Below are 229271 nucleotides of genomic sequence, written 5' to 3'. Positions count from 1 at the left end.
CCCGGCCATGGCGGTCGCGTGCTTCGAAATAAAGGCCCGTCTGGTTCCGCACGTTCTGCCAGCCAGCCGCCAGCGGGAAGCTGTTCACCCGGTAGCTGATGCCCAGGCTGTCCGGCGCGCCCAGCACCGGGTTCCCGTTCTGGTCGCGGTAGAGCGTGTCCACCAGCCGCGCCGTGACCCACTTTCCGCGCGGGTCCGATGCGGCATCCAGGAACAGCGAGCTGGCCGCGCCGAACGCGTGGTGCATCTCATGCCGGCCCAGCCCGCGGATGTTGGAGATGAGCGCGGCGGAGTTTCCGGAGTGCGTCGCGTTCACATCCAGATTCCAGCTCAGCGTCACATCGGACGCCGCGCCGGGCCGGTGGATGCCCTTCACGATGATGAGCCACAGCCCCGGTGCGGACACCTGCCCGCCCGTCTCCGCGTGGCGGTGGTATTGGGACCACGTGGACCCTGCGGACGCGTAGCCCACCGTTTCATTGTCATTGATGGAAACGCGCACCACCGCGTCCGAGTCGAACAACGCGCCCACGTCATCCAGGAACGCCTGCATCTCCGCACGCGCCGCCGCGGACCATGGCTCCGTGAACCACTTGCTCCCCGGCTCGAACTCCGCGTTGAACCGCACCGCGGCGGACGCATGGGATGGCATGGCGGCGGAAAGCAGGGCGGCGGTCAGGATGTGGCGCATGGGATTGGATATTGGAGATTGGAGCGCGGACTTCAGTCCGCTTGGTTTTGCAAGGTCCGGATTCTCCGGGGCGGACCGTCGTCCGCGCTGCTGTCAGATCACGGCGCATACCTCACCCTCAGCCTCAGGAAGCGGCGGCCCGCCTTGTCATCGGACTCCGGATCGCGGAACAGCACGCGCGCCGTCGCCGCCAGGTTCACCGTGGACACCGGTGAGGTGGCCGCCACCGTCCAGTCCACCAGGTCATCGCTCGACATCAGCTCGTAGGTCAGGCCGGTGGCGTCCAGCGGGCGGGTGAACTCCAGCCCCGGCCTGCGGGTGGGGCCGTCCATGGACCACTCCAGCACCATCCCCGGCGCGTCGCCGTGTTTCGGCAGCGTGCACAGCGCGTATTCCATGAAGTTCGGCCTGCCATCCCCGTCCGCATCCCGGTCCCACGCGGACACCGCCGGGTCGCCCAGTTCCTCCTCCGTGAAAGCCATCGCCGCCCACGCCGCGTAGCCGCCCGGGGCGGGGGAGAGGGGTATGCCCGCCAGCGCGAAGTTGTCGAAGCGGTTGTTCCCACCCGCGCCGCCCGTGCCTGCGGAGAACTCCACCTTCAGCGCGAACAACGCGTTGTCCCGCGCACCGTCGATCTGCCTCAGGTCGAACTCCACCACCACCGGAGTGCCGTCCGGCACCGTCACCTGCCGCAGCGGCAGAAAGGTCGTGCCGTCCACCGTGTAGCTCCACGCCTGCGTCCCCGCGCCGGAGCCGGACCGTCGCGTCTCCACCGTCGCGGACACGTCCTTGTAGCCCGTCGTCGGCAGGCGGAACACCACGGCCGAGCCGATGGGGTTGTTCACCCGCAGGTGCCGTCCCGCCGCATCCGGCGTGCCGTCCCTGTCCGGGTCCTTCGCGTTTGCGCCCTGGAAATCCTGTCCCGTGTCCGTCAGGAATGCCGTCGTCGCGCCCGGCGTCGTGGAGATGGAACCACCCGTGCCGTGCGTTGGCGCCAGCGCATCCGCCAGCACCTGCGGGTTGAAGTTCCAGTAGTGCACCAGCGTGGACACCGGGCTGCCCGCCACCAGTTGCGCCGGTGCGGACCAGTGGGACCAGCGGCCCGTCGTATCGCGGTGCCTCACCCTCACGCGGTACGTTTTCCCTACCGTCACCGCGGACACCGGCGCCTCCAGAGCCATGCCCGTGCCCGCCGCCGTCCAGGACGGGGTGACCTCGTATTTCCTGCCCTCCGCCGCCGTGTAGCCCGCCACCCCCGGCGCGGAAATGCGGGCGATCCTCCACTGCGTCTCCGCGTGTGCGTTCGTCCCCGCATACGCGGATGAGGTGAAACGCAGAGCATCCACCGGGTGCCCCGGCTCCCCCGTGTAGGTGATCACCGGGCGCGACGGGATCGCCGCGTCCAGCGACTCCTTCAGCAGATACTGGTAGCCGTATCCCTGCTGCCTGCCGTTGTTCGCCGCCCAGTTCCCCCCGGGCCACGTGTCCGTCGCGTAGTCCAGGAAGTACTTCGCCATGTCGTCGAATCCGGCCGTGCCGCTGAACGCCGGGTCGCGCAGCCAGCGCGTCCACGTCCCCCCGTCATGGATGGAGTCCAGCGGCGAGCGGAAGAAATTTCCCCGGTGGTTCTCGGAGCCGCTCGTCCCGCCCAGCCCCGTCGCCGTCACGACCGTCCCCTTCGTCCGCGGGTGCAGGTTCCACATCGCCGCGTCCGCGTTCGCCCAGTTGTCCGTCGTCCCCGGTGGTGCCAGGATCTGCCGGTACTCATCCACCAGTTGGCCCATCTGCCCGCCCGCCGGATCCGCGTCGGACGCCAGCAGGTCCAGGATCTCCCGCGCCCGGTTCCGGAACTCCAGCGCCAGCTCCGGGTGATAGACCACCGCCCGGTGCTGGTCGATCGTGCCCGGCTTGTGCGTCTTCGCGATGAACATCATGTCCATGTCCCACGGGATGGGCACCCACCGGTTGTCCGTGGAGCGGTGGTAGAACAGGTGGTTCTCACCCGGCCGCAGGTCGATGTTGCCCAGCAGGCGGTTCAGCGAGTGGAACGTGTAGTAGCTCTCCATGTCCATGTTCGCCCGCCACCACGCCGCCGTCGGGATCGTCTTGCTGGACGTGTCGCGGAACGCCTTCCAGTCATTCGCATCCAGCGGGAAGCCGGGCAGCACCGTCTCCGGGTCGCCCTCGTTCAGCTCGATCTTGTAGATGTTCCCGTCCGGCAGCCCGCGTTCATCCAGGAATCCGCCGCCCACCTTCTCCACCGCCAGGTAGAGGCCCCAGAAATCGCCCGCGTATTGCCCGTCGATGGTGCCGCCCGTGGACACCGGGTCGCCCACCATCGTCCCCGCGGCGGGCGTTTCCACCGCGTTCCTCACCACGCGGAAATGGTAGTAGTGCGTGTGCGGTGCCAGTCCCCCCGCCAGCGTGTGCGCCTTCAGCGACATCGCCTCCTCCATGCCCGCGCTCCCGCGGTTCACCGGCACCCACGGGCTCGCGTTCGCGTTCGCGGAAAAGCCGCCCCATGTCTCCGCATACGGCACGCCGAAATGGTTCTTCGCCGCCAGGTCGCGCCCCGGGTTGAAGTAGAACCGCCACTTGTTCTTTCCGGACTGGTAGGTGGAGAACTGCCCCCGGTTCCGGTACTCGATGTTTTCATAAACCACCCCGTCCACCACCATCGTCCCGCGCATCCTCACCTCGCGGAAGGACGTGTTGTACTGGGAGTTTAGTACATCCGTGCCCGTCGTGATGAGCGTATAGACCGGGACGGAGGACAGCGTGGCCGGGGAGAACGTCTGCAGCGGTGTTGGGTTCGCGGGGATGACCGTGGACGGACGCAGCGCCCCCTTCCACTCCGGCAGACCGTCATACACATACCACGCGAAGTTCGGCTGCGCGTCATCCGCGAAGGGCGCGCGCGAACGGTTCCCCGGCGTGTCCTCGAAGACGATGCGGTAGCGCACCAGCCTGCGGTTCGCCTGCACCGTGCCCGGCACCACCACGCTGTGGACCCCGCCGCCCTGGTGCGTCATCGTCACCGGCACCCAGCCCGTCGCATACGCCGCGTCGGAGATGCGGATGTAGGAACCCGGCTCCACCACCTGGTACTCCAGCGTCACCGGCCCCACGCCATCCGGGTCCTGCACCGTCGCCGTCACCGTCACCGGCTGGCCGGACACGGGCTGCAGCGGCTGGTGGGACACCTGGGAGATCGCCGGAGGCGTCTGTTCCAGCGGTTTGTAAATGCTGTTGCGTGCCCCCGGCGTCGGCGCTGCCGGCACATATGCACCCATCCCCGCCGGTGCGCCGGACGCCCGCCACGCGCTCCCCTCGGAGTTGTCCAGCCCCGGGTGGATCAGCTCCGCGGACGCACCCTCGCCGTCGATCATGCTCGGCCATGGAAAGCCGAACTTGTAGCCCACGCTGTCCCTCAGCGCGCCGCCCGCATCGCGCAGCTCGATCATCTCCCCCGTGGAGTTCAGCTTCCCGCTCCACGGCCCCACCGCGCCCACGGAGAAGCGTGCCGTGATCGCCGCCGGATTCATCGCCACCACCAGATACCCTCCTGCGGAAATGTTCGTCCCCGCCGGGATCGTGAACGTCACCGCGTTCGCCAGCCGCCATCCGGACACATCCACCGCCGCCGCACCCGTGTTGTGCAGCTCCACGAACTCCTCCAGATCATGATCGTCCTCCGGCTTCGGGTGGAATTCGTTGATGACGATCTCGCCCCGCGCCGCCTGCGCCGCCAGCAGCAGCCCCAGCATCGCGCCCGTCACGTTTCCCGCAGGAGATATGGAAACCGGAATCCATCCGGAAATGAAGTGTCCTCTGGCCATGGTTCCGGCATTACCGGGACATGGATGACGCTTTTTAAAGCAAATACGGGAAAGGATCGAAAACAGCGGAAATCATACTATTCCGACCGTGGCAGCAGGTCGTGGCGGCAGGTCATGTCATAAAAAGATCAAAAACACGGACCAGAGGAGCATCGAATGGAATTGGAAGGAAACAAACCTCGGGAAAGCATGAGGTGATTGATCCAACCCAAAGCCAATCCCCACACGCTCCCCATGAAATCATATCTCCTCGCTTCATTGGTCGCCGCCCTGTCCGCGATTCCAGCCAGCGGTTCCATCCTCATGCTCGACTTCGGGCCGACTGTCGTCGCGGGCGCCGACCGGTTGAACAGCCCCTATCACACCGTGGCGGGCGCGGGTTTCACCGACACCTCATGGAACACGATCGAGAAAGTGGACGTCAGTTCCCTGAGCTGGTCGAATGGCGGCAGCGCCACCGGAGTCACGGTCAACCTCGGCGTCGCTCCCGCCACCGGCACACCCACCGTGGTGAACTACGCCACCGCGCCGAACTCATCCAGCGCGCTGGGCACCCTGTGGCCATCAGGCGGGGGCATCTACGCGGCCACCTCCGTCGGCCGTGACGGCATCTTCGGCGTGTCGGGCCAGAGCCTCGGCATCCAGGTCACCGGTCTGGCGGCGGGCATCTATGAAATTTTCATCGTCGGCAGGAACACCAACACCAGCACCACCATCGCCAACTCCTACGTCGGAGCCGGAGTGGAGGGGCAGAACTTCGACTTCTCCGGCCTGACGCCTGTCACCATCAACTACTCCAACCTCACCAACACCACGGCTTGGATCGAGGGCGTGAACTACTCGAAGCACACCATCACCCTCGCCGCCGGGCAGGCCCTCAACATCGCCACCCAGGGCACGGATACGGACAGCCAGTTCCGCGGCTTCATGAACTCCATCCAGATCGTCCAGCAGGTGCCGGAGCCATCCGCCGCCATGCTGTCCGGCGCGCTGCTCCTGCCACTGCTCCGCCGCAGGCGCATCTAACGTGGCGGCGATCACCGGTCGCCGTCTTCTTCTCCCATAGAAGCCACCACCGGTCGCCGTCTTCCCACACCCACCCACTGGTCCGCACGACCCATCTGCGGATCCACAGGCGAACTACGCCCCCGCATCCCGCATCCCGCATCTTCTCATGAAACTCCCCGCCACCGCCGCATTCCGGTCTTTCCTCATCCTCTCCGCCATCCTCATGGCGGGGCACGCGGCCGCCGCCACGCTCGCCGTCAACTGGGGCGGCGACTACGGCACCGGCAACGCCTTCGAGCCGAACGGCTTCACCGGCGGCCAGCCCGGCCAGCTCAGTCCCTCCTCCAACTACTCCGGCACCAGCTCCGTCTTCTACGGTGACGCCCGCTCCTTCATCGGCGGCATCTACCAGGGAACCAGTACCACCCTCGGCATGGTCGTGAACAACGGCAGCCTCGACCGCATCGAGCTGAAAGGCTCCGACGCCTTCACCCCGGACCCGCAGAACAACACCGGCTTCCTCCTCCTGTGGAAGCAGCAGGACTTCCTCAACGGCATGCACACCGGCGAGGTCGGCTTTGACGCCACCTCGTCCGTCCGGCTCAACATCACCACCTACGCCGGGCAGACCGCCGACAGCGGCCGCCTGGTCCTGCGTGCGGGCGGGCAGTACTACATTTCCTCCCGCATCTACACCGCCACCGGGGACCAGACCACGGCCAACATCACGGCCCTGAGCTTCTTTTCCTACAACCCCGCCGCAGACATGAATGTCAACGGCGACGGAACCCCGGCCGCCATCGCCTCCGGAGGCGTCATCCCCGGCGTCACCGAGGTCGGCTTCTACTTCGAGTCCGCGGGCAACAGCAACGCCGTCCGCATCCAGGACTTCGAGGTCAGCCTCGTCACCGTGCCGGAGCCATCCGCCGCCGCCGCGCTGGCCGGTCTGCTGCCATCACTCCTCCTCATCCGCCGCCGCCAGGGCTTTCGTTGGCAGGGACCGCATTCCATGCGGTCAGGCGGGGTAGAGCCACTGCCATCCTCCGGTCCCATCCTGCCGCAAGACGCCTTCATATCATCTGCATGGAACGTCGTGATCCATGCGGCATCGCGGGATTTCATCCTCCGTCCCCAACCGGACCGCATGGAATGCGGTCCCTGCCTTCCGGCCCGCCGCCGCAACGCCTGATTCCATTTTCCAAAACCACCACCCATATTACCCGAAGTTCATGATCCCCGGAAAAATTCTGCCCGCCCTGCTGCTCTCCGTCGCATGGCCCCACCACGCCCACGCCCAGGAGGAAATCAGCGGCCCCGAAAAACTCGCCAACGGCACCTTTGACGAAGCGGGGCAGGGGGATGAGGTCCCATTTTCCGGCTGGGCCGGACGCGCCAGCCAAGGCGGCGAATACACCTTCTCACTCGCCGAAGGAAAGACTGGCAAGGCCGCGAAAATCTCCGGCACAAAGGCGGGCCGCGCCCACCTCTGCTACAACGGCGGCTTTCCCGCGAAGGCAGGCGAGGTCCTGCGCATCCGCTTCTGGGCGAAGACCGACAACCTGAAGGGCGGCATCTTCGCCAACCTCGAGGGCGAGCCGGACAACAACGGCTGGCACAAGATCAACATCGGCTCCTCCACCGACTGGCAGCAGTACGAAACCCGCGTCACCGTGCCAAAGGGTGCCAATGGACAGGAGGAGCCGAAGATCGGCCTCTGGTTCTACCACTTCGGCACCGGCGACTTCTACCTGGATGAGGTCAGCGCCACCATCGTCACGCCGGATGACGGAAAGCGCGCCCAGCGGGAGGTTGCGGAGATCCGCGCCTGGGGTGACGCCTACGGCACCGACGGCGGGGTGAAGGCCGCCATCGACCAGCTCATCGCCGGGGCGGGGGAGGTGACCACGCTTGCCAAGGTGCGGGAGATCCGCGGAAAGGCATACGACATCATCAGCCGCCACCAGGGCGCGGAGGGCGGCTTCGCCGTCGGCATCACCACCGGCCTCGCGCAGGTCTTCCTGGATGAGGACTACCACGGCGGCTTCGGGAAATCCCTGAACATCGCCCTCGCCCGCAACGAGAGCGAGGGAGCGCAGCTCGCCGTCATTTCCACCGGCACGGAACTGAAAGGCGCAGCCGTCACGCTGGATGGCGACCTCGTTTCCGCCACCGGGAAAATCCCCGCGTCGAAGGTGAAGATCGACCTCGTCGGCTTCGTGGACACCACCGAGGGCAAGCGGCCCTACCAGTCCACCAAGCTCGGCTGGTGGCCGGACCCGCTGCTGCCGAACGGAGCGTTCGATGTGAAGGCGGGGGAGGTCCAGCCGCTGCTCGTCACCGTCACCACGGACGCCACCACCGCACCCGGCCTGTATGCCGGCGGCCTCACCATCGCCAGTGGCGGGAAGAAAATTTCCCTGCCCATGAAGGTGCGCGTCCATCCGTTCACCCTGCCGGTGAAAAGCACGCTCACCACCCTCGTCCTCGGCAGCGGCGAGGAAAACGTCAGCAAGTTCTACGGCGCGGACCCCGGCGGGAAATTCGCCGACCGCATGGTGCTGGAGGCTTCCAAGCTGCGCATGCCACCCGGCGGCCTGCTCAACGGCTGGGGGTGGAAGACCCCCGGCGTGCCGAAGAAATCCGGCGGCGGCTATGACTTCGCGAAGCTCGACCGCTGGATCGACATCATGAAGCCCTACGTCACCCGCTTCCCCATCGTCACCGTCCCGCGCTTCCGGAAGTTCGGCGGCGGCGAGTATGATGACGCCTTCAAGCGCGACCTCGATGATTTCCTCAGAGCCTACGCCCGCCACCTGAAGGAAAAGGGCATCTATGACGCCGCCGTCTTCTACAACCTGGACGAGGCGTCCAACCACGAGAGCCTGCGCGAGTGGGATGTCTGCAAGGAGATGTACGACCTGTCCAAGAAAGCCCTCCCCGACATGCCCGTCATGCAGTGCCTCAACGAATTCAAGGGCGTGCAGGCCCTCTCCGGCCACGCCGACATCTGGGATCTCTATAACGGCCAGTATGAACAGGCCGGCGGACCGGAGCAGCTCGCCAGCGGCCATGAGATCACCCTTTCCGTCTGCATGTGGCCCAGCGAGCGGCCCAACATCTTCGTCGAGTATCCGCTGGTGGACGCGCGCATCCTGCCGTGGATCTGCTACCGCGAAGGCGCGAAGGGCTTCGAGTACTGGGACCTCTGCCAGACCTGGCCCGCCAACGCCGGGAACCTGGACTGGTGGAAAGCAGGCGGCACCCGCACCACGTGGAAGCTGGTGAAAAACCACGGCGACGGACTCCTCCTTTACCCCGGCCCGGACGGCACACCGCTCAGCAGCCTGCGCATGGAGGCCCTCCGCGACGGACTGGAGGACCACGATTACCTCGCCCTCCTCGAAAAGCGCGGCGGCCCGAAGGCCGAGGCCCTGCTGAAGGAAGCGAAGGAAGTCCTCGTCACCGGCGTCACCACCTATGACACGGACCCCGCGAAGCTCCTCAACCTCCGCGAGCGCATCTCCGCCGTCCTCTCCGCCCGCTGATCTTTCCGCCGTACTTTCCACCCACGCAATGAGCCGTCAGACAGCCATCGCCATCGCCGCCCATCCGGACGACATCGAGTTCAAGATGTGCGGCACCCTCCTCCTGCTCCGCCGGGCAGGATGGAACATCCATTGCTTCAACCTCGCCACCGGAAATGGCGGCAGCACCCTGTATGATTCCGCGCGCACCACGGAGATCCGCGCGGAGGAGGCCCGGGACGCCGCCCGCCTCATCAGCGCCACATGGCACCCGCCCATCACGGATGACATGGAGATCATCTACGGCAGCGCCTTGCTGCGGAAAGTCGCCGCCGTCATCCGGGAGGTGCGGCCCGCCATCGTCCTCACCCATCCGTTGCAGGACTACATGGAGGACCACATGGAGACCGCGCGGCTCGCCGTGTCCGCCGCCTTCACCCACACCATCGCCAACTACGTCACCGATCCACCGCTGCCGTCGTATCCGGATGACATCGCCGTCTATCACTGCATGCCCCACGGCGCGTGCGATCCCATCCGGCGGCCCGTCATCCCCAGCGCCTGGGTGGACACCACCAGCGTCCACCGCCAGTCCATGAAGGCGCTCGCCTGCCACCGCAGCCAGCGCGAGTGGCTGGACGCCACCCAAGGCATGGACGACTACCTCCAGTCCATGGAAGACCACGCCCGCCACATGGGCCGCCTTTCCGGGGCATTCGACCTCGCCGAAGGCTGGTGGCGCCACCAGCACGACGGCTTCTCCCGCCACGACACCGACCCCCTCGCCAACGCCCTCGGACCCGCCTACCTCCCCAACCCCCACTTCCGTGGCTGCGGCGTCCCGCCGCAATGGAGCGCAGCGACATAGCGGGCCAACCATCCATTTCCGCCCGCAAACCGTGGTTGCGGCGTCACGCCGCAACTCTTCTCCATAGCACCCGCACGGAGCGCGGACTTCAGTCCGTCCCACAGCACCCGGAACCCCAAACCCCAGCCACCTCCATGCGGACTGAAGTCCGCGCTCCATCCCACCCTCCCCAAGCGACGGCGGGACGCCACAGCCACGATCCCAAACCTCATCCCCCAATCCGCGGAATCCTTTAATCCCATAATCCGCGCTTAAAAAAACCGCCACCCACCTCCGACCCCCATCACCAACCCCACCCACCCATCTTCCCTTCAACATTCAATGTTGGGCGTTCGATGTTCGATGTTCATCTCCCACTTCTCTTCACTTCGATGTTCAATGTTGGACGTTCGATGTTCAATGTTCCCCCAATCTCCATGATCCCACGCACCACCAAGCCAGTCCACGAACAGCTCGAATGCTCAGACGGCACCGAATGGGTCTCCTGCAAGCGCATCCGCGGGGATGACTTCGGCTGCATCTGGCACTTCCACCCGGAGCTGGAGATCACCCTTGTCCTTTCCGGCGGGAGCTGCCGCCGTGTCGGTGACAAGATCGAGAACCTCCACGAAGGCGACCTCACCTTCCTCGGCTCCAACCTCCCGCACGACTACCGCAACGACCGCATCCCCGGCACCAGGTTCCGCCCTGTCGATGCCCTCAACATCCAGTTCCACCCCGACTTCATGGGCACCCGCTGGTCCTCCCAGGGCGACACCGCCCCCCTCCAGCGCCTCCTCCACCAGGCCGCCGACGGCTTCCGCATCCTCGGCCCCACGCGCGACCGCATCCAGGCCGCCATGCTGAAAATGACCGGCGTTTCCTCCCTCCGCCGCATGATCCTCCTGCTCGAAATCCTGGAAGATCTCTCCACCTCGCCCGATCTCGAAACCATCTCCTCCTACGGCTTCACCCCGGAGGTCGTCCACTCCGACGGCGAGACCATGTCCGCCATCTGCAACTTCATCCAGGACCACATCGGCAGCCCCATCTACCTCTCCGACATCGCCCGTCACCTGCGCATGAGCGAGATCACCTTCAGCCGCTACTTCCGCTCCCGCACCGGCAAAACCTTCCCCACCTACCTCAACGAAATCCGCATCTCCCGCGTCTGCCGCCTCCTTGCGGAGACCGACAAGCCCGTCGGCGAGATCGCCTGGGACTGCGGTTTCGACTCCATCGCCAACTTCCAGCGCCAGTTCAAGCGCATCCAGGGCTGCACGCCCAAGGCCTACCGCCACCGCATCGCCGGACTCCATGCACCCGCCGCCGGACCCGTCGGCACCGTCCTCCTCAACCCATGATCAGATACAACGTCGGACTCGTCGGATACGGCTGGGTCGCCTCCGCCCACATCCCCGCCATCAATGCCAGCACCCAGGCCCGTGTCACCGGCCTCTACTCATCGCGCCCGCACGATGAAAAGGAACTGGCAGCCCGCCACGGCCACCCCATCCGCACCTACGCCACCTACGCGGACATGCTCGCGGATCCTGACATCCACGTCATCTCCATCTGCAGCTTCGCCGGTCTCCACGCGGAGCAAGCCATCGCCGCCGCCCATGCCGGAAAGCATGTCATCCTGGAAAAACCCATCGCCCTCAACTGGATCGACTGCCTGCGCATCGGCGCCGCATTTGAAGAGAACAACACCAAAGCCTGCGTCTGCTTCAACGGCCGCTTCTCCGGGCAGTTCACCACCATCAAGGCCGTCATCGACCAATGCCTCCTCGGTGACCTCCACTACGCCGAGGTCGACTACTACCACGGCATCGGCCCGTGGTACGGCCAGTTCGAGTGGAATGCGAAGGCCAATGGCGGAGGCAGCGCCCTCCTCACCGCCGGCTGCCATGCCGTCGATGCCATGCTCCTCTGCATGGGCGGCGACGTCGCCTCCGTCACCAGCATGTCCACCCGCTCCCGCAGCCCCATCTTCGCCCCCTACGAATACGACACCAGCAGCGTCACCCTCGTGAAATTCCGCGACGGTCGTGTCGCCAAATGCTCCGCCATCGTCGATTGCCTCCAGCCCTATTATTTCCACACCCACCTCTGCGGCAGCGAGGGCAGCCTGCTCGACAACCAGTTCCATTCCATGAAGCTCCACACCGACAAGTCCCGGTGGAGCAACCTCGCCATGACCATGATCGGTTCCGGCGACGTCCACGACCACCCCTTCCAGCGCCAGTTCCAGGCCTTCTTCGACGCCCTCGACCGCGGCCAGCACATGCCCCTCACCGATTTCGCCACCGCCCTCCACACCCACCGCATCGTCTTCGCCGCCGACGAATCCGCCCGTACCGGTATGCCCGTCGCCACCGAAAGGTAGCGTCGTGGCTGCGCCACGACGGTTGGGTAGATTCACCATCACCCCGCGACTCCGCATCCTTCTCACGCTCCATCAAAGAAACAAGCGGAAGGATGAGATGACGTCTACCCCGCCGTCATGGCGCAGCCATGCCGCTACCGACCCATCTCCTTATTCCGCGTCGTCTCCTTGTTATGGATCGTCCAGAACCTCGCCCACCAGCCCTTCCTTTCGCGTGGGTCCACATCCGGATACCCTGCCGCGACCGAACCGAGGAAAGGCCACTCTTCCCACGCTTCCACCAAACCCGCCCGCTCCGGATTCCTGAAAACATAAAGCAGCACATCCTCGAACGCCTGCGGATTTCTCTCACTCTCCACCAGCACGTGGTCGAATGCCTGTCTCTGGAGTTTCATATCCCGCTCCCGCAGCAATCGGTTCCATCCCCTGCGGAAAAACTCCACCGCCGCCACCTGGTCCGAGTCCGCCGACGTCCCCATCAGGAGGAAATGCCCGTGATCCGGCATCAGGCAATAACCCGCACAGACCAGCGCGTATCGGTGGCACGTATGGATCAGCAGTTCCCGCACGCGGAAATGCATCGCCTCATCCAGCCATCCACGCTTCCGTCCATCGATGGTCATTGTCCAGTGAACCCACGCGTGCCCTCGATACCACGCCGCAGGCAGCCGCTTCAGTTCATCCGGGGGTTCGTCACGCAGGGGCATGGAAAATGGAAGGTCGCTTCATGGCGTTGCCATGGTGGCGATGAGGATTCACCACCCGCTTGGTTTTCCACAACCGCATTCTTCACGAATCTGTATCCGTAGCGTCCACCTAGCGCCGTCGCAGGGTAGCGTCGTGGTCGCAGGGTAGCGTCGTGGTCGCAGGGTAGCGTCGTGGCTGCGCCACGACGGCGGGGGAGATCCACCATCATCCCTCGATTCCAATCCTGGCTGAGATCCCATCGAGTGAAAAATCATGCTCCAACGCCAGGTGACGCCCACCCAGCCGTCATGGCGCAGCCATGCCGCTACCCAACACCATCATCTCACGCCTCTCTCACCCTCAAGAGCCTCCTGCATCCACTCCCGGCATGCTTCCACCAGCAACCCATCCACCTCCGCGAAGCGGTTCTCATCCACATCATCGTAGGCATAGTAGAGGCTCATGATATACTCAATGCCGTGGGAATCCCCCACATATTTCTTGATCCGTTGATCCAGGTGGAAATGACGATCAACCTCGCTCACCACACGGGCCGCACCAACCTTCGGTCCAACGGTTCCCGCCGCGACATCACCGATATATCGCCGCAGCAGATACCAGATGATGCCCTCCTCATTCTCCGGAGTGATGATCCCGAGATCCCCCATCGCCGCCAGGTAGGGGACACTCAGTTCCGAAAGCTGCTTCTCCGCGAAAAATGCCACCTCCGCCAGCCCGGGAGAGTAGATGCCCGCATCCAGCGCCGCATCCGCCGCACGGAACAGATCATCGGCATTCGCCAGTCTCGCCCGGAGCCGAACCGCCTGCAGCTCCAATTCCTGCAAAGCGGTCACCGCCGCCGGAGAGGGGAGACTGGAATCATCCGTGCTCATGCTTGACCACGATTGGACGGGGAACTGCCCGTATCGTCGATGTTCTTTTCGTGGCGTAGCGTCGTGGCTGCGCCACGACGGCGGGGGAGATCCACCATCATCCCTCGATTCCAATCCCGTCTGAGATCCCATCGAAAGGGAAATCACGCTTCAACGCAGGTGACATCCACCCAGCCGTCATGGCGCAGCCATGCCGCTACCCGGGCGATCCACTCCGGAGACAGGTTACGGCTCCACAGGGAGGCGTTCCTTGTCATTCACGAACACCCGTCCCGGCATCCGCAGATCCACGGCATCGCCTTTGGAGAAAGAACCGAAGTTCCGGTCATTCACCCGCAGCACGCCGCCCTCGTAGAGTATCTGGAGTTTCTCTCCATCCACGCGGATCCGGGTGCTTGAAAAGCTCCAGCGGCCGACGCTTGGCAGCATCCACGTGATGCCGGCAGCCTCTTTCTTTGTCCCTGGAAAGTTCCTCTGGGAGACATGACGGTTGAGGACGTCCTGGGTTTCCATATCATACTTGCGACGCGCCGAAATAATGGCGTCGAACATACCATCGAGTTCTCCCATCACTCCCTCTGACGTTTTGCGGAACGCATCCAGCGTCTCTTTCTCGGTGGCATCGGTGGTCGATCCGGCCTTGTCCCGCAGACCCTTGTCCACGGTTTCGGACACCTGCTTGGCTCGCGGTGCCTCCGTGATCGCCTTGGGGTTCTGATGGAAATATTCGACCAATCTTGGCAGCACGTTTCCCGCCGCCTTGCGATCCTCCGCGGACGCATCCGGATTGTTGAGAAGCTGGTCCAGCGGGATGATCGACACCCACATCTCGTCCACAGCATCATCCTTCAACTGGTCGATCTTCCCTGAATCGATCAGAGTCACATGAAATCTGTTGTGTCCGCCCCTGATCAAGGCGGCCTGCTGTTGGCCGACTGTCACCCCCTTCTCAAATGCCCCGGCGTCGCCCTGCCGTTTTCCCAGCCAGAAGCCGCCCGCGCCCACCAGGATGACACCCGAAAGGATCGCGGAGTATTTCAGAGCGGGATTCATGGGATCTTCGTGAAGTGAGCGTCCACGATCACCGGCAAATCCACCCATGTCACGGAGCATCTCCCGTTTCATCACCTCCCCCTTACCCTCCCCACCGCCCCGACCAGCCCCCGTCTCCACGCCTCCGCGAAGGTCCGGAACGCATCCGCGCTGTGGGAGAACACATCGTGCTTCGGCATTTCCCGCAGCTTGTGCGCTCCGCCGGAGAGCCATAAAAAGTGTCGGTGGTCTTCCCTCGGACCACCTACTCCTCCATCCCGATCCCGGCCGACGTGGCGAAGTGATCCACGAACGCAGGCACATGCCGGGAGAGCCTCTTGAGAACCGCGCTGACGCTTTCCTTCCTCGCCTCCGCGATCTCATTGAGACGGCGTGCGACCAACATCGGTGCGATGGCAAAGAGTGTCAGAAGAAACTCGGAGGGATGCACGGCTTTGATTCTGGCCGTCTCCAGCGATTCGCTGGGAAAGTCCTTCAGGTTGAAGGTGACGATGACCTCCGCGCCGGTCCGCAGTGCCGCCTGGACGACATGGGCGTCTTTCGGATCAACTCCGTCGGGGCATACGGCGAGATGCAAGGACGCTGCGGACGAGTCCGGAAAGTGCTTTGTCACCATGGCCCGCCATCGATCGGAAATACCGCTCTCCCAGCCGAGCTTGCCATGAGCACGTTGCGTTTCGTCGAGAATGATTTCCGACCAGTAGGGGAGATAAAGTCTCGGCGTTTCCGCGAGACGTAACAGCAGGTCACAGACGCTGATGTTGGCCAGCACACAGGCGTCCAGCACCACGGCGAAGTCAGCCTTCATCCTGCGGCTCCTGATCGTAGTATCCTGCCTCGGAGGTCATCCTTGTGATGTCGTCCAGAGCGTGCCGCCGTTCCTGGTCCCGCTTCGCGCCATAGGCGGCGACATCGCCGAACTGAACCCTCCGATGCGTCCCGACGGTGTGATAGGGGATCTCCCCGTTCTCCAAGAGACTGACGAGATGCGGACGGGAAACCCCGAGATGATCCGCCGCCGCCTGGGTGGTCAGCACCTCATTTTCGGGTATCAGGAGCATGGCGCGGCCTTCGCGCATTCCGTTCACGATCTGGCGTAGAACCTTATAGATCGCATCCGGAAGCTGCAGTTGCTCGCCGGAGCTTCCGACCAGAGCGGGGACTCCTTTCTGGTTCATGGCCGCCGCCAGCATGTCCAGACGTCCGCGGTCTTTTCCGCTGAGTTGTTGGGCACTGAGCCGCCTTTCCTGGAGGTTCGAGATCATCTTCGTATACAAATACTACACCGTTCCGCTACCGCGTATAGTCGAAATAAACGAAAATAGCCGAAAATAAAGGTAATTGCCATCACCTCCCCCTTACCCTCCCCACCGCCCGCGGAACCCTCTCCATCCCACCACCCACCGCCCCCACCAGGCCCCGCCTCCACGCCTCTGCGAAGGTCCTGAACGCATCCGCCGAGTGCGAAAATACATCATGCTTCGGCATTTCCCGCAGCTTGTGAGCGCCGCCGGGGGAGGTGTCGCGCTGGTAGCCTTCCAGGCAGGCGACGCCGCTGGGGTAGTCCTCCTGCGTGTCCGCCGCGGCGTTGTGCGGTGATCCATCCGCATTCCGCGGCGTGTCGCAGTGCGTGCGGTGGAACCAGCAATGCGGCAGCAGGTCGCGCACGTAGCCGATGCCCAGCCAAACATCCGGCGTGCGCGGGATGACCACGATGTTGTCCAACCCCGCCGCGCGCAGCTCGCTGACGTAAGTTTTCCCCGTCCCGCGGTCGCGCGTCTCCGCATCGTGCGGCAGGTGGTGCGCGGAGATGGGCCTGCGCCACTTCGCCTCCCACTTCCGGATCTGGTCCGGCAGCGCGGAGCCGGGCAGGCCCTCCGCCTCGAACCAATCCAGCACCAGGAACCACCGCCCCACCGGCTGGATCAGCCACAGCGCGGAGTAGTCCGACAGGCCGATGTCCCAGAACGTGAAAAGCGGGTGCTGCGCCTCCATGCCGAAGTCACACACCCGTCCCGCCACACGCAGGTCCGCCATCTGCCTGCCATAGATCGCGCCCTCATGGATCGCCTGGAACGCTTCGCCCGCTGTCGATGGAAATTCCTTTTTCATGCCGTGTCCTTGTTCCAGGTGTTTGTGGTCGTACCAAAGCATCTGCCCCGCCGTGCAGGTGATGCCGTGCTCCGCGTGGAGCTGTTGGAAATACGCCTCCGTCTCCGGCCGCAGCGCGTGCCGCCCGGAGGGCAGCGTGTAGCGCGGGTCCTGCCACCACGGGAAAAAGTGGAAGCGGCTCTGGATGCTCGTCAGGTTCCCGTCGTCGTGGCGCATCGCGTTGTTCAGCAGGCGGAAATGCTCGCCCATCTTCCCTCCCTCGTGCGTGCTCTCGATGTTGCGCACGTTCCCCGGCGTCAGCGCGTTGAACGCCCCGTTGATGATCTCCCGCGCCTTGATCGGCGCCCAGATGGCCGTCTTCCCAAGCTCGGAAATATGCACCCGCTGTGGCGTCGTCCCGCGCAGCGAGGTCGAGCACCGCGCCACCGATCCATTCCCGAACGCCAGCTTCCGCGCCGATGGTGAAAGCAGCGGCACCGCCTTCTTCACCAGCCTGCCCAGCCGCCACGTCTCCGGGTGGATGTCGCCGTTGTCCAGGTGCTCCCACGCCGTGCGCAGCATGTGCAGCTTCGCCTCCGCATCCTCGATCGTGTAGTCGATGATCCCCGCCGTCAGCCCGCCCGGCGTGAAGATCAGGTCATCCGCATACAGCACCTCGATGAACGTGGAGAAGCCCAGCTTCCGTGCCTTCAGCACATGGTTGCAGTACCACATCCGGTTGTAGAAAGCGCGTTGCGCCACATTCGGCCGGAAAGGAATCAGCACCCCGTCCGCATCGCGGATCGTGTAAAGATGGTTCAGTCTCCAGGCACGCGAAGCCAGTGGGGTCGAGGAAAGGTTCATGGATGGAGAGGGGAACATCGAACATCGAACGTCCAACATCGAATGTTGAAGGGAAGAATAGCGGGGAGGGAGATCTCCCGTCGCGGCAGCGTCATGGAGTGCGGCAGCTCTCTGCCGCTTTGGGGTGGGAGATCAACAGGGGGGAGGCATCAGGATTCAGAGAAACGCGGCGGTCCGTGATGCGGAGGGGGCTGTTTCTGTTAGGTGGAGATGGTCCCGCTACTGATAGCGGCAGAAGACGGCCCCACTCCATGACGCTGCCGCGACTGGGGCGATCCCCACCCGCCCCTTCTTCACTTCGATGTTCGATGTTGGGCGTTCGATGTTCAATGTTCCTAAAGCTGATCTTCCGGCAGCGGCCCGTGTTGCGGCAGCGTCTCCAGCGCGCGGGCCATCTGTTTCAGCAGGCTCGTCTCCGGGTCCTGGCCGGAGAGTTTCAGGTCGATCTCGATCGCCTTCAGCGGGTCCAGCTTTTCCAGCCGGGTGGAGGCGGATGTCCTCGCCACCGTCTTGATCAGGTCCGCGTCGCGCCCGCCCTCCGGGTCCAGCGCCGTCAGCGGCGTGCGGACAATCCGGGCGAGGAAACGGCGGATTTCCAGCAGCGTCAGCGTGCTTTCATCCGCCGCCCGCGCCTGCACCGCGTCGATGTAGGCGGCCACCTCCGGCTGCTTGCGGAGCTTCGCCGCGTTGCTGCGTGAGCTTAGTGATGTGCCTTTGTAGCCCGCCGCCAGATACGCCGTCACCAGGCAGTCGCCCGCCAGCACCCGGTCCGCGAACATGCGGTGGCGCGGTCTTTGCGGCGGCATCGGGGGATCATCGGCGGCGGACATGGGCGGCAGGGAAGGGGGTTGGGTCAGCGGAAATGGCCGGTGGTGGAGCTGGTGACGCGCTTGAGGATCCGTTGGAACTTCTCCCGGCCCTCCTCCGTGATCTTCACCACCAGCTTCGTCCCGGGCAGCGCCTCATACTCGAAGTACGGCGTCCGCCGTATATGATTGCGCACCGCCCAGTAGGACTGCCCCACGTGCAGGGAAAGCTGCATCAACCGCATCTTCCCGCCCGCGCGGAGCAGGGTCATCATCGACGCGAACGCGCCCAGCGACACATTCTCCACCGTCAGGGCCGCGGCCAGCGCCACCGGGTCAGGATTCGGGGCGGAGGGATCGGCGTCGTGGCGGGCAGGCATGGCAGGTCGGGGAATGGCTGATAGGGGGGCAGGCGGGGTGAATGCGCCTGATCTACGGTGACTGCCGTAGAGTGTGGGAGGAACGTCCCGCATCCTACCCCATCCGTCCCGCGCGCGCGATGCGGGGATGTTCCCGAGTTGTTCCGTAAGGAGGGAGGACACTCCTGTCCTCCGGCTGCAACAGGAGCCCAAAGCAAAGAGTATCCTATGAACAAACAGGTCTTTTCTTGTTCGCCAATGCCGTCGGAGGACAAGAATGGGAGCGTAGCGGACATGGCGGCTCTGCCGCAATGTCCTCCCTCCTTATCCATGGAATCTTGTTGCATCCTCCACCTCCCGGCATGATGAAACACCATGCCCTACACCTTTGAGGAGGATGACGAGGTCATGCAGGCCTACCTGGCCGAGTATGACCTTGCGGATCCCGCCGTCCCCACCGGCCACCGGACGAAGATCCTCAACCTCACCTCCTCCATCCGCCAGGCGAAGCGGCTCGACTTCGACGGCAGGGCGAAGGCGCTCGCCGCCATCGGGAACCTTGAGCGCCGCCTCGCGGAGATCCGCGTCTTTTTCCCCTCGGAGCACGCCGGGTATAACCGCCTCATCGACACCCTCGTCACCGCCCTCGCCACCCTCCAGCAACGCGCGGAGGAAAAGTTCCCGGCCGACGCCTGATCCCTGCTGCACCCCCGTTTTTCCTCCCGACCGCCCGTGTTTCGGGGTGGAGATCTCCGTTCGGAAAATCCCCGCCTGCATCCGCGGAGCCTCACGCCAGTATGATCACGAGGGCGGTGCCCACGAAAAGCGAAACGGCGAGGAACAGCAGGAAAATGACATCTCTGAAAATGGCCAAGGAACCAACCATGGCCCCGATCCCTAACACATGAGAAGAAAATCGGCCTCCGGACCGATATGACGCCGCATTATCACGTATTTTCCGAAAAGCGGGTCGGTGAAGTAGCGAAGGTCGTGAGACCTTCGGCAGTAGGGAAGTCCATGGGGAACCGATGCATGTCCATCATCACCCGTGCACCCCGCCGAATCTCTCACGAGATTCGCTACACCCCGGACTTACTGCCCGCGAGATCATCCACCGCCAGTGTCCACTTCACTCCCTCTCCCTCAGATCCAGCACCGTGCAGCGGTCCAGCAGCCTGCCGATGATCGGCGACGCATTCATCGCGGAGATCACCGGGAGGAATGTCTCCGGGTGGTCATTCGCCGTCCATGCCATCGGCAGGTGGTGGTTCAGCCGGTGGTCCAGGATCTGGAAAAGCTGGCTCTCGAACGCCGCCGTCCACTCGTTCTTTCCCAGGTCATCCAGAAACAACCATGGGGCCGTCAGGCACTCCCGCAGGTGCTCCCGCGCCAGCGCGGAAATCTCCCGCTCCCGGGACATGCGGTCGTGCGCCGCGTCCTTCAGCCGCACAGCGGACGTCCAGCACACCCGCGTGCCGCCGCTGATCACCCGGCGTGCCAGCAGCGCCAGCACCCGCGTCTTGCACCGCGCCGCCGGACCGATGATGCCCAGCGTCCGCTGCCCCGCCGACGGATGCCAGCGGTCCACCGCCCGCCACAGCGGACGGTTGAACTCCGGGTGATCCTCCTCCGTCTCCCGCAGGTCCGGAGGCAGCGTCGCGCACAGCATCTGGTAGGCCTGCTGCATCCGTTCCTCCTCCTTTTCCTCCCGCCGGTGTTTCTCCGCCCGCGCCTGGCAGGCCGGGCACTCCTTGTTCAGATGCGCCGCCAGATCCCGCCCGAAGCACAGGATCGGCTCATAGGGGAACAGCGCGCCACAGTGATGGCATGATGTGGTCGTAGTCGTAGTGGTGGTCATGGTGATTGGTTGGTCATCGGTCAATGGTCATCGGTCATCGGTCATCGGTCATCGGTCATCGGTCATCGGTCATCGGTCATCGGTCATCGGTCATCGGTCATCGGTACATCCTTGCCTGATGGCTGGTGACCATTGACCGCTGACCTCTTCAAATCCTGATCGTCTTCCCCGTCCTGCCGCCCAAGGACAGCTTCTCCGGTGGCGTGCCGTGGTTGGCGGCGCGGTGGCCGCTGCCGGTGGACAGGCGCAGCCATGTCCGGGGATCATCCTCCCAGCGGCGGTGGGCGAAAAACTTCTCCGCGGATGGCACATACGCATTCAGGTGCCCGCTCGGCAGTTGCCGGATGACCGCCGCGATCGCACGCGTCCCATCCGCGATCGCACGCGCATCCACCCCGTCCGCGATGTGACGGGCGATGTGGCGCACCGCCTCCCGCACCGACTGCCGCCGCGGATACAGCTCCGCGATTGCCTCCGGCTCCAGGCACTCCGCCGTCCCTCCGGGATCAGCTACGGCATTCATCGTGGAAATCCCCCCCTCATCCGGACGAGCGGCGGCTGTGGTCGTGGCGGAGGGAGCCTCCTGCGCGTCCTCCCGGCACTTCCTGATGGCCAGGTGCAGATCCTTCACCGCCGCGATGGAGTCCTCCAGCGCGTGGTGCGGCCGCGGTGCCGTCTTTCCATACGGAAATGCCATCCGCCACACCGTCCGTGCGCACGCCGTCTGCCAGTAGTTCCACGGCGGCTCGCAGCCCAGCACATGGCACGCCGCATCCAGCAGCGGGAAATCATACGTGCTGCCCCAGGACCACCACGTATGCGGGCGGCCCGTTTCCTCCACCCAGCGGGAAAAGCATGCCAGCGCCTCCTCCAGTGTCACCGGCTCCGCAGGCGGTTCGGGCGGCCACGTTCCGCGCTCCGTGTGCCAGTGCAGCGTGCGCAGCTCCGTGTGCAGCTTCGCGTGCGGGAGGATGTGGCGGTGGAACGGCTCCCCCAGCAGCGCGCCCGTGCGCGGGCAGAACGCCACCGCCCCCAGTTGCACGATCGCGCTGCCGGGCCGCACCCCCAGCGCCTCGATGTCCAGCAGGATGTGGTGCGGTGACTTTCTGGCAGCGGCCTGTTTCGCCAGCTGCGCGGGGGGAGGGGTGGTGGTCTGGGTCATGATTGGAAAAGTGACGGGTGGTGAGGTAGAAGAGGGAAGAAGTGCCAAGTGATCCGTGATCAGTGATCAGTGGAAGAGGGAAGAAGTGCAGGGTGATCAGTCGAAGAGAAGAGAGCGTGGAGAACGGAGCGTTTCATCATACCGGCACTGATCACTGATCACAGATCACCCGGCACTCCCCCGTCAGGGGGCGTTTCTTCCCCTGATGACCGTGCGATTCCGGCTGGGGGACATTCAGACGGAAGGCGGAACCGGGGAGGGTGGCGGATGAGTGTTATGGCGTCCGCCACCTCCTGCCTCCCGGATCTCCCTCCAGCCGGAATGGCACGGCCATCAGGGGAGGAAAGTCATCTCATGGGGCATCCGCCGTGGCGGCCCGCCGCGTGCGTCCGTGGGTCTCCACCCGGCGTTGCAGCGCGTGGTAGGCCTCCCACATCGCGCGGGCGAAGCCCTTGTCCCCGCGCACCAACTCCCGCCCGCGCAGGCAGCCGTGGCGGATCGTCCCCACATCCTGCCTCTGGAACGCACGGGCGATCTCCCGCCGCGTCATCCCCTGGTCCGCCAGCAGCATCCACGCCGCGAAGCGTCCCTTCACCAGGTGTTCCTCCCGGCAGTGGCCCAGCAGGTCACCCGTGGGGATCCGGAAAACACGCTCCACCACCTGCAGCGCCGCCACCACCAGCGGTGGCAGCTTTTCCCGCATCGGCGGGCCTTGCTTCATGGCGGGGACAGCGGTGGCTCCGCGGCGTTGCAGCTCCTGCAACAGGTCAGGTGTCGGAATGAGGGATAGCGTCGTCATGGGAAAAACAATGAGAGGTAAGGAATCGCGCGGAACGGAGCCGCTGGGAGCGCTGGTCTTCAGACCGGCGTCTTCAACATTCGGCCAAGCCACCACTGATCTTGGATCTTGGATCTTGGATCTTGGATCTTGGATCTTGGATCTTGGATCTTGGATCTTGGATCTTGGATCTTGGATCTTGGATCTTGGATCTTGGATCTTGGATCTTGCCCCATCTACGCCACGCATCGTAGTTCACCGGCGTCCGTGTTATTTTTGGAAAACCCCTCCGGATCCACCGGCCATCCGCATTTCATTCCTCCTGGTGAGCCAGGGGAGTGCGGATGGCCGGGGAAGGCCCGGGGGGAGGGGAGATGGGGTTTGGGAGAAAATCGGGCCCCGTATCCAGGGACCGGGCGGAATGGGGGGAAATCAGGCGGCAAGGGAAGCGCCGCGGGAGAAGGGGGGAAGAGCGGCTCCTGTTACACCGCTCCGCCGCGCCCTCACAGCCGGGGCAGAGCATCGTGCGGCGGCAGGTCCCGGCGGTCCCACTCATCCCACCGTGCGGCGATCCGCAGGCAGCGCACGCACTCGCAGAACTCCAGCGTCGCGACGAAGGCGCACAGGGCAACCCCGCACCCCGAGGCGATCGCCCAGGCCGGGCGTTCCCCCAGCGCGTTCACAAAGCAGGCGGTGGTCGCCAGCACCCCGGCCAGCGCGGCGGCGGCTCCGGTGAAGGCGTGGTGGCGGGACAGTCTCAGGTATCTGCGGCTCATGGCGGTCGGTGGGTGGATGGGTGTTCGTTTGTTGTGAGTTCAAATGAACAGTATTTTTTCTTGCCCTGCCAGCCCTCATTTGAGACACCTCTTCCTACTGTTCGGACTACCGCAACAAATACCTCCGCAGGCCTTATTCCACCCACCTCACCCGCCCTTTCCCGCCATGAAACAGAATTGCAAAACCTCCGTCGCCCTCTGTGAGGACGAAGTCGCCATCCTCGACGCCACCGCCCGCCGGCTGAACATCTCCCGCACGGAGGTCATCCGCCATCTCATCCTCTACAGCGGCATGGTCGGCGGCGACTTTCCGCTCACCTCCCGCATCCTCGCCCTGCCGTTGAAGGACCGCGCCCGCGTCATCGGCGAGATCCGCACCCGCGCCGAGTCCGGCAACCCCGCCAAGCCCCAGTCCTTCCGCCAGTGGATCAAGGAAACCGTCGGCAAGGCCGATGACGCCGCCGTCGAAAAAACCGGCGAGACCCTCCTCAAGGAACTCCTCGAAATGGCCAAGTGATGGCCCCCCTCCGGGGGAGTGACAGGACACCATTCGGCGGAGTGCCGGGGATGGGGATAAGTGCCGAGTGATCCGTGATCAGTGATTAGTGGAAGAGGCAAGCCAGCATCTTAGTCCCATCGTTCCGGCACTTCTTCTCCGCGCCCCTCTCAGCGACCTCCGCGCCTCCGCGTTTCGTTTCATCTCCGGAAATCTCCCGTTCCATCGTCCCGGCACTGTTCCATCGTCCCGGCACTGATCACTGCTCACTGATCACTCGGCACTCCCCCGCAGGGGGCCTCTCTTCTTCCTCGACGTCTCCCCATCCTGCGCGACCTTTGCCGCATGAGTTCGCCAGAGTCCGCGCCCGCCCATCCCGCCAACCCACCCGGCCCCGGCGGCTGGCACCTGGAGCACACCTACGCAGCGCTGCCGGAGGATCTCCACCAGTCCATCCTGCCCACCCCCGTGGAGGCCCCGCAGCTTGTCGTCCTCAACCGCCCGCATGCCATCGCGCTCGGCCTCGATCCCGATGCCCTCACGGAAAACGCCGCCGATTTCCTTTCCGGAAACGTCCCGCCACCCGGTGCCGCCCCGCTCGCCCAGGCCTACGCAGGCCACCAATACGGGAACTTCACCAACCTCGGCGATGGCCGCGCCATCCTCCTCGGGGAGCAGATCACGCCCGGCGGCGCGCGCGTTGACATCCAGCTCAAAGGCCCCGGCCGCACCCGCTACTCCCGCGGCGGGGATGGTCGCGCCGCCCTCGGCCCCATGCTGCGGGAATACCTCATCAGCGAGGCCATGCACGCTCTCGGCATCCCCAGCACCCGCAGCCTTGCCGTCGTTGCTACGGGAGAAGCCGTACACCGCCAGGACGGACCGCTCCCCGGCGCCGTCCTCACCCGCACCGCCTCCAGCCACATCCGCGTCGGCACCTTCCAGTATGCCGCCGCATCCGGTGGCGGCCTCCCTCTGGAGGCCCTCGTCCGCCACACCCTCGCCCGCCATTTCCCGGAAAAAGTAGGCGCGGAAAACCCCGCGCTCGCCCTGCTCGACGGCGTCGTGGAGCGCCAGGCGGATCTCATCGCCCGCTGGATGATGGTCGGCTTCGTCCACGGCGTCATGAACACCGACAACATGGCCCTCTCCGGCGAAACCATCGACTACGGCCCCTGCGCCTTCATGGACACCTATGATCCCGCCACCGTCTTCAGCTCCATCGACCGCCGCGGCCGCTACGCTTACGCCAACCAGCCCTCCATCGCCCAGTGGAACCTCGCCCGCTTCGCCGAGGCTCTCCTGCCCCTCATCCACGAGGAGGAAACCACCGCCATCAGCATGGCCATGGGCTCCATCCACGGGTTCGAGCCGCGCTACCAGGACCAATGGCTCGCCGGCATGCGCGGAAAGCTCGGCCTCTTTCACGCGGAGGAAGACGACCTCCCCCTCATCCACGCCCTCCTCCAGTGGATGGCGGATGAGAAGCAGGACTTCACCAACACCTTCGCCGCCCTCTCCACGGGCGACACCCATCTTTCCACCGACGAAGCCTTCACCACCTGGCACACCGCCTGGCAGGCCCGCCTCACCCGCCAACCGCAGACCCTGGCGGAATCCATCGCCCTCCGCGCTTCGCGCAACCCCGCCGTCATTCCGCGCAACCACCTCGTCGAGCACGCCCTCACCGCCGCCACCGACGGCGACCTCCAGCCCTTCCACGCCCTCCTGGAAGTCATCTCAAACCCCTTCGCCCACGGGCAGGTCCCCGAGCTCTACCGCACCCCGCCCCCCGCCGATGGCGAAAGATACGTCACCTACTGCGGCACGTGAGGTCGGTGAACACTTCTGTCCCGAGTAAGGAGGGAGGACACTCCTGTCCTCCGGCGGCATTGGCAAATCAGGAAAGACCTACCGCAAAGCCGCAAAGGGCGCGAAGATACGCAAAGGGCACCAAGATAAGCTTTCTTTCTTCCCTGAAAACTGAAAACCGAAAACTTCTCACTCTTACCCCATGCCCCGTTTCAGTGCCTTCACCATCCCGCCCGGCACCTACCGCGTCATCCGCGATTTCGTTGACTTCGACGGCACCAACCACCCGCCCGGGGAGACATGGCACTATCTTTCGCGCAGCTTCCTGCCCTACGATGCCGGCCTGACCCTCTTCATCCAGCGCGACGGCGCGGACCGTTCCATCCGCCTCCAGGACTACCCCGATGCCCAGGGCCCCATCATCGACAACTTCCACGAATACATCGAGCGGGTGGGGGAGTGATTCCGCGTAGCGGGATGGCTGCGCCATCACGGTTGTGCGGATGGGTGACGTCTTCCGATCCCACCGCGCCATGGATGGCATCCTTTTCCATGCGGAGCCGTGGGGAGGCTGTGGGGAAGCCCATGGAAAGCCAACGCCCGCCATCCAACAGACGCCCACCCCGCCGAAACTCTCACGGGCTTCGCTACGCTCCCTTCATCCGCGCCACATCATCCCCCATCACGAAGGCACCACCGACTCCGGCCAGCGCAGCTCCACCCCGCGCGACGTCAGCCTGTCCTGATATTCCGCTAGCCTCTTCCTGTCATTCCGCACCTGCCGGGGCGGCACCTTCGCCGCCAGTGCCTCCGCCACCAGCGCGCCCGCCGCTTCACCGATGTTCCACTCCACCGGGTGCAGGCGGTAGCACCCGTTCGTCAGGTGCGTGGAGCCGATGTTCTTGTTCGCGGCGATGAGGTTCTCCACCCGCCGCGGGATCAGCGCACCCAGGGGGATCTGGAACGGCAGCGCCGCGAAGTCCACGTAGTTCCTCCCGCTCGTGCTCGGGTGCAGGTCGATCCGGTAGCTGCCGATGCCCACCGTGTCCGGGAAATCCGCCGCCTTCACCTCCTTCTCCGCCAGTCCCGTCGCGGCCATCCGCGCCTCCGTGCCCACGTGGTTCTCCGTCACCGTGAACTCCGCCAGGATGCGCCGCGCCTCCCGCACGTACACCGCCTTTGCCAGGCCGTCCGTCGTCCCCGTGATGTCGCCGCGCAGCCGCAGCCCCGGCCAGCCCGTCCCGCCGTCCGGGCGCGGTGCCTCCGTCTGCATCCAGTGGAACAGCGCCAGGCTCAGCTCACGGCTGCCCGCCAGATGCCGCGCGTCGTCCTCCTTGCTGCCCCCGATGATCGGTCCCGGCAGGTAGTCATTCTGCGGCCAGTTCACCAGCGTGATCGGTCCACGGTAAGTGCCCGGTTTGAACATCGCCGGGTTCGCCAGACGCCGATAGTTGAAAAGGTTGAACACGCCCTTCTGCCCCGGCCCCATCGGGTCGAAGCCCATCTCCCGCCGCTCCAGCGTCGCCGGGTGGCTCATCGTCCAGCTCAGCAGCTTCCCCGGCCACGGCGGCGTCAGCGCGGGCACATAGTCGCGCCAGAAATCATAGTTCGCCGGCTTGTCCGTCACATGGTCCTCACCCGGGATGTGGTCCATAGCGAAGCACCACGTCACCGCCTGCTGGTCGTTCGGGTCCGCCTTTTCCGGTGCCCGCGGCTCGCCCGTGTCCGCCCGTGCTTCCGCTCCGATGACATGTTCCGTCCCCGTCAGCGGCAGCAGGTCGCCCAGCTCCGACGCGTCGATGAAATACGGCGCGGAAAGCACCACCTCCCGGTTCCGTTGCACGTCTCTCACCGTCACCGCCTTCACCCTGTCACCGTCCATCGCAGCAGACACCGGTTCATGCTCCAGCAGCACGCGCAGGTGGCGTCCGCCCAGCCAGGGTGCCAGCATCTGCTCCAGCACCGCCAGCGCCACGCGCGGCTCATGGCAGATCCGCGAAACCCCGCCGCCGCCCGGATTCAGCTTCGGGTCAGCCTTCGCCGCGTCCGTCAGCGGATAGTGGTCGCGGTAGTACTGCCGCACCCCGTTGCGGAAGTCCCGGTAGCTGCGCGTGCAGCCGAACTCCTCGATCCACCGGTGCTCGTCCGGCGGCACGCACTGCGATGTCAACTGCCCGCCGATCCAGTCCGTCGGCTCCGTCATGATCACCCGCAGCCCCGCCTCGCACGCAGCCAGCGCCGCCGCACAACCGCCCATCCCTCCGCCGATGATGACCACATCCGCATGCCATTCGGAAGCCGTCTCCTTCTGTTGCGCCGCCAGCCACGGTGCCCAGGAAAAAAGCGGCAGGGATGCGGCGGCGGTGGACTTCAGGAAATGTCGGCGTTTCAGGTGCATGGCGGGAAATCGTGATGGGTGGGTTTCGTCAGCGCGATGGAGCGCAATGGTCCGCCTAATCCATTCCACCCCCGCGGCGCAACCGAACTCCGCCAGCGGACCCGATTAGTTGCCTCATTTTACGGAATAACACGCTTCGTGGGCGGGCACCTCGTGTGGGCCTCTCTCCGGACGCGGCAGCGTCATGGAGTGCGGCAGTCTTCTGCCGCCATCAGTCGCAGGCGGGACTTCCCCCGAAATGGAACCCCCAACCGCACTCCCGTAGCCCGCATCATTTTCCCGCAGTCATATCCTTCCCCAAAGCGGCGGAGGGCCGCCGCACTTCATGACGCTGCCGTGCCCACGCCTGCCCGGATGGAAAGGGGCTGGAAAATGGCAGGGTAGGTGGACTTACCATGAGGATATGGGAAGTAAAACGAGAGGGACGCGGAGGCTTCATGCCGGTTATTTTGTCCGCCTCATCCCCAACCCACTCCCTTTTTCCGCGCATCTCTCCGCGGCCTCCGCGACCTCCCCGCTTCGTTTCATCCGCATGCATGGGGGGCCGTCGGCCCCGCCACCTTCCTCATTGCCCCGCCGTCATCCCTCCGTCCATGATGTGACATCCTCCATGCTCCGGTCCTTCCTCCGTATCCTCTTTTCCGCCTTCATCGCGTGGTCGTTCTGTGCGGCGGCGGTCATCATCCCGGTGGTCGCGCTGGATTGGGAAATGTTCCCCATGCCACCGGCGGACTTCATCGAATACCTCCTGGACCTGATGGAGGAAATCTGCGGTGTCCTCGCCGTGCTGGTGGCCATCCTCGCCGTGCTCATCGTCCCGTTGTTGCGCTTTCCTCGGGAAAAGCCGCTGCTGCACCGGCCCGGCTGGGCGTCGCTCGTTGGAGCGGCCGTGTTTCCCATCGCCTCCGTCATCTGGGTCTTCGGGCTGGATGCGCTCGGCACCCTGGAGATCGGGGAAGCCCGTGGGGTGGACTGGTTCATCCTCGGCCTCGCCAGCGCGCTTGGCGGCGCCGTCTTCGCCTTCATCCATGCCTACCTTACCGTGCTCGCGGCCAGGAAAAAGGAGGGGCATGCCCCGCCCGTGGTGGACGCGTAGGAGCGTCCCGCCTCACTCCGTCACCACGCGGAGAAATGCCCTCTCCCTGGCCGATGCCGGGTCCTCCAGCCGGAAAGTACGATATTCATAGTCCTCATCCGGATGCGGCGGGTGCGGCATGGCGGTGTCCTCCCGCACCTCCAGCAGGCCGGACGGGTCCGTCATGTTCTCCAGGTCCGCCGTCGCCAGGATGCGGTAGGTCACCCCGTCCGCGGCTCCCGCCAGCGGCCTGCCCGGCGTGAACACCGTTCCACGCCGCACCGGCACCGTCAGCGACAGGTGCGTGGCCTCTCCGTCTCCCGTGGAAACCACGGCCAGCGCGGGGGAAAAGAACGGCCGGACCGCCGCGTCCGCCGGATCTCCGCCAAAGGCGAACTCCTGCAGGTTCGTGAAACCATCATCATCCGCATCCTCCCCGCGTCCCGTCCTGCCATCCATCCGCGCCCGGTGCGCATCCAGCCACACGTCATAGCGCGTCGGCACGCCGCCCGCATCCACCACATACAGTTGCGGTCCCTCCGCCTCCGTCGTTGCCGCGAAGAACACCTTTCCGCCCGCGGCGGTGAAGTGGGTGGGGGAGGACCCGCCGGAGTCCCCGGTCAGGTCCGCCAGCATGCGCGTACCCTCCACCGTGCCATCGCTCAGCCATGGCTCCTCGCCATGGATGCCGTCGTTCCCGGAAAAGTAGAGCTTCCCCGCGTGGGCCTTGATGTCCCCGGAAACGCTCACTCCACCCAACCGGTAGGTCCCTTCCACGGTGCCGTCGCTGCGCCACAGCCCTGCATCCACGGCGGGGGATGTCACGCTGAAGTGGGCCACTCCACCGAGGACTCCTGTGGAACCATAATTGTTGAACGCACGGAGCCGCACCAGCGGGCCATCCGCAGGGATGCGCCACAGGCCCGCGTGGTTCGCATGATTGACGCCCCCTTGCCCGATCCCCAGCGCCAGCACTTCCTGCCCCGCCGGGATCAGATGGACACCTGCGGGGAACCGGTGGAGCAGCACCTTGCCTGCGGCAGTCCCGTCCGTCCTCCACAGTTCATCACCCACCTTATAGTAGGTCAGCCCTCCATGCTTCAGGATGGAGCGTGAGGGCACTTCTACCTCGGTGAGCCTCCCCGTCCCCTCAGGTGTGCCATCCGTCCACCAGATGCCCGCCATGCTGGAAGTGCCGACGAAGCGCACGACCAGATTTCCATACCACTCCGTGGACACCTTCACTTCCGGGTACGCCCGGCCGTCACCCGCGTTCATCTCCATCCGTGTGCCCGCATCCGTCCCATCCGTGCGCCACACCCTCTGGTTACCTGTGGAATCGGACGCGGCGAACCACACCTCACCTTTGAAAACCGTAAGCCACTGGGGCTTGGAGGATGCCTGTCCGGGGAGGAGGTCTTTCACCATCCTCGTTCCCTCCGCCGTGCCGTCGCTCCGCCACAGCTCGGTCCCGTGGACGCCGTCATCCGCCGTGAAGTGGCACACCCCGTCCAACATCACCGCCCCGCCGAGCGCGATGCTCCTGAAACCCTCCTTCCCCGGCGGCCCGGCTTCCACCAGGGCCGTGCCCGCCACCGTGCCGTCACTCTTCCAGAGCCGTCGTCCGGTGGTGGCATCATGCGCGGAAAGCAGGAGCCGGCCATCCGTCATCGCCGTCATGGCGCTGATGGGTTTTCCTCCCAGCACCCGCCCCACCGGAGCCGCCACCGTGCCTGCCGGCGTGCCATCACTCCGCCACACCGTGGAGTTCCCCGCGATGACCAGCGCGGACGCCGTGGCACCCATGCGGATCTGTGGATTTGCGGAAGACGGCCCGAGGTCAGCCACCGCCACCGTCCCCGCCACCGTGCCGTCCGTGGTCCACAGCTCCCGATTCCCCTCCGCGGTGGTTTGAAGGAAGTAAAGCTTGTCCGCGAATACCGTGGAAGATCCGGATTGGTTCCGCATCAGCCGCAGGGTCCCTGCCTCCGTCCCATCACTCACCCATAGATCCCGGCCACCGGAGTAAGGCTCTGGCGCGGCGTCGAAGTAGATCTTTCCTCCTGCGGCGGTGATCGGGAGCGGAACCGCGGTAGAGGGCATCGGCACGGTCTTCACCAGCGTGGTGCCTTCCTCCGTGCCATCACTCCGCCACAGTTGCAGCCCCTGCGCGGCGGAGGTCAGGAAATGGACGTCACCATCCAGAAGCACGGGCCGGAAGGTGTCGGAAATCACGTAACCGGTTTCCTTCAGCGGGGTGACCCCGCCGGCATCCAGCCGGTGCAGCATCGGCGGCCCGCTATCGGACGCGGAGACGGTGAAAAGGACCGCGTCATCCGTCATGGCCCACACCAGTGAGACAGGAGCACTCCCGTATGGAGCCGGGGTGAAGGCGGTTACGGTTCCTGCCGCGGTGCCGTCGCTCTTCCGCAGGTTGTGGCCACTGAACCAGATGGTGCTGCCTGCCACCTGCACGGATCTTATCGTCGGTTCCGCGGCAAATGATACGGTCCCTTCCTGCGTGCCATCCGTCTTCCATAGACGCATGCGCCATTCCCAGTTGGGTTCCGCGATGGAATCGGTGATGAACAGCGCGCCGCCTCCCGGTGCCGGACGGAGAAGCTGGATATTTCCTGACGCGTTCCCGCCCGGCCACCGGATGTCAACCGGCACCGTCCCTGCTGCCGTTCCATCCGTCTTCCAGATCCCCAACCTCTGGTGACTGCCGAAGTAGAGCTGGTTCCCGTCAGCCACACCGCGTGCGTCCGGCAGAATGGAGCCGGTCCCGACGATCGTTTCCCTCACCAGCCGCGTGCCCTCCGCCGTGCCGTCCGTTTTCCACAGCTCCTCGCCTTGGGTCACGGTCCGGCGGCTGTAGTAGAGCATTTCCCCCATCACCACCCCACCATCGCGGGAATTCGAGGACCCCGCCGCATGGGACAAGGAGGTCAGGCGTTCGGGGATCTCCTGCCCGGCAGCCATCGAGAGGCCGCATGCAGTCAGGAGCGAGGCAAGCGGAAAGTAAGTTTTCATGCACAAAGGAACTTCAATGTATATACATTGAGTATCCTATGTGTAAATTTAGCACGGAAATTCACCGATGATCTGGAATAACGCGCAATCTTGCGTAATGGGTGAATGCGTTTGCGTAACGGGTGAATTCGACCGCGGCACGACTTTACCGCCGTTCAATCGGTCAAGAGCAGGGGGATCACTCCGCCCCGTCTTCTTCCGGCTGGCTCAGCACTTCCTCGGGTGTCAGCACGGTGGCGCGTGTGCCGTCGGCGCTGGTCTTCACCAGGGTGATCTCCAGCCGCTCCATCAGCAGGGTCTCCGCCAGCAGGCGGCGCGCGCGGTCCTCATCCTCCAGCCGCACGCCGACGGTCGCACCGGCGCTGCCCACGGAATACCAGCGGATGCCATGGCTGCGGAAAAGACAGCGGATCACCAGCTCCTCACGCTCCCATGACTCCGGCGTGTTCGGGTAGCTGGCGATGATCGTGTAGCGCGGCACCTCATCCTCCACCATGTCATCCCCCTCCTGGCCCATCGCCATCCCGGAACACACCACGCCACCCGCGCAGGCGATGAGACACGCCATGGCGGTGGGGATGCTGCGGAACAGGCCCCTGGATTTCATGAGACTGGAAGGAATAACGGATTCGCCGCCGGGTGCAATGATGGAAATGGGGAGGGATATATCGAAGCGCGGAGGCGCGGAGGTCGCGGAGGTCGCGGAGAGGGACGCGGGAGTGGAGATGGCAACCCTTGGAAGACCTTTCCGTGATCCGTTCATACCAGCAAACCAGAGGTCACCTTTTCCTGACCGGGAACAGGAATGACCGCTGATTGCGTTGATTTGCCGGCATTCCACAGAATGCCCCATCCTTGCTCCGCGTCCCTCTCCGCGACCTCCGCGCCTCCGCGCCTCCGCTTTTCGTTTCATCCCTCCGGAAAAACTGGCCATCTGTTCAATCCTCCGCCTCTGCCGTGGTGGCGGATGATGGCCGGCATGTCTCCCTATCTGCGGGCCCATGAGGCCTATCATCGTGACGGCGGGCCGTGGATCCCGTGGGTGGATGCTCTGGACTTCCACCTCCAGCACGGCGTGGTCATCTCCACACCGGAGTGTTTCATCATGGCGCGGCGCGTGGTCGCCGCCTGGCCGGACCACCACCACCTCACCCTGCGCGCGGTGGCGGATGGGGATGCGGCGGACGCCTGGCACGTCTGGTCCGCGGCCGGATCGCTGGATGCGCTGCTGGAGATCGCCTGGCGGCATCCTTCGCGGCAGATCACCTTCCAGCGGCGGGATGAACGCCTGCACCGCGTGGCGGCGGAGAGGTTGCGTGGCGGAAGTCGTGGGACTTCCGGTTGGGGGGAAGTCGTACCGGAACCCCGGCCTCATTTCTAACAGACGCGCACCCCGCCGAAGCTCTCACGGGCTTCGCTACGTCTCTACCTCCCCACCAGCGCCCGCAGGAAGCCGCGGATGATACGGTAAATCACGTAGATGATCCCCACCACGACTCCGACGGAGGCCAGCAACGCCAGCAGGATGATGCCCAGGAAAACCCACAGCGGCCACCAGCGCATGTCCAGCGTCCGCACGCGGCCCTGCCAGTTCCGCCAGTCGTTCCAGTCGCCGCCGCGCGGGCGTTCCCCGGCGGGATCATCCCCGTGCGCGGCGGACACGGGAACCGGCGCGATGCCGTCGATCTCGACGACTTCGACTTCGATGGTTTCCGGCTCTTTTTCCATGGTGGCGGCGCGCGCTTGCGGTGTCCTCCACCGGCGGCGGCCTGACTACTACGGGAGGCATCCCACCTCCGCAAGTTCCGGCAGGGTGGAATCTCCCGCGCCTTTTCCACGGTGCGGGAGCCACGCCTTCCCCTCCTTACCTGTGCCTACGCCGCCTTCCTGCGGTGCGGGCGGGCCGGGGTGACGGGAGCGGGGGAGGGACAAAGGGAGTGAACGGCGGGCTGTTGTCTCACGATCCAGCCTGCGCGGCGGACCAACAGTGGAATGACCGGGCTTTTGAATTCGATGCCGTTCATGGTGGTTGGGGTAAAAGCAATCAGCGGGCCACATCATCCGCCGTGTGGTGGATTCCATCCGGCCCGGCCGAGCGGATCCCGGTGGATCGCGCGGATTCCTGGTGGAAGAAATACGGAGTGCCCCAGCGGTCAACGAGTTCGCCGGAGCCGTTGAGGAACGGACCGCTGTCGGCGAGGAACGCCACCTTTCTGGGATTTTTCCCCAGCAGGGCGGCGGTGATCTCGCTGTTCTCCCCCACGGGGTTCCCCTGGTGATGGCGGGCGTATTCCGTGAGCAGCAGCTCGATGGTGGAAAGATCATCCTCCGCGGTGGCTTCCGGAGATCCCAGGGAGGCGGCGGCATCCGCTGCGATGGGGAGGAGCGTGACCTCCGCCGGTGATGCCATGGGGACAGGCGGACGATGCCTTTCCGGTTCCTTCACCGTCACCGTGGCGGATTCCTCCCGCGGCAGGAAGAAGCCGGGGAACACGGACAGCAGGACCAGCGCCGTGGCCAGCGCGAGGATGAACCACAGCACCGGATGCGGCCATGCCCTGCGGCGGTCGCCATGGGAAAGGGAAGCCATGGTTCAGAGGAAAGACAAGTTCGCGGAGGAGGAGATGGGATCGTCGAAGCGCCGCAGGTTGGGGAAGATGGCTTCCAGGTCGTTCGATGAAGCACCGAACCACCTTGCGAGGACGGACGAGTATTGGTCCACGGAGGTGGTCGGAATCCAGCGGCCGCGGTTCGCGTTCCCCGCATCGATGGAGCCGGAGGCGTTGCCCACCTTGAGCGATGGGAAATGGCCGAAGACGTCGCCGCCCTTCACCGCCCCGCCCAGCACGATGGCATGGCTGCCCCACGCATGGTCGGAGCCGGCCTTTTCCGGATCGGTGTTGTTGGGGGTGAAGGTGCGGTTGAAGTCGGACGCGGAGAACGTCACCACGTTGTCCCACACACCCAGCGCCTGCAGGGTGGAGGAAAAGGCCGCCAGCGAGTTGTTCAGCTCCGCGATGAGATCTCCATGGGAGGCGAGCAGCGTCTGGTGGGTGTCGAACCCGCCGATCTGGCAGAAGAAAAGCTGGCGGTTGTTTCCCAGCACCCCACGCCCCGCGATGAGCTTGGCGATCATCTTGAGCTGGTTCCCCAGCCGGGTCGTCGCATTCGCGAACTGCGCGTCGAAGTCCACGCCGGAGGTGGCCGCCGCCGTGATCGCCGCGCCGACGCTGCTCTCCGCCGCCCGCGCACGGACCACCACCCGCTTGTATTCCTCCTCATGGAGATTCCCATGGGTGAGGCGCATGATGTCCTCGAAGGCCTTCAGCCGCAGGCCCGCCGGGGTGGTCCTGTAGGTGCCGTTCGCGTTGAGCGCGTCCGCGTAGTTGTCGCCGAAGCCGGAGAAAGGGACCGTTCCTTCGTCATTGATCGAGTATTGCGTCACCTGTCCGGCGGTCCCCACCTGGAAGGAATTCACACCCGCCAGGGAGATCGACATGGAGACTTTCGAAGTCCCGGCATTGTAGGAGGAATGCAGCAGGTCCGCCGCCCGTCCGCCCCAGCCGGAGGTGAATGCCTGGTCCGGCACGGAGGACTGCCACTGCGTCTGCTGGTCGGAGTGGGAGAAAAGCTGCGGCGGCAGGGGGATGTTCCCGCTGTCATACTCCGCGCGCGAGGAGACCGGATGGGCCAGCGTGCCGACGTTGGAAATGACGGCCAGCTTCTTTTGGTTGAAGAGGGCGGCCAGATCACCCGCCGCCGGATGCAGGCCCAGCGGGGCCGTGGTGCCCGCATGGTGGCGCTGGAAGGCCTTTGTCGTGGCCGGGAGATTGAGCGCGTGCAGGCCGGCGGATGGCAGCGCGAGGACACCGCGTCCATTCACGTAGTCGGCGCGGAGGGATCCGGCGGAAGCCGTGCCGCGCGGCACCAGCAGGTTGTTCGAGTCATGCCCGCCGTTGAGGAACAGGCAGACCAGCGCCTTGTAGTCCTGGGTCTGCGGGGTCTGCGCCGCGGCGGCGGTCAGCAGGCGCATCTGCGCCAGCGCATTGACCAGGCCGGTGACTCCCAGCGAAGCGCAGGCGGACTGGCGGATGAAATCACGGCGCCGGAGGAGGTCCTCTTTCTGGTGTTTCTTCATGGAAGGGAAGCGGATCATTTCTGGGTGTTGCCCTGCGGTCCCGCGGCCACCAGCCAGACGGCGGTGCGGATGCGGTTGATGGCGGTGTTCGCCTGCACCGCCGGGTCGGTGTTCGCGTTGCTGCCGGCGTTGGTGGCGGCCACCGCGTCGAGGATGATGCTCCGCGTTGTTCCCGGCAGGTTGCCGGAGCGGGCCTTCAGCTCGCCCGCCGTCAGCAGCAGGTCGATCCGGTCCAGCACCGCCTCCGAGGCGCTGCGGATGGCCGCCGCGTTGTTGAACGTCGCCGTGTCCGCCGGGGTGAACCATCCGTCGCCGTTCGTATCCAGCGTGGAGAAATACAGCGCCTGGAGCGGGGCCAGGCTGATGTTGATGCGCTGGGGATTCCCCGTGAGCGTGGGCAGGCCCATGTTCGGAGTGAACCCCGCGTTGGTGTAGATGCCGTTGTGGAGGAAATTCGTCGCGGAGACGGCGGTGGACTCGGTGATGATCTGGAGTTCCGGTGACACCAGTCCGTTGTTCGAGATCAGCCCGGAAGGCGCGTGGTCCGGCAGGAACCAGTTGAAGACGCTGGGGGCGGAATGCGGGGACTGGCCCAGGGCGGGTGTGCGGTTCAGCCGGTAGCGCGTGGTGCCTGCCGGGAACTTCGTCAGCTCCTCCGCCGGATAACCATGGGAAGCCAGCCCGGAAAGCGGCATCGACGACGCCGCGCCGAAGGCCCGCATCACGGCGGTCGCCCGCAGCAGCGGCTCGCGGACTTTCCCCGCGCTGGCCAGCGTGGCGGCGGACTGGGGCGAGCGTGCCTCCGGGGCCAGCAGGATCGCCTTGATGACCGTGGGGAAGTCGCCGTTGCTCGCACGGAACGCCTGCGAAACCCGGTAAAGGTAGCCCGGCGATGGATTCGCCGTGACCAGCCGTTGGATGAGCCTGCGGGAGATGAAAGGCGCGGTGTTCGGGTGATCCCGCAGCAGGTCGAGGATGGCGTTGAGATCCTGGTTCGCGTTGTTGCCCGCGGGGAGGCTGCGGCCCAGCACCGTCTTCGCGCCCGTGTCATGCCTCGCGGCGAAGGCCTTCATCGGGTTCGTCCACTGCGCCTCGCGGTGCTTCGTCCCGTTGCCGAGGTTGAAATTCGTGTTGTCCACCGGCGCATACGGGGCGGATCCGGCGCTGCGCACGGAGAATGACCAGCCGGTGAACACGCGGGCCATTTCCGAGATGTCCGCCTGCGTGTAGGTGGGGATGGGGGAGGCATCCGCATCCAGCTTCAGCGAGCCGTCCGGGTGCAACTGCACCAGACCGATGGAGAACAACTGCATGATCTCCCGGGCGTAGTTCTCATCCGGTGAGACGAGGGGATTCCCCGCCGTGTCATAGGTCGCCTTTTCGTTGCGCAGGTGGGACAGGTAGGTGCCCATCACCGGACTGAGGGAAACGGAGCGCAGCAGCGCGCGGTAGCGGCCGGTGGCGGCGTCCGCGAGGATGTCATGGTAGTTCGCCGCGCCTTCGGAGTAGCGGTTCACCACCCCGTCCTCGTCGGAGATGACGAAGATCTCGCCCAGCGCGAAGGCGAAGCGTTGTTTGAGCTGGGCGTCCGCCTTCACCGCGAGCAGCCACCAGCCACGGCGGCGGTTCTGGCTGTTCAGGTTGTAGTCCGGTCCGCGCGCCGCGCGTTCCTCCGCGTTGGCGGCGACATGGTACGCCAGCAGCGAGGGATTCGCGGTGGCGAGCTGCGTGTCGATCCATGCGGTGTAGGCGGCGATGCGGTCGCCTCCCGCCGCCTGGACCCGTGCCTTCAGCGATCCGATTTCCTCCCAGGTCGGTCCGAAGGTCGCCTGGGTCAGGAACCGCGAGATGTCCCGCTCCAGTTCCTCCCCGGCCAGCGTCTCCACCGCGGTCGCGGCTGGCGGCGGGGTGAACTCGATGGAGCCGGTGACGGGGTGGAACGCGCCGTCGATCTCCCCGGTGACATGGCCCTGGGTATAGACGCCGAGTTTCACCTGGCCGCCCAGCAGCGCGTCGAGCACCGCCTGGTCCGTGGGGTAGGATTGCGTCGCACGGATGAGCCAGTTCTGGCCGCCGTAGTTGGCGGGCGGGATGGACTGGAGGATCGCGGAGGACGTGTTGATGATCTGCGTCGAGTTGACCGCGGAGTTGAGGTTCGAGAAGGAGACGGAAGCCGTCGCGGAGTCGTTGTCCCCGGAGAGCTTGAGGATCGCCAGGCCGCTGCCGGAGGAGGTGATGCCGGTGAGCGGGCGCAGATGGGCCAGCAGAAGGCGCTGGTTCGCCTGGGTGTTCCTCGCGTCGCGGATGGAGAAATCCGCGGTGGCGGAGGAAATCCCGGCGGAGATCCGGAGGTGGCGCGGAACCTCCGGCAGGGCGTTGGGGGTGGGTACGATGGATACCGTAGTGGAGGCCTGCCCGGCGGGGATGACCACCCGCTCCGGCAGGGGCCGGTAGTGCGCCGCGGTGGCGGACGACCGGGCGGGGGACGCGGCGCCGGAACTTTTCAGAAAGACGGTGAAGGGATACGGCGCGGCCGTCCGGGACAGCGTGAGGGTGGCGGGCTGGGCTTCTTTCTCGAAGGCATCCGGCTGCGTCGCCTCCAGCGTCAGGTTGTTCTTCCAGGCATTGATGATCGCGGAGGCGATCGCCAGATCCCCTCCGCCCGCGGAGGGGAAGGACGTTCCGGATGCGGGATCGAATCCGGAAAGCTGCCGCTCCGACCAGTCGTCCACGCCATCCCCGTCGCTGTCATGGTCCGTGACCGCCACCTTGAAAAACGCGGTGGGCGTGGATACCGGGAGCGGCAGGGTGTGGGAATCCCCGGTGGGCAGGACGGCAGCTCCGGACGGCTCCCACGGGCCTGCCGGCGAGGAGGCGGAGAGAAGCTGGTATCGCTTCCCCGGACGGGTGGTGAAGGTGATCGAGTGAGCGCCGTCCGTGGTCTGGATCGACGAGGTGAAGACCGAGGCTGCGTCCCGCGGATCGGTCCCGGCAATGGCTTCCTGCGCGTTGGTCTGACCGTCGTTGTCGGTATCGGCGGAGGGAAGGAGGGCCGCCGCGTGGAAGCGTGCCTCCCACACATCCGGGTAGCCGTTGCCGTCTGTATCCAGTGCGGCGGCTCCGGAAAGCGCGGCGGATGCGCCCCAGGTGATGGCCGGGAGGAAACGTGGGAATGGGATGGGTTTCATGGCGTGGTGGAGTCCGTCCATCACCTGCGGCGGCGCAGGATTCCCAGCAGGGCGAATGTTCCCAGGAGAGCGGATGCCGGTTCAGGCACCTGGGACAGGGTGAGCACCCCGGTATTCGCGTCGAAGTTGACGTCGTAGCCGCGGCTGGTGAACGCGCCGTTCCAGTTGCCGCTGCCGTCGCTGGTGAGGCTGACGGAGGTCGAGCCGGTGGCATCCGTCTGGATGTTCACGGTGCTGAAGTCCCCGCTGGTCCCCGTGAGGCCCTGGAAGAGCACGTAGGTTCCTTCGGAGGTATAGTCGCTGTTCAGGCGGATGCGGAGTTCCCCGCCCAGCACCACGCCGCCGTTGGCTTTGACCGCGTCCGCACCGGCGGCCTTCACATCCAGCACCACCAGGCCGGTTGACTGGAGCGTGAGGAGATTGGTGAAGGTGAGCGCCGCCGGGGCTGAGGCTGGATTTCCCTCGCCGCCGGGGGAGATGCGGCCACCGTTCTGGACGGTTGCGCCAGCGAAGGTGCCCGCGCCCGTCAGGCTTCCGCCACCGTTCACGGCCAGGGAACTGTAGGTGGTGAATGAAGCCGTGGCATGCGTCTGGAGGGTGCCTCCGTTGCTGACGGTGACGGCCCCGGAATACGTGTGGCTGACGGTGTCCGGCAGCAGGATGACTCCGCCGCGGATGCCGAGCGTGCCGCCGCCCTGCAGGCCGCCGTTGCCGTTATCCACGTTCCCGATGCGCAGGCGGGAGTCCCCGTTGTTGGAGATGAGGATGTCGCCGGAAAGGTTCAGCCGGACGTGGATGTTGGTGTTGTTCGTGCGGCCCGCCAGGATCTCGATGCCGGCGTTGGTCACCCCTTCGCCGCCGCTTTCCAAGGTCAGCACCGCTCCGCCGGACTGGCTGACATTGCTCGCCGTGTAACCCGGGCCGACGACCAGTTTGCCGATGGTTCCGGTGGAGTTCACCGTCACCCCGCGGCTGCCGGTGTTATAGATGAAGGTATCGTCCCTGGTGGCGGTGAAGCTGCCGGTATTATCCGGCGCGGGGAACTCACCGTAGTTTCCTTTCTGCAGCCAGTTCGCGCCGGTGCCTCCGGTCGAGTTCGCTTCCAGCCAGTTGTAGGTGGCGGCACGGACATCACCGGAAAGGACGGCGGAAACGGCGATCAGGGAAAGGGCGGAATGATGGATGGGGAATGGGGAACGGATCATGAAATATGAAATCTGGGGAGGCCGCACGCGCTTCAGGCGCTGTCACGGTCCGTGGCGGAAAAGAAGGAAGTCCGCCCGTGCGGTTCTTTTCGTCAGCCGGGAGATCCAGATGATCTGGTCTGCTCCTGGAAAGGCCCCTCGGGTGATCCCATGGGAGCGGAAAGAGGATGGTTCATCCCCGCGCGGCAGGCCGGAAAATGTCTCCGGGAAACCGCCGCGCGGACGGATGATGACGTGCGGAAACCATGCCGTCAATCAAATCTATATAAAATTGGGTAATATACGTAAGATTCCGGATTTCGTGAGAAATCCGGCGGGGTGGACCCACCACCCGCAAGCCGGCTCCGGTCCCCATGGGCTTCCCTCCCGGCCGGAAGTCCGCTTGCCCGGGAACTGCGGCCCTGACGGCAAAACGTGCCGCCCCGCCGCCCGCACAACTTCCTTCTTGCGCCGCCTGTGGCGGGTTCTATGTTTGGGGCAATCCCGTGGGATTTCCGTCCGGCGGGGGATCATTAAACATCGGGGCGATTGCCCCATTCCAACGAAACCCAACATAACAAACCGTATGAAAGCGCATCGTTTATCGGCGCGGGGCTTCACGCTTGTGGAGCTGCTCGTCGTCATCACCATCATCGCCGCACTGGTGGGCCTCACCGCCCCCATGGTGATGAAACAGGTCAAGAAAGGCCCCTTCGTGGAGGCCCTCGGTAACTCGAAGCAGATCGGCCTCGCGCTGATGGAGTTCGAGAAGGACTATAACAGCTATCCTGACAAGGATACCCTCGCGGATGTGAAACTGAACACCGAATCCCCGCTCGCGCAGGCCGGTGGCAACACTTCCAACGATTACTTCCGCCAGCTTCTCGCCGTCGGCCACGGCAACGAGAAGATGTTCTACGCGAAAGCGGCCGGCACCAAGAAGCCGGACGACATCACCAGCCCGCCTTCCAAGGCGCTTGAGGCCGGTGAAGTCGGCTTCGGCTACGTGATGGACGGCAACATCGCCTTCAGCTCCTCCAACGACACCAACATCCCGGTGGCGGTCACCCCGCTGCTGCGCGGCTCCACGGAGCTGTTCGATGGTGGTCCGTTCGGTGACAAGGCGGTCATCCTCCGCATCGACGGCTCCGCCAGCGAGCTGATCATCAGCAAGTCCAAGCGTGCGATGCTTCCCGGCGGCAAGAGCCTCCTCCAGAAGGGCGAAGGCACCGTCTGGGGCAGCGAGATCAACCCGAAGGTCGCGGCTCCGAAACTGCGTGGTGGCACCAGCACCACCGCTCCTGAAGGCGGCGGCGGCGCCAACCTGGACGTCGAACAATAATCGTCTGATCCCGCCGTCCATGTGACGGTACAGAATTCCATGACCGGAAGATCCCCAGCGGGTCTTCCGGTTTTCTGTTTCATGAGGTTATGGCACCATCTGTGTCTTGCCGGTGGGCGCTGACCGGCTAGCGTTGGCGCGTGAGCGATACATTACCGATCTCCCCGCCGCGGGCGTGGGCGGAAATCGATTTGGCGGCGATGAGGCGGAATCTGGCCGTGGCACGGCAGGCCAGCGGCTGCGCGCTGATGGCGGTGGTGAAGGCGGGAGCCTACGGGCATGGGCTGGAGGATGTGGCGAGGGCGCTTTCCAAGGAGGATATTGAGTTCTTCGGCGTGGCGAATGTCGGGGAGGCCCGGCGCATCCGGGACGCCGGAGTGGGGACGCGCATCTATCTTCTCGGGGCCACATGGACCGAGGAGCGCCCGGAGATCGTCGCCCGGGACTGGACGCCCTGCATTTCCTCCATGCCGGAGGCGCTGGAGTTCGACGCGCTGGCCGCCGCTGCGGGAAAGGTGCTGAAAGTGCACCTGGCGGTGGACACCGGCATGGGACGCGGCGGCTTCGTCGCGGACCACCTGCCGGAAGTGATGAAGGATCTGGCCGCGCTGCCCCACCTGGAGATCGAGGGCTTGGGTTCCCATCTCCCGTCCGCGGATGAGGATGAGGAGTTCACCAGACGGCAGTTCGACCGATACCGCACGATCATTTCCGGGCTGGGCGGGCCGGAGGTGTTCAAGTGGCGGCACCTTTCCAACAGCGCCGGCCTGCTGGGCTATGATGGCACCGGCTGCAATCTCGCCAGACCGGGCCTCATGCTCTACGGCGTCTCACCGCTGCCCGCCCACCAGGAGAAGCTGTCCACCGTCATGGCCCTGAGATCCCGCGTGACCTTGGTCCGGACCCTGCCCGCAGGTCACGGCGTGTCCTACGGACGCCAGTTCGTCACCACCCGGCCCACCAAGGTGGCCACCGTGGGCATCGGCTACGGGGATGGTTATCCCCGCCACATTTCAGGAAAGGGCGGCGAGGTCTGGATCCGCGGCCGCAGGTTCCCCATCCTCGGCCGAGTGACCATGGACCAGACGATGGTCGATGTGACGGACGCCGGTGAGGACGTCCGCGAGGGGGATGTGGTGGAGATGTTCGGCCCGAATCTGCCCGTATGGGAGGTTGCGGAAAAAGCCGGCGTCATCGTGTGGGAGGTCTTCACCGGCATCACGCCACGGGTAAAGCGCTGCTATGTGGAGTAAGGAGGGAGGACACTCTTGTCCTCCGGCGGCATTGGCAGGCCAGTGAAAATTCACCGCCAAGACGCCAAGTTCGCCAAGGAAGAAAGGAGAAGATATTGGATATAGGTTATTGGATATTCGGGAAAAGGAGGCCGACCGCGAATCCAGCGAATCTTGAAGATTCCCATTTTTCTCCTCCTTGGCGTCTTGGCGGTTGACCTTCATATGCTTAACCAATGCCGCCGGTGGACAAGAATGGAAGCGAAGCGGACATAGCGGCTCCGCCGCAATGTCCACCCTCCATAAAAAAACGCCCGGGCGGACCCGGGCGTTTTGATCAAAAAGTTGCTGTGCGGATCAGGGATCAATCCCAGCTGTCACCGCCGCCTTTGTAGCCGCCACCGCCACGGCGATCTCCGCCGTAACCGCCGCCGCCGCCACCTTTGTAGCCGCCGCCACCGCCACGGCGATCTCCGCCGTAACCGCCGCCGCCGCCACCTTTGTAGCCGCCGCCGCCACCACCACGGCGTTCACCGCCGTAGCCGCCGCCGCCGCCACCGTAGCCGCCACCGCCGCTGCGGAAGCCGCCTGGCTTGGACTCTTTTGGTTCCGAGGCGTTCACGCGGAGCGCGCGGCCTTGGAAATCGTATCCATTAAGCGCCTCGATGGAAGCGTTCAACTGGCTTTGGTCGCCGAGTGTCACGAAGGCGAATCCCTTGGATCTGCCGGTTTCGCGGTCGGTGATGATTTTGACCCGTTCAACTGGGCCGTAGGCGGCAAAGAGACCAGTGACGTCTTCTTCGGTAGCGGTGTAGGGCAGGTTGCCCACGTAGATGTCCATTTTCTTCAATTCTAATCACGCCATATTCATCACACTTGCCGGGACCATGACGTGAGGGGACCCGAACGAAGCGCGTCGTCACGCATCCGGGATGCGCCGACTGGATGAAGTAATCCGACTTTTCCGTTTGTGGCAAGTACTGAATGATAGGGTATCCGGAGGAATTTTTTTGGAAATCCACCCCGCGTTCCCTTCATTCCGCTCCGGCGGGCACCCAGAGATACCGCCGCTTGCGGAAACTTCCGCGCAGGAAATGCGGGTCATCCTGCGGGACATCCACCTCATTGAGGAAAGATGCGCCCAGGTTTTCGATGGTGCTGACGCTCGCGTGGTTGTCCGGATCCGCGGTGATGATGAGATCCATGCCGAAGGTGGCGGCCCATGGGCCGAGCGCGCGGCACGCCTTTTCCGCGTAGCGGTGGCCGCGGTGCTTTGGCAGGATCTCATAGCCGATATGGCCGGCGACGCCGGTGACATGGGGTGTCCTGCCGATGCGGAGGTTGATGTGTCCGGCCTCCCGGCCGCGGGCGTCGCGGATCACGAAGTGGTAGCCGGGGACGAATCCCTCCGGTGCGTTCTCCGGAGTCATGTGGGAGAAAATGATCTCCACCTCCGCATGGGTGAGCCGCTGGGGTGGCTCCGGGAGATCCCGCATGGATGGGATCCACAGTTCCTCCGGCGGGGTCATTGGTGCCCGTCCTTCGTCCACAGGATGGCATTGGTGAAGCCCAGGCCGAACCGCTGCCCGACCGTATCCTGGGTGTAGTCATCCGTCGCGATGTCTCCCTTCGCGAGCTTCCGCAGATGGGCGGACGCCTGCCTGAACTGTTCGATGCTTTTCTTCGGCACGGTATGCGGTGGCGCCGCCCCTTCCAGCACGGCGACGGCGGCGTCCACCGCGTCCGCGCTGGAGATGAATGCCGCCGTCACCGCGGAGGAAAGCTCCGGCTTGCCGCTCTCCGTGCTGGCGGTGAGCGCGCCGCGGAACGCCCCGGACTGCGCGAAGTAATCCGTCGCCGCCTTTGCCAGCGCGTTGATGGCGGGCTGGTAGGTCGCATCCACCCCTGCCTCCTGGAAGGCGATGGGGATGGCGGGGGTCTTCAGCTCCGTGCCATCGCGGATCCTCGTCGGATCGGTGATGCCGTTGATGACGGAAAGGAATCCCGAGAAGCGTTCATGCCCGTAGGCTTCCTGTGCGACGATGCCGAGGTTCGACCCCGGCTTCAGCTCCACGTCAGGGGTGGGCGGCGGCGGGACGTCCGTGATGGCCACGACGGGGAGTGGTGGCGGAGGTGGCGGTGGCGCTGCGGCGGCGGATTTCCGGGATGCCCTGTCGCAGCCCGCCAGAAGCAGGAACGCGCCGATGGTGAGGACCGTGGACGTGCGCATGATGGACGGAAGATAAGCGGCGGCCGGAGAAATACAAGAAAGCCCCGGAGCCTTTCCTCGACAAGCTCCCGCCGATGGGTTGCGATGGCATCCTCATGAACGATGGAAATCTCTATCAGGCTCCTTCCGCGGTGCCATCCCCTCCCATTCCCCAGCCCATCCAGGCCCACAAGCCGGCGCTCCTCCAGGTTTTCGGCATCCTCCATCTGCTGGCCGGAGGATACGGCATCATCACCGGCCTGTGGTCCGCCTACATGGCATTCGTTGGGAATCCTTTTCTCAATATGGTGCCTCCCGGCCCGGCAAGGGACGCGCAGGAAAGCATGACCCGGGCGCTGCAGCCGATGACGGTCATCAACCTCGCGATCACCACGGTGCTGGTGGTGCTGGTCACCGTCGCGGGGATCAAGCTCCTCCGCGCGAAGAAGAACGCCGTGAAAGCTTCCAACGGTTATGCCATCACCTCCCTGGCCGGGAAGATCGCGGGCGGCGTGATGGTGTTCATCTACATGGTCCCGGCCCAGCGGCAGTTGATCAACCAACAGTTCCAGGACATGGGGGATGTGCCCGCAGGCATGAAAACCGGCATGGATGCCGCGATGATCGCCGGCCCGATTTTCGGGATTCTCTTCACCTGCCTCTATCCGGTCCTGACGCTCATCCTGCTGAACCGCCGCTCCGTGAAGGGCTGGCTGGAACAGTTCGGGAAGTGAGGGTCGAAAGGGGGCCGTCCTTGGTATCCGGCTGCCAAGGTGGCATCCGTCCACCCAGCCGGAATGGCGCAGCCATTCCGCTACGGAGAACATCCACTCACCGTCCGTCGGCAAGCCGTTCCGCGAGCATCTCCGGCAGGCCGGCGGCGAGGATCTTCTCCTGCGTCTTCTTGATGTCGTAATCGACCCTGCGGAAGACGACCAGGTTGTGGTCGATGTCGTAGATGGCGTAGCAGGCGCGCCAGTCCCCGTCGCGCGGCTGGCCGACGGAGCCGACGTTGATGAAATACTTCGAGTTCGGCTCGATGGCGATGGATTCTGCGGGGACTTCGTGGACCTTGTCCGACTTCACATAGACGCGCGGGACGTGGGTGTGTCCGTGGAAGCAGAGCTGGGTGAACTGGTAGGAGAAGTTCGACATGGCGTCGAACCGGTTGGTCACGTAGTTCCAGTTCGCCGGTTGGTCGAGGGTGGCGTGGACGATGGTGAAGTCCGCGACCTGGCGGACCATGCGCAGGCGGCGCAGCCACTGGCGTTGTTCCTCGGTGAGCTGGGCGCGGGTCCATTCCAGCGCGGCGGCGGCCACCGGGTTCATGCTTTCCAGCGAATGTTCCCCGGAGGCGTCCTCGTCGTGGTTGCCCTTGATGACCGGGCAGTTCATCTCCTTGACGATCTCCAGGCAGGCCGCGGGGTCCGCATTGTAGCCGACGATGTCACCCATGCAGACGTAGTCGGTGGTGCCCTGGGCGCGTGCGTCCTCGAGAACGGCTTCGAGAGCCTCCAGGTTGGCGTGAATGTCACCGAATATCGCGATCCGCATTGGGGTGGAGATAGGACTGATAGGGAATTGGACGCAAATTTTGGCGGAAGCGGGGACGGTGTCGAGGCGAAACCTCACAGGGCGCGTCCGCGGGCAGGCGGGAGGGTCGGGTTGCCGGGGTTCCCCATCACTTGATGATACTTTTTTCCGGAGGGATGGCGAGATGTTCTTCGAGGGTCTTCAGGACCAGCGCCAGTCCGTCCACCGGGAAGTTCTGCCGGCGGTCCTCCCACAGAAAGGACAGCGACCGGTAGGCGTGCTGGTCATCGTTGAAAAGGGTCTTGGTCAGGGCGTACCCGTCCTGGTCCGGATTGGCGTGCATGCGGAGGACGAACAGCAGGGACAGGACGGTGGGGGTGCGGTGGGAGCGTGACTCCGCCAGCTTTTCCCCCAGCGCCAGCGCCTCCGCCTGCCGGCCGGGGACGCGGGCCAGGTTGTAGAACAGGTTCCGCTTCGTGTAGGCGGGGCCGCCGTGTTCGCTGGCGGCACGGTAGGCTTCCGCGGCCGCCTGATAGAGTTCCGGCAGGGACATGCCGCCGGAGCCGGTGAAGGCGGGCATCTTGTTCGCGTCGGACAGCAGCAGGCCCAGCTCCGCGTTCAGGCTCCAGGAGTCCGGGTTGTTGCGGATGCCCCGTTGGAGGAAGGCGCGGCCTTTCAGGATCGTCCCGCGCCACAGTTCCTGGCGGCGGAGGGGCGGCAGCGACTTGTCGTTCTGGTGGAAGTGTCCGGCGTTGTAGGCCAGGTGCCACGCGCCGTTGATCCAGTAGTAGGTGGTGGACGGGGCCAGCGCGACGGTGGTTTCGAAGCTTTCCTCCGCGTCCGCCCACCGGTCCTCGGTGAAGGCGGTGTAGGCGCGCAGGTTGTAGAAGGTGGCGACGAGCGTGCGCAGCCCGCCGAGCGCGACGGCGAAGCCCGTCTGGCCGATCTTTTCCCGGGCGTCGATGTGGAGCGGCTCCGGCAGCAGTTTTTCCGCCCGCAGTTCCCTCGTCATCGCCAGCTCCAGCGGCGCGCGGACGGCCCCGGCCACCAGCAGGGCCACCACGACGATGAGTATTTTGCGGAGGGGTGGCATGGCCGGGTCAGTGTGCAGGGCAGCCACCCATGGCATGAAGAAACCGCGAATGAACACGGATGGACGCGAATTTTTCTGATCCCGCGGGCAAGCGACCCAAGCCCGTCATCCATTCGCGTGCATTCGTGTTGATTCGCGGTTTCATGATTCGATGGCGTCAGAATTCCTTGTCGGAGAAGATGAACCAGGAGCACACGGTGTAGAGCACCATGTAGAAAAGCCCCAGCCCCGCCAGCTTCAGCAGCACCAGTCCGGGCATGACCGCGCCCTCGATGACCGCGTCGATGACGTTGAAAAGCTGGAAATTCGGGATCACCAGGGACAGCAGGCCGGTGGCAACCTTTGCCGCGGCGCTGCCGGACGTCAGATAGACGTTCATCGCGTCCGCCTGGAAGTGGCCGATGAAGTAGATCAGGATGCCGACGATGGTGGTGAACAGCGTGCTGGTGGAGAAGGTGGAGATGAACAGGGCGATGGAGGCGACGATGGCGGAGCGGATGAAGATGGCCAGCACCGCCCCCTGCAACGACCAGCTCGGGCCGTGTTTCAGGACATCCGTCCTCACCGCGTCCAGGTATTCCTGCGGGTGCCCGCGCTGCTGCGCGTAGGTGATCTCCGCGTCCAGCACCATGCCGGTGCGGATGTGGAGGATGCCGGTCATCAGCAGGTCCATCGCCAGCAGGGAGATGAAGATCAGCGAAAGCACGCCCAGCAGCTTCCCCGCGAGGTAGTCGAAGCGCGGCACCGGCTTCGCCAGGATGGTGTAGAGCGTGCGGTCCTCGATGTCCTTCGGCAGCAGCAGCGCCGTGGAGACGATGGCCATGACCACGGAGAACAGCGTCATGGTGCCCAGCGACCAGCTTTTCACCAGCGGCAGCACGTTGGTGTCCACGGCCTCCGGCCCGCTGTGCTGCGGCAGGTTGAAGAAATTGCTGGCCAGCGCGATGACGGCGAAGACCGCCAGGAAATAGAACACCTTCATCCGCACCAACTGCGTGAAGGTGTGCGTGGCGATGATCCGGATGCGGGCGGCGCGGGAGGCGCGCTGCGGCTTCGCGGCCGGCGGGGCGGCCTGGATGGCGGGGGAGGGCGTCATTTTTCGTCGCGGGAGGTTTCCTGGAGGAACAGGCGTTCGAGGGTGGTGCGGGGCTTGCCGGTGCGGACCATGGTGGCCGTGCCGGAGCGCTCCACCAGCGCGTGGATTTCCCGGATGAGATCGGGCGGCGCGTCCCGGAGGATGATCTCCGTCTGCTCCTCGATGGCGATGAGATCCTCCAGCCGCCCCGCGCGGACGATCTTTCCGCGGAAGATCATCCCCACATGGTCGCACACTTCCTGCACTTGTTCCAGCAGGTGGGAACACAGGAAAACCGTGATGCCCTGCTCCCGCAGCTTGAAGATCAGGTCGCGGATCTGCCGGGAACCCAGAGGGTCCACCCCGGCGGTCGGCTCATCCAGGATCAGCAGGCGCGGCCGCTGGACCATGGCCTGCGCCAGGCCGATGCGCTGGAGCATGCCCTTCGAGTAGCCGCCGATCCTGCGGTCCCGCGCCCCTTCCAGATCCACCAGCTCCAGCAGGTGGCCGATGCGGTCCTCCAGTTCCTTCCCCTTCAGCCCGCAGAGCTTGCCGTAGAAGCGGAGCGTTTCCGCACCGCTGAGGTGCTTGTAGAAATAGGGGTTCTCCGGCAGGAAGCCCACATCATGCCGGGAGTCCGTCTTGAGAGAGTCCTTGCCGAAGATCGAGCAACTGCCGGAAGTCGGCGCCACCAACCCCAGCAGCGCCTTCATGGTGGTGGATTTCCCGGATCCGTTCGGGCCGATGAGGCCGTACACCTCTCCGGGCATGATGCGGATGGAGACGCCATCCACGGCCCGCAGCATCTGGCGGCGGAAGGAGGTTTTGAAATCCTTCACCAGATCACGGATTTCGACGGCGGGCGTGGGGTCGGACATCGGGTGGGGGAAAGATTAGGGACGGTCGGTGATCGGGCAACGAGGATTTTGCACGGAGTTGCTTGTTTCCTCCCGTGGGACCATGCAGGGTGGCGTGACATTTCCTCAAATCATGAAACGATTCATCCTTCCGTTGTTGTCGCTGCTCGCCGCTGGTTCCCTGAGCAGTTGTTTCCAGAGTGAGACCATCATCCGCCTGAACAAGGACGGCAGCGGCACGCTCACCGAGGAAACGGGATTCGGCGCGAAAGCCATCGAGATGCTCGCCCAGCTCGCCGCGTTCGGTGGGGACGCCGCGAAGGACCCGCTGGCGGAAATGGTGTCCGAGGACAAGGCGAAGGCCCGCGCGGCCACCCTGGGCGAAGGCGTCACCTTCGAGAAAGTCGAGCCGACCGCGAAGGACGGCGGCAAGGGCGCGAAGGTCACCTACCGCTTCGCGGACATCAACAAGCTGAAGATTTCCCCGGATGAGGCGGCCAAAAGCTCCATCCCGCAGATGCCCGGCCAACCCGCCCCGGCGACCCCGAAGTCCGAGCCGGTCACCTTTGGTTACGAAGGCGGCAAGCTTTCCATCAAGGTGCCACAGCCGAAGAATGACGAAGTCCCCGCCGGTGAGGCACCGCCCGTCCAGGAGATCGGCGCGGAGGAGGAGAAGCAGATGAAGGAACTCTTCGCCGGCATGAGGGTCAGCGTGAAGGTGGTCATCGAGCAGGGCATTTCCGCGACCAACGCCTCCTATGTGGATGACAACACCATCACCCTGGTGGACATGGATTTCGGAAAGATGATGGAGAAGCCGGGTACGATCCAGAAGATGGCTTCCATGGGCCGCGGGAATCCCGAGAAGGCCATGGAAGAGATGAAGAAACTCGACGGCGTGAAGGTGGAGACCAAGCCCGACGTCGAGGTGACGCTGAAGTAAGGAGTAAGGAGGGAGGACATTGCGGCAGAGCCGCCATGTCCGCTTCGCTCCCATTCCTGTCCTCCGGCTGCAACCGGAACCCATGGCAAAGGAGTTCCACGAGCTATTCCCACGCCACCGTCCGCATGTAGGAAAGGATGACCTTTTCCCCGTCCTCCAGGTTCGAGGTGCCGGTGACGCGGTAGCTGGCGGCGGGCTTGCCGGGGCGGCTGGTGGGGAAGGTGACGGTGGAGAGTTGCAGCGGATCCGCACCGCTGCCCGGGCTGTCGGTATAGACATGCGTCGGACGTCCGGCGATGTCCACGGTCCTCCACGACTGCTTCATGGGGACGGAGATGGCCTCGCCCTTTTTCTCATCATAGCTCATGTCCCAATAGCCGGGCGGGGTGGGGGCGTCGCTGTCACGGGTGCCGGGTGCGGCGTAGATGGAAAGACCCTCGAACTCTTCCCCGGGCTTCGAGTAGTTGAGATGGTAGCCGCCGTTGGGGAGGATGGTGATCCGCGGACTGCCCCAGCGTTTCTCCAGCGCAGGGGATTTCAGGACCGGCAGGGTGACACCGGCCAGGGAGGGGGACTTTTTCTCCGCCAGGTGATACGGACTGCGGTCCAGGCCGGGATCTTTCTCTTCCTTTGGCGGAGTGGCGCACTGGGTCAGAAAGAGCAACGGAAGGAGGGCGGCGGACTTTTTCATGAAGGATGAAGCTAGACGGACGGTGGTCCGGATGGGAAGCATGTTCCCCAGATGAAGACATTGATCCGGCATGCGCGTCTGGTCTCCCCGGGATGGGAAAGGGAAGGCTCGCTGCTGGTGGAGGGTGGGAGGATCGTCTCGGTGCATGCAGCGGGAGAAACGGTGAAGGCGGATGAAATCTTTGACGCAGGTGGAAGGATCATCATGCCGGGTTTCATCGACATCCACTCCCATGGGGCGGACGGGGCGGATGTCTGTGACGGCACGGTGGAAGCGGTGCGCCACATCGCCCGGACAAAGCTCCGTGAAGGAGTCACCACCTGGCTGCCCACCACGCTGACCCAGCCCGCGGACCGGCTGAAGGACACCCTGGCGGCCTGCGCGGTGGTGATGGGGGAAGGCGGACTCTGCCGGATGCCGGGCATCCACCTGGAAGGTCCGTTCATCAACGCGGCGAAGGCCGGTGCGCAGAACCCGGAATATGTGCGTCCGCCGGATGAGGCGGAGCTGCGGGCGCTGCATGGCATCGCCCCGCTGCGCATCCTTTCACTGGCACCGGAGATGCCGGGCGCGCTGGATCTCATCCGGGCGGCGCGTTCTCTCGGCATCACCTGCTCCGCCGCCCACACCGCCGCGACCTGTGCGCAGGTCATGGAGGCGAAGGCGTGCGGCCTTTCCCATCTCACCCATTTCGGAAACGCGATGACGCCGCTGCACCACCGGGAGATCGGCGTGGTCGGCGCGGGCCTGCTGGATGACTCGCTCATGCTGGAGTTGATCTGCGATGGCGTGCACCTCTCCGCGGACATGCTTTCGCTGGTGTTCCGCCGTGTTTCCGGTGACAGGCTCATGCTCATCACGGACTCCGTGGCGGCATCCTGGATGCCGGAAGGGCGGATGCAACTGGGAGGACTGGACGCGGAGATCCGGGATGGTGTGGTGCGTCTGGAAGACGGCACCCTCGCCGGTTCCACGCTGAAGTTCAACGAAGGCGTGGCCCGCGTGCGGGATCTCACCGGCCTGCCGCTGCCGGAGATCGCCTGCATGACTTCATGGAACCAGGCGCGGTCGCTGGGGTTGGAAGGACTGGGGAAGCTGGAACAAGGCCACCACGCGGACCTGGTGATGCTGGAGGAGGATCTCAGCGTCCATGGCGTGTGGGTGGAGGGAGTAAGGAGGGAGGACACTCCTGTCCTCCGGCTGCAATGGTGAATTATCTAAGGATTCAACGCAAAGGCGCAAAGGCGCAAAGTGGAGAGAGGGAACTCCTCACTTGAACTCCGCCTCATTCTCATGGATTAGGAAAGCGGTGAGCTGCGCCACCTGCAGCGGCGGCAGCGTCTGGCCCCACGCCTGCATTTTCGCTCCGTTGTGGCCGGGGCTGTCGGCGGGGGTGCCTTCGTTGATGATGCGGAAGATGTCCATCGGCTTCGCGCCGTATTTCCACTCGCCGTCTTTCAGCGAGAGGCCGGGGAGGTTCACCTTCTGGCCGCCGCCGATGTCGATGCTGGCGGTGAGGTTCTCACCGTGGCAGGCGATGCAGCTCGCCTGATAGATCTGCCTGCCCGCCTCCACCGCGGCGCTGTCCGTGGCCCACTGGCCCACCAGCGCCTCATCGTTCAGTTTCGACAGCATGTCCTCCAGCGCCTTCGCCTTGGTTTGCGCGATGTGCTGGAGCTGCGCGTCCACGTTCTCCGCGTCCGTCTTCGTCAGGCCCAGGTTGTAGTAGAGGAACCATCCGCCGAACAGGGCGATGACGGAGGCATGGAAGATGAACAGCCACCAGTTCGGCAGGGTCTGGTCATACTCCTGGATGCCATCGAACTCATGCGGGCGGAGGGCGATCTCGCCCTTCTTGCTGGCGTACTCCGCGTGGGTGATCTCGGGTTGCTTTTTCGGGTCCATGGCGGGTCAGCGGCGTGGGGTGGGGTCTTCCAGCGGGAGGTCCGCCAGTTCCTGGCAGCGGGCCTTCGGCAGGCACAGCGCGCGGATGGTGGCGGTGAGGAACACCGCGGCGGTGGCGATGAAGGAAATGATGGGGACGATGGCGGCCCAGTCTTCGTAGATGACGCGTTTGAACATGGCGGCGGGAGGTCAACGGGTGGAGCTGCTGCGGTGGGCGTCCGGATCCAGGGTCGGGTTCTTCACCGGCGGCTTTTCCACCGGGGCATACACGCCGATCTTCTGGACGTAGGCGATGAGCGCGACGATCTGCGTTTCGGAAAGATGGCGGCGCAGTTCCTCCGGCCCCAGGTCCGGCTTGTCCGGCAGGAAGGCTCCGGCGGTCACCAGCGAGGAGGCGATTTCCATGGCCTGGTCCCGGGCGTTCTGCTCGATCCCGTCCTTTGTCATTGCAGGCCATGGCACTCCCAGCCGTGCCTGTGCGGCGATCTTTGCGGGCAGTTCCTTCAGCGCCGTCTTGTTTTCGAACAACCACGGATAGGCGGGCATGTTCGAGCCGGAGGACATCTGGCGCGGGTCGAGGAAGTGGTTGAAGTGCCAAAGGTTGTCCCGCTTTCCGCTGCGCATGAGCTTCGCGTCCTTCACCAGCGCGCCGCCCTCGCGGGCGAGGTCCGGGCCGGTGCGCTTCGACCCCCACTGGTAGGGGTGGTCGTAGATGGATTCGCCCAGGCGGCTGTATCCCTGGTCCTCTCCGGGGCCGTAGCGCAGCACGTCCGGCACCAGCGTGCGGATCATCTGGGAGTGGCAGTTGTAGCAGCCCTCCGCGACATAGATGTCACGGCCCGCCAGCTCCAGCGGAGTGTAGGGAACCTGCACGCGGTCCTCCACGTTCACCGCGCGGTTCACCAGCAGGGAGGGGATGATCTGCACCAGTCCGCCGACCGCCGCCGCGGCGAAGATCAGCACCGTGAAGGGCAGGTAGTTCTCCAGCAGCCGGTTGAAATAGTCGCTCCATGTGCCTTTTCCCGCCCGGAACGCGGAGACGGACTTGGCGATCAGCAGGATGGTCACCACCAGCGCCGCCTTGTCCGCGTGCGGGGGCAGCAGGAACCACAGGATCATGAACGCCAGCGCCAGCACCGCGTGCACCACCGGATCCGACGAGAGCGCCTCCGACAGCGTCATCCGGTCCTTCGATGCCTTTTCCAGCACCGTCACCTCCACCGTCTCATCCTCCGCCCGGCCTTTCCTCGCCGTCATGAAGATGTTCACCGCGCACATCAGGAAACCGGTGAGGAACAGGAACCCGCCGAAGCTACGGATTCCGTAGTAGATGTTGATGGAGTTCAGCGTCTCCACAAACTCGTATTTCAGCGTCGCGCCGTCCGGGTTCGTCTGTGCCAGCATGAGGCCCTGCATGATGCCCGCCACCCACATGGAGGCCACGTAGAGAAGGATGCCCACCAGGCCCACCCAGAAGTGCATGTTCGCCAGGGAGGTGGACCACAGCTTCGTCCGCCACAGGCGCGGGGCCAGCCAGTAGAACATGCCCGCCGCCATGAAGCCGTTCCAGCCCAGCGCTCCGGAATGCACGTGCCCCACCGTCCAGTCCGTGTAGTGGGAGAGCGCGTTCACCGCGCGGATGGAGAGCAGCGGCCCCTCGAAGGTGGCCATGCCGTAGAACGTCACCGCCGCGGCGAAGAACTTGATCACCGGGTCCGTCCGCAGCTTGTCCCACGCCCCGCGCAGCGTCAGCAGGCCGTTGAGCATGCCCGCCCAGGACGGCGCCCACAGCATCACGGAGAACAGCATCCCCAGCATCTGCAGCCAGCGCGGCAGCGCCGTGTTCAACAGATGGTGCGGTCCCGCCCAGATGTAGATGAACACCAGCGCCCAGAAGTGGATGATGGAAAGCCGGTAGGAATACACCGGACGGTCCGCCGCCTTCGGGATGAAATAGTACATGATCCCCAGGATCGGGGTCGTCAGGAAGAAGGCGACGGCGTTGTGCCCGTACCACCACTGCACCAGCCCGTCCTGCACACCGCCGAAGATCGGGTAGCTGTGCAGCAGCGACGTCGGCAGCGACAGGTGGTTGACGATGTAGAGCATCGCGATCGTCACGATGGTGGCGATGTAGAACCACAGGGAGACATACAGGCTCCGCTCGTTCCTCCGCGCCAGCGTCAGGAAAAAGTTCAGGCCGAACACCACCCAGATGACCACCACGGCGATGTTCAGAGGCCAGATCAGCTCCGCGTACTCCTTCCCGCGCGTCAGGCCTGCGGGCAGGGTGACCGCCGCGCCGACGATGATGAGCTGCCAGCCCCAGAAGTGGATCTTCGAAAGCAGGTCGGATGCCGTCCTCACGCGGCACAACCGTTGGGTCGAGTAATAGACGCCCGCGAACACCATGTTCCCCACGAACGCGAAGATCACCGCGTTCGTGTGCAGCGGGCGGATCCGGCCGAAGGTGATGTAGGAAAGACCCTCCGACTTCACCAGGCCGAAGGTGATCGTTTCCAGGAACTTTCCGTTCATCTGCCACCACGAAAGCTGCGTGGCGGCCAGAACGCCGACGATCATGCCGATGATGCCCCAGAAGATCGAGGCGTTCATGAAGTGGCGGACCGACTTGTCGTCGTAGGTGATGGTGGCGGTGTTGGACATGGCGGGGAGGTTCAGGGGCGCTTCGCTGCGGGACGTTTTCCGGTTTCCAGCGGCAGGAGGGAGTCGCGCTCGAAGCTGGAGCGCCGCGAACGGCGGGCCTCCGCGGCGAAGCAGACGACGAAGATCCCGGCCAGGCAGGAACTGACGAGGATGGTCACGGCGAGCACGTTCACGATGTGGATGGAATCAGATTCCGCCCCCGCCTGCTTCGCGCCGCTTTGCGGAAGCTGCGCGTTTCTTGCCTTGGCGGGGGCGGGGGATGCGGGGTTCAGAATTTCCACACCAGATCGACCGTGAAGCGATCCTCCAGGATGCCGTCGTGCTCGTTGGTCAGCGGAATCTCATAGGCGAAGCCGAGGTCAACGGAATCAATGATCCGCGACCGGAAGCCGATGGCGGCGGTGACCAGATCACGATTTTCCGAGGCATTCGATGCTCCGAAATTCAGCAGGTCGGACCCTTCGAAGGTGGCCACCACCGGCACCAGGCCCGCCGCCTGTTTGCCGAAGTTCGGGTTGCCATCGCCCGGCCGCAGCACGTGGTGCCAGTTCAGCTCCACCAGCGGGATGAACAGCGGGTGCACCTCATAACTGGCGTGCACGCTGACGAACGACGTGTGCGCGAGTTGGTCGCTCAGTTCCAGGTGGACGCCCGCCGCTCCGGCAAGCTGGAAGCGGTCCCACAGCTTCAGCCCGGAGACGATCAGATTCACCGCTCCGTCACCCTCTCCCTGGAACACCCCGTGGTTCCCGGTCGGGATTTCGAAGGTCGCCGTGCCGCTCACCACCGTGGCGTTCGCCGGATCGTAGAGGAACGCATACTTCAATCCCGCCGCGATGTTGGCGAAGCCGCTCTCCTCACCCCACAGCGCGTCGCCGGGGTTGATGTCCACGTAGCCGTCCTTCGTCGCCACGATGGAAAGCCGCTCGTTGAGCGCGATCTCGAACTGCAGCGCATAGACCTGGAAGTCGCCGCCCATCGGCACGTCCCCGATCGTCGTGTTCACATGGGACGGCAGGTTCTGGTGGATGAAGATCGGGTGGATGTTCGTCCCGGGCAGCGCCAGATCGAAAAGGGTGGGGTTCGAGATGGGGCGGCGGGCCTTGGTGAAAGCATCCGCCGCCGGCGCGGCGGGTGAGATGGCTGGAGGCGGCTCCACCGTCCCGGCCATGCCGGTGGCGAGAGCGGAAACGGAGGCGGCGAGCATCAGCGGTACGATTGTTTTCATGATCACGGGTCCTTTCCTGGACACCGCCATCATTTCCGGATGTCCCTGATCGCGCTAACCGCTCCTTGCCACAAGCTGCGCGGATGCTCTGATTCCGCCCGCTGTCACCATCGTGGCGTAGATCACCGGTCGCCGTCTTCATGAAACCAATCCGCCGCCCGCGGGAAATTGACATCCCTCGCCCGGCAACCACGCTTTGGGGCAATGTCATTCAGCCGCCGCCGATTTCTCACCCTGGGGCTGCCTGCGCTGGGAGCCGCTCCACTCATGGCGGCACCCGGCAGCCCGGCGCCGCAGCTCCGCTTCGGTGTCATCGCGGATCCCCAGTATGTTGATGCCCCGCCCGCCGGCACCCGCCACTACCGTGCATCGCTCGGAAAGCTGGACGCCTGCATCGCGGAGCTTAACCGGCATGATCTCGCGTTCGTCATCACCCTGGGCGATCTCATCGACCGGGACTTCGCCAGCTTCGATCCCGTGCTGGAGCGCTATGCGAGGCTGAAAGCCCCGCATCGCATCGTCCTGGGCAACCATGACTTTGCCGTGGCGGATGCTGACAAGCCGCGCGTGCTCGGGAAAGTCGGCCTCTCTTCCGCGCACTACAGCTTCTCCCATGGACCATGGCGCATCGTCGTCATCGACGGCACCGAGGTTTCCACCTACCGCCACCCCGCCGCGGATCCGCGCACTGCGGAGGCAAAACAGCGGCTCGCCGCACTGGCTGCGAAAAAGGCCAACAATGCCAGGGAATGGAATGGCGCTCTGGGTGACGCCCAGCTCCGTTGGCTGGACGGGGAGCTGACCGCTGCTGGGAACGCGGGCCAGCGGGTCATCATCTGCGGTCATTTCCCATTGCTGCCCGCTGACGACTCCCACCGCCTCTGGAACTCCGGCGAGATCGTCGCCCTGCTCGGCCGCCATCCGCATGTGGCGGCGTATTTCAGCGGCCATAACCACAAGGGCAATTATACCCACGAGGCGCGCTGCCACCACGTCAACTTCAAGGGCATGGTCGAAACCGCCACCGACAATCCTTTTGCCATCGTGGACTGCCACCCCGGCCGCCTCGACGTCACCGGCTTCGGCCCCGAGCCGACCCGGAAAAAGCTCGTCTGACCCCCGGGCGGCGGAGAGGGGGAAGGAAAAGTGGGCCCGGTGGGGTTCGAACCCACGACCAAAGGATTATGAGTCCCCTGCTCTCACCGCTGAGCTACAGGCCCTTCAATGGGTTGCGATGATTTTTGACAGGAATGTCTCCCTGTGGTATCTCCCCTCGAAGCAACAAACTGCAACAGAATGAAGCAGACTGCGAAATTCAGCAGGTCGAAAGTGGAGAACTTGTTCAGGCATCGCGCGGGCAATTACTACGCGGTGGTGAAGGTCGATGGCAAGATCCGACGACAGTCTCTTCAAACCGATGACTACAACCTCGCCAAGGAGCGTCTAGCGGCGGTCCTTGAGGATCTTCGCGGCGCTACAGCAGCCAAGACGGCAGGGACACTTCGCGCCGCGATCGTCGACGAGGCCCACCGTGACGACGCGACGCTGAAACAAACCACAAAGCACTACTACCAACAGATCGCCAAGAGCCTCCTGCTCGTCAGCGATACAATCCCTTCGCGACCGGCCGACAAGGCCCTCCCCCGGGTTACCCTTGCTGATCTGCGCCCATGGCTGGACAAATACGCTGCCCTGGCAAGCAGAACACGCTATAATGGGGCACTGGCGCTTCTTCGTCGCACCTATCAACGTTCGATTGAAGCCCGGCAAATCACGAGGAATCTGCCAGACGATTTGAGTCGTCTAAATCCGATAGTCGCCCACCGGGACATTCCTTCGGCTGAGGAGTTCGCAATCATTGTTGAGGAGATCGCTTCCCAGCGGAAGCGATCAAGTAAGGCGACCGCGGCTGTTGTGAGACTGTTAGCGGCCACCGGGCTGAGGATAAGCGAGGCCCAAGCACTTAGGTGGAAGGACATCAGCGAGGATGCATTGACCGTGCGCACGGCGAAGAATGATGCCCTCCGTCGTGTGCCTCTCACTGGAGCAGCAAGAACGGTTCTTCTTGAACTTCGGAAACTTTTTGCGCCTGAACCCGATTCCCACGTAATGCCTATCCGATCACCTCGCATCGCCCTTGAAAATGCATGTGAACGCCTGAAATTACCCCATCTCAGAGTGCACGACCTTCGGCACATTTTCGCCACTCGTTGCATCGAAGCCGGGGTGGACCTGCCAACCATAGCGTCTTGGTTGGGGCACAGAGATGGTGGAATTTTGGCCGCGAAGACGTATGGCCATGTCATCTCGCGCCATTCAGATACCCAAATCAAAAAAGTGCAAATTTGAACACCCCCCATGAAAGCATCCCTCTCGCCTGAAGAAAGAAACCGCGAATATCCTCTAATTCCCGAGGCTGAAATTGAAGCCGCTTTGGCATCGAGCGCTCTTCCCAAATTCTATCGAAACCCGACGAGGGACACAGTGGTTATTCACGAAATCGTTACCGTGATCAAGGCGGCTCGAGAGCTTGGAAAGCCGTTCTCCCAAGAGTGGGACGTGTTGCGGCAAACTCTCGATAATGCGGCAGTCGCTGGACAATTCGAAGCGTTCGATGATTTCTCCAAAGCCTGGAAAGAGGCTCTCCCGGATATTCATTACCTGATGTTGAATGGGAAGAACATTGCACCTGCTCTGGGCGGAAATTATCAGGCTGTAGACGCCTTCCCTGAAGATCAGTTTGAGCAAATGATCCGGGACGGCGTAGTTTATGAGATAGCGTGTAATACCGGTAAGGGTGTTTTCCTGGATCGGGCAACCAACAAACGCATGAAACGACAGCCTAAAACCTGGCTGGTGGTGGACTGCATCAAGCATCTCCAGTGGCATCTTGGACGGGTTCCGACAAGAAAGGAAATTCTTGAGAATTTCAGCATAAATTCCTCTGAAGATGAGGGAATCACAGAAGCTGACCTTTCTCGCCAACTCACCCGTCTCGGTTGGAATGATAGAATTCCACCGGAAAGTTGGCGCAAATCGCTGGGCGAGTGACGGAACGCTCTTGGCATCGGTCGCGATTCCCGATGCCAAGGGGATACACGCGGCAATGTGCGACGAATTCGCACATGTCCGAACACACTACCAAAGACAACCGGGCCGCCTACACCTTCGCGGAATTTGCCAAACTCTTCGGCAAAGACCGCAGTTGGACGTATCGCTTGGCCGAGAAGAACAAAATCGCGGTCATCAAGGGCTACGGCTACGCATTGGTCCCCGCATCAGAAGCCAAGCGTCTTTCCAGCGGGCTTAGTGGCAAGGAACCCAATTCCGGCTTGACGACTCTTAAGTTGATCCATGCTGGCAAAAACGTCGGCTAAAAAACGGGCCGCCTCCGTGCAGGAGAACGACCCGGCGGTTTTCTGAGGACCTGCAGGGAGTCTACCAAACAACGGGGCGGCACACAACTTCATTCCTGCCGTCATGTACCATCCTTTTGCGAAACTTCCTCCGTTCCTGAGATACCTTATCAGCGCCTGCCCTCTCGCAGGAAATGGTGTCAACCCTTGGCTCTACAAGGTTGCCCGGCATCTCCACCACCATCTGTCCGAAGCCGACATCATTCGTCTCTTGCAGATCGCCGTGGAAGACTGCGGACGCGTTGTTCCCTTCTCCGAGATTCAGCGTGCCGTCCGCAACTCAAAGGCGGTCGCATGGACTCCTTCCGGAACGAGCGCCAGTTCAAATTTCCCTCAGCAACCACGCTGGCCGGATGTGAACGAAAGTCTGATTCAGGCGGCAGCAAACCAGTCGACGGTGAAATCCATCGAGAACCTCACAGAGGAAAGTCCGGTCGCATGCGCCGCTCCGCCAAGCACTGAAGACATCATCGATGCGCTCTTTCCCGGCAACCCGCTGCTCTGCGCCGGTACGACTTCCAAGGACTTCTGGACCGAGCCCCGTGAGGTGCTTCGCAGCCGTCTCCACCGCCACTCCCTGATTGTTCCCAGCGCCATGCGTTGGAAGCTGGGCAAGGTGAAGAGCACCGGACGCCTCTCGGCCCACACGTTGGACAACACCGGCCCCCGCCAGCACCTTGTCACCGAGTTCGACGGAGGCACTCTGGATTCCCAGGCGGTGCTGATCGGTCACCTGAAACAGTTTGCGCCTTTGACCATCGTGGTCCACTCCGGCGGCAAATCACTGCACGCCTGGTGGTACTGCGCTGATGTTCCCGAGCACGAACTCAAGCGTTTCATGGACTACGCGGTGGCGCTTGGCGCCGATCCGGCGACCTGGGCCCGCAGCCAATTCGTCCGCATGCCCGGCGGCCTTCGCGACGGTCGGACGCCTCAGCGGGTTCTCTACTTCGATCCTGATGCCGGTCGGATGACACCCCGCGACGGCTGGTTTCTCGACTCCCTGCCGGACATCAACAGGAAGGAGGTCTCATGAGCCGTTGGATCCGTATGATGTGTTCCGCAGAAGCGGAGGAACTCCAGAAACGGTATCCCGCCGCCTTCCTTCTCCTTTGCCAGATCGCCCGCCGGGCGAGGTGGAAGGGTTGCCCGATCACGAAGTTGAGGGCGGGCGAAGCCTTCATCGGGGACTGGAAGAACGCCGGGCTCCGGTCGCAGATGCAATACCGTCACGCCAAGAAAACGCTGGAGGAAGCAGGATTGGTGACGTTCCGGGGAACGAACAAAGGAACGATCGCAACCATCACAAACACAATGATTTTCAGCATTTCTCCTGAAGCTGACAACGGACCAGACAACATTCCGGGAACAATCCAGCAACGGACGAACAACGGGCCAACAACGACTAACCATACTGATATAAGGAAAAACGGAAATACGGACACCACTTCGTTTGCTCCGAACGGAACATGTTCCGGTTCGAAGCCGCCGAAGCAGTCCGACATCCATTGGTCTCCCGAAGAGGGTTTCGTCGGGATTACTCCCAGCGACCATTCGCGATGGGCGGTCGCCTACCCCGCCATCGACCTTCCCCGCCAGATCGCAGCCGCAGGCGAGTGGCTCCGCGGCAACCCGGCGAAGCGGAAGAAAAACGTCCGCCGGTTCCTGACATACTGGTTCACCCGCGCCCAGGAACGCGGTGGCGACATCCCTGGAAATCAACCTCAACAAACCAAACACTCCAGTGCCTTCTCCATCTGACATCAAAGGTCCGCCCACCGCCGACATCGCCGAACAAGCGATCATCGCAACGATCTTCCACGATCCGGAATATCTCCGTCGCCTCCGTGCCCGTGGAGTAACTTCAGAATCGTTCTACACCCACCGCTCCCTTTTCAAGGCCGTTGCCTCGTTCATCGAGGACAACGGCAGCATCGAAGCGGTGGCCTTCACCCAGCATCTCCAGACCATCGGTGAGTTTGACGCCCTAGGCGGAACCCTGATGATGGAGACCCTGCTTTCCCCCGCGCATCAGCCAAAGGCGGGATGGAGCCTCTGGCTGGACCAGCTCCAGGAAGCGTATTCACTCCGGATAGCCTATATTCAAGCCCACAAGGGCACGGACGGCTATGAGGACAGCGAGGAAGCCCAAAGCGCCCTCAAAGACGCACTGGATGCCATCAGCGTGGCGAAAAGCGGACCTCGCCGGAGTGCGGACGCCAAGGAGGCCACGGCGGCCTTCGTTCGCCAGTTCATCGAGGACCGGGAGGCCGGAGCCATTCCGGGCACTCCGACAGGTCTTGCGGCGCTTGATGCGGTGTCGGGCGGCATGCGTGCGGGGGAACTGTGGGTGGTGGGCGGCCAGACGAGCCGCGGCAAATCGGTTCTCATGACGCAGATCGCTTCCGAAGTGATCTCCAGCAAAGGCAGGGTCGCGGTGTTCTCGCTCGAAATGAGTGTCCGTGATGTCACCGGTCGCTTGGCTACCGTGTTTGGCGACCTCGACTTTAACCACATCACCAAACCGGGGGAAGTGATCACGAAAGGAGAGCTCATACGGATTCAATCCACGCTGGCGAATCTTCAGGAGCTTGATTTCCGCATCGACGACAGTTCCAGCCAGACCATCGACCACATCGCTACCGAATGCGGCATCATCCGCGATACGGAAGGTCCGCTTGGTCTGATCGTCGTCGATTACATCCAACTGGTCGAAGGAGACAGGAAGCGTGGTGAAAGCCGGGAGCAGGAAGTCGCGCGGATTTCTCGTGGCCTCAAGCAGCTTGCAAAGGAACACCGCTGCCCTGTGATCACGGCGACCCAGCTCAACGAGGAGGGCAAGACCCGCGAAAGCCGTGCCATCGCGCAGGATGCCGACGCTCTGCTCTTCATCGCCGATGACGGTGTGAAGATCGGAAAACTTCGCAACGGTCCACGCGGCGGCGTGCTTCCGCTGTTCCTCGACGGCAGACGGCAGCGCTTCACACCCGTCCAGCAGCCCCAGTGACGGGTAATCCTTTCAACATCGAAAATCCATGAATTCGCCATCCATGCCAACTTTCAAACCAGACGCCCGTATCCTGACCGGCATCGATCATTGGTGCGCCACCGTCGGCGTCGATCCCGACAACGGCCTCACGATCGTGGCCTCCGTCCTTGGTGGCCTCGCCGGTCCTGCCGGATACATCGACCATCCCTGCGGCATGGAGGAGTTGCCTTCGTTGCATCTGGTCGTTCCCGCAACCCAGGGCATGTTGCCCCACGCCGTCAACCTGCTGTTCAGTCCGGCCCGCCGGATCAATCGCCAGATCCTCGAAACCATGGCAGGGATCAATCCCGCCGCGCTGCGTTACATCTCGCACGCCTCGTTCGCCGGGGATCCGGAGAAAGCGCGGCCTCAGGACAATATCGAATCCGTCATGCTCCGGGACCTTCGTCGTGGACCGGCTTTCGATCGGGATACCAACCACGTCGCCAACGGGGAGGGCGACCTCAATCCAGACCCAATCCAGCGTCGCGTCGAGGCTATCACCCGTCCCGCCTTGATGCTGGAATCCCCGGCGCTCGCGGATATTTCGAAGCTGCTCCCCGGCTGCCACCTTTCGCACGCTCTCGGCGCGGACATTCCGCTGCATGCCTTGATCTCGTCACCCAAGCGGAAGAAGGAGGTCGATCAGTTTCTCCGGCTAATGAACGGCACCGAGATTCTGATGCCATCGCCAAAATATCCGGTCGGCGTCGAACACAACCGGCCCGCGCGCCTCCAGGCCATTTTCAGAGCCGACACGACCACGCTCCGTCAGTTGGTACCCGACATCATTCCGCTGCTGGAGCGGTCGCTCCTGCTGGTGAACACGTCAACCACCACACGCTCTGACCCGGTTGCATCCTATTTCAGCGAACTTTTCGGCCGCACCACGACCCGGATCGCGCTTCTCCGCCGCAATGGTATGCCGCTGGTGGCCAAGTTCGCCACCTCGGAGGCTGCGTCGCGCTTCCAACTGGAGTTCTCGCGCTTCATCGCGACCTGTGACTCCTCTCCGGCGCCTGTCGGTTCATCCATCAGAAATCTCCCTCAGTCGATGGTGTGGGCATTGATGATGCTCGGTCAGCACATGAAGCAGTACCAGCCGCCGGGAGATGACGAGGTGATCACCGCCGTCTTCGACGCTTCCCACAACCTTCTCCGTCGCCACTGCCAGCAGGTGGAGGAACTGGTCCACGCCGCGGAGCTGGATGAGTTGATCCGCCGCGCGCGGAAGATCGTCCGCAAGATCCAGGAGAAGCAGCTCATCTCCTTCAGCGGTCTCGTCCGCACCTTCGATCAGCAACGCACCAGCCTCTATCGCCCGGTGGTTGATGTCCTGGTGGAGGCCGAGGTCCTCGACCGCCAGCCCGACGGCAGACTGCGTCTCGGAAACCGCTCCTTCGACGAAGCGCTGCCCTCCCTCTCGTTTTCATTCCTCAACGACCGATGAATCCAACACTGCACACCAGAAGCCTGATAGCGGCCTGCCGGAACGTCGGGGAGTGCACCGGCGTTCCCGCTGAGTTCATCTTCGCTCACGCCCTGTTGTTCGGCACCGTGATGCTCGGAGCGAAAGCCTGCTATCGCAGGGAGAACGGTCAGCCCCCACAGATCATCCGCTCTCCCGCCACCATCCTGACCGACGACGACCGCTGCCCCGCGTGGTTCGAAACCGCCGTCGAACGGGCGGTGGAACGCCAGCAGACGGTAACCGACCGGGCGAACCGTTTCCTCATCGCCCAGCCAACGCCCAAGCAGATCAATACCGCCAGACGGTTGAAGCAGATGTATGGCCCCGTCGAAGATCTCATCCCGGATCCTCTGCAGCGTCTGATGCGGACGTCCGTGCCGAAGATGACCGTTCCGATGTTCGATTTCCTTCACGATGTGGCCGAAAAAGGTTCCATCCGCAGCCAGCCTGAAGCCAACGCATTCGGTTCCGATCTGATTGCGCTGGCCATCGGCCACCGCAGCCATGCGGACCTTCTTGGAAAACGCTGCCGTCCCAACTCCCTGTTCGCCGAGGCCGGTAATCCGAATGCCACCACCCGTGTTTCGATCCATGGCTGGGCGGAGTTCGATCCAGTGAAGAAGCTGTTCCGGAAGACCGGGTTTGAGACGCTGCCGCCGTTTGGATGGCTGCTGACCTTGCCGGCCATGACCCCGTTGCCGTTCGTCGCCGATCATCTGTCCGACCACTATCGCTCCTTCTTCAATCACCTCTTCACCCTGCGGATGGATGCGCCGCAGACATTTTTTCCAGAGCCTGAGATCGTGGAGCTTCTCGACCATGCCGTTGCCGAACAAGGCAGCAAGATCCAGATCGCCGGAATGGGTGAAACTCTCCTCAATCCCCACCCGATGCTGCCGTGGCAGCTCGCCACCGTTCTCTGGAGCATTGAGCGGACGGAGCACAAACCGAATCCAGAAAACCACCGCCCGCTGGCTGAACTGGCCTGCAAGGTCGCCCGGTTCATCCATGCGGGTCATATCCACACCCTTCGCAGAATCTTCCCTACACCGGAGAACGGAACGACCAATCCTGTGGATGCCGCCATCGTCGATAAACTTGCAGTAAAGCCACTGCACACTCGCGAGCTGGTTCGGCAGTTTCATCGCCTCTCGACCGAAAATCTTCGGATCCGGCTCGGCCTCCTTGCCGAAGACGGGATAGTCATTCGCACCGAAGACGACGACGGAAATGAAACATGGTTCACTCCGCCTTTCGATGTCGGGAAGAGCCGCGGTTTCCTCAGTTCCTTGTCAGCAGAAGAGAATGGCTCCGGAAGTTCCTGAGCTCGCCCGTTTTTTAGCACTGCATCACTGAAAGCCGCCACACTCGACGGTTTTCATCTCCGACCCTTCCAAACTTCGCCTGAACAGGCTCTCGAATCCCGGTCATTTCTCCCAGGACTTGCGGTTCCATTTTTCGTCCGGCGAGCATGGCTCGATGAGCTGTCCGGCTTCCCGTTTTATCCACCAGGGTCGTCCTGACTGTGAGATGCCTCTTGCGCTTTTCACCACTTTGGTGCGAAGTGGTGAGAAATGAAGGACCATCGTCAGTCTGCCGAGCGGGAAACAGTCGTGAGACTGTCTATCAGCGTCCCCAAAGAGAATAAAAAGGCGCTCGAGCAAATTGCCGAAGATAAGCGAGTTAGCCTTGCTTGGGTCATCCGGGACGCAATCTCTCAATACCTCGATCGTTCGGGACCGAAGGAGTAGTCGTATACACCCCTGGCAACTCACTTTCCACTCAATCATGACGCCCTACCACGCCAAATTCTACGCGCACGAGCTGAGTCGCGTCGGTGGCGCGGGTGTTAATCGAATCGGAAAAGCCCTCTTCGACGACTTTGTCGACATGAATCCCGATCAGGTCGAGTCAGCTATATTCGCGCTCCGGTCGCCGCTTTCGAACGGGGTGCTTCTGGCAGACGAAGGTCGGCTTGGAAAGAGGATCGAGGTAGGCTTAGTTCTGCGTCGGAAGTGCCTCCGACTTCTGGTGATCACATGACCCCACACCAAGCCAAATACCTTGCTTACGAACTCTCCCGCCGTGGCCCGGCGGGCAGCATGGAAAAGATTGGCGGTGCTTTGGCGGACGCAAAGGTCGATCTCAATCCGCACCAAGTCGAAGCCGCACTCTTTGCATTCAAGTCCCCTCTGTCCAACGGTGCGATACTGGCGGACGAAGTCGGCTTGGGGAAGACGATCGAAGCAGGAATCCTCCTATCACAGTTTTGGGCGGAGGGTCGCCGCAAGATTCTTCTGATCATGCCTGCTTCATTGCGGAAGCAGTGGAGTCTGGAACTTGCTGAGAAGTTCTACCTCCCCACACACATTCTCGAAGCGAGAACGTTCACACAGGCGACAAAGGATGGACTATCAAACCCATTCAATCAACCCGAAGCGGGCATCTTGATATGCTCCTACCAATTCGCGGCTAACAAGGAAGAGTATCTCGTCGGCGTTCCATGGGATTTGGTGGTCTTAGACGAAGCGCACCGGGTGAGAAACGTTTATAAGCCAACCAATAAAATTGCCAACAAGCTCCGCACTGCGCTCAAAGGCCCGAGAAAAATCCTCTTAACGGCCACGCCACTCCAAAACTCACTGTTGGAGCTTTACGGTCTCGTCTCATTTATCGACCCCTTCGCCTTCGGCGACAGAAAGTCATTCCAGGCCCAATACGCGCGACTGGATAGCACCGACACCTTTGCCGACCTCAAGGCACGCCTGAAGCCTCTCTGCCACCGGACGTTGCGACGCCAGGTAGTTGAGTTCATCCGCTACACAGAACGGATCCCACTCACAGAACCATTCGACCCCGGGCCTGACGAAGCAAGGCTCTATGACGTGGTCTCTGAGTATCTTCGGAGAGAACAGCTATTTGCATTACCGAGCGCACAGCGGACTTTGATGACCCTGATCCTGCGCAAGCTGCTGGCGTCTTCCACCTTCGCGATTGCCGGCGCTCTTGAGACACTTGTCAAAAAGCTGAGGGCTGTCATTCGCGCCGACAACTCGCAACGGGATCATGCCCAGTTTGAGTTCGAAGAAGACTTGGATGGAGGCTACGAGGAACTGGAGGACGAATGGGAGTCCGATGAACCTCCCGCGGCTCTCACCAACGAGGATAGGGCTTTGATCGAAACCGAGATCCGGGACTTGGAAGAGTTCCGGGATCTCGCTGTGAACATCACGGAGAACGCAAAGGGCGACTCGTTGATCACGGCTTTGGAAAAAGGGTTCGAAGCAATGCGTCGAAACAACGCCCCAGAAAAAGCCATTATTTTCACTGAATCGAGGCGCACTCAGGATTACCTGCTCCGCAGGTTGGCACAAACCGAGTACGCGGACCTTATCGTGCTGTTTAACGGATCGAATAACGATGAAAAGTCGCGGTCGATCTACGAAGTCTGGAAAGAGCGATGGAAGGATAGCGACCGCGTCACCGGCTCACGCTCCGCAGACATAAGGCAGGCACTCGTGGACTACTTCCGCGAAGAGGCGAAGATCATGATCGCCACGGAAGCCGCTGCGGAGGGCATCAACCTGCAGTTCTGTTCGCTCGTGGTGAATTACGACCTGCCATGGAATCCACAACGCATCGAACAACGGATCGGACGCTGTCACCGCTACGGCCAGCTGCATGACGTTGTGGTGATCAATTTCCTTAACGTAAAGAACGCCGCCGACCAACGGGTCTTCGAACTTCTGTCCGAGAAGTTCAACCTGTTCTCCGGGGTGTTCGGATCATCCGACGAAGTGCTCGGATCCATTGAATCTGGTGTCGATTTTGAGAAGAGGATCGTCGCCATCTACCAGAAGTGCCGCACCCCGGATGAAATAGAGAGCGGTTTCAAGCAACTTCAGGATGAGCTGGAAGACCAGATCAATACCAAGATCGCCGAGACCAAGCGAAAACTCCTGGAGAACTTCGACGCTGAGGTTGCCGAAAAGCTCCGCCATCACACGACAAAAAGCCGCGAACACCTCTCCCGCGTTGAGCAGCTTTTATGGAAGGTGAGCCGCTTCATCCTCGAAGACAGGGCAACCTTCTACGATCAAGAACATGCCTTCGTGCTAAAGAGCGCCCCTTATTCCGGGATGGATCCTCACTCGGTTCCGAATGGGCGGTATGAGATGGCCAGAGACCCCGTGCATGCGCACCGGTATCGTTTGCATCATCCGCTCGCCAAGGAGGTTATCAGGGACGCGATCTCGCGAAATACTCCCCCGGTAACGCTTCGCCTCCATTGCTCCACATCCCCAGGTCAGTCCGTGGAACTGGCCCCGCTAGTCGGGACTTGCGGTTCACTGGCAGCCAGATGCTTGAGCGTAAAGTCGGCGGATGACTCAGAAGACCATCTGCTCCTGGTCGGCCTCATCGAGGGAGGCTCCGCGCTGGCCACGGCCCAATGCCATCGCCTGCTGGACTGCCCGGGCGAGCTTCTGGACGAAATTGCTCCCACACCGGGGGAACTTGAACGTATTGGAAGCGCACTTTCGGCAGAGGAAAACCGGGTGATTTTGGAAATCAACGAGCGCCATGCCCGTGCCTTTGACCAAGAGATGGAGAAACTCGATCACTGGGCAGGCGACCGCAAATCCGCCTTGGAATACGAACTCCGGGACCTCGATGCGAAGATAGGCGAGGCGAAGAAGCAGGCTAGAACTGTCGGCAACCTCGATGACAAGGTGCATTGGCAGCGTCAGGTTCTCTCGCTAGAGCGTCTTAGAGCGGACAAGCGGAGGGACATATTCGAGGCTCAGGATGAGGTGGATCGGCAAAGGGAAAAGCTGCTGGTGGATGCCGACCGACGCCTTAAGAAGGACAGCACAACCGAAGAGCTGTTCTTCGTCCGTTGGGAACTTGTTTAAACCTATCGAACGATGAGCAATCACTACGAACGGAAGTGGGACATTGTTGAAGAGATCGACATCGAGCTATTCGATGGAAATCTGGTTCGGATCCAATGGTTGGAATGGGACTCCCAGTATGACTTCGCTCCTGCACAGATACGCATTCATTCCACGGCTTACACCAACCCCCGTCGGCTGAAGCGGTTCACGAAGCTATCCCATAAGAAGGATTACGGAGTGGGGTGGGAACCTGTAATCTTAGAGGTCCTGCAGCAGGTGTCCGATCGCTTGAGAGAGACGAACCTCGACACCTTTGACACATTCATCACCGGTCTCTTCGGCTGCTTCAAAACTTTCTGGACCGATCGCCCGGACTTCCCGGTTGCTGTCTCCCTATCGGAACTCAACGAGTTCTACACCGAAGAGGCCATCGAATCCGCGGTATCCTACTTCCTTGGCGCGCCCCATGACGAGGATTGGGACTCGGATTCAATCGCGGACTGGGGAGATCAACAGGCAGGTTCGGACGCCGAGGAGGCGCTCGAAGAAGCAGAATAAGTAATCAAAAGACACCCAAACCCGATCCACGTCCATGAACCTTCCAGAAGAGCTGACCGAGGCCATCCGCAGTCGAATCAAAAGCGAGGCCGGATTTTCGCATGAAGGAATCGAGGAAGTTCTGAATGGTCTGCAGGTCAATACCCCCATCAACTGGAATATTTTGATGAACAAGGAGCTACAAACCGAGAAGGACCGTGAAACTGACGATTGAAGCCTTCCGTGGCGCAAACATTCCCTGTGAGCTAAAGATCAATGCCAATCGGGATCTGACGATTCTTTACGGCGAGAATGGTTCGGGCAAGACCACCATTTCGGATGCGCTTGAATTCCTGTTCTACGGCGTATCCGGCTCCCTGGAGGAGAAATCCCTGGATGGGAAGACTCGGCTGCCGGCGTTAGTCCACGCGAAGCGCAAGCCTGCGGATTTGAAGGTGACCTGGGAGGAGTCGAATCAAACCCGGGTTGCCAAGCTGAAGGGCGCTTCTGCCATACACTCGGGAGACCTTCCAGAAACCAAGCTGAGGACCCTGCGCCGCAACCTCGTTACAAGTTTGATCGAGGAAACGCCTGCAAAGCGATTCGAACGGATCCGGGACTTCGTCGAACTGCCTGCGCTTGAGCGCGAGGAACGCGTTCTTGGGGAATTTATCTCCAATCATAAACAGCGCCAACAGAGCCAACTCGAATCCTACACCCGGACGCAAGATGAGGTCCGCACGATCTACAACGACATTTTTGCAGATGCGAAGAATCCTCCGCCCCTTGAACAGTGGATCAAGGAGACGCTCGAAAACAGCGTGGAAACGGTCGAGGAAGAGATCCAGATCCTCAAGGACCTCGACCTACAGGTTAGCCGACTCCGCGACGATTTCAAGCCATTGTCCGAGGCGTATGAGGCCCTGGAGATTGCGGAAGAACGCCTCAAGGAGGAGAACCAGAAACTGGCCAAGGCCGTGGCCGAGAACACAAGCGGCATGGCTGAAACAATCCATGTGCTGGAGAGAGCGGCCGAATACCTCGAAAACAGAGAGCCAAGCTGCTGCCCGGTTTGCGACACCCCGATGGAGGGAGAGGAACTGCGGGATCGGGTCACAGGCAAGCTGGCAACGCTCAAGGAGATCTCCGCCCAGGGCAAGATCGCCAATGCCGCGAAACAAAAGAGGGATCGTTGCGCCAATGGTCTCGAAGCCCTTCAGAAGACCTACTTTGCGATCATCGTCGCGCTGCTACAGGCACACAAGGCGGCATCCGAACAAGAAGAATGGGCGGTGCATCCACTGATCCCATCCCTTTCGGTGCCAACCGACGCCACCGGCCTCACGAAGGAATGGTTTGCCCTGCTGCGTGAAGAGGCCGCGCAACTCCGGCCTCTTGCCGAGTGGGTCGAGGAAAAGCTGGAGGCTCTTCAGAAAATGATCACCCATCGGGCGACTTTGCTCAGGCTTGCCAGAAGCCAGAAGGAAGGCATGAAGGAGTATGCCACCCTTGATCGCCTGATTAAGAAAGCGGAGGCCATTCGGGAGATCCTGCGCTCGGAGCGTGTCCGATACGCAGATGGCATGCTCGCATCGATCTCTGCGGACTTTGCCAAGATCTACGAGAAGATCCATCCCGGCGAGAAGCTCGAACAGATCCGGCTTTACGTCCATCCAGATCGCAAGAACTCGGCGATGCTCTCAGGCGCTCTCCATGGCCGTGACGACGTTTCACCCGTTGCGTATCTGAGTGAATCCCATCTCGATACCCTTGGGCTTGCCCTGTTTCTGGCTCTTGAAAAGAAAATGGACGCGTCCAATACGCTTCTTTTCCTGGATGACGCCATCGCATCCGTCGACGAAGCTCACATGGAGCGCTTGTACGAGGCGATCCTGGAAGAGGCCGCCCACTTCAAGCACGTCCTCATCACCAGCCATTACCAGCCGCTCCGCTTCAAGTTCAAATGGGGCCAGCTCACCAAGCAGAACGTTGATTTCGTTGAAATGGGTTCCTGGACTTTGGAATACGGAATCAGTTTCCAGAAGGGTTGCCACTCCCAGATCGAGTTGTTGAAGCGACGGGTCGCAGAGAAAGACGACTCGCAGGCCATCGCCGCGAAGTCCGGGGTTATACTCGAATACGTCTTCGATTTCCTCACCGGAATCTACCGCTGCAAGCTGCCCCGCCTGGTCGCCGCGGGACAGGGATGGACACTTCACGATTACAAGGAGGCCATCGAAGGGAACCGCAAGCTCCTCGATGCCCTTATTGCGGAACACATGGACGAACAGGGGCAAGTCACGAAGTCCATTCCACTCAGGCCGATCTTTGAAGGCCTCTTCGCACAGTTTTCTGCCCGAAATGTTTTCGGTGCCCACTTCAACACGCTCGCCGCCCACTTCGATTCACTCGCCGAGTCCATGCGCCTTGGTGAGGCCGTGCTCGAACTCATGGATGCGCTCTGCGATTCCGACTACCAGCTGCCAGAAAGCAACAAGAACGGAAGTTGCTGGACCAACCGCGGACAACGGAAAACGCGCAGGCTTCATCCACTCCTACCTCCTCAATAGCCGATGCCCAGCCTCGAAAAAGAACAGGTTCTAGCTTACCTCGCGGAAACATATACACCGTTGATCCGCCGAGCCAGATGTGGCCCCGAACACGATGAGGATGAGCGCGAAAACCTATGGAACTCGGCCTTCCCAAGTCGGGCACTTGCCTGCTTTTTCCTCCAAGTGACCGCGTCATTGTCACCGGAAGACGCCACAAACTCCGATGTCGACGGTGGGGCGGATGAAGGCATCGACGGCATCCATTACGACGCACGCCGGCATGAGCTTTTCCTCATCCAGGCAAAGGCAGCTGGCGATGGAAGCGGCCACCAGCCCACCCTACCGGAATTGATTCGATTCCTGAACGGTGTCGAAAGTCTGATGGCGGGGAGGTTGGACCGATTCACTGATTTGACTGAGAGCCAGACTGCGACCGTCAGAAGCGCACTGCGAGACACCGCGCTTAAGGTCACTGTAGTTCTAGCCCACTTCGGTGGATCCCTTGATGAGCAAAGGACCTCACGCATTGAAGAAAGGGTAAACCAATTCAATAGGAACTATGCGGAGCCACGGATGCGGTTCGTGAACTTCAGTCTCGAAAACGCTCATGAAGAGCTGCTTAAACTGCAAGCCGACCCTGAAATTGACTGCTCTATCAATTTGCACTCATATGCGAAGCACCCTGGAACCTTCCCCTGCTTTTATGGCCGCATTCTGGCATCCGATCTCAAAGCCCTTCACGATGACCCGGCCAAGCGTCCTTCGCTCTACTCACGAAACGTCCGTCTCTATCGAGGCTCGAATCCGGTGAATGAGCGGGTCAAGCAGACCCTTCTGCACGAACCGGAAAACCTCTTCTACCTCAACAACGGCGTCACAGCCCTCTGCCGGACTTTCGAACCTACTCCCGAGACTGCGGGGCGCGGGAACGGGGAACAGGGGGAGTTCAAAGCAACCGGATTCGTGATCATCAATGGTGCACAGACCATCGGCACCATTGCCGAGAATCTTGACGCAGGAGACGCAGCCGCCTCGGTTCTGCTCCGCGTGATTGTCGTGGGCAATGATGACGCAGGAATCGCGGAGCGTGTTGCCGAAGCGAGTAACTACCAAACAGCGGTCGACAATATCGACTTTCTCTCGATGCACCCCTGCAATAAAAGGATTGCCTCAACCCTTCGCGCATCGGGTATTGCCTACCATACCAAGCGATCGGGTGTCCCAGACGGGCTGCGGGAACCCCTCTCATTTACATTGGCCGAAGCGCTGGAGGCACGTGTCTGTGCAATGGGGGATCCAACTCTTCTCGCAAAACTAAAAGGCAAGCCAACCGACTTCTATGCCGGGATCCGCAGGAATCTTGGGACCGTCTTCCCGGACAGCTTGTCCGCGAGGACTCTTTGGCGGGAGGTTCAGATATGCCGTATCGCAGACGAAGCAATACGCAACACCCGGGACGGCCAGGAGAGATCTATCGACAGAGCCTTTTTCACCAACGGAGCCTACTTTCTCAAGTATTTGATCCTGTGGAAGAACAGGCCAACTCTAGGGATCGATGCTCTGCATTTGACTCCTGTCGAAAGGACCACCGTGACAACGTCCTCTGATGAACTGCTCGCTACGGCATTGGCGCAAGGCAACGCTCGTCTCGCGCCCAATCCTGATTGGAGCCACACTTTCAAAACAATCCGAACGGTTCAGGAAATCAAAACCCAGTTGCTTCGTGCACTGACTTCCCATTAAAAATCCATTTGCCTCAAAGCGCATGAGCGGACACAAACAAAAACTTGAACTCACTTGGATCGGCAAAGACAAACGTCCTCGCCTCGAACCACGCATACTCATCGAGGACCCAAAGAGATCTTACCATGCGAAGCATCGGGTTTCGGATAGTGACTTATTCGATAATCTTTTAATCAAAGGTGACAATCTCCTGGGACTCAAAGCGCTTGAACAAAAATACGCCGGCGACATCATGTGCGTATACATTGACCCTCCATTTAATACAGGGGAAGCATTCGAGCATTATGATGACGGCGTAGAGCATTCATTATGGTTAAGCCTAATGCGAGATCGCATTTCGCTCATCCACACCCTTCTACACCCTTCAGGAACCCTTGTAATTCATATTGATGACAATGAGCTTTGCTACTTAGGCGCTCTAGCTGATGAAGTATTCGGAAGAAGCAATAGAATCAACATTGTTACATTCAAGCAAAGCTCCGTGTCTGGACCAAAGTCAATAAACCCAGGTCTAGTCAGCACTTCAAATTATATTTTGATATACGCAAAGAATAGATCGAGATGGAAACCAAGGAAGATTTATCAAAAAACAAACCGCGATTCACGTTACAGCAGATTCATTTCCAATCGTTCTGACCATCACACTAGTTGGAAATTGATCACCCTAAAGAAGGCGTTTGCTGCGCATCATGGGATCAAAGAGGATCAAATTAAAAGTAAGTTCGCTGATAAGCTTGAGGAAAAATTGGAAGAGTTTGTCCTCAGCGAAGCTCCATCCGTGGTTAGGACAGCTCGTGTTGCCGACAAAGATGTTAATGAGTCAGCGCGTGAAGCCTTGATTGCGTCGCGACAAAAGACTGGCGAGGTTCAGCATTCAGCTCGTGACGACAAGGCGGACTACTACTTTCTTAATGGCGAGCAGTTAATTTTTTACTCATCAAAGACGCAGCTAATTGACGGTGAATTAACCACCGCTGTCGCGGCATCAAATCTTTGGGATGACCTCTTGTCTAATAACCTTCATAAAGAAGGTGATGTTTCATTCAAGAAGGGGAAGAAGCCCGAGGCGCTTATCAAAAGAGTAATAGAGTTCGCGACAGATCCTGGCGATCTTGTCCTCGACTCATTCCTAGGTTCCGGGACGACTGCTGCTGTCGCACACAAGATGGGAAGGCGTTGGATTGGAATCGAGCTTGGTGAACATTGCGAGACCCATTGCCTCCCGCGTCTGAAGCACGTAGTAGACGGCAAGGATCCAAGTGGCGTTACCAAAGCGACAAATTGGAAGGGTGGAGGCGGCTTTCGTTTCTACCGCCTAGCACCCTCGCTGATTAAAATCGATCAATGGGGCAACTCTGTTATCAACCCTGAGTTTAACCCCGAACTGCTGGCCGAGGCTGTATGTAAGGTTGAGGGTTTTGGATATGCTCCTAGCCAAGAGCACTACTGGCAGCATGGTAATGCAAGCGAGACGGACTTCATCTACGTCACCACTCAGACGCTCACGCGCCCGCAGCTTGAAGAACTGTCCGAGGCGGTGGGACCGGATCGCTCGTTGCTCGTCTGCTGTGCTGCGTTCCGGGTGAAGGAGGACAGCTTTCCGAATCTCACCTTGAAGAAGATTCCCAAGGCGGTTTTGCACCGCTGCGAGTGGGATCACGATGACTACTCGCTGCGCATTAGTAACCTCCCGGCTGCGCCTCCGAAATCGGACGATAAGGGACAAATCGAACTTCTCTAACCCCATGAGCAATACCGTCCGCACCATTGGCCAACGCCTCAGTCTCCGTCCGCCTCAGAAGGACTCGCTGGAGATCATTGATCAGGTATTCACTGTTCTCGGTCTGCCCGGCAAAAAGTTCGACTTGAACGAAGCCCTTGGGGTCATTCGAGAACAGCACCCCACGGTCACTGACTTCGAGCGGGAGTTTGTCTCGCTATGTTTCGCCCTCGCCACCGGCGTAGGGAAGACCCGTCTTATGGGGGCATTCATCGCCTACCTGCACATCACGCATGGGTTGAGAAACTTCTTCATCCTCGCTCCCAACCTTACGATCTACGAGAAGCTGATCACCGATTTCACTCCCAATACTCCGAAATACGTCTTCAAGGGCATTGCGGAGTTTGCCACGGACACTCCCTGGCTCATCACCGGCGACAATTACGAGGAATACCGGGGCGGAGGCCATGACGATCTGTATGGCCGGGTGGAGATCAACATCTTCAACATTTCCAAACTCAATCGTGATACAAAGGAAACAGAAGCCGGAGCACCCCGCATCCGTAGGCTGCGGGAGTCTCTTGGAGAAAGCTACTTCGACTATCTCAGCGAGCTTCCCGATCTTGTCCTGCTCATGGACGAGTCCCACCGTTACCGGGCGGATGCTGGCGTCCGTGCGCTCAACGAGCTGAATCCCCTGATTGGGCTGGAACTCACCGCCACTCCATTCCTCGACAAGGCAAGCGGGCCGCTGTGGTTCAAAAACGTCATCTATGACTATCCCCTTGCCCGGGCGATCGAGGACGGCTTCGTCAAGGATCCGGCAGTCGCCACCCAGGAGGACTTCAATCCGAAGGATTTCTCTCCCGAGGAGCTGGAGCGGGTGAAACTAGAAGACGGAGTCCGGCTCCACGAGGAAACCAAGGTCGAGCTGGATACCTACGCCCGCCAGACCGGCCGAAAGCGCGTGAAGCCCTTCATCCTGGTGATCGCGAGGGACACGACTCACGCGGCGAAGTTGTTTGGAGAGATCCAGTCTGACTCCTTCTTTGGCGGTAGGTATGCGGGCAAGGTGATCCAGGTCGATTCGACGACCAAGAGGCAGGAAGAGGAAGTGGTTCAGCGCTTGTTGGAGGTCGAGAATCCCGACGAGCCGACGGAAATTGTCATCCACGTGAACATGCTCAAGGAGGGCTGGGATGTGAATAACCTCTTCACCATCGTCCCCCTCCGCGCGGCAAACGCCCGCACACTGATCGAGCAATCCATCGGTCGCGGACTCCGCTTGCCCTACGGCGAGAGAACTGGGGTCGAAGCGGTCGACCGCCTCACCATCGTGGCGCACGACAAGTTCAAGGAGATCATCGAGGAAGCCAACCGTTCGGATTCCCCAGTGCGTATGAAACAGCGAATCATCGCAAAGCCGTCGGACTACAAAAAGCCGGTCCAGGTCGTCTCGCCGCCAAATCTCGAAACCAAGCTCTTCGGCGGAGGCCCGGCACCCGCCGAGGGTGCGGAAGCCCCTGCGCCGGTGTTCATTTCACCGGGGGAACAGAAGGTCGGCAGGAAGGCGTTGGAGATCCTCAGAAAGAAAGAGCACCTTCCCAGCCTCGAAGGCATCCAAGACCCGGAAGTTCAGAAATCCGTGGTCCGCGAGCTTGAGGAGTCCGTCGGAGCCGCCCAGCTTACTCTCAGCGGCATTGATGAGAAGATCGATTACAAGGCAATCGTGAAGAAGGCCTCCGAGGCCCTCGTGAGTCATTCCATCGAGATTCCCCGTATAACGGTAGTCCCCAGCGGCGAGGTGACGAGTGGTTTCGACCCATTCACGATTGATACCTCTGCGATCGTTTTCCAGCCGGTGGATCGTGACATACTGCTCCAATACCTCGGCGACAACCGCCAGCTGTCCATACGCAGCGATGCCCAGATCCAGCTGATCGAGCGCCGCCCCGAGGACTACATCGTTCGTCAACTCATCGACTACGATGACGTGAACTATGACGAGCAGGCGGAACTGCTCTACGATCTGGCCGGGCAGGCCGTGGCGCATCTGCGAACGTACCTGAAGGATGAAGAGTCCCTGAACAACGTGCTCCGCTATTACGAGCGGAAGCTTGCGAAGAACATCTACATCCAGATGCAGGATCACTACTGGGAAAAGTCCTCCGGGCAGGAAGTGAAAGTCCTCAAGGGATGGATGGCCCTGAAGGAATGTCCCTACACGGCGGAGGATGGGAGTGAATCCCTGCATTTTCGGACGTCACCCAAAACCAAAAGCGAGATCCGCCGCCACGTCTACACCGGGTTCACGAAGTGCCTTTACTCGTTCCAGAAATTCGATTCAGACACCGAGCGCGTGTTTGCCTGCATCCTTGAAGGGTCAAATGGTGCGGACAAGTGGTTCAAACCCGCAAGCGGCCAGTTCCGGCTTTACTGGCGTATTGGCTCCCAGGCCGACCGCCCTTACGAACCCGACTTTGTTGCCGAGGACGCAGATCACAAATACCTGATCGAGGTTAAAGCCGACAACGAGATGGATGACCTCGAAGTCCAGGCAAAGGCTGAGGCCGGCAAGGTCTTCTGCGCACAAGCTAGCACCCACGCCTCGGCAGTCGGCGGCAAGCCGTGGACCTATCTTCTCGTCCCAGAAAGTTCAGTTGTCGCGAACATGACCCTGACTGGTCTTGCACGGGAGCACGCCCTCTAGGTCCTACCGGACACCCTCCCTCAAATCTTGGGGGGCGTGCCACTACTGTGCCCATTTTTTACCGAATCACGGCAGAGTAGTTTTAAATACCCTACCCTAGGAGATTAAATCCCGACATTTTTCGGTGAGAGACAGCAAAAAATGAGCGGTCTGCCGTCACGCTCCCTAAGGGAGCGTGACGGCTTTGTTGTCGCCCCGGCAGCGCTTGGATGGAGCGTCGGGCGGCCGGGCTTGCCTCAGGCGGCACCTCGCCTAAATCAGTTTTCCTCGAAGCGGCGACGAGAACGCTTCCTAGGAGCGGGATCATCGCCTCCGGCTTCGCGGGCGCGGCCTCTCGCCCAGTCGCGGAGACGGGCGATCTCGGTGTCCATCTGGTGAATGATCGGACGGGTATCGAGCGCCGCCCGTGAAACGTCGCGCAACTTGGGTGTCCTATTCTCAGAGAAAGCCGCGAACATGGCCTCGATGAACACCGCTTCAATCTCGGCGCCGGTGAACTGCTCGGTCACCCGGGCGAGTTCAACCGAGTCGAAGTCGGTCGGCTTCCGCCAATACTTCTCCACGACGATCCTCCAGATCATGGAGCGCTCGATCGCAGTAGGAATGTCCACGAAGAACATCTCATCGAAGCGGCCCTTGCGGACGAACTCTGGCGGCAGCTTGGTAACGTCATTCGCGGTGGCGACGACGAACACCGGCTTCTCCTTCTCCTGCATCCAGGATAGGAAGCTGCCGAACACCCGGGCGGTGGTGCCGCCGTCGGTGCTGCCGCTGCTCTTCGTTCCCGAGAAGCCCTTCTCGATCTCGTCGATCCACAGCACGCACGGGGCGATGGCTTCGGCGGTCTGGATGACGGAACGCAGGTTCGCTTCGCTCTGGCCGATGATCCCGCCGAATACCTTGCCCATGTCGAGACGGAGCAGCGGGATGCTGAACGCCGTGGCGGTAGCCTTCGCCGTCAGGCTCTTGCCCGTGCCGGGAATGCCTACGATGAGCAGCCCCTTGGGAGCAGGCAGACCGAACTCCTTCGCCTCCGTGCTGAATGCGAGTTTGCGCGTTTCGAGCCACTGCTTCAGGTTGTCCAGTCCGCCGATGGCATCGAGTGAGGGCTTGGTTTCGATGACCTCGATCAAGCCATTTCGCTTGAGCGTGCGGGCCTTCTCCCGGGAAATGATCGCGGGGTCCAGCTTGCCGCTCTCGACGACCGACAGGGCGAAGACGTTCTCCGCCTCGATGGTGGTCAGGCCGAGTGCTGCGTGCAGGATCTCCTCGCGCTCGTCATCCTCAGGGCTGGTGAGCTTGGCCGACTCGACGATGCCATGGAGGACGGTACCGAGTTCGGGCGGTCCGGGCAGGGCGAAGTCGATGCGGGTGATCTCGTGGTCAAGCTCCGCGGGTAGCCGGAGGCGGCAGCCCAGCAGGATGAGGGCGTGGCCGTTGGTCTTGGCGAGACGAAGCATGTCCTTCAGCCGGCGGACCAACATCGGATCGTTCTGCTCCAGGTGAAGCTGAAGGTCGCGCATCACGATGACATGACGTGGGGACTCGGCCGCGAACTTCGGTCCGATCAACTGGAGGGCTTCCAGCGGATCAACACAAGGCTGCGCCCTGCGTTCGGTGGTGTCCACCAAACCCTCGGACGAGGACCAGGCGGAAAGGTTCCGTCCGAGCTTGGCGCAGGTGGCGGCGATCTCCGCCTCCGCCCGTGCTTCCTCGGCGGTGATGACGGCGAGCCCGGCGTAACCGGCCCGCAGGTAGGGAATGAGTTGTTGTTGCATGATGTTTGGTATCGGTGGGTTGAAATGAGAAAGCCCCAGTCTCCAAATGGAGACCGGGGCTGGTGGGGACGGCTGATCTTGGTGGATCAGCCGAGTGTTTCACGTTCCCAGGCGAGGCAGGCCTCGCGGGAGGGATCGCGGTGGACGATCTCACCGGTGGCCACCATCGCGACTTCCCATTGCTGGGAGGTGTCGTCGAAGCGGACATCGGTAAGCCGTTTAATTTCGAGGGTGCCCAGCGAGCGCAGGTCGATGGCCTCCGTGTAGAGGCAGGCGACCTTGCCCGTGGAATCGAAGCGAAGGATGGAGGAACTCATCGCCCCTCACCTCCGTTGCCGAGTTGCTGGCGGAGCGGATGGCTGGCCACCTGCCGGACGAATTCGGGTTTCAGGGTGCGGGCGGTCCGGGAACCAAGGGCCTCCTCGATCGCCTTGGTGGCGTCGGTGCAGCCCTTGCCCTGGAAGCCCTCCGCCTCGACGGTGATTCCGCCAGTAGGCGAGACTTTGACCAGGATGCGGCGGTTCACAGGGAACCTCCTTCCAAGGTGAGGAGGATGGTTCCATCCTCACTTACCTGTCGTGAGGTGCGCAGGCCCCGCATTCGGGCTTCTCGCAGTGTCTTGTGAACGCCGTAGGATTGCAGGAGCCGGCCGTAGCCCGCTCCGACCTCCTTTTCGACATGACCTGCCCACCAGTCGGCGGAGAAGCCATAGCGGCCGCCCTCCGCAGGATCGACGGCAATGTCATACGGCCCTTTGAGCTGGATGACATGGTCTGCCCTGCGGACGGCACCGGCATAGCCGCGGCAGGTGGCATTTGGAACAAGCTTGAGGTCCATCTCGACGCAGGCGTCGTTGAGGGCCTCCAGATCGCGGACTTCGGTTTTGATGGTGGTGAAGTGGGACATGATGGTGGTTCTGGATAGAGGTTGGGTAATGATGATGGTGGTTGGGTAATGATGATGGTGGTTGGGTAATGATGATGGTGGTTGGGTAATGATGATGGTGGTTGGGTATTCAGGCTGATGGGTGGTCGTTGGCGGTCGGGGTGATGGTGATGACGTGCGGGGTGTGGAAATGGGAATGGGCGGCCCGACGAATCGGACCGCCCGCTGGGGGTTGGGTTGTTGGGGACAGGTGTGGATCAGCCCGCCTCGGCGAAGCGACGCACGCCCATCTGGCCGAAGCGGCTGAGGACATCGCACGCGTCGCCCTTGGCCAGGCGAACGGCGGATTCACGCAGGCGGTCGAGGCCTGCGGTCAGATCCCGCATCGCACCCCCGCTATTGCGGTAGTCCTCCGCGGTCCGGGTGAGCAGGTCGCGGCGGAACTTCTCAAGCGTTCCTTCCAGTTCGCGGTCGCCCGCGAAGTTGAGAGCGCGGAAGTCGTCGATGAACGAGGACAGCCGGTTCAGGGTCCGTTGGTGGACACCGTTTTCCGATCCCTCGATGGTGGCGAGGACCTCGGAGGCCAGCTTGGCGGTTTCCTGGCGCAGGGCGGTGACGCTTTCACGGATGAACTCGTCGAGGTCGCCCCGGAGCTTGCGGGAGGCTTCATCGGCGATGCGCCGGCGGTCCTCCGCGATTTCCATCTGCTCGACGCCCTCGACTACCTCCAGCCGGAGGCTGTCGGGAGCCGCCACCTGGAACATCCTCGTCTCGAAGACGAAACGGTTCGCGATGGATCCCGCCGGAGGAAATGATTGCTCGATGGTATAGAACAGGCGTTCTGAACCACGGAGCTGGAGCGACGCCGCCCGCCACTCAGCGAGAGCACGATCCCGCAAAGGGGTGTAGTCCGCCACAAAGGCGAGTGTTTCGTCACGGAATTCTTCACGCAGCTTGGCCAGTTTCTCCACCACCCCGGCGAGACGTGGGTTGGGGACGAAGCGGGCGATACCACCGAGGAACGGAAAGCTCGCCGCTTCGACCAAGGCGTGTGCCCGGGATTCGATGAGGGCGAAACGTGACAACGCCTCACGGGGGATAAGCCGCTTGTGGCCGAGCTGGATCAGCCGGTCGCTCACGGTGGATGGATCGAGTCCGAGATCCTCGGGCGCGAGTTTCTTGCACCCGCGCCAGTAACGGACACTGGTGGAGACAAGGACTCCCCGGCGGCAGATGGCGTCGAGGAGCGGTTGGTTCTGTGGATTCATGATGATGGTTTGTTTCTGAGTTGGGGTTGGAAACGGAAACGCCCGCCACGGGATCGAACCGGGCGGGCGTCGGGATCCGGCAGGATGCCGGACGGATGGCGGTCAGTGACGCCTGACCTGGAGCCATAGGAGTGCGGCCACCGCGATCAGGATCACTGCCCAGGAATGCGACTGGACCAGTTCCAGCAGGAGTCCGGCGGTGCCGAGCACCAGGACCACCTCAACGGCGATACGGATACTCGTCGGGTTCATCTTCGTCAGGGTAGTGCCGGTCGATCACGCGTCGGCGGTGACCGGGGTCATGGTTTCTGGGGTCGGCCAGCTTCGGATAGCTCTCGCCGAGAGAAGATCCACCCCCGCCGTTGAATAGCCAGATGAGCGCTCCTCCCGCCAGCAGGCAGAAGGCGACCACCCGGGCGGTCTTCCAGCGGGTTTCCGAAACTTTCATTTCGGAACGGATGGTTTCCACCCGCTGGTTCACCTCCCGCTGGATGCGTGCTTCCTCCCGGCTGATACCACCTCCGCCGTTGCAGGACGGAAGCCACAGCAGGGCCAATAGGAGCAGGATGCGGAAGAAGGATTTCATGCCGCCCTCCTTTCCTCCCGCTCCCGCGGGAGCCAGGCCGCGCATTCGCGGCGGAACTGGCACCACGAACAATGCATCCCCGGCTGCGGATGGAACCGGTCCTCCGCGATGCCGGTGACGGCAGTTTCGAGAAGGGCGGTCACCCGCTTCTTCCGGTGGGCGTCCGCCGGTGGGGATTTGACCCGGATCACCTGCGGAGTCTTCGTTTTCACCAGGAACACGAGGTCCAGAGACGGAGGACTCTCGCCCGTGGCCGCCTCCATCAGGAGCTGGTAGGACACCAGCTGGATCTCGTGCTCGAACGCCGCATGGCCAATATCGGGCTTCGCGGCGGCGGATTTGAAGTCGATGGGGATGAGGTTCTCACCGACCAGATCCATCGCGCCGGTGAGCGGCACGGACAGGCCGGGGATTTCCTCGGTCAATTTCACCTCGACCGCCCGGGGCTTCCCTTTCAGGACTTCCGGGCTGTCGAGGTAGGCGGCGACGATTCGCAATCCGTCGGTGCGGGATTTCTCGCGCTCCGCGGCATCGTCGAAGTTCACCGGTCCTTCCTCCCGTTCCAGGCGGAGGAAAGCCTCCTCGTAGGCGGTGGCGATGGTTTCCGGTGAATCGTCCACTCCCCGCCAGCGGGCGAGATGGAACGCCTGCAATGCGGCGTGGACCGCCTTGCCGAGGTGGAGGTTCTTCGGTGTCGGTTTCTTCAGGCAGGCGACCCGCTCGAAGTAGAAGCGGAGGGAGCATGCCAGATACGACTTCGCCGCAGTCGGACTGATGTGGTCCGGGAACGTCCCCGCGCAGGCGGAGAGTCCGGTCTCGAACCGCCCGGTGGATGCTGGGGTGATCACCGAGACCTCCTTCCGTTGGCGTAGGCCGAACCATTGGTCCGGCGCAGGCCGTTGGCGGGAGGCTGTTGCTGCGGTGAGCCGTGGGTGTCCAGCAATTCGTCGATCAGCCCGGAGGCCTCCATCTTGTTGAGGGATTTGACGCCCTTGCCGAAACGCTCATTGGCGAGCGCTTCGATGGACGCCTTGTCGAGGCGGTGTTCATCGACAATTTTGAGGATGAGATCCCGCTGCTTGTCGGAACATTTCCACGCCGGTCCACGCTGCCAGGAAGCGGCAGCTCCGCCGTTGGCTGGCGGACGACCGTTCACGGGAGCCGGAGCGTCCATCCCGTAGTCGGAGGGTGGAACGAAGCCGGTAGCGAGGATCTGCTCGTCCACGTTCTGCTGGAGGAGTTGATAAAGGCGCTCGGACTCGCCCGGGATATCGTCTGTCGCCACCAGTTCGGTCTCGACCGAGACGGAGAACTGGTGGGACGAGAATCCGGGGAGGCCGAGACGCTTGGAATAATTCGCAATCAGTTTGATGGCCATGATGGTTGGGTTGTGGGTTGAAACGAAGAAGGCCCGGCGGAGTGCCGGGCCTTCAGTGGTAGTCGGAATCCGCTTCGTCCACCTCTCGGCGGACTCACTGGATCCGGCGCAACAACGTGCACTCATTCGGTTTCATATAACGCGGAATGCCGTGGGATTTCAGTTGGTTTCCATCGCGTGGAGTCGCTTGATATTGGGAGGCGGCGCATGTCGCAGGGCTCCACAGCGACGAAGACCTTCAGGCTGACGGAAAGCGTCAGCATGGGCGGGAGGAAGAAAGATGACGCAGCAGTTCTGCCGCCCAAGGAAGATGCTTGCGGGAAGCGACGTCGACATGGAATCCATTCCCCGAATCGTCGCGACAATCTTTTCGATAGGATACACCGCTCCGGAATGCTCAAAGGCTACAGAAACCTGCCAAGGGCAGGTAAATTCCATGCTCCGGACATGAGAAGCCCACCTCGTTTCCCCTTGCCACTCAGTTCAAACGACCTCATCCTATGGGTTTTTGCATGGACATTCGTTATTCAATCGTGGTAGATCTTCGGTAGTCCGCACTCCTGCGGGCCGGGTGTGAGAACCCATAGAGACGCCCCGCCGAAAGGTCGGTGAGGCCACGGTGTATGCAATAGGCGCGAAAGCGCCGAAGGCCGGGGCAGCCGTGTCTCTACGGTTTCTCAACTCCCCGGCCACCAGGAAGGACGTTCCTTCCTGCAATGAATACCCCCCTCCAATACTACGTTCTGGATGGAGACCATCAGCTTGGTCCTTACACGGAAATAGAACTGAGGAACCGCGCCGTCAGCGGAGCCATGCCTTACGACGCGCTTATATGGCGTGAAGGATTCCATGAATGGACCTCGTTCGCGGACTGCTTCCCCCTTCCTCCCTACGATACCATTCCCCCGATCCCCCGGCATCACGCCTTCCAACCTCCCGCTCTCCCCCAAAAATCCAAGGGGATTCTTCCTGCGATTTGGATCAAATGGGCGGTCGCATTGTTCACCATCGTCAATTTATTTCTTTTTATTGGTAGATGTGATCCTGAATACGTCTCCACCTCCAAAGTCGAAAAGAAAACCGGTGATCGCGGATCCCGCCATTCCAAGGAATCATTTTCAGGAGAGTTTCAGCAAACAACATCGACTCTTTTGGAGAATGGGTCATCGGCTGAAGTGTTGATAACCTGGGACTTCAGGTCTGATAAGACAGTGAGGACCACGGCTCTTGCGACGGCAAATTCAAGCAACTCCCCCTCCCCGATCAGCGTCAACTTGGATTTAAAAGGGACTTATTTCATTCAAGGCCGGCGGGTTATAGCAAATCTCGGAGGCCGTAACCTCACTTTCGTTTTCGACGAAACCGGAGATCTGATCGACTCCGATGGACACCCTATGAACAGGATTCGATAACAAGAACCCGAGATATACGAAGATGCTGAGAAGCTAGTGACCGCAGCTCTCCGAACGTAACAATCTGCCCGAACAGAGACCAACAAACATAATGCAAATGAAGAAAATAGCCATCATCATCACCGGCGCCTTGTTGGCGGCCGGGGCCGCCACGGCCTACTCCGTCAAATGCAACACGTGCAACGGGACCGGCTGGAAAGGCCAATTTCGTTGTGCCGTGTGTGGAGGCGATGGAGATCTAGGACGTTGAAGTTCGATCCGGAATGAGGAACCGGTCGGCGCCCGCATCCGGTGCGCCGACCGCTCCCCCCCCCTATTACCCTTGGGTCTCGGGCAACCGTCTTCTCCTTCATCGTCCGATCAGTAGTTAAGGGGACAATCACTGCGGATCACATCATTGCAGCAGGTGGGCAAAGTGTTTGCGATGGAACTGAAGCGGGATCGCCAATTCTATGCCCTTCATCGCCAAATGATGCCGGACGGCAGTAGTGTTTTAGTCTTTTTCCAACGGCCCAGCCGACTCTCTCCGACCAATCGCATTATCACCTCGATTAGCCTTCATGCCGCTCCGGCATACTCAAACGACGTTTCAAATGAGGCGCGCCCAAGGAAAAACCAAGGCTATCAGCAGTCGAATATTGAGAGATTCATTCGTGTGATGAAATTCATAGAAAATCGATCAAATAGCCATATTTCATTTATAATTAGAAATTTAGCCTACCCGATAAGAAGTTTCCGGTCATTTTTCACGAATCGGGAGTTTTTCATAATCAACTCAATATAGGCAACTTAACCTAACCGATAAGCATGACAGCTTTTTGCTTACGAGTCAAAAACACCCCTTTTTTGACCGATTAGTACGCCAAAACCTCGACTTATGAAGACGCAATCTCTTCGTTTCTCGGGGCAAGTCGGATTCGATACGCCAGATTTGTAGGCTAAATCCAACTAGGGGATATCCGACGATCTCGTGGTAACTGGATCGATCACGGGCAAATCGACCGAAAATTGGTTCTATTGTCGCCGCCACATCCCGTCGGCGCTCAAAGTGAAGGAGTCCGTTCGCCTTCGTTGCTGGATGATGACCAGATGACGCCGACTTGGGCAGGCGATTTCCTCAACCTATCACTTACAGGTAATTCCCCTTGCGGATCGGCATACAAGCTCGAATCCGAGATTCAGAACCTCCGGGAAATTTCAAAAACAGATCTCATCCTCTGGACTTGGTGTAGCACGACCAAGCCGGGCCAATCTCAAAAGTGTCTACAAATAGTGTCTACAATTCAGGAACCCAAAAATCATAAAGACCTGAACCCCTTGAGGTTCAGGTCTTTATGATGGCTCCGGCGGTTGGGATCGAACCAACGACCTAGTGGTTAACAGCCACCCGCTCTGCCGCTGAGCTACACCGGATTTTCCATTCGCTTCCGCTTGCGCGGCGCGGGCGGACGATGCGACGCGATGACGGTGTCACGCAAGGGAAAAATGGTTCAAATGCATCAAATATTTCACACGGTGCATTCCCCTCCTGCTCAACCACCTGCCGCGAGGGTCACGATCTCCACACGGGAGCCTTCCTCCACTCCGGTGGTGGCGTAGTTCCTTGGAAAAACGGCTTGCTCGTCCACTTCGATGACGACGGGCTTGCCGCCGAGGCCCAGGTGGTCCAGCAGCTCGCTGAGGGTCATGGGACGGTCGATGGGGTGGGAGTTGCCGTTGAGGGTGATCGTGATGGATGGGGTCATCTCCATTGGGAAAGTTGCTCGGGGAAGGGACAGTTCGCACAGTCCGAGAAATCCTCCAGACAGAAGTCCTGGTAGATCTGGAGCAGCGCCTGGTGGTGGGCGACGCGCTTGAGCCATGGCTCCGCCGCTTCCATGGAACCGAAGAGGCGGAGGGCGCAGCGTTTGACTTTCTCGTTCGGCGCGGAGCTGCGGAGCTTGTGATATTCGCGGAACGGGATGGCCTTGTCCTGCAGGGCCAGCGGGATGAGATGGTTCGCCAGCAATTCCAGCGCCTGGGTGCGTCCGAAGAGGGCGATCTTCGAGGTGGAGGCGCCGGAGGTGAGCGTGTGGCGGCGGGACCAGAAGGGATGCTCCAGTTCCTCGAGGAACTCCATCACCGGACGCGGCTGGAAGGGCCGTGCGAGCGCAAGTTTCCGGTAGGTGGGCCATTTCCTCGCCAGGGTGGCGAGGGTGCCGATCCTGCGGTGCGGGTGGTTCGCCGGGCGCTGGCCGCCACAACGCCACGGGATGGCGCGCGCGGCGGTGGCCTCATAGGAGGCCCGCTCCCGCCACCAGTTCTCCCACAGGTCGCGGAGATATTCGCGGGTATCTTCGGGAGCTTTTTCGTGGAGTTCCGGGGAGAGGAATCCGGCGGCGCCGAAAAGGATGGCGTCCGTCCGGTTGGCATCCGCGCCCAGGGCGGTGAGCGGCACGCGCTGGGTGAGCATGCGCATGGCCAGGGAGTTCCCCCGGTAGCCGAGGGTCTCCGCGGTGGCCTGGAAGAGGGCGGCGTCCGGGCCATGGACATCCGCCACCCGGCGGTAGCGGGCGGCCTTCAGTTCCGCACGATGCTCCGCCGCCTCACGCAGCAACCGCTCCACGGCTCCGGCGGGCAGGTGGCGCAGCGGGGCCACGCAGCGGCCGGGCCGGGCGATGGCGACTTCCTGCTGCGGGCGGTTGAGCGCATCCGCGAGCTGCGCGGACGAAATGAGCACCTGCGGGATGCCGCGGTGCTCGCAGGTGCGGACATAGGTGCGCCGTGCCTCCGGCTGGAAGCTGACGTGGAGAACGACATCCCGGAACGATTCGTTCGAGCCGTGGCGGTGCCACTCCCAATCCGCGGCGGAGGTGTCCAGTTCCAGATCCCCCGTTTTCAGTTCCCCGTCCAGCTCGATGGCGACCTGGCGGAAGTCCGGTCCGGCCCCGCGATTCCATTCTCCGAACTGAACGACCCTGACCGTCTGTCCATCCACGGTGCGGAAATCCCTGCCGAACGCTCCGGAGAACCACAGCGCCTGCAGTTCCAGCTCAGGAGGCAGTGTCCGGCCAGCCGTCTCCGCAAATGCGAGAGGCGGATGCCAGACGGACTCGAGCAGAAAGGTGTAGGTCATGGATGCGATGCCGGGCTTTCCCATCTGATCCCCTGCATTATTGCTTCGGAGCGGCGGGGGGCGGGGCAGGAGGATCGAGGATGTCGAGCCAGCCTTTCGCGGCGGTGGCTTCGGGAAGAGAGCCGTAGGTTTCCCCGATCGCCTTGAGATCCCGGATGGCGAGGTCCTTCCGGCCCTCTTTCCGCTCGATGGCCGCGAGGTTGAGCCGCTGCCTCAGCTTGTCCTGCGGAACCTGGTGATTCTCCTCCGCATTGCGGAACCAGAGCGCGCCCTCCGCCATGCGCCCCCCTTCCACGGCTTCCAGGGCGATGGCCTCCGAGACGATGCCGCTTTTCATCCTGACGGCCGCTCCCATCAACTGCTTCTGCCGGGTGGCGCTGTCGGACGGCCATTTCATGGCGGCGGCGCGCAGCGCACGGAAATCATTGTCACCCGCGGCCATCTTTCCAGTGTTGTCCAGATGGAGGAAGGGACGGTAAAAGGGATCTCCCAGCGTGATGCCCTGCCATGAAGCCACCGGGATGGACATCCAGCAGGCCTCCACCCAGGTGTGCCCGGCGAGGAGCCGCTTGTGCAGGATCTCGAAATAATGGGTCAGGCCGAGATAGGGCTCATAGACATTGCCGATGGTGGCCGCCGCGCCTTTCTCAAGAAGACCGGCACTCCAGTTTTTCATGGGATCCTGCAACTGGTCCGCGCTGAAGGAGTGGAGATGCATGGCCACCGCGCCTTTCCGGAATTTGAAAGCGGGGTTGAGGAATGGCCCGCTGAGGTTCCAGTCATACCACCCGTAGTACAGCGCGGCATCCGTCATCGGGTAGTTCATCGGCAGCGTGTCGTCGAAGCGGTCCACCACCGTGGGGATGCCGGCATTCCGGTTTTCGATGACGATGGCGTTCAGCCATTCATCCCCCTGCGGGAACTTGTTCGCGATATCGACATACGCCATGCCCCACAGGCCTGTCTTCTCCACCTCGATGGCATCCCGGATGATCCGCTCGCAGGTGGCGAAGCTGGCTCCGTCGATCCGCGAGGTGAGGATGAGGAACGGAAAGGCGCTCTCCGAAATGGGCTTCTCGCTTCCAAAGTAGGCATTCTTCAGGACGCCCTGGATGGGCAGTCCCTCCGCGCCGAACATGGCCAGTTCGGAGTCCACGGAGGCTTCGTTCCGGCCTGCGATGGGATCATTTTCCGGCACCTTGAATCCTTCCGGCAGTGGCGCGGGCTGGATCTTCAGGGGGACGCCCTTCATGAGGACCAGCACCCGCATGTCATTGGAGGTGGGCAGCAGCACGCCGCTGGCATCCTTGCCCCGGCTCCACCATGACCGCTTGTCGAACTCCGCGCGCAGGGGATTCTGGATTTTCGTGATGTAGTCTTCCCGGCTGATGTCCTGGGCAACGGGCATCTCCAGGCCGATGAGATTGCCCTCCGGAATATTGCGTGCCTCGCGGAAGATGTCCGCAAGTTGCTTCGACTCCGGGACCGCGCTGTTGTATAGGACCGCCACGGAATGCGGGTCCAGTTCCTCCGCTGAAACCGGCAGCACGGCCACCAACCAAAGACAAATCCGGACGATCCTTCTCACTCCGGCAAATGATGACCGCTCCGCCGAGCCTTGCAAGCCGTCTGGCATGCAACACCGCGGAATGTACTCTGGCGGCACCCCAGCCGGCGCTCCGTCCTCAATCCGCCATTCTCGTGAAACTCATGCCGCGCGCGGAAATGGAGAAGGTTCCGCCTTCGCCCTTCGCCAGCCAGGCGGTGTATGCCCGGCCCTGTTTCAGTTGGGGAGGTGGAGACGCCCCGACCCAGCCCTTCGCGGGTACGGGTCTGTGGTAGATGATGGTGATGGCATCCCCTTTTTTCGCACCGGAAAGAGTGCGCGTCACCCCGGTGACCGTGGCTTTCACCGTCTCGGTGTAGGAGGATCTGTCGAGCAGGCCTTTCGGCTTTGACTCCACCTCATCCACCCGGATCTCCAGGACTTCCGCGGCTTTGTTCTGGAGTTCGATATAAACCTCCGGCGCCAACTCCGCCCGCAGCGGCGCGGCAACCGCCAGAACCGCCCCCGCCAATGACAGGAATTTCCTCATGTCCATGAGTGGAGCGCTAGCGTTTTACCGGAGGAAAATCAAGTCACCTCAGTTCCAGCCCATCCCATGCCACTTTCACGTGGTCCGGCATGACGGCTGAGAGCTTCCCATGATCGTTCTCATGACCCAGGTGGGTGAGCCAAACCTCGGCGGCTTCCGTTTCCTCCGCGACATGGAGGGCCTCACCCACGGAAAAGTGGGTGGGGTGCGGGTCGTTCCGGAGCGCGTCCACGATCAGGACGTCCACCCCCTTCATGAGGGCGATGGTGGCGGGCGGGATGACCTTCACATCCGGGATGTAGGCCATGCTCTTTGCCCTGGGGTATTCAAAGAGGAATCCCATGGTGTCCACCGAGCCGTGGTTCACAGGCAGCGGCGTGATCCTCAGATCATCATAGTGGAAAGGTCCGTCGATCACCACTCCGGCGGGCTTCACGTAGCCGGGATAGCTGTTCTCCGGAGCGAACGCCCAGGCGAACATCCGCTTCAGATCCGCCAACGTGGCGGCGGAGGCATGGATGGGCAGGGGCTGGGTCCTGCGCCAGCAGAATGCCCGCAGGTCATCGAACCCCACCACATGATCCATGTGGGCGTGGGTGTAGAGCACGGCATCCACCCGCGTGAGTCCCTCGCGCAGGGCCTGCGTGCGGAGATCCGGCCCGGTGTCCACCAACAGCGAATACTCCCCGGCGTTGACCACCACGGACGCCCGCGTGCGCTTGTTCTTCGGATTCTCCGAGCGGCAGACGCCGCATCCGCACCCGATGACCGGCACCCCGACCGATGTTCCGGTCCCCAGAAATTTCAGCGAAAACTCCCCCACCCGCCCACCGTCGCAAACGTGTTCCATTTCCGCCACCCCATTATTCCATGTTCGCTTGATCACCCGCCCGGTTTCCCCTCATCTATCGGTTGTCCATCCCATGCTCACCCTTCTCAAGATCCGCAACCTCGCCCTCGTCCACGAACTCGTATGGGAACTCGGCTCCGGGCTGATCGGCGTGACCGGAGAGACCGGTGCGGGGAAATCCGTCATCGTCGGCGCGCTGAAGCTCATCCTGGGTGAACGCGCGGACAAGTCGCTGATCCGGACGGGAGAGGACTCCTGTTCCGTGGAGGCGGTGTTCGAACTTTCCGACCCTGCGGAAATCAACGCCATCCTGGAAGATGGTGGCCTCTCTCCCTGCGATGACACGCAGCTCATCGTCCGTCGCGTGATCGGTACCACGGTGAACCGGCAGTTCGTGAATGACTCCCCGGTCACCCTTTCCCTGCTGAAAAAGATCGGCGAGCATCTGGTGGATCTCCACGGCCCGCACGACCACCAGTCCCTGCTTTCCACGGATCGCCAGCTTTCCATGCTGGACGCCTACGCCGGGGCGGAACCCGCGCTCACCGCCTACCGCCAGACCTACCGCGCATGGCGGGAAAAGACCGCGGAGCTGGACGAGCTGCGCCACGCGGAAAGCGCCAGCGAACAGGAACTCGACCTGCTCCGCTACCAACTGGAGGAGATCAACAACGCCAACCCGAAGCCGGAGGACGAGAGCGATCTGGAGGACCGCTGGCGGCGCGCGTCGAATTCGTCGCGGCTGCTGGAAAGTGCCGCCGCCGCCGCCGCCGCGCTGAACGGCGAGGATGGCATCCTGGAGAAACTGGGCGAGATCCAGAAGCTCGTCCGCGATCTGCAGAAGCTGGATCCGTCGATCACGGAAAGGACCGGCTCGCTGGAGACCGCCACCCTGGAACTCCAGGATCTGGAGGCGACGCTGGCCGACTATGTCGAAGAACTGGAGATCGACCCCGCGGAGGCGGCGACCCTCGAGGAGCGCGTGAATGTCATCGAGACGCTGAAGCGGAAATACGGCCCGTCCCTGCAGGATGTGCTCGCCCGCCGCGATGCCGCCGCGACCCGGCTGGACAACATCGAGAACCGCACCGAGAAGCTGGAGACTCTGGAAAAGGAACTGGCAGCCGCACGGGCTGCCGTGGAAACCAGCGCGAAGACGGTGAGCGCCGCACGGAAGAAAGCCGCGCCGAAGCTGGCGAAGGAAATCGCCTCGCAGCTCAAGGATCTGGGCTTCAAGCAATCTTCGTTCGAGGCCCCGTTGATTTCCCTCACCGAACCCGGCGCGCAGGGTATGGAGAGTGTCGACTTCCAGTTCGGCCCGAATCCGGGCGAGCCTCTGCTGCCGCTGCGCCAGATCGCGTCCTCCGGTGAAATTTCCCGCGTCATGCTGGCCGTGAAATCCGCGCTCGCCGACCAGGATGCCACACCGCTGATGGTGTTCGATGAGATCGACGCCAACGTGGGCGGTGAGATCGCCCGTGCGGTGGGCCGGAAGATGGCCGCGCTGGGCACACGCCACCAGGTGCTGGCCATCACCCACTTTCCGCAGGTCGCCGCCATCGCCGCGCACCACTTCGTGGTGGAGAAGGAAGTCACCGGCGGCCGCACCCGCTCACGCCTGTATCAGGTCACCGGGGAAACCCGCGTCCAGGAGCTGGTCCGCATGCTGGGTGGCGGCGGCGAACAGGCCCGTGCCATGGCCATTTCCCTGCTCAATCCCTGAAGATGTCCCGAACCTACAAGGCCGTCCCCGAGTGCACCGAGCTTCCCTCCCGGGATCTCGCCGCGTCCCTCGGCCTGCCGTGGAAGAACCCCGGCATGCCGCGCCTGATCATGGGCCGCCGGGAGTGGATCGCCCTGCCGGATCTCGGAATCTCCCCGCTCAAGGCGAAGGTGGACACCGGGGCGCGCAGCAGCAGCCTTCATGCGGAGAACCTCCAATTGTCCGAGGACAAGAAGACCGTCCGCTTCACCACCATCAATCACCGGCGGAGGAAGATCGACTGCGAATGCGCGGTGTCCCGCATCGCCCGGGTGAAAAGCTCCACGGGCGAGGCGTTCAGCCGCGTTTTTATCGAGACGAAGGCGGTGCTTCCCGGTGGCTTCGAGTGGACCATCCAGATCAGCCTGAATGACCGCTCGGTCATGCTCTGCCCGATGCTGCTTGGCCGCCGCGCGCTGAGTGGTTGGTTCCTGATCGATTCCCAGAGCGCCCACCTCCTCGGGCCGCTCAAGGAGTTGTAGGGAGAAAGGACATCCCCATTCCCCATCCGGGGAACCCACTCATTCATAGCCGAATTTTTCGTCACGAAATTTGTCGTTACGTCATTCCGGATCCATGATGGTCTTTCCGCATGCCCTCACCCGTGGAGTTCAGCAAAGCGCTCGCCGATCCGATACGCTGGCGGATCATCCGTCTGGTGATGCTGGAGCCACTGTGCGTCTGCGAACTGGCGGACATCCTTGAAATGCCGCAGTCCTCGGTGTCCAGCCATGTCCAGATCATCCGGAAGGCCGATCTCCTGGAGAGTGAGAAGGTGGAGAAGTGGACGTATTTCCGGGTTCATTCCAACTGCCTGAAACTGATCCGCAGCATCGCGGCTCTCTCCACGGAAGATGACATCCAGTTCTCGGATGACACCGGGCGGATGGATGCGCGTCTTTCGCAGCGGCTGGGCAGTTGCTGTCCCGGACCACAGCGGCTGAAGGGCCGCGTCCGCAACCCATCATCCATCGCGTCCCGATGACACCCCTGCCACCCGCACGCCATCTCATCCCGGAATTCCTGGGCACGTTCTTCCTCGTCTTCGCCGGAACGGGGGCGATCATCGTGGATCACACTTCCGGCGGTCGGATGGGCCACGTGGGTGTCTCGCTGGTGTTCGGGCTGGTGGTGTTCGCCATGATCCGGACTTTCAGGGATACGGGGGGAACCCATTTCAATCCCGCCGTCACCATCGGACTGGCCGTCGCGGGACGTTTTCGCTGGTCTCTCGTCGCCCCCTGCATCGCCGTTCAACTGGCCGGGGCATTCGCGGCGAGCGGCATGCTGCGGGTCCTTTTCCCGGACTCCCCCACCCTCGGAGAGACGGTCCCCGCCAGCGGCATCGGCCAGGCGTTCGTGCTGGAAGCGATGATCACGGCGGCCTTGGTGTTCGTGATCCTCAGCGTTCCGACGGATGAAAAGGAGAATGGCATCACCTCCGACCTGGCCATCGGGGCAACGGTCGCAGTGGCCGCGCTGTTCGCCGGGCCTGTCACCGGGGCTTCCATGAACCCTGCCCGCTCGCTCGCCCCTGCCCTCGTCGGAGGTCATCTCCTTCATCTCTGGCTCTACCCGGCGGCCACCTTGTGCGGTGCCGTCCTCGCCGTTCCGCTCTGCGCCACCCTCCGGCGGGAGGGATGCTGCGGCCGTGGGATCTCCAGTCCACCAGCCCCATGAAAAAGCGCCCTGCCATCCTCGTCCTCTGCACCGGAAATTCCTGCCGCTCCCACATGGCGGAGGGGATCCTCCGCGCCTCGCTCGGTGGGACACACCGCATCGAGAGCGCCGGATCGAAGCCCGCAGGATACGTGCATCCACTCGCCATCCGTTCCCTCGCGGAGATCGGCATCGACATCAGCTCCCACCGCTCGAAGCACCTGGATGAATTCCTCCACGATGACATCGGCACCGTCATCACGGTTTGCGGAAATGCGGACCAAGCATGTCCCATGTTTCCCGGCCAGGTGAACCGCCATCATTTCCCCTTTGAAGATCCCGCCCATGCGCAAGGGACGGAAGAAGAACAGATGGCCGTATTCCGCCGCGTCAGGGATGAAATCCGGGCCGTGTTCGGAGCCTATGCTGCAGGTCGGAAGGATGAACTGGGCTGACCATTCGCCCCTTTTCAGCACCGCGCCATTCTTACCCGGCCAATCCGTCCGGATCGCGCCATTCTTTCCCATAAGTTGGCTATCCGCGGATGCGGTCACGAATCCGTAACCCTTTGATTATCGGTGATAAATACCAATACCCAGCAGCTTGCACGCGTCCTGCAATACCGATGGCAACGAATTCACCATCATATGAACTTCCTCCAAAGACAGCAGCCCGATCTCTCCTGGTTCAGCGAACTCGACCGTTTCTTCAACCCCGGCCGGGCGCTCGCAAGCCAACCGGCCACCCGCGAAAGCATCCATGAAACCCCGGAAGCGTGGGTTCTCGAACTGGATCTTCCCGGCTTCACCAAGGACAACATCGATCTGAAGGCGAATGGCCGGACGCTCCACCTCACCGGAGAGACACCGGCGGACCGACCGTTCAGCGCGAAGGTTGATCGCCAATGGAAGATCGGCAACCGCATCGACCAAGCCGGCATCACCGCGAAGCTCGCGGACGGCGTCCTCCGGATCACGCTTCCGAAGACCGAAGCACCAGCTCCGCTCGACATCGAAATCCAGTAATCCAACCCCACCCAACCATTTTCATCATGAACGATCACAATGCCACCGCCTGCGCCACCAAGGAGGCCCAAGCCACTACCCAGCGTCCCGCCTACACCAGGCAGGTATCCGAATCCGGAGTGACCCTTCAGGTCGCCCTGCCCGGAGTCCGCAAGGAAGATCTGAAGCTGACGCTCAACCAATCCGTCCTCCAGCTCGAAGCCAACCGCACGACCGAAGTCCCCGACGACTGGAAGACGCACTCGAACCATCCGCTGAAGGTTTCCTATGAGCTTGGCTTCCAACTGGACGCGAAACTCGACGGAGGAAATGTCCGGGCCGGACTGGAAAATGGCGTCCTCACGTTGTATATTCCAGTGAAGGAAGAGGCGAAAGCCAGGAACATACTGGTGAACTGATTTCAAGGGGATGGTCATCATGGGAGGGGGCGGAGACGGGTGTCTCCGCCCCCGAATCCCCATCATCTCCTTGTCACCTTCAACACACGCCATCCCACAGCAATGGGGATGGCGTGTGTGCATCCGGGACATGCCCATGCGCTTCCGTGCCATGTCCACGCATGAGGATCCGGGGTATTCCATGATCACATGAAAACCCCGATCTTCCTGGCCACCGCATTGCTCATCCTGCCCGGCGTTTCCACCGCCGCGACCCTCGCCAACTATGCCTTCGCCAACGGTCCGAACACCCTGCCCACGGTGAATGGCGTCACCGCCACGGCCATCTCATATGGCAGTGGGTTGGGAACCCCGCAGACCAGCGCCGCCACTTTCGGACCATCGGGCGCTTCCGCCCTTGGACTCGTCACGGCCTCCGCGGCGCCGACCACCATCCCGGCCGCCGTTTCCGCCAATTCGTTCTTCACCTTCACCCTGACATCCAGCCCCGGCACCTCCTTCCTTCTCACTGACTTCACGTTCTGGGCCAACTATTCGGGTGACACGACCGCCGCGAACGAACTCGCACTCCAGATCGACACTGGCAGCGGCTACCAGACCATCGGAACCTCGACCTTCAATGTCACCGGCAGTGCGGCCCCCGGGAAGATGTACACCATCCCGATCAACAACCCCGCTCCTGTGGACGGATCGGCACACTTCCGCATCGTCATGTTTGACAGTGCGGGCATCAACTGGACCTCCTTCACCCGTATGGATGATCTTTCCGTGAACGGCACCGTGATTCCGGAACCGTCCGCATGGCTCTTGATGCTGTGCGTTGGCGGCTTGGTTCCCTTGCACCGCAGGAGATCCCATTGAACGGGACCCCCGCACGCTGCGCTGGAAAGGCCCGCCATCCGGAATGGCGGGCTTTTTGTTTGGCTCCGCCTTTGATGCCCGCTGCTCCCGCCGGTCAGGTTTCCTCCACCCGCACGTAGCGGGAGATCAGCGCCGCGGCGATCAGATGCAGGCAGCCCATCACGACGAAGACGGGCACGAATCCCAAGGTACCGACGGAGTTTCCGATCAGCACGTTGCTGACCAAGCCGCCGAATGCGCCGAAGGAACCGGAGATCCCCAGCACGCTGGCCACCGTATTGCGCGGAAACACGTCCGCCACCAGCGTGGTCAGATTGAACAGCCAGACCTGGCACACCACCGCCACCGCGCAGAACGCGACGATCGCCACCCATAGATGGGACGTCATCGGGATGACCATCGCCAGCGGGGCGAGGAAGGCCGCCATCATCAGCACGCGCTTCCTGGCCTGCCATGGCGCGGCCCCACGTGTCACCATCCGGTCGGAGGCGACACCACTCGCCACCCCGCCCAGATCCGCACAAAGGAAAGGCACCCACCCGATGAGGCCCGCCTGGATCAGGCTGAGATTGAGGTTTTCCTGCAAGTAACCGGGCATCCAGAACAGGCAGAAATACCACACCTGGTCACTGGTCATCCGGGCCAGCACGATGCCCCGGAGGTTCCGGTTTTTCAGCAACGCGCTCCATGGCACTTTCACCGATTCCTTCGCCTCATCCCGCGGCATGTATTCCGCCGCCGGCTGACGGTAGATCCACCACCAGCCGACCGCCCACAGGATGCCGATGACGCCGGGCACCACGAAGGTCGCCCGCCACCCCCAGTGATACGCCATGAAGGCGATCATCGGCATCGCCACCACCGCCGCTGTCGCGGATCCGGCCTGGTAGAAGCTCGATGCGAATCCGCGGAGCCGTGCCGGAAACCAGGTGGCAGCCACCCGCAGGGCCGCCGGATAGTTCCCCGGCTCCGCCGCGCCCAGCACCACGCGGCAGATGGTGAGCTGCCCGAGCGTCTGCGACAGTCCCGTGAAAACATTCGCCAGCGACCACACGCCGACAAAGGCGGTCATCGAGATACGGCTCCCCACCTTGTCCACGAACCGTCCGCCCAGCGTGTAGGCGAACATGTAGGTGATGAGGAACGCCATCACGATGTGGGAATACCCCCGGTCATCCAGGCCGAACTCCGCCTTGATCACCGGTTTCAGCACCGAGAGCGTCTGCCGGTCGAAGTAGTTGAGGAACGTCGAGATGAACAACATCACGAGGATCACCCAACGCCATCTCAGATCCCTCCGGACAATGGGGGGAATGGTGGCGGGCGGCGGTGTTCCGGACATGGATGACGGGGATCAGGAGTTTTTCCCGAATGGATTGTGGTGGCTCGCCTGCGCTCCGGATCCCATCGCGCGTTCCAGCCGCAGCCCCTCATTCTTTGCGGAGGGGGTGTCCGCTTCCAGCAGATACTGCCCCTGCTCCAGCAACCGCCGCCTCACTTCGGAAACATCCACCTCCCGGGACGGGATGCCATCCCGCACCGCCAGCGCCGCCGCCGTGCCCGCGCCCTGGCCGATGCCCATGGCGGTCGCCATCACCCGGATGGAGCCGAAGGCATTGTGCGTCGCGGAAATACAGCGCCCCGCCACCAGCAGGTTGTCCACCCCCTGTGGCAGCAGGCTGCGGTAGGGGATCTCATAGACTGACTTTCCGGAGCCGGTGAAGATCTGCTGCTTTCCATCCGGCGGATGGATGTCGATGGCGAACGTCCCGCACGCGATGCCATCCGTGAACGCCCGGCTGCCCAGCACATCCTCCTCCACCATCGTGTAGTCCCCCACGATGCGGCGCGTCTCACGCACCCCCACCTGCACCCCGGAATCCACGATGTAGGAATCTTCGAAGCCACCGACATGCTTCCGCAGGAACTGATGGATCTGCCATGCCTGTCTGCGGGTGATGACCTCCGCCCGCGTCAGATCCTCCACCCGCGTGCCGTCGATGCCCTGCAACCTGGTGCAGTTCACGGCGATCTGCCCTTCCTTTGGCAACTGGTACATCAGGATCCGCGGCGCGGCATCCGCCGGGAACTCTCCCGCGGCCACCGCCTTTTTCACCAGATCCGTCAGCCCCAGGAAAGCGAGCGTGCCGCTGGAGTCGATCTCCTCATCGCTGGGCGCGTCCTTCAGCTCGGAGCGATTCGCCTTCATCCATCTACGGAGATTATCGTAGTCCACCCCGCCGATGCGATAGAACAGCGTGACGGGCTGCATCGCGCCATCGCTCTCCCGGCCTTTCACGAACGGCGCGCCGATCCTGGCCACCACATCCGCATCCGCGGAGCAGTCGATGACGAATTTCGGCCGGATGGCCTGCCTGCCGGACTTGTTCTCCACGATGACATGGCTCACCCGCCCATCCACCGCCACGGCATCCGCGAAGACACTGTGAAGCAGCAGCTCCACCCCCGCGCCCTCCGTCATGTCGAACAGCAGCAGCTTCATCCCCTCCGGATCGAAGGGAGTCATCGACGCGTTGTCGAAAGTGAGGTCCGTGACATGGCCCGGTGACGCGGTGATCTCCACCAGACGGTCCACCACCTCCCCGGCGATCCCGCGGATGACCTGCTCCCCGTGGATGTCATGGAAGGTGAACATCGGGTTCACCATCGCCGCGGTCAGGTTTCCGCCGAGGAAGCCGTAACGCTCCACCAGCAGCACCTTCGCCCCGTTCCGCGCAGCGGCCACCGCCGCGCCGATCCCCGCCGGCCCCGCGCCGATGACCAGCACATCCGGTTCATGGGTGACGGGCACCTGCCGCGCCGGTTCCTCCACATAGGTTCCCCGCTCCACGGCGGCTCCGACTTTCTCCGGGACCGCAGTCCCCGCTCCTTGATGGTCCATCTTGCTGATTTCTGTTAGATTGCCTTGCTCACTTCACCTTCTCGCAGGAGAGCAGCACCACGCTCCGCGCCGCGCACATCCATGAGGCCGCCGGCTCCGTTACTTCCGTTTCGACCGGCATGACCCGCTCCGGATTGGTGAAATCGTTCACCGCCTTCGCGTCGGCATCGCCCATGGTCCATGAGCGCTTCACCTGATAGCCCGGGGGCAGTTTCAGCGCGACCTCCGCGGCATCCGCACCGTGGCGGTTGATGAGGCTGATGACCAGCGTGCCATCCGCCCTCAGGGCCGCGGCGGTGTCCAGCAGCGGGGCTTCCTTCCGGTCGTAGTTTTTCGGGAAGTTCTTGTGCGTCATGCCTCCCGTCCTGGGCGGCGGGGTGGTCACCACGGGGCTGTCCGCCTTCACCTCCAGCGCGCTGCCGTTCATCCATTCCGCATATTGGCGGAAAACATGGTAGAGCGGTGTCTTCACCACGCCCTCCGCATTCACCAGCATCGGCGCATGGCCGTTGATGAGGAAGACGTAGTTCGCCATCGCCACCCGCGGGCTGTGGCGCACCATGACGTTCAGGGTCCCCGCCACGAACATCATGTCCTCCACGTTCCGCGGATCCTTCCGCCGCAGGTTCTTCTTGAAGTCCCCCTTCCCCGTCGCGAAGTGCCGGATGTTCCATTCATCCATGGAAATCCGCACATCGTTCTTCAGGCCGGTCTCCGCCTTGTGGTCATCGATGGTTTTCAGCATCCGGCGGATGGCGAAGTCGAAGTATTCCGCGGTGAAGACGACCGCCTCATACTCGTCCGGCTGGTCGTTCACGGAACTGCCGTAGGCGTGGAGGGTCAGGTAGTCGATCTTGTCCCCCGCCTGCTTCAGCACCTCACGGTCCCACTTCGGATCGGAGCCGGCGTTCGAGCCAACGGCGAGGATCTTGATGGAAGGGTCCTGTTTGCGCATCGCCGTGGCCCACTCCGCCAGCATCTTCGAGTAGGTCACCGCGTCCGTGTGGCCGGTTTCCCATGGTCCCCACGTTTCGTTGCCGATGCCCCAGTAAGGCACGTTGTAGGGAGCGGCGTGGCCGTTGGCTGCACGGCGTTTCCCCTGCTCCGATGTCGCCGGGCCATTGCAATACTCCAGCCAGCGCAACGCCTCATCCAACGTGCCCGAGCCGAGGTTCACGTTCACATACGGCGTGGTCCCCACCTGGGCGGACCATTGCAGGAACTCATCCGTGCCGAACTGGTGGGACTCATTCCCACCCCAGTGCTTGTTCGGCAGCACGGGACGCTTGTCCCGCGGCCCGATGCCGTTTTCCCAATGATACACGTCCGCGAAGCAACCACCCGGCCAGCGCACGACCGGCACCTTGAGATCCCGCACCGCCGCCATCACATCCTTCCGCAAGCCCATCGCATCGGACTTCGGCGAGGTGTTGTCCCAGATCGACGGGTAGATGCACTCGTCAGCCTCGTCCACATGCTCCAGATACTGGCCGTAGATGTCCTGCTCGATTTTACCTGTGACCCGCGCGGTGTCGATCTCCACCGAAGCTTGGTAACCCTGCGCGAAACATACCTGGCCCAGCGCGGCCAGCATGCCCATCATGGATGAAAATTTCGTTCTCATTGCTGGTGCGGAGCATGCACGGGACCGCCGTTTCCTGCCATGGCCCCGTTACACGGGTGCATGTCCCGGATGCCCATCGGAAAATGGCAGCGCTTGGCGGCCCGCCGCGCCAAAGCTGTAAGGCCGACACTCGCCGCGGAGCGGTTGGATTAGCGATCATCCCTGGCCTCCGCGCCAAAAGCCACGGCGGACCGGGGCCGGTCCAGCCCTACCGGGTTTCAGGAGCGGCTTTGCCGCTTGGGGCAACCCGCCTCTCACTGTTTTCATCCGTGTCCATCCGTGTCCATCCGCGTCCATCCGTGGCTCAAGTCAGACTTTGCAGCGGAGCGAGGAGTCCGGGCACAAAAAACGAGTCTATCGTGGACCCCGTGATCGCCGCTTGCTCTGAAACCAACATCGGTTGTTGGGAGCGATCGGAAAAGTAGCCTCACTAGGATTCGAACCTAGGCGAACGGAATCAAAATCCGGTGTGCTACCGTTACACTATGAGGCTTTTCCGAAGCCTTTCGGCCTCGCGGCGGGCAGAAATTATGCTGCGACCGACGGGTTTGGCAACAGGGAAATTCAACCGATCCAATCTTTTCCCCAGCAGCGTCTGAATCGGGCGATGGAGGTAAGAATTGGAGCGTCATCCGCTCCATCACGCAGGCACGCGATCCAACAAAAATGGCGGAGAGGGTGGGATTTGAACCCACGGTGAGTATTACCCCACGTCCGATTTCGAATCGGGTGCCTTAGACCACTCAGCCACCTCTCCTTTCTCCGGGACGCGGAAGTTAGCAACCGCGCTCTGGTTGTAAAGTGTTCTCTCAATTTGTGTGCCCGGCGGAGCCAAGGAAATGTGGCTGGGCCATCCTGGGGGTGAACTCATCACCCGTGGCGAAGCTGCATCCAAAAGGAGACATCCGTGGAATAACGGATCGCAAGATCGCACCCATCCGCACACCCGTCATGGCGCAGCCATGACGCTACGGGGGGCGAAGAACAGGGATGGCGGAGCGGACGGGGCTCGAACCCGCGACCTCCAACGTGACAGGCTGGCGCTCTAACCAACTGAGCTACCGCTCCATCCCCGTTCGGGGGCGCAGGGTTAATAGCGTGACTGGGTTCGCGCAATCCTTTTTTACGGAGGATCTAACAGATTCATCGTAGCGGCGTGGCTGCGCCACGACGGTGGGGAATTTTCACCACCCTCTTTCGATTCCGAATCTCTCCGGGCCTCTCCGATCAGGTGTCCGTTTGATGCCATCCATTCGAGGTGGAGTGGCAGGGCAATGGTGCGCTTGCCCAGCCGTCATGGCGCAGCCACGACGCTACCCATCGGAGCGCGCCCCTCCCCTTGCACATTCGCTCTCCCGGCGGTCTAATGACGCAAAGCCATTCCTCCGCCATGTTCCGTCTTTCCCACCTCGCCGTCTTCGCCGCCACGCTCCTGCCTGTCCATGGAAAGGAAGCGGCCGTTTTCACCAAAGGCGTGGTGGCCACCGTCCACCCCATCGCCACGGATGCGGCGGTGGAGATCATGAAATCCGGTGGCAATGCCATCGATGCCGCCGTCACGGCGGGGCTGACGCTGGGCGTGGTGGATCCGTCGAACTCCGGGATCGGCGGCGGCTGCTTCATCCTCATCCGGCTGGCGGATGGAACGGTGCATGCCATCGATGGCCGGGAGATGGCCCCCGCCGCGGCGCGGCCGGACATGTATCTGGTGGATGGAAAGGCGGACACCAACCTGAGCCAGACGGGCGCGCTGGCGTCCGGCGTGCCGGGAGCACTGGCGGCGTATGCGCATGCCGTGGCGAAGTTCGGGAAAAAGCCGCTCGCGGAGCACCTCGCGCCGGGTATCCGTGCCGCGCGGGATGGCTACCGCATCGGCGATGCGGAGGTCCGGAAGCTCACGCGCAACGTGGAGGACCTGCGGAAATTCGACGGCTCGCGGAAGGTGTTCCTGGATGCCGATGGAAAGCCCCACCCCGCCGGGACCTTGCTGGTCCAGGGTGATCTCGCCGCCACCTACCAGGGCATCGCGGACCAGGGACCGGACTATTTCTACAAAGGCCCCGTCGCGGAAAAGATCGGCGCGTGGATGAAGGAAAACGGCGGCATCATGACCGCCGCCGACTTCGCCGGTTACTCGATCAAGCTGCGCGAGCCGGTGGTGTCCACTTACCGCGGCCACCGGATCTATGGTTTCCCGCCCGCCAGCTCCGGCGGCGTCCATGTCGCGCAGATCCTCAACATCGTGGAGAACTTCGACCTCGCCGGGATGGAGGAGGCGGACCGCATCCACACCATCGCGGAGGCGATGAAGCTGGCCTTCGCCGACCGCGCCCATTGGCTGGGCGATCCGGATTTCACCAAGGTGCCGAAGGGCCTCGCGGATGCCTCCTACGGCAAGGAACTGGCAAGGCGGATCGACCCCGCGCGGGCGATGCCGGTGGCGAAGCACGGGCTGCCGCCGGAGTGGGAGACGAATGTCTTCGGCAAGCACACCACCCACTTCTCCGCGGCGGATGCCGAGGGCAACTGGGTGGCCATCACCGCCACCATCAACACCACCTACGGCAGCAAGGTCATCGTCCCCGGCACCGGCGTGCTGCTGAACAACGAGATGGATGACTTCTCCATCCAGCCCGGCGTGCCGAACGCTTTCGGCCTCATCGGCGGGGACGCGAACAAGGTCGAGCCCGGCAAGCGCCCGCTCTCCGCCATGAGCCCCACCATCGTCCTCGATCCCGCGGGAAATCCCCTCCTCTCCCTCGGCGCCGCCGGCGGCCCCACCATCATCAGCCAGACCGTGCTCAATCTCATCAGCGTCATCGATCTCAAGCTGCCGCTGAAGGAAGCCCTCGCCCGCCCTCGCTTCCACCACCAATGGGCACCCGACACCCTCCGCGTGGAGAATTCGCTGCCGAAGGCCATTCAGGAAAAACTCCGCGCCAAAGGCCACAAGCTCCAGCCCGTGGATACCTTCGGCGTCTCCCAGATCGTCGGGAAAGATGGCGGCTCTTTTGGTGGGGCGAGTGATCCGCGGGTGAAGGGCAAGGCGGCGGGGTGGTGAGGCAGTCGTCTAAAATGCGAAGAACATTCGGCGTACCACGTCATCTATCTAATATTCAATCAAATTTAAATGAAACTGCGATAATACTTACTCAGTCATTTAACCAGTCTGTGAAGCGCTCCGGCACGAAAGTAGCAATCCCCCCTTCTTTTACTATTCCAACATTGCGATCTGCCAGAAAGATAGCAAGTTGAATTCCTGAACGTGCAATCACACCTGCCGCATTAGCAATCTCCAATGCCCCTTTTGTAAAACGCCCTGTGGTGAAAACCAATGCCAGGAGGGGATTATAGGGAAGGAGCTTGAACTCCTCGAAAAAATCTGGATCCGAAGAATAAACACTGAATCTTGCAAGCGCTATCGCACCAATCATTTCGCGTATAGTTGAAGGACCAATAGCGCTGTTAGGATAGTGTTTGGCCTGCCCAGCAAATAAGAGCTGAATATTATGAGCAAGCTGGCAAATAGCAGGTGGATGCATCATAACTCCCCCCAATGACAAGTAACCATAGAAATCCACACCATTGTCGCCAGATCGTCGCGTAACCCTGACTTGCTCCGCCCCCAATTCCTTGAGGATTCTTGACCCGAATTTCTCAAATTCCTCCGGGGTCAATTGCCGAAGGGCTTCAAGAATTTGACCCGCCCAAGCCCTTCCCTGCTTTGCAGCGACGACACTTTCATCATCATCAGGATCGATCCAACAAGAACCTACAACTCTTCTATTGTTTGCATGATGCAACACCACTACTGGGATCACACCGGTAGATTCCATCTCCCGCTGTTTCTCAACTATACGTTGCTGAATCCGCTTTTCAAAGGCCTCTGCTTGCTCTGCAGCGTGAATAGGGAGCAGTCCGAAATATCCCAACATTTCGGCCTCCAAAACTTGCCGAAGAGTTCGCGGATGCCCCTGAAGACCAATGACGCACTCAACTCGCTCTAATAAATCGATAAGATTCATTCTCCTGGCGGGAGAGTTACATTAGGCATCACGGTGTTAAGGCGGTCCACGAGTGTCCTCAATTCAGAAAATAAAATTCGTGCCCGTGCAGTAGGATCAAACCAGACGTCGAAGCCAGGCAGCCTCAAAGCACGCAAAGCTTGTGAAAGCGCCCTCTCTCCAGCCGCTTGATCATCGGGGGTATTTTCCACTTCCGATTCACGAATAGCATCCTCTAACAACCGTTCCGGTTCTAATAGCGTGGCCAAAGCGGTTGGATGATTTACGATACTTCGAATGGCTCGGACGTGGCGAGCCGTTGATAGCTTAGGGGGTAATGTTTCACCCTCAAAAGACCTAGGACTTAAAAGCTCATAAAATGCTTCTCGGTTTTCTTCGTTAACAGCGGTAAAAGAGATATCTGAAAATCCCAGCCATTCGCGAATTAGCGGTTGGGCCATAGCTTCATGAAAGAGCGCATAGAGCTTAGGGCTAGCGTACTCTCCCATTTCTTCATCCTCTTCCATCTGCTGGAGAGCTTTACTTGCCCGATAACGTCGAGCCACCTCTCGGGAGGTGATACCGATCTCCTGAGCCACCAGGCTAAAATTTTGATTTTGCTCATAGAGCTCCACCACCAATTTAGCTTGCTGATATGGACCCCACTCTTTGATTCCAGCAACGTGCCTAATTGCCATAAGTTTCTGCTTATAGGCATGCCGTTCCTCAGGGGTACCCGTGATTTCGATAGAAGGTATCGTAGCGATACTCAAGAGAGTTGCCTCAGGGATATCAGCGGACCCTGCAGCCTGCTCCGCAAGTAAAGTTTTAACCGCAGCAACACGACGATTACCCTCCACCACGAGGTAGCGCGCTTCCTCACCCTCACCATCAAACAGTTCTACCACAACTCGCTCCAATGGAACATAAGTGTTTGACGTAATAGAATCTTTCAAACTTTCAAGATCGAAAGAATCCGTAGTCTGTAGGAGAGCCAAAGCACGCTCTTGCACACCCCCCTCAGGATATCTAGCATGATTAGGAACAGGACGATAAGTCGCCAAATCATGAAACCGATAATTATTAGGATCCAAAAGCAATCTTTCAGAAGGGATATCAAGTGAATTAAAATTCATTTTTTGAAATCTTTTTTATTATATATCAAATACAGGCAGAGGAAATCTCCTCCTGATCATCGCCGAGTAAACATCATCAAGGATCTCTTGTTGGCGAGGAGGCACGCCTTCACGCAAAGCCACTTCGACATCAGCCCACTCAGTAAAATAAAACTCAGGAGGACTGATTCCAAATCCAGTATTCACACCCTCTTTCTTAAAATCATACAGAACCCATGTCACCTCACTATTTTCAATATCCTGAACCCTCTTCATTTGAGGAAGCGCATTAAAAAATTGACGGTCTACTGCAACGAAAAACTTCTTACCCCAACGCCGAAACACTGGAACTTTGAGATTAAGCTGATAAATCAACCTCTTTCGACTAGAAAGCCAGTCCATCCCTCTATATTGCTCCGGAGGGATTCCAGTCGCAAGAAAATCCCGGAATAAAGGGTAATAAGAACTCCCCGAAACGTATACCGCCTGCACTTCTAACGCGCAGAAATCAGATGGTCGCCCCTCCGACCCAACTGCGGCAATAATGTAATCCACTTTGCCTGCTTTTTTTCCGTTCTCCTTGCGAAGTATTCTGAGCTCAGGCCTTATCACAATTTTTTTATCTCTTCCAAACGCCAATCTAGCGACATCCACAAACATCTGGTTATTTTGGATGAAACGGACAGGACACACTGGTGTTCCTACGTGAGAATCACCAAACATACACACACCCAATGGATCTGAAATCGATACCTTGGTGCATCGAGTTCCCGCCGTTTGAAATGGACACGGTTTTTCGATCCGAGATCTTAGGGCTTCCGGGCTAGTATCCTCGACAGAATAGCCGAAGACCTCCGTAATCTTAAACGCCATAGCTCCCATTCTCGATATACGAACTAACAGAGCCAGCTTAAAAAGCAGATTACCTAAATTTGGGCCAGATCCAACGAAAAAATGGTTTTTCGTAACAAGGAAATTTTCCCTGTTACAGGGTTGACACCAGCTCCACATCTCATCATCATTCATTCATGGGGCGCTCATCTACCACCTATCCTCGAAAATGGAATTCCGGCAAAACAACCGTAATCCGAGTCCCCGAGAAAATAGCGGACGCACTCCTCGACGTCGCGCACCGTCTTGACGCATTCGGAAGCTTCCGCGTTAGAGAAGAAGCTGAAGGATTATTTCTGGAAACAAGCCCCCCTCGCCGCGTCCATTATGACGCCAGGAAACCAGTGAATGTTGCTAGCGTTCCTCAGCGCAGCCCATTTAGATATCCGGGAGGAAAAACCTGGTTCGTTCCCTATCTTCGAGACTGGCTTCTCAGCAAGCCAGAATTACCTGATCGTTTTATTGAACCTTTCGCAGGGGGAGGGATTATGAGCCTAACAGTGGCATTCGAAAAGCTTGCTAAAGATGTCATATTTTCGGAACTCGATGCGGATATCGCTGCGGTCTGGAAGGTGATGTTAAGCGAGCATGCGGAGTGGCTCGCTAAAGAAATTTTACGTTTTGACCTTTCAATGAACAATGTCCGAAAAATCTTAGATTCCTCCTCAAAAGCCGTTCAAAAAAGGGCATTTCAAACCATTATTCGCAATCGAGTGCAACGTGGTGGGATCATGGCTCCAGGCGCGGGCTTAGTCAAGGCAGGTGAAAATGGACGTGGACTTAAATCTCGTTGGTACCCAGAAACACTCGCTCGACGAATTCGAGAGATATATCATTTAAGGAATAGACTAACTTTTATTGAAGGCGACGCATTTGATCTTTTGCATCGCCTAAAGAATGATAAAAATGCCGTCTTTTTCATCGACCCACCCTACACTATTGCAGCCAAACGGTTGTATACAAAATGGGAGATTGATCATCGCCAACTATTTGAAGGTCTGCAAAAATGCAAAGGGGACTTCTTAATGACTTACGATAACACTCCTGAAATTTCCGCGTTAGCTGCCGAATTTAATTTTGAGTCTAGGCCTGTTGCAATGAAAAGTACGCATCATGCCAAAATGACTGAACTGTTGATTGGACGAGATTTCCAATGGCTAGATAACAATGGTACAATTTAATCCTTATAATTTCATCACTGAATGATGAGCGCGTCATTTATCCGCCTAAGACAGGCACCCACAACAGCGCCACCAGCTCCACCTTTACATCCGTCTTGGTTGGCTTGAGCGACTCGGTTTCAAGCGACAGATTGTTCGTATCGTACTGGGAAGCGATCTGCGCCGCCTGGGCCTCCAGATCCTTCTGAACCGCTTCGATCTGCGATTCCACCCCCTCCACCTTGGCTTCGGCGGCGGAGACGTCCTGCATCTGCTTGTAGGCGGAGGCACCCTTGCTGATGGCGGAGGAGCCGCGGGTGATGGAGCCGAGGCCGGTTCCCCTGCCCTTCTTGCCGAGGACGGCACCGAGGATGCCACCGAGGACGGAGACGCCGGCATTGAGCTTGGCGGCGTTTGACTCGGCCTTCTGGCGGTCGAGCTGGCCTTCGGCGGTGCGGAGCTGGCCTTCCAGCGTGGCGATCCGCTTGGCGGCGGCGTCCCGGAGCTTCTGGACGGCGGTGTCCCGTGCCTCGCGGGCCTGGAGGTGGAGGCGGGCGCGGAAATCGCCCTCGGTCTCGCCGATGTTGGAGAAGGCCTTGAGCGCGGGGCAGGAAAAGACCTCGGCGCGCTGGGTGCGGTAGAGTTCCTCGGCGAAGGTTTTCTCCACCTGCTTGTAGTTGGCCGCATTCATCGCGTAGCCGGGGAGTTCGCGGAAGCCCGCGCCATCGGCAGGTTGCGAGTTTCCGGTGTCCAGCTTCAGGGGCGGCGGGAGATTGACGGCCAAGTCGATCTTGTCTGGAAGGATGGGATTGACGAAGCGGACGGTGCGGCTGCCCTCGACGCCCATCCTGGTGGAGGAGAAATGGACGGTGGCGGTGCGCAGGAGGTGGGGCGCGTAGGTGGTCTCCTCCGCGGGGCCGGTGAGCGGGGCGAAGATCTCCTTCACCCCGGCACCGACGATGGGCCGGGCACCGCCGGTCTTCTCCGGAGCGGAGGGAGTGAGGCCGGGCATGCCTGGCATCCCGCCATCGTCCGGGGCGGAGGAGGACTTCCCGGAGGGGCCGCCGATGCCGGCGAACTCCCCGCGCTTCGGGTCCATGAGGGACTTGATCTGGGCGCGGGCGAGCGGGCCGGTGAGGTAGGACATGACCCAGCGGACGTGGAACAGCGTGGGTGCATCGTCATGGACGTTGTTCATGAGGAAGACGCGGTTGCCGAGGCCGGAGATGAGGGTTTCCATCTGTTTGCGGTCGAACTGCGCGTTCTGGGAGCCGGCGGCGCCTTCCAGGCCATCCAGCACGCGGAGCTTGTCCCGCTCCGTCTGGAGGCGGCCGAGGAACCAGGTGCCGATGTTCGAGAGCGCCTTGTAGTCGAGATCGACTGGGTTCTGGGTGGCGAGGAGGCAGCCGAGGCCGAAGGCGCGGGCCTGCTTCAGCAGGGTCATCATCGGGCGCTTCGACGGTGGGTTGGCGGACGGCGGCAGGTAGCCGAAGATCTCATCCATGTAGAGCAGCGCCCGCAGGGAGGTGGTGCCGGTCTGGGTGCGCATCCAGCCGAGCGTCTGGTTCAGCAGGAGCGAGACGAAGAACATGCGCTCCGCATCGCCGAGGTGGGCGATGGAAAAGATGGAGATGCGCGGTTTTCCGGCGCGGGTCTTCAGCATGTCGGAGATGTCCAGCGGGACGCCCTCCAGCCATGAAGCGAAGCCCGGCGAGGCGAGGAGGGTATTGAACTTCAGCGCGAGGTCCTGGCGCTTCTTCTCCGGGAAGAAGGAGGCGAGGTCGATGACGCCGATCTTGTCAAAGGCGGGCTTCTGGATCGAACCGATGAGCTTTTCCAGGGTGATCCCCTGCCCTTTCTGCCAGGCATTCTGGAAAATGGCGGCCAGCAGCACGGCCTCCGGGCTCTGGGCGGTGTCCGCATTCACGCCGACGAGCGAAAGGAGCGAGGAAACGGTGCTTTCCACGCGCTCGCTGAACAGCTCCCCGTCCTCCAGGATCTCGTCCGGCGGGACCTCCAGCGAGCTGAGGATGGACACGGGGATGCCCGCCTTGCTGCCGGGGGTGAAGATGTTGATGTCCACCTTTTCCTGGAACTGGCGGATGCGGTCCGGCTCCTGCCCCCAGTCGGCGAGGCCCTTTTTCCAGCCCTCCGCGGTCTTCGCGGCGAAGTCATCCGGCGAGAGGCCTTTCTTCGCGGCATCGTCCTCATTGATCCACGGGCGGAAGCTGGCGGCGTCCAGCTCCGGGAAGGTGAGCAGGAGGTTGGAGATGTCCCCCTTCGGGTCGATGATGATGGCGGGGATGTTGTCCATGGCGGCCTCCTCCAGCAGGGCCAGGCAGAGGCCGGTCTTTCCGGAGCCGGTCATGCCGAGGACGACGCCGTGGGTCACGAGGTCCTTGGAATCGTAGAGCACGAGGTCATCGGTGACGGCGCGGGTGGCGGGGTCGTATTCTTTTCCGAGGTAGAACTGGCCAAGTTTCTCGTAGTCGGCGGGGGTGATGCTCATGGGAAGAAAGTTTGTTAGTTTCCAGTGTTCAGTTTTCAGGGGCGGAGGGAAGGGAGAAAGTGATCCGGTTGATGGTGGATAGGAAGAGGAAGAAGGCCCCCTGCAAGGGGAAATGGCGGCGCGGAGGGACAACGGAATTTCATGAAATTTTCATGCCTTCTTCGTTTCCTCCGGCGGATCTTTTGTTAGCTTCCGCGTTGAAGATCATGGAAAACGCCACCGAAACCGAAGTCGCCGAAGCCGCAAAGCACCTCCGCTCCCTGACGGCGGGGCTGAACCAAGTGCTGTTCGGGCAGGAGGAACTGATCGACCTGGTGCTGACGGGCGTGCTGGCGCGGGGACACATCCTGCTGGAGGGCCTGCCCGGCCTGGGCAAGACGGAGCTGGTGAAGGGCCTGTCGAAATTGCTGAAACTGGACACGAAGCGGGTGCAGTTCACGCCGGACCTGCTACCGGGTGACATCACCGGAAACCCGGTACTCCAGGAGGTGGACGGGCGCAGGGAGTTCGTTTTCCAGCCGGGACCGCTTTTCACGAACATCGTGCTGGCGGACGAAATCAACCGCGCCTCGCCAAAGACGCAGTCCGCGCTGCTGGAGGCGATGCAAGAGCGCCGCGTGACGGTGCTGGGCAAGACCCACGAACTGCCAAGGCCGTTCTTCGTGCTGGCCACGCAGAACCCCATCGAGCTGGAGGGCACCTACCCGCTGCCGGAAGCGCAGCTCGACCGGTTCCTTTTCAAGCTGGAGGTCACCCGGAACAACGTCAGCACACTGGAGCGGATCGTTTCGCACCGGGAGCTGGGCACGGAGCCGGTGGTGGAGCCGGTCATGAGCGCGGAGACGCTCGGCAGTCTGCTGGAACTGGTGCGCCGCATCTATCTGCCGCCGGTGGTGGCCAACTACATCGCCCGTCTGGTGGATGGCACGCACCCCGGCCAGTCGGAGGCGGCGAAGGGCATCCGCTACGGAGCAAGCCCGCGTGCGGCGCTGGCCCTGGCGTCCGCCGCGAAGGCGCGCGCGCTCATCAACGAGCGGACCAACGCCAGCTTCGAGGACGTGAAACTCATCGCCCCGGCGGTGCTGCGCCACCGGATCGTGCTGGACTACAACGCCAGGGTGGATGGCAAGACGACGAACGATCTGGTCCGCGCCCTGATCGAAGAAGTTCCGGTGCAGGACACCGCGACGCCGAAAACCCTGAAGTCCGCCTAACGGAATCGCGCGGCCCGACGTTTCCACCCGTGGTGGCACGCCACCCCATCACCCATCCCCATGCGTTTCCTCGCCCCTCTCCTGTTCCTCCTCACCGCCATCGCCTCCGCCCAGGAGCAGATGATGCGGAAGGTCCATGAAGTCAAAACGGACACCCACGTGGAGGTGACGTCGCTTTTCAGCAAGCCGTCCGCGGAAGGCTACTTCCCCGTGCGGGTGAAGGTGGCGAACAACCAGAAGCAGGGCCACCTCATCCGGCTGACGTTCACCGCCACCGGCAGGTATGACGGAGGGACGCGCACGGCATCTGAGTTCACCATCAACGCCCCCCCCGGAAAAGTCACCACGCGTGACCTGCTGGTGCCGCTGAACCCGGTGGCGGACACCTACCAATCCAGCGTCTATCTGAAGGTGGAGATGGCCGGGACCATGGGCACCCAGACCCACTCCGTCTCCGCGGACTACGGTGCGGACCAGCCGTCCGTGCTGCTGAGCGAGCCGCTTTTCAGCGTGAACGCCTCCCGTCTCGACAGTGAGGCCGCCTCCGTCATGAGCAGCTTCGGCGGAGGGAGCTTCACCTCGAAGTTCGATCCCGGACAGCTCCCGGACAACTGGCTCGCCTTTTCCGGATTCGACGCCGTCGTGATGCTGGACTCCGACTGGACCTCCATGCCGGCGGGATCCCGCAATGCCTTGTTTTCCTGGCTGCGGCTGGGCGGCCATCTGGTGATCTACAGCAGCAGTTCTCCGTCGAAGGCATCGCTGGGGATTCCGGACGACACCAGCTTCGGCACCGTGGACATCCAGAGTCTTCCGGGGAGTCTCACCCTGAACGCCACCGACCTGGTGGCCCACCTGACCACCGGGAGTTCCCTGAAAACCCACCGCTACGCGATGGTCGGGGATTTCGACAGTGGCTGGTCGCTTTTCAACAGCTTTCCGCAAAAGGAATTCCGCTACTTCCTGTTCGTCATCGTGCTGCTCATCTTCGGCGTGCTGGTGGGGCCGATCAACCTGTTCGTCTTCGCCAAGTCCGGGCGCAGGCACCTGCTGTTCATCACCACGCCCATCATTTCACTGGGGGCCAGCGTCATCCTCATCGCGCTGATCCTGTTCCAGGACGGCTTCGGTGGGGATGGGAAGCGGCTGGCGCTGATGGAGGTTCCCGCGGGCAATGGGGAAAACGCCGCCTTCATCCTGCAGGAGCAGGTTTCACGGACGGGTGTGCTCACCCGCGCGAACTTCCCGGTGGAGGTGCCGTCATTCTTCTCCCCGGTGCCGATGGAGGAAAACCGCTGGACCCGCTTCAACGACAACGAGACGGACGGCAACTACAGCCTCCAGCCGGATGGCTCCGGCCTGAGTGCGTCCGGCGACTGGTTCCAGAGCCGCTCCATGCAGGGCCAGACGATCGCCACGGTGGTGCCCACCCGCGGGCGGATCGAGCGTGCCGCAGGCTCCTCCGAACTGCTTTCGACCTTCGGCTTTCCCATCGAGAAGCTCTTCTACCGCGACGCGCAGGGGCAGTGGTTCCGCGCGGAGTCCGTCGAAACCGGCAAGCCGTTCGCCCTCACCTCCGTGGATGAATCCCTCATCCGCCCGGAGATCGATTCCCTCCAGAGCGGGTTCTCCCGGCGCAACTCCATGCTGTTCGAGCGCGCCCGGGAAAGGAAAGACCACTTCATCGCCGTGACCGGGGCCGCTCCCGCCATTGAAACCCACCCGGGCATTCGCTGGCAGGAATCGCGCACCATCATCACCGGCGGCATCGCCACCCCGTAATCTCCCCTTTTCCTCCGACATTCATGTCCGCACTCGTCGTCAACAACCTCTACCGCTACTTCGGCCAGCTCCAGGCGGTGAATGGCGTCACCTTCTCCGTTCCTCATGGATCCGTGTGCGGCTTCGTGGGGGCGAACGGCGCGGGAAAGACCACCACCATGCGCATCCTGGCCACCCTGGACTACCCCACGCTGGGCAGTGCGGAGGTCTGTGGCATCAACGTGCTGAACCACCCCGCGGAGGTGCGGCGGCTCATCGGCTGGATGCCGGACCATTTCGGAAACTACGACCACATGACGGTGATGGAGTACCTGGACTTCTATGCCCGCGCACTCGGCTACAAGGGCAAGGAACGCCGCCAGAGGGTGCAGGAGGTCATGGAGTTCACCGATCTCGTGCCCCTCGCGGAGCGGTTTTCCAACAAGCTGTCGAAGGGCAACACCCAGCGCCTCGGTCTGGGCCGCGCCCTCCTGCATGATCCGCAGGTGCTCATCATGGACGAGCCTGCCGCCGGACTGGATCCGAAGGCACGGGTCGAACTGAAACACCTCATCCGCGTGCTGGCGAAGGAGGGCAAGACCATCTTCATCTCCTCCCACATCCTCTCCGAACTCGGGGAGATGTGCGATTCCCTGCTCTTCATCAACAACGGCCGCATCGTCCACCACGGGGATGCGGAGAGCCTGAAGCGGGGTTCGGACTCGCTCGGCGGCGTTCTTTACGATGTGCAGATCGACGGAAATCCACAGGCCGTGTCCGACTGGTGCGTGCTCCAGCCGCAGGTGGAGTTCCTGGAATCCCGGAAACATGGCGGCCGCATCCGCATCGAGACGGATGATCCCGCGAAGGCGGCGGATGTCCTGGCCCGCATGGTGAAGGACGGCCTGCGTGTCACCGAGTTCCACCGGGAACAGCGGAATCTGGAGGACGCGTTCATCGACATCCTCGGCCGCCTGGAAGCCGGCAAGTCCGCGGTCGAACCGCCGCCCATGCCCACGCTCCCGCCTTTCACACCAGCGGCCAACTGATCACCCGCCCATGTCCATTTTCGCCTCCACCGATTTCCCGGACCGTCTTTCACCCATGCTGGTGAAGGAACTGCGGCAGGGCCTGCGTGCGAAGACCTTCATCGCCGTTTTCCTGAGCCTGCAGATCATCCTCCTGATCATCCTGCTCACCGCCACGGCCAGCACCTCGTCCGCATCCGCCGGAAAGCTCATCTCCGGCTTCATCTTCACGTTCTTCGCCATCGCGGTGCTGATCGTCCAGCCGCTCCGGGGCATCGGCGCGCTGTCGTCGGAGGTGAAGGGGAACACCCTCGACATGATCGTGCTCACCCGCCTCACGGCACGGCGCATCGTTCATGGGAAATGGTTCGCCATCGTGAGCCAGTCCGCGCTCATCTTCGCCACCATCGTCCCTTATCTCATCTTCCGGTATTTCTTCGGAAAGATGAACCTGCTGGGAGAGGTGGTCCTGCTGATGATGATCTTCCTGACCTCCATGGCCCTTACGGCGGTCACGGTGGGGCTTTCCGGTTCGTCCTCGGTCATCCTGCGCGCGCTCATGCCCATCGTCGGCATCCCCATCCTCACCTACAGCGCGCTGGTCTTCATCTTTTCCCGTGGCTTCTTCGGCGGCCCGAGCGTGATCGAATACTGCGCCCTCGGTGACTTCCAGTCGCGGGTCTATGTGGGCAGCTATGTGCTGGCCATCCTCTACCTGGGATGGTCGTTGCTGTCTCTTGGGGTGAGTTTCATCGCTCCCGCCGCGGAGAATCATACCACCCGGAGGAGACTGATCGTGCTGGGGGTGGCGGTGGCTTGTGCGGCCATCATCGGAGGCACCTCCGTGAATGAGGAGATCGTGCCTTTCCTTTTCGTCCTGATCGCCCTTCCCGCGATGGCAACCGCCCTCACGGAACGCACCACCCTTCCCCAGGGCGTTAGAACGCCGTTTTCGAGAAATGGCCCGCTGGGAGAACTGGCCGGCCTTTTCCTCGCACCGGGATGGCCGGCCGGGGTGTTTTTCTCGCTGCTTCTTTCCGGAATCTTCCTCGGCGTCACCTATTCCGGCTTGATCCCCCATTGGACGGATGATCATCAGGTGGTGCTGTCCGCGATCATCGGCGGACTGTTGTTCCCTGCCGTGATTCTGGTTCTTTTCCGGGTGGATGAAGCCATCCGGGTATCCGCCTATATCCTGATCCTGGTGGCAAGCGGTATCTTCACCCTGGTCATGTGGGGCATCATCGAGTCCTTGCGGAATGGGGAGCTGCTCTGGTTCCTGGTCTGGAATCCGCTGTCGTTCCTCTCCATCGTTGGAAGCTCGCCGGATGGACATGAATACGCCCCCACCGCCGCTCCAATCGTAACGGGATTTTATTTCCTCCTCCTGCTCACCATGGCGGTTATCGCCATGAAACGCATGAGAAAGGCCGAAGAGAAAGAAACCGCTCCCGAAGCATGACCTCCGCCGATCTTTCCCATTGCCACTCCCGCGCGCTCGCCGCGGCGGCGCGTTTCCGGCTGCCGCTGCGCTCGAAGGTATGGCGCGGCCAGGCCGGTGAATTCGCGGGCGGAGGTACCGGTTCGTCCCTGGATTTCCAGGACCACCGGTCCTACGTGCCGGGTGACGATCCACGGCACATCAACTGGCAGGCCTACGCGCGCACCGGCAGCTACACCATGAAGCTCTTCCGCGAGGAAGTGCGCCCGGTGATCGATCTCATCCTGGATGTCTCCGAGTCCATGTTCTTCGATGAAAAGAAGGCCGCACGGACGGCGGAGCTGTTCTATCTGGTCGTGGAAAGCAGCCACGCCGCCGGAGCCGCCATCGCCGTGCATCTGGTCCGCGGGGATTCCACCCTCACGCTCGACCCCTCCACCATCCGGTCGCACACATGGCTGGACAAAGCCCGGTCCATGAAAGCGGCGGCTCCCGCCCAGGCTCCGGATCTCTCACGCATCCCTCTGCGCGCCAACTCCATCCGCGTCCTCATCTCGGATCTTCTCTTCGCCGCGGATCCGGACCCCATCCTCCGCCACCTCGGCCAGCGCCACGGCACCGTTCTCCTGTTCTCCCCTTACCTCGCAAGCGAGGCGGATCCCGAATGGTCCGGCAACTACGAGTTCGTCGATCCGGAGGAAAACACCCGCCACGCCCACCGCATCGAGCCTGCCACCCTGCGCCGCTACAAGGAGGCCTACACCAACCATTTTTCGCTCTGGAAACAGACCGCGATCCGCCATCAGACGGCTTTCTCGCGCATCCCCTCCGAACCGGAACTGATCCCCACCCTCTTCCAACACGCACGCCACACACTGGAGTCCACATGAAACGGGATTCTCTTTTTCTGATCACTGATTACTTCTGTTTGGTTGGATCCCGCCCTTCCATAAAGACAGGCTTTTCATTGACCACGGATTACACGGATTTTTCAGAAAGGAATTTCGATCGAGACTCTTCCATCCGTGTTCATCTGCGTTCATCTGTGGTTGAAATCTTCTGATCTTCCGACGCTTTTTCCATGCTCACCAATCCCCTAGGTCTGCTCGCCCTGCTCGGCATCCCCGCCGTGCTGGCGATCCATTTCCTCCAGCGGAAGGCCGTCGAACTGCCCGTCTCCACCCTCTTCCTGCTGGAGCGGACGCAGCGTGATGCCGCCAGTGGAAGGCGGTTCGACCGGCTGATCCCGTCCATCCCACTATGGATGCAGTTGCTGGCGGTGCTGCTGCTCACCTGGTTCCTGGTCGAACCCCGCTACCCGAAGTCCGGCACCGTCCAGCGGGTGGCCGTGGTGCTCGATTCCTCCGCCTCCATGACCGTCTCCAGGCAGGAAGCGATCAAACGTCTCACCGATGCCCTGCCATCCCTCAAAGGCTCGGCGGAAACACTTGAACTGACCGTCCTGGAATCCGTCCCCACCCGCCCCCGCATCTATTCCGGAACGTCCATCGATGACTTCAAGACGGCGCTGGAAAAGTGGAACCCGCGGGACGGCATGAATGATCCCACTTCCTCCCTCCGCCTCGCACGCTCCCTCGTTTCCTCCGATGGCAGTGTGATCTACCTCACGGACACCCCCTCCGTGGACAGCGACGGAGAGCCGATCCCCCTGCCCTTCAACGCCCGCATCCTTTCCGCCGGGAAGCCGGTGGAAAATGCCGGCTTCACCGGAGTGACGTTCTCCCTTGAAGAAGGCGCGCTTGTCTGGAAGGCCATGGTCCGGAACTACGGCACCGCGCCCGCCGAGCGCACATGGTCCCTCCAGTCATCGCAGGGGGCGACCGAACCGCGCGCTTTCAGCATCGCCCCCGGTGCGCTGGTCAACCTCCAGGCCGCCTTTCCGAAGGGCGCGGAAAACGTCCGCATCGTCCTCTCCGCGGATGCCTTCGCATTGGATGACGTGCTGCCGCTGGTTGCTCCCGCCGCGAAGCCGTTGAACCTCTTCACCAACACCTCCCCTGCCTTCGCTTCGCTCACGGAAAAGCTGCTGAAGTCGCTGGAGTCCGCCGCTCCTGTCAATGACGCCGCCACCGCGGATCTGGCCATCGCTTCCTATGATCCGCTGGACCCGGTGCTGCCGGATGGAAATTCCATCATCTTCGTGGAGGACTCCACCAGCGCCGGAACCTACCTCCGCGGCGGCATCGTCGCGGAGCCGGACAGATTGTTGGACGGACTGAACTGGCAGTCGCTGCTGGTGCGGGAAACCATCCAGCTCGACCGGACGCCCACCGACCGCGTGCTGCTATGGCAGGAAAAGCGCCCTCTCATCTTCGTCCGCGATGTGCCCGCCACAGTGGAGAAGCCCGCCTTCCGCCAGCTCCGCTTCAACTTCGACCTCCGGCTGTCCAACGCCCTCCAGCAGCCCGCGTTCATCGTCCTTCTGCACCGCTTCGCGGAAACCATCCGTGAAGCGAAGGTGGCCCACGTTTCCGCGAATCTGGAAACGAACCAACCGCTCACCCTCACCGCCGCTCCCGGTGTTCCGCTCCTGGTCAAAGCGATCGATCCCACCGGAAAAAACGCCCTTCGCCCCGGCACTGGCTCGCATACTCCGGGAGACCCCGGCTTCCTGACCGTCACCCAGGGGGACAAGCCCCTGCTCACCGCCGCACTCCACTTCGCGGACACCCGCGAAGCCGACTTCTCCGCCTGCGCGCCTGTTTCCGATCTCGGCAAGCTCGGTGCGACCACCACCGAACGCCACACCAAGCCGGATCCCTATTGGCAGATCTGGCTCATGCTCCTGCTGGCCGCGCTGCTCGCCTCGTGGAAGTTCACCAAAGCAAAAGGAAACAACAGATCCTCCGAGATCCCGGCAGTTTCATGAAATTCCTTCCTCTGCTCTGCGCTCCGATCAGCCTGTTCCTTGCCGGATGTGGCAAGCGCAACGCGTTTGTCGTCTCTGATGGAGGCTCATGGGAAATGCACGGCAAGGAGAAAGAGCGATTTCCCAAGACCGGGAAATACGGAGGCTGGCTGTTCAACGACAGCGAACCCGACTGGCAGGCAACCCATCTCCATTTCACGGACGGATCCCAACGATATGATGTTCCGGCAATGATTGTCCGGAAAATCGCTCATCCCAGCAAATTGGACTTCTCAGTCTCCCGCAACAGCCCTTCCAGTTTCACCATATCCCTTTCCGGCGGGAACGCCTCCGGTTTTCATATCGTCCGTCTTTATTATCGCAATGGCACTGTTCGCAGGGCAGAGGCTGACTCAGTCGACAGTTTAAAGCCTATCGCCATTTATCCCTGATCCCGTTCAAAGTTCGATGTTCCTCTAAAATGTTCCGCCACCCTGAATTTTTCCTGCTGATCCCCGCACTGGCCCTCGTCGGTTGGTTCTGGAGGAGTCTGCGGCTGCATTCGCCTCTGCGCATGGTCATCCTGCTGTTGGCGGTGGTGGCGCTGGCGGAGCCGGTTCTGCAACGCCAGCAGAACTCGCTGGATCTCCACGTGCTGCTGGATCGTTCGGACTCGACCGAAGACCTCATCGACAAGGGTTTTCCGGAATGGCAGCGGTTGCTGGAGAAGTCCAAGCCCACCCGGCGGGACAACCTTTATTTCCACAACTACGCCGCCGAGATGGCAGAAATGGGGGCGGATGGTTCCTCCTTCACCGGCTCCCGCAAGCTTACGCGCACCGGCCTCGCCCTTTCCACCATCGCCGCGGAGTCGGATGAAAAGCGTCCATCACGGGTGCTGCTTTTCACCGATGGTTACTCCACCGAGCCGGTCCAGGAAGCCGCCGCCCAACTGGAGGCCCGCGGCATCCCCATCGACTACCGGATCGTGCGGGAGCAGGACCCGAATGACGTGCGCCTGGCCCGGCTGCATTTCCCTGAACGGGTGCAGGTCGGCGAGCCGTTTGTCATCACCATCACCGCACGTGGTCCCAACGATCTCAAAGTGCCGCTCATCCTCCGCCGCAACGGAGCCACCCTCACGGAGACCAAGGTGACCCTCACCGAAGGGAATGCCACGGTGGAGTTCACCGACCGCATCCCACGCTCCGGTGCCTTTGAATACGAGGCGGAGGTGCGCGCCGAGGGCGACGCCCACATGGGCAACAACAAAGCCAGCCGCTGGATCGAGATCACCGGCGGTCCCCGTCTCGTTCTCGTCTCCCGCTACGAGAACGATCCGCTGGCAAAGGTGCTCTCCGCCCTCGATTTCAACGTCCAGACCATCAGCGATCCCACCCAGCTCAAGGCGGGCCTGCTCACCGGGGCGAAGGCCGTGGTCATCAACAACGTGCCCGCTCATGAGATCCCCAACGATTTCATGAAGGCGCTCGACTTCTTTGTCCGCGAACAGGGCGGCGGCTTCCTGATGGCCGGCGGCGAACGATCCTTCGGCGCGGGCGGATATTTCGAGTCCGCCATCGATCCGTTGCTTCCCATTTCGATGGAGTTGAAGAACGAGCACCGCAAGCTCTCCGTCGCGCTTGCGATTGTCATGGACCGCTCCGGTTCCATGTCGGTCAACGTGGATGCGAAGAACACCAAGATGGACCTCGCCAACAGCGGTGCCGCGAACGCGATCGACCTGCTGGGGCCGATGGACCAGGTGACCGTTTTCGCCGTGGACAGCGAGCCGACGAAAACCATCCCGCTCACCACCGTGGGCAACCGGAAGCAGGAACTCGGCGCGCGCGCGCGGAAGATCGAGTCCGGCGGTGGCGGCATCTACGTCTATACCGGCCTGAAGGCCGCATGGGAGGAACTCCAGAAATCCCAGGCAGGCACCCGCCATGTCATCCTCTTCACCGATGCCGCGGACTCCGAGGAACCCGGCGACTACAAGAAGCTCATCAAGGAGATGACCGACGGTGGCTGCACCATCTCCGTCATTGGCCTGGGGACCAAGGCGGACCCCGACGCGGCCTTCATCGAGGATGTGGCGAAGCTGGGCAACGGTCGCATCTTCTTCTCCGACCGGCCGATGGACATCCCGAAGATCTTCGCCCAGGAAACCGTGACCATCGCCCGCTCCGCCTTCCTCAAGGATCTGGTGGGCACGAAGGCGACCGGCCGCTGGTCCGAGATTTCCCCGAAGCCCCTCGCCTGGCTGCCGGAGGTGGACGGCTACAACCTTTCCTACGCCCGGCCGGATGCGACCGTCTCCCTGATCGCGGCGGATGAATACCTCGGCCCGTTGGTCGCCCATGCCCGCCGGGGTCTCGGCAGGACGGCGGCGGTTTCATTCCCGCTCGGTGGCGACCATTCGGAAATGGTCCGGAACTGGCCCGGATACGGCGACTTTCTCCAGACGCTCGGACGTTTCCTGATGGGCGACGCCACCCCGCCCGGCATCGCCATCCGCCATCGCATCGAAGGCACCCGCCTCACCGTGGACCTGCTCTATGATGCGGAGGAATGGGGGCAGAAACTCGCCGCGCTGCCGCCGAAAGTGCGGCTCCAGGATGACAGCGGAACACCGGCCTACGATCTGCCATGGCGTCGCATCTCCCCGGGCCACTTCTCCCTCACCCGGGATCTGGAGGAAGGCAGCGTCGTCCGTGGCGCCGTCCAGGTGGGCGAGCACGCGCTTGCCTTCGGACCGGTGAATGTCGGCTCGTCCGTGGAGTGGTCGTTCGACTCCGCCCGCGTCGCGGAACTCCGCTCCGTCTCCGCACAGACCGGCGGACGGGAACTCCTGGATCTATCCACCGCATGGCTGCGCCCGCCATTCATTGCGGAAACCAACCTCCGGCTGCCGCTGGGCATCGCCCTGGTCCTGCTGATCATCGCGGAGGCCCTCATGACCCGCACCGGCTGGAGGCTCCCGCAGTTCGCCCTGCCCCAGCGCGCCCCGCAGCCGAAGATCCCCAAGGCCCCGAAATACAAACCCGCCAAACCGGTGATCCCACAGGTGAAAGAGGAGGAACCTTCACCTTCCCCCGTCCTGGAGGAAGTGGACGAATCCACCCGACGTTCGCGCTTCCAGCGCGCGAAGGATCGGAAGTAAGCCACCCGCAACCCCGGATATTGATGACGGCACGACCATCAGACCGCTCCGAATTCTGGATCAACTTCGCATGTTTCTTCGTTGCTTTCGGGACTATCGTCGTTTTGTTCGCGTGCCAGATTCCTGCCCGCATTGACTCTCCTGCCAATGTTGCCGTCACTGCATCTGTCTTGTTAATCACGACAACGGTAAGCTTCTTCGCGGCCCGCCATGGCAGCGGCGATCCCGCCCCGTTGCCATATGACTCCCCGTGCAGGATCCGCTTCATTATCTCATTCGTCGTGTTTGGGATTCTTGCCGGGGTCGTGATCCTGAGGATTTTCCATCGGATCGAATCTCCGGCTGTTCTTGGGATTTCGTGGCTTCTGTTTACAACAGCAACAAGCACCTATGCCGCACGCCATGGTGATGATACTTGGTCGGGCGTTCTCGGATTCTTCCGCTGGTGGTGACCTGAAACGTCCTCTGAAGATTGTCCCGATGGAGTTTTCCGGTCTCATCCCCGCGCCACCATTCCCCCATCGCCCTGGTGACGGACACGGAAGGAAACATGATCGGCCTGCACGCGGTCGTCTGAGAAAGCGGACGCGGATGTCCGCGCGTCATCGGCCTTGATCTTCCACCCTTCACGGGCGAAAGATCCCGCCGCATGCCTTTCGATTTCGACACCGTCATTCCCCGCCGCGGCACCGGCAACATCAAGTATGACCGCCGCCCGGAGCTCGATCCGTTCTGGGTCGCGGACATGGATTTCGCTTCGCCGCCGGAAATCCTGGAGGCACTGCACCGCCGGGTGGACCACGGCATCTTCGGCTATGCCCAGGCCCATGAATCCCTGAATGACGCCGTCCTCGGCTACCTGAAGGACCGCCGCGGTGCGGATGCCACCGTCGCGGAGATCGTCCACCTGGGCGGTCTGGTGCCCGCGCTTTCCCTCGCCGCGCGGGCTTTCTGCAAGCCCGGCGAATCAGTGATGACCTGCACGCCCGTCTATCCCCCATTCCTCGGCGTCCACCATGATGCGGACACGAAGCTGATCACCACGGACCATGTCCTGCAGGACGGTGTGTGGACCTTCGACTGGGCGGCGATGGAGGCCGCTGTCCGCCCGGACACGAAGATCTTCATCCTCTGCAATCCGCAGAACCCGCTGGGCCGTGCCTTTTCGAAGGAGGAAATCGGAAAGCTGGCCGCCTTCTGCGAGCTCCATGATCTGGTCCTCATCTCGGATGAAATCCACTGCGACCTCATCTTTGACGAAGCGGCGACGCCCCACTTCTCCGTGCTCAACCTGCCGGAGAAATACCGCGGCCGCGTCATCACCCTGCTGGCCCCCAGCAAGACATGGAACATCGCCGGCCTCGGCTACGCCTTCGCCGTCATCCAGGATGACTCGCTGCGCCGGAGATTCATCGCCGCCCGCGGCCATACCCTCGCGGAAATCAACGCCCTCTCCTACTACGCCGCGGAAGCAGCCTACCGCCACGGAGAGCCATGGAGGCAGGAACTCATGGCCTACCTGAAAGGCAACCGCGACATCCTCGTGGACTTCATCAACAACGAATGCGACGGCCTTTCCATCCTCGCGCCACAGGCGACCTACCTGGCGTGGATCGATGCGAAGCACGCCGGCTATGACAACCCCGCGAACCACTTCGAGAAGAAGGCGGGCCTGTTCCTCTCCGATGGCACGTTCTTCGGCTGGCCCGGCCATTTCCGCTTCAACTTCGGCTGCCCCCGGTCCCGCATGATGGAGGGACTGGAGAAGATCAAGGCGGTCCTCTGAGCCGTTCAGGCGGCGGAGCCGGGGATCCCCCCACTCAGGGTGATCTTCGCCTTCGCCAGCAGATTCCCGCCGGTGTGGATCTCGCCATCCACCTGGATCAGCCCCCCCATCCGGCCCTCCACCACCACCCGAATCTCCAGCGTCTCCCCCGGCACCGCCGCGCCAAGGATCTTGGCCGCTCTCACCGCCGTCAGGCGCAGGTCGGACAACGGCTTTTCCACCGGATCGCTCTGTGCCACCACTCCCCCCAGTTGGGCGATGGCCTCGATGAGGATGACTCCCGGCATCATCGGATGTCCCGGGAAATGCCCCTCCAGAAATGCCTCGTCCCCCTTCAGCCGGTAGATTCCTTCTCCGCGCTTTCCTCCCTCGAGCGTGACCAGTTCATCGACAAAACGGAACGATGGCCCGTGGGGAAGCGAATCAAGGGCGGAGGAAAGAAGGGCGGAGGAAAGCTGGGACATGCGGGAAGCATGCTTTGTGGCCTGCCGTCCCTTGGCAAGGCAGCTCGTAAAAATCATCGACCAGCGCGGTAATTTTTGGTTACGTGCCGGTGTCCAAGCACACCACCCCTCCCCGACTGTTGCACCCTGCGGATCCCAGTGCCATTCCCTCCTTCCGGGCAGAAACAGCCCGGCTACGCCCATTGGCCCGCGTTCCACTGGACTGGCTCGCCATGGCGGGGGCCATCCTCTATTGGGGCATTCTCGGACTGCTGGTGACCGTTGTCTGCGGGACGCTTTCATACATCATGCCACGCGCTGCTGGTGAGCGGTTGGGCCGCCAGGTTCACCACTACATTTTCCATTTCTTCGTGGTTTATCTGAGGGTAACCGGCCTTCTGAAAGTTGATCTCTCTGAATTGGAGAAATTGGGGCGTGTCTCCACCCCCATCATCGTCGCGCCCAACCATGCCTCACTTTGGGATGCCGTCTTCATCATCGCCCGTCTGCCCCAGGCCATCTGCGTGATGAAAAACTCCATCCTCCGGAATCCATTCCTCGGCGGCGGATCCCGGCTCTCCGGCTACATCCCGAATGGCGCCACCTCACGCATGGTCCGTGATGCCGCGGATGCCCTCCAAAGGGGCGGCCAGCTCCTGCTTTTCCCGGAGGGAACCCGCACCCACCCCACCGAGCGTTGGATCAACCCGCTGAAAGGAGGGTGCGCCCTGATTGCCATCCGCGCCAAGGTCCCGGTGTATCCCGTCTTCATCAGGAGCAACAGCCGGTTCCTCCAGAAGGGCTGGCCGCTGTGGAAGCCGCCTGTCTTCCCCATCGGGATCTCCATCAACGTCGGCGAACCACTTCTCCCGCAGGGGGACGAATCCGCCTCCGCATTCACCCGCCGCATGCAACAGGTGTATGAGCAGGAACTTGCAAAATCCCACCCGTTGAGGCGTCAAACCGGTGTTTGATTCATCGCTCACGCTGCCACCGCGCTTGCCCTCCCTGCCCGCTGTGGATAAAGCACCTTCCCACATGGCCGATCCGAGACCGCTCATCCTGATCCCGACTTATAACACCGGCCCCATTCTCCGTGACACCGTTTCCAAGGCCCTGGCCTCCGGCTTTCCACTATGGATCGTCGTTGATGGTTCCACCGACGGTTCCCCCGCCCTGCTGGAGGGGCTTTCCCCTGCTCCCTCGCAGGACTTCCGCATCCTCCGCTTGGAGCGGAACTCCGGAAAAGGCGCCGCCGTTTTCCATGGCCTGAAGGCCGCCATCGAAGCCGGCTACACCCATGTGCTGACCATGGATGCGGACGGCCAGCACCCTGCCACCCATCTGCCGGAGTTCTTCCGCCTGTCGGCGGAGCACCCCGAAGCCGCCGTCTTCGGCAAACCGGTATTCGATTCCTCCGCACCGGCCATCCGGGTCAACGGACGGAAAATCTCCAATTTCTGGGCGAACCTCGAAACCCTCGGCTGGGGCATCGATGATTCCCTGTTCGGGATGCGGCTTTATCCGGCGGCCCGCCTGCTGGAAGTGATGGAATCCACCGCCTTCGCACGCCGTTTCGACTTCGACCCGGAGGTCGCCGTCCGCCTCGCTTGGAGCGGTGTCCCGATCCTCAACCTCGCCACGCCGGTGCGCTACCCCAGCAAGGAGGAAGGAGGGATCTCCCAGTTCCGCTACCTGCGTGACAATACCCTGCTCACCTGGATGCACATGCGCCTGATGGCCGGGTTCCTCTTCCGCCTGCCCCTGCTCATCGCCCGGGGGGCGAATCCCCTCGATCATCTCAATCCACCCAGCGCGTGACCGGCACCCTCGAACGACGCATCGCCGACCTGTTTCCAAGGAAACAGCACCACTACTACGTGCGCTCCAAGCTGCGCACGGATCCGCTCTACACGGCCATCCACCGGGAGCTGGAGGGCACGGATCTGCCCCTGCTGGATCTCGGCTGCGGATTGGGCGTGCTGGCTTTCTATCTGCGGGAAAAAGGCCTCACCTTTCCCATCCACAGCCTCGACTACGACGAACTGAAGATCAAATGCGCGGAGCAGGCGATTCCCGGGTCGGGCTTCTCCGGCCTCACTTTCGCCTTTCATGACGCCCGCAACGGATTGCCGGACCATGCGGGGAATGTGACGATCCTCGACATCCTGCAGTTTTTCACTCCGGAGCAGCAGGAGACGCTGCTCCAGCAGGCGGCCTCCAGCGTCCTGCCCGGCGGGAAACTGGTCATCCGCTCCTGCGTGCGGGATGATTCATGGCGTTTCCGCGTCACCATCCTGGGAGACCTGCTCGCCAAGGTGACTTTCTGGATGAAGGCCGCCCCCACCCACTATCCCACCGCGGAGGACTTTTCGCGGATCCTCTCACCTTTCGGAAAGGTTTCCATCACCCCTCTTTGGGGCGGAACACCTTTCAACAACCATCTCATCGTGCTAAACCGGCAATAAACCGCTCTTTTTTCGAGCGAGTGATTGCACTTCCCTAACAGACTCTCCACCATCACCCCATGGAACTCGACCTTATCGACGTTCAATTCGATCTCCGCTCGATCAAGCCCCGGGAGCTTGAGGAAGCGCTTGAAGATCCATTTGCCGTGCGCTTTCTCCCTGACAGTGAACGGGGCGACGGCTCCTCCCGCTACTACTCCCTCGGCCGCACGGTGGCCGACCGTTATCTTTTCTTCTGTTTCGGCACGGACGGCAAGACCGTCCGTGTGGTCGCCGCCCGCGACATGACCGAAGGAGAACAGAAATTCTACGACCGAAAATACGCGGAATTCCGCTAAAACCCCATCCTGACATGACCCCAATCTCCCGCTGGTCTGATATTCCGGAGTTCCCCGACGAAGCCGCCGAGGCCCAGTTCTGGGCGACCCACGAACTTGACCCGCGCCTCATGTCCACATCCGTCCACGAGGCGGACTCCCGTGAATCCACGACCATCACCCTCCGCTTCGATCCCCGGATGCTGTCCAGAATCAAGCGCATCGCCCGCTCCCGCTTCCTCAACTATCAGTCGATGATGAAGCAGTGGCTCGCGGAACGTCTGGAGGATGAGATGCGCAAGCAGTGACGGAGGATTTCACGGGAATTTCACGCATCATCCCCGTTCCGTTTGTTATCGGGAAAGGGTGATACATCCCCGTCACGTCTTGGTTTTTCCACGCAATCCCTGGTTCTGGTTCGCCTGCTTCGCAGGTTGGTTCGGCATCCTCTGGCTGCTTTCCTCCCGCAGCGGTGACGCCGGCGGCCTGCCGCCCATCCCAGGCATTGATAAGGTGGCGCATTTCGGCTACTTCCTTGGTGGTGGCGGCCTGCTGGCGGCGTTCTTTTTCCGTCTGCGTCCCCACCGGCCGCATTGGCCGCTGATCGTGGCGATGGTATTCGTGGTTCTGGCACTCGTTGGCTGGCTGGACGAGCATCACCAGAGCCATGTTCCGGGAAGAACCGGCAACGATCCCGGCGACTGGCTGGCTGATGTCAGCGGGGCGGTCTGCGGGGCGCTGATATTCCGCCGCCTGCATCACATTCTCCGCTGAAACCCCGTTCATCAGCGGCTTGAAGCGTTCTCATCCTCCGGATCTCCGTTCCCCCGCTTTTCAACTTTCCTCGCCGCAGGCCCGGCATAGGGTGGTGGCAATGAGTGCCAACCAACTCGACCAGCTCAAACAGTTCACCACCGTCGTCGCCGATACCGGCGATTTCGAGTCGATGAAAGCGTACCAACCCCGTGACGCGACCACCAACCCTTCCCTGATCCTGCAGGCCGCGGGAAAAGCGGAATACCGCCACCTGATCGACCAGGCGATCGCGGACGGAAAGGAGTCCGGTCAGGAAGGAGCGGCGCTCATGGAGACCATCCTCGACCGCATCCTCATCCTCTTCGGCCTGGAGATCCTCAAGATCGTCCCTGGCCGGGTTTCCACCGAGGTGGACGCACGTCTTTCCTTCGATACGGAAGGCACCATCGCAAAGGCCCGCCAGCTCATCGCCGCCTATGAGGCGGAGGGCCACGCCCGCAGCCGCATCCTCATCAAGATCGCCTCCACCTGGGAAGGCATCAAGGCCGCCGAGGTGCTGGAGAAGGAAGGCATCCACTGCAACCTCACGCTGCTCTTTTCCTTTGCCCAGGCCGTCGCCTGCGCGGAGGCCGGCGTGCAGCTCATCTCCCCGTTTGTCGGACGGATCCTCGATTGGTACAAGGCCAGCACCGGCAAGGACTACACGGCGGAGGAAGATCCCGGTGTCGTCTCCGTCCGCGAGATCTACACCTACTACAAGAAGTTCGGCTACACCACGGAGGTGATGGGCGCTTCCTTCCGGAACAAAGGGGAAATCCTCGCGCTCGCCGGTTGCGACCTCCTCACCATCGGACCCAGCCTGCTCGCGGAACTCCAGGCATCCACGGAGCCGGTCGAAAAGAAACTCTCCGCCGAAGAAGCCGCCGCTTCCGATGTGGAGCAGATCACCCTGGACGAGAAATCGTTCCGACTGATGTTCAACGAGGACGCCATGGCCGTCGAGAAAACCGCCGATGGCATCCGGAAGTTCGCCGCAGACATCGTGAAACTCGAAAAACTCATCGCCGGTTCCCTCTGAACGGACGGATCAGCGGCATTCCGCCACGGAAAGGCACGCGTCAGCGCGTGCCTTTCTTTTTGTTCCCATGTGAATAAATTCGGCGCAACTTCCCTCTCATCCGGTGGTTGGAAATCCATGCCCAGCGCCGGATTCGCCGCTAGCCCTTTCCTTGCCATCATGGAGGCCGACCGCCCGCCAGCGCCCACCGACGAAAATTCACGCGACATCCTGCTGATGGAGCGCATCGGCGCGGGCGACCACCGCGCATTCCGGGAGCTGGTGGAACGGCACCAGAACGCCGTCGTGGGCACCGTGGCGAAGATGCTGGGGAATCCGTCCGAGGCGGAGGACATCTCCCAGCAGGTATTTCTCCGGGTCTGGCGCCACGCGAAGCGCTACCGGCCTGACGCGAAGTTCACCACCTACCTTTTCACCATCACCCGCAACCTCGTCTTCAACGAATCCAGACGGAAGAAGCGCCGGAAGGAAGTGTCATCCGACGAACGGGAGGACACCTCGCATGCCGGGACGCCGGATGATCCCAGCCGCCAGCCGGATGCCGAGCTGCTCCAGACGGAACTGCGTGCAGCGGTGGACAAAGCCATTTCCGCCCTGCCGGAACAACAGCGCATGGCAGTGGTGCTCCGCCGTTACGAGCAGATGCCCTACGAGGAGATCGCGACGGTGCTGGACCTCTCCGTCTCCGCCGTGAAGAGTCTCCTCTTCCGTGCACGGACCACCTTGAGGGACTCGCTCTCAAAATATCTGGAGCCCTGACCGCGCGATGGTGGCGGCCCGGCGGCGGGCCGCCTCACTCGGCGCTCACGCTGATGCGGAAAAAATAACGCGGGAAGCCGGTGACGTCCACGGCCAAGGTCATATCCGCCCCGGTGCCTTCCCTGGCGCCGGAAATGTCGATCCACGGGTCTTTGAGATCCGGAGAGGCGAGAAACCGGTAGGTGCGGCCCGCGCGGGTGGGAAACGTCACTGAGAAGTTCGGGCCGCTGCGCACACTTTGCTTGATGCGGAAGACGCTCCCCGGGTCCGTGACAAGGGTGCCGGCGATGAACTCATCTCCATTCGCCGCGCCATCGCCATCGTAGTCGGCGGTGGCGGCGTGCTGGTCCTCGGTGGCGGCGGCGGGCAGGGTTTCCCAGATGTAGGCGTTGTAGCCCGCGTTTGTGCCCGCCTCATAGGCGCCGATGTCCGGCAGGCCGACATTGGGAAAGCCGCGCTGGTCCGTGATGCGGGCGGAGGCGGTTCCGCCATTGAGCGCCGGACTGCCCGGACGGAGGGCCATGGTCAGCGTGGGACCGCCGTAGTCACCCAGCGGTGCCAGGAGAGGATCGGCGATGATGGGAGCCGGGCCTGTGGCGGAAAAAACGGTGGGGGGCGTTCCCAGCAGATTCGCCCCGATGTAAAGAAGAGGCTGGCTGGAATTGGAGGAAAGGTTGTCGCCGCCGATGCCAGGGCGGATATTTCCGGCGATCACACAATTCCGCAGCGTGAGGGTGGCACCGAAGATCCCGCCACCTTGGCCGGGATTGCCTCCTGTCCCAGACCGGTTGTCCGCGATCGTGCAGTTGCTGAGATGGAACTTAACGGAGTCCTGCTTGAAAATCGCGCCGCCCCGTCCTCCTCCGTCAGCAGATACACCCGCACCATCTCCGGCACTGTTTCCTGAAAGGGTGCTGTCGATGATGGTCAAGGCTCCACCGCTGGAGATGGCTCCTCCATCCCCTCCTCTGCCGCCTCCGGACCCCATCCGGGTTCCGCCTTGTCCGCCCGTGTTGCCGGACAAGGTGCAGGCGCTGAGGCGGGTGGGACCACCGCAGAAAATGCCACCGCCGGAGCCACCGGAACTGGAGTTGGACGTCCTGGAATTGCCCCCCCGGCCCGAGGTATTGCCGGAGACCGAGCAAACGGAGAGAACAAGCGGACCGGTGCTGGAAATGCCGCCCCCCTTGCCGCCATTCCCTCCATCCACAACGTTGTCCAGACCCATGCCATTGAGTCCGTGGGAGCCACCGTTCCCCGCCCTGTTTCCGGACACTTCGCAGGAGAAGAGGCTCAGCGAACCGGCGCTGCGGATGCCGCCACCGTCTCCACCTGGCTGGCCCGCCGTTGTCGGGGTTCCTGTCGCCCCGTTCGCCGCCTTTCCATTCACGATGCGCAGCGAATGCATCGCCACGGTGGCGGTGGCGGGGATGTCGAACACACGGCTCCGCTGGTCGCCGGAGAGGATCACGGGGCCGGAAAGGTTGGAAGCATCGATGAAAAGCCCTGGCGTGGCGGGAATGGAAAGTTCCACGCCGCCCAGGGTGATGATGGTTCCGCCGGGGAACACACCGGGCAGGAATCCGATGCGGGCTCCGGGAATGCCGGCCGCGGCGGAGATCCTGCCGCGGAGGGAGGCCAGATCACCGGAATCCGTGGCGGAAGCCACCGTCATCAGGGGCCCTGCCTCCACCGCACCGATGTCAGTACGGGAAGATTCGCTGGCGTCACCGTCCACAAACCGCGGGAAGCCCCGGGCATCCGTGCCGCCGGGGTCGCCGGTGCCCGCCGCATCGATGGCTGGGGAGCCGATGAGCGGGTGCATGGTCGGCACGGGACCTCCGAACCAACCCGGCGGGCTCAGCCGGGGGTCCAGCGGGGCGATGGCCGTCCCGACATGGTCGCCGTTGGCATTCGGGCTGCCAGCGGGGAACTGCGCCTCCGCGCCGGTTGGGTTGCCGATGAGATTGGCACCGGAACGGTTGAGGGTGCCGCTGAATTTCCAGACATCATGCCGGGTTTCGCCGGGATCCGCATTTCCGGCGATGATGGAGGAATGGATGCTCACCACCGTGGTGGAACCCACCATGTAAAGGCCACCGCCGCCGCCCTTGCCGGTGTTGCGGGCGATGGTGCAGCGCTCCAGGGCCAGTGTGCCCGCCACGACCGTAATGCCCCCGGTTGCGTTGTTTCTCGTGGAGAGATTTCCCGTCACAGTGCAGTGGGAGAGAGTCCCTGCGGAAGGGCTGTCATACCAGATGACGCTGTCGCCCGCCGTATTCTCCGCAAAGGTGCAGCCGGTGGCCGACAGAACTCCGGAAAAGAGGCCAATCGCCCCACCCGCCATGGTGCTGGCATTTCCCGTGAAGGTGCAGTGATGGAGACGGAGTGTGCCTTCAGCGAAAATGGAGCCGCCGTTGGCCTCGTTGCCATTCCCCCCGGTGAGGGTGAGGCCGCGCAGGGTGAGGGATTTCCCCGTCTCCACATGGAAATGCCGCGAGGCGTTGTTCCCATCGACTGTCAGGCCACCGGCCAGGCTGCTGGCATCGAGGGTGACGGCGGATGGAACGGTGATGTCGCCGCCGGGATGGGTGAGCGTGATGGTCTGCCCGGAGAGGCCGGGCGAGAAGGTGACCAGGCTGCCTGCCGGGGAGTGTTCCACCGCCTCACGCAGCGACACGCCTGCGCCGCCGCCAGCCGCGGGATCCAGCGAGCCGTTGTTCTCGTCCACCGTGGTGGTGACGACGGCGCCAAGGTCATCCCAGGTGGTGCCGACGACGAGATCGTCCCACAGGACGGGAGTGCCGCCGCCACTGGAGAGGCGCACGGCGGTGCTCCAGAAGCCCGCGTTGAAGGAACGTGTCACCAGAGGCGCAGGCTCCGCGGCATTGAAGTCCGGGTTGAGGAACAGACTGGCCGTGCCGGTGGTGCCGTTGCCGAAGTCGAGCTTCGCCACGAGGGTGTAGGTGGTGCCCGGCTGGATCACCGTGCCACCATTCGTGGTGCCCGCTCCGGATTCCCCGATGCCGAATACCGTGCTGCCGACATGCTTGCCGAAGGTGATCCGCTCCGTCCCGAAGTCGAGGGAAGCAAGGCCGATGAACGGGTCAGGCGTGACGCTGGACCCCGTCGTGAAGGTGACACGGTAATAGACGGTATGCTGGCTGAATGAAACCGTGCCGTTGTCGAACGCGCTGATGGCCCCCAGCCCGTCGGCACGTTCGATGTCCACCGTGTCGCCCTCGCCGGGGCCGTTGTATTCGCGTTTCGCGGCGCTGTTCAGAGTGACAAGTCTCCCGGCGGCAACAGCGGGAGCTACCTGCGTGTCGTCCCAATCGGAGATACCCGCCGTGCGCGCCGCCGGAGCACGGTTCCGCCAGTTCCAGAAAGTGCCGCCGCTTTGCCCGGCGATGGGGCCGTCAGGGTAGTCGAACTGGTCGAGGCCGATGACGATGGCATGGACCGGCCCTGCGGCGGTGAAGATCAATGCGATGGCCGGAAAAAGACATGGAAAGCGCATGGCGTGCCGGGGCGTGGGGGCTGAAGGACACCGTCAACCTGTGTCCGTACTGGACAGAATGGCAGTTCCATCCGCATCCGGCGAGCGGATTCTGTTCCATGTCCAGGGCCATCTCATTTCAGGCGATGCCGGAGGAAAACCGTTGGATTACCACCATCGGAGCGCAGCGGAGATGGGCGAACCAGCGTCTGAAGACTAAGCCAAATTGCACTGATTTGAAGAAAGGGAGGAAAAGATATTCTTCCGTTACATTGGCGGATTCTGAATCAGTAAATCAGTGCAATCAGTGGTAATCTTTTCAAATTTCGGATCGAACTCCGAAATGAGAGGCCCTGGTGCCATGTCCAGGGCCTCCGCCGGACGCACCCTCATTACCTGGCGAGGCGGAAAAATTCGGGGCCTGCACCCGTTGTGCCGTGGATCTCCCAGAAGCCGCCATTTTCTCCGGCCGTTGCCGTATGGGACGTCCATGGCCCTCCCGGATGGTCGGCGCGCTCAAGGGTCCAGCCTTCGCTGCCGGCGACTGGCCATGTCAGTGCCAATGCCCCTCCGTTGGTCCGGATCGACAACTGCGGATTGGCGGTCCGCCGGGTGATGACAAGCTCCGGACGGTAACCTTCCACCTCCATGGAGGCGAAGGTCACGTTCAGTGAGGGCGTCATCCGGTCCGTCAGCGGGGCGAGGAAAATGCCATGGTTCGGATAACTGCCGGATGCCCATCCCACCACGGTGGGCGTGAGGTCGTACTCCACCCATTCATTGGCCGAGGATAACAGGACGGGAAAGCTTCCCAGATGCTCCGCGGACTGGAACGTCGGCCACTTCGGGGTGATGGCGGTGACGGACCATGCGACCGCCTGCCGGTGCACATGCACATCCCCAGGGTAGAGCGATCCGTAACTGGGATCCGGCGGGAAGACGAACAACCTCAGCACCGCGGAACCGATCTCCGACGCCGGGAACGGCAGTGATGAGAGATCGAACTGGATGAGCGATTTCTGGGAATGCAGCGTGGGATAGCTCGGCGGGGTCGAACTCACACCGAGCGAAAAGGTGGTGCTGGTGGGGTTGCCGTCGCCGGGATAGGAATAGACGTCCGAGTCCTGCACGGGAGTGAGGATGACCGGTTCCGCGCTGGCAACCGCGACGGCAGCGAATAGGGTGGCGATGATCCGTTTCATGGTCAGAAGGTCTTGGTGAGGGAGATGCTGAAGTTGCGGCCCGGCGCGGTGGATCGCTCGCTGACGGAGTTCCCGCCGAGGTGCCCGCCACCACGCCGCACGGAGCCCCAGGACCAGTATTTCTCGTCGAAGATGTTGTTCAGCCCCGCATGGATGATGACGGTGTCCGTGGGTCGCCAGTAGGCGGAGAGATCCATGGTGAACCAGGCTGGAGGACGGTAGAAATCGCCTTGGTTCGTGTTGTCATCCACCCGTGTCACCTCGTCCGTGTAGACACCCGTGAGTCTCGCGCCGAACCTCCCGGCCGGGTCGTCATAACCGATGGATGCCACGGATTTCCACGGCTCCACCGTGTTGAGCCAGGTGCTGTCGGAGCGGTTGATGCCCACGCTCTTTCCCGTGCTCAGGCCGACCTGCCACCCCTCCGCCTGGCTCCACCATTGGCCGAGGTTCCACAACCCGCCCAGCTCGAAGCCATAGATGTCCGCGCGGCCACGGTTCACGGTGGTGAGGATGTCGCGCCCGTCATCCGTCAGTTCCCCGGTGCGGGAGCCGTTCTCGATGAAATCATCGTAACGGGTGTGGAAGGCGGACGCCTGGAATCTCCCTGCATCGCTGTCCGTCTTCACGCCGATCTCAAAGGCATCGCTCTTCTCCTCCTTCAGCTTGGAGTTCGGCAGAGTCATCGACCCCGCGGGATTGCTCCCGTCCGGCGGATGGTCGAAGACCATCGAAAGCTCCTCCGCAGTGGGGTTCCTCACGCCGTGCGCATAGGTCGCATACCACTGGACCGTCTCGCGCGGTTTCCAGGAAACGGTCAGGCGCGGGGAGATGGCCAGGTTGTCATAGTCCTCCGGCGGCGCGTAGCCATAGTTGCCCAGGGAGTTCAGGCGGTCCAGATACCCCTGGTTCGGCCGTGGCTTGATGCTCTGCCAGTCGAACCGCACACCGGGCGTGACGCTCCATTGGTCGCCGATGCGGAACTCATCCTGGACAAAAACGCCTGCCCGGAGCGTCTCCGTCGGGGAGAACGAAACGCGGTCCGATGGCAGGTTGTTGTTGATCCGGAAAAAGCGGTTCTCGTTTTCCTCGAACGAGAGGTCGATGCCCATGAGGAGCTGCTGGACGACGCGGCCTCCCGCGCCAATCTCCTTCATGCCGGTGGTGGTGAGCCCCAGGATGTCCGTGTCGAACTCGATGGACTGCTGGCGCGTGATGGACGTGCCCGGGATGGGCCTGCCGCCGATGACGATGGGCTTCGAGGCCGACCGGCTGTCACTGGTGCTGGAGGACTGCTGCCAGTAGCCGTGAACCTTCACCTCGTCCAGCCACCGCTCCGGCTCGTAGTCCCACCACGCGCTCACGCGCTGGCGTTCCAGATGCTGGTTGTTGTGCACGAAGTCGTTGAAGAGGACGAAGGACGACTCGGCCGCGCTGCGCGCGTCGATGAAGCTGTCCCGCTCGAACGTTTCCACCGCCAGGCGGAAAAGGTGGCGGTCCATCCGGTGCTCCGCCTTGAAGAGCAGCGAAAGGGAGTCGAAGTCCGCGGGGTTCGGCGCGATGTTGCCGTTGTTCCCGTTCTCATGGCCCTCCCGCCACGAGCCCATCAGCATGAAGGCGGTGTCCCCCTTGCGGACAGCCCCACCCGCCTGCAGCGAGTGGCTTTCGTTCACGGAGTAGTATTGCGACCGGAGCAGGGCGCCGTAGCCGCGCCCCTTCAGGAAATGCTCCGGATCCGGTGTGGTGAAGGAGACCACGCCCCCCAGCGCGTCACTTCCGTAGAGGGCGCTGGCACCGCCCTTCAACACCTCCACCGCCTCGAACATGGCGGGGTCGAAGTAGTCGCGGCCGACGCCACCCGCACCATCGTCACTCCCCATGTCAAAGGAGGTGGAGACATACTGCGGCGGCTGGCGCACGCCATCCAGCTCCATGGTGATGCGGTTGCCCTCCATCCCGCGGATGTTGATGGAGCCGTAGCCGCTCTGGCCGTAGGCGTAGGCCCCGTCACCACTCGCGAAGTCGAACGGCAGCGAAACGGTCGGGTCATACTTGGCGAAGCCCGCCAGATCGTAGGTCCCCTCCTCCAGCATCTGGTTGTAATCCCTCCGCAGGACCGTCCCCGCGGAGTCGATCCACGTCCTGCCGATGCGGTTGCCCACCACGATGATTTCCCCGAGCTCCTCCTCGCCACGCGAAAAGGTAGCCCCGAGAAGACCGGACGCGATGAACGCGCCTATCGTTTTTGCATTCATCACGTCCGGAACACGCTTGTGCAACCCAGGAAATTCAGCGACGGCGGCGGATGAGGAGCGCGGCCACACCCAGACTCAGCAAACCGCTGGATGGCTCCGGAACGACCTGCACGAAGCTCCCCCCGATGTCGATCCGCGCCTCGACCGTGGATGAGTGGACGATGATGGGAGCGTCGATCCGGATGGACCTCACTTCCTCCGCGACTCCGGAAAGGTCCCACTGGTAGGTGAAGCTGTTGAGATCCCCGCTGAAACCTCCAACCGTGATGTCGGTGGCGGAAGCAAGGATACCGGTGTAGGTCGCCTGGACCCTGCCGAGCAGGTTGTTCGCCGCATCATAATAGGACAACCACGGGCCACCCAGGGTGATGGATGGTGCGGCTCCGAGCGAAGGATCATCCGGCGTCGCACCGACGATCGCGTTTCCGTCCCAGTTCAGGTTCACGTCCAGCGAGAAATCCGGGTTCGCCATGGACACCCGTTGGAAAACGACGTTCTGGATATCGCTCAGCGCCGTCGCCTGGGTGGTCGCTGTGAGGCCGAAGCTGCCCATGAAGGAGTAGTAGCCCGCGCTCGCGCGGTAGCCCGGCGAAACGGGGGCGATGGTCCCCACACCGGCCGCGGGGGTGCCCGCCGCATTGCCGCTGCTGAGTCCCCGGTTTGGTCCGGTGCCCTCGAAGAACTCCCAATAAACGCTTTCCTGGCCGCTTCCCAGGGACGGAGCCTGGATGAGCAGCGCTGCGTGGGCGGAGGATACGGCGGCGATGGCGCCGATCACTGACAATCGTATGGAGGTCATGGTCATTTGCTTCACGTCCCGACCTTCCCCCAATCCCGTTGGCCGCGCTCCCGCCGTGTTGCCAATTCATCGCGCCCCGGTGCACTGCGCGGACGTTAATGACAATTCATCGTCATCCTCTGACAACCAACCGCGAGCGAGAATCGCTTCCCTCCCTAGGCTGTTGCTCCGTAACCGCCCTCCTTGATGAAGCTGCCCGCACAAGCCCACATCCTCCACGGCTCTTTGGCGCGTGATGGAGCCACGGTCGTCGGGATCGACTCGGACTCCAGCCAGCCCCTGGACTGGGGCGGCATGCTCCTCCCCGGCTATGCCCATCTCATCCTGAATCCGGATGGCTACGGGGTCGTGCTGGGGGAAAACATCCGCCTCAGCATCTTCCCGGGCATGACCGCCATCTGCCGGATTCCCCCGGAGGGCGGCATCTATGCGAGCCGCCTGCCGGGCAGCGGCCGTCACCGCTGCGTGGTGCTCACGGTTTCCGACCGCTGGCTGGCGGATAAATTCGGAGGACTGCTGGCCTCCCTGCATCCGTTGTTCGGAAAAGCGGATGCCGTTCCCGAACAGATCGGCCTCACCCGCACCATGTCCCTCGCGGAAAAGGATCTCTGTGAAGCCATGCTGTCACCTCCCGTCGCCCGCCCCCTGCGGCCCATGTGGTTCCGCGCGAAGCTGGTGGAATGCTTCAGCCTTTTCGGTGGAGTGGAACACCCCTCCACCACCAGGAAGCAGGACAGCATCAGCCTCCGGGTGGACAAGGCGGTGCTATGGCTGAGGGAGCACTTTGACGAGGAACTGGACCTCAAAGCGCTCTCCACCCATGTGGGCTGCGCGCCCCACTATCTGAGCCGCCTTTTCCGGAGCCACACGGGCAAGACCCTGACACAAAAACTCCGCCAGATCCGTATCGACCACGCGGCCGACCTCCTCCAGAATGGCACCCACAACGTGACGGAGGCCGCCCTGGAGGTTGGCTACAGCAGCATCAGCCACTTCACCAAGGCTTTCCTCCTCGAAAAAGGCATCCTTCCCTCCCTCTACCGGCATAACTGATCCCATGACGAAATTCCGCCCCTGCATCGATCTTCACCATGGCCAAGTGAAACAAATCGTCGGAGGTACTTTGCGTGACGACGGGCAGGGGCCCAGGGAGAACTTTGTTTCGGAAAAACCCTCCGGCTGGTTCGCCGCCCGCTTCCGTGATGATGGATTGAAAGGCGGCCACGTCATCAAACTGGGACCGGGAAACGACGCGGCGGCCCGCGAGGCCCTGGCGACATGGCCCGGCGGCCTCCAGATCGGCGGCGGCATCACCCCCGCGAACGCCAGGGAATGGCTGGACGCGGGTGCCAGCCACGTGATCGTGACCTCCGCATTGTTTGATGCGGACGGGAAATTCCTCCCCGATGTCCTGGAAGCGTTCGTGAAAGGCGTCGGCAGGGAGCGGTTGGTCATCGACCTTTCCTGCCGGAAATCCGGCGATGGATGGACGGTGTCGATGAACCGCTGGCAGACCCCCACGGAAATGACGGTGGACCACGCCACGCTGGACCGTCTCGCCCCGCACTGCGCGGAATTCCTGATCCACGCCGCGGATGTGGAGGGCCTCTGCCGGGGCATCGATGTGGATCTGGTGTCCCTGCTGGGTGGTTGGGGGAAAATCCCGATCACGTATGCGGGCGGAGCCGCCTCCATCGCGGATGTGGAGCTTCTCGAATGGGCCGGCCAGGGCGTGGTGGACATCACCGTCGGCAGTGCGCTGGACATCTTCGGGGGGAGCGGCGTGACCTACGCGGAGCTTCTGGACTGGAACCGCCGGACGGCATGATGGGAAAGCGGTTGCAGGCACCGCCCGGGTCGTCATACCCTTGGCCCGTGCCCGAATTGGAAATGAAGCCCTTTGACGACGGACCGATGATCGACCGTGACTTCCTGAGGTCCGTTTTCCGTTCGATGCTCCGCGGGAGGATCTTGGAAAACAAGCTCTCCTCCCTCTACAAAGCGGGGAAAATCGTCGGTGGGGTCTATCTCGGACGCGGGCAGGAGGCGGTGAGCGCCAGCCTCGGCACCGCCTTGGTCCAGGGACGTGATGTGTTCGCCCCGCTGATCCGGGACCAGGCGGGACGCACCGCCTTTGGCGAACCTCTCCTCGACTGCACCCGCACCTACCTCGGCTCGGTCGAGGGGCCCATGCGCGGCCGGGACGGCAACATCCACCGCGGACGCCCGGAAATGGGCATGCCGGCGATGATTTCCCACCTGGGCGCACAGGTCCCGCTGGTGGCGGGCATGCTTTTCGCCAAGCGGCTGAAAGGCCAGCTCAACGGCGTCGTCGGAGCCACCTGCATCGGCGACGGAGCGACCTCCACCGGTGCCTTCCACGAAGGGGTGAACCTCGCCGCCATCGAAGGACTGCCGATGGTGGTCGTGGTCGCGAACAACCAGTTCGCCTACTCCACCCCGAACACCCGCCAGTTCGCCTGCCGGGATCTGGTGGAACGCGCCCGCGGCTACGGCATCGGCGGCTATTCGGTCGATGGCACGGATCTCCTCGCCTGTGCATCCGTGATCTCCGAAGCGGTGCGCAAAGCCCGCAGCGGCGGTGGCCCGCAGATGGTGGTCGCCCACCTTCTGCGCCTGTCCGGCCACGGTGAGCATGATGACGGTTCCTACGTCCCGTCCGACATCAAAGGCGGCCACTATGGCCGCGACTGCATTGAGGTCGCCATGCGCCAGCTCGTGGAGCACCAGTTCGCCACCGTGGATGAGATCCTCGCCTGGCAGGATGAGGTGGCTGAGGAAGTGCAGCGCGCCGTCGCCCAGGCCCAGCAGGAGGACACCCCGGATCCCTACAAGGAGAACTGGACCGCCCTTTCCACCCGCTTTCCCCTTTCCGCCCAGTGAGTGTGACCTATATCGACGCCATCCGTGAAGCGCAGGAAAAGCTCCTGCGTGAAGATGACCGCGTTTTCCTCTACGGCCAGGACATCGCCACCTTCGGCGGTGCTTTCAAGGCGACCAAGGGACTCGCCGAAGCCTATCCGAACCGCGTGTTCGACGCGCCCATCTCGGAGGATGCCATGATCGGTCTGGCCGTCGGCGCCGCCATCGAGGGCATGCGGCCGATCGTGGAAATGCAGTTCGCGGATTTCTCGTCGATCGCGTTCAACCAGATCGTCAACCAGGCGGCCACGCACTTCTACCGCACCGGCATGCCCATCCCCATCACGGTGCGCCTGCCCTCCGGCGGCACACCCGGTTCCGGCCCCTTCCACAGCCAGAGCATGGAGGGCATCTACGCCCAGTATCCCGGTCTGGTGGTGCTGACCCCGGCGACCGTTTCGGACGCCTATCACATGCTGCTGGACGGCGTCGCGCTGGATGACCCGGTCATCTACTGCGAGCACAAGTTCCTCTACCGCTGGCTGAAGGCGAAGTCCATCAACGGCGACCACCTGCCCATCGGCCAGGCCCGCATCACCCGTCCCGGAAAGCACGCGACGGTGGTGGCCTACAGCGCCATGGTCCATGAGGCGGTCCGCGCCGCCGACCGCCTGGCGCAGGACGGATGGGAGATCGAGGTGGTGGACCTGCGCTCGGTCAAGCCGCTCGACATCGACACCGTGCTCGCCTCCGTCGCCCGCACCGGCCGCCTGCTGGCCGTCGGTGAGGCTTTCCCATGGGGCGGGGTCACCGCGGAGATCGTTTCCCGTGTCACCGAGGAAGGCTTCCACCTGCTGGACGCACCGCCGCAGCGGCTGAACGCCCGCGACACTCCCGTCCCCTATCATCCCAAGCTCTGGGCCGCCCACCGGCCCACTCCGGAATCCATCTGCGAGGCATTGCGGAAGCTTCTTTCCTTCTAGTTCCAACTCCCCTGGACCCTGAATTTCCTGAAAACCAGTCAACTTTCCTGACATGCCCACCGTTCCCATCCTCATGCCGCAGCTCGGCGAATCGATCGCCGAGGCGACCATCATTCGCCTTGGGGTCGCCGTCGGTGATCCCGTCCGGACCGACCAGGAAATCATCGAGGTGGAGACGAACAAGGCGGTCATGGGCGTCACCACCCTCTGCGACGGCATCGTTTCCGAGATCCGGGCGGTGGAGGGCGAGTCCTACTCCGTCGGCACCGTGCTCGGTCTGCTGGAGGTGACCGAGGAGGAAATCGCCCGTACCGGCGTGGACACCGTCGAGTCGCTCGATTCGAAGAGGAACGTGAACGTCCCATCCCAGCAGGGTGAAGCCAACCTGCACTTCGCCCTCGACGATGACGCCTATGAGGAAGCGCCGCCCGTGGTCCCCAGCGTGAAGGGCCTGCCCGTCCCCACCGGCGTCATGGGCGCGCACTATATTTCCCCGCGCATGCGCGCCCGCATGGATGACATGGGTCTCCGCGAGGCTGACATCTCCGCAGTCGCCGGCACCGGCAATGGCGGCCGGGTGACCGTGGAGGACCTCGAGCGTTTCCTGGACTACCTCGAAGACTGGCCGAGCAGCACCGCTTCACCGATGCGCCTCGCCGTGGCGGATGCCATGCGCCGGAGCTGGACGCGCCCGCTGGCCACCGTGGGCCTGCCCGTGCTGCTGGACCGCGTGCTGGACCACCGCCGTGCGCAGAATCCCAAGCCCGGCCTCACCCTTTACCTCCTCCGTGCCTTCGCCCTCGCCCTCACCGAACAGCCCGCCACCGCCGGCTACCTCATCGGGGAAAAGATCGTGCATCCCCGCTCGTTCGACATCGGCGTGGCCGTACAGGTCGAGGACGGCGTCGTGGTCCCGACCGTCCGCAAGGTGGACCAGCTCCGCCTTTCCGATCTCATCGCCACCTATGACGATCTGGTGGACCGCGCCCGCCGCCGCCGTCTGACCGAGGCGGACACCCGCGGCGGCATCGCCACGGTGACGAACTTCGGCACCTTCGGCCTCACCTCGGGAACCCCCATCCCCCTGCCGAACGAAACCCTCATCCTGGGCATCGGTGCGGGTGTGAAGAAGCCCGTGTGGAGCAGCCATGTCGAAGCGTTCCTCCCGGCCACCCAGGCGGATCTTTTCCTGACCTTCGACCACCGGGTGGTCGATGGCGGCGGAGCGGGATTCCTGCTCAACCGCGTGGCGGAACTGCTCCAACATCCGGAATCCCTCTGAACCCAGGACGGCCGTGGAACCGCAGGACAAGATCGGGAAGATCGATATTCCCAAGAAAGCCATCTACCGGCTTTCGATCTACAACCGTTGCCTCCAGAAGCTCAGGGCCAACGGCGTGGAGACCGTGTCATCCACGACGCTGGCGCGTGCAGCCGGTGTGAAACCCGCGCAGCTCCGGAAGGATCTCGCCTATTTCGGCCAGTTCGGCACCCGCGGGCTGGGCTACCCGGTGGAGATCCTCTCCGGCATCATCCGTGAGACGCTGGGCCGTGAACACCTGCAGCCGGTCATCCTCGTCGGTGCGGGTAATCTGGGATCCGCCCTGCTGCGCTACCAGGGATTCGGCAGGGAGGGATTCGAGGTCATCGCCGCCTTCGACACCCATCCTGACAGTGCCGTTGCCCGGGGGGTGGGCATCCCCGTCCATTCCCCCAATGATCTGGAGTCATTCATCCAGAATCATGGGGTGAAGCTCGCAATCCTCTGCGTTCCGGTGGAATCCGCCCAATCCGTGGCGAACCGTCTGGTGGCCGCCGGGATCCAGGGAATCCTCAATTTCTCACCCATCGTCCTTGAAGTGGCGCCGGATGTGACCGTCAATAACGTCGATCTGGCTTTGGAACTGGAGCACCTCGGCTACTTCATCCGGTAAAATGAGCGGTTTTCCTGAAAATGCCCCTAAACTTTCCGCCCTCCCGGACGTTGATCCCTATGACGGGGCGCAAACCGCTCCGGAAAAACCGATGGCGGAAACGCGGGAACAGTTCGTCGAGAGGGCACTCGCCGAGTTCGAATCACCGCTGATCGGCTACGCGGTCACCATCCTGCACGACCTCGACCGGGCCCGGGACGTGGTCCAGGACACCTTCATCCGCCTGTGCCAGCAAGAACCCAACAAGATCCGTGAAAGCCTCAAGACCTGGCTGTTCACCGTATGCCGCAACCGTGCCTTCGACGTCCTCCGCAAGGAGAAGCGGGTCCAGCCGCTCGACGAGGTGCAGTGGAAGCGCGTCGCCGGTCCGGAACCCGCCCCCGATGAACAGGCCCTCCATGACGAGCGCATCGGGCAGGTCATGAAATCACTCGACAGGCTTTCCGCCAACCAACGCGAAGTCATCCTCCTCAAATTCCAGCAAGGTCTCAGCTATCAGGAGATCGTCGAAGTCACCGGCCTCAGTTCCGGCAACATCGGCTTTCTCATCCATACCGGGCTGAAACGCCTCCGAGAATCCCTTCCCGCGGACTTCCGCAGCTAACGCCTCTTCCTCCCATGAAACTCCATTCTGACGATCCCCGCATCACCGCCTATGTCCTGGGCGAGCTGACGCCGGAAGATGCTGCGGCAGTGGAAGCCGCCGCGGAGAATGATCCCGCGGTGAAAGCCGCCATCGGGGAAGCGGGCTCGCTCGGTGAGCTTCTGTCGGAATCCCTTTTCGCGGAAAAACCGAAGCTGCGCCCCGCCCAGCGGCAGGCCATTCTGCTCGCAGCCCGTGAACCGGAAAAGATCACCCATCTGCCGAAGATCCCGGACTCCCGGCACCAGCGCAGGTCTTGGATCGTGAGCCTGGCCGCGGCGGCCTTGCTGCTGTTCGCATTCGTCATGTTCTCACGCGCCCCGGTGTTCTCGCCCAAGCTGACGGAACGCGATCTGACGCCTCCACCCCGCCCGGCCACCTCCCCCTCGCCGATCACCCCGGGGAACGAAGGGGAATGGCGCACCATACCGATCAACATCGCCATGCTGCCGGCACCCGGACCGGCGGATGCCAGCCAGGTTGGCCGCACCTTCGCAGGTGCCGCCGCGCCCGCTTCCACCATTTCGAGACTGGCCGCGGCCCGTGATGAAGCCATCGCGAAAGCCGGTTCCAGATTCTACGACGAAGCCGCGGACAGCCTGAAGGACAAGCCGGTCCCGGCTGACGATGAACTTCCCGTCCTTTTCCGCCGCGGATCGGTGGTGGCCGCCGCCAGCCCACAGATGCGGCTGCCGGTCCGGGCTGGCAATGCCAGCATGATCTGGGTGACTGACTCGATCCGCAAGGAGCACAAGAAGCCACCGGTGAATGCCGTGCGGGTGGAGGAGATCCTCAACCACTACCCGCTCCGTCCGGCGGGTGCCGCATCGGTCGCCCAAGGGGTCACGCTTTCCACGGAAGCGCTCCCATGCCCGTGGAAACCTTCCGCCAGCCTCCTCATCATCGCCTTCCGTGGTTCCAATGACGGAGACCGCCAGATCCAGGCGAACTTCAAGGCGGATCCGGCCACGGTGGCCCGCTACCGTCTGCTGGGCTATTCAACGGTGGCAGGCATTCCCGATGGTTCCCTGCCCACCCTGCTGCCTGCAAAGGCCCTCACATTGCTCGCCATCGAGATCGAGCCGAGCGGGTCCTCGACGGATTTCGGCACGGTTGAGTGGAGCGTGAATGGGAAGGACGCGCCGCCCATCGCCCTTTCCCGCAAGCCGGACGCCGAGCCGTCCGACGATGCTCGTTTCGCCTCCCTGCTCTGCACCTACGCGCAGTGGCTCGCCGGGGATGACCAGTCCGGTATGATCGACAGCGAGGTCGTCGCCGCCCTCGCACGCGAGATGGCTTCGGACAATCTGCCGGCGGACCGGTATGATCTCCTGAATCTCATCGACCAGACCCTGAATCTCTGAGAGCCCCGTCCGTATCGGCGGCATCCCGCCGTCCCATGGGTATGTCACGATTCCTCATCATCCTTTCCGCGCTGCTGCTGCCTCTCCCGGGATGCAAGGAAGCCGCCGCACCGAAGCCTCAGGCAACCGTCGCATATGATGAACGGGAAGACCGGAGGCTGGAGATGGATGTCTATCTGCCGTCCGCCCCGGCTGCCGGACTCCGGCCGGCGGTGCTGATGGTGCATGGCGGAGGCTGGTCGGCCGGTCATCGCCGGGATTTCTCATGGTTCGGACAATGGCTGGCCTCCCGGGGCTATGTGGCTTTCTCCACGAGCTACCGGCTGGTAACGGCGGAAGGAAATCATTGGCCCGCGCAACTGGATGACGTGCAGCGTTCGGTCCGCTGGATTCGCGCCCATGCCGCGGAATATCAGGTCGATCCCAACCGGATCGGCGCGCTCGGTGCTTCCGCGGGCGGGCATCTGGTGGCGTGTCTGGGCATGCTGGACACGCGGGACAACTCCGACGCCACGCTTGCCGCCCATTCCAGCCGCGTGGCCTGCGTGGTGGATCTCTGCGGTCCCACCGATCTCACCGAAGACCTCCGCCCGAAGGTGCCCAAGGGCGAATGGTGCAACGGCATCATCGACTCCCTGCTGGGAAATAAGAAGCGGGAGGGCGCGCGCGAGGCGTCGCCCCTTTTCCTGGTGGATGGAAAGTCCGCACCCTTTCTCATTTTCCACGGTTCAAAGGATGACATCGTGCCGCTGGACCAGTCACAGCGTCTCGAAGCCGCTCTCAAAGCCGCCGGAGTGGAGGCGGAACTGGTCACCATGGACAGCGGCCACAGTTTCGCCAATGCCACCCAAATCCAGGATTTCATGAAGCGCACCGAAAAGTTCCTGGAAACCCACCTCAAACCATCCGTGCCGACACCATGAGAGTCCTGCTTTCTTTTCTCCTTCTTTCGCTCCTGCCTCTGGCGGCCGCTCCGCGGAACATCGTGCTCATCGTCACCGACGACCAGAGTCCCGATCTCGGCTGCTACGCGAATCCCGTGCTGAAGACCCCCGCCATCGACGCTCTGGCGGCGGACGCCACTCGGTTCACCAATGCCTTTGCCACCACGGCCAGTTGCTCCGCCAGCCGCTCCGTCATCCTTTCCGGCCTGCACAACCATGCCAACGGCCAATACGGTTTGGCGCACGGGCCGCACAAATCGGAATCCCATCCCAGCGTCGGCGCGGTGTCGCTGCCCAACCAGCTCAACCAACTCGGCTACCGCACCGCCGTCGCCGGGAAATACCATGTCGCCCCGCGCTCCGCGTTCGATTTCCATAAATTCATCCCCGGGGGACGCAACCCGGTGAAAATGGCGGAGGACTCCGCCGCCTTCATCAAGGCGGATGACGCCCAGCCGTTCTTCCTCTATTTCTGCCCGGCGGACCCGCATCGCAGCGGAGACTTCGACGAAGCTTCCGAATGGCGTCCGAATCTGTTCGGCAACAAGAAGGACCGCGGCGGCTATCCGGGCATCAAGGAGGTGTTCTATGATCCGGCGGAAGTCATCGTCCCTCCTTTCCTCCCGGACGTGCCCTCCGCCCGTGCCGAGATCGCCCAGTATTACCAATCCATCTCCCGCATCGACCAGGGGGTTGCCCGTCTCATCGCCATCCTCAAGGAAGCAGGCAGATGGGAAGACACGCTCATCGTCTATACCTCGGACCACGGCATGCCGTTTCCCGGGGCGAAAACCACCGTCTATGACGCGGGCCTGCGGGTTCCCTTCATCGTCCGGGATCCTTACCAGGAAAAGAAAGGAACCGTCAGCAAGGCGATGATCACCCATGCCGACATCACCCCCTCCCTGCTGGATTTCGCCGGTGGCTATGATTCCACATCGCAGGGACCGAAGAAAGCCTCGGCGGTGGCGGATACCCCCAAGCATGAGAACGCGGGCCCCGCATTCAAAAGTTACCACGGACGTTCCTGGCTGCCGGTGCTGACGCAGGAGAATCCCGCCGGATGGAACCATGCCGCGGCTTCCCATTCCTGGCATGAGGTGACGATGTACTACCCCATGCGCGTGTGGCGGGAGGGCCGTTACAAGCTCATCTTCAACCTTGCCCATGGCACCCCCTTCCCTTTCGCCTCGGACCTCTGGACCACCCCGTGCTGGCAGGAAGCGATGAAGAAAGGACCGGACGCTTCCTATGGTGGACGGACGGTTGCTTCCTACCTGAACCGTCCCAAGTTCGAACTCTACGACATCGAGAACGATCCGTGGGAATTCAAGAACCTGGCCGGCGCGCCGGAACATGCCGAGCAGCTCGAATCCCTGAAAACCAAGATCAAGGACTTCCAGAAATCGACCGATGATCCGTGGTTGCTGAAGTGGGAACGCGAATAACGGAATCCGCCCTGACCGGCACCTGTAATAAAAGAAAGCAGAGAGTTTCACCGCGTGGTGACCGTATGGATGGTTGATGCCTCCAGTTCCCACCGTCATCATTCTCTGTCTATCCGTCCTGACCGCAGGACTTTCCGCCGAAAAGGCGACCGAACCTTTCAATACCGAGAAATCCACCTCCCTCCCGCTCCCACCTGAAAAGGCGGCGGCGGATTGGAAGCTGCCGGAGGGTTTCCAAGCGAGCGTCTTCGCCGCGGAACCGGACGTCCGCCAACCGATCGCCATGTGCATGGACGACCGCGGCCGCCTGTGGGTCGCGGAGAGTTTCATGTATGCCGGGAGCATCGGCGGCTACTACGAGAAGAAGCTGCGCGACCGCATCATCATCCTGGAGGACACAGACCACGACGGCGTGCATGACAAGCGGACCGTGTTCGCGGAAGGATTGGAACGCCTCACCAGCATCGAGGTCGGCCTCGGCGGGGTGTGGGCGCTGACATTGCCCGATCTGGTGTTCATCCCGGACAAAGACCGCGATGACGTTCCCGACGGTCCCGCCGTCCGGCTCATCGATGGATTCGACGTCAAGAAATCCGGCCATACCATGGCCAACGGCCTGCGCTGGGGACCGGACGGCTGGCTCTATGGAAGGCAGGGCATCCTCGGCCATTCATTGCTGGGGACGCCCGGCGCATCACCGGAATCCCGCGTGAAGATGAACGTGGGCATCTGGCGTTATCATCCCGCCCGCCGCACGGTCGAAGTGGTGGCGGAAGGAACCACCAACCCATGGGGGATGGATTGGGATGAACACGGGGAGATGTTCTTCATCAACACCGTCATCGGCCATCTCTGGCATGTCATCCCCGGTGCCCACTACAAGAGGATGTTCGGCGACGACTACAACCCGCACATCTTCGGACAGATCGACCAGCATGCCGACCACGTCCACTGGGACACGGCGGAAAAGTGGAATGAAATCCGGGTCGGCATGAGCGCGGAATCCTCCTCCGCCGGTGGCGGCCACGCCCACACCGGCCTGATGATCTATCTGGGCGACAACTGGCCGGAAGAATACCGGAAAGAGCTTTTCACCATCAACTTCCATGGCCGCCGCCTGAACCGGGAGCATCTGGAGCCAACCGGCAGCGGCTTCACCGGTCGCCACCGTGCCGACCTCGTCTTTTCGGCGGACCCATGGTTCCGGGGAATCGACCTGCTTTATGGTCCGGACGGCGGGGTGTTCATCGCCGATTGGTCGGACACCGGAGAATGCCATGACGACGATGGCATCCACCGCCAGTCCGGCAGGATCTACAAGATCACCCACGGAACCCCGGCCGTCCCGGCGGTGACGGATGTCGCAGCCGTTCCAACGGACGCATTGCTTCCCCTTCTCTCCCACCGGAACGAATGGTTCGCACGCAGGGCGCGCCTTTCATTGCAGCAACGCGCGGCCTCGGGTGAAAACATGGAGCCGCTTCTGACCGGCCTCCGCAACCAACTCGGGAACGGTGCCACCACCGCGCTGAAGCTCCGGGCACTGTGGTCACTGCACGCCATCGGCAAGGCGGACCGGAAGATGCTGACCGATCTCCTCTCCCATCCGGAGCCTGCTGTCCGGGTCTGGTCGGTCCGCCTGCTGCTCGACACCGCCACTCCCGCTTCCGGCGATGAAGAAACCATCGCCGCGCTGACGCGCCTCGCCGGAGCCGAATCTTCCCCCGCCGTGCGCCTCGCGCTTGCCGGTGCCCTCCAACGGATTCCCATCGCTTCCCGGGCCGGAATCGCCGCACCGCTGCTCGGACACGCCGGGGATGCCACGGATCACAACCTGCCGCTGATGCTGTGGTATGGCATCGAGCCGCTCGCCACGGCCCACCGCCGGACACTGGCGGATCTGGCGAAAAGTTCCGCCATCCCGCTGGTCCGCAACCATATCGCACGACGCCTCGCCCTCGATCCGGCGGATCCGGAACAGGCATTCGACGGACTCATCCGCCATGCCGCCACCGCACCGGAGGAGTGGACGATGGACATCCTCGCCGGGCTTTCGAAAGCGCTTGAGGGCATCGGCGCACCCAATCCCCCGGCATCCTGGCCCCGGCTTTCCGCGGTGATCGGGAAATCCCCGGATCCCGGCATGATGGGCTTCTATCGCTCCCTGGGCGCTTTGTTCAAGGATCCGGCCGCCGTCGAATCCAACCGCATGCTGGCCGCCGATGATGGCGCGCCTGCCGAAGCACGGGCCGCAGCGCTGCGGACCCTGACCACCATCCGCGATGCCGGCTCACTGGAGGTGGCGAAATCCCTCATCGGCAGGCCCGGCCTCCATGCGGTGGCCATGGAACGCCTGGCCGTCGAAGGTGATCCCGCCATTGCCGCGGAGATCCTCAGCCATTTGCAGGGCCTTTCAACGGCTGACAGATCCGTGGCGATCGACGCCCTGATCTCCCGTCCGCAATGGGCCGCGCAGTTGGTTGCGGAGATCTCCGCCGGGAAGCTCACCGCGGATCTGCTTTCCCCCTTCCAGGTCCGGCAGATGCGCTCGCTGAAGGCCCCTGAACTGGCCGGTGAGATCACACGGCTGTGGGGGGAGATGCGGGATTCCAGCAAGGAGAAGATCCACGCGGCGAACGTCTGGAAGCTCTACCTCACCCCGAAGACGCTTTCGCAGGCGGACAAGAAGAAGGGCAAGGAAATCTACGGCCAATACTGCGGCACCTGCCACAAGATGTACGGTGAAGGCGGCACCGTCGGCCCCGAACTCACGGGTGGAGGCAGGGACAACCTCGACTACCTGCTCTCCAACATCCTCGATCCGAGCGAGGTGGTCGCGAAGGAGAACCAGCTTTCCATCATCACCCTGAAGGACGGCCGCACCCTCAGCGGAATGATCCGGGCCAGTGACGGCCGCACCACTTCCCTCCAGACGCTCGCGGAGAAAATCTCCCTGCCCACCGCGGACATCGGCAAGATCGAAACCCTCCCGAACTCGCTGATGCCGGAAGGCCTGATCGATTCCCTCCCCCGTGAACAGGTCCGGGATCTCATCGCATGGCTGATGGACAAGGGTGGTTGATCCCTCACTGGAACCCGGCGAGATCACGGTCGCTCCTTGCGAATGCCTCCAGCGACCGGTCCATTCGAAACGCCCGTTTAAGATGAGTGCGGGCGGATGCATGTTCCCCCAGCACCCACAGATAGCAGCCGATGTTGTAGTGGAAGGTGGGCATTTCCAGCAGGGCCTTCGGCCCCCGCAGCAACCAGTTGCGGGCCGCCAGCGTGTCCCCTGTCTCATGGAGACAAAACGCCGCCTGCAGGAAATACTCGGCATTCAGCGGTTCTCTGGTGCACAGCACCCTGGCGGTTTCGGACGCGGCATTCCATGACCGGCACTCCATCTGGATGATCACCTTCATCTCCAGCACCACGGAAGTGACCTGTTCCTCTTCCGCAAGGCACTGCAACTCCAGGAGCGCTTCGTCCGGTAATCCCAGATCCAGCCAGCCACTGGCTGCCCGCAAAGTATCTGCCACCTCCATGTCCGTCCATTGTATGGAATCCGGGAATGCCACGCAATTTCGTATTCACCGGAAATGCTTGCGAAAGTCACGTAGGCCGGAAGAATCCGCCGCCTTGCACAAGGTCATCATCCATACCGACGGAGGCTGCAAAGGCAACCCGGGGCCGGGAGGCTACGGCGTCGTCCTCGTCGCGGGACGCCACCGGAAGGAACTTTCCGCCGGATACCGTCTCACCACCAACAACCGCATGGAACTCCGCGCCGCCATCGCCGCGCTGGAGTTGCTCAAACAACCGTGTGAAATCGAACTCCATTCGGACTCGAAGTATGTCATCGACGCGATGACCAAGAAGTGGGTGGACGGCTGGAAACGCCGGGACTGGATGACCGCCGGCAAGACCCCGGTGAAGAACAAGGACCTGTGGATCCGCCTGGTGGCCGCAAGCAAGCACCACAAGATTGACTGGCGTTGGGTGAAGGGTCATGCCGGCCATGCGGAGAACGAGCGCTGCGACGAGCTGGCGAATCTGGCGGTGGCGAAAAAGGATTTCCAGGAAGACACCGGATTCACCGAATCCGGAGAATGAACGATGCTCCGTTGAAACGGCGGCTTGCCTCATCCCCGGCGGACGGGTTTCCTCCTGCCCGCGTGGAATCCCCCAAGGAAAGCAGACTGAAACGGAAACTCGGCGTGACCGGGGATTTCTGGGCACGGTTGCTCCGCCGTGCGCTGTCCGGGGTGCCTTGGTTCCTGGAGGCCCCCCTCATCGCGGGCTGGGCGCCGTTGTTCTTCCTGATGGCGAAAAAGCCGCGCCGTGCCGTCGCCGCGAATCTGAGGGCGATGTTCCCCCACTGGGGGCCGTGGAGGGCGCGGCTGGGTGCCTGGCAGGTGGTTTGGAATTTCTCCATCACCTATGTGGATGGCCTGCGCTGTGAGAGCGGGACGGGTGACATCGACTGGGCGATCGAAGGCATCGATCATCTGGAGAGCCTGTCCAGCCATCCTGGAGGGGCGGTGATCCTCACCGCCCATATGGGGAACTACGACATCGCGGCGCCCTTGTTCTCCTCGCGTATCCAGCGTTCGTTGTATGCGGTCCGTGCTCCTGAAAAGGAGCCGGAGGTGCAGAAGATCCGCGAAGAGGAGATGCGCAGGAAAGAGGTGGAGAACCCCCATTTCCGCACCCTGTACAACCACGACAACAACCTGCTGGGCATCGAACTGGCGAAGCTGCTCCAGGACGGGAATCTGGTGGCGGTGCAGGGGGACCGGGTGGTGTTCGATGTTTCTCCCATGGAGGTGGAGGTCGAACCGGGTCTCGTCATGCGCCTACCCCGCGGCCCGCTGTTCCTCGTCCGTGCCGCCGGTTGCGCCTGCTACCCCCTTTTCATCATGCGGGATGGCTGGCGCCGCTACCGGGTGAAGGTGCTGCCCGCACTGGAACTCCCCGCGCGGACGCGTGGGCCGGACACGGAAGCCTCCGTCCTTTGGGCGAAGACGATCCTCGATGTGGTCCGCTCCCACTGGAACCAGTGGTTCGTCTTCGAACCCGTGCTGCAGCGCACCACGGAGAAAGCGGATCAGCGGGAATAGGGCACCGTCTGCGGAAGCCCGTGCAACCGGCTGTGGATCACGTTCGCCATGTCCGCCGCCACGCGCTTGATGTGCCCCGCGTTCTCCCCCTCGAACCACTGGTCCACCGTGGTGGTGAAAAGATGGAGCCAACGGTCGAACATCGCCCGATCCATGGGCGTGCGCCCGGCGAGGTGGCGATGGACGGCGAGGGGATTCCCCCTGTATCCGCCGGTGCGGAAAAGCACCGTTTCCCAAAAGTCACAGAGCTTCGGCAGGTGTTCCTCCCAGTTCACCTTGGCGATGTCGTCAAAGACAGGCCCCAGCGTGGCATCCCGCCTGACGGATGCGTAAAAGCGATCCACCAGCAGCTCGATGTCCTCCCGCCCCCGGATGTCACTCCTGCCTTCCGTCATCGTTTGCATGACGCCATCCTCTTCCCGGATGCCTCCGATCTCCAACCTTGTTTCCCGTCCCTTTTTGATCCGGATCAAATCCCCGGCATTTCATCAGGCAGGAATCCTCCTGATCCACGTATAGTCCGGCAGCCACGCATGAAAGCCCTTCTCCTTGCTCCCGCCCTGTCCGCCGTCTCCGGCATGGCAGCAGCCCAGGAGATGTGGGATCTCCCGCCCATCCTTTACTCGAAGACGGTGGCGACGGATCCGCTCGCACGGCTGGTGGAAACAGGAACCGCCCTACCCCAGGGCAGTGAACAGGAAACGCTCCGGTTTCTGCTCCGCCTGCTGGAGATTCCGGAAGCCTCGCAGATCCTCGTTTATTCGAAAACAAGCGCCCAGAACTATTTCATCAGTCCGCGCACGCCGCGCGCGCTGCACTTCAATGAGAACGCCTACGTGGGGCATGTCTTGGGCGGAGGCTTCGAGATCATCATCCATGACGATCATCTGGGGGCGGTTTTCTATTTCATCGAGCCGGAACCGGACGGCCGGAAGCTGGAGATCCAGCGGAACACCACCTCCTGCCTGAACTGCCACGCCACCCGCCGCACGGAACTGGTCCCCGGTCTGACGGTGCGTTCCGTGCCCACGGATGCCGATGGCAATCTGCTGCTGACGCTGGGATCCACCCGCACGGATCACCGCACGCTGCTGCCGCGGCGGTGGGCGGGCTACCATGTCACTGGCGGCAGCGCCCTGCCCCATCTCGGAAACCGTACGTTCACCCTCGAAGGCGGCCTGCTGCCGGACCAGCCACAAGCAACATTGAAAACGGTTTCCGGAAAGATCGATACTTCCCGCTATCTGACGGATACCAGCGACATCGTCGCGCTCATGGTGCTGGAGCACCAATGCCTGATGCACAACCTCCTCATCAACGCCTCCATGGAGTTCCGCAGGGCATCCTGGCTGGAAGGAACCAGTGGCGGAAAACAGGCCGCGGTTCTCGCTGAAGCGAAGGCGCGCGGCATCGTAGATGTGATGTTGTTCAAGGACGAAGCTCCGATGGGTGACGGCGGTGTGGATGGCAGCCCCGCATACCAAAACGCCTTCGCCTCACGTTTCCCGAAAACGGAAGCCGGTGATTCGCTCGCGGATTTCCATCTCGGGAACCGCCTTTTCAAGAACCGCTGTTCCTACATGATCCACTCGAAGGCTTTCACCTCCCTGCCTGCTCCCATGAAAGAGGCGGTGTTCCGGGAACTGGAGCGGCGGCTCACTTCCGGGAACGGCTGCGGATGGATTCCGGAGGGCGAGCGGAAGCGGATTCTGGAGATTCTCCATGAAACCGTGCCCGGTTTCACTGATGGTCCATGAAACCACCATCGCCATGAAAATCCATCTCAAGCGGGTTTATGAACCCTCTTCCAAGGAAGACGGCAGCCGGTTCCTGATCGACCGCGTCTGGCCCCGCGGAGTTTCGAAAAAGGATCTCGGCTCCGCCGTCTGGCTGAAGGAGATCGCCCCCTCCACGGAACTCCGCAAATGGTTCAACCATGATCCGGAACGCTGGCAGGAATTCCGGAAACGCTACTTCACCGAACTGCGTTCCATGGATGTGCCGGTGGAAACGCTGCGCGGCGCCATGAAGGAAGGTCCCGTCACCCTCCTCCACGCCGCCCGGGATGGGGAACACAACCATGCGCTGGTGTTGCGCGACTTCCTCCTGGAAAGCGGCTGAACCTTCGCCTTCCCTTCTGGAAATTCCGGCGTAGTCTGGCGGTCATGATCCATAAGATCGCCGCGATTTTCCTTTCCCTCGCCGCCTGCATGACGGTCGCGGTGGCGCAGAGGGTCGGTTCTCCCTGCCCGCTCCGGCTGCCGCTCGACACCGTGTTCAAGGGCGAGGCGAAATTCCACGCCATGGTGGCGAAAGCGGAGCGTGAGAACTGGCGGAACCTGCCCCTGCCACAGCGGACCATGCGGGTGGCCCGCGAACTGGTGGGCGTCCCCTATGTGAACTACACGCTGGAGATCGACGACAGGATCGAGTCGCCCTCGGTGAATTTCACGGGCATGGACTGCTGGACGTATTATGAGAACTCCCTGGCGTTCGCACGGATGCTCCGCTACAAACCCGGCCCCTACAAGCCGCAGGACATGCTCCACATGATCGAGGTGGAGCGCTACCGCAACGGCACCTGCACCGGTGGCTACCTCAGCCGCATGCACCATCTGGAGGAGGTCTTCCATGACAACCAGCGCCGGGGCCTGGCGGAGAACATCACCCGCCGCATCCCCGGCTCCGTGAAGATCGAACGAGAGATCCGCGAGATGACCGTGCAGTGGAAAGCCTACCGCTACCTGAAAAACAACCCATCCCTCATCAGCCCGATGGGCAAGATCGAGGCCCAGGTGTCCCGCCTGCCCGTCCACCACATTCCGAAGCAGAATGTCCGGGGCATCGAGAAATACCTTCAGGATGGCGACATCTGCGCCATCACCACGCACAGCACCTTCGGCTACACCTCCCACGTGGGACTCATCCTGCGGGTGAAGGACCGCGCTTATTTCTGCCACGCCACCTCCGACCGTGACAAAGGCCGCATGACCATCATCGACCGTCCCATCGCCGACTATGTGAACGGAACCGCCAAGCACGCCGGCATCATCATCTGCCGCCCGAACGAACTGACGCCATCCCTGCTATGGAAGCAGAACATGGCGAAGCAGTGAGGAGGGTGGACATGGCGGCAGAGCCGCCATGTCCGCTTCGCTCCCATTCTTTTCCACCGGCGGCATTGGCGAAAAAAAAGAGGAGAGGTGTTCAGTGTTCAGGGAAGAAAGAAGACTGAACGCAAATCATGCGAATTTTGGAAAAATCGTTTTCTTCTCTCGGCGTTCCTTGCGACCTTGGCGGCTTTGCGGCGGATCTGTTGTGATTCGCCAATGCCGCCGGTGGACAGGAGTGTCCACCCTCCTTACGCCATCTGCGCTTCGCGCTCGGCGATTTCCTTAATCTCCTCGCCCGCTTCCTTCTCCACCAGCGGACGTGCGAGCATCTGCTCGTAGATGGCGATGTAGCGCCGGGCGACTTCCTTGTGGCTGAATTCATTCAGGCTTTCCCGCATCACCCGGCCGATCTCACGGGCGCGGGTTTCCGCAGGCAGGGCGAAGAACCGCATCGCCTCATCGATCGCCCAGCGGAAGCCGCGGGCATCATAGTTGTCGAAGCGGAACCCATTTCCGGTGGAGGCGTCCGCATCCAGATGCCGGACCGTGTCATACAACCCGCCGGTGGCATGGACGACCGGCAGTGAGCCATAGATCGGCGCGGTCATCTGCGGCAGCCCGCATGGCTCGAACAAGGACGGCATCAACATGAAGTCCGAACCGGCGTAGGCGAGACGGGAGAGACGTTCCTCGAAGTTCCGCACGGCCACCCTCTCATGGAGGTTGAAACGGTCCACGATCTCATGGATCCAGCGCTGGTGCGGACCGTCCGCCACGACGACGACCTGGAAGTTCCGGTTCCAGTATTCCGAAACCAGACGATGAAGCGTGTTTGTCAGCAGTTCCGGGCCTTTCTGGACGGGGTCGAGGCGGGACGGCCAGAAGAAGATCGGCGCGGTTTCGTCCTCTTCCAGGCCGAGTTCCAGTTGCAGGGCTTTCTTGTTGGCGGCCTTTCCGGCTACGAAATCGTTGTGGTCGAAATTGAGCGCGAGCGAGTCGTCCGTGAGCGGGTTGTAGGAAACATCCGGAGCATTGAGGATGCCGTCGGAGCAACCGGCCAGATACTTGTGCCGCAGTTCCTGACGCACGGTCTGCGGCACCATGGGGTGCCATCCTTCCACGATCTCCCACAGGAAGCGCGGGCTGACGGTATTGATGAAGTGGGCGGCGAAAATACCGGAGGTCAGCAGGTCCACCGGCACATGGGAGCGGGCGTGGTCATAGCCCGACGGGGCACCGGAGAAATAAAGGTTCATCCAGAACTCCGCGGCATCGATCCCGGTCTCCTCCACCTGCGCGAGAGACACCTGGCGGGTGTGGATGTTATGGACCGTGAAGAGGCTCTTGATGCCCCGGCGGCGCGCCATGGCCGGGATGAGCGCGGTCATCCAGTCATTGCAGTGGATGAGATCCGGACGCACGCGCGGGACGACGTTGTTGATGACCTCCCGCTGGAAGACGAGGGCGATCTTCATCGCCTCATCCGCATGGCTGCTATAGACGTGTTCCCGGTAGTAGAAGATGCGGTCCTCCGCCAGATGGATGTGCGCTTCCGGGAGGACTTCGTGGTATTTCCTCAACTCCCGTTCATGGAGGTTGAAGACGTCGCCCTGGAACATCCGCCGGTAGTTCGGCATGGCTACGTGAACATCCGCTCCCAGCTCGAACAACGCGGAAACGAGCGATGCTGAGACGTCCGCCAGACCACCGGCTTTCGCCGACATCCGCTGGGCCATGTTGCCCATACCGGGGGGCAGATAGGTGATTTCCGGGGTGACAATGAGAATGCGGGGCTTCTCGGGCTTGGGGAGCGAAGACATCGGGGTTTTTGCGGAAAGTGAGAGAGGGGCGGGACTGCTGAGCATTAGGTCAAATCCGTGGACTATTCCACATCAATCTCAAGGAGATCGCCTTTATTTCGCGGAATCTCACGCATCCACGAAATGACGCACGCAGTGCTGTGACCACGTTTCCAGGCGCTCATGCAGGGGCCCGTTCAGGTCGCTGATGGAGCTGAAGGAAAGCTCCGACAGCGCGTCTTCCTTCGACGTCACGTTACCATCCGGCAACTCGACGAGATGCACCACACCGAGGTGGACCTGGCCGACCGGATTGGTGTCGTCATTGAGCAGGGCGACGATCCGCTGCTGGTAGCCGCCGGGGATGTCCAGCTCCTCATCGATCTCCCGCTCCACCGCGGCGAAATAGGCGGCCCTGCCGGTCCTGCCGCCGCCGGTATCCACCGGGTTGATGTGGCCACCCACGCCCACCGAAATTTTTGCATGGAGGCGATTTTCCCCGCCCGACTTGCCACGGGTATAGTGCAGCAGTTGGTCGCCATGTCTGAAAACGCAATAGGGGATCAGTTGCTTGTGGGTGGGGTCTTCCTCCGCCTCGGCGCGGTCCATGAAGAAATGGTTCGCAGGGTCCAGCAGCTTCTCCAGTGCCTGCTCCACCCCTTCTCCCTTGATCCCCTGGAAAATCCCGATCTCTTCCAGCAACGAACGCGGAACCACCAATACCTGCTCACCGGCATACTTCGACATGCCCCGGAACATAGGGAATCCCCTCCGCCGGAGCCAAGCGAACAAGCTGTGGATCCCCATTTATCCGCAGGCATCCGGTCCTACGGCATCCCGTAATATCATTCCCCGGAGATTTCCCGCATGATCTTCCCGTCGTCCACCCCCGTGGGCGGTTTCCCCCTTACCCCCACCCCGTCATGTCCCCCACCCGGTTCCTGTTCATCTGTGTCGGCGTCATTGCCGCGATCACATCCGTACGCGAAGCGAAAGGCCAGACCCTCTCCGGCGCACCCACCTTCCTGGTCAGCGGACGCTTCACCAATCCTGTCGAAGAAGGCTCCAACAGCCTGCTGGTCCGGGACAACAATCTCACCAATGGCTACAACTCCGGTGCGGACCTCACGGACGCTCCAGCCGGACTTTCCTCCACCGGACCTGCCGGCGCCGCATTCTTCCAATGGGGCCGTGCCTCCACCTCCGACACCTACTCACACCCCAGCGCCCTTTGGTTCATCCCGGTGGATGTCACCAACGCAGCTCCGGAACAGGACTTCCAGATCGGCTACCTCTACTACCGGAATGGCACGATCCAAAGCTCCACCGGGGCCTCCGCCGTCGATATGTCCTTCACGTTCAGCTTTCCGTCGGACGGGGCGACGATGAACACCAGCTTCACCAGCAAGCTGATCAACACGCCCAACAACGGCACCGCCGAGCAGAATGCGGATGTGGTCTCCCTCTCCAACCACTTCGCCCCCACCGGCTACAAGGACAGTTCCGGCAACGCCTACTATCTGGAGCTGTCCTTCAAGATGGACGCGGACACGCTGAACGCGCTTTCGACCGGCACGGAGTTCCGCGCCTATGAGGGTACCACCAGCCGTGCGGAGATCATCGGCCGCTTCACCACCACGCCGAGCGTCGCGGTGGTGCCGGAGCCGTCCTCCCTCCTCATCGGCCTTCTCGGCGCCCTGCCCCTCATCTCCCGCCGCAAACGGTGATCCGGGCGACATCCGCTCTTGAACAGCAGGCAATCAAGGCCATTGGTTTTCACGCAAACCAATGGCTTCATCGTTTCATGGCAGTTCCCTGATCGGGGGAAAACATCTCCCACCGACCGCTGGGGGCTTCAGCGTGTTCTCCCCCATCACGTTGGAGGAACTACCTGGAGAGTTCTTCCCTGCCTCCGGAAAGGACGTGGATCGCGCATTGGCTGCAGCGCGGGAGGCTTTCCCCACCTTCCGGACATCTTCCGGGGAAACGCGCGCCGTCTTTCTCGAAGCCATCGCGGAGAATCTCACCGGCATCCGGCATGATCTGCTCAACCGGGCGAGTCTGGAAACCGGCCTGCCGATTCCACGGCTGGAGTCCGAACTGGACCGCACGACCGGCCATCTCCGGATGTTCGCCGCCATCGCGCGGGATGGTTCGTGGCTCGATCTCCGGCATGAACCGGCGGTGCCGGACCGCACTCCATCGCCGCGGCCGGATCTGAGGCGGGCCTTCCGGCCCATCGGCCCGGTGGTGGTCTTCGGCTCCAGCAACTTCCCCCTCGCCTACTCCGTGGCCGGTGGAGACACCGCCTCCGCGCTCGCCACCGGGAATCCGGTGGTGGTGAAGGCCCATGAAGCCCACCCCGGCACCTCGGAGATGGTGGCGGCAGCCATCACTTCAGCCATCGCCAGGACCGGTCTTCCTGCGGGCATCTTCTCCTTGCTCCAGGGCAGCGGAAAGGAACTGGGCATCCCGCTGGTCACCCATCCCGCCACACGCGCGGTCGGATTCACCGGCTCCACCCATGCGGGCCGTATCTTCATCGATGCCGCGGCGAAACGGCCCGATCCCATCCCGGTCTTCGCCGAAATGGGCAGTCTCAACCCCGTGGTGATCCTGCCGTCCGGCTTGGAAAAGGATCCCAAAACGACCGCGCGCCTGCTGGCTGCCTCCATCACGACGAATGCCGGTCAGTTCTGCACGAAGCCCGGTGTCATCCTGATCCCGGACGGAGAAGATGGCAGAGATTTCATGGAACTCATCGCCGCGGAGGCGGAAGCCATCGCGCCGGTGCCCATGCTGCACCGGGGCATCCACGCGGCCTTCAACGAAGGAACCAAGAAACTACGGGCACTGCCATCGGTATCCGTCATTGCGTGCAAGGAGGCTGCGCCAGACACCCTCGAAGGAAGCATCCATCTCATCCACACGGATGCGGAAGAGTTCCTGAATGAAGAACTTCTCCGGCAGGAATACTTCGGGCCGCTTTCCATCATCGTCACATGGTCCCGCCTGGATCAGGTCAGGCAGATCCTCCAGTGTCTTGGCGGCCAGCTCACGGCGACGTTGTTCACGGAGGAAAATGACCAGGCGGCAGTGGATCTCATTCCGCTGCTGGAGGAAACCGCGGGCCGTGTGATCGTGAACGGTGTGCCAACCGGAGTGGAGGTGAACGCCGCCATCCAGCATGGCGGACCATGGCCGGCATGCAGTGATCCGCGCTTCTCCGCCGTCGGTCCCACCGCCCTGCTCCGCTTCGTCCGCCCGGTGGCCTATCAGAACTTTCCCGCCACCCTGCTGCCGGATTTCCTCGGTTAGCGTACCGTCGGCTGCAAGGCGAACAGGCCCCGTGTCGCCTGATAACCCTCCGACATCTTCATGCGTTTCCTTTCATGGCCGGCTCCCCAGGAGTCGGAGAAGATGATCGACTGGTCCTTGTCATTGTAGCCGGTGATGATGCGCATGTGCCCGCCCGCCGTCTGGGGGTTGAGATCCGGTTCCTCCTTGAACAGCCCCAGCTCGAGCGACCACAGCAGCGGCAGTCCGTTGTTCACATAAGTCCGCACCATCTTCATGAACGCGGCCTCATCGATCGGCCTGCCGACCACGAAGTCGCGCTCCACCTGCACGAATCCACCGCGCTGCGCGGTCATCCCCAGGATCTTCAGGCGGGTCTTGAAACGGTAGTCGATCTTGTCCAGTTCCTGGGCCATGGCCATGGTGCTGGTCCCCTTCTCCGGATCCGCTCCGGACACCGCCGCGATCTGGTGCATGTCCGCGCCGATGCCGAAGTATTCGAAAAGCCGCTGCACGGAAGCGACCACACAGTAGCCCTTGTTCCCCTGATCCACCATCGGCAGTCCGGCGACAACGACACTGCCATCCTCTTCCTTCACCACGTTCTTCGGCAGATCGGACAGCTTCACCGCAGCTCCGCCCCGGCTCGCCAGCATGGCGGCCGCCAGCCCACCCGTCGCGCCCTTGCGGGAAACACGCAGCCGCAGGAACTCGCGGGGTTGGTCCGCCAGCGCCCCTTCATTGTATTCCAGAACCGCGATCCCGGCCGGTGAGGCCCACCGGTAGCCCTCCGACAGCAAGCCCTGCTGGCGGTCCGCCTTCGTCACCGATGGCTTTGCCGCCAGTGCCTTGCTCATGCCCGCGCCACACGCTTTGAAGCGCTTCTCGAACTCTTCCTTCGTGATCTCCCCGCCATCCCCGCGGTTGAAGACCGAGAAAGTGACCACGTTCACTTTCCCGTCCGCGAAATCCACCACCGCCTCCTCCAGCGGCACCTCTCCATCGAGCGTCTTCAGGTCGATCTCCACATTCGAATAAAGCTTCCGGCTGAACTTCGCCCGCGTCTTGTCGTTCGTCAGCCACTTCATCAGCTTGCCGTTCGCCCCACCGAAGTCCTTTTCCAGTTGTTCCGGCGTCATCTCCCACACCTGCGGAAAGGCCATCAGGCCATCCAGCTTGCACTCCATCCTGCTCTCCGCCGCGCGCAGGGCACCCACCCATCCCGAGACCGCCACCACGGCCACCACCAACATCCGGTTCATCCGCCAACCCTAATCCGCTCCCGGAAGCCATGGCAAGGAGACTCAGCCAGAGAAACCCGCAACATTTTCAAAAAACGTCTTGCACGCACCCATCCCCGTATCTAAACCTCCGCCGCGCCTCCCGCAAGGGAGACAAACCCGCAAGGGGCGTTAGCTCAGTTGGTAGAGCACTTGCATGGCATGCAAGGGGTCAGCGGTTCGAATCCGCTACGCTCCACCATCCCCACACTTTGTTGGGGATGACCGGATGAAGATCACTCGGATCCCACAACGATGTTCCCGGATGGCTCGGGGCCACTTCCTCCCTGGAGATACCATTTCACGGTTTTCGGGCCGCTGAGCAGGACGTTGTCCTTCAGAGAGACTTCCGAGGGATTCGGGAATTTGGAGCCACCTGCAGTCACCAGGACGAGGTGGACCTTGTTTTCGTTCGGGCGGCCGTCGATGTAATTGCCCTCGATCACGACTTTCCGGGAATCGTTCACCACAAGAATCACTCCGTTCGGCTGGATCTTCGATCCGCCGACAATGGTGTTTCCGGACAGGCGGATGTCTTCGGAGCGATCCTCAACATGCAGGGCCTCCGCGCCGTAGTTTTCGATCCGGCAGCGCTCCACCACCCCTCTCTGGACATTGGCGAAGCCCACGGCAAAGCCACCCGAAGGGGTCTTGCTCAGGTTGTCCCGGAAAATGCAGTCCTCCACCCGGATGTCCGTCATCTTTCCTTTGGGTGAGTTGAACTCCAGATCCGACGCCTTGTTCCGCTCAAACAATGACTGCCTCACGATCACGCCTTCCACGGAACCGGTCGCCTGGTTGGCCTGGAACAGACCGAAGGTGAATCCGCGCAACTCGATCTTGTCAAAGGTGAGGTTCCTGAGCGCGCCGTTGCCCACCTGGAACGCATGGCAGTAGGTGCCGGGAAATTTCTCGACCCCTCCCTCGAAAACGCAGTCCCGGAAGGTGATCCCGTCCCTCTCCCCGAAGAGCGGGAACAGCACCGCCGCGAAATTCTCTTCACGCGAAAACGTCAGTCCCTGGAGCACCGAGGAGGAGCCGGGCTGGAGGAACTCCCGGTGCTCCGGCTTTCCACCTTCCGAGACGAGGAGAAACCTCGAGCGGCCGCCTTCACCCAGCAGGGTCACACCGTCGGGCATCGCCAGCCGCCCCTTGCCCAGCACCATGCGGTAGTCACCGGCGGGCACAAGGATGGTGTCGCCTTTCTTCGCGGCGGAAAAGGCGGCGGCCAGCGCGGCACGGTCATCCGCAGTGCCATCGCCTGCCGCCGAATACGGAGCCTTCCGTATGTCGATGATCTCCGCTTCCAGATTCCCCGCGAATAACGCGGCCAACGCCAACAACAGGACATGCCTCATCCACGGCCCATACCGGGGTGCTCAAGCAGGTCTTTCACCCACCTCGATCGTCACCGGCCCTTCCGCGCTGGCGGGGGTGATGACGGCGATGAACTCGATGGGGCTGTCGCTGCGGTTGAAGGTGGCGTGGACCACGCCCTTCGGGATGTAGAGGGACGAGCCGGGGCCCATCACGCGCATCTCATCCTCCAGCCACTGTTCCGCAGTGCCGGAGATGAAGTAGATGATCTCCTCCTTGTTAGGGTGGTAGTGGAAGGAATGACCCTCGCCGGGCTGGATGAGGACGCGGACGAACAGGAGATCCTCCGTGGTGGTGAAGCCGGGCTTCGAGTGCCACAGGTGCGTCTTTCCGCCGATGACTTCGACCTCTTCCTCTCCCGGCTGTGTGAAACGATGTGCTGACATATTTTCCTGATTCTTCATTTCGATGCGACCCAGCGGACGGCATTGACGAGGAGTTTCTGGAAATCCGGATTTCCATGGGCCTCCGCGGCGTGGCCGAGGGTGATGCCGACGATCCTGGTCTTCGCGTCCTTCGTCACCCAGACGCTGGGGTGGACGGCTCCCTCGGCGTGGTTCTCCGTGAGGATCTCCACCTTCGAGGCGTCCGGCACTTCCATGCGGTAGCTCTCATCATTGATGACGAACTTCGCGGAAACGCCCTTGGTCACCGGGTGGTCTTTGTTGACCACCAGCACATCGAAGTCACCCTTGCCATGGCTGCGGGTGCCGCCACCGATGAAGCGCGCGTTGTAGCCCGTCTCCGGAGGGTAGTTATACCAGGTGGCCGCATGCAGCATGACCAGACCCTTGCCGGCGTCCGCGAAGGCATTGATGGCCTTCTGGAAGTCGGGACGGGCGTACTGCGGATCGTTGCCGCTGAACACCAGCACATCCGCCTGCGGGATGAGCGCGAGCGCTTCGCCCAGGTTCGGCGTGGCCGCGACATCGATGCCGCCCGCCGCCTTCAGGATCTCCGAGTCCTCCTTGAGGAAGTAACGCGGGAAGTCATGCGAGCTTCCGGCACCCGCGAGCAGCACGCGCAGGGTGCCCTCCACCTTCGGTTCCTGGAACTTCGCGCCCGTGGGTGCGGTGGTCTTCGGATCGTATTTCTCCAGCTCTTTCGGCTCGGTCTTTGTCTCCACCTCCGCAGCTTCGGAGGAAAGGTCGGCGGTGATCGCCGCGACCACGGGAGTCACCCCGTTGTTGCTGCTTTCGAGCGTCAGCTTCGTGATCTTCCCGGGCTTCTTCACGTCGATGCGGATCAGGCGGATCTGGCCCTTTTCGACGACTTTCCTCACCAGCTTCGATCCGGAGATGTCCGTCTCCTTGTTGTAGTCGCCGAAGGCCATGCCGTTGAGAAGGACCGTCTCCTCCACGCGGCCGTCCTCGAAGTGGACGCCCACTTTCAGGGCGGGACGGAAATCCTTGATGGCGGGGAAGCCCCATCCGGCGATCCCACTGAGCAGGTAGAAGCGCGTGGCCTCCAGATCCACGGGGACCTCAACCTTGGCCGGATACTTCGAGGCGATGTTCTCGCGCACCCCTCCCCTGAGGATGAGGAGGTTCCTGCCGTTCACGCTCTTCTCCGGGTCCATGAGGAAGAACGGGATCTTTTCGGCGGCGATGTTGCCGTAGGCGGAGAAGAACACGCTTTCCGCAGGAGCCTCCTGGTTGGCGAACAGCCCCCTGCGGGAATCCGCCGTGTAGGCCTCCCGCAGGTCGAGCACGCGGTAGCGGCCCTCCGAAGCGGTCATGTAGGCGAGGATGTCACGGAGACCCTCACCGCCGAGGCCCTCCAGGCCTTCCGGCATGAGGCTGCGGTGGGTGTTCTCGCGGGTGGCGATGTCGTCTTTCCTGATCTCCGCGTCCCCGCCCTGGTTGCGCAGGGTGATGGCGGCGGAGTTCTCACTGGTGATGACACCGGCCAGGGATTCGCCCTTTTTCGTCGTGATGTTCCATTGCCAGAAACTGGGGTCCACCTCGCGGTTCGGGTCCACGATGTGGACGAGAAGCTCCGCAGCGCCGTGGGAACCCATGCCCGTCAGGGGCGGGCCGACATCCTTGTCCCCCACGTCGCCGAAGCGGTGGCAGATGGCGCAGGCAGCGGCATAGAGCATCTTGCCGTTCTCCACATTGCCGGGTTTCGACACTTCGGGCAGCAGCTTGGCGATGACCTCGGCCTTGGCCTTCCCTCCCGGATTCAGCTTGTCCTCCATCTGCTTCGCGCGGTCCGCCACCTTCTTGTCCGGGTGGGTCCGCAGGCGGGCAATGTTTCCGGGACCGAAGGTCTCCGGCTTGATGGAACCTCCATCGACCGCATCCAGCAACGCAAGTGAAGCGTCGGATCGCTTGAGGATGCCATCAAACGCCTCGTTGACCAGCGACGGGCGGAGATGGTCGAGGATCGGCACCACTTCCTCGATGTGGTTGGTTTCCGCAAGGGCGGTGAGGGCGGCCTTCTGGACGTTCTCCGAGTCGCCGGTGTTCTTGAGGACATTGACCACCGCTCCAAGCGACTCCTTCGTGCCAACCCCTACCAATGCGCGGGCAGCGGAAATACGGGCGGCCTCCGGTGACTTCGTATCCTTCAGCTTGCCGTCGAGCGAGGCGACGGCGGCCTTCGTCCGTTCCGCAAGGGCACCTTTCTGATCCCAGTTCGTAACGAGCGGCAGCACCATGGGCAGCGTGGTGCTGTCATCCATCAGCTTGCCGAGCGCGGTTGACAGATCCTTGGAAACCTCGGGCTTGATATCCTGGCGGCTGGCGAGGGCATTGAGAATCGCGGCTTTCAGGCCCGCCGGGGCTTTCGGGGCTGCCGCGACGCCCAGCACGAGATCACGCGCACCGACAGCCGGGTTTTCCCGGAGGGCTTCCGGCAGCAGGTTCGCCACGAAGGATTCCAACGAAGCGGAAGCCGCTCCTGATGCGAGCACCTCGTTGAGATAGTCCACCGCATGGGTGGAGGCCGCCGCGATGAGTGCGGAGCGGGTCCAGTCGTCCTTTGCCTCGCTGTAGGCTTTCAGAACCTGGCGGCGTTGTTGGGGTGTGGTGGATGAAGCGAACTTTTCGTAAGTCCTGTTGGGGCCGGAACCGACAGGCTCCGCGTTCTTTACCAGATTCCCCTCACGGAGGAGGCGCATGGCGGTCAGGCGGGTCTGGGAGTTCGGGCTGGCGGACGCCTTGATGATGTCAGCGGCCTTGTTGCGGTCGATGACCGGGACTTCCAGCTTCTTCGCCTTCTTGTGCTGGATCTTCCAGATGCGGCCGAAGTAGTGGTCGCGGTCCGGGCGGACGGCGGCATTGGCCGGTCCGTGGAGCGGGCCGCGGGTGTCGTTGTGGATGACCGCCTGGTTGTAGAAATCCACCAGATAGAGCGCGCCATCCGGACCGACGCGGTTCTCGATCGGGCGGAACCAGAGGTCACTGCTGCGGATGAACTCGGTTTCCTCCCTGCCCTTCTCCCGCTCCGCGGTGTAGGTCACTCCATCCGGCTTGACGAAATAATGGCTCACCAGGTTCACGGTCGGCTCTCCGGTGAAGTAGCTGTAGTTCCACTTGTCCGGCCAGGCCCCGCCTTCATAGACGGCGCAACCGGCGGCGGCGGTGTAGGAACCGACGAGGTCGATCTGCACGTAGGCGAGTTGCTCCCACTTCATCAGCGGGAAAAGCTTCTGGCGGACGACCATTCCGTGCCAACTGTCGGTGCCGGGGATCTTGCCCTTCGCCAGCACGGCCTCGGGCAGGACGGTGTGGAGGAAGACGATGCCGCTGGTCGGCTGGGTCCAGAAGCACTGGCCGTCGGTGGTCATGCAGAGGCCCCATGAGTTGCCGCCCTTGCTGGAATACATCTCGATCTCCGAGCCGTCCGGCTTGAACCGGACCACGCCGGAGCCGATCTTCACGGGAGGCTTCCCCTTCCCGCCTTCACCGAGCGCGGTCACATCCCCGGCACTGTAGCCGTGGGTTCCGTAAATCCAGCCGTCCAGCCCCCAGCGGAGGTTGTTCAGCACCGCGTGCGTGTCAAAGATGCCCAGACCGGTGTAGAGTTTCGTGCGCTTGTCGGCGACCTCGTCGCCATCGGTGTCTTCGAGGAACCAGATGTCCGGAGCGGAGGAAACGATGACCCCGTTCTTGTGGAGGACGAAGCTCGTGGCGAGTTCCAGTTTGTCCGCGAAGACATGCTTCTTGTCCATCACGCCATCGCCGTCCGTGTCGGTCAGGATGCTGATGCGGTCCTCCGGCTCGCGGTCATACTTTCCGGGGGCGACGGATCCGCTTTCCTTCCACTCGTCCGTGTTCGCCTTCCGCAGGCCGTTGGGATACTCCGGCGTCTCCACCACCCACATGCGGCCTTTCTCATCCCAATCGACGTTCATCACCTTGTTGATGAGCGGCTCCGCAGCTACGAGGGAGATGTCGAACTCCGGATGCACCTCGATCTTCGCGGCGGACTTTTCCGGGCGGGTGGGGCCGCCTTCCGGATAGCGGATGGCATCGCCCAGTTCCTCCGGGCGGCACAGTTCGTCGGCGTTCTCCCGCTTGCCCGCCCACGCGATGCCGCGGAGCAGGAGCGTGCGGATGGAGGTGTGGGAAAAGTTCTCATAAAGATGGCCGGGAACAAATGCGAGCGCGCGGCGGTTGCCGGTCTCATAGGTCCACATCTGCGGCTGGATGTCGTAGATGTTGACGCGCTTGTCGTCGCCGGGGTGGCTGGCGTCCTTCGGCTTCGGGGTGAATGCTCCGGCGAGCACCTTCACCTCCGGCAGGACTTCCATGTCGTAGTAGATCTCATCATCGAGATCGAAGTTGGACATGCCGGTGGTGATGGGATTCTCCCGGTCGGTGAAGTAGAGGGACATGTGGCCTTCCAGCCATTTCGTCTTTCCGAAACGCCAGGAGCCGCCGATGACGGTCTTGTACCAATCCGGATCCCGGGAAACCGTGCCACCATGCACGGCGACCACGCCGCCGCCGCGCTTCAGGAACTCCTCGAAGTTCGCACGGTCCTCGCCGGTGATGTTGCCGCCTTCCTCCGCGTGGATCACGACCACGTCGGTTTCCGCGAGTTGGGCCTTCGTCGGAAAGGCGTCGCCCCCGGTGGCTTTCGCGCCGCGTTCGTTGAGCAGCTTCGTCCAGTCCTTGAGGAAAGCGGGATGGTCGTGCGCTCCGGGACCGTGGGTCTTCTCTCCGGACCGGATGAAGACCCGGAGGGGTTCCGCAGCGTGGCCCGCCGCCGCCAACAGTCCGGCGACGAGGGTTCCGATGATGAATTTTTTCATGAATGTATGGGTTGGGAAAGTAAGGGGATGCTCCAATCCCCATGGTGGATTGAGAAAAGATTAAGATAGGAGGACAGGAGTGTCCTCCCTCCTTACTTTCATCAGTTCGAGCAGTTTTTCCGCGCAAGCTCTGGCGAAAGCGGGATCGTTGATCTCCAGATCCTTTTCGATGACCTCGGCGTTGACGTTGGATTTGATGCCATCAAACAGGGCGGCGTCCGCGGCGGGATCATGGAAAGGCTGGCCCTCCGCGCTGATGACGCTGATGGCCTTGCGCGGGATCAGCACGGCGGATGGCGCGGTGAAAGCGTTCACCTTTCCTGCGATGATCCGCCCCAGCTCCGAGCACTCCGCCGGGGTGGTGCGCATGAGGGTCACCTGAGGATTGTGGATGTAAAAGGTGCGGTCGGCGAATTTCTCCGGGACGGATGCCTTTTCACCGAAGTTCACCATGTCGAGGCAGCCCGGAGCCACCACGCACGGCACGCCCGCCTTCGCGGTGGCATCCATGCGCTCCGGTCCGGCGTTCAGCACGCCGCCGACGAGTTCGTCCGCCCACTCCGTGGTGGTGAGGTCCAGCACACCCGCGACCATGCCGCTCTCGATGAGGGCCTCCATGGATCGCCCGCCGGCACCGGTGGCGGCGAACACCAGCACCTCGTAGCCGGCTTCCTCGATGATGCGCTTCGCCTCCGTCACACAGGCGGTCGTGTTGCCGAACATGCTGGCGACCACCAAGGGCTTCGCGTCGCCCTCGTCCACGGCGGCTTCCACCATTCCGCAGATGGCCCCCGCAGCGCGGGAAAAGATCACGCGGGAAAGACGATTCAGGCCCGCCACATCCGCGATGCTGGGCATCATGACGATGTCCTTCGTCCCCAGGTAGGGCGCGACATTTCCGGCAGCCAGGGTGGAGACCATCAGCTTCGGAAAGCCGATGGGCAGAGCCCGCATCGCCGCCGTGGAGATCGCGGTGCCTCCTCCGCCCCCCAGCGAAATGACACCTTCAATGCGTTTCTCCACGGCGAGCTTTGCGAGCAAAATTCCCGCGGCCCCGGCCATCGCCGAGACACACTCGCCGCGGTCCTTGCGGGCCATCAGCCCGTCCAGGTCCAGTCCGGCGGCGGCGGCCACTTCGGTCCTCGTCACATCGGGCCGGACGGAGGGATCCGCCCCCGTGCCGACATCGATGAGGAGCGGTGAGTGCCCGTGTGCACGGATCAGATCCGCCACGTAGGCGTGCTCCTCCCCCTTTGAATCCAGCGTTCCGAGAACCGCGATGATAGCCATGTTGACGACAGATTACTTCTTGCGCTCCAGCGGGATCTTCTTGAACTCGCGGGTCAGGTTGGTGAGCGACTCCTCCACGCCCATCCGCTCGAGGCTGGATGCACCGACGAAGCCGACGCAATCCGTCGCCTGGATCACGCGGTCCGCGTCTTCCGGGGTGTTGATCGGGCCGCCGTGGCAGAGGTAGAAAATGTCGTCGCGGACGGACTTCGCGGCATCGATGATGGCCTGCGTGCGGCGGATGGTGTCATCCCAGCCCACCACGGCGTTCGTCACGCCGATGGAACCACCGACGGTGGTGCCGACGTGGGCGATGATGGCGTCCGCTCCGGCTTTCGCCATTTCCGCGGCTTCCTCCGGGGAACCGACGTAGACGATGGAGAAGAGGTCCATCTTCCGGCCCAGGGCGACCATTTCATACTCCTTCTGCACGCTCATGCCGGTCTCTTCCAGCACTCCGCGGAAGTGACCGTCAACGATGGTGTGGGTCGGGAAATTGTTCACGCCGGAGAAGCCCATGTCCTTCACCTTGCCCAGCCAGTGCCACATGCGGCGGCGCGGGTCGGTGGCGTGGACGCCGCAGATTACGGGCACCTCGTTGACGACAGGGAGCACCTCGTACTCACCGATCTCCATGGCGATGGCATTCGCGTCGCCGTAGGCCATCATGCCCGCGGTGGAGCCGTGGCCCATCATGCGGAAGCGGCCGGAGTTGTAGATGATGATGAGGTCAGCGCCGCCTTTTTCGATGAATTTGGCGCTGATGCCCGTTCCAGCGCCGGCGGCGATGATCGCCTGGCCTTTCGAGAGCGTGTCGTTGAGGCGCTCGATGACTTCCGAGCGGGTGTAGGGGTTTCCGGTTCCGGTCCAAGGATTTGGCATGACAGCTATCCTTACGCATCAGAATCGGGGACGCCTAGCACGATTCCCGCACCTGAGGATATTCGATATCCACATTGAAATTTTCCGCCGTTTCCACGTATTCTTCCGCGAATGTCCGCCGAACCCCTGACCGACCGCCACATTTCCGGAGCGGAAACGCGTCAGACCATCGTGCTGGCGAACGCGGACGACCCCCGGAAATGGCTCCGCGACGGGCCGGTGTGCGCCCTGCTGAAGCAGCACCACATCGGCCATACCGGCATCATGCGGGCGGCACCGCCATATGAGGTGGTCCGCACGCAGCAGTCCGGCACGTTCATGCTGGCCTGCTTTGAGGGGGAAGGCGTGGTGCTGGTGGACGGCGCCTGGAAGCGGATCAGGAAGGGCCAGGCCTGCCTGCTGCCGCCCTTTGTGATGAACGCGCTCAAATGCGTGCCCGGAAAGGCGTGGAAATTCGCCTGGGTGCGGTATGACGAATCCCGGGAGTCCACCCCCATCGTCTCCGCGCTCTCCCCGGTCGCGGGAAATTTCGATCCCCTGCCCCTGAAGTTCGCCATCGAGGGCCTGCACGCAGAGGCGTCCGGAGCGGGCACTTCCGCCGCCCTCCACCACTGGACGGAACTCATCCACCACTACGTCCTCCGTTTCGCCCAGCCGAAGCACCCGGACGACCGGCTGTGGCGGCTGTGGCAACAGGTGGAGGCGGACCTTTCAAGGCCATGGACCCTCACCGACCTCGCGGGTATCGCCCATGTCAGCGAGGAACACCTGCGGAGGCTGTGCCGAAAGGAGCTGGGCCGCTCCCCCATGCAGCACGTCACCTTCCTCCGCCTCCAGAAAGCCCGCCACCTGCTGGCAACCACCCAGGAAAAGGTGGAATCCGTCGCCACCGAGGTGGGCTTCAAGAGCACCTTCAGCTTCTCGAATACGTTCAAGAGCTGGATCGGGGTGCGGCCTTCGGATTTCCGGAGGACGAATTGACTGTTCCGGCCCACGATCAGATGCGGATGAAATGGGAAGTGATGAACCCAAAACTGATATCAACCGGCCAGGAAATATGGTTGAAGATGGGTCGAGATCTTCTTTATAAGGATCGGAATGAAAGAAGATCATGCCGTGATGGTGGCGCAACCCGTCAATTTTTTGATCATGCTGGTGCTATTCGCGCTCGCGGCCCATGCGATCCTCAAGAGGGGAAAGGGTTGGGAGGTTCCCGTGTGGCTTCTCCTGTCATTTTTTATCCCCTTTGTTTTCCCTGTCATCGCGTTGATCCATTTCCGCAAATCGAAGTTTGATGGTCCGCGCACGGTAAAATGATATTCCGGCTGAATTGGTTGTCAGGTGATGTCTCCTCCGCTTCGAATTTCAATCACGCTCCAAGGCTCGGAAGAGAGATTCCCGCCATCTGAAATTTTTCCGACCGATGAGTTCCAGCCCGATAACAGTTGATTCAACGCACGCTCCGCTTGGAAAGGGCGGCGAAGAGCCTAACCACGTTCGCACCCTCACCGGCAGCTATTACAGGATCCTTGGCTGGATTGACCTGGCATGCTCCGCCATCGCTCTCGGGATCTACTTCTGGACAGGATACATTGCCATCACCTTCTTTTTCGTCATCTGCTTCTGGTTGGGATCATGCCTGAAGCGAGGAATTCCCGCGGCCCGAAAATGGGCCATAACCATCCCCATCATTGCCGGAACCATGTTTGCCATCGCACTCATCTTTCCAGGATTGAAGCTGAGGCTCGCGCCATGGGGAATTGATCATACCCATCCGGCGTTCCTTCCACTCGCAGTCGTCGATTTCGTGGTTCTGGCGATCCCGGGATTGCTTCTTTTGGGCCATCGCGGCCGTCTGGCGTTCACGGAAAAGAAAGATAACGATCTATTTCAACATCCTTCGAAGGATAAATCAATTCTTCGCCCATCATGACTCCGGATGCAATGAAGGCGTTGCGCGACGGCCATGAGCGATTCTTCGCTGAGCCTCCGGACTATGAAATCGCCCGCAGCTTATTTATTCAGGTTACCCAAATGTGCCCGAAATGGACCGAAGGTTACCACTGGTTGGCGGCTTCCGCCGAAGCTCTTGGGCAAATTGGCGAGGCTGAGGCGGCCTACAAATCGGCAGCCGAATACGATCCGGAAGACCCTCGACCTGTGATCGCACTCGGACGCCTGCTGCTCGAAGCAGGGAGATTCGACGAGGCTGTCTGCGAGCTGGAGCGTGGGGTGAAACTCAAGCACCATTACGGCGAGGCTGATGCCCGGCTTTTTCTTGCAGAAGCATATGAGGCCACGGGGGCCTTACCCAATGCGCGGACGGAATGGCATAGGATCACACAGATGGAGGCATTCTATCCATCGTATGACGAGCCGATGAAGGAAGCCAAAAGAAAGCTCATCGAAACCAACCCATAATCGAAGAAGCAGACTTCCCTCCCGGCCTGTAAAGATCACCATCGCCAAACCGACGGAAATCGGATAATCTGGAAGCTAACCCCTTTCGCCGATGACGATCACCGACAGCTCGACGCTTTCCGCCCTGATCAAGGCTTACCGGGAAGCGGTGATTTTCCAGGAAGCCGTCCCCACCGCCTTCAAGGTGGCGAAGATGTTTTCCCGGATGCGTTGGTCGAATGGCGGGTTGGTTCTGTTAGGGGTATCCCAGAAAGGCGACGTCCTCGGTGTCGATCCGTCGGATCTCGGGGAGATCTATGAGCGGTTCGGAGTGCTCTGCACGGAGCTGACCGACACCCGGGTGGAGATGGGGACGCTGGCCATGGGCGGAAAACTGGTGGTTTTCCTCGTCTTCAACGACATTCCCCGCCACACGAACCCGCTGATCGGCTACTCGCGGGGGATTTCCCGCGTGATGCACTTCTGAGCCGTTGGCCGGGGCATCCGGGAGGCATGAAAATTCCTCCACAAAATGTCCGCCGGGCATCGCTGTCCGAATGTCAGGGTCCCGCGCTTTGCCTGTTGCACTGAAGCAATGGCGTGCCAGACTCACGACCGTAAATCGATGACTACAGAACTCTTGCAGGAGAAAATCGCGGAATCCAGCGGATGGATCCAGGCCGTGAAGAACGAAATGGCGCAGATCCTGGTGGGCCAGGAACGGCTGGTGGACCGCCTCCTCATCGGGCTGCTCTGCAACGGCCACATCCTGCTGGAAGGCGTTCCCGGTCTGGCGAAAACGCTGGCTGTGAAGGCGCTTTCCGGCTCGCTACACGCCAGTTTCGCCCGGTTCCAGTTCACGCCCGATCTCCTGCCCGCCGACCTTGTCGGCACGATGGTCTATCACCCGCACGATGCGAAATTCGAGCCGAAGCTGGGACCGATCTTCAACAACCTGATCCTGGCGGACGAAATCAACCGTGCCCCGGCGAAGGTCCAGTCCGCCCTGCTGGAAGCCATGCAGGAGCGCCAGGTGACCCTGGGTGAGCGGTCGTACCTGCTGCCGGAGCCTTTCCTCGTGCTGGCCACCCAGAATCCCATCGACCAGGAGGGCACCTACCAGCTTCCGGAGGCCCAGCTCGACCGTTTCCTGCTGAAGGTGACCGTGGGCTACCCGACCAAGGACGAGGAACTGACGATCCTCAACCGGATGGCGACCTCCGCACCATCCTACAAGACAAAGACCGTCGCCACGCCGGAGCAGGTCGCCCACTCCCGCGCGCTGGTCAACGAGATCTACATCGATGCCGCGGTCCAGACCTACATCGTGGAGATCATCAACGCGACCCGCTTCCCGGCGACGGTGGATGCTCCTTTGAAGAACCTCATCCGCGCCGGTGCCTCCCCGCGGGGCACCATCAACCTCGCGCTGACCGCCCGGGCCCGTGCGTTCATGCAGGGCCGTGCGTTCGTCACCCCGCAGGACGTGAAGGACATGGCGCTGGACGTCCTCCGCCACCGGATCCTCCTCACCTATGAGGCGGAGGCCGAGGAAATGACCACCGACACCATCATCAACCGCCTGCTGGCGAAGGTCGCGGTGCCCTGAGAAAGCACCAAATCCCAAATCATAAATTCAAAACATCAGACCTTCATCACGCCGATCTTTGTTTTGAATTTCGTGCTTAGGATTTAAGATTTCCCACCCATGCTGACCGACGAACAGATCGAGGAAATGATGGCGCGCGTGCGCAAGCTGGAGCTGAAGGCCCGGCGGTTGGTACGCGAGTCATTTTCCGGTGAGTATCTGTCCTCCTTCAAGGGCCAGGGCCTGGATTTCGATGATTTCCGGGAGTACCAGCATGGCGATGAGGTGCGCTTCATCGACTGGAACGTGACCGCCCGGATGAACCAGCCGTTCGTCCGGAAATTCCGCGAGGAGCGGGAGCTTTCCGTGGTGATCGCGGTGGATGTCTCCGGCTCGTCGGACTATGGCAGCCAGAACCTGAGCAAGCGCGAGGTGGCCGCCGAGGCCGCCGCGGTGCTGGGGTTCAGCGCGCTGGGGAACGGCGACAAGGTGGGGCTGCTGGTCTTCGCGGACGAGCCGCTGCTTTTCATCCCGCCAGCCAAAGGCTCCCGCCATCTGCTGCGGATGATCCGGGAGATCCTCACGACGAAGCCGCCGGTCCAGGGGACCTCCATCTCCGCCGCCTGTGACTTCCTCGTCCGTACGCTGCGCCGACGCTCTGTCGTGTTCATGATTTCCGACTTCTACTCCGATCCGCTCGACAAGCCGCTGGGCAAGCTGGCCCACAAGCACGAGGCCATCGCCCTGCGTCTGTCAGATCCCCTGGAGGCGAAGCTGCCGAAGGTCGGGAAAGTCATCATGCGGGACCCTGAAACGGGCTTCGAGACGCTGGTGAACACGTCCAACCCGAACCTCCGCAAGAGCTACGAGCGGCTGATGCTCCGCCAGCATGAGGGCGTGTCCTCCGTGTTGAAGAAGCACGGCATCGACTCCGCCGAACTCGGCACCGACCAGGATGCCCTGAAGACCCTCCACCAACTTTTCAAACGCCGGAGCCGCAAGCGCGTCCGTTGATGCCGATGGAAGAACAAGCTCCCAATCTCCAGCTTCAGGAACCGGTGTTGCCCGAGTCGCTCGTCCCGGCGATGGACTACACCTGGCTGTGGATCGCCGTCGCGGTGTTCGTCGTGGTGACACTGCTCATCATCCTGATCGGAAAGCGGAAGCGGACCAGCAAAGTCGATCCCCTCGCCCTGCGCCGTGCGGCGTACAACACGGCGGTGAAGTCCTTTGACGGCACCACCGCGGACGACGCGCGGGATGCGGCGGTGAAGTCCTCCCTGATCCTGCGGCGTTTCCTGGCGGATGCGGTGGGCGATCCCGCGCTTTTCGAGACGCACGAGGAATTCATCACCCGCCGCGATTCGCTGGAAAAACTCACCCCGCCCGCCCGGGAGTCCGCCACCGCCGCCTTCGCCAAACTTGCGCGAGTGAAATACGCGCCCGAAGTTCCCTCCGATGATCCCGCCGTGATCCTTGCGGAAGGCCGGCTGCTTCTCGACACCCTCAACGGAGGGTTCCTGCCATGAGTTCATTCCTCACCCATTTCCGTTTCGCCCAGCCGGGATGGCTCCTCCTGCTCATCCCGGCGGTGCTGCTCATCATCCTGCGGCGGGGCCGCGGCTCGGAAGCGGTGGTGACTTTCCCGAACCTCGGGGTGCTGGTGAGCCTTGGCAAACAGACCCGCCATCTGGCGTGGAACGTCGGGTTTCCGCTCGCCCTCATTTCGCTGTTCTTCGCCATCTTCGCCATGGCCCGCCCGGTATGGCGCAACGAATACCAGAACCGGACCGCCAGCGGCATCGACATCATGATCGCCTTCGACGTGTCCCTCTCGATGGACATCGACGACTTCGTGGACCGTGGCAGCCGGGTGAAACGGATCGATGTGGCGAAGGAAGTGGTGGATAATTTCATCAGCCGCCGGACGGATGACCGGGTGGGGTTGGTCGCCTTCGCCGGACGCCCGGTTTCGGTGAGTCCCATCACCCTCGACCACCAATGGCTGAGGCAGGGGCTGAACCGTCTGGAGCTGAATACGGACCGGGTGAACGGAACCGTGAAGGACCAGGGCACCGCCATTGGCTCCGCGCTCGCGGCCTCCGCGACCCGCCTCGACAACCGGGAGGCCAAGAGCAAGATCATCGTCCTCATCACGGACGGGGCCAGCAACTCCGGAAAAATCTCCCCCGTCGAGGCGGCGGAGCATTCGAAAACCCTGGGCATCAAGATTTACACCGTGGCCATCGGCACGAAGGAAGGCCGGGTTTCCGGCAACATCCAGCGGTTCCCGCGCCAAGAGTTCGATCTCCCGACCTTGAAAAAAATCGCGGACCTCACCGGCGGCGAGCACTACTGGGCGGAGAACACCGCCGCGCTCCGGAACACCTTCCAGACCATCGACAGCCTCGAAAAGACCGAGACCAAAACCGTGACGGTGATCGAAGACGATGAACTTTTCGCCTGGTTCGCGGGCATTTCCCTGTTGGCCGCCCTGGCCGCCGCCGGAGTGGCGGTGCTGAACCCATCCCCGACATCCTGACATGACGCTCGCCCATCCAGGTTGGTTCTTCCTGCTGTTGCTGCTGCCCATCATGGCCGTGGTTGCGGTGGCCATCGCTCTCCGCGGCAGGAGCCGCTGGGACCGGTTCGCCGCGCCCAGGCTCCGCGGCGCCCTCATCCGCCGGAGCGGCATGTTCCCCCGCTGGCTTTCGCTGTTCTTCCTGCTGGCCGGTTGCGCCGCGCTGATCGGGACACTCGCCCGGCCCCAGGGAGACGTCGGCACCAAGATCGAGAAAACGAGGGGCCGCAACATCCTCATCGCGCTCGACCTTTCACGCAGCATGCGGGTGGATGATGTCAGCCCGGACCGTCTGGGGCAGGCGAAGATCGTCATTTACGAATTGCTCGAGAAGCTGCCGAACGACCGCATCGGGCTCATCGGTTTCGCCGGCACGGCGCATGAATACGCGCCTCTCACCGTCGATCACAAGGCGGTCGCGGAGACCGTCGGCCAGATCGATGAAACATGGGCGCCCGTCGGAGGCTCCGACCTCACCGCCGCGCTCAAGCTTTCCATCCAGATCCTCAAAAAAACCGGCCAGAAGAACAACGCGCTGGTGATCCTGAGTGATGGCGAGGAGAATGAGAATGAGGCGCAACTCAATGCCATGATCCAGGAGGCGGAAAGCTCGGGAGTCTATATCCACACCATCGGTGTCGGAACGCCACAGGGCGGCTACGTGCCGAATCCCGACTCCCGGATGGGCCAGGTGGAGGAGAACGGCCGCCCGGTGGTCAGCAAGCTCCAACCGGACGTGATGAGGAAACTGGCTGAGGAAACGGGCGGAAAATTCGTCATCGCCAACGGCGGCACGAACATCCCCGCGATGGTGGAGGCCGCCACCCGCGACCTCGACTCCTTTGAGATGAAAGGCCGGGAACGCCGGATCCTGGTCGAGTTCTTCCAATGGCTGCTCCTGCCCGCCATCCTGTTCCTGATGATCTCCATCATCTCCGGCACCCGCTGGCGTGGGCTGAGGACCGCATTGGTCCTGATGGGCGCGTTTTTCATCGTGCAGCCGGAGGCCCGGGCGAGTGAAGCGACGGAGGCGAAGAAAGCACTGGAGGAAAGGGAGTATCAAAAGGCAAAGGACGGCTACCACCGTCTGGCGGATGATTCGAAGCTGGAAGGGACGAAGGCCCGCTACCGGATCGGCGAAGGGGTGGCCGCCTACCGCAACGGCGACTACCGCGAGGCCCGGAGTGCCTTCAGCGGGGCCATGATGACGGACGATCCGAAGGTCGCATCAAGCGCGCACTTCGGCATGGCCAACACGCTTTTCCAACTGGGCTGGCAGGGTCTGGCGGATGAGTCCTACCCGGCGGAGCCGGAGGATGTGCCTGATCTCGACCGCTTTGAAACGCTGGTCAAGGAACGTCTTGCGAAGATGAAGCAATCCGACGAGGAGAGCGCCGGGCGCTCCGAGGACTTCATCCGCATGAACTCCCTGATGATGAACTGGACAGACGCAGTGCGGCACTATGACTCCGCCACCCGGCTGGATGCCACGAACAAAGGCGCGGTGCAGAACCGCGACACGACCATGATCTACCTCCGCAAGCTCCAGGAGCTGCTGGACGAGGAAAAGAAAGATGCCGACAAATCCATGCCCCAGCAGGGCCAGGGTCAAGGCCAGCGGCAGCCCGGACAAGGAGAAGGCGGCGAGGGTGAGGAAGGCCAGGGCGGCAAGGGCGACCAGGACAGACCTGGAGGCGAGGGTGATGAGAAGGACGACCGCAACGGTGACGGTGGCGACGAGAAAAAGGAGGAATCCAAGAGCAAGGGTGCCGGAGATCCCAACGAGTCCCCCGAAGACAAGGCCCGCCGCCTTCTTTCCGAGAATGCGGATCTGGAGAAGGGACCATTGTCGCAGGGGCGCGTCGATCAACGTCCGCCGAAGAAGGATTGGTGATATGAGAAAGACACAAAAATTTTCCGGACTGTTCCGGGTGCTGGCATGGATCGGACTGCTCTGCGCGTCCGTCGCGTCCGCACAGACCTCCGCCAACCTGTCGAGCCGGTTCCTGGCACGCGGGGAGTATGCCCGGCTGGAAATCACCTCCGTTGGCCGCGAACCGGACTTTTCCCCCACCCCTCCCGCCGCCCCGAACGTGAGGGTGGAAAGCGGGCGCATGGGCATGGTGAGCCGCACCACCAACAACCAGGATCTCGAGTTTTCCTACGAATTCGTCGTTTCCAGTGACGTCGTGGGCCGCCATGTGATCCCGCCGGTGACGCTCGTCATCGCCGGGAACCGGGTGCAGTCCCCGCCGGTTGAGTTCTGGGTGTTCGATCCGGAGAAGCTGCAGCTTTCCGAGGTGGATGCCGGTGAAGGCCGGAAGATCCGCTACTATGCCGGCTTCCATACCGCGAAACCTTCCGCCTACGAAGGGGAGACGATGCCCGCGGAAATCAAGATCTACGTTCCCGTCATGTTCGCCCGCGAGGTGCTCGACTGGGGCGTGCCGGAGTTCGAGCGGGACGGGGTGACATCATGGCGTTTCGAACCGAACGACCGCCGTGACATCCTGCAGGCATACATCGGCGGACAACCCTACGCGGCGCTGGCCTATCCCAGCAATCTGGCGCCATCACGGGCTGGGAAGGTGGGCATCGGTCCCGCCACGCTGCGCCTCACCTCCAGGGTCATCATCAATGAGGGCTTCCTCCGGCAGGGCCAGCAGGAGACTTTCCTCCAGATCCCCAAGCTGGAGTTCGACTCCATCCCGCTGCCTCCGGGCGCACCGGAGGGATTTGAAAATGCCATCGGCCAGTTCACCATCGCGTCCGGCACGGTGAAGACCGAACTGACCGAAGGCGAGTCCCTCGCCATCAACCTGCAGGTCCGGGGCCGGGGCAATCTCGATGCACTCAAGGCTCCGAAGCTGGCCGACACCAAAGGCTGGAAAATCTATGACCCGATTTCGATCCCCCGCGGTGACGAACGCCGCATGATCTCCGGCACCGCCACCTTCCACCAGGGTCTCCTGCCAATGGAGATGAAGTCGATGATCCCTCCCTTCCAGCTCGTCTATTTCGATCCGGAGGACGCCATCTACAAGACCACCTCCAGCGAACCGATCCCCATCATCATGCTGCCATCCACCAAGGCCCCCGGAGCCGCAACCGGGCCGCCGCCCGCGCTGGCGATGCCCATCGAGCGCATGAACGACATCCTTGCCCTTGTGACGCCCAGGCAGCTCACCATTCCAGCAACCCCTGTCCTGCCGTCCTGGACCGCCCATGCCATCGGCGGGCTGGCCGCCCTGCTGCTGATCCTGAAAGCGGCGTGGATGAGGATCGCCCCGAAACTCCACAAGGATCCCGTCCAGGAACGCCGGGAACGGGAGCTTTCCAACCTTTCGAAGATCCCCGCGAAAGATGACATCGCGCTGCTGAAGGCGGCGGGTGCCTACATCGAACATTGGCACGGCCAGGACACGGATCCGGCGCTGCTGGAGATCCTGGCGGAGCGCGACCGTGTCTGCTTCCGCGCGGACAGGCCCGCCGGAGACATCGCCCCCAAAGGCCGCCGGGACGAGATCCTGCGGACGCTGCGCAAGGCATCTGCAACCCTCGCCCTGCTCCTATTGGCGGTTTGCTTTACCGGCCAGATCCGCGCCCAAGACATCGCCGCGGATGCGGCCAAGGCCTTTGAGGACTCGAAGTATGAGGACGCCATCAAGCTGTGGCAGAGTGCGGGCGACTACCGGCAGCTTTCCCCGGACACGCTTTATAACATCGGGAACGCCAGCTACCGCATGGGTTCGCCCGGTCACGCCGCGCTCTACTACCGCCGCGCCCTGCTGAAAGATCCCTCCCACGCGGAAGCCCGGCAGAACCTCCGCTTCATCGAGAGGAAGCATGGTTCCATCTCCGTGCAGTACTCGAACTACCAGTATGCCCTGGCGAAGCTTCCGATCAATGGATGGAAGAACATCCTGTGGGGCGGTGCCTGGCTGACAGTGGCCTCCTTCCTCATCTTCCCGGCAACCCGGCCGACGGCCCGTGTGCGGGTGGCAGCCGCGATCTGCCTCGTGATCGGCCCGCTTGTCGCATCCCTGGGCGCGTTGGGATGGCGCTACTATCCGAATGATTCCATCTTCGCTCCGGTGGAGCGGCAGGCCGTGTTCGTCGTGCCGAAGGCGGTCCTCTACGCGGATGCGGCACGCACCGCACCGGAGATCATCGACGCGCCGGAAGGCTCACTCTGTGAAATCATCCGCATTTCCGGAAAATGGGCCTACGTTTCCTTCGCCACCAAGACCCGCGGCTGGGTGCCGGTTTCCTCCATTGAGAAGATCATTCCCGACAAGGCCCCCGGTGTGCCGAAGATCAACCGCAGCGGCTCCGACGACAGCAACGCGTGATGGTGAGGAGGGGTAGCGAACCTCGTGAGAGGTTCGGCGGAGTATGCGTCCATCATGGACCAAGCTCCGGTTCCCGAAGGACTTCCACTAGGTGACGTTTCGGCTACAGCAGTTCCATCTGCTCCTCATCTTTCGGATCCTCGAACCGGACACCCGCACCCAGCAACCTGACCGGGCGGTTGTTCCCCCGCCGCCACGCCTCGGCGGCGAGTTCCTCGAAAATGGATGGCTCCAGGACATGCCACGCGCGCTCCGCCGTGGTCTGTTCGAAGTCGGCGAACTTCAATTTCACCACCAGTGAGCGGATGGTCCGGTCCGTGTATTTCTCCGCCAGATCCCCGGCCAGTCCCTCCACCAGCCCCCGGAGATGAGGGATGAGCGCGGGCAGCGTTTCGATGTTCTCGGAAAAGGTGTTCTCGCTGCTGACGGACTTGCGGATCCGCTCCGTTTCCACCGGCCGATCATCGATCCCGCGGGCCAGATCCCACAGCTCCAGCCCCCACTTCCCGAACCGTTTCGCCAGCTCGATCTTGTCGATCTTCTGGAGGTCGGCGCAGGTCACCACGCCCAGCGACGCCAGCTTTCCCGCCATTTTCTTTCCCACGCCCCACAGCTTGCCCACGGGAAGGGCGGCCATGAACGCGTCGAACTCCTCCGGCCTGACCTCATGCTGTCCGTCCGGCTTGTTCCACTCGGAAGCGATCTTTGCGACCAGCTTGTTGCGGGCGATGCCGGCGGAGGCGGTGAGTCCCCTTTCCTCCCGGATCTGGGCGCGGATCTCCCGGGCGACCGCCGCGCCGCTGGTTTCCAGATGGGAAACATCAAGATAGGCTTCATCGAGCGACAGCGGCTCGATGACGTCGGTGAATCTCCCGAAAATCGCGCGGATGCGGCTGCTTTCCGCCCGGTAAAGGTCGAACCGGACGGGCACCAACGTCAGGTGCGGACATAGTTCCAGAGCCTTGAAGACGGGCATCGCCGAGCGGCAGCCATACTTCCGTGCCTCGTAGTTCGCGGTGGTGAGGACTCCCCTGCGGATGCTTCCGCCCACCGCGAGCGGTTTGCCTTTCAACGACGGATTCTCCCGCTCCTCGATGGCGGCATAGAAGCAATCCATGTCGATATGGATGATCTTCCGGTCGCGGCTCATGTCCGTCTGTCGCCGCTCAGCCGTCCGCGGTCAACCTCTTCGGCACCGCCTTCGCCTCGCAGACCTGCTGCCAGCCCGGAAAGTTCCACTTGTTCGGGAAGCCCCGGCATTGCTCCGGCTTCACTTCGTGGATCACGCAGCGGTTGTCCTCCAGCATGATGCACTCGTGGTTCTCCTTCTCGATGAGGGAAAGTCCCTGGCGGTTGGTCCGCAGCCGGGTGTAGCGGTCGATGAATTCAGACTCCGAAAGCCCCAGATGCACGGCGATGGGGCCGATCTCGTCGTCCTCCAGCCTCACATCCCCCGGCCACTTGCAGCACGCGGTGCAGCGCTGGCAGACATACGTGACATCCGGGTCCAGCACCACGTCCCTGTTGCCGGGACTTCCGTAGGATTCCCGCACGTTCACTGGAGCTGCTGGTGGTAGTAGTTCACCCGGCCGAGGAATGCCCGCCATTTGGCTCCCGGCTTGCCATTATCGAGGAGGAAGTGGGGGCAGTTCTTGTTCGGTGGGTTCTTGCCCTTCCGCGGCCAGTGGTAGTGGGGCACCACATTTTTCAGGGGAATGCCTTTTTGTTTCATCAGGGCTGCGGTCAGTTTCGCCGTGCGCTCGATGGTGGCGGAGCGGCTGCAGCCACGGTGCTCGCACATCTCGATCCCGATGGAATACCTGTTGCCCGGCCCTGCGAAGTCCGCATGCACGCCCTGCTCGCTGGTGGGCATGTGCTGGATGGCCACCCGGTCATCCACCGTGTAGTGCCAGATCAGGTAGCCAGGCCGCTGGTTCGTCCGCAGTGCGCCGCGCTTCAGCGCGACGGAGTGACGCTCCGCATCCGCAGTATAGTTCTGGGTGCTGTGGATGGTGATGTAGCGCGCGCTCATCGGCACGGTGATGCGGCGGCCGTAGCTGCCTTTCCTCACCATGTCCTGGCGCACGTTCGCGGAGCGCATCATCCCGAAAACCGAAGTCCCCCCGGAAACCGCCGCGGATGATCTCGATGATGAGGACGACGACGAGGAGGTCGATACCGGACGCGGACTGCTCCAGGAATCCCGTCCACCGGAAGGCGGGCCGATCTGCCGGCACTGGAAGCAGAAAAACAAAAGGGCGCCCAAAGGCAGGAACCATTTCAACCGTCGCACCCGGGAGATGTAGCACATAATCATGAAAATGGGAATGTAAAAAGGGATGAACTTAACTGCTTGTGAGGGCATCCGGCGTTCCTTCACACCGTGATCCCAGCGGGCCGGATCTTGACACCCCAAGGCGTTCCAAACATGCTGGCACCGCTTAATTTCCATCATCCTTTATGTCCGATCCCACCTCCCACTTTGTCGGCCTCGATATCGGCGGCACCACCGTGAAATCCATCATCGTCGATTCCCAGGGGGAACAGGTAGGACCATACGTGGAAGTACGGAGCCAGGTGAAGGACGGCTACGAATCCACCTTCGGCCAACTGGACAAGGCTCTCGACGAACTGGCGGCGAACGCAGGCATCCCCCGCGACAAGATCCGCGGCATCGGTCTGGACGTCCCCGCACCGAGCAGCGATGGCGTGATCTGGGGCCGCGCGAACCTCGGCGAGGACTGGGTGGGCACCGACATCCGCGGCAAACTTTCCGATCGCACGGGCATCCCCGTTTTCATGACCAACGACGGCAATGCCGCCGCACTGGGAGAATACGCGCTGCGCAACAAGCACCTCGGCAGCCTGCTGCTCGTCGCACCCGGCACCGGCCTGGGTGGTGGCTTCGTCCTTCCGGGTGGCCGCAGTTTCGAAGGCATGAACGGCCTCGCGCTCGAGGTGGGCCACATCAGCGTTCCTTTCCGCGAGGATGATGGCGAACTGCCGAAATGCTCCTGCGGCCTGAAGGGCTGCGCGGAGGCATGGGTCTCGCTCGTCGCGCTGCGCCGCCGTGTGGGCATTGAACTCGCCAAACCGGAGAACGCGGGCCACCCGCTCAACGAAGGGAATCCGCCGATCGAGGAGAAGGCATTCCGCCTGCGTGACTTCGCCGCCCAAGGGGACGCGCTGGCCATTTCCATCTTCAAGCAACAGGGCTTCATCCTCGGCTATGCCATCGCGGATCTTGTCCGGACCTTCGACCCCGGCCTCGTGGTGATCGGTGGTGGTCTGGCTGAGTCCTCTTTCCGTGACGACTACATGGACTGGATCAAGGAAGGCTTCAAGGACCGTGCCTGGCCGGTCTATTGCCACAGCCCGCTGGATCCTGAGAAGGAGACGACCCGTTTCGAATGGGCCATCGGTGGCGATGGCGCGGCCGCCATCGGCATGGCCTACACGGCGCGCGAACTCTTCCAATGATCGGTTCCTCGATCAGATTGGCCCTGTCCTTCGCCTTCCTCGCAAGCGGTCTGTCCGCCGCGGAGCCGTTGAAGATCCTTTGCATGGGTGACTCCATCACCCAGGGCGGCAACAAGCCGGAGGAATACACCTACCGGCTGCCCCTGCAACGGAAGCTGGCCGAAGCGGGCATCGCCTTCGACTTCATCGGCACGCGCACCAAAGGTCTCAATGCCTCGGCAACGTGGCCGGACACGGCGGAGGGCCGCCCGTTTGATGCGGACCATGAGGGCTACTATGGAGCGAAGACCGCCTTCGTGGTGACGAAGGTGAAGGCCGCGTTGCCACAGATCGGCACACCGGACGTGGTCCTGGTCCATCTCGGCACGAATGACCAGAAGACGACGGATCCGGCGGCGGAGATCATCGCGCCACTTGAGGATCTGGTCCGTGAACTGCGGGTGCGGAACCCGAAGGTGAAGGTGTTCGTTGGCCAGCTCGCATTCAACGGTGGCGCATCGGTGGAATTCCGCCCCCTCTTCGCAGGCATGGCGGAGCGTCTCTCCACGGCGGACTCACCGGTGGTGGCCATCGATCATTACAAAGGCTGGGTGGAGAATCCGGCCCTCCCGGGCACGGACACCTTCGACTGGGCGCATCCGAACCCCCAAGGCCAGGAAAAGATGGCCTCGAAGTGGTTCGCCGGGATGACCGCTGCGGGAGTGAAGTGAGGCAGCCAGAGAATAATTCCCCTTTCAGGATCTCTCAATTCCCACCACTCCGTTGGCGGACTCGTCCCATTCGATGAATTCCACCCCCTCAGGAATCAGATGATGACGGGTGCGCCGGTAATAGGATAACAGGCTTTCTCCATTCCCCTTTCTCCGATCATGGAGGACGAAAAAAATCTTCCGGTAGTCACGAGGGGCCAGGAGAAAGTAATACATGGCTTCGTTCCAAACGGCCATCTTGGCACTAGGCACCAAACCCGAAGCAGTCCAGCGGTGTGATTTACACTCAACAATGATCTTCGGGGACTCGGAACCGAGATCAAAGCGATGAATCCCCTTCAAATCAGACAACCCAATCCCAAGTGGAAACCTTGGAAGAAGGTCAATCCCTTGCAGGGCAAAGAATTTTCGGGCGAGATCTTCGAAATCGGCCCCCACATGTGAATTGCTGACGGAGCCTATCCTTTGATGAAGCAATCGTATCGCAGGAAAGGTAGGTTTTGCTTCGGATAAGGCAGGACCTTTCTGGCGAGACTTGATGAATGCGGAGGCCTCAAGAAAAACAGCCCGAGCCTCCTCCCGTTTGTATGGATAGACATTGAACGCTTGGGGGCTTGGATGCGGTGCCTCGAATATCCGCGCGTTGGTGACACATGAGATGATGTTCCGGGCAGATTGGGCGTTCTTACCAACCAGAACAATCCCTTCCAGATTCGGAAGTAGTGCCACAAGTTCACTCAGATAGGGAGTCGCCTGCTCAATATCCTCCGGAGTCACCTTTCTGATTTTCCTGCCGTTGCCCACATACCAAGGAACTATGTTCCAGAGAATCGTGTCGGCCCTCGGCAACAGAGAATCTTGAAGCAGACTGTTCATGTTTCTGGCCGTCTGGTCCGGATTATTCCGGGAAACAAACGAAGACCCAACAGCTCGAGGTCCAGGAGCTTCCAGAAGAAAAAGGAGTTTCGCACGAATTCCTCCATCGCAAGGATCGAAATCAGGGGTTTCGCGACCAATCCCGCGATCACTTCGCAGTCTTTCCAAATACTGGGTAAGCGGCTCCATATGAGGATGCGAAAGCATTCCTTTCCGCCGTTCCATTTCGACAGGGTCTTTTAGCGAGAACGATCGATCTTCAGGCTGCATGAATGAACCAAGGAAGGAATGAAAAATCCACTGGCTGTCAAGTGATGCCGCCTCTACCTACTCCCGTCATCGCGCTTTCCCTGACAAACCCCAAGGCTAGGAAAAGATGGCCGCGAAGTGGTTCGCCGCGATGACCGCCGCGGGAGTGAAGTAAGGCAGCGGTGCCAACCGGGCTTCGAAGGGGCGGACCCTCCCCCGCTTCCATCGTGCTCTGTTCCAATGATTCCGGGGGTATCCCTGCGGAATACTAAATAATGGTTAAATACCCCAAAATACCACATATGGTATTTTTATCTATAAAACAACACCACATATAGCGCAAATCATCCTCACTGATTGCCGTCACCGGATCCGCAGGTAAGCTCCCCGTTGCCCACTTCCCTCTCGGGCGTAACCTCTAACCTTTCCTGTCGGAATGTATTTAAAAACACTGGAGATCCACGGCTTCAAGTCGTTCGCGGACAAGACCGTGTTCGAATTCGCCCAAGGCGTGACCGGCATCGTCGGTCCGAACGGATGCGGCAAATCCAACGTCGTCGATGCCATCCGCTGGGTGCTCGGCGAGACCTCCGCCAAGGCCCTGCGCGGCGGCGAGATGGCGGACGTCATCTTCAACGGCACCGAGAAACGGAAGCCGCTGGGCATGGCGGAAGTCACGCTGACCATGGCGGACTGCGAGGAGTCGCTGAAGGTGGACTTCAACGAGGTATCCATCACCCGCCGGGTGTTCCGCGACGGCCGCTCCGAATACCGGATCAACAACACGCTGTGCCGCCTGAAGGACATCCATGACATGCTCATGGACACTGGCATCGGCCGCACCGCCTACTCGATCATGGCGCAGGGCCAGATCGACCAGATCCTTTCCTCCAAGCCGGAGGAACGCCGCGCGGTCTTCGAGGAAGCCGCCGGGATCACCAAGTTCAAGCGCGAGAAAAAGGAAGCGCTCCGCAAGCTGGAATACACGGAGGCCAACCTGCTGCGTGTCTCCGACGTGCTGGCGGAGCAGGAGCGCCGGATGAACTCCCTCCGCCGCCAAGTGGCGAAGGCCCGCCGCTATCAGGCGCTGGCTGCGGACACCCGCGTGCTGGACACCCATCTGGGTCATCGGAAATTCGTGGAGCTTTCCGCGGAACGCGCCGAGCTGGAAACCTCGATCCATGGCCTCGAAGTCCGCGACACCGAGCTGCAGATGCAGCTCCCCGCGAAAGAGCAGGCCGTTTCCGAAGCGCGTTCCGAAGCCCGCACGTTCGAGGGCGAACTCGCGGAACTCCGCCAGCGTCTCAACGAGCACCGCAACGCGCTGACCTCCGCATCCGGCCGGATGGCCTTCAACGAGGAGAGGAAAGCCGAGCTTGAGTCCCGCATCCGCCAGAACCACGAGGACATCGCCGCCACCCGCGAGAAGCTCGCGCAGCAGGAGTTCGACGTCATCGCCGCCAACGAGGCGCTCGACCAACTGAGCCGCCGCATCGCGGAGCAGGAGATCCTGCTTTCCGAACAGGAGCAGCGGACGCAAGGCACGCGTGACGAGCGCAACCGCATCGAGGCGACGCTCCGCGAGACCCGCGGCGAAGCGAACCGCACCCAGACGATCATCGCCTCCATGCAGGCGAAGATCGAGAGCGCGCTCGCCCAGCTTGAAGGGACGCGCGAACGCGCCCGCCAGCTTGCGGATGAGGAGCAGCGCCAGACCATCGCGATCGAGGAATCCCGCAGTGAGCAGACCCGCATCGCGGATGAGGTCCAGCAGACCGGCTCCATGCTTGCGGAGTTGGAGGAGACTTTCCAGGCAGCGGAACGCGGCTACCAGCACACCCGCGGGGACCTCGACGCCGCCCGCACCGCGGCCACCGAGTCGAACAAGATCCTCGCCCAGCGCGCGGCCCGTCTCCAGGCCGTCCGCCAGCTCGTCGAGAGCGGCGAGGGCTTTGAAAAAGGCACGCAGAACGTACTGAAAGGTCTCGGCCAGCCGGATGAGTTCAAGCCAGGCATCCACGGCGTCCTCGCCTCCTTCATCGAGGCGGACAACACCTGCGCCCGTGCCATCGAGGCCGCCCTCGGCAGCCACCTCCAGACGGTGCTGGTGCAAGACCAGAACGTGGCGGAAGCCATCATCCAGCGGCTCACGGAGAAGAGTCTCGGCATCGCCGCCATCCTCCCGGAAACCTTCATCGGCCACAGCAGCGGCACGCAGATGGAGGCACTGCCGGAAGGTGCCACCGCATGGGCGCTGGACCGGGTGAAGTCCGACCGCCGTGTCACCCCCATCATCGAGAAGCTGCTCGATAAAACACTCATCGTCCCGAACCTCAGCACCGCCCTGCGCCTGCGCCCGAATCATCCGGGCGTGACCATCATCACGCTCGCCGGAGTGATCCTCGGCGGCGAAGGCACGCTGCGCGGCGGTGCGACCCCTGAAGGAAATGCCTCCTTCCTGGAACGCCAGAACGAGGTCCGCACGCTGGAAGCGGAAGTCGCCGCGTTGACCGCCGCCGACGAAGCCGCCCGCAACCGCGTGGCCGAACTGGAAGCCCGCCTCGAGCAACTCAGAGAGGAAGTCGAGGTTTCCCGCGAACGCCTGCAACGCCAGAAGGTGGATCTCTCCACCCTCCAGGGCCAGCTCAGCCTCGCCAGCCGCGAGGTGGAGAACCTCGAAACCAAGCTGGAGAACATCCGCTGGGAGCGTGGTGAACTGGAGAACCGCGAACGCGCCGCCGCTGAAGGCCGCGAGCACCTGGAGTCCGAACTGGCCTCCGCCCGCGAGCGACTGGAAGGTCTGGAAACGGAAAGCCGCCGCCTCCAGTCGGAGTCGGATTCCGTCACCCGCCGCGAGCAGGAAATCACGGAGGAACTGAACCAGCTCCGCACAGAACTGGCCGTGGAGCGCCGCGCGAAGCAATCCGCCGAGGAACAGCAGAAGCCGATGGAGGCCCGCCTGTCCGAGCTCCGCGAGATCGCCATCCGCCGCGAGACGGAGATTTCCTCCTTCGACCAACGGATCGAGGCCGCCATCGCGGAGAACTCCCGCCTTGCCGAGGAATGCGAAACCCATCGCTGCGAGGTGGAGGATCTGGAGGTCGAAATCGAGTCCCGTGCCGCCGGTCGTGCCGTGTTGTTGGAGGCCATCGAAGCCGCCGAGATCGCCCTCGCCGCCGTCCGCCGGGACCATGCGCAGGTGAACGAACAGAAAGGCCGCGAGGAAGTCGCCGCGACCAAGCTGGACCTTCGCATCGAGAGCCTCGTCAACGCGATCCAGGAGCGCTACCAGATCGAGCTTGCCACCTTCGAGCCTGACGCCCACGCGCTGCTGGCGAGCATCGCTTCGCAAAAGGCGATGCAGGCACGCGGTGGCCGCCAGACCATCGTCTCCGGCGATGAGTCGGAGGAAGAGGAAATGCCCGTGATGGTGGTGGACGCCACCAAGTCCGATGATGATGAGATTCCGGGCGAGATGACCGGTGAGCCGGACTGGTCCTTCGTCGAAAGCATCGTCACCGACATCAAGCGCCGCCTCGATGCGATGGGACCGGTGAACCTCGATGCCATCGAAGAGTTCGAGGAACTGGAGGAGCGTTACAATTTCCTCCGCAACCAGCACGAGGATCTCGTCAGCTCGAAGGCCGAGTTGCTGGAGGTGATCGAGCGGATCAACACGGAAACCCAGCGCCTGTTCGCGGAGACCTTCGCCCAGGTGAAGGTGAACTTCCGCGGCATGTTCAAGGAACTCTTCGGCGAGAAGGGCGAAGCGGACCTCATGTTGCTGGATGAGTCCGACCCGCTGGAATCCGGCATCGAAGTCATCGCCAAGCCGCCCGGCAAGAAGCTCCAATCCATCACGCTGCTTTCCGGTGGTGAGCGGTCGATGACCGCCGTCGCCCTGCTGTTCTCGATCTACATGATCAAGCCCAGCCCGTTCTGCGTGCTGGACGAGCTGGACGCGCCACTGGACGAGTCGAACATCAACCGTTTCGTCAAGGTGCTGGACCGCTTCATCGACCGCAGCCAGTTCATCATCGTCACCCACTCGAAGCGGACCATGGCCCGCGCCGATGTCATGTATGGCGTGACGATGGAGGAGTTCGGAGTTTCCAAGCCGGTCGGCATGCGCCTCACGCACTCCGACGCGGCGTCCGACGCCCATAAGGGCGAGGCGAAGACCGCCGCCCAGAAAGCCGCCCTGCGGCTGGATGCCTGACGGCGCGACAAAAGATCTCCAGACAGGAGAGGGAAAACGGGGGTGGAGCGCATGGCCGGGTGGCCACCGCTCCGCCCCCAATTTCATTGCCCCCGGAAGCGGTGCATTCCCGTTGGCAAATCCGCAACCCCCACTACCTTCGGGGCCGACGGTGCGCCACCTGTCTCCCGATCCGCCATGATCTCCTCCGGCAACGTCCGACGCCGTCCCGTGCTCGCGGTGTTCATCGCATTCTGCTCCGCGTTGTTCTTCACGCTCACCTACGTGCTGAACCGCGCGAGCGCCACCGATGGCGGCCACTGGGCCTGGACTGCCAGCCTGCGCTATTTCATCACCCTTCCCCTGCTGCTTCCCCTCATGCCATGGCAGGGCGGTGTCCGGCCGATCCTGCTTTCGATCACCGCCCATCCCTGGGCGTGGTTGAAGTGCGGTGCCATCGGTTTCCTCCTATTCTATGGCACGCTCTCCTATGCGGCCTCCAGCGGCCCGTCGTGGCTGGTGGCGGGCACCTTCCAGTTCACGGTCATCGCCGGGATGCTCTGCTCGCCTTTCATCTATCGGGATGAAAGGAGGCGGATCCCCTCCTCCGGCATCGCCATATCCCTCCTCATCCTTTCCGGCGTGATCCTGATGCAGACCGGGCAGCGTGGCGAACCGCTGGATGCGCAGGCATGGATCGCGGCCGGTTGTGTGATCGTCGGCGCTGTTGCCTACCCTCTGGGCAACCGCCTGCTGCTGCTCCATCTGGAGCGGACCAAAGAAGAGCTGACCGCCGCGCAGCGGGTGTTCGGCATGACCCTGGTCAGCCAGCCACTGTGGATCCTGGTCGCGGTCTTTGGTTTCACCCAAGCCGGCCTGCCCTCTCCGGGCCAGATCGGGCTGGCGGCGGGGGTCGCCCTCAGTGCGGGCGTGATCGCCACGATCCTTTTCTTCGAAGCGACGGGCATGGTTAGGGACCAACCGATCGCACTGGGAGCGGCGGAATCCATGCAGGCTTCGGAGCTGATTTTCGCCATGTTGCTGGGCGTCACCTTTCTGAACGAATCATGGCCCCGCGGGATCGCGCTGACCGGTGCGATCCTTGTCATCCTCGGAATCATCGCCTTTGCCCTGCTCGTCTCCTGGATGTCACCGCCCGGCGGTGGGGACCTCAAGGCCATGCGGAGCGACAGAGGCGGCTGAGCACGGAGGAGCGTTATGAATACAAATCCGATTGGCATCCCCTTGCCGGATCAAAATCGGCCATTTGCACAAGTTATTCACAATCCCTCGATCATAGCATTCTGCACCGCGCGGGATCCTCGATTGGAAACGAAAACGTCGCAATCTAAGGCATTTCGGGTGGTTCCCCGTGATGTGAATAACTTGTGGAGAGCTGGGCGGATCTTTTTCTAAATCATCACAATATTTTTAATTCAAGCTAGTTACGAATCCAAACGAGCCATCAAGCTCCAAATCACCGGTGAATAAACTACATTGTAAGACTTGGACCCGTAATAGGAGTGATACATTTGTTCCAATCACTCATTCCACGCACCGGAGGCCTTGATATCACTGCATTTCGCGACTGTATCCGGGTTCTCACAAGTTATTCACAATCGTTTTTTGGCGGGTAATCTTGCCTTGGAAGGTCATGGTTCGCAGACTGGGTGGGACGCTTTCCCGGTATGCCGAATCCCGCTCTCCGAATCCTCTCCCAACACTATCCCACCATCTCCTCCGCAGCCGCGGAGGTGGCCGCGCTGAGAGCGACCAAGGAGCTGCCGAAGGGGGTGATCCACGTCATTTCCGACATCCACGGAGAGAACCAGAAGCTCCGGCATGTCATCAACAACGCCAGCGGCCGGCTGCGCCCTCTGGTCGAAACATCTTTCGGCGATCATCTGGATGCGGACGAAGTGCAGGACCTGATGAATGTTCTCTACTATCCGACCGAGGTCATCATCCTGAAGAAGCCCGCGCTGCTGGCGGATTCCACCCGCCGCCACGCCTGGGTGAAGACCATCCTCGAGCGGCAGTTCACCCTGATCCGCGCGCTGATCCGCACCCGCCGGCGCAAGGATGTGAAGGTGCTGGCCCCGAAAGAGCACCGGGAATTCTTCGAAGCGATGCTCAACTACCCGGCAGGCGGCCACGACCCGGCGATGATCGACGTCCAGTTGCGGGAAATCAGCGCGCTGGATCTGGATTTCGAGCTGATCCGGACGGCATCCCATTTCATCCGGAACCTGACGGTCGAGGAACTGATCGTGGCGGGCGACCTGGGTGACCGTGGTCCACGTCTGGACAAGGTGGTGGACTACCTGATGCGTCAGCCGAATGTCTCATTGGTATGGGGCAACCATGACGTCATCTGGATGGGGGCCTGCCTCGGCCAGCGGGCGTCCATCGCCACGGTGCTGAGGATTTCCCTGCGGTATCTCCGGATGTACCAGATCGAGGAAGGCTACGGTTTGCTGACGAAACCACTCGAAATGCTGGCACTGACGATCTATGGGAGCGATCCCGCCGAAAGGTTCCAGGCAAAGCGCAGCGGCCGGCGTGATCCGCTGACTGTGGCGCGGATGCAGAAAGCCATCGCCGTCATCCAGTTCAAGCTGGAAGGCCAGCTCATCGCCCGGCACCCGGAGTGGGAGATGGGGAAAAGGGATCTGCTGAAACACCTCGACCACGCGGACGGCACCATCACCATCGACGGTGTCACCCATCCCCTGCGGGACACTTTCTTTCCGACCATCGACCCAGCGGATCCGAACCGCCTCTCACCGGAGGAGGAGGACTGCATGCAGCAGATCGAACAGAGCTTCGTCAGTTCACCGCGGCTGTGGCAGCACATGAACTGGATGGCGGAATACGGCCGGATGGCGGTCGTTCGGGACCAGGCGGTCATCTTCCACGCCTGCCTGCCGGTGGAGGAATGCGGGAGGTACCTGCCGCTGGTGGTGGATGGCCGTGAACACCGTGGGCCGGAGCTTTTCGAAGCCTTCACCAAGGTCATCAAACGCGCCTTCCGATCCGGTGCCGCTGACGCCACGGAGGCCGACAAGGACTGGTTCTACTACCTGTGGGCCGGTCCCCTCTCCCCGCTCTTCGGGAAGGACCGGATGGCGACGCTGGAGACCTATCTCATCGCGGACAAGTCCACCCACAAGGAGCACAGCAATCCATGGTTCCAGTGGATCCACGACTTCGACTTCTGCGACCAGATCGCCAGGGACATGGGTGTGGAAGGCGGCGGCCTGTTGGTGAACGGCCACGTGCCGGTGAAGATCGACAAGGGTGAGAACCCGGTGAAGCGGGGTGGCAATGCCATCACCATCGATGGAGCCTTTTCGGAGGCCTACGGTGACCGCGGCTACACACTGATCCTCGGTCCGGAGGGAGACACGCTGGCGGAGCACCACGCCTTCCCTGACCCGAAGACCGCCGTTCTGGAAGGATTGGACATCATTCCCAAAATGACGGTCTTGCGGAAATTCGACACGCCGCGGAAGGTGCGGGATACGGAACGCGGTGCGGAGATCGACATTTCGATCAACATGCTGCTCCAACTCATCGACGCCTACCGCAACGGCGAACTGCACGAGAAAAAGTAGCGGAAGCTTTGAGGCTTCCGCGTGGAGGGAAGTCTGTTGGGGACCGGCCCCGGTTGGGTGGTGGTGGGTTTACTCCGCCGAACCTCTCACGAGGTTCGCTACCCTGCGTCCCTCGCGGCCACCTGCCGCTTCATGTCGGCCAACAGCCGCTCCATCTCCGGAACCGGCACTCCGGCCTGTCTCGCACGACGGATGGGTTCCTCCCAGATGGGACCCAACTCAAGTTCACGACCTTCGACGAAATCGATCATGGTCGATGGCTTGTAGGAGCCCATCGGCCGGGTGCGCCCGATGTTCCATTCGATCCAGGATTCCTCCACCCCCAGCCCCTGCGCGTTCGCAGCGGCCACGACCTCATGCATGATCGTCCTGATGCGATTTTCAACGGCCGGGTCCGCCAGCAGGATGTCGGTGGTGACGCCTCCTTCCGCGACGGAGAGGCCGTTGAAGGGGACATTCCAGATGAGTTTCTCCCACTGCGCGCGCTGGAGATTATCCGCCGCCGAGCATGGGATGCCCGCCGCCTTGAAACGGTGGGCGATTTCCTCCGCCCTCCCTTCGACTCCGCGCGCGTATTCCCCCACCATGATCTTGCCGCCCGCAGTATGGCTGACCAATCCGGAGGAAAGCCGGTTGATGCAGACGAAGCAAAGCCCGCCAAGCACCCGCTCCGGCCCCACAATCTCCGCGATCGCCTCGCAATTCCCCAGCCCGTTCTGGAGCGTCAGCACCTCGGTCGCGCAATGCAGCAACGGCGGCAGAACATCCGGCAGGCTCGCGTTGGCGGTCGCCTTCCAGCAGACGATCACCAGGTCCACCGGGCCGATTTCCTCCGGTGTCCGGAAGGCCTGGACCTTCGGAAGATCGAAGTCACCCTCGCAGCTTTCGACCTTCAGACCATTCTTCGAAATTTCATCAAAATCCGAGCGCAGCAGGAATTTCACGTTCTCCCCGGCCTGCGCCAGCCGCCCGCCATAATACAAGCCGATGGCACCTGAACCGACGATCGCCACACTCTTGAAATTCCATGCCATGCCCGAGCGTCGGACATCCCACGAACGGCGTCAAATCAGTCTTCCTTGTAGCTCTCCGCGCGACGTTCGTCGATGCAGCGGGTCAGCCACCCGACGAGTTTTTCCGCTTCCTCTGATTCATGGCGCATCGAGCTGAGGGCGTTCCAGTCCAGATGAGGCCGGGAACGCGGCGCGGCGATGCGGTTGATCTCCAGACGGGCCATGATCGCTTCGGTTTCCCGTGGGTGGGCGTTGAGGATGTTCGCCGGACGCGGCAGCTCCTCCAGCGCCTCCGCCGTCAGGCCGAAAGATGTGACACCGACTCCAAATGCGGCGCTGAGTTTCCGCAGGCTGTCCGCCAGCGCCTCGTCCTCCACAGGACCGGCATAGATCAACTCCCCGCCCTGCGACCACATGGAGACGGCGAGGGTCTGGAAAAAGTCCTCACGGTAGGTGGACAGCGACGGCTGCAGCCTCAGACGGGCGGCATGCAGGCGGAACGGAGGGATGCCCAGCCGCTGCTTGAACGCCAGCATCGTCTCATCCAGGGACATTTCCTCGTCCGGCGAGCCGCCGGTTTCCCAATCGACCAGAACCAGTTCGGGATACTTCCAGAGATTGCTGATCGGGGCGTCCTTGCCGAATGCCTTGCGGAAAGCGAATGGGAAACGTCCGTTGACCTCGTAGTAGCGGGTGACCACCGCGCGGAACTTGCGGATACGCAGCATGGCGTCATCCATCCCGCCATGGTCGGCCGTGAGATCCTCCAGACGCCCTTGGGTCATTGAGAGCAGTTCCTGGGCACCGGACAGCTCCGGCAGCGGCGCGCTGCGGCGGTAGTAGCCCTGGCCTTTCTCGACCTTGGCGATCGGCGAGGCCGGATCACAGGACATGATCGAGAAATGGTAGCGCAGGGAGGCGTCCGAATAGTTCCCGGTGAGTTGCAGGCGGGTCAGGCGGATCAGCTCGGTGCCTTTGATCGCATCGGAAGGGTTGCCGGGAAGGAGAGCGGGCAGGATGTCCGATAGCTGTTTGCGGAGACTCATGGGTGATGGGGAACGTGCGGAGCGTTCGCCGAGAATCCAATTCGGAGCAGGTCCGATCATCAAGCTTCAAAAAGGAGGATTTTAGAATTCCGATTCCGCCGTAAGGGTTTTTTGAAGGAAATCACCCCGGCACTTGTCCTATCAGGTGATTGAGCCATCTTTGACGTATGAATTTCAAAATCGCCCTCGCGTCCACCATCGCCCTCGTCGCTCCCGCGGCGTTCGCCCAGAATGCCCAGCAGATCCTGGAGGGAGCGCGTGTTTCCGCCACCCTCACCCAGGTGGAGGAAGGCCTGAACGGGAAGTTGAATGGGAAAGTACCCATCGTCCTCTACCTGAAGGGTAAGGAAATTCAGTTCCAGTTCCACGAAAACAACATCTGGCAGACGTTCCACATGCGTCTCTCGGACAAGTCCTATGACCTGTTCGAAATGAAGGATGAAAAGACCTTCAAGTTCCCGGATGCGAAGATCACCCAACCCATCGCGGGCACAGATCTGACCTATGAGGACCTCGCCCTGCGTTTCTTCTACTGGCCGAACCCGACACTGGAAGGCCAGGAGCAGATCGGCGGACGCCCCGCCTACAAGCTGCGGGTGAACAAGCCGAAGGGCACGGCGGGCCGGTATGACACCGTCTATATCTGGGTGGACGCGAAGTTCGGCGCCTTCATGCAGATCCGCGGCTTCAGCAACAGCAAGCTGCTGAAGGAGTTCAAGGTCGAGGATGTGATGGAGATCGGCGGAGGCGTCTGGACGCTGAAAAAGATGCAGGTCTCCACCTATGACGGGGACGCCGGCAAGGAACGGCGCACCTCCGTCACCACGGTGACGTTCGACACGCCGAAGAAAGCCGGTCCGCGGGGACTCAGGAAGTGATCACTGTCCAGGGGCTGGCGTCGGGAACGGAGCCGGTCCTTGTCCGGGAGCCGGCTGCTGTTTGGCGCTGGCTTTCTCGATGAACGGCTGGAGACGGGCCTGGAGGAGAGCCTGCTTGCTCTGGGCTTCCTGCATGCCCAGCATGGCGGATTTCTGCATGATCTCCGGCATGGCTTTCACCGTTTTCTGGCCGATCGGGGAAACATAGAACGCATTGAGTTCCTTCAGTTCCTCAACGGTGAAAGTCTGGGCGTAGAGTTTCGTCACTTCCTCGCGCAGCTTCGTCTGGTCCAGATCCTTGGTGAACCACTCCTTGTAGGCTTCCCGGAGATCGTTGGAGTCCTTCTCGTCGAGTTGAAGACGCTTCGCGAGGCCTTCGATCATGGGAGTCATGGTCGCAAGACCGGCTTCGTGCTGCTTCTCCAGTCCGAGTGCCTTGGTGAGTTCCTTGGCGGCATTGAGGGCTTCCGCGGAAGGCTCCGCCTGGGCGAAAATGGCTGAGACGGAAAGCAACAACAGCAGAAGCGGGCGTTTCATGATGAGGCAGACACTCGCGCAAATCCCGAAACGGTCAAGGAATCCTTGGGGCATCCGCCTGCGTTCCGCCGGAGCTCTCCGTATGGAGGGTGGACATTGCGGCTATGCCGCTATGTCCGCCTCGCTCCCATTCCTGTCCCCCGGCTGCAGCAGGAACCCACGGCAAAGGCGTCCTACGACAGAAGGAAAGGAAGGCAAGCCTCCGGATTGCCTCAAAAAAAGGATCAACCTCAGGGCATTCCCCGTCGGATGTTGGCAATCCGGAGGCTTGCCTTCCTGTCGCGCCCCGCCGTTTCACACATCGCCAATGCCGCCGGACCACAAGAGTGTCCTCCGTCCTTACTTTTCCGTCAGCCAGAGCGCGGCCTGTTTCGCGAAGTAAGTGAGGATCATGTCCGCGCCCGCCCGCTTGATGCCGGTGAGGGATTCCAGGACGACGTTCCTTTCGTCAAGCCATCCGGCGGCGCACGCGCTTTTCAGCATGAGGTATTCCCCGCTGACCTGATAGGCCGCCACCGGCAGGGTGGAGGCATCCCGGACGCGGGAAATGATGTCTAGGTAGGGTCCGGCGGGTTTCACCATCAGGATGTCAGCCCCCTCCATCTCGTCCATGCCTGCCTCGCGGATCGCCTCGCGGGCGTTGGCCGGGTCCATCTGGTAGGTTTTCTTGTCCCCTTCCTTCGGCGCGGAATCGAGCGCACCACGGAATGGTCCGTAGAAGGCGGAGGCATACTTCGCGGTGTAGCTCATGATCGCCACCTGCGCGAATCCCTCCGCATCCAGCGCGGCCCGGATGGCGGCGACGCGGCCGTCCATCATGTCCGATGGCGAGACGATGTCCGCCCCCGCACGCGCATGGCAGAGCGCCTGTTGGCAAAGCACCTCGACGGTCTCGTCGTTGAGGATCTCCAGCTCCCCCCTTTCATTCCGGCGCACGATGCCGTCGTGGCCGTCGCTGTTGTAGGGATCCAGTGCGACGTCAGTGATGACGCAGAGATTGGGATGGGCGGACTTCAGCGCACGGATCGCCCGCGGAACCAGACCGTCGTCGTTGTGGCATTCGTCCGCTATGGATGATTTCAGATCCTCTTCGATCTTCGGGAAAAGCACCACCGCAGGCACACCCGCGGCCAGCGACTCCCCGGCCTCACGCACCAGTCCATCAAGCGACCAGCGGGTGCAGCCCGGCATCGACGCGATGGGCGTATCGGTGGCATCCTCATGGAAGAAAACCGGGAGGATGAAATCCGACGGCGAAAGCACGGTCTCGCGGACCAGCGAACGGATGGCGGCGGTGCGGCGATTGCGGCGGGGACGGATGGGAAGATTCATCTGGGTATCAAGGGAAAGATTCAGTCACCCACCGCCACGGCATTGGCGGCCGCGTAGTCTTTCGCATGGGTGAGGCTGATCTGGATTTCGGAAATGCCCCGGCCTGTGGCGTATTCCGCCGCAGTGCCGTGGAGGGCCAGCTTCGGGGCACCTGAAGGATCCCGGACGATCTCGAGATCGAGCCAGCCGGCCTCCCCGCCGATGCCAGTCCCCAGCGCCTTGGAAACCGCCTCCTTCGCCGCGAAGCGCGCGGCATAGTGGAGCCCGGCACGTTTCTGCGCGGCACAGTAGGCACGCTCCGCATCCGTGAACAGACGCGAGAGGAATGGCTCGCCATGGCGGGCGATGGCGGACTCGATCCGGTCCACCTCCACCACGTCGATGCCTATGCCGTGGATGCGCATGTTCTCAGTGGGGATACCCGGCCATCAGCTCCTTCATCTCCCGCACGGCGGCGGTGAGGCCCACCCGGGTGGCACGGGCGATGATGCTGTGGCCGATGTTCAGCTCCGCGAGGTGGGGCACCTCGAACAGACGGGTCACATTGGTGTAGTTGATGCCATGGCCCGCGTTGACCTGCATCCCGGAAAGATGGGCTTCCTCCGCCGCCGCAACGAGCCGTTCGATCTGGCCTTTCACCAGATCCCCCTGGGCGTTGGAAAAACATCCGGTGTGAAGCTCCACCATGTCCGCGCACGCTTCGCCCGCGGCCTCCACCTGCTTGAGATCCGGATTGATGAAAAGACTGACCTTCATGCCCGCGCTCTGGAGGCGTGCGACCACCATCCGGGTGGTGTCGAAACGGCCGAGGACATCCAGTCCGCCTTCCGTGGTGATCTCCTCACGGGTTTCAGGGACCAGACAGACAAATTCCGGCTTCAACTTCAGGGCAAGACCCAGCATTTCCTCCGTGATGCCCATCTCCAGGTTCAGCGGAGCCTTGATCTTTTCCCGGATCTCATAGGCATCCGCGTCCTGCATGTGACGGCGGTCCATCCGCACGTGGATGGTCAGGGAGTCAGCCCCGCCTTCAAGTGCATCCACACCGGCCTGATAGGGCGACGGCTCGGAGTTCGGAGAGGTGGGCATGTGCGCGTACCGCGCCTGCCGCAAGGTGGCGATATGGTCGATGTTGACCCCTAGGAGCAAAGACATGCGCGGTTTCTACCCCCTCGCCGCCCATCCCGCAAGGGCGGTTCTCAGCGGTTCAATATGGGGCCAGCAGGGTGAACGGCCAGACAGGAATGTTCCGCAGAACCCAGAAAGCGATCATCAGCCAGGCAAGCGCCCATGCCCCCTTCGCCCCCGGATTCATCCGGAATGGAGGCGGCCGGTTGCGGACCCAGCCGATTCCTTCGAAAGCCAGTGCCATCATGCCAACCGGCAGCAGCACCATTCCGACGGGGTTCATGCGGAACGCCCGTGGAAGATCCCCGTGCAGGGTGGCATAGGCGGCGCGCGTCATGCCACACCCGGGGCAATGGAGGCCGGTTGCCTTGTGAAGAAGGCAACCGGGATACCATGACATGCCCCCCGGCGCGCGGTGGTAGAGCATGGTCGCACCGATGGCCATCAGCAGCACCGCGAGCGCCACCACCAATGCCCGGTCTTTCCTCATGGGGTAGGACTGGAGGCCGCCGCCGCTCCCACGCCAACGACGATCATGCCGACGATGTAGATGATCCAGAATGCCGCCGAAACCCCGAAGCCGATGAGCGTCCACATCTTCGCCTTCGCCGCGGCGGCTTTCGCACCCTCGATGTCACCTGCGACCTTCAGCCCGTCGACTTTCGCCGCATAGACGATGCCGGGGATGCCGCAGACCGGACAGCACAGGACCGCCACGACGATGGACTGCCACAGCCAGTTGGTGATCACCTCTCCGCTCGCCACGGGCGGAGAATAAGGTGAGGTGGGGGCGGAATAAGGAGTGGCCGGAGATTCAGCGGGAATCGTGGAAACGGGAGCCGCAGCGGAGGTTGTCCGCAGTTCCGCCACCTGGGATGCGGGGATCCAGTCGCCCATGCCGTCTTTCCAGACCAGATCCGCCGGAGAAACTTCACCGGAGGCAAGCTTTGAAATGAGTTCACCCTGGGCCACAGGGCCGAGCTGGGTGCCGTTCTTGGAGTAATACCACTGCATGATTTGTCGGGATTGCTGGAACGCCCCTAACCAATCATAGGAAGGCTTTGGTGGCAATTCATTGTGCTGCGATCATGAAGATGAACAGCACGATGCCAACCAGGCAGGAAATGATCTGGATATAGCCCATGATCAGGCCGGAAATGGCCATGCCCCTTCCGCCCATCGGCAGCGGGCTGTTGGTGATCTGCTTCAGCGCGAGGTGTCCACAGATCACCGCGGGGATACCGAGAATGATCAGACAACTGACGAGCCCCAGGATGCCGCAGACCATGCTGGCGATGGCATTGCCGGAGGTGGGGGCGAAATTCTGGGCGTATCCCTGATAGGGGGCCGTGGGGGTCGCATATGGTGAGGCGGGGTATCCCGCCGGCACCAAGGGTTGGCCGGACAATTCCGGCACCTGGGAAAGTGGCAGCCAGTCCGGCATACCCTCGCGCCAAACCAGCGTCTGGAGATTGACCCTGCCCTGTTGGATCGCCGCGCGGATGGATCCATCATCCATCGGTCCGACCTGCTGGCCATTTTCTCCGTAGTACCAATGCCCCATTTTCTGGAATGTGTTCGTGCACATCATCCAGCCTCCCGCACCGGAGGCAATCCCCAAATCACCGGACTCCCCTCATGAAAACAGTTGCCCGGTTCCTCTCCCCCGCTACCCTCCCCCACCTATGATCGTCGCACCAAAGATCCGTGGATTCATCTGCACCACCGCCCATCCGGATGGATGCGCGAAACACGTCGCCGAACAGATCGCCGTGGTGAAGAACCGCGGACTCATCGCCAACGGCCCGAAGAAGGTGCTCGTGATCGGATCCTCCACCGGCTACGGACTCTCCTCCCGCATCGCCGCCGCCTTCGGCTCGAACGCCGCCACCATCGGCGTGTTCTTCGAAAAGCCCGGTGAAGCGGAGAAGTGCGGCACCGCCGGTTGGTATAACTCCGCCGCCTTCGAAAAAGAAGCGGCAGCCGCCGGTCTCTATGCCCGCTCTTTCAACGGCGACGCCTTTTCCGATGATGTGAAGGCTCAGGTCATCGCCGCGATCAAGGCCGACCTCGGCCAGGTCGATTGCGTGGTCTACAGCCTGGCCTCCCCGCGCCGCACCGATCCGAAATCCGGCGAGGTCTATAAGTCCGTCCTCAAGCCCATCGGTTCCAGCTACACCAACAAGAACCTGAACACGACCAGCGGGGTCGTGAACGAAGTCTCCATTGAGCCCGCGGAAGGCGACGACATCGCGCAGACCGTGGCGGTCATGGGCGGCGAGGACTGGCAGCTCTGGATCGACGCGCTGCTGGACGCCGGTGTGCTGGCGGATGGCGTGCAGACCGTCTCCTACTCCTACATCGGGCCGGAAGTCACCTGGCCGATCTACAAGAACGGCACCATCGGCAAGGCGAAGGAAGACCTCGAACGCGTGCAGCGCGAACTGGACGCCAAGCTGGCCCCGCTCCACGGCAAGGCATGGGTCTCCGTCAACAAGGCGCTCGTCACCCAGGCCAGTTCCGCCATCCCGGTCGTCCCGCTCTACATCTCCCTCCTCTACAAGGCGATGAAAGCCGCGGGCACCCATGAAGACACCATCGAGCAGATGGACCGCCTTTTCCGCGACCGCCTCTACAGCGGCGACGCGCAGCCTGACGAAGCGGGCCGCATCCGCGTGGATGACTGGGAAATGACTCCGGAGATCCAGGGCATCGTGGACCAACGGTGGAAGGAAGTGAACACGGAGAACCTCAGCGAGCTGGGCGACTTCGAGGGCTATCAATCCAGCTTCCTCCGCCTCTTCGGCTTCGGCCTGGCAGGCGTGGACTACTCCGCGGAGACGGACACCTCCGTGGGAGTGCCTTCGCTTTCCTGACCTCACACGGCCGGGCGTGACCTTGCGGGAATCACTTCGTTTGCTTGACTCGCAAGGCCCGCCGGGACTTCGCTGGGGGCCATGGCGACCAAACCTCCCAAGTTCCCTTCCCCGCCGCCGGTTCCCAACTTCCTCGTGAGACTGCCGAAAATCCTGGCCGGCATCGTGGTGCTGATCCTGCTGCTTTCCGGGCTGTTCTCCTCCTTCTACACGGTCCCGGCGGAGTCGCAGGCAGTGGTCCTCCGCTTCGGCAAACCGATCAGGACCAGCAAGCCCGGCCTCCACTTCAAGATCCCCTTCGGCGTGGACAAGAGTTACGCCGTCCAGGTGGAGCGGCAGATGAAGCAGGAATTCGGCTTCGGCACGGATAACTCGACCAATCCCTGGCAATACGGTGCGGAGGACGAGCAGGAGCAGGAAAAGAACATGGTCACCGGGGATCTCAACGCCGCCTTGGTCGAATGGGTGGTGCAATACCGGATCGACGATCCCATGCAGTATCTCTTCGAGGTGGAATCACCGGATGCCGCCCTGCGGGATCTTTCGGAAAACGTGATGAGGGAGGTCGTCGGCGACCGCACGGTGGATGAAGTCATCACCATCGGTCGCCAGGAGATCGAGACCATCGCCACCCAGAAGCTCCAGGAGGCCACCCGCAGCTACGAGATGGGCCTGCGCATCGACCAGATCCAGCTCAAGAACGTGAATCCGCCGCGCCGCGTGCAGGGCAGTTTCAACGAGGTGAACAACGCGCTCCAGGAAAAGGAGAGCGCCATCAACATCGCCAACGGCGAATACAACAAGGCCGTGCCACTCGCCCGCGGTGAGGCGGACCGGATGATCAGCGCCGCCGAGGGCTACGCCATGAAGCGCGTCAACGAGGCCGAGGGTGATGTCGCCTCCTTCGAAGCCCTGCTCAAACAATACAGCACCGCCCCCGATGTCACGCGGCGGCGCATCTATCTGGAAACCATGTCCGAGATACTCCCCAACATCGGCAGGACCGTGATGCTCGATGAGGACGCGAAGGGCCTGCTGCCGCTGCTCAACCTCGGCGGTTCCGCCACGACGCTTCCGGAAGGAGGTGCCCGATGAACATGCGTGGCTTCATTTCCTTCCTCATGGTCGTGGGATGCATCATCCTGCTGATGATTTTCTCCGGTTGCTTCTACACCGTGAAGCCGTCGGACCAGGTGATCATCACCGAGTTCGGCAACCCCGTTGGCAAGCCCGTCACGGAGCCAGGCCTGCACCTCAAGAAACCGTTCATCCAGGTGGTGAATGTCATTCCGAAAAACATCCGGCCATGGGACGGCCCACGGAACGAGATGCCCACCAAGGACAAGCTCTACATTTCCGTGAACACCTTCGCCCGTTGGCGCGTCACGGATCCGTTGGAGTATTTCCGCAGGTTGCGGGACGAGCGCAGCGCCCTTTCACGGATCGAAGACATCATCGGCAGTGAAACCCGCAGCGCGGTGGCGAAACATGACCTCATCGAGATCATCCGCACCGACAAGACGCGCAAGCCGCTGCGCGACGAAGCCCTGGAGGAAATGACCGAGAATTCCCCCGGCAACATCGGCACCCTCCCGGCCATCCGCCGTGGCCGCCACGCCATCGAGGCCGACATCCGGGATGACGCCCGGGCGAAACTTGCCGAACTGGGCATCGAGTTGCTGGACGTCCGCTTCAAGCGCATCAACTACAACTCGACCGTCGTCGAGAAGATCTACGAGCGCATGATTTCGGAACGGCTGCAGATCGCGTCGAAGTTCCGTTCGGAAGGCCAGGGACAGGCCGCCCGCATCCTCGGCGACAAGGAAAAGGATCTCAACAAGATCGAGTCCGAGGCCTACAAGAAGGTCCAGACCACCCGTGGCGCGGCTGATGCGAAGGCATCCGAGATCTACGCCCGTGCCTACGGCCAGCGGCCTGAAGCCGCTGACCTCTACGAGTTCATGAAGTCCATGGAAATGTACCGCCGCACCATCGGCGGGGACTCCACCCTGATCCTTTCGACCAACAGCGATCTCTTCAAGTATCTCAAATCCGCCGATGGCAAGGCGAAGGCGCCCTCCCTTCCACAAGCGGAGTGACAGCCCGGAAAAGTGCGCGGTTTCTGGATTGATAACCGACGAAACATCAGACCGCGCATTTTCCTGACATCAAAGGCCTATGGACCTGTATTATCGTCCAACCCGTAATGTCCTCATAAGCACATTGTCGAACTGAGCCTTGGTATCAACGAAGGCAATAACTGTAAGGTAAAGGTAGTCACCCACAGACTCCCTCTGGAACACCCACCGGATCTCCTCCACGGAGGAACCGTATTCCAGGAGGTGCCTGATCACCCACCACCTTCGTTCCGATGAGCGCCCGCTCGAAAATAGGCGCCCTTGCCACGGCAGGGGCGTTGATCCCATGGTACCAGAGCCACGCCCAGGTCCAGTGCTGGGGTCCAGGGATGAGTGCACCGGTGATCCTGACCGAAACGAACCGATCCGCGACCATTTCGGTCGGAAAGCCATTCCGTTATGATGTGTTCGGAGTTGCCGGGAAGCTCGAACTCGGCGACCGGGCGAACAACGCCGCCGTTGTGAACGGGGTCTTCAAAGAAAAGCTCCTGGGCGGCCTGCTGGGCACCGGCGGAACGGTCCAGTCCACCGGCTTCGTGGCGCTCCAGACCGGATTGACGAACGTCTATCCCCAGCGGCTCTCCGTGAAGGCGGCCACTCCCGGCACCTCCGTCGGACCGGTCCACCAGTATGGCGCGAACTGGACGCTCAGTGATCCGCGGCATCCGGCCACCGTGAACCTCGGCTTCCATATGCCGGGTTCTTCGCTGCTCGGCTCCCTGCTTCCCGGAATCGCCAGTCCGGCCAACTACAACCTCAACCCGAAGGGCTACTTCTACGTGCTGGGGGAATACCACGCCGCCCCTCCCGTGATGTCAGGTACGCTCACCGCTTCCTCCGCGGATGAGGTGATCACCGGATCCATGGTGAATGTATCCTACCAGATCACCCGTTATGATGCACCGATCTACCGCCCCCCTTTCCTCGGACTCGATCTCGGGGATGTGGGGCTGACCGTTTTGGGAACGCCACCCGCCGAGCCTCCTTCCGGCCCTCTTACCCAGGCGCTCTCCCCCATCACCACGGGTCTGAGCGGTGACCTGCATGTCACCGTCGATATCGCCACCGGCCAGGGACCGGGATGGCTGAAGGTAACCATCACCCCTTGAGATGAAAAGAAACCTCCTCGCCTTTGCCCTGCTGTCCGCCACCCTTTCCGTTCTCCATGGAGCGGATGTTCCGGAACGCGGGTCAGGAACAGGGCCGGGCATGATCCCGGAAAACGCCGGGCACCCCACCATTGACTCAATGACGGATGTGCAACTGATTGCCCGCAGACAGGCGTCCGCCGCAGGCCAGGATCTGCCCAAACCCATGCCCCCGCAGCCACAAGGGTTCGGACTGTTGGAAATGTCCACGATCCTGCAAAGCGGCGGCAATTTCGCCCTCCTGCCAAAGGACAGCGTGATCTGGTGTCCGCCCGCCCTCCGGACCCACCTGGTATCCGCGCCGTCGGGCAAGTTCACCGACTGGCTGACCTTTTATTCCGCGAACCGCGCCTGGATCACAACACTGGAAGTCACCCACGGCCAAATCACCGGCAAAGCCCCGTTGCCCCCGGAAACCACCGAACGACACAGGAAAGGAACCCTGCTCGTGGTCGCCACGTTTCAGGGAGGCCCCATTTCCTTCCCCTCCCAGACCCCATGAAAATCCGGCTGATCTCCCTTCTCGCCACTTCCCTGCTGGTGCCCCACGCCGGGGCCGTGGACTTCGTCCGGCAGATCCAGTTGGTCAACGGACGGACGGTCGTCCACGACACACCCATCGCCCGGAAAAACGGCACGGTCCGGTCAAAGCCCCTGGAGGGTGACGGTGCGATTTTCCAGCTCTACGCCTACCAGGATCCCGCCTTCAGTCCTTTCACCCTGCTTGATGCCGCCGTGGGCACCGCCGTCCGCGCGAACGTCTCCCTCAGCTCGAACCTCATCGACCTGACGGTGCTGGGCATCCATCTGGACATCAATCTGGGGAGCGATCCTTCCGGCTCCGCCCTGCCGCAGCTTCTGGCGGAGAAAACCATCGGCGCCTACATTCCGGAAGCGCGCATCTCCCTCACCTCCGCGGACCCCTACTTCCCGCCCCGCACCCGGGCGGACCAGCCCTTTGCCGCAACCGTGGCGGTTGGCAGGCTGCCCACGGAATCGGCCGATCTCCCCGAAGGCGTTCCGACCAAGGTGACGATGGCCCGCACCTACAAGCTCTACGACAGGACGCTCCACATCCCGGCCGAGAACGGTACGGGACAGGGAACCTATGACCAGGGCTTCGAGTTCAACAGGAACGGAACCTTCACCCTCCCCGGCCTCTATCAGAATCTGCCCGGCGATTCGCCGACCAGGGCCATCGGCGAGGAATCATTCACCGCCTCCGTGAAGCTGGGGGATTCACGGGCCGCTGTCGGTTCCTCGACGATCCAGATCTGGCCGGTATGCAGCGCCCGGATCGAAGGGATCGAGGCGGGGAAAACCTATCAGGAAGCCCCTCCGGAGGCACGGGTCGTCCTGACGGATCTCTACCCGGACAGTGTCACCTACGCCCAGATCTACCCGGGATCTCCCGCTCTCGGGACCACGGGGACCAAGCTCCCTTCCTCCGCTTTCTCCATCAATACCTTCGCCCCGCAGAACGCCGTGGTGCCGCTGGCCGACATCTCGGAAGGATTTGGTGAAGACGGAACCTATACCATCGAGGTGCTGACGATCACTCCTTTCAACGAGCGACAGCCCGAACGGATCACCCATATTTCCTTCGAGTTGAAGCGCACGATCTCCATCCGCGCGATGTCCACGACGATGGAATGAGGGCACGTTGGGGAGCGCTGGCTTCAGTCGGCTTGGTTTCGCCGGCTGGATTCTCCGGGGCCGGTTGAAGCCGGCGCTCCATCCGCGGGACTCAAGGCTTGGCCCGGTATTCGCTGTCGTACTGGCCGATTTTCTCCACCGGGATCTGCTGGAACCCGAGCTTGAACGCCGGCGAATCTTTCTTGAGGCGATAGTCGTCCTTCTCCGCGTTCTCGAACAACGGATCGGCGAGAACGGAATGCTTGTCCCATCCTTGGGACTGCCATGAGGTCCATCCGTCGCGGGGTTCCGCAGCATGGACGGTCAGGTCCTTGACGAGCACATCCCCATCGGAATCGGCCAGGTCCACCCGGATGAAGAACCTCTTCATCCATGGTTTCCACTTCGGGTCGGTTTCCCGGAGCATGTTACCTGTCAGCTCGAACTCCTGCCAATCCGTCCCGAGGGTCACGCCCTTCGCATCGGACTGCCAGTAGCCGTTCCCGGCGGAGAAAATGGCGTAGGAGAAGCTGCCGCGCATGCCGGGCTTGGTTCCCTTCAGCTTCATCTTCGCGCGGTAGGCGCTGCCTGCCGTCACGGGCATCGACGGGCTGTGGACGCTCACCTTGCTGTTCTTCGGGTCATCGCTGGTGGCCGCTTCCACGCGCAGCACGTTCTCCGGTTCCGCCTGCAGCTTCAGATCCTTCCGCGGCTTGTGGTTCCAACCCCAGCCCTTGGGCACCTTGCCCTCCGCGGTTCCGGCGAGCAATGCGGCGGCCTCCATCAGCTCCGGGCCGGTATCCGCCCCGGTGAGGACGACCGAGCTGTTGATCTCCTGGCCGCCGTTCCAGACCACATTCCGGTCGAAGGTGTTGTATTCCGCGGAGACGCTCTTCAGGTCCGCGTAACGGACGGAGGCATCCTTCCAGGCGATGATGTTTTTCGTGGCGATGTTGCCCGACATGATGGTGCCGTCCGGACGCACCGCGTTGCGCGGGTCGAAGTCCATGTTCCTCATGCCCTTCCAGGCGGGCTGGTCCTTCACCTTGTCCCAGCCGTCGATCATCATCTGGTGGTGGTTCTTGAAGAACGGATGGTTGCCGCTCCAGCCGCTGTATTCCACCTGCCGCTCACCGCCATCGACGAAGATGTTGTTCTCGATGATATGGTCGCGGCCATTGTGGAGATGCAGGGCGGCCCGCGCGCTGCGGACCACGATGTTGCCGACGATGTCCAGCCCGCCGGCATTGTCATCCATGTAGATGCCCCATGTGAAATGGGGGTGCTTCAGCCCTTCCGATCCCTGCCCCACGCCGACGGTGTCATGGATGAAGTTGTATTTCAAAGAGGTGCCGCGTGAGCTGATCCAGTCCCGCCCTCCGGTATAGACCGCGCCGCCATCCTGGGTCTCCAGCACGGTGTGGTGCATGTGGTTGTAGTCGATCACCAGGTTGTTCCCGCTGAACTGGACCGCCATCCGCGGCGTGTGGTGGATGTGGTTGTGGGTCGCCTTGTTGCCGACACCACCGAGGCCGATGCCCGCGCCGTTCTTCTGGATCATCCCGGGATGGTGGACGTGGTTGTTGTCCGCCACGTTGTTCGCCGGCTCCAGTTTCACGCGGTCACCACCGCCCAGGCTGATGCCTGTGCTGCCGGTGTAGGAGACGTCATTGCCGGTGGCCAGGTTGTTCTTCCCGTGCATGGAGATCCCCGCGCCGTTCCATCCGCCGGTCTCCGTGATGACACAACCGGCGATGGTGCAGTTCTCCGTCCCGGACATGCTGATCGCGGTTTCCGTGCATCCCGTGAAGTGCAGGCCGCGGATGGTGATGTGCCTGGTGGCGGCCGCCATCTTCACGAAGCTCTCCAGCTTCGGGATGCGCACCTCCCCGCCCGTCGCCGGTGGCCAGAAATAAAGCGTCTCCGTGCCACGGTCGATGTACCACTCCCCGGGGGCGTCCAGTTCCTCCAGCGCGTTCTGGATGAAGTAACGGTTGTGGGGATGGAGGTCATACCCGCAATCCTTCTGCAGGGTGACCGTGTTCGCCGCGGCATCCACCGAGGCCACCGGCATGATGAAGTTCCACCAGCCGTAGCCTGCGAAAATGTTCATCTCCAGCTCCTCCGGCTTCGCCCATTTCCGGACGTCCTTCGGGTCCAGGTAGGCCACCCGCTTCCAGGCGTGGCCCTCCATCTTGTCCTTCGGCACCTCCTTCAGGAATGCCCAGCCGGTGTAGCGTGGCTCGGCAGGGTCCGCGTTGGGGTAGCGCGCCAGAGGCTGGCGCTTGCCGTTGAAAAGCAACTGCCGGATCGCCGCCTTGCCGAATTCCAGCCCCTTGATGTCCGCCTTCAGGATCTGTCCCTGGTGGGGCGTGAATCCCTCCACTTTCGGAGCGCCGATGAAAACCGGCTTCTCCCCCTCCACGCTGCGGTAGGTCACCGGGAACTTCTCCGAGCCGGAATCGATCACATCCAGAGCCAGCGGAGACTGCATTTCGTAGGTGCCGCCGTGTACCCACACGGTCACGGCCTCATTGACCGGAGCCTTCTTTTTCAGGGCACGGACCGCATCCCTTGCCTGGACCAGTGTTCCGAAGGGCGCTTCCTTCGTCCCCGGCGCATCCGCCTTCCCGGCGGGGGAAACATGAAACTCAAGGGCGAAGGCGGGACTAGCCAGAAACAGACAAAAACAGAAACGAAACAACATAATCAGACACAAAACGAACCATAATCCCCCCACCTTGCACCAAAAAAAATCCGGAAACCGCCCAAAGCAGCTTCCGGATCGCTTGGAAATGTTGGCTTATCAGCCGCAACCGCAGCCACCACCACAGCAGCCGCCGGACTCCTGGATGTCGTCCTCGGTCGCAACGCGGCCGAGTTCGATGGTGGCACCCACGTATTTGGCGATCTCACCTTGGAGTTGCTCGAGTTCACGCTGGGCTTCGAGGAAGTCGCGGGCGATCTCGTTGGCGAAGAGCGCGTCACGGGCGGCTTCGAATTCGGTGACCTCGGACTTGCTCAGCTCGATCCCGGCGCGCTGCTTGTGGGCGAGTTCGTCACCGCGCTCATGGACGCTCTGGTACTGGAGGCGGGCGGCGTCATCGGCGAGGAATCGCTCGACCTTGGCCTGGTTCTTACGGAAGGAAGCATCCGCGACGATTTCGGCGCAAAGTTCTTTGGTTTTCTCAATGACTGCGGACTGTTCGGCAACGGCTGACATGGCGGTTTTATAAACCCGCCCACCCGTACTGGCAACGGAACATTTTCCGGACGCGGCCTCGGGGAAAGTTTGGGCTGGGCCATGCCGCGCGGATACCTAGCATGTCCGCCAGTTCGCATGTCCATCCAACCGATCAAAGACGGAATCCGCTCCCACGTCCGCATCGACTTCTACGGGAATGTCCACAAGCGCCTGCGCGGTACGGATGCGGACAAGCGCTACGCCACGGAGGTGGAGGTGCTGAAGGTGCTCGAGCAGCGGGGGTGCCCCTACGTGCCGAAGGTGATCGAGGAGCATCCGGAGGAAAACTACTTCGTTTCCTCGAACTGCGGGATGCCCGCCCCCCATATTCCGAAAGAGCGGGCGGACCAGCTTTTCGCCGCGCTGGAAAAGGACTACGGGGTGAGGCATCTGGACGCGGAGCCGCGGAACATCACCTACTCGGACAAGCTGGCGCGTTTCTGCATCATCGACTTCGAGTTGGCGGAGATCCTGCCGTTCCCCACCCCGCCGGAGGATGCCTCCCAGCCGGCCGCCAATATCTGATCCATCCGCCAGAAAAACCCACCCGTGTCAGAAGGCGCGCTTTTCCACTGGTCCTACCGATCCCACAGCGGATCCCGCAAACCCCGGAATGATGATTCCGTGGTCGCGTTCGCATCGGGCCCTGGCGGTGCGGAATCCCTTCCGGAATCCGGGAGCAAGACCCTTTCCGAATGCGACCTTGTTTTTGCGGTTTCCGACGGGATGGGCGGTGGAAATGCGGGGGACCTGGCCTCCTCCCTCCTGTTGCGCGGGATGAGCGAAATGATCCCGGAAACCTTCAAGGCCGCCGCTTCCGGGTTCTTCCCGGACTCCCTCGAACATCTTGGCGACACGCTCCGGGCGGTGCATGAACAGATCAACGAGGCGGCGGCTTCCTGCGAGGAACAGAAAGGCATGTCCGCCACCGTGGCCCTCGCCTGGTTCACTCCGGAAAACCTCTATCTGGCGAATGTGGGGGACTCCCGCATCTATCTTTCCCGCGATGGCGAACTCACCCAACTTTCTCACGATCATACACTTGCATGGGACCAGTGGAAGCGCGGGCAGATCGGTGAAATGCAGTACCGCAGCCATCCCCGGCGATCCGCGCTTTATGAAGTCATCGGTGGTGGCCATCCGCGGATGCGGCCCCATCTGGCGGCGATCCCCTACTTACCCGGCGACCGGTTCCTGATCTGCTCGGATGGACTCATCGACGGCCTCACGGAGCAGCACATCGGCAACGCCTTGGGGGCGGATCTCACCCCGACCGCCGCCTTGGAAAAGATGCTGGAACGGGCACTCCGCAGCGCAGGAACCGATGATACCACCCTCATCGTGATTCACTTGTAAAAATCATCGAAAATCTCCCAAGTTTCCTCCCTCTGGCATATTAGTTGCTTTCATACCTCCCGGAAAGCAATTCCGCCAGAGGAGAATCATGACAGATTCCCCTTGACCGGGATGCTCTCCAAAAATACCGCTAACGCACTGATTACCAAAAAATATGGCCAAATACAAATTGGAATACATCTGGCTCGATGGCTACAAGCCGACCCCGAACCTCCGCAGCAAGACCCTCATCAAGGACTTCGATTCCTTTCCGAAGCTTGAGGAACTGCCGAACTGGGGCTTTGACGGTAGCTCGACCCAACAGGCAGAAGGCCGGAGCTCCGACTGCGTTCTGAAACCAGTGGCCCTCTATCCGGACACCACCCGCCGCAACGGCGTGCTCGTGATGTGCGAAGTCATGATGCCGGATGGCGTGACCCCCCACCCTTCCAACTCCCGCGCCACCATCCTGGACGATCCGGGCGCATGGTTCGGTTTCGAGCAGGAGTATTTCCTCTATCAGGACGGCCGTCCCCTCGGCTTCCCCGCCGAAGGCTATCCGGCTCCACAAGGCCCGTACTACACCGGCGTCGGCTACAAGAACGTGGGTGACATCGCCCGCCAGATCGTCGAGGAACACCTCGACCTCTGCCTTGACGCAGGCATCAACCACGAAGGCATCAACGCCGAAGTGGCGAAAGGCCAGTGGGAATTCCAGATCTTCGGCAAGGGTTCCAAGAAGGCCGCCGACGAAGTGTGGGTCGCCCGCTACCTGCTGATCCGCCTTTGCGAAAAGTACGGCATCGACATCAACTTCCACTGCAAGCCGCTGGGTGACACCGACTGGAACGGTTCCGGCATGCACGCGAACTTCTCCACCGACTATCTCCGCGACAAAGGTGGCAAGGCCTACTTCGAAGCCCTGATGGCAGCCTTCGGCGACTACACGGCCGAGCACATCGCCGTCTATGGCCCGGACAACCACATGCGCCTCACCGGCCTCCACGAGACGCAGTCGATCGACAAGTTCTCCTACGGAGTCGCCGACCGCGGCGCGTCCATCCGCGTTCCGCACAGCTTCGTGAAGGGCGATGCCTACCGCGGCTACCTCGAAGACCGTCGTCCGAACTCCCAAGGCGATCCTTACCAGATCGCCTCCCGGATCCTCGCGACCATCGAGACGGTTCCGAAGCCCTGATCCTTTCCGGGATACCCCATTCATGGCAAAACCGCCTTCCCTTCGACGGGGAGGCGGTTTTCGCTTTTCATGAAAGATGCCCTCCTTATCCGTGGGTCACAACATCCGGGCGTACAAAGCCCTGAGCGCCACTTTCCATTTCTCCAGGAACGCGAGATTGCGCACCTTCGAAGATCCCGCTTCCACGTCTGGCAGAGCAGACATCCATTGTGGGAAAATCGCGCATTCCGAGGCCATGTAGCCGTCCACCTCCGCGATCATCTCCTCGACGCGTTGCAGGCAGTCCTGGAGTTCAGGTTCCAGCAACGCCTTTCCGAGGGCGGTGCTGGCGGTTTCCCGTTTACGGATGACCGCCTCAGCCTGCTGGCTGAGCAGGCCGATCCTTCCAAAAAGGTCCATCAGCCCCGGCGCGATCATGCCGCGGGATTCCACGGTCATCCCGTTGAGGGACAACCAGTGGCCGAGCCGCCGTGACGGGCTGGAAAGAATGGCCAGCGCTTCCTTCAGCGCGGCGAACTCCCCTTCACCGCCACCGGCATCGGGATGCAGTTCCTTTCCCGCCTCCCGGAAGGCGGTCCGAAGATCCTCCTCGGCCAACACCAGGTCCGGGGCCAGGCCGAGTGCGGCGAAAGCATTCATGTTCAGGCGGCGAAACTCTCCCCGCAGGAGCAGGTGACCACCGCGTTCGGGTTGCTCACCTTGAAACCGCCCTGCTGGAGATCATCGGAATAGTCCAGTTCGCTGCCGCTGACAAAGAGGGCGCTTTTCGGGTCGATGACCACGTTCACCCCATTGCTGGGCACGACGATGTCGCGGTCCCTGGGACCATCCACGAGATCCATCTTGTATTGCAGGCCGGAGCATCCCCCGCCGACCACGGCGATCCGGAGGCCGCCGTCCGGCCGGCCCTGGCGCTCCAGCAGGCCACGGAGGTGGCCGGAGGCACCTTCCAGCACCTTGATGAGCTTTTCGTTACCGATCTTGTAGTTGGCCGTCATGGATGGGGATGGAACTGGATAGCACAAAAAAAGCGACGGTCATAGACCGCCGCCCTTTTTTCATATGAAAAATTGATCAGGACTCCTCTTCGGCAGGAGCCGGAGCGCCTTCTTCGATGTTCTCGATCGCCTCGACCGTCTTGTCGGCGACTTCCGCAACAGCGGCGTCATCAGCGACCTTCTTGGCAGGAGCCTTCTTGGCGGCTGCTTTCTTCGCGGGAGCGGCGGCCTTTTTCGCAGGAGCGGCTGCTTTCTTGGCAGGAGCGGCTGCTTTCTTCACGGCGGAAGACTTCTTGGAGATGCCACCCAATTTCGCCTGATCCTTCTTGCGGTTCAGGTAGTCGGCACGGCGGCGGCGTTTGATGATCTTATTGGATTGCTGTCCCATGATTGGTAGAGCCACTGGCTAAGGACTGGAGGCGACCAGCGCAAGATCATAATTCCACAAGGTACCTCCACCCCCTCCGATAGGATTTCCATCCAAGGTCCGTAGAAGGAATCTGCGCCGTCATGAAACCCTCCATCCAGATCACGCTGTTATCCGCCCTGGGAATCGTTTTCTCCAGCACATCGGAGGGAACCGTCATTTTCCAGGACACCTTCGACAGCGGTGTCGGCACCTGGTACAAAGCCTCCGCGACGACAGGCACCTTGTCGAATTCGTCCCAAAGGTTGTCATGGTCGGAAAATGGCGACGGGATCACCGAAGTCATCGGACGGAGCATCCCGACCACCACCGTGGCGGTCGGCGAGATGCTCCGGCTCAGCTACAGCTACACGCCAACGGCGGCGAACTCCATCATCCGGGCAGGTCTTTACACGCTGAACGGAACCATCAGCCAGGATGGATGGGGCTTTGATTCGACCGCCCTCACCGGCGGGTTCAGCGGTTACAATTCCTTCCTCCGGGTGAATTCCACCGGCAACCAGGCGGCACGCAGTGACTCAGGCTCCCTCACCACGGGCACCACGACCACCGCGAACGGCCCCCTGCAGGCCGGCACGTCCCTCACCACCGTATCCGGTGACACCAATACCTTCACCGTGACGGCAGGCACCACCTACACGGTCACCTACGATCTGATCCGGACCGCCTCTGGCTCCATCACCACCGTCTATACCCTGAACGACGGAACCTCCAACGTCCTTCAGGTCACCGGCAGCGGCACCGCTTCCAATTTCACGTTCAATGCGGTCACCATCCGCCAGACAGGCGGCGTCGCCATCTATGACAACATCACGCTGGAGACGCTCCCCATCCCCGAGCCGTCCGCCGTCCTGCTTTCCGGCGTTGCCCTGACGGGTTTCGCCTTCTCCCGGCGGAGAAGAAATTGAGCGCAGATTCGCATTCGACATTCCGCCGCGTTCCGGCGCAGAGTCCCCGCCCCATGGCAGGACTCATCATCGCACCGCGCGCCCGCATTTTCCACGGCCACGAGTGGATCTACGCCACCGAGATCAAGAAAGCCTTCGGCAATCCGCAGCCCGGGGATGTGATCACCCTGAAGGATTTCCGCGACCGGCCGCTCGGTTCGGCGATCTACAATCCGCAATCCCAGATCGTCGCCCGCCGGTTTTCCCGCCGGAAGCAGGACCTGGACCTGGATTTCTTCACCCGCCGCATCCAGCAGGCGACCGAACACCGCCAGCGCCGTGGAATCGATGAAACCCTGGCCCGGATTGTCTGGAGCGAGTCCGACGGCATCCCGGGCCTGATCGTGGACCGATACGGCGACCACCTCTCCGTCCAGACGCTGACGCTGGCCATGGACCAGCGGAAGGAACTCATCCGCGACGCGCTGCTGGCGCTGATTTCCCCGAAGTCCATCGTCCTGCGCAACGACTCACCCTACCGGAAAGCCGAGGGTATGGAGCCGGGCATCGAGATGCTGCATGGCGAGAATCCCGGTCCGTTCCGAGTCCTTGCGAACGACCTGACTTTCGAGATCGATCTTTTCGACGGCCAGAAAACCGGCCTTTACCTCGACCAGCTCCAGTCCCACGCCGAGGTGGCGAAGCTGGCCAAGGGCAAACGGGTCCTCGATTGCTTCACCAACCAAGGGGGCTTCGCGCTCGCCTGTGCGAAGGCGGGAGCCGCCAAGGTCACCGCGGTGGATGTCTCCGCCACCGCCTGTGAAGCCGCGCGCAAGAACGCGGAACTCAACGGAGTGGAGATCGACGTCATCGAGCACAACGTCTTCGATTTCCTCAAGCACGCGAAGCCGGACTACGACCTCATCATCCTGGATCCACCGAGTTTCACCCGGAACAAGAAGACGCTCATGGACGCCATGCGCGGCTACAAGGAGATCCACCTGCGCTCGTTGAAGCTGCTGGAGAAGGGCGGAATCCTGTCCACCTTCTGCTGCTCCCACCACGCGTCGCGCGAACTGTATCTGGAGAACATCGTGGATGCTTCCATCGATGCGAAGAAATCCCTGCGCCTGGTTGCGGAGCACAGCCAGCGCGCGGACCATCCGATCCTCCTTTCCATCCCGGAGACGGGATACCTGAAGGGCTTCACCGCCGAGGTGATCGCCAGCCGCTGAACGGTCCGGGAATCCTAGGTGCCATCAATAGGCAGGCTTGGTGCCGAACCAATCCGGCCGCCTGGGATCGAGGTAGGGATTGGGAATGACGTCCGATTGGAGCCTCGCGACGGCACTTTCATTCAAGTCCACGCCGAGGCCCGGTTTCGTGGTCACGGGTTCCATCCAGCCGCATGACCAATCGAAGCGCTCCGGAATGATGTCGGCGCTGAGATTGGGATATTGGGTGTCAATCGCCAGGCTGAGGTTTGGAACGCTCGCAGCGAAGTGGAGGTAGGCCGCCATCGAGACGCCGCATTCACCCCCGCTGTGGAGGGTGACCGGGATTCCGGCGGCCTCGCAGAGCGCTGCCTGCTTCCTCGCCTGGATGAGTCCCCCCGCTTCGTGCGGGTCGATCACGACCACATCTGCGGCCTCCGCGGCGATGATGGCATGGACGTCCTGCAAGGTGTAGGCGGCCTCATCCAGCGCGATGGGGATGCAGGTGTTCTTCCGCAGGTGGGCGTGTCCTTGGAGATCCTCCAGCGGCAGGGGCTGCTCGACATACTCGAGGTCGAACGGTTCCAGTTTCCGGAGCTGGCGCTTCGCGGTGCCGATGGTCCATGCGCCATTCGCGTCGCCACGGATCCGGGTGGATGGCCCCGCGCCGTCCCTCACCGCCCGCACCAGTTCGATGTCGAGAGCCTCCCCCATCCCCAGCTTCAGTTTCAGCGTGCCGAATCCACGGCTGGCGAAATCCGCGGCCTCACGCGCGGCAACCGCGGGATCCGCGGACTGGATGTAGCCGATGATGGGAACCTGGGCGCGGTACTTTCCTCCCCACAGCCGGTGCAAGGGCATGCCGGCCTGCTTTCCCACGATGTCCCAGCAGGCCATCTCCACCGCGGCACGGGCCATGGTGACGGCACGCTTGTGATGGTAGTAGCCCGCGCCTTCGGTCTTTCTCAGCAGGCGTTCGATGTCACAGGCATCCTCACCGATGGCGAGCGGGATGACGGTCTTCCGCAGGACAGGCTCGATGAACTCCAGCAGACAGATGGTCTCACCGATGCCGATGGTGCCGTCGGCCGTCTCCACTTTCACGACCAGCCGTGTGATCCCTGGTCGCGTGCCCGCGCTCCATTCCACCTGGTGGACGAATGGGACAAAGACCTTCCAACAGGAGATGGCCGTGATGGTGGTGGGCGATGGATTCATGGATGGGTGGTGCGGAAATGGGCGACTGCCTTTGGAAGCAGGAGGACAAGGAGCAGCGCGGCGAGCGGATGGAGGAAGCTCATGGTGGTGAACAGGCCGTCATAGGAATGATGCTTCGTGAGCACCGCGCCGATCAGGCCGGTGGACAGGAAGCCGCCGATGCTGCCGCCCATGCCGATGAGGCCCTGGGCGGAACCCAGCGAGCTGGATGGGAAAAGATCGAGCGGAAGGGTAACGCAACTGGCCATGAACATCATCACGCATCCGGCGAAGAGGCTGGCGAAGGCAATCGACCATCCCGCCCCGGGCAGCAGCGGGATGATGAAACTCAACCCCATCACCAACGCGGTGGCGCAGATGACGCGCAGGCGGGCATTTACCGGAGTGATGCCTTTCCGGATGAAGTGGCCGGATGCGAAACCGGCCGCAAGACAGCCGATGTCCGCCGCCACGAAGACGATCCACAGCGTGCCGCCGACCTCTCCCAGTGTCATCCCCCGCTTCTCCTGGAGATACTTCGCGAACCAGACGAGGTAGAAATACCAGACCGGGTCCGTGAGCATGCGCACGCCCATCACCAGCCAGAGCGGCTTCCAGCGGATGAGCGTCCTGAACGGCAGTGGCGGAGCCTTTGCCGCGGCAGGTTCCATGAGTCCATGGGAAGCGAGCAGTTCCTTTTCCTTGTCCCCCATCCAGCGGTGGGAGGCGGGAGAACGATAGATATAGTACCAGATGGCCGCCGCGACCAGACCGATGCCGCCGGTGACGATGAACGCCCAGCGCCAGCCGAACCGGAGGGCCAGCCAGGCGACCAGCGGTGCGGCGATGGCAGCCCCCAGCGTGCCACCCATCATGTACATCCCGGCTGCCACGCCTTTTTCCTTCGGCGGGAACCATGCGCCCACCACCTTCGCGGAGACCGCGTAGTGCCCCGGCTCCCCGATGCCGAGGAGGCTGCGGAAGCCCACCATGGAAAGGAAACCGGAGGAAAGGGCGGTGAGCATGTTCGCCGTCGACCACCAGGTGACGAAGATCGTTTCCGCCAGACGCGGGCCGTAGCGGTCCACCACGCGGCCCGCGAAGAAATAAGACACGGTGTAGCAAAGGAGGAATGCCTGCCCGATGCGGGCGTAGTCATTGTCCGAGAGGTGCAGTTCCTTCTGGATGGTGGTCGCCAGGATGGAAAGCGCCTGGCGGTCCACGTAGTTCAGGACGGAGAGCAACAGCAGCAGCACCGCGATCACCCACCGGATGGGAATGCGGCCTTTCATGCGAAGATCTCTTTCACCACGCGTCCGGAAACATCCGTGAGACGGAAATCACGGCCCGCATAACGGTAGGTCAGCCGTTCATGGTCCAGTCCCATCAACGCCAGCAGGGTGGCGTGCAGATCGTGCAGGTGGATCTTGTTCTCCACCGCGTAGTAACCGAGTTCATCCGTCGCCCCCACCCGGCCGGGTTTCACCCCACCACCCGCCAGCCACATGGTGTAGCCGTGCGGATTGTGGTCGCGGCCATCCCCGCCCTCGCGGGTGGGAGTGCGTCCGAACTCCCCTCCCCAGATGACCAGCGTGTCATCGAGCAGCCCGCGTTGTTTCAGATCCTTCAGCAGGCCGGCGGCGGGCTTGTCACTCGCACGCGCGTTGTCGCCGTGTCCCTTCACCAGTCCACCGTGCTGGTCCCACACCGCCCCGGTGCTGATCTGGATGAAGCGGACGCCCGCCTCCGCGAACCGGCGCGCGAGCAGGCACTTTTTCCCGAACTCCGCGGTGACCGGATCATCAATGCCGTAGAGTTCACGCGTCGCCGTGCTTTCCTTCGAAATGTCCATGACATCCGGAGCGGCCATCTGCATGCGGAATGCCAGCTCATAGGTGCCGATCCGGGCCTCCAGTTCCGAGTCCACGGGTGTGCCGGAGTTCAGGTTCACCTCCCGTAGGAAATCGAGCTGACGCCGCTGGAGCGCGTCCGCCGGTTTGCCGAGGAAACGGAACTTCGCGTCATCCGCCTTGGTGGAGGCGGAACCGAGCGGAGTTCCCTGGTAGGCGGCGGGGAGGAATGCGGAGCCGTAGTTCCTCACTCCGCCGTGGGTGTCGCTGGGCGCGATGGTGATGAATCCGGGAAGGTCCTGGTTTTCCGAACCCAGGCCATAGAGCATCCATGACCCCAGGCTGGGCCTGACGAATGCCTCCGTCCCGGTGCTCATCCTCAGCACCGCCGCACCATGGTCGAGCGCCGTGCCATGGCAGGAGTGGAGGAAGCACATCTCATCCACCAGCCCTCCGAGGTGCGGGAACAGCTCGCTGACCATGTGGCCGCTTTCGCCGCGCGAGCTGAACTTCCACGGGGATTTCCACAGCTTCGATCCATCCCGTCCGTTGGCCGCGGCGAAAGTGATCTTCGGCAGGTTCGGTGCGGTCTGGCCGTCGTGCTTTTCCAACGCGGGCTTATGGTCGAACGTGTCAACGGCGGACGGGCCTCCGTGCATGAACAGGAAGATCACCCGCTTCGCCTTTCCGATGAAATGGGGGGCGCGGGGTGTCAACGGATTCCCCGCACCGGCACCTGCGGCCGTTGCCGCCGCCCGCGCGGTTTCTCCGAACAAGCCGGAAAGCGCGAGACCACCGAAGCCCAGACCGAACGTCTTCAGCGCGTCACGGCGCGAATACGGATTGGAGAATTGATTGCAGGAAAATGGGTTCATTGCAGGTAGAGGAACTCGTTCGAGGCGAAAAGGGTCTGGCACATGCGGGTCCAGGCGGAGCGGCGGGGCGATGCGTCCCCCAGCCTGCGGAGGTCTTGCTCCAGCGCATTCACATAGGCGAGCGAGCGGTCGATTTCGTCGGATCTGGCGGGGCGGGAAAGGACAAGCTGCCATGCCGCACGCACCCTGGCGGCATCATCCCCTTCCATGCCCTCGATCCTCCCGGCGAGGGCCGCCGACTGTTCCAGGACGAAGGGGCTGTTCATCAGGAACAGGGCCTGTGGAGCCACCGTGGTCTGCGCGCGCTGCCCGGTGATCACGCCCGGGTTCGGGTAGTCGAACGCGGAGAAGAAATCATACAGCGCGTTCCGGATGATGGGCACATAGACGGAACGACGGGGAGAGCCGTAGTTCATCTTTTTGGTGATGTCCGCCGGTGCGTTCCCGCCATTCGCATAGGTGCGGTCCTGCACAGTCATCAGGGAACCGCCCATCGCCGCGTCGAGCCTGCCGGAAATGGCCAGCATGGAATCCCGGAGCACCTCCGCCTCCAACCGGCGGCGCGGAAAGCCGGAGAACAGGCGGTTTTCCGGATCCTGCGCCGGGGCCTTCGTGAGAACCGCCTGCCGGTAGGTCGCGCTGGAAAGGATGAGTTCATGCAGCTTCTTCAGCGACCATCCGTTCTCAACGAACCAGACCGCCAGCCAGTCGAGCAGCTCCGGGTGCGATGGGGTCTCCCCCCTCAGGCCGAAGTTGTCCGGGGACCGGACGAGACCTTCGCCGAAATGCCACAACCAGACGCGGTTGACGATGACACGCGCCGTCAGCGGATGATCCGGATGGGCGAGCCATGCAGCAAGCTCCTCCCTGCCACTGGCAGCGGGCCCCGGTCCGGCGACGTTCACGTTCGTGACGATCTTCGGAAACCCACGCGGCACCACCGCGCCGGGAGTCGCGGGATTTCCCCGGACCAGGATGGGGGCATCCGCGATGGTTCCTTCCAGCGGCACCATCACCCGCGGCATGGCCGAAAGCCGGTCCTCCGCCTTTGCGATGGCGGCGTCCATTTCCTTCAGACGTTCCTTCTTTCCGTCGTCCTCCATGGCAAAGCCGGCCTTCGCTTCCGGCACCGTCTCCGAGTAGGCCTGCGCACGGGGCCTGCCGATGATCCATTTGTCAAAAATCGGAACCGGCCCGTCACGGTGGAACGCGAGGATGTTCATCCCCTTGCGGAAGCGGTAGGTCCCCTGGACAAACCACCGCTGCGCCCGCGGCGTCCAGTCACCGGTGATCTCCGCCGCGGCTTCCTCGGTCTCCAGGTTGCCATTCACGAGGAGCTGGGTGGGCCGTGATTCCTTCGCCGCATACCTCAGCTCGATCTGGTAGTCCCCCTCCTCCGGCAACTCGAACTCATATTCGATGTGGTCGGGATACTCGGTGCGGGTGCGGATCACCCCGATGCCCCTGCCCAGGCTGTCCGACTCCACGCTCACATTTCCGGAGGTGAAATGCTCCGCCTCCACCACGAGATAGTCTGTGCCGGATGCGAGAGCCTTCCTTTCCTTTCCGCCGCCGGATTTCGCGATGGCTTCACGTTGCTTCCGCAACTCCGCGATCTCATGTCCCAGCGACGCGTATTTCTCCAAGTCCGCATTTCCTCCGAGAGGCCGTTCCGTCCAGGTGGCCACCCGCTTGGAAACGTCCATCGTCTTCGTGCTGCTGAAGATGCCGGACATGGAGTAGTAGTCCGCTGCGGACAAGGGATCGAACTTGTGGTCATGGCAGCGCGCGCAGCCCATGGTCATGCCGATGAAGGCGCGGGAGACGGTATCCACCTGTTCGTCGATGACATCGGCCGTCAGCCTCGCCTTGTCGAGATCCGCCAGCGCCTTCGGCCCCAGCATCAGGAAGCCGGTGGCGGTCAGCGAATCATCATCCTTGTCCGGGAGAAGATCCCCCGCGATCTGCTCGCGCAGGAAACGGTCGAAGGGCTTGTCGGAGTTGAAGGAACGGATGACATAGTCACGGTAGCGCCAGGCGTTCGCCATCGCGTGGTCCACCTCCGAACCGTTCGAGTCCGCGTAGCGCGCGACATCCAGCCAGTGGCGGCCCCAGCGTTCGCCGTAACGGGGTGATGCGAGGAGGCGCTTCACCAGTGCCTGGTAGACCTCCGGAGAATGGTCCGCCACAAAAGCCTCCGTCTCCTCCGGTGTGGGTGGCAGGCCGGTGATGTCCAGTGCCAGGCGGCGGATGAGCTTCCTCGGTTCCGCTTCCGGTGACAGAGCAAGTCCGTTCCCGGCGAGTTTTTCGGAAATGAAATGATCGATGGCGTTGCCTGCTGAAGCAGGAACCGGCGGCTTCTTCATCGGCTGGAACGCCCAGTGGGCCTTCATCTCCGCGCTGAATACCATCTCCCCGCCAACCTTGGTGGTGTGGGACTTCCCATCGTCAGGCCACGGCGCGCCGCCCAGGATCCAGGACTCCAGCTTCGCCACCACATCCTGCGGCAGCTTTTCCTCCGGAGGCATCTGGAGGTCCTTCTCATGATAGCGGACCGCGGTGATCAGCAGGCTCTTTTCCAGATCCCCGGGGACGATGGCCTTCCCGAGTTCCCCGCCAGCGAATGCGGCGGCCCTGGTATCGAGGCGGAGCTCCCCCTTCTGCTTTTTCTCCCCGTGGCATTCGTAGCAATGCTCCGCCAACAGCGGGCGGATCTCCTTTTCAAAGAACTCCATGCCCTGCTCGTCCGTGGCGGGCGTGCCTCCGGAGGGCGTGCTGATCCGTTGGGCAAACAGCCACTCCATGGCACCGTCCTCCAGGACCTTCCGGGCGATGTCATGTCCGGCTCCGGTGTATTCCGTCAAATCCGCGTCCGCACCGAGGATTTTCAGCGCGGTGATCATCCGGCGGCTGCGATCCACGGGGACCACTTCATCCTCCGAGCCTTGGTAGGTGCGGATCTTCACGGACTTCAGGGCCTCCGCTTTTCCTTCCTCGCTCAATCCGCAGACGGGCAGCACCGCCGCGAAACGTCCCGGCTGTCTGGCGGCCCAGTTCCATGAACCGCTGGCTCCCATGGAGACACCGGTGAGATAGACCCTCGCCGGATCGATGGCGTGCTTCTCCATGATTTCATCCAGTGCGGTCATGGCGGCCTGCAACTGGTCGCTGGGTTCCGTGTCGGACTCCACCCATTGCGCGGGCGGCAGGTCTTTCTGTCCCTTCCACTTCACCCAGTTGTTCGGACGTCCTTCGGCATCGGAGCCGTCGCGGCACTGAGGCACCAGCACATAGCATGGATGGGCTTTCTGGAACGCCTCCGATGCCAGATGGGCGGGAAGCGGCTCCGCCTCCGGCTTCCGGTTGTCGGAGCCTTTCGCCCCCGCGCCATGGAGATAGATGACGATGGGGAGCCGCGCGTCTTTCTCCACCGCCTCCGGGACCAGCAACCGGTAGGAACGGCTCGCGGTTTCCGCCACCACATCACCTCCGATGCGGCCATCCCCGAAAGATGCGGCCATGCACCATCCTGCGGAAAGGACGAAAGCGGAAAGCGATGTCAGATAGGATTTCAAAGCGAAGCTGGATGGGGTGATGATGTTTCAGTTAAGGCGTGAAAATCGCCGACCTGTCATCAGATCCCACGATTTGCGGGCGAGTTCAAAGGATTCATCATGCACGCCGTTGCACCGGAACGACGACGGATGAAAAGGCCGATGCCAGCGGCTCCGACCAGGCAACCGGTGGCCGGTTCCGGGATGACCACCACATTGTCCACGAGGAAATTCTTGGCGGCAGCCCCGCCGTAGAACGAGATGGAGTTGAGCGAATTGGTGCCTCCGGATGGCGCGCCGCCCTGGAAATAGCTGAGGCCGCTTACAGTGGTCCCGTTCAGGTTCACGCTGTAGGTGGGAGCGCCGGTGTAGTCCGCGATGATGGTCAGGCTGTTGGTGGCCACCGTTTCCCCACCCCATGCGCCGATGGTGCCGACGTCCGCACTGAAGGCGGCGACCAACGATCCGATGGCCTGCCAAGCCGCGCCATCATAGGCCTGGAGCTGGCCGGACTTCGCAACGCGGAGGTTGATCTGCGTGACGGATGTGACCGCGCCGTGCTTGAGCTGCATGCTGAAATAGCGGGTTGAGGCGTCCGCCGCGGCCTCCGGGGAAAGGGCGGCGAAATCGAGCGAGACGGTGAATTGCGACATGGCCGTCGGTACGGTCTGCCGGATGGCACCGCCGTTCGCGGTGAGCGCGACCATTTCCACACTGGTGGTGCCGGAGATCGTCGCTCCACCGATGATCGCGGATGATCCTTTCGAATCGCCTGAGGTGTCATTTGATACCTCGCTCCAACCGGTGAAGGTGGGATTACCGGCTCCGGAGATTTCGAAATCACCGTTGACGAGCACCGCGGCATGACAGGCTCCTGTCGTCATCATTGCCGCGATCACGAAAGACAGGGGGATGGGTTGTTTCATGGGCTTTGGGAAGGATCGGTTTTTCCGTTTCAGCCATGCATGCTGGAACTTCCGGGGGATTCCATGCAAAGGAAGTTTCGTGCGCCCCGTTGCACGTTCTTGCACTCATCACGCTCCCGCGCGTATGCATCCACCGTGGATCAACGCAACCCAACGCTGAAGGATGTGGCGGATGCCGCGGGTGTCCACCGCGCCACCGCGTCCCGGGCACTCAACAATGATCCGCGTATTTCGGAAGCCACACGCCTC

General features: G+C 62.2%; 208 protein-coding genes and 6 tRNA genes (2 of these 214 cut by a window edge). 114 read left to right on the top strand and 100 right to left on the bottom strand.

Features of this window, described 5'->3' with window-relative positions; all coding sequences use genetic code 11:
• Together KF712_04395 and KF712_04390 are read right to left on the bottom strand one after the other, a co-directional pair.
• On the bottom strand, positions 1-691 hold the 5' portion of the coding sequence (locus KF712_04395) for a hypothetical protein (GenBank protein ID MBX3740205.1). 410 nt of this gene lie to the left of the window's left edge; 691 of the gene's 1101 nt are visible here — the first part of the coding sequence; the start codon lies at positions 689-691; the stop codon falls past the left edge of the window.
• Positions 692-789: 98 nt separating this feature from the next.
• The gene (locus KF712_04390; protein ID MBX3740204.1) at positions 790-4530 is read right to left on the bottom strand and encodes a lamin tail domain-containing protein; all 3741 of its coding nucleotides are present in this window, start codon (positions 4528-4530) and stop codon (positions 790-792) included.
• Positions 4531-4764: 234 nt separating this feature from the next.
• Between KF712_04390 and KF712_04385 the strand changes: the two genes are divergently transcribed.
• The 6 genes from KF712_04385 to KF712_04360 all read left to right on the top strand — a co-directional run bounded on the left by KF712_04385 (position 4765) and on the right by KF712_04360 (position 12298).
• Positions 4765-5556: a hypothetical protein gene (locus KF712_04385; GenBank protein ID MBX3740203.1), complete on the top strand. Its 792-nt coding sequence runs from the start codon at positions 4765-4767 to the stop codon at positions 5554-5556.
• 148 nt (positions 5557-5704) lie between these two features.
• Positions 5705-6727, top strand: coding sequence for a PEP-CTERM sorting domain-containing protein (locus KF712_04380; protein MBX3740202.1), 1023 nt, complete (start codon positions 5705-5707; stop codon positions 6725-6727).
• Between the two features lie 40 nt (positions 6728-6767).
• The gene (locus tag KF712_04375) at positions 6768-9083 is read left to right on the top strand and encodes a DUF4091 domain-containing protein (protein MBX3740201.1); all 2316 of its coding nucleotides are present in this window, start codon (positions 6768-6770) and stop codon (positions 9081-9083) included.
• A gap of 28 nt (positions 9084-9111) precedes the next feature.
• Positions 9112-9930: a PIG-L family deacetylase gene (locus KF712_04370; GenBank protein ID MBX3740200.1), complete on the top strand. Its 819-nt coding sequence runs from the start codon at positions 9112-9114 to the stop codon at positions 9928-9930.
• A gap of 416 nt (positions 9931-10346) precedes the next feature.
• The gene (locus tag KF712_04365; protein ID MBX3740199.1) at positions 10347-11273 is read left to right on the top strand and encodes a helix-turn-helix domain-containing protein; all 927 of its coding nucleotides are present in this window, start codon (positions 10347-10349) and stop codon (positions 11271-11273) included.
• A complete protein-coding gene (locus KF712_04360) occupies positions 11270-12298 on the top strand; it encodes a Gfo/Idh/MocA family oxidoreductase (GenBank protein ID MBX3740198.1) in 1029 nt (342 codons plus the stop codon). Before KF712_04365 ends, KF712_04360 begins: the two co-directional genes overlap by 4 nt.
• A 134-nt stretch (positions 12299-12432) precedes the next feature.
• On the opposite strand, the gene KF712_04355 is transcribed toward KF712_04360, so the two are convergent.
• From KF712_04355 to KF712_04320, 8 genes are all read right to left on the bottom strand, one after another.
• Complete coding sequence (locus KF712_04355; protein ID MBX3740197.1) at positions 12433-13005, bottom strand: transposase; 573 nt, start codon at positions 13003-13005, stop codon at positions 12433-12435.
• A 318-nt stretch (positions 13006-13323) separates the two neighbouring features.
• On the bottom strand, positions 13324-13878 hold the full coding sequence (locus KF712_04350; protein ID MBX3740196.1) for a hypothetical protein: 555 nt from the start codon (positions 13876-13878) through the stop codon (positions 13324-13326).
• A 225-nt stretch (positions 13879-14103) separates the two neighbouring features.
• Positions 14104-14931 (bottom strand): hypothetical protein, encoded by an 828-nt coding sequence (locus tag KF712_04345; protein ID MBX3740195.1) that lies wholly within the window; start codon positions 14929-14931, stop codon positions 14104-14106.
• Positions 14932-15175: 244 nt separating this feature from the next.
• Positions 15176-15739, bottom strand: a complete 564-nt coding sequence (locus KF712_04340; GenBank protein ID MBX3740194.1) for a PIN domain-containing protein — start codon at positions 15737-15739, stop codon at positions 15176-15178.
• Positions 15729-16196: an excisionase family DNA-binding protein gene (locus KF712_04335; GenBank protein ID MBX3740193.1), complete on the bottom strand. Its 468-nt coding sequence runs from the start codon at positions 16194-16196 to the stop codon at positions 15729-15731. Before KF712_04335 ends, KF712_04340 begins: the two co-directional genes overlap by 11 nt.
• 82 nt (positions 16197-16278) lie before the next feature.
• A complete protein-coding gene (locus KF712_04330) occupies positions 16279-17886 on the bottom strand; it encodes a hypothetical protein (GenBank protein ID MBX3740192.1) in 1608 nt (535 codons plus the stop codon).
• A gap of 335 nt (positions 17887-18221) precedes the next feature.
• Positions 18222-18716, bottom strand: coding sequence for a hypothetical protein (locus tag KF712_04325; protein ID MBX3740191.1), 495 nt, complete (start codon positions 18714-18716; stop codon positions 18222-18224).
• Positions 18717-18739: 23 nt separating this feature from the next.
• Positions 18740-19072, bottom strand: a complete 333-nt coding sequence (locus tag KF712_04320) for a hypothetical protein (GenBank protein ID MBX3740190.1) — start codon at positions 19070-19072, stop codon at positions 18740-18742.
• 354 nt (positions 19073-19426) lie between these two features.
• Here KF712_04320 and KF712_04315 point away from each other — a divergent pair, with 354 nt between their 5' ends.
• On the top strand, positions 19427-19747 hold the full coding sequence (locus KF712_04315) for a hypothetical protein (GenBank protein MBX3740189.1): 321 nt from the start codon (positions 19427-19429) through the stop codon (positions 19745-19747).
• A gap of 433 nt (positions 19748-20180) precedes the next feature.
• Here KF712_04315 and KF712_04310 read toward each other — a convergent pair whose 3' ends face one another.
• The 4 genes from KF712_04310 to KF712_04295 all read right to left on the bottom strand — a co-directional run bounded on the left by KF712_04310 (position 20181) and on the right by KF712_04295 (position 23625).
• On the bottom strand, positions 20181-20909 hold the full coding sequence (locus KF712_04310; protein ID MBX3740188.1) for an ATP-binding protein: 729 nt from the start codon (positions 20907-20909) through the stop codon (positions 20181-20183).
• Between the two features lie 148 nt (positions 20910-21057).
• A complete protein-coding gene (locus KF712_04305) occupies positions 21058-22071 on the bottom strand; it encodes a 3'-5' exoribonuclease (protein MBX3740187.1) in 1014 nt (337 codons plus the stop codon).
• A 352-nt stretch (positions 22072-22423) separates the two neighbouring features.
• The gene (locus KF712_04300) at positions 22424-22870 is read right to left on the bottom strand and encodes a hypothetical protein (GenBank protein ID MBX3740186.1); all 447 of its coding nucleotides are present in this window, start codon (positions 22868-22870) and stop codon (positions 22424-22426) included.
• A gap of 482 nt (positions 22871-23352) precedes the next feature.
• Positions 23353-23625, bottom strand: a complete 273-nt coding sequence (locus KF712_04295) for a hypothetical protein (protein MBX3740185.1) — start codon at positions 23623-23625, stop codon at positions 23353-23355.
• Positions 23626-23791: 166 nt separating this feature from the next.
• On the opposite strand from KF712_04295, the gene KF712_04290 reads away from it, so the two are divergent.
• The 3 genes from KF712_04290 to KF712_04280 all read left to right on the top strand — a co-directional run bounded on the left by KF712_04290 (position 23792) and on the right by KF712_04280 (position 26396).
• Complete coding sequence (locus KF712_04290) at positions 23792-24142, top strand: ribbon-helix-helix protein, CopG family (GenBank protein ID MBX3740184.1); 351 nt, start codon at positions 23792-23794, stop codon at positions 24140-24142.
• 324 nt (positions 24143-24466) lie between these two features.
• A complete protein-coding gene (locus KF712_04285; protein ID MBX3740183.1) occupies positions 24467-25954 on the top strand; it encodes a YdiU family protein in 1488 nt (495 codons plus the stop codon).
• Between the two features lie 181 nt (positions 25955-26135).
• Positions 26136-26396 carry a DUF3601 domain-containing protein gene (locus KF712_04280; protein MBX3740182.1) on the top strand — a complete coding sequence of 87 codons (261 nt, stop codon included), beginning with the start codon at positions 26136-26138 and terminating at the stop codon, positions 26394-26396.
• Between the two features lie 219 nt (positions 26397-26615).
• Here KF712_04280 and KF712_04275 read toward each other — a convergent pair whose 3' ends face one another.
• Positions 26616-28331 carry an FAD-dependent oxidoreductase gene (locus tag KF712_04275; GenBank protein ID MBX3740181.1) on the bottom strand — a complete coding sequence of 572 codons (1716 nt, stop codon included), beginning with the start codon at positions 28329-28331 and terminating at the stop codon, positions 26616-26618.
• Positions 28332-28941: 610 nt separating this feature from the next.
• Between KF712_04275 and KF712_04270 the strand changes: the two genes are divergently transcribed.
• On the top strand, positions 28942-29427 hold the full coding sequence (locus KF712_04270; protein ID MBX3740180.1) for a hypothetical protein: 486 nt from the start codon (positions 28942-28944) through the stop codon (positions 29425-29427).
• A gap of 12 nt (positions 29428-29439) precedes the next feature.
• On the opposite strand, the gene KF712_04265 is transcribed toward KF712_04270, so the two are convergent.
• Together KF712_04265 and KF712_04260 are read right to left on the bottom strand one after the other, a co-directional pair.
• Positions 29440-32439 carry a hypothetical protein gene (locus KF712_04265; protein MBX3740179.1) on the bottom strand — a complete coding sequence of 1000 codons (3000 nt, stop codon included), beginning with the start codon at positions 32437-32439 and terminating at the stop codon, positions 29440-29442.
• A gap of 178 nt (positions 32440-32617) precedes the next feature.
• On the bottom strand, positions 32618-33046 hold the full coding sequence (locus tag KF712_04260) for a hypothetical protein (protein ID MBX3740178.1): 429 nt from the start codon (positions 33044-33046) through the stop codon (positions 32618-32620).
• Here KF712_04260 and KF712_04255 point away from each other — a divergent pair.
• Both KF712_04255 and KF712_04250 read left to right on the top strand, forming a co-directional pair.
• Entirely contained in the window at positions 33045-33248 is a 204-nt protein-coding gene (locus tag KF712_04255; GenBank protein MBX3740177.1) for a hypothetical protein, read from the top strand. The genes KF712_04260 and KF712_04255 overlap by 2 nt on opposite strands.
• Before the next feature lie 170 nt (positions 33249-33418).
• On the top strand, positions 33419-33820 hold the full coding sequence (locus KF712_04250; protein ID MBX3740176.1) for a hypothetical protein: 402 nt from the start codon (positions 33419-33421) through the stop codon (positions 33818-33820).
• Positions 33821-33864: 44 nt separating this feature from the next.
• Here the strand turns inward: KF712_04250 and KF712_04245 are convergent, their stop codons facing one another.
• The 6 genes from KF712_04245 to KF712_04220 all read right to left on the bottom strand — a co-directional run bounded on the left by KF712_04245 (position 33865) and on the right by KF712_04220 (position 40970).
• Positions 33865-34167, bottom strand: a complete 303-nt coding sequence (locus KF712_04245) for a hypothetical protein (protein ID MBX3740175.1) — start codon at positions 34165-34167, stop codon at positions 33865-33867.
• 146 nt (positions 34168-34313) lie between these two features.
• The gene (locus KF712_04240; GenBank protein ID MBX3740174.1) at positions 34314-34463 is read right to left on the bottom strand and encodes a hypothetical protein; all 150 of its coding nucleotides are present in this window, start codon (positions 34461-34463) and stop codon (positions 34314-34316) included.
• A gap of 20 nt (positions 34464-34483) precedes the next feature.
• Complete coding sequence (locus KF712_04235; protein MBX3740173.1) at positions 34484-35029, bottom strand: hypothetical protein; 546 nt, start codon at positions 35027-35029, stop codon at positions 34484-34486.
• Positions 35030-35032: 3 nt separating this feature from the next.
• Positions 35033-36577: a DUF1501 domain-containing protein gene (locus KF712_04230; GenBank protein MBX3740172.1), complete on the bottom strand. Its 1545-nt coding sequence runs from the start codon at positions 36575-36577 to the stop codon at positions 35033-35035.
• Positions 36578-36591: 14 nt separating this feature from the next.
• The gene (locus tag KF712_04225; GenBank protein ID MBX3740171.1) at positions 36592-39765 is read right to left on the bottom strand and encodes a DUF1800 family protein; all 3174 of its coding nucleotides are present in this window, start codon (positions 39763-39765) and stop codon (positions 36592-36594) included.
• Between the two features lie 20 nt (positions 39766-39785).
• The gene (locus tag KF712_04220; protein ID MBX3740170.1) at positions 39786-40970 is read right to left on the bottom strand and encodes a PEP-CTERM sorting domain-containing protein; all 1185 of its coding nucleotides are present in this window, start codon (positions 40968-40970) and stop codon (positions 39786-39788) included.
• A gap of 565 nt (positions 40971-41535) precedes the next feature.
• Between KF712_04220 and KF712_04215 the strand changes: the two genes are divergently transcribed.
• Both KF712_04215 and alr read left to right on the top strand, forming a co-directional pair.
• Positions 41536-42291 (top strand): prepilin-type N-terminal cleavage/methylation domain-containing protein, encoded by a 756-nt coding sequence (locus KF712_04215; GenBank protein MBX3740169.1) that lies wholly within the window; start codon positions 41536-41538, stop codon positions 42289-42291.
• A 200-nt stretch (positions 42292-42491) separates the two neighbouring features.
• Positions 42492-43544, top strand: a complete 1053-nt coding sequence (gene alr, locus KF712_04210) for an alanine racemase (protein MBX3740168.1) — start codon at positions 42492-42494, stop codon at positions 43542-43544.
• 343 nt (positions 43545-43887) lie between these two features.
• Here alr and KF712_04205 read toward each other — a convergent pair whose 3' ends face one another.
• The 3 genes from KF712_04205 to KF712_04195 all read right to left on the bottom strand — a co-directional run bounded on the left by KF712_04205 (position 43888) and on the right by KF712_04195 (position 45753).
• The gene (locus KF712_04205; GenBank protein MBX3740167.1) at positions 43888-44364 is read right to left on the bottom strand and encodes an RNA-binding protein; all 477 of its coding nucleotides are present in this window, start codon (positions 44362-44364) and stop codon (positions 43888-43890) included.
• Between the two features lie 193 nt (positions 44365-44557).
• Positions 44558-45019, bottom strand: a complete 462-nt coding sequence (locus KF712_04200) for a GNAT family N-acetyltransferase (protein MBX3740166.1) — start codon at positions 45017-45019, stop codon at positions 44558-44560.
• Positions 45020-45048: 29 nt separating this feature from the next.
• A complete protein-coding gene (locus tag KF712_04195) occupies positions 45049-45753 on the bottom strand; it encodes a hypothetical protein (GenBank protein MBX3740165.1) in 705 nt (234 codons plus the stop codon).
• Positions 45754-45848: 95 nt separating this feature from the next.
• Between KF712_04195 and KF712_04190 the strand changes: the two genes are divergently transcribed.
• Positions 45849-46466 carry a hypothetical protein gene (locus KF712_04190; protein MBX3740164.1) on the top strand — a complete coding sequence of 206 codons (618 nt, stop codon included), beginning with the start codon at positions 45849-45851 and terminating at the stop codon, positions 46464-46466.
• 97 nt (positions 46467-46563) lie between these two features.
• Here the strand turns inward: KF712_04190 and KF712_04185 are convergent, their stop codons facing one another.
• The 4 genes from KF712_04185 to KF712_04170 form a co-directional block, all read right to left on the bottom strand.
• Positions 46564-47286, bottom strand: coding sequence for a metallophosphoesterase family protein (locus tag KF712_04185; GenBank protein MBX3740163.1), 723 nt, complete (start codon positions 47284-47286; stop codon positions 46564-46566).
• A 127-nt stretch (positions 47287-47413) separates the two neighbouring features.
• On the bottom strand, positions 47414-48358 hold the full coding sequence (locus KF712_04180) for a hypothetical protein (protein MBX3740162.1): 945 nt from the start codon (positions 48356-48358) through the stop codon (positions 47414-47416).
• Positions 48359-48515: 157 nt separating this feature from the next.
• Complete coding sequence (locus KF712_04175) at positions 48516-49454, bottom strand: ABC transporter permease subunit (GenBank protein ID MBX3740161.1); 939 nt, start codon at positions 49452-49454, stop codon at positions 48516-48518.
• A complete protein-coding gene (locus tag KF712_04170; protein MBX3740160.1) occupies positions 49451-50311 on the bottom strand; it encodes an ABC transporter ATP-binding protein in 861 nt (286 codons plus the stop codon). Before KF712_04170 ends, KF712_04175 begins: the two co-directional genes overlap by 4 nt.
• A gap of 112 nt (positions 50312-50423) precedes the next feature.
• Between KF712_04170 and KF712_04165 the strand changes: the two genes are divergently transcribed.
• Positions 50424-51233: a hypothetical protein gene (locus tag KF712_04165; GenBank protein ID MBX3740159.1), complete on the top strand. Its 810-nt coding sequence runs from the start codon at positions 50424-50426 to the stop codon at positions 51231-51233.
• 103 nt (positions 51234-51336) lie between these two features.
• On the opposite strand, the gene KF712_04160 is transcribed toward KF712_04165, so the two are convergent.
• Positions 51337-51924, bottom strand: a complete 588-nt coding sequence (locus KF712_04160) for a hypothetical protein (GenBank protein MBX3740158.1) — start codon at positions 51922-51924, stop codon at positions 51337-51339.
• Positions 51925-51975: 51 nt separating this feature from the next.
• Here KF712_04160 and nagA point away from each other — a divergent pair, with 51 nt between their 5' ends.
• Positions 51976-53136 (top strand): N-acetylglucosamine-6-phosphate deacetylase, encoded by a 1161-nt coding sequence (gene nagA, locus KF712_04155; GenBank protein ID MBX3740157.1) that lies wholly within the window; start codon positions 51976-51978, stop codon positions 53134-53136.
• 57 nt (positions 53137-53193) lie between these two features.
• Here the strand turns inward: nagA and KF712_04150 are convergent, their stop codons facing one another.
• The 5 genes from KF712_04150 to KF712_04130 all read right to left on the bottom strand — a co-directional run bounded on the left by KF712_04150 (position 53194) and on the right by KF712_04130 (position 57724).
• The gene (locus tag KF712_04150) at positions 53194-53829 is read right to left on the bottom strand and encodes a c-type cytochrome (GenBank protein MBX3740156.1); all 636 of its coding nucleotides are present in this window, start codon (positions 53827-53829) and stop codon (positions 53194-53196) included.
• A gap of 6 nt (positions 53830-53835) precedes the next feature.
• On the bottom strand, positions 53836-54006 hold the full coding sequence (locus KF712_04145) for a hypothetical protein (protein MBX3740155.1): 171 nt from the start codon (positions 54004-54006) through the stop codon (positions 53836-53838).
• A gap of 12 nt (positions 54007-54018) precedes the next feature.
• Positions 54019-56496, bottom strand: a complete 2478-nt coding sequence (gene ccoN / locus KF712_04140) for a cytochrome-c oxidase, cbb3-type subunit I (protein ID MBX3740154.1) — start codon at positions 56494-56496, stop codon at positions 54019-54021.
• Positions 56497-56507: 11 nt separating this feature from the next.
• A complete protein-coding gene (locus KF712_04135) occupies positions 56508-56669 on the bottom strand; it encodes a hypothetical protein (protein ID MBX3740153.1) in 162 nt (53 codons plus the stop codon).
• A 95-nt stretch (positions 56670-56764) separates the two neighbouring features.
• Positions 56765-57724 (bottom strand): hypothetical protein, encoded by a 960-nt coding sequence (locus tag KF712_04130; GenBank protein MBX3740152.1) that lies wholly within the window; start codon positions 57722-57724, stop codon positions 56765-56767.
• Positions 57725-57928: 204 nt separating this feature from the next.
• Between KF712_04130 and KF712_04125 the strand changes: the two genes are divergently transcribed.
• The gene (locus tag KF712_04125) at positions 57929-58840 is read left to right on the top strand and encodes a metallophosphoesterase (protein ID MBX3740151.1); all 912 of its coding nucleotides are present in this window, start codon (positions 57929-57931) and stop codon (positions 58838-58840) included.
• A 31-nt stretch (positions 58841-58871) separates the two neighbouring features.
• Here KF712_04125 and KF712_04120 read toward each other — a convergent pair.
• Positions 58872-58944: transfer RNA gene (locus KF712_04120), tRNA-Ile, on the bottom strand.
• Positions 58945-59020: 76 nt separating this feature from the next.
• Between KF712_04120 and KF712_04115 the strand changes: the two genes are divergently transcribed.
• The 17 genes from KF712_04115 (at position 59021) to KF712_04035 (ending at position 79796) form a co-directional block, all read left to right on the top strand.
• On the top strand, positions 59021-60073 hold the full coding sequence (locus tag KF712_04115; GenBank protein MBX3740150.1) for a site-specific integrase: 1053 nt from the start codon (positions 59021-59023) through the stop codon (positions 60071-60073).
• Positions 60074-60082: 9 nt separating this feature from the next.
• Positions 60083-60775 (top strand): hypothetical protein, encoded by a 693-nt coding sequence (locus KF712_04110; protein ID MBX3740149.1) that lies wholly within the window; start codon positions 60083-60085, stop codon positions 60773-60775.
• Between the two features lie 74 nt (positions 60776-60849).
• Entirely contained in the window at positions 60850-61101 is a 252-nt protein-coding gene (locus tag KF712_04105; GenBank protein MBX3740148.1) for a hypothetical protein, read from the top strand.
• Positions 61102-61204: 103 nt separating this feature from the next.
• A complete protein-coding gene (locus tag KF712_04100; GenBank protein MBX3740147.1) occupies positions 61205-62176 on the top strand; it encodes a hypothetical protein in 972 nt (323 codons plus the stop codon).
• A 182-nt stretch (positions 62177-62358) separates the two neighbouring features.
• Entirely contained in the window at positions 62359-62901 is a 543-nt protein-coding gene (locus tag KF712_04095) for a hypothetical protein (GenBank protein MBX3740146.1), read from the top strand.
• Positions 62885-64147, top strand: coding sequence for an AAA family ATPase (locus tag KF712_04090; GenBank protein MBX3740145.1), 1263 nt, complete (start codon positions 62885-62887; stop codon positions 64145-64147). Before KF712_04095 ends, KF712_04090 begins: the two co-directional genes overlap by 17 nt.
• Before the next feature lie 43 nt (positions 64148-64190).
• Positions 64191-65618 carry a hypothetical protein gene (locus KF712_04085; GenBank protein MBX3740144.1) on the top strand — a complete coding sequence of 476 codons (1428 nt, stop codon included), beginning with the start codon at positions 64191-64193 and terminating at the stop codon, positions 65616-65618.
• Positions 65615-66964: a hypothetical protein gene (locus KF712_04080; protein MBX3740143.1), complete on the top strand. Its 1350-nt coding sequence runs from the start codon at positions 65615-65617 to the stop codon at positions 66962-66964. Before KF712_04085 ends, KF712_04080 begins: the two co-directional genes overlap by 4 nt.
• A gap of 249 nt (positions 66965-67213) precedes the next feature.
• Positions 67214-67390 (top strand): CopG family transcriptional regulator, encoded by a 177-nt coding sequence (locus tag KF712_04075; protein ID MBX3740142.1) that lies wholly within the window; start codon positions 67214-67216, stop codon positions 67388-67390.
• A 37-nt stretch (positions 67391-67427) separates the two neighbouring features.
• Positions 67428-67682 (top strand): hypothetical protein, encoded by a 255-nt coding sequence (locus KF712_04070; protein MBX3740141.1) that lies wholly within the window; start codon positions 67428-67430, stop codon positions 67680-67682.
• On the top strand, positions 67679-70552 hold the full coding sequence (locus KF712_04065) for a DEAD/DEAH box helicase (GenBank protein MBX3740140.1): 2874 nt from the start codon (positions 67679-67681) through the stop codon (positions 70550-70552). Before KF712_04070 ends, KF712_04065 begins: the two co-directional genes overlap by 4 nt.
• Positions 70553-70564: 12 nt before the next feature.
• A complete protein-coding gene (locus KF712_04060) occupies positions 70565-71092 on the top strand; it encodes a hypothetical protein (GenBank protein ID MBX3740139.1) in 528 nt (175 codons plus the stop codon).
• A gap of 34 nt (positions 71093-71126) precedes the next feature.
• Positions 71127-71306, top strand: a complete 180-nt coding sequence (locus KF712_04055) for a hypothetical protein (protein MBX3740138.1) — start codon at positions 71127-71129, stop codon at positions 71304-71306.
• Positions 71290-73641: an AAA family ATPase gene (locus KF712_04050; GenBank protein MBX3740137.1), complete on the top strand. Its 2352-nt coding sequence runs from the start codon at positions 71290-71292 to the stop codon at positions 73639-73641. The genes KF712_04055 and KF712_04050 overlap by 17 nt, the downstream gene beginning before the upstream one ends.
• 3 nt (positions 73642-73644) lie before the next feature.
• Positions 73645-75366 (top strand): AIPR family protein, encoded by a 1722-nt coding sequence (locus KF712_04045; GenBank protein MBX3740136.1) that lies wholly within the window; start codon positions 73645-73647, stop codon positions 75364-75366.
• 22 nt (positions 75367-75388) lie between these two features.
• On the top strand, positions 75389-77107 hold the full coding sequence (locus KF712_04040) for a site-specific DNA-methyltransferase (protein ID MBX3740135.1): 1719 nt from the start codon (positions 75389-75391) through the stop codon (positions 77105-77107).
• Positions 77108-77111: 4 nt separating this feature from the next.
• Complete coding sequence (locus KF712_04035) at positions 77112-79796, top strand: DEAD/DEAH box helicase family protein (protein ID MBX3740134.1); 2685 nt, start codon at positions 77112-77114, stop codon at positions 79794-79796.
• Positions 79797-80053: 257 nt separating this feature from the next.
• On the opposite strand, the gene KF712_04030 is transcribed toward KF712_04035, so the two are convergent.
• From KF712_04030 to KF712_03990, 9 genes are all read right to left on the bottom strand, one after another.
• On the bottom strand, positions 80054-81574 hold the full coding sequence (locus tag KF712_04030; protein ID MBX3740133.1) for an AAA family ATPase: 1521 nt from the start codon (positions 81572-81574) through the stop codon (positions 80054-80056).
• A gap of 86 nt (positions 81575-81660) precedes the next feature.
• Positions 81661-81891 (bottom strand): hypothetical protein, encoded by a 231-nt coding sequence (locus KF712_04025; GenBank protein MBX3740132.1) that lies wholly within the window; start codon positions 81889-81891, stop codon positions 81661-81663.
• Positions 81888-82100: a DUF2997 domain-containing protein gene (locus KF712_04020; GenBank protein MBX3740131.1), complete on the bottom strand. Its 213-nt coding sequence runs from the start codon at positions 82098-82100 to the stop codon at positions 81888-81890. The genes KF712_04025 and KF712_04020 overlap by 4 nt, the downstream gene beginning before the upstream one ends.
• Positions 82097-82480, bottom strand: coding sequence for a DUF1257 domain-containing protein (locus tag KF712_04015; GenBank protein ID MBX3740130.1), 384 nt, complete (start codon positions 82478-82480; stop codon positions 82097-82099). The genes KF712_04020 and KF712_04015 overlap by 4 nt, the downstream gene beginning before the upstream one ends.
• Before the next feature lie 236 nt (positions 82481-82716).
• A complete protein-coding gene (locus tag KF712_04010) occupies positions 82717-83727 on the bottom strand; it encodes a hypothetical protein (GenBank protein ID MBX3740129.1) in 1011 nt (336 codons plus the stop codon).
• A gap of 102 nt (positions 83728-83829) precedes the next feature.
• Positions 83830-83979, bottom strand: coding sequence for a hypothetical protein (locus KF712_04005; protein ID MBX3740128.1), 150 nt, complete (start codon positions 83977-83979; stop codon positions 83830-83832).
• Positions 83948-84313: a hypothetical protein gene (locus KF712_04000; GenBank protein ID MBX3740127.1), complete on the bottom strand. Its 366-nt coding sequence runs from the start codon at positions 84311-84313 to the stop codon at positions 83948-83950. Before KF712_04000 ends, KF712_04005 begins: the two co-directional genes overlap by 32 nt.
• Positions 84310-85161, bottom strand: coding sequence for a PD-(D/E)XK nuclease family protein (locus tag KF712_03995; GenBank protein MBX3740126.1), 852 nt, complete (start codon positions 85159-85161; stop codon positions 84310-84312). Before KF712_03995 ends, KF712_04000 begins: the two co-directional genes overlap by 4 nt.
• Complete coding sequence (locus KF712_03990) at positions 85158-85691, bottom strand: hypothetical protein (protein MBX3740125.1); 534 nt, start codon at positions 85689-85691, stop codon at positions 85158-85160. The genes KF712_03995 and KF712_03990 overlap by 4 nt, the downstream gene beginning before the upstream one ends.
• Before the next feature lie 716 nt (positions 85692-86407).
• Here KF712_03990 and KF712_03985 point away from each other — a divergent pair.
• On the top strand, positions 86408-87103 hold the full coding sequence (locus tag KF712_03985) for a DUF4339 domain-containing protein (GenBank protein ID MBX3740124.1): 696 nt from the start codon (positions 86408-86410) through the stop codon (positions 87101-87103).
• Positions 87104-88441: 1338 nt separating this feature from the next.
• Here KF712_03985 and KF712_03980 read toward each other — a convergent pair.
• The 6 genes from KF712_03980 to KF712_03955 all read right to left on the bottom strand — a co-directional run bounded on the left by KF712_03980 (position 88442) and on the right by KF712_03955 (position 93164).
• A tRNA-Asn gene (locus KF712_03980) sits at positions 88442-88516 on the bottom strand.
• A gap of 119 nt (positions 88517-88635) precedes the next feature.
• Positions 88636-88848 carry a sulfur carrier protein ThiS gene (gene thiS / locus KF712_03975; GenBank protein MBX3740123.1) on the bottom strand — a complete coding sequence of 71 codons (213 nt, stop codon included), beginning with the start codon at positions 88846-88848 and terminating at the stop codon, positions 88636-88638.
• A complete protein-coding gene (locus tag KF712_03970; GenBank protein MBX3740122.1) occupies positions 88845-90218 on the bottom strand; it encodes a DUF2851 family protein in 1374 nt (457 codons plus the stop codon). Before KF712_03970 ends, thiS begins: the two co-directional genes overlap by 4 nt.
• A 37-nt stretch (positions 90219-90255) precedes the next feature.
• Entirely contained in the window at positions 90256-91854 is a 1599-nt protein-coding gene (locus tag KF712_03965; GenBank protein MBX3740121.1) for a TIGR03790 family protein, read from the bottom strand.
• Positions 91855-91903: 49 nt separating this feature from the next.
• The gene (locus tag KF712_03960) at positions 91904-92320 is read right to left on the bottom strand and encodes a hypothetical protein (GenBank protein ID MBX3740120.1); all 417 of its coding nucleotides are present in this window, start codon (positions 92318-92320) and stop codon (positions 91904-91906) included.
• Positions 92321-92357: 37 nt separating this feature from the next.
• A complete protein-coding gene (locus KF712_03955) occupies positions 92358-93164 on the bottom strand; it encodes an MBL fold metallo-hydrolase (GenBank protein ID MBX3740119.1) in 807 nt (268 codons plus the stop codon).
• Positions 93165-93237: 73 nt separating this feature from the next.
• On the opposite strand from KF712_03955, the gene recN reads away from it, so the two are divergent.
• The 8 genes from recN (at position 93238) to KF712_03915 (ending at position 98869) form a co-directional block, all read left to right on the top strand.
• Complete coding sequence (recN, locus tag KF712_03950) at positions 93238-94887, top strand: DNA repair protein RecN (protein ID MBX3740118.1); 1650 nt, start codon at positions 93238-93240, stop codon at positions 94885-94887.
• Between the two features lie 2 nt (positions 94888-94889).
• Positions 94890-95408: a RimK/LysX family protein gene (locus KF712_03945; protein MBX3740117.1), complete on the top strand. Its 519-nt coding sequence runs from the start codon at positions 94890-94892 to the stop codon at positions 95406-95408.
• Between the two features lie 110 nt (positions 95409-95518).
• A complete protein-coding gene (locus tag KF712_03940) occupies positions 95519-95911 on the top strand; it encodes a winged helix-turn-helix transcriptional regulator (GenBank protein ID MBX3740116.1) in 393 nt (130 codons plus the stop codon).
• Positions 95908-96606 (top strand): aquaporin, encoded by a 699-nt coding sequence (locus tag KF712_03935; protein ID MBX3740115.1) that lies wholly within the window; start codon positions 95908-95910, stop codon positions 96604-96606. Before KF712_03940 ends, KF712_03935 begins: the two co-directional genes overlap by 4 nt.
• On the top strand, positions 96567-97040 hold the full coding sequence (locus KF712_03930; GenBank protein ID MBX3740114.1) for an arsenate reductase ArsC: 474 nt from the start codon (positions 96567-96569) through the stop codon (positions 97038-97040). Before KF712_03935 ends, KF712_03930 begins: the two co-directional genes overlap by 40 nt.
• A 192-nt stretch (positions 97041-97232) precedes the next feature.
• A complete protein-coding gene (locus KF712_03925; GenBank protein MBX3740113.1) occupies positions 97233-97610 on the top strand; it encodes an Hsp20/alpha crystallin family protein in 378 nt (125 codons plus the stop codon).
• A gap of 26 nt (positions 97611-97636) precedes the next feature.
• Entirely contained in the window at positions 97637-98008 is a 372-nt protein-coding gene (locus tag KF712_03920) for an Hsp20/alpha crystallin family protein (GenBank protein MBX3740112.1), read from the top strand.
• Between the two features lie 189 nt (positions 98009-98197).
• Complete coding sequence (locus tag KF712_03915; protein ID MBX3740111.1) at positions 98198-98869, top strand: hypothetical protein; 672 nt, start codon at positions 98198-98200, stop codon at positions 98867-98869.
• Positions 98870-98963: 94 nt separating this feature from the next.
• Here KF712_03915 and KF712_03910 read toward each other — a convergent pair whose 3' ends face one another.
• The 6 genes from KF712_03910 to KF712_03885 all read right to left on the bottom strand — a co-directional run bounded on the left by KF712_03910 (position 98964) and on the right by KF712_03885 (position 104463).
• A complete protein-coding gene (locus KF712_03910; protein ID MBX3740110.1) occupies positions 98964-100211 on the bottom strand; it encodes an MFS transporter in 1248 nt (415 codons plus the stop codon).
• 12 nt (positions 100212-100223) lie between these two features.
• Complete coding sequence (locus KF712_03905) at positions 100224-101771, bottom strand: FAD-dependent oxidoreductase (protein MBX3740109.1); 1548 nt, start codon at positions 101769-101771, stop codon at positions 100224-100226.
• 28 nt (positions 101772-101799) lie between these two features.
• On the bottom strand, positions 101800-103395 hold the full coding sequence (locus tag KF712_03900; GenBank protein MBX3740108.1) for a hypothetical protein: 1596 nt from the start codon (positions 103393-103395) through the stop codon (positions 101800-101802).
• 422 nt (positions 103396-103817) lie between these two features.
• Positions 103818-103888 (bottom strand) — tRNA-Gln (locus KF712_03895).
• Positions 103889-104062: 174 nt separating this feature from the next.
• Positions 104063-104152 (bottom strand) — tRNA-Ser (locus KF712_03890).
• A 234-nt stretch (positions 104153-104386) separates the two neighbouring features.
• Positions 104387-104463: transfer RNA gene (locus KF712_03885), tRNA-Asp, on the bottom strand.
• Between the two features lie 322 nt (positions 104464-104785).
• Here KF712_03885 and ggt point away from each other — a divergent pair.
• Positions 104786-106456 carry a gamma-glutamyltransferase gene (gene ggt / locus KF712_03880; protein ID MBX3740107.1) on the top strand — a complete coding sequence of 557 codons (1671 nt, stop codon included), beginning with the start codon at positions 104786-104788 and terminating at the stop codon, positions 106454-106456.
• A 91-nt stretch (positions 106457-106547) separates the two neighbouring features.
• On the opposite strand, the gene KF712_03875 is transcribed toward ggt, so the two are convergent.
• The 3 genes from KF712_03875 to KF712_03865 are packed head-to-tail and all read right to left on the bottom strand — an operon-like array spanning position 106548 to position 109540.
• Positions 106548-107420 (bottom strand): restriction endonuclease, encoded by an 873-nt coding sequence (locus KF712_03875; GenBank protein MBX3740106.1) that lies wholly within the window; start codon positions 107418-107420, stop codon positions 106548-106550.
• Positions 107417-108535, bottom strand: a complete 1119-nt coding sequence (locus KF712_03870; GenBank protein ID MBX3740105.1) for a hypothetical protein — start codon at positions 108533-108535, stop codon at positions 107417-107419. The genes KF712_03875 and KF712_03870 overlap by 4 nt, the downstream gene beginning before the upstream one ends.
• A gap of 18 nt (positions 108536-108553) precedes the next feature.
• The gene (locus KF712_03865; GenBank protein ID MBX3740104.1) at positions 108554-109540 is read right to left on the bottom strand and encodes a hypothetical protein; all 987 of its coding nucleotides are present in this window, start codon (positions 109538-109540) and stop codon (positions 108554-108556) included.
• Positions 109541-109542: 2 nt separating this feature from the next.
• Between KF712_03865 and KF712_03860 the strand changes: the two genes are divergently transcribed.
• The gene (locus KF712_03860; protein ID MBX3740103.1) at positions 109543-110586 is read left to right on the top strand and encodes a DNA adenine methylase; all 1044 of its coding nucleotides are present in this window, start codon (positions 109543-109545) and stop codon (positions 110584-110586) included.
• 37 nt (positions 110587-110623) lie between these two features.
• On the opposite strand, the gene KF712_03855 is transcribed toward KF712_03860, so the two are convergent.
• On the bottom strand, positions 110624-113074 hold the full coding sequence (locus KF712_03855; GenBank protein ID MBX3740102.1) for a DUF87 domain-containing protein: 2451 nt from the start codon (positions 113072-113074) through the stop codon (positions 110624-110626).
• Positions 113075-113280: 206 nt separating this feature from the next.
• Between KF712_03855 and KF712_03850 the strand changes: the two genes are divergently transcribed.
• The 10 genes from KF712_03850 (at position 113281) to KF712_03805 (ending at position 126339) form a co-directional block, all read left to right on the top strand.
• Positions 113281-114288 (top strand): AAA family ATPase, encoded by a 1008-nt coding sequence (locus KF712_03850; GenBank protein MBX3740101.1) that lies wholly within the window; start codon positions 113281-113283, stop codon positions 114286-114288.
• Positions 114289-114348: 60 nt separating this feature from the next.
• Entirely contained in the window at positions 114349-116070 is a 1722-nt protein-coding gene (locus KF712_03845) for a hypothetical protein (GenBank protein MBX3740100.1), read from the top strand.
• Between the two features lie 23 nt (positions 116071-116093).
• Entirely contained in the window at positions 116094-117098 is a 1005-nt protein-coding gene (locus tag KF712_03840) for an ABC transporter ATP-binding protein (protein MBX3740099.1), read from the top strand.
• A gap of 10 nt (positions 117099-117108) precedes the next feature.
• Positions 117109-118539 carry a hypothetical protein gene (locus KF712_03835; GenBank protein MBX3740098.1) on the top strand — a complete coding sequence of 477 codons (1431 nt, stop codon included), beginning with the start codon at positions 117109-117111 and terminating at the stop codon, positions 118537-118539.
• Positions 118536-119408 carry a DUF58 domain-containing protein gene (locus tag KF712_03830; protein ID MBX3740097.1) on the top strand — a complete coding sequence of 291 codons (873 nt, stop codon included), beginning with the start codon at positions 118536-118538 and terminating at the stop codon, positions 119406-119408. Before KF712_03835 ends, KF712_03830 begins: the two co-directional genes overlap by 4 nt.
• A gap of 191 nt (positions 119409-119599) precedes the next feature.
• Positions 119600-121408, top strand: coding sequence for a BatA domain-containing protein (locus tag KF712_03825; GenBank protein ID MBX3740096.1), 1809 nt, complete (start codon positions 119600-119602; stop codon positions 121406-121408).
• Positions 121405-121839 (top strand): hypothetical protein, encoded by a 435-nt coding sequence (locus tag KF712_03820; GenBank protein ID MBX3740095.1) that lies wholly within the window; start codon positions 121405-121407, stop codon positions 121837-121839. The genes KF712_03825 and KF712_03820 overlap by 4 nt, the downstream gene beginning before the upstream one ends.
• Positions 121840-121868: 29 nt before the next feature.
• Positions 121869-124553, top strand: a complete 2685-nt coding sequence (locus tag KF712_03815) for a VWA domain-containing protein (GenBank protein MBX3740094.1) — start codon at positions 121869-121871, stop codon at positions 124551-124553.
• Positions 124554-124576: 23 nt separating this feature from the next.
• Positions 124577-125005: a hypothetical protein gene (locus KF712_03810; protein MBX3740093.1), complete on the top strand. Its 429-nt coding sequence runs from the start codon at positions 124577-124579 to the stop codon at positions 125003-125005.
• Positions 125006-125202: 197 nt separating this feature from the next.
• Positions 125203-126339 carry a PatB family C-S lyase gene (locus tag KF712_03805; protein ID MBX3740092.1) on the top strand — a complete coding sequence of 379 codons (1137 nt, stop codon included), beginning with the start codon at positions 125203-125205 and terminating at the stop codon, positions 126337-126339.
• A gap of 5 nt (positions 126340-126344) precedes the next feature.
• On the opposite strand, the gene KF712_03800 is transcribed toward KF712_03805, so the two are convergent.
• Positions 126345-126803 carry a beta-hydroxyacyl-ACP dehydratase gene (locus KF712_03800; GenBank protein MBX3740091.1) on the bottom strand — a complete coding sequence of 153 codons (459 nt, stop codon included), beginning with the start codon at positions 126801-126803 and terminating at the stop codon, positions 126345-126347.
• Between the two features lie 182 nt (positions 126804-126985).
• Here KF712_03800 and KF712_03795 point away from each other — a divergent pair, with 182 nt between their 5' ends.
• From KF712_03795 to KF712_03760, 8 genes are all read left to right on the top strand, one after another.
• A complete protein-coding gene (locus KF712_03795) occupies positions 126986-127756 on the top strand; it encodes a 1-acyl-sn-glycerol-3-phosphate acyltransferase (GenBank protein MBX3740090.1) in 771 nt (256 codons plus the stop codon).
• 64 nt (positions 127757-127820) lie between these two features.
• Positions 127821-128603, top strand: coding sequence for a glycosyltransferase family 2 protein (locus tag KF712_03790; GenBank protein ID MBX3740089.1), 783 nt, complete (start codon positions 127821-127823; stop codon positions 128601-128603).
• A complete protein-coding gene (locus KF712_03785; GenBank protein ID MBX3740088.1) occupies positions 128600-129250 on the top strand; it encodes a class I SAM-dependent methyltransferase in 651 nt (216 codons plus the stop codon). The genes KF712_03790 and KF712_03785 overlap by 4 nt, the downstream gene beginning before the upstream one ends.
• A gap of 59 nt (positions 129251-129309) precedes the next feature.
• Complete coding sequence (locus KF712_03780) at positions 129310-129588, top strand: BrnT family toxin (GenBank protein MBX3740087.1); 279 nt, start codon at positions 129310-129312, stop codon at positions 129586-129588.
• A gap of 14 nt (positions 129589-129602) precedes the next feature.
• Positions 129603-129875 carry a hypothetical protein gene (locus tag KF712_03775; protein MBX3740086.1) on the top strand — a complete coding sequence of 91 codons (273 nt, stop codon included), beginning with the start codon at positions 129603-129605 and terminating at the stop codon, positions 129873-129875.
• 79 nt (positions 129876-129954) lie between these two features.
• A complete protein-coding gene (locus KF712_03770) occupies positions 129955-130341 on the top strand; it encodes a VanZ family protein (GenBank protein ID MBX3740085.1) in 387 nt (128 codons plus the stop codon).
• Between the two features lie 100 nt (positions 130342-130441).
• Entirely contained in the window at positions 130442-131401 is a 960-nt protein-coding gene (tal, locus tag KF712_03765) for a transaldolase (GenBank protein MBX3740084.1), read from the top strand.
• 159 nt (positions 131402-131560) lie between these two features.
• Positions 131561-132160 carry a sigma-70 family RNA polymerase sigma factor gene (locus KF712_03760; GenBank protein MBX3740083.1) on the top strand — a complete coding sequence of 200 codons (600 nt, stop codon included), beginning with the start codon at positions 131561-131563 and terminating at the stop codon, positions 132158-132160.
• Between the two features lie 34 nt (positions 132161-132194).
• Here the strand turns inward: KF712_03760 and KF712_03755 are convergent, their stop codons facing one another.
• The 4 genes from KF712_03755 to KF712_03740 all read right to left on the bottom strand — a co-directional run bounded on the left by KF712_03755 (position 132195) and on the right by KF712_03740 (position 139915).
• Positions 132195-135680, bottom strand: coding sequence for a hypothetical protein (locus KF712_03755; protein ID MBX3740082.1), 3486 nt, complete (start codon positions 135678-135680; stop codon positions 132195-132197).
• 371 nt (positions 135681-136051) lie between these two features.
• Complete coding sequence (locus KF712_03750) at positions 136052-136861, bottom strand: DNRLRE domain-containing protein (protein MBX3740081.1); 810 nt, start codon at positions 136859-136861, stop codon at positions 136052-136054.
• A 2-nt stretch (positions 136862-136863) separates the two neighbouring features.
• Positions 136864-139116 carry a TonB-dependent hemoglobin/transferrin/lactoferrin family receptor gene (locus tag KF712_03745; protein ID MBX3740080.1) on the bottom strand — a complete coding sequence of 751 codons (2253 nt, stop codon included), beginning with the start codon at positions 139114-139116 and terminating at the stop codon, positions 136864-136866.
• Between the two features lie 34 nt (positions 139117-139150).
• The gene (locus KF712_03740; GenBank protein MBX3740079.1) at positions 139151-139915 is read right to left on the bottom strand and encodes a PEP-CTERM sorting domain-containing protein; all 765 of its coding nucleotides are present in this window, start codon (positions 139913-139915) and stop codon (positions 139151-139153) included.
• Positions 139916-140101: 186 nt separating this feature from the next.
• Between KF712_03740 and KF712_03735 the strand changes: the two genes are divergently transcribed.
• The 11 genes from KF712_03735 (at position 140102) to KF712_03685 (ending at position 153196) form a co-directional block, all read left to right on the top strand.
• Entirely contained in the window at positions 140102-140968 is an 867-nt protein-coding gene (locus tag KF712_03735; protein MBX3740078.1) for a helix-turn-helix transcriptional regulator, read from the top strand.
• Between the two features lie 4 nt (positions 140969-140972).
• Positions 140973-141743: a phosphoribosylformimino-5-aminoimidazole carboxamide ribotide isomerase gene (gene hisA / locus KF712_03730; protein MBX3740077.1), complete on the top strand. Its 771-nt coding sequence runs from the start codon at positions 140973-140975 to the stop codon at positions 141741-141743.
• Positions 141744-141868: 125 nt separating this feature from the next.
• Positions 141869-142819 (top strand): thiamine pyrophosphate-dependent dehydrogenase E1 component subunit alpha, encoded by a 951-nt coding sequence (locus KF712_03725; protein ID MBX3740076.1) that lies wholly within the window; start codon positions 141869-141871, stop codon positions 142817-142819.
• Positions 142816-143781, top strand: coding sequence for an alpha-ketoacid dehydrogenase subunit beta (locus KF712_03720; GenBank protein ID MBX3740075.1), 966 nt, complete (start codon positions 142816-142818; stop codon positions 143779-143781). Before KF712_03725 ends, KF712_03720 begins: the two co-directional genes overlap by 4 nt.
• A 52-nt stretch (positions 143782-143833) precedes the next feature.
• Positions 143834-145063, top strand: a complete 1230-nt coding sequence (locus KF712_03715; GenBank protein MBX3740074.1) for a 2-oxo acid dehydrogenase subunit E2 — start codon at positions 143834-143836, stop codon at positions 145061-145063.
• A gap of 31 nt (positions 145064-145094) precedes the next feature.
• The gene (locus KF712_03710; protein MBX3740073.1) at positions 145095-145715 is read left to right on the top strand and encodes a redox-sensing transcriptional repressor Rex; all 621 of its coding nucleotides are present in this window, start codon (positions 145095-145097) and stop codon (positions 145713-145715) included.
• Between the two features lies 1 nt (position 145716).
• On the top strand, positions 145717-146319 hold the full coding sequence (locus tag KF712_03705) for a sigma-70 family RNA polymerase sigma factor (GenBank protein ID MBX3740072.1): 603 nt from the start codon (positions 145717-145719) through the stop codon (positions 146317-146319).
• Positions 146320-146333: 14 nt separating this feature from the next.
• A complete protein-coding gene (locus KF712_03700) occupies positions 146334-147722 on the top strand; it encodes a von Willebrand factor type A domain-containing protein (protein MBX3740071.1) in 1389 nt (462 codons plus the stop codon).
• 41 nt (positions 147723-147763) lie between these two features.
• Positions 147764-148645 (top strand): alpha/beta hydrolase, encoded by an 882-nt coding sequence (locus KF712_03695; GenBank protein ID MBX3740070.1) that lies wholly within the window; start codon positions 147764-147766, stop codon positions 148643-148645.
• Positions 148642-150114: a sulfatase gene (locus KF712_03690; protein ID MBX3740069.1), complete on the top strand. Its 1473-nt coding sequence runs from the start codon at positions 148642-148644 to the stop codon at positions 150112-150114. Before KF712_03695 ends, KF712_03690 begins: the two co-directional genes overlap by 4 nt.
• Positions 150115-150190: 76 nt before the next feature.
• Complete coding sequence (locus tag KF712_03685; GenBank protein ID MBX3740068.1) at positions 150191-153196, top strand: c-type cytochrome; 3006 nt, start codon at positions 150191-150193, stop codon at positions 153194-153196.
• 4 nt (positions 153197-153200) lie between these two features.
• Here the strand turns inward: KF712_03685 and KF712_03680 are convergent, their stop codons facing one another.
• Positions 153201-153692 carry a hypothetical protein gene (locus KF712_03680; protein ID MBX3740067.1) on the bottom strand — a complete coding sequence of 164 codons (492 nt, stop codon included), beginning with the start codon at positions 153690-153692 and terminating at the stop codon, positions 153201-153203.
• Between KF712_03680 and rnhA the strand changes: the two genes are divergently transcribed.
• The gene (gene rnhA, locus KF712_03675) at positions 153673-154227 is read left to right on the top strand and encodes a ribonuclease HI (protein ID MBX3740066.1); all 555 of its coding nucleotides are present in this window, start codon (positions 153673-153675) and stop codon (positions 154225-154227) included. The two genes, KF712_03680 and rnhA, sit on opposite strands and share 20 nt — an antisense overlap.
• Entirely contained in the window at positions 154224-155234 is a 1011-nt protein-coding gene (locus KF712_03670; GenBank protein ID MBX3740065.1) for a hypothetical protein, read from the top strand. Before rnhA ends, KF712_03670 begins: the two co-directional genes overlap by 4 nt.
• Here the strand turns inward: KF712_03670 and KF712_03665 are convergent.
• Positions 155222-155638: a group III truncated hemoglobin gene (locus KF712_03665; GenBank protein ID MBX3740064.1), complete on the bottom strand. Its 417-nt coding sequence runs from the start codon at positions 155636-155638 to the stop codon at positions 155222-155224. The two genes, KF712_03670 and KF712_03665, sit on opposite strands and share 13 nt — an antisense overlap.
• Before the next feature lie 129 nt (positions 155639-155767).
• Here KF712_03665 and KF712_03660 point away from each other — a divergent pair, with 129 nt between their 5' ends.
• Genes KF712_03660 through KF712_03650 form a run of 3 tightly spaced genes read left to right on the top strand, consistent with a single transcriptional unit; the run spans position 155768 to position 158350 of the window.
• Positions 155768-156991 (top strand): hypothetical protein, encoded by a 1224-nt coding sequence (locus tag KF712_03660; GenBank protein ID MBX3740063.1) that lies wholly within the window; start codon positions 155768-155770, stop codon positions 156989-156991.
• A 13-nt stretch (positions 156992-157004) separates the two neighbouring features.
• Positions 157005-157355, top strand: coding sequence for a DUF488 domain-containing protein (locus KF712_03655; protein ID MBX3740062.1), 351 nt, complete (start codon positions 157005-157007; stop codon positions 157353-157355).
• Between the two features lie 44 nt (positions 157356-157399).
• Positions 157400-158350 carry a DUF1460 domain-containing protein gene (locus KF712_03650; protein MBX3740061.1) on the top strand — a complete coding sequence of 317 codons (951 nt, stop codon included), beginning with the start codon at positions 157400-157402 and terminating at the stop codon, positions 158348-158350.
• A 245-nt stretch (positions 158351-158595) separates the two neighbouring features.
• On the opposite strand, the gene KF712_03645 is transcribed toward KF712_03650, so the two are convergent.
• Together KF712_03645 and KF712_03640 are read right to left on the bottom strand one after the other, a co-directional pair.
• A complete protein-coding gene (locus KF712_03645) occupies positions 158596-160212 on the bottom strand; it encodes a glycogen/starch synthase (protein MBX3740060.1) in 1617 nt (538 codons plus the stop codon).
• A 63-nt stretch (positions 160213-160275) separates the two neighbouring features.
• Positions 160276-160893: a hypothetical protein gene (locus KF712_03640; protein MBX3740059.1), complete on the bottom strand. Its 618-nt coding sequence runs from the start codon at positions 160891-160893 to the stop codon at positions 160276-160278.
• A gap of 176 nt (positions 160894-161069) precedes the next feature.
• Here KF712_03640 and KF712_03635 point away from each other — a divergent pair, with 176 nt between their 5' ends.
• Together KF712_03635 and KF712_03630 are read left to right on the top strand one after the other, a co-directional pair.
• Complete coding sequence (locus KF712_03635; GenBank protein ID MBX3740058.1) at positions 161070-161873, top strand: choice-of-anchor K domain-containing protein; 804 nt, start codon at positions 161070-161072, stop codon at positions 161871-161873.
• A 61-nt stretch (positions 161874-161934) separates the two neighbouring features.
• Positions 161935-163464, top strand: a complete 1530-nt coding sequence (locus KF712_03630) for an aldehyde dehydrogenase (NADP(+)) (protein ID MBX3740057.1) — start codon at positions 161935-161937, stop codon at positions 163462-163464.
• Here KF712_03630 and KF712_03625 read toward each other — a convergent pair.
• A complete protein-coding gene (locus tag KF712_03625; GenBank protein MBX3740056.1) occupies positions 163461-164705 on the bottom strand; it encodes a C39 family peptidase in 1245 nt (414 codons plus the stop codon). The genes KF712_03630 and KF712_03625 overlap by 4 nt on opposite strands.
• Positions 164706-164849: 144 nt before the next feature.
• Here KF712_03625 and KF712_03620 point away from each other — a divergent pair.
• A tRNA-Ala gene (locus tag KF712_03620) sits at positions 164850-164925 on the top strand.
• A gap of 34 nt (positions 164926-164959) precedes the next feature.
• Here the strand turns inward: KF712_03620 and KF712_03615 are convergent.
• The 5 genes from KF712_03615 to KF712_03595 are packed head-to-tail and all read right to left on the bottom strand — an operon-like array spanning position 164960 to position 173535.
• A complete protein-coding gene (locus tag KF712_03615; GenBank protein MBX3740055.1) occupies positions 164960-166081 on the bottom strand; it encodes a right-handed parallel beta-helix repeat-containing protein in 1122 nt (373 codons plus the stop codon).
• A gap of 21 nt (positions 166082-166102) precedes the next feature.
• Positions 166103-166486 carry a cupin domain-containing protein gene (locus KF712_03610; GenBank protein ID MBX3740054.1) on the bottom strand — a complete coding sequence of 128 codons (384 nt, stop codon included), beginning with the start codon at positions 166484-166486 and terminating at the stop codon, positions 166103-166105.
• A gap of 14 nt (positions 166487-166500) precedes the next feature.
• On the bottom strand, positions 166501-171363 hold the full coding sequence (locus KF712_03605) for a ThuA domain-containing protein (protein ID MBX3740053.1): 4863 nt from the start codon (positions 171361-171363) through the stop codon (positions 166501-166503).
• A gap of 60 nt (positions 171364-171423) precedes the next feature.
• Complete coding sequence (locus KF712_03600) at positions 171424-172653, bottom strand: Tm-1-like ATP-binding domain-containing protein (protein MBX3740052.1); 1230 nt, start codon at positions 172651-172653, stop codon at positions 171424-171426.
• A gap of 12 nt (positions 172654-172665) precedes the next feature.
• Positions 172666-173535, bottom strand: coding sequence for a phosphoenolpyruvate hydrolase family protein (locus KF712_03595; GenBank protein MBX3740051.1), 870 nt, complete (start codon positions 173533-173535; stop codon positions 172666-172668).
• 111 nt (positions 173536-173646) lie between these two features.
• Between KF712_03595 and KF712_03590 the strand changes: the two genes are divergently transcribed.
• The 11 genes from KF712_03590 (at position 173647) to KF712_03540 (ending at position 184456) form a co-directional block, all read left to right on the top strand.
• Complete coding sequence (locus tag KF712_03590; protein ID MBX3740050.1) at positions 173647-174516, top strand: helix-turn-helix transcriptional regulator; 870 nt, start codon at positions 173647-173649, stop codon at positions 174514-174516.
• A gap of 117 nt (positions 174517-174633) precedes the next feature.
• On the top strand, positions 174634-174852 hold the full coding sequence (locus tag KF712_03585) for a hypothetical protein (GenBank protein ID MBX3740049.1): 219 nt from the start codon (positions 174634-174636) through the stop codon (positions 174850-174852).
• 106 nt (positions 174853-174958) lie between these two features.
• Positions 174959-175468 carry a hypothetical protein gene (locus KF712_03580; GenBank protein MBX3740048.1) on the top strand — a complete coding sequence of 170 codons (510 nt, stop codon included), beginning with the start codon at positions 174959-174961 and terminating at the stop codon, positions 175466-175468.
• Entirely contained in the window at positions 175465-175956 is a 492-nt protein-coding gene (locus KF712_03575) for a tetratricopeptide repeat protein (protein ID MBX3740047.1), read from the top strand. The genes KF712_03580 and KF712_03575 overlap by 4 nt, the downstream gene beginning before the upstream one ends.
• A gap of 91 nt (positions 175957-176047) precedes the next feature.
• Positions 176048-176422 carry a hypothetical protein gene (locus KF712_03570; protein MBX3740046.1) on the top strand — a complete coding sequence of 125 codons (375 nt, stop codon included), beginning with the start codon at positions 176048-176050 and terminating at the stop codon, positions 176420-176422.
• A 138-nt stretch (positions 176423-176560) separates the two neighbouring features.
• Positions 176561-177544 carry a MoxR family ATPase gene (locus KF712_03565; protein MBX3740045.1) on the top strand — a complete coding sequence of 328 codons (984 nt, stop codon included), beginning with the start codon at positions 176561-176563 and terminating at the stop codon, positions 177542-177544.
• 99 nt (positions 177545-177643) lie between these two features.
• The gene (locus KF712_03560) at positions 177644-178537 is read left to right on the top strand and encodes a DUF58 domain-containing protein (GenBank protein ID MBX3740044.1); all 894 of its coding nucleotides are present in this window, start codon (positions 177644-177646) and stop codon (positions 178535-178537) included.
• Between the two features lie 5 nt (positions 178538-178542).
• Entirely contained in the window at positions 178543-179052 is a 510-nt protein-coding gene (locus tag KF712_03555; GenBank protein ID MBX3740043.1) for a hypothetical protein, read from the top strand.
• A complete protein-coding gene (locus tag KF712_03550; GenBank protein MBX3740042.1) occupies positions 179049-180065 on the top strand; it encodes a VWA domain-containing protein in 1017 nt (338 codons plus the stop codon). The genes KF712_03555 and KF712_03550 overlap by 4 nt, the downstream gene beginning before the upstream one ends.
• Before the next feature lies 1 nt (position 180066).
• Positions 180067-181998 carry a VWA domain-containing protein gene (locus KF712_03545; protein ID MBX3740041.1) on the top strand — a complete coding sequence of 644 codons (1932 nt, stop codon included), beginning with the start codon at positions 180067-180069 and terminating at the stop codon, positions 181996-181998.
• A gap of 1 nt (position 181999) precedes the next feature.
• Entirely contained in the window at positions 182000-184456 is a 2457-nt protein-coding gene (locus tag KF712_03540) for a BatD family protein (GenBank protein MBX3740040.1), read from the top strand.
• 103 nt (positions 184457-184559) lie between these two features.
• Here KF712_03540 and dinB read toward each other — a convergent pair whose 3' ends face one another.
• Genes dinB through KF712_03525 form a run of 3 tightly spaced genes read right to left on the bottom strand, consistent with a single transcriptional unit; the run spans position 184560 to position 186560 of the window.
• Entirely contained in the window at positions 184560-185606 is a 1047-nt protein-coding gene (gene dinB / locus KF712_03535; protein MBX3740039.1) for a DNA polymerase IV, read from the bottom strand.
• A 16-nt stretch (positions 185607-185622) separates the two neighbouring features.
• A complete protein-coding gene (locus KF712_03530) occupies positions 185623-186063 on the bottom strand; it encodes a YkgJ family cysteine cluster protein (protein ID MBX3740038.1) in 441 nt (146 codons plus the stop codon).
• Complete coding sequence (locus tag KF712_03525) at positions 186012-186560, bottom strand: N-acetylmuramoyl-L-alanine amidase (GenBank protein MBX3740037.1); 549 nt, start codon at positions 186558-186560, stop codon at positions 186012-186014. Before KF712_03525 ends, KF712_03530 begins: the two co-directional genes overlap by 52 nt.
• On the opposite strand from KF712_03525, the gene KF712_03520 reads away from it, so the two are divergent.
• The 3 genes from KF712_03520 (at position 186529) to KF712_03510 (ending at position 188646) form a co-directional block, all read left to right on the top strand.
• Complete coding sequence (locus KF712_03520) at positions 186529-186762, top strand: hypothetical protein (GenBank protein MBX3740036.1); 234 nt, start codon at positions 186529-186531, stop codon at positions 186760-186762. The genes KF712_03525 and KF712_03520 overlap by 32 nt on opposite strands.
• 154 nt (positions 186763-186916) lie before the next feature.
• A complete protein-coding gene (locus tag KF712_03515; GenBank protein MBX3740035.1) occupies positions 186917-187936 on the top strand; it encodes an ROK family protein in 1020 nt (339 codons plus the stop codon).
• A complete protein-coding gene (locus KF712_03510) occupies positions 187933-188646 on the top strand; it encodes a hypothetical protein (GenBank protein ID MBX3740034.1) in 714 nt (237 codons plus the stop codon). The genes KF712_03515 and KF712_03510 overlap by 4 nt, the downstream gene beginning before the upstream one ends.
• Before the next feature lie 24 nt (positions 188647-188670).
• On the opposite strand, the gene KF712_03505 is transcribed toward KF712_03510, so the two are convergent.
• Positions 188671-189792 carry a uracil-DNA glycosylase gene (locus tag KF712_03505; protein ID MBX3740033.1) on the bottom strand — a complete coding sequence of 374 codons (1122 nt, stop codon included), beginning with the start codon at positions 189790-189792 and terminating at the stop codon, positions 188671-188673.
• 415 nt (positions 189793-190207) lie between these two features.
• Between KF712_03505 and smc the strand changes: the two genes are divergently transcribed.
• The 3 genes from smc to KF712_03490 all read left to right on the top strand — a co-directional run bounded on the left by smc (position 190208) and on the right by KF712_03490 (position 197586).
• Positions 190208-193990, top strand: a complete 3783-nt coding sequence (gene smc, locus KF712_03500; protein ID MBX3740032.1) for a chromosome segregation protein SMC — start codon at positions 190208-190210, stop codon at positions 193988-193990.
• Positions 193991-194167: 177 nt separating this feature from the next.
• The gene (locus KF712_03495; GenBank protein ID MBX3740031.1) at positions 194168-195172 is read left to right on the top strand and encodes a multidrug resistance efflux transporter family protein; all 1005 of its coding nucleotides are present in this window, start codon (positions 194168-194170) and stop codon (positions 195170-195172) included.
• Between the two features lie 485 nt (positions 195173-195657).
• Entirely contained in the window at positions 195658-197586 is a 1929-nt protein-coding gene (locus KF712_03490) for a fructose-bisphosphatase class III (GenBank protein ID MBX3740030.1), read from the top strand.
• 98 nt (positions 197587-197684) lie between these two features.
• Here KF712_03490 and KF712_03485 read toward each other — a convergent pair whose 3' ends face one another.
• Both KF712_03485 and KF712_03480 read right to left on the bottom strand, forming a co-directional pair.
• A complete protein-coding gene (locus KF712_03485; GenBank protein ID MBX3740029.1) occupies positions 197685-198620 on the bottom strand; it encodes a 2-dehydropantoate 2-reductase in 936 nt (311 codons plus the stop codon).
• 35 nt (positions 198621-198655) lie between these two features.
• The gene (locus KF712_03480) at positions 198656-199645 is read right to left on the bottom strand and encodes a hypothetical protein (GenBank protein MBX3740028.1); all 990 of its coding nucleotides are present in this window, start codon (positions 199643-199645) and stop codon (positions 198656-198658) included.
• A 167-nt stretch (positions 199646-199812) separates the two neighbouring features.
• On the opposite strand from KF712_03480, the gene KF712_03475 reads away from it, so the two are divergent.
• A complete protein-coding gene (locus KF712_03475) occupies positions 199813-200523 on the top strand; it encodes an outer membrane lipoprotein-sorting protein (GenBank protein ID MBX3740027.1) in 711 nt (236 codons plus the stop codon).
• Here the strand turns inward: KF712_03475 and KF712_03470 are convergent, their stop codons facing one another.
• The 7 genes from KF712_03470 to KF712_03440 all read right to left on the bottom strand — a co-directional run bounded on the left by KF712_03470 (position 200524) and on the right by KF712_03440 (position 205039).
• A complete protein-coding gene (locus tag KF712_03470) occupies positions 200524-201060 on the bottom strand; it encodes a DUF2059 domain-containing protein (GenBank protein ID MBX3740026.1) in 537 nt (178 codons plus the stop codon).
• Between the two features lie 339 nt (positions 201061-201399).
• The gene (gene hemB, locus KF712_03465; protein MBX3740025.1) at positions 201400-202392 is read right to left on the bottom strand and encodes a porphobilinogen synthase; all 993 of its coding nucleotides are present in this window, start codon (positions 202390-202392) and stop codon (positions 201400-201402) included.
• 20 nt (positions 202393-202412) lie between these two features.
• Entirely contained in the window at positions 202413-202796 is a 384-nt protein-coding gene (gene acpS, locus KF712_03460) for a holo-ACP synthase (GenBank protein ID MBX3740024.1), read from the bottom strand.
• Between the two features lie 4 nt (positions 202797-202800).
• The gene (locus KF712_03455; GenBank protein ID MBX3740023.1) at positions 202801-203547 is read right to left on the bottom strand and encodes a pyridoxine 5'-phosphate synthase; all 747 of its coding nucleotides are present in this window, start codon (positions 203545-203547) and stop codon (positions 202801-202803) included.
• Positions 203548-203599: 52 nt separating this feature from the next.
• On the bottom strand, positions 203600-204010 hold the full coding sequence (locus KF712_03450; protein MBX3740022.1) for a DUF2752 domain-containing protein: 411 nt from the start codon (positions 204008-204010) through the stop codon (positions 203600-203602).
• Complete coding sequence (locus tag KF712_03445) at positions 204007-204534, bottom strand: DUF4339 domain-containing protein (GenBank protein ID MBX3740021.1); 528 nt, start codon at positions 204532-204534, stop codon at positions 204007-204009. The genes KF712_03450 and KF712_03445 overlap by 4 nt, the downstream gene beginning before the upstream one ends.
• A gap of 58 nt (positions 204535-204592) precedes the next feature.
• Positions 204593-205039: a DUF4190 domain-containing protein gene (locus tag KF712_03440; protein ID MBX3740020.1), complete on the bottom strand. Its 447-nt coding sequence runs from the start codon at positions 205037-205039 to the stop codon at positions 204593-204595.
• Positions 205040-205205: 166 nt separating this feature from the next.
• Between KF712_03440 and KF712_03435 the strand changes: the two genes are divergently transcribed.
• From KF712_03435 to KF712_03410, 6 genes are all read left to right on the top strand, one after another.
• The gene (locus KF712_03435) at positions 205206-206396 is read left to right on the top strand and encodes a trans-2-enoyl-CoA reductase family protein (GenBank protein MBX3740019.1); all 1191 of its coding nucleotides are present in this window, start codon (positions 205206-205208) and stop codon (positions 206394-206396) included.
• An 81-nt stretch (positions 206397-206477) separates the two neighbouring features.
• Positions 206478-207491, top strand: coding sequence for an FtsH protease activity modulator HflK (gene hflK, locus KF712_03430; protein MBX3740018.1), 1014 nt, complete (start codon positions 206478-206480; stop codon positions 207489-207491).
• Positions 207488-208495 carry a protease modulator HflC gene (hflC, locus tag KF712_03425; GenBank protein ID MBX3740017.1) on the top strand — a complete coding sequence of 336 codons (1008 nt, stop codon included), beginning with the start codon at positions 207488-207490 and terminating at the stop codon, positions 208493-208495. Before hflK ends, hflC begins: the two co-directional genes overlap by 4 nt.
• 368 nt (positions 208496-208863) lie before the next feature.
• Positions 208864-209643, top strand: coding sequence for a hypothetical protein (locus KF712_03420; protein MBX3740016.1), 780 nt, complete (start codon positions 208864-208866; stop codon positions 209641-209643).
• Position 209644: 1 nt separating this feature from the next.
• Positions 209645-210184, top strand: a complete 540-nt coding sequence (locus KF712_03415) for a hypothetical protein (protein ID MBX3740015.1) — start codon at positions 209645-209647, stop codon at positions 210182-210184.
• Positions 210181-211338, top strand: a complete 1158-nt coding sequence (locus KF712_03410; GenBank protein ID MBX3740014.1) for a hypothetical protein — start codon at positions 210181-210183, stop codon at positions 211336-211338. Before KF712_03415 ends, KF712_03410 begins: the two co-directional genes overlap by 4 nt.
• 91 nt (positions 211339-211429) lie before the next feature.
• On the opposite strand, the gene KF712_03405 is transcribed toward KF712_03410, so the two are convergent.
• Positions 211430-214024 carry a right-handed parallel beta-helix repeat-containing protein gene (locus KF712_03405; protein MBX3740013.1) on the bottom strand — a complete coding sequence of 865 codons (2595 nt, stop codon included), beginning with the start codon at positions 214022-214024 and terminating at the stop codon, positions 211430-211432.
• Between the two features lie 99 nt (positions 214025-214123).
• Entirely contained in the window at positions 214124-214540 is a 417-nt protein-coding gene (locus KF712_03400; protein ID MBX3740012.1) for a YlbF family regulator, read from the bottom strand.
• Positions 214541-214657: 117 nt separating this feature from the next.
• On the opposite strand from KF712_03400, the gene KF712_03395 reads away from it, so the two are divergent.
• The 3 genes from KF712_03395 (at position 214658) to KF712_03385 (ending at position 217094) form a co-directional block, all read left to right on the top strand.
• On the top strand, positions 214658-215086 hold the full coding sequence (locus KF712_03395; protein MBX3740011.1) for a serine/threonine protein phosphatase: 429 nt from the start codon (positions 214658-214660) through the stop codon (positions 215084-215086).
• Between the two features lie 201 nt (positions 215087-215287).
• Positions 215288-215917, top strand: a complete 630-nt coding sequence (locus tag KF712_03390) for a serine/threonine-protein phosphatase (GenBank protein ID MBX3740010.1) — start codon at positions 215288-215290, stop codon at positions 215915-215917.
• 154 nt (positions 215918-216071) lie between these two features.
• Positions 216072-217094, top strand: a complete 1023-nt coding sequence (locus KF712_03385) for a glutamine synthetase beta-grasp domain-containing protein (protein MBX3740009.1) — start codon at positions 216072-216074, stop codon at positions 217092-217094.
• 96 nt (positions 217095-217190) lie between these two features.
• Here the strand turns inward: KF712_03385 and KF712_03380 are convergent, their stop codons facing one another.
• The 3 genes from KF712_03380 to KF712_03370 all read right to left on the bottom strand — a co-directional run bounded on the left by KF712_03380 (position 217191) and on the right by KF712_03370 (position 218480).
• Positions 217191-217733, bottom strand: coding sequence for a hypothetical protein (locus KF712_03380; protein MBX3740008.1), 543 nt, complete (start codon positions 217731-217733; stop codon positions 217191-217193).
• A 2-nt stretch (positions 217734-217735) separates the two neighbouring features.
• On the bottom strand, positions 217736-218092 hold the full coding sequence (locus KF712_03375) for an iron-sulfur cluster assembly accessory protein (GenBank protein ID MBX3740007.1): 357 nt from the start codon (positions 218090-218092) through the stop codon (positions 217736-217738).
• A gap of 76 nt (positions 218093-218168) precedes the next feature.
• Entirely contained in the window at positions 218169-218480 is a 312-nt protein-coding gene (locus tag KF712_03370) for a hypothetical protein (GenBank protein ID MBX3740006.1), read from the bottom strand.
• Between the two features lie 122 nt (positions 218481-218602).
• Here KF712_03370 and KF712_03365 point away from each other — a divergent pair, with 122 nt between their 5' ends.
• Complete coding sequence (locus KF712_03365; protein MBX3740005.1) at positions 218603-219427, top strand: PEP-CTERM sorting domain-containing protein; 825 nt, start codon at positions 218603-218605, stop codon at positions 219425-219427.
• 53 nt (positions 219428-219480) lie between these two features.
• The gene (locus KF712_03360; protein ID MBX3740004.1) at positions 219481-220641 is read left to right on the top strand and encodes a class I SAM-dependent rRNA methyltransferase; all 1161 of its coding nucleotides are present in this window, start codon (positions 219481-219483) and stop codon (positions 220639-220641) included.
• Between the two features lie 24 nt (positions 220642-220665).
• On the opposite strand, the gene KF712_03355 is transcribed toward KF712_03360, so the two are convergent.
• Genes KF712_03355 through KF712_03335 form a run of 5 tightly spaced genes read right to left on the bottom strand, consistent with a single transcriptional unit; the run spans position 220666 to position 229022 of the window.
• The gene (locus KF712_03355) at positions 220666-221838 is read right to left on the bottom strand and encodes a mandelate racemase/muconate lactonizing enzyme family protein (GenBank protein MBX3740003.1); all 1173 of its coding nucleotides are present in this window, start codon (positions 221836-221838) and stop codon (positions 220666-220668) included.
• Positions 221835-223109, bottom strand: a complete 1275-nt coding sequence (locus KF712_03350; protein ID MBX3740002.1) for an MFS transporter — start codon at positions 223107-223109, stop codon at positions 221835-221837. Before KF712_03350 ends, KF712_03355 begins: the two co-directional genes overlap by 4 nt.
• Positions 223106-224542: a DUF1501 domain-containing protein gene (locus tag KF712_03345; GenBank protein MBX3740001.1), complete on the bottom strand. Its 1437-nt coding sequence runs from the start codon at positions 224540-224542 to the stop codon at positions 223106-223108. The genes KF712_03350 and KF712_03345 overlap by 4 nt, the downstream gene beginning before the upstream one ends.
• Positions 224539-228117 carry a DUF1553 domain-containing protein gene (locus KF712_03340; GenBank protein ID MBX3740000.1) on the bottom strand — a complete coding sequence of 1193 codons (3579 nt, stop codon included), beginning with the start codon at positions 228115-228117 and terminating at the stop codon, positions 224539-224541. Before KF712_03340 ends, KF712_03345 begins: the two co-directional genes overlap by 4 nt.
• Before the next feature lie 59 nt (positions 228118-228176).
• Complete coding sequence (locus tag KF712_03335; GenBank protein ID MBX3739999.1) at positions 228177-229022, bottom strand: PEP-CTERM sorting domain-containing protein; 846 nt, start codon at positions 229020-229022, stop codon at positions 228177-228179.
• Positions 229023-229157: 135 nt separating this feature from the next.
• Here KF712_03335 and KF712_03330 point away from each other — a divergent pair, with 135 nt between their 5' ends.
• A protein-coding gene (locus KF712_03330) for a LacI family DNA-binding transcriptional regulator (GenBank protein MBX3739998.1) crosses the window boundary here: on the top strand, positions 229158-229271 show its 5' portion. The gene runs 912 nt beyond the window's last position; only the first 114 of its 1026 coding nucleotides appear in the window; the start codon lies at positions 229158-229160; the stop codon falls past the right edge of the window.

The organism is Akkermansiaceae bacterium (assembly GCA_019634595.1).
In the GTDB taxonomy this organism is placed as follows: domain Bacteria; phylum Verrucomicrobiota; class Verrucomicrobiia; order Verrucomicrobiales; family Akkermansiaceae; genus Luteolibacter.
This window is presented reverse-complemented; position numbering and strand designations above follow the sequence as displayed.

What these genes read in the sequence shown, in the direction of transcription:
- KF712_04390 (MBX3740204.1), bottom strand. Translation starts at nt 4,530, where the DNA reads ATGGCCAGAGGACACTTCATTTCCGGATGGATTCCGGTTTCCATATCT.
- KF712_04385 (MBX3740203.1), top strand. Translation starts at nt 4,765, where the DNA reads ATGAAATCATATCTCCTCGCTTCATTGGTCGCCGCCCTGTCCGCGATT.
- KF712_04380 (MBX3740202.1), top strand. Translation starts at nt 5,705, where the DNA reads ATGAAACTCCCCGCCACCGCCGCATTCCGGTCTTTCCTCATCCTCTCC.
- KF712_04375 (MBX3740201.1), top strand. Translation starts at nt 6,768, where the DNA reads ATGATCCCCGGAAAAATTCTGCCCGCCCTGCTGCTCTCCGTCGCATGG.
- KF712_04370 (MBX3740200.1), top strand. Translation starts at nt 9,112, where the DNA reads ATGAGCCGTCAGACAGCCATCGCCATCGCCGCCCATCCGGACGACATC.
- KF712_04365 (MBX3740199.1), top strand. Translation starts at nt 10,347, where the DNA reads ATGATCCCACGCACCACCAAGCCAGTCCACGAACAGCTCGAATGCTCA.
- KF712_04360 (MBX3740198.1), top strand. Translation starts at nt 11,270, where the DNA reads ATGATCAGATACAACGTCGGACTCGTCGGATACGGCTGGGTCGCCTCC.
- KF712_04355 (MBX3740197.1), bottom strand. Translation starts at nt 13,005, where the DNA reads ATGCCCCTGCGTGACGAACCCCCGGATGAACTGAAGCGGCTGCCTGCG.
- KF712_04350 (MBX3740196.1), bottom strand. Translation starts at nt 13,878, where the DNA reads ATGAGCACGGATGATTCCAGTCTCCCCTCTCCGGCGGCGGTGACCGCT.
- KF712_04345 (MBX3740195.1), bottom strand. Translation starts at nt 14,931, where the DNA reads ATGAATCCCGCTCTGAAATACTCCGCGATCCTTTCGGGTGTCATCCTG.
- KF712_04340 (MBX3740194.1), bottom strand. Translation starts at nt 15,739, where the DNA reads ATGAAGGCTGACTTCGCCGTGGTGCTGGACGCCTGTGTGCTGGCCAAC.
- KF712_04335 (MBX3740193.1), bottom strand. Translation starts at nt 16,196, where the DNA reads ATGATCTCGAACCTCCAGGAAAGGCGGCTCAGTGCCCAACAACTCAGC.
- KF712_04330 (MBX3740192.1), bottom strand. Translation starts at nt 17,886, where the DNA reads ATGAACCTTTCCTCGACCCCACTGGCTTCGCGTGCCTGGAGACTGAAC.
- KF712_04325 (MBX3740191.1), bottom strand. Translation starts at nt 18,716, where the DNA reads ATGTCCGCCGCCGATGATCCCCCGATGCCGCCGCAAAGACCGCGCCAC.
- KF712_04320 (MBX3740190.1), bottom strand. Translation starts at nt 19,072, where the DNA reads ATGCCTGCCCGCCACGACGCCGATCCCTCCGCCCCGAATCCTGACCCG.
- KF712_04315 (MBX3740189.1), top strand. Translation starts at nt 19,427, where the DNA reads ATGCCCTACACCTTTGAGGAGGATGACGAGGTCATGCAGGCCTACCTG.
- KF712_04310 (MBX3740188.1), bottom strand. Translation starts at nt 20,909, where the DNA reads ATGACCACCACTACGACTACGACCACATCATGCCATCACTGTGGCGCG.
- KF712_04305 (MBX3740187.1), bottom strand. Translation starts at nt 22,071, where the DNA reads ATGACCCAGACCACCACCCCTCCCCCCGCGCAGCTGGCGAAACAGGCC.
- KF712_04300 (MBX3740186.1), bottom strand. Translation starts at nt 22,870, where the DNA reads ATGACGACGCTATCCCTCATTCCGACACCTGACCTGTTGCAGGAGCTG.
- KF712_04295 (MBX3740185.1), bottom strand. Translation starts at nt 23,625, where the DNA reads ATGAGCCGCAGATACCTGAGACTGTCCCGCCACCACGCCTTCACCGGA.
- KF712_04290 (MBX3740184.1), top strand. Translation starts at nt 23,792, where the DNA reads ATGAAACAGAATTGCAAAACCTCCGTCGCCCTCTGTGAGGACGAAGTC.
- KF712_04285 (MBX3740183.1), top strand. Translation starts at nt 24,467, where the DNA reads ATGAGTTCGCCAGAGTCCGCGCCCGCCCATCCCGCCAACCCACCCGGC.
- KF712_04280 (MBX3740182.1), top strand. Translation starts at nt 26,136, where the DNA reads ATGCCCCGTTTCAGTGCCTTCACCATCCCGCCCGGCACCTACCGCGTC.
- KF712_04275 (MBX3740181.1), bottom strand. Translation starts at nt 28,331, where the DNA reads ATGCACCTGAAACGCCGACATTTCCTGAAGTCCACCGCCGCCGCATCC.
- KF712_04270 (MBX3740180.1), top strand. Translation starts at nt 28,942, where the DNA reads ATGCTCCGGTCCTTCCTCCGTATCCTCTTTTCCGCCTTCATCGCGTGG.
- KF712_04265 (MBX3740179.1), bottom strand. Translation starts at nt 32,439, where the DNA reads ATGAAAACTTACTTTCCGCTTGCCTCGCTCCTGACTGCATGCGGCCTC.
- KF712_04255 (MBX3740177.1), top strand. Translation starts at nt 33,045, where the DNA reads ATGAGACTGGAAGGAATAACGGATTCGCCGCCGGGTGCAATGATGGAA.
- KF712_04260 (MBX3740178.1), bottom strand. Translation starts at nt 33,046, where the DNA reads ATGAAATCCAGGGGCCTGTTCCGCAGCATCCCCACCGCCATGGCGTGT.
- KF712_04250 (MBX3740176.1), top strand. Translation starts at nt 33,419, where the DNA reads ATGTCTCCCTATCTGCGGGCCCATGAGGCCTATCATCGTGACGGCGGG.
- KF712_04245 (MBX3740175.1), bottom strand. Translation starts at nt 34,167, where the DNA reads ATGGAAAAAGAGCCGGAAACCATCGAAGTCGAAGTCGTCGAGATCGAC.
- KF712_04240 (MBX3740174.1), bottom strand. Translation starts at nt 34,463, where the DNA reads ATGAACGGCATCGAATTCAAAAGCCCGGTCATTCCACTGTTGGTCCGC.
- KF712_04235 (MBX3740173.1), bottom strand. Translation starts at nt 35,029, where the DNA reads ATGGCTTCCCTTTCCCATGGCGACCGCCGCAGGGCATGGCCGCATCCG.
- KF712_04230 (MBX3740172.1), bottom strand. Translation starts at nt 36,577, where the DNA reads ATGAAGAAACACCAGAAAGAGGACCTCCTCCGGCGCCGTGATTTCATC.
- KF712_04225 (MBX3740171.1), bottom strand. Translation starts at nt 39,765, where the DNA reads ATGAAACCCATCCCATTCCCACGTTTCCTCCCGGCCATCACCTGGGGC.
- KF712_04220 (MBX3740170.1), bottom strand. Translation starts at nt 40,970, where the DNA reads ATGATCCGTTCCCCATTCCCCATCCATCATTCCGCCCTTTCCCTGATC.
- KF712_04215 (MBX3740169.1), top strand. Translation starts at nt 41,536, where the DNA reads ATGAAAGCGCATCGTTTATCGGCGCGGGGCTTCACGCTTGTGGAGCTG.
- alr (MBX3740168.1), top strand. Translation starts at nt 42,492, where the DNA reads ATGAGGCGGAATCTGGCCGTGGCACGGCAGGCCAGCGGCTGCGCGCTG.
- KF712_04205 (MBX3740167.1), bottom strand. Translation starts at nt 44,364, where the DNA reads ATGGACATCTACGTGGGCAACCTGCCCTACACCGCTACCGAAGAAGAC.
- KF712_04200 (MBX3740166.1), bottom strand. Translation starts at nt 45,019, where the DNA reads ATGCGGGATCTCCCGGAGCCACCCCAGCGGCTCACCCATGCGGAGGTG.
- KF712_04195 (MBX3740165.1), bottom strand. Translation starts at nt 45,753, where the DNA reads ATGCGCACGTCCACGGTCCTCACCATCGGCGCGTTCCTGCTTCTGGCG.
- KF712_04190 (MBX3740164.1), top strand. Translation starts at nt 45,849, where the DNA reads ATGAACGATGGAAATCTCTATCAGGCTCCTTCCGCGGTGCCATCCCCT.
- KF712_04185 (MBX3740163.1), bottom strand. Translation starts at nt 47,286, where the DNA reads ATGCGGATCGCGATATTCGGTGACATTCACGCCAACCTGGAGGCTCTC.
- KF712_04180 (MBX3740162.1), bottom strand. Translation starts at nt 48,358, where the DNA reads ATGCCACCCCTCCGCAAAATACTCATCGTCGTGGTGGCCCTGCTGGTG.
- KF712_04175 (MBX3740161.1), bottom strand. Translation starts at nt 49,454, where the DNA reads ATGACGCCCTCCCCCGCCATCCAGGCCGCCCCGCCGGCCGCGAAGCCG.
- KF712_04170 (MBX3740160.1), bottom strand. Translation starts at nt 50,311, where the DNA reads ATGTCCGACCCCACGCCCGCCGTCGAAATCCGTGATCTGGTGAAGGAT.
- KF712_04165 (MBX3740159.1), top strand. Translation starts at nt 50,424, where the DNA reads ATGAAACGATTCATCCTTCCGTTGTTGTCGCTGCTCGCCGCTGGTTCC.
- KF712_04160 (MBX3740158.1), bottom strand. Translation starts at nt 51,924, where the DNA reads ATGAAAAAGTCCGCCGCCCTCCTTCCGTTGCTCTTTCTGACCCAGTGC.
- nagA (MBX3740157.1), top strand. Translation starts at nt 51,976, where the DNA reads ATGAAGACATTGATCCGGCATGCGCGTCTGGTCTCCCCGGGATGGGAA.
- KF712_04150 (MBX3740156.1), bottom strand. Translation starts at nt 53,829, where the DNA reads ATGGACCCGAAAAAGCAACCCGAGATCACCCACGCGGAGTACGCCAGC.
- KF712_04145 (MBX3740155.1), bottom strand. Translation starts at nt 54,006, where the DNA reads ATGTTCAAACGCGTCATCTACGAAGACTGGGCCGCCATCGTCCCCATC.
- ccoN (MBX3740154.1), bottom strand. Translation starts at nt 56,496, where the DNA reads ATGTCCAACACCGCCACCATCACCTACGACGACAAGTCGGTCCGCCAC.
- KF712_04130 (MBX3740152.1), bottom strand. Translation starts at nt 57,724, where the DNA reads ATGAAAACAATCGTACCGCTGATGCTCGCCGCCTCCGTTTCCGCTCTC.
- KF712_04125 (MBX3740151.1), top strand. Translation starts at nt 57,929, where the DNA reads ATGTCATTCAGCCGCCGCCGATTTCTCACCCTGGGGCTGCCTGCGCTG.
- KF712_04115 (MBX3740150.1), top strand. Translation starts at nt 59,021, where the DNA reads ATGAAGCAGACTGCGAAATTCAGCAGGTCGAAAGTGGAGAACTTGTTC.
- KF712_04110 (MBX3740149.1), top strand. Translation starts at nt 60,083, where the DNA reads ATGAAAGCATCCCTCTCGCCTGAAGAAAGAAACCGCGAATATCCTCTA.
- KF712_04105 (MBX3740148.1), top strand. Translation starts at nt 60,850, where the DNA reads ATGTCCGAACACACTACCAAAGACAACCGGGCCGCCTACACCTTCGCG.
- KF712_04100 (MBX3740147.1), top strand. Translation starts at nt 61,205, where the DNA reads ATGTACCATCCTTTTGCGAAACTTCCTCCGTTCCTGAGATACCTTATC.
- KF712_04095 (MBX3740146.1), top strand. Translation starts at nt 62,359, where the DNA reads ATGCAATACCGTCACGCCAAGAAAACGCTGGAGGAAGCAGGATTGGTG.
- KF712_04085 (MBX3740144.1), top strand. Translation starts at nt 64,191, where the DNA reads ATGCCAACTTTCAAACCAGACGCCCGTATCCTGACCGGCATCGATCAT.
- KF712_04080 (MBX3740143.1), top strand. Translation starts at nt 65,615, where the DNA reads ATGAATCCAACACTGCACACCAGAAGCCTGATAGCGGCCTGCCGGAAC.
- KF712_04075 (MBX3740142.1), top strand. Translation starts at nt 67,214, where the DNA reads ATGAAGGACCATCGTCAGTCTGCCGAGCGGGAAACAGTCGTGAGACTG.
- KF712_04070 (MBX3740141.1), top strand. Translation starts at nt 67,428, where the DNA reads ATGACGCCCTACCACGCCAAATTCTACGCGCACGAGCTGAGTCGCGTC.
- KF712_04065 (MBX3740140.1), top strand. Translation starts at nt 67,679, where the DNA reads ATGACCCCACACCAAGCCAAATACCTTGCTTACGAACTCTCCCGCCGT.
- KF712_04060 (MBX3740139.1), top strand. Translation starts at nt 70,565, where the DNA reads ATGAGCAATCACTACGAACGGAAGTGGGACATTGTTGAAGAGATCGAC.
- KF712_04055 (MBX3740138.1), top strand. Translation starts at nt 71,127, where the DNA reads ATGAACCTTCCAGAAGAGCTGACCGAGGCCATCCGCAGTCGAATCAAA.
- KF712_04045 (MBX3740136.1), top strand. Translation starts at nt 73,645, where the DNA reads ATGCCCAGCCTCGAAAAAGAACAGGTTCTAGCTTACCTCGCGGAAACA.
- KF712_04040 (MBX3740135.1), top strand. Translation starts at nt 75,389, where the DNA reads ATGAGCGGACACAAACAAAAACTTGAACTCACTTGGATCGGCAAAGAC.
- KF712_04035 (MBX3740134.1), top strand. Translation starts at nt 77,112, where the DNA reads ATGAGCAATACCGTCCGCACCATTGGCCAACGCCTCAGTCTCCGTCCG.
- KF712_04030 (MBX3740133.1), bottom strand. Translation starts at nt 81,574, where the DNA reads ATGCAACAACAACTCATTCCCTACCTGCGGGCCGGTTACGCCGGGCTC.
- KF712_04025 (MBX3740132.1), bottom strand. Translation starts at nt 81,891, where the DNA reads ATGAGTTCCTCCATCCTTCGCTTCGATTCCACGGGCAAGGTCGCCTGC.
- KF712_04015 (MBX3740130.1), bottom strand. Translation starts at nt 82,480, where the DNA reads ATGTCCCACTTCACCACCATCAAAACCGAAGTCCGCGATCTGGAGGCC.
- KF712_04010 (MBX3740129.1), bottom strand. Translation starts at nt 83,727, where the DNA reads ATGAATCCACAGAACCAACCGCTCCTCGACGCCATCTGCCGCCGGGGA.
- KF712_04005 (MBX3740128.1), bottom strand. Translation starts at nt 83,979, where the DNA reads ATGAACCCGACGAGTATCCGTATCGCCGTTGAGGTGGTCCTGGTGCTC.
- KF712_04000 (MBX3740127.1), bottom strand. Translation starts at nt 84,313, where the DNA reads ATGAAATCCTTCTTCCGCATCCTGCTCCTATTGGCCCTGCTGTGGCTT.
- KF712_03990 (MBX3740125.1), bottom strand. Translation starts at nt 85,691, where the DNA reads ATGGCCATCAAACTGATTGCGAATTATTCCAAGCGTCTCGGCCTCCCC.
- KF712_03985 (MBX3740124.1), top strand. Translation starts at nt 86,408, where the DNA reads ATGAATACCCCCCTCCAATACTACGTTCTGGATGGAGACCATCAGCTT.
- thiS (MBX3740123.1), bottom strand. Translation starts at nt 88,848, where the DNA reads ATGACCCCATCCATCACGATCACCCTCAACGGCAACTCCCACCCCATC.
- KF712_03970 (MBX3740122.1), bottom strand. Translation starts at nt 90,218, where the DNA reads ATGACCTACACCTTTCTGCTCGAGTCCGTCTGGCATCCGCCTCTCGCA.
- KF712_03965 (MBX3740121.1), bottom strand. Translation starts at nt 91,854, where the DNA reads ATGCCAGACGGCTTGCAAGGCTCGGCGGAGCGGTCATCATTTGCCGGA.
- KF712_03960 (MBX3740120.1), bottom strand. Translation starts at nt 92,320, where the DNA reads ATGGACATGAGGAAATTCCTGTCATTGGCGGGGGCGGTTCTGGCGGTT.
- KF712_03955 (MBX3740119.1), bottom strand. Translation starts at nt 93,164, where the DNA reads ATGGAACACGTTTGCGACGGTGGGCGGGTGGGGGAGTTTTCGCTGAAA.
- recN (MBX3740118.1), top strand. Translation starts at nt 93,238, where the DNA reads ATGCTCACCCTTCTCAAGATCCGCAACCTCGCCCTCGTCCACGAACTC.
- KF712_03945 (MBX3740117.1), top strand. Translation starts at nt 94,890, where the DNA reads ATGTCCCGAACCTACAAGGCCGTCCCCGAGTGCACCGAGCTTCCCTCC.
- KF712_03940 (MBX3740116.1), top strand. Translation starts at nt 95,519, where the DNA reads ATGCCCTCACCCGTGGAGTTCAGCAAAGCGCTCGCCGATCCGATACGC.
- KF712_03935 (MBX3740115.1), top strand. Translation starts at nt 95,908, where the DNA reads ATGACACCCCTGCCACCCGCACGCCATCTCATCCCGGAATTCCTGGGC.
- KF712_03930 (MBX3740114.1), top strand. Translation starts at nt 96,567, where the DNA reads ATGCTGCGGCCGTGGGATCTCCAGTCCACCAGCCCCATGAAAAAGCGC.
- KF712_03925 (MBX3740113.1), top strand. Translation starts at nt 97,233, where the DNA reads ATGAACTTCCTCCAAAGACAGCAGCCCGATCTCTCCTGGTTCAGCGAA.
- KF712_03920 (MBX3740112.1), top strand. Translation starts at nt 97,637, where the DNA reads ATGAACGATCACAATGCCACCGCCTGCGCCACCAAGGAGGCCCAAGCC.
- KF712_03915 (MBX3740111.1), top strand. Translation starts at nt 98,198, where the DNA reads ATGAAAACCCCGATCTTCCTGGCCACCGCATTGCTCATCCTGCCCGGC.
- KF712_03910 (MBX3740110.1), bottom strand. Translation starts at nt 100,211, where the DNA reads ATGTCCGGAACACCGCCGCCCGCCACCATTCCCCCCATTGTCCGGAGG.
- KF712_03905 (MBX3740109.1), bottom strand. Translation starts at nt 101,771, where the DNA reads ATGGACCATCAAGGAGCGGGGACTGCGGTCCCGGAGAAAGTCGGAGCC.
- KF712_03900 (MBX3740108.1), bottom strand. Translation starts at nt 103,395, where the DNA reads ATGAGAACGAAATTTTCATCCATGATGGGCATGCTGGCCGCGCTGGGC.
- ggt (MBX3740107.1), top strand. Translation starts at nt 104,786, where the DNA reads ATGTTCCGTCTTTCCCACCTCGCCGTCTTCGCCGCCACGCTCCTGCCT.
- KF712_03875 (MBX3740106.1), bottom strand. Translation starts at nt 107,420, where the DNA reads ATGAATCTTATCGATTTATTAGAGCGAGTTGAGTGCGTCATTGGTCTT.
- KF712_03870 (MBX3740105.1), bottom strand. Translation starts at nt 108,535, where the DNA reads ATGAATTTTAATTCACTTGATATCCCTTCTGAAAGATTGCTTTTGGAT.
- KF712_03865 (MBX3740104.1), bottom strand. Translation starts at nt 109,540, where the DNA reads ATGAATGATGATGAGATGTGGAGCTGGTGTCAACCCTGTAACAGGGAA.
- KF712_03860 (MBX3740103.1), top strand. Translation starts at nt 109,543, where the DNA reads ATGGGGCGCTCATCTACCACCTATCCTCGAAAATGGAATTCCGGCAAA.
- KF712_03855 (MBX3740102.1), bottom strand. Translation starts at nt 113,074, where the DNA reads ATGAGCATCACCCCCGCCGACTACGAGAAACTTGGCCAGTTCTACCTC.
- KF712_03850 (MBX3740101.1), top strand. Translation starts at nt 113,281, where the DNA reads ATGGAAAACGCCACCGAAACCGAAGTCGCCGAAGCCGCAAAGCACCTC.
- KF712_03845 (MBX3740100.1), top strand. Translation starts at nt 114,349, where the DNA reads ATGCGTTTCCTCGCCCCTCTCCTGTTCCTCCTCACCGCCATCGCCTCC.
- KF712_03840 (MBX3740099.1), top strand. Translation starts at nt 116,094, where the DNA reads ATGTCCGCACTCGTCGTCAACAACCTCTACCGCTACTTCGGCCAGCTC.
- KF712_03835 (MBX3740098.1), top strand. Translation starts at nt 117,109, where the DNA reads ATGTCCATTTTCGCCTCCACCGATTTCCCGGACCGTCTTTCACCCATG.
- KF712_03830 (MBX3740097.1), top strand. Translation starts at nt 118,536, where the DNA reads ATGACCTCCGCCGATCTTTCCCATTGCCACTCCCGCGCGCTCGCCGCG.
- KF712_03825 (MBX3740096.1), top strand. Translation starts at nt 119,600, where the DNA reads ATGCTCACCAATCCCCTAGGTCTGCTCGCCCTGCTCGGCATCCCCGCC.
- KF712_03820 (MBX3740095.1), top strand. Translation starts at nt 121,405, where the DNA reads ATGAAATTCCTTCCTCTGCTCTGCGCTCCGATCAGCCTGTTCCTTGCC.
- KF712_03815 (MBX3740094.1), top strand. Translation starts at nt 121,869, where the DNA reads ATGTTCCGCCACCCTGAATTTTTCCTGCTGATCCCCGCACTGGCCCTC.
- KF712_03810 (MBX3740093.1), top strand. Translation starts at nt 124,577, where the DNA reads ATGACGGCACGACCATCAGACCGCTCCGAATTCTGGATCAACTTCGCA.
- KF712_03805 (MBX3740092.1), top strand. Translation starts at nt 125,203, where the DNA reads ATGCCTTTCGATTTCGACACCGTCATTCCCCGCCGCGGCACCGGCAAC.
- KF712_03800 (MBX3740091.1), bottom strand. Translation starts at nt 126,803, where the DNA reads ATGTCCCAGCTTTCCTCCGCCCTTCTTTCCTCCGCCCTTGATTCGCTT.
- KF712_03790 (MBX3740089.1), top strand. Translation starts at nt 127,821, where the DNA reads ATGGCCGATCCGAGACCGCTCATCCTGATCCCGACTTATAACACCGGC.
- KF712_03780 (MBX3740087.1), top strand. Translation starts at nt 129,310, where the DNA reads ATGGAACTCGACCTTATCGACGTTCAATTCGATCTCCGCTCGATCAAG.
- KF712_03775 (MBX3740086.1), top strand. Translation starts at nt 129,603, where the DNA reads ATGACCCCAATCTCCCGCTGGTCTGATATTCCGGAGTTCCCCGACGAA.
- tal (MBX3740084.1), top strand. Translation starts at nt 130,442, where the DNA reads ATGAGTGCCAACCAACTCGACCAGCTCAAACAGTTCACCACCGTCGTC.
- KF712_03760 (MBX3740083.1), top strand. Translation starts at nt 131,561, where the DNA reads ATGGAGGCCGACCGCCCGCCAGCGCCCACCGACGAAAATTCACGCGAC.
- KF712_03755 (MBX3740082.1), bottom strand. Translation starts at nt 135,680, where the DNA reads ATGCGCTTTCCATGTCTTTTTCCGGCCATCGCATTGATCTTCACCGCC.
- KF712_03750 (MBX3740081.1), bottom strand. Translation starts at nt 136,861, where the DNA reads ATGAAACGGATCATCGCCACCCTATTCGCTGCCGTCGCGGTTGCCAGC.
- KF712_03745 (MBX3740080.1), bottom strand. Translation starts at nt 139,116, where the DNA reads ATGAATGCAAAAACGATAGGCGCGTTCATCGCGTCCGGTCTTCTCGGG.
- KF712_03740 (MBX3740079.1), bottom strand. Translation starts at nt 139,915, where the DNA reads ATGACCTCCATACGATTGTCAGTGATCGGCGCCATCGCCGCCGTATCC.
- KF712_03735 (MBX3740078.1), top strand. Translation starts at nt 140,102, where the DNA reads ATGAAGCTGCCCGCACAAGCCCACATCCTCCACGGCTCTTTGGCGCGT.
- hisA (MBX3740077.1), top strand. Translation starts at nt 140,973, where the DNA reads ATGACGAAATTCCGCCCCTGCATCGATCTTCACCATGGCCAAGTGAAA.
- KF712_03725 (MBX3740076.1), top strand. Translation starts at nt 141,869, where the DNA reads ATGCTCCGCGGGAGGATCTTGGAAAACAAGCTCTCCTCCCTCTACAAA.
- KF712_03715 (MBX3740074.1), top strand. Translation starts at nt 143,834, where the DNA reads ATGCCCACCGTTCCCATCCTCATGCCGCAGCTCGGCGAATCGATCGCC.
- KF712_03705 (MBX3740072.1), top strand. Translation starts at nt 145,717, where the DNA reads ATGAGCGGTTTTCCTGAAAATGCCCCTAAACTTTCCGCCCTCCCGGAC.
- KF712_03700 (MBX3740071.1), top strand. Translation starts at nt 146,334, where the DNA reads ATGAAACTCCATTCTGACGATCCCCGCATCACCGCCTATGTCCTGGGC.
- KF712_03695 (MBX3740070.1), top strand. Translation starts at nt 147,764, where the DNA reads ATGTCACGATTCCTCATCATCCTTTCCGCGCTGCTGCTGCCTCTCCCG.
- KF712_03690 (MBX3740069.1), top strand. Translation starts at nt 148,642, where the DNA reads ATGAGAGTCCTGCTTTCTTTTCTCCTTCTTTCGCTCCTGCCTCTGGCG.
- KF712_03685 (MBX3740068.1), top strand. Translation starts at nt 150,191, where the DNA reads ATGCCTCCAGTTCCCACCGTCATCATTCTCTGTCTATCCGTCCTGACC.
- rnhA (MBX3740066.1), top strand. Translation starts at nt 153,673, where the DNA reads ATGGAATCCGGGAATGCCACGCAATTTCGTATTCACCGGAAATGCTTG.
- KF712_03670 (MBX3740065.1), top strand. Translation starts at nt 154,224, where the DNA reads ATGAACGATGCTCCGTTGAAACGGCGGCTTGCCTCATCCCCGGCGGAC.
- KF712_03665 (MBX3740064.1), bottom strand. Translation starts at nt 155,638, where the DNA reads ATGCAAACGATGACGGAAGGCAGGAGTGACATCCGGGGGCGGGAGGAC.
- KF712_03660 (MBX3740063.1), top strand. Translation starts at nt 155,768, where the DNA reads ATGAAAGCCCTTCTCCTTGCTCCCGCCCTGTCCGCCGTCTCCGGCATG.
- KF712_03655 (MBX3740062.1), top strand. Translation starts at nt 157,005, where the DNA reads ATGAAAATCCATCTCAAGCGGGTTTATGAACCCTCTTCCAAGGAAGAC.
- KF712_03650 (MBX3740061.1), top strand. Translation starts at nt 157,400, where the DNA reads ATGATCCATAAGATCGCCGCGATTTTCCTTTCCCTCGCCGCCTGCATG.
- KF712_03645 (MBX3740060.1), bottom strand. Translation starts at nt 160,212, where the DNA reads ATGCTCAGCAGTCCCGCCCCTCTCTCACTTTCCGCAAAAACCCCGATG.
- KF712_03640 (MBX3740059.1), bottom strand. Translation starts at nt 160,893, where the DNA reads ATGTCGAAGTATGCCGGTGAGCAGGTATTGGTGGTTCCGCGTTCGTTG.
- KF712_03635 (MBX3740058.1), top strand. Translation starts at nt 161,070, where the DNA reads ATGTCCCCCACCCGGTTCCTGTTCATCTGTGTCGGCGTCATTGCCGCG.
- KF712_03630 (MBX3740057.1), top strand. Translation starts at nt 161,935, where the DNA reads ATGGCTTCATCGTTTCATGGCAGTTCCCTGATCGGGGGAAAACATCTC.
- KF712_03625 (MBX3740056.1), bottom strand. Translation starts at nt 164,705, where the DNA reads ATGAACCGGATGTTGGTGGTGGCCGTGGTGGCGGTCTCGGGATGGGTG.
- KF712_03615 (MBX3740055.1), bottom strand. Translation starts at nt 166,081, where the DNA reads ATGAGGCATGTCCTGTTGTTGGCGTTGGCCGCGTTATTCGCGGGGAAT.
- KF712_03610 (MBX3740054.1), bottom strand. Translation starts at nt 166,486, where the DNA reads ATGTCAGCACATCGTTTCACACAGCCGGGAGAGGAAGAGGTCGAAGTC.
- KF712_03605 (MBX3740053.1), bottom strand. Translation starts at nt 171,363, where the DNA reads ATGAAAAAATTCATCATCGGAACCCTCGTCGCCGGACTGTTGGCGGCG.
- KF712_03600 (MBX3740052.1), bottom strand. Translation starts at nt 172,653, where the DNA reads ATGGCTATCATCGCGGTTCTCGGAACGCTGGATTCAAAGGGGGAGGAG.
- KF712_03595 (MBX3740051.1), bottom strand. Translation starts at nt 173,535, where the DNA reads ATGCCAAATCCTTGGACCGGAACCGGAAACCCCTACACCCGCTCGGAA.
- KF712_03590 (MBX3740050.1), top strand. Translation starts at nt 173,647, where the DNA reads ATGTCCGCCGAACCCCTGACCGACCGCCACATTTCCGGAGCGGAAACG.
- KF712_03585 (MBX3740049.1), top strand. Translation starts at nt 174,634, where the DNA reads ATGAAAGAAGATCATGCCGTGATGGTGGCGCAACCCGTCAATTTTTTG.
- KF712_03580 (MBX3740048.1), top strand. Translation starts at nt 174,959, where the DNA reads ATGAGTTCCAGCCCGATAACAGTTGATTCAACGCACGCTCCGCTTGGA.
- KF712_03575 (MBX3740047.1), top strand. Translation starts at nt 175,465, where the DNA reads ATGACTCCGGATGCAATGAAGGCGTTGCGCGACGGCCATGAGCGATTC.
- KF712_03570 (MBX3740046.1), top strand. Translation starts at nt 176,048, where the DNA reads ATGACGATCACCGACAGCTCGACGCTTTCCGCCCTGATCAAGGCTTAC.
- KF712_03565 (MBX3740045.1), top strand. Translation starts at nt 176,561, where the DNA reads ATGACTACAGAACTCTTGCAGGAGAAAATCGCGGAATCCAGCGGATGG.
- KF712_03560 (MBX3740044.1), top strand. Translation starts at nt 177,644, where the DNA reads ATGCTGACCGACGAACAGATCGAGGAAATGATGGCGCGCGTGCGCAAG.
- KF712_03555 (MBX3740043.1), top strand. Translation starts at nt 178,543, where the DNA reads ATGGAAGAACAAGCTCCCAATCTCCAGCTTCAGGAACCGGTGTTGCCC.
- KF712_03550 (MBX3740042.1), top strand. Translation starts at nt 179,049, where the DNA reads ATGAGTTCATTCCTCACCCATTTCCGTTTCGCCCAGCCGGGATGGCTC.
- KF712_03545 (MBX3740041.1), top strand. Translation starts at nt 180,067, where the DNA reads ATGACGCTCGCCCATCCAGGTTGGTTCTTCCTGCTGTTGCTGCTGCCC.
- KF712_03540 (MBX3740040.1), top strand. Translation starts at nt 182,000, where the DNA reads ATGAGAAAGACACAAAAATTTTCCGGACTGTTCCGGGTGCTGGCATGG.
- dinB (MBX3740039.1), bottom strand. Translation starts at nt 185,606, where the DNA reads ATGAGCCGCGACCGGAAGATCATCCATATCGACATGGATTGCTTCTAT.
- KF712_03530 (MBX3740038.1), bottom strand. Translation starts at nt 186,063, where the DNA reads ATGGCGGGCATTCCTCGGCCGGGTGAACTACTACCACCAGCAGCTCCA.
- KF712_03520 (MBX3740036.1), top strand. Translation starts at nt 186,529, where the DNA reads ATGTCCTGGCGCACGTTCGCGGAGCGCATCATCCCGAAAACCGAAGTC.
- KF712_03525 (MBX3740037.1), bottom strand. Translation starts at nt 186,560, where the DNA reads ATGATGCGCTCCGCGAACGTGCGCCAGGACATGGTGAGGAAAGGCAGC.
- KF712_03515 (MBX3740035.1), top strand. Translation starts at nt 186,917, where the DNA reads ATGTCCGATCCCACCTCCCACTTTGTCGGCCTCGATATCGGCGGCACC.
- KF712_03510 (MBX3740034.1), top strand. Translation starts at nt 187,933, where the DNA reads ATGATCGGTTCCTCGATCAGATTGGCCCTGTCCTTCGCCTTCCTCGCA.
- KF712_03505 (MBX3740033.1), bottom strand. Translation starts at nt 189,792, where the DNA reads ATGCAGCCTGAAGATCGATCGTTCTCGCTAAAAGACCCTGTCGAAATG.
- smc (MBX3740032.1), top strand. Translation starts at nt 190,208, where the DNA reads ATGTATTTAAAAACACTGGAGATCCACGGCTTCAAGTCGTTCGCGGAC.
- KF712_03495 (MBX3740031.1), top strand. Translation starts at nt 194,168, where the DNA reads ATGATCTCCTCCGGCAACGTCCGACGCCGTCCCGTGCTCGCGGTGTTC.
- KF712_03490 (MBX3740030.1), top strand. Translation starts at nt 195,658, where the DNA reads ATGCCGAATCCCGCTCTCCGAATCCTCTCCCAACACTATCCCACCATC.
- KF712_03485 (MBX3740029.1), bottom strand. Translation starts at nt 198,620, where the DNA reads ATGGCATGGAATTTCAAGAGTGTGGCGATCGTCGGTTCAGGTGCCATC.
- KF712_03480 (MBX3740028.1), bottom strand. Translation starts at nt 199,645, where the DNA reads ATGAGTCTCCGCAAACAGCTATCGGACATCCTGCCCGCTCTCCTTCCC.
- KF712_03475 (MBX3740027.1), top strand. Translation starts at nt 199,813, where the DNA reads ATGAATTTCAAAATCGCCCTCGCGTCCACCATCGCCCTCGTCGCTCCC.
- KF712_03470 (MBX3740026.1), bottom strand. Translation starts at nt 201,060, where the DNA reads ATGAAACGCCCGCTTCTGCTGTTGTTGCTTTCCGTCTCAGCCATTTTC.
- hemB (MBX3740025.1), bottom strand. Translation starts at nt 202,392, where the DNA reads ATGAATCTTCCCATCCGTCCCCGCCGCAATCGCCGCACCGCCGCCATC.
- acpS (MBX3740024.1), bottom strand. Translation starts at nt 202,796, where the DNA reads ATGCGCATCCACGGCATAGGCATCGACGTGGTGGAGGTGGACCGGATC.
- KF712_03455 (MBX3740023.1), bottom strand. Translation starts at nt 203,547, where the DNA reads ATGTCTTTGCTCCTAGGGGTCAACATCGACCATATCGCCACCTTGCGG.
- KF712_03450 (MBX3740022.1), bottom strand. Translation starts at nt 204,010, where the DNA reads ATGAGGAAAGACCGGGCATTGGTGGTGGCGCTCGCGGTGCTGCTGATG.
- KF712_03445 (MBX3740021.1), bottom strand. Translation starts at nt 204,534, where the DNA reads ATGCAGTGGTATTACTCCAAGAACGGCACCCAGCTCGGCCCTGTGGCC.
- KF712_03440 (MBX3740020.1), bottom strand. Translation starts at nt 205,039, where the DNA reads ATGGATGATGGATCCATCCGCGCGGCGATCCAACAGGGCAGGGTCAAT.
- KF712_03435 (MBX3740019.1), top strand. Translation starts at nt 205,206, where the DNA reads ATGATCGTCGCACCAAAGATCCGTGGATTCATCTGCACCACCGCCCAT.
- hflK (MBX3740018.1), top strand. Translation starts at nt 206,478, where the DNA reads ATGGCGACCAAACCTCCCAAGTTCCCTTCCCCGCCGCCGGTTCCCAAC.
- hflC (MBX3740017.1), top strand. Translation starts at nt 207,488, where the DNA reads ATGAACATGCGTGGCTTCATTTCCTTCCTCATGGTCGTGGGATGCATC.
- KF712_03420 (MBX3740016.1), top strand. Translation starts at nt 208,864, where the DNA reads ATGAGTGCACCGGTGATCCTGACCGAAACGAACCGATCCGCGACCATT.
- KF712_03415 (MBX3740015.1), top strand. Translation starts at nt 209,645, where the DNA reads ATGAAAAGAAACCTCCTCGCCTTTGCCCTGCTGTCCGCCACCCTTTCC.
- KF712_03410 (MBX3740014.1), top strand. Translation starts at nt 210,181, where the DNA reads ATGAAAATCCGGCTGATCTCCCTTCTCGCCACTTCCCTGCTGGTGCCC.
- KF712_03405 (MBX3740013.1), bottom strand. Translation starts at nt 214,024, where the DNA reads ATGTTGTTTCGTTTCTGTTTTTGTCTGTTTCTGGCTAGTCCCGCCTTC.
- KF712_03400 (MBX3740012.1), bottom strand. Translation starts at nt 214,540, where the DNA reads ATGTCAGCCGTTGCCGAACAGTCCGCAGTCATTGAGAAAACCAAAGAA.
- KF712_03395 (MBX3740011.1), top strand. Translation starts at nt 214,658, where the DNA reads ATGTCCATCCAACCGATCAAAGACGGAATCCGCTCCCACGTCCGCATC.
- KF712_03390 (MBX3740010.1), top strand. Translation starts at nt 215,288, where the DNA reads ATGGGCGGTGGAAATGCGGGGGACCTGGCCTCCTCCCTCCTGTTGCGC.
- KF712_03385 (MBX3740009.1), top strand. Translation starts at nt 216,072, where the DNA reads ATGGCCAAATACAAATTGGAATACATCTGGCTCGATGGCTACAAGCCG.
- KF712_03380 (MBX3740008.1), bottom strand. Translation starts at nt 217,733, where the DNA reads ATGAATGCTTTCGCCGCACTCGGCCTGGCCCCGGACCTGGTGTTGGCC.
- KF712_03375 (MBX3740007.1), bottom strand. Translation starts at nt 218,092, where the DNA reads ATGACGGCCAACTACAAGATCGGTAACGAAAAGCTCATCAAGGTGCTG.
- KF712_03370 (MBX3740006.1), bottom strand. Translation starts at nt 218,480, where the DNA reads ATGGGACAGCAATCCAATAAGATCATCAAACGCCGCCGCCGTGCCGAC.
- KF712_03365 (MBX3740005.1), top strand. Translation starts at nt 218,603, where the DNA reads ATGAAACCCTCCATCCAGATCACGCTGTTATCCGCCCTGGGAATCGTT.
- KF712_03360 (MBX3740004.1), top strand. Translation starts at nt 219,481, where the DNA reads ATGGCAGGACTCATCATCGCACCGCGCGCCCGCATTTTCCACGGCCAC.
- KF712_03355 (MBX3740003.1), bottom strand. Translation starts at nt 221,838, where the DNA reads ATGAATCCATCGCCCACCACCATCACGGCCATCTCCTGTTGGAAGGTC.
- KF712_03350 (MBX3740002.1), bottom strand. Translation starts at nt 223,109, where the DNA reads ATGAAAGGCCGCATTCCCATCCGGTGGGTGATCGCGGTGCTGCTGCTG.
- KF712_03345 (MBX3740001.1), bottom strand. Translation starts at nt 224,542, where the DNA reads ATGAACCCATTTTCCTGCAATCAATTCTCCAATCCGTATTCGCGCCGT.
- KF712_03335 (MBX3739999.1), bottom strand. Translation starts at nt 229,022, where the DNA reads ATGAAACAACCCATCCCCCTGTCTTTCGTGATCGCGGCAATGATGACG.